This window comes from Aeromonas bestiarum (assembly GCF_000819745.1).
Lineage (GTDB): Bacteria > Pseudomonadota > Gammaproteobacteria > Enterobacterales > Aeromonadaceae > Aeromonas > Aeromonas bestiarum.
This window is the reverse complement of the sequence record NZ_CDDA01000012.1, coordinates 56896-254671: the sequence shown is the minus strand read 5'-3', so window position 1 is coordinate 254671 and position 197776 is coordinate 56896. Positions and strand designations below refer to the sequence as shown.

Sequence of the window (197776 nt, the reverse complement as noted above, 5' to 3'; positions counted from 1 at the left end):
CATAATTGGGACAGCGCCTTTTTTATGGGCGCTGGATCCCCTGTCATGAGTTCGTCACGAAAACGTTTTAATTTTAATGGCGTTATGTTATACGGGTGATGAAAACGAGAATAACCAAGGAGGGAGCCATGGAAATGTTCAACTTCGATTATGACGATGTAGTTGAGCTCGGTTCACGTAGCCGCGGGACAACGGGAAAGAAACGTAAATGGCGTGAGATTGAGGCGTTGAAAGACAAGCATCGCCTGCAGAAGGAGCTGCAATCCATCGACATCGCCTACGAAGGTCTCTCGGAAGAGATCGAACTGTAAAAACAGCGCCCCGGTTAACCGGGGCGCTGTTTTTTAGTGGCTTGTGACTGTCAGGAGGAGAGTGGCAACGACAGGCGTTTGGCCAGCTCCTGGAAGTGCTGGCTGATCTCGGCGCCAAACAGGGGATCCCCTATGGCCCGGTTATGCCAGATCTGCTCCAGGTGACGCCAATCGTCCTCGGTCAGCGAGTCGCGCAGATGGGGAAAGATGACCCCCTCTTCATAGTTCATGTGCGCCTCTTGCAGCGCCACAAACTGTTCCAGCTTGGCCGTGAACTGATCCAGCGGGATGACGGCATCCATCAGTATCATCTCCACCATCTCCTTGAGCTCGGCACCGGCCTCCAGCAGTCTGGTGTGCTCCTCCTGCAACCGGTTGGCGACCTCGCCCTCCACCACCCGGTATTTCAGGTAGTAGTCGTAGATCATGTCCTCCTTCGGGTGGTGGTACTTGTCCGACACCTCCCGCAAATAATCCACCACGTCCCGGATCAGGAAGTAGCTGACCGGCTGTTCACTGCGAATGGCGGCAAGCTTGTTCTTGAGCAATTGCAACAGCTTGGCGATGTTGAGGTGGTCCTTATGCAGACTGGCTAACATGGGCACTCCTTGCACTGATTTGAGAAAGATCCTGTCTCGAGTATACGGTCATTTATTGCGCTAACTTTGCACTCAATCAAATCTGACGCAGACAATCCCGGCTCATACCCCCTCCTTCAGATGACCTCGATTGCCTCCTCCTGCCTGTCCGCAGACGACCGGAAACAGTGCGAGCCCTCTCGGGCTCGCACTGTCGGGGTCACATCCGTCTGGCCTGGGCCGGCTACTCGCAGACCGAATGCCAGTTGATGGGGCTCATCCCCTGCTGGGCCAGCAGACGGTTGGTTTCGGAGAAGTGGCCGCAACCTATGAAGCCGCGATGGGCGGAGAGCGGGCTGGGATGAGGGGCACTCAGCACGTGATGGCGCTGACGGTCGATGAAACGGCCCTTCTTCTGGGCATGAGCCCCCCACAGCAGGAAGACAACCCCCTGACAGCTGGCGTTGATCTGCTCTATGACCCTGTCGGTGAAGGTTTCCCAGCCCAGATGGGCGTGAGAGTGGGCCATGCCTGCCTGCACCGTCAGCACCGTATTGAGCAACAGCACGCCCTGCTGGGCCCAGGACTCCAGAAAACCGTGATTGGGTGTGACAAAACCCGGCAGATCCCGCTGCATCTCCTTGTAGATGTTGACCAGCGAGGGAGGCGTGCGCACGCCGGGCAGCACGGAGAAGCAGAGGCCATGGGCCTGGTCCGGGCCGTGATACGGGTCCTGACCCAGGATCACCACCCTGACCCGATCCAGCTCGGTCAGCTTGAAGGCGTTGAACACCTCGGTCGCCGGGGGGTAGATCAGCTTGCCCGCTTCCCGCTCGCTCCTGACGGTCGCCAGGGTCGCCTTGAAATAGTCCTGCTCTTTCTCAGAGCCAATCACATCTGTCCAGCTCGGCACCCCAGCCTCCTCAATCAATGCGGCAGGATCAGACCCCTGCGGTCCTCTCCCTTTCTCCTCTTTCTCCGAATCCAGTACATCTGTCCAGGTCAGCACCCCAATATCCTCAATTAATGCGGCAAGGGGGTCAGGATAGGGGGGCAGACCACAAGACGCAACCGCAGCGCCATCGGCTGAGCCCCATACGGCTGGTCGCTACAGCCATTATGCCCCCTCATCGAGAGCGGCAGAAAACGCGGGGGGCCGAACCTGCCCACCTCGCCAAGTGTGCCAAGGCGGAGGGCCTCACCTTCCTCTGAGCCCCTCTCGGCGGATCCGCTTCCTTTGTAGCGAAGACGAGAACCCTGGGTTGCCGGATGATGGACATCCAGCCCTGCACCCTGGCCCAGTAAGCCGGTGGGGCCGGCTGCGCCCTGACTTCCACGGAGTGAAATAGCCATAAAATGTAGTTAAATTACTAGATTTAATTAATGAAAGATGCATAATTTGGATATCTTACATAATCAGAAAAATGACCTATTTTTGATTAATCTCAATAATTTAATCCCTACAGACAGGCGCAAATCGCATATTTTTTGATTTAGATCAATTTTCGTATTATTACCATCGTGGTATATATGACCCAACAAAGTAAAGGTGTAAGGCAAGGGCCCTTTAAATCATCCCGGTGGTTTAAATACATCAGGGTAATTTCCTTACAGTTGAATCCGCTTTCCTATGAGGAGTCATACCATGATCAAGGGCATCCAAATCACCCAGTCCACCAACGCAGCGCTGCTGAACTCTTTCTGGCTGCTGGACGAAGAGAAGCAACAGGCTCGTTGCATCTGCGCCAAGGGCGACACCTTCACAGCCGATCAGGAAGTCAGCGTCTCTGACCTGGGTCAGTTCGAATACCGTGAGCTGCCGGTTCAAGCCGAGCCTGCCGTGGAAGGTGGTCAGCACCTGAACGTCAACGTGCTGCGTCGCGAGACCCTGGAAGACGCCATCGCCAACCCGGAGAAGTACCCGCAGCTGACCATACGTGTTTCCGGCTATGCCGTGCGCTTCAACGCACTGACCCCGGAACAGCAGCGTGACGTGGTCACCCGTACCTTTACCCAGAGCCTGTAATTCCCTCTGCGGTGATCTGCACCATGAAAAACGGCCCTCTCGGGCCGTTTTTTTATGTCTGACTGTCCGCCCCTGGCTGGCCTATGGTCAGTGCCTGCGGGCGGCAAATCTGGCTCTGGCAGGGCCCGGGGCATGACAGCCATGCCCCGGGCCCTGCTCGTCACTATCCCTGTTGATCCGCCTTCTGGGCCGACGCTCCCAGCACCTCGTGCATCTGCTGCTCATCGAGCTGATCGCAGTAACGGGCCACCACCACGGTAGCCACCCCGTTGCCGATCAGGTTGGTCAGGGCACGCGCCTCCGACATGAAGCGATCTATGCCGAGGATCAGCGCCAACCCGGCGAGCGGCAGGTGCCCCACCGCCGAGATGGTGGCCGCCAGCACGATAAAGCCACTGCCGGTGACGCCGGCCGCCCCTTTCGAAGAGATGAGCAGTACCACCAGCAGGGTGATCTGCTGGAACAGATCCAGCGGCGTGTTGGTCGCCTGGGCGATGAAGATGGCCGCCATGGTCAGATAGATGGAAGTGCCATCCAGGTTGAAGGAGTAACCGGTCGGGATCACCAGTCCCACCACCGACTTCTTGCAGCCGAGCGCCTCCATCTTGACCAGCATGCGCGGCAACACGGATTCGGAAGAGGAGGTTCCCAGCACGATCAGCAGCTCTTCCTTGATGTAGGAAATAAAGCGCAGGATGCTGAAACCATTCGCCCTGGCGATGCTGCCCAATACCAGAAAAATGAACAGCAGACAGGTCATATAGAAACAGGCGATCAATTGGCCCAGCTGGATCAGCGAGCCAATACCGTATTTCCCTATGGTAAAGGCCATGGCTCCAAATGCCCCGACCGGCGCCAGTCGCATGATCATGTTGATGATGCCGAAAATAACCTGGGAGAAGCTGTCGATGACATTGAAGATTAATTTTCCCTTCTCGCCAATATGATGCAGGGAGAAACCAAACAGCACAGCAAACAGCAACACCTGGAGAATATTGCCGCTGGCAAAGGCGCCGATCACGCTGCCCGGGATCACGTCAAGCAGGAAGGCGATGATGCCCTGCGACTTGGCCTGCTCGGCATAGGCCGAGATGGAACTGGCGTCCAGCGTGGCAGGATCCACGTTCATGCCCACCCCGGGCTGCAACAGGTTGACCACGCACAGCCCAATGACCAGGGCTATGGTGCTCACCACTTCAAAGTAGAGCAGCGCTATGGCACCGGTTTTCCCCACCGCCTTCATGCTCTCCATGCCGGCGATACCCGTTACCACGGTACAGAAAATAACGGGGGCTATGATCATCTTGATTAATTTAACGAAGCCATCACCCAGTGGTTTCATATCCGCCCCGAGGTCGGGATAGACGTGCCCCAGAAATACCCCCAGGGTGATCGCAAGCAGCACCTGGAAATAAAGGCTGCTGAATATTTTCTTTCGCATTATTAACGTCCTGTTAATTAATCGACATCTCATATGGCAGAAATAAGCATGCAGGGAGCCGTAACGAGAGATCATAGTTCTCTCGCCAGCTTCATGCTATTTCGTCATCGTAACGGCGCCACTTTCACACGTTATAAGAAGCAATTAAGAGACATTAATCACACAACACATTTAACATCATTAACACCACGGCAACCGTGATATATTTGGTCGATGATTTATTTAAGACCTCAATGACAACGCCCCGGATATAAAAATGCCCCGCATGGCGGGGCATTTTGCATCACGACACAGGCGCCATGGATCAGGCGGAGGTATCGAGGGGCTCGAAGCCCTTGATGAGATCGTCGATCGCCTTCATCTGCTTGAGGAAACCTTCCAGCTTCTCCAGCGGCAGGGCACTCGGGCCATCGCAACGGGCCACTTTCGGGTCCGGGTGTGACTCGATGAACAGGCCGGCCAGGCCGACCGCCATGCCGGCACGGGCCAGCTCGGTCACCTGATCCCGACGGCCACCCGAGGCAGCCCCCAGCGGATCGCGGCACTGCAATGAGTGGGTCACGTCGAAGATCACCGGATAGCCGCCTGTGCTCTTCTTCATCACCCCCAGACCCAGCATGTCTACCACCAGGTTGTCATAACCGAAGTTGGCGCCGCGCTCGCACAGGATCAGCTGATCGTTGCCGCACTCCTCGAACTTGTCGGTGATGTTCTTCATCTGGCTTGGGCTCAGGAACTGCGGTTTCTTGATGTTGATGACGTTGCCGGTACGGGCCATGGCCTCCACCAGATCGGTCTGACGCGCCAGGAAGGCGGGCAGCTGGATGACGTCAACCACTTCGGCCACCGGCTTGGCCTGATGCACCTCGTGCAGATCCGAGATGACCGGCATGCCGAAGGTCGCTTTCAGCTCCTGGAAGATCTTCATCCCCTCTTCCAGGCCCGGGCCGCGGTAGGAGTGGATGGAGGAGCGATTGGCCTTGTCCCAGCTCGCCTTGAACACGAATGGTATGCCCAGCTTGCTGGTCACTTCCACGTACTTCTCGCACACCGCCATCGCCATGTCGCGGGATTCCAGCACGTTCATGCCACCGAACAGCACGAACGGTTTGTCGTTGGCTACATCGATGTCATTGATCTTGATATTCTTCTGTTCCATCTCAGGCATCCTTAAGTGAAGGGGCTTGAATCCAAATTAGTCCGCTGCGCCTTGGCACACCGGCCTTGATACTCTTCTGTTTCAGTTCCCAGCCATCCTTGAGTGAAGGGGCTTGAATCCAAATTAGTCCGCTGCGCCTTGGCACACCGGCCTTGATACTCTTCCGCTGCAGCTCCCGGCCCTTTAATGGAGGGGCTTGGGGCTTGAATCCAAATTAGTCCGCTGCACCTTAGGCACACCAGCCTTGATACTCTTGCGTTGCAGCTCCCGGCCCTTTAATGGAGGGGCTTGGGGCTCAGATCCAGCGCGGCCAGTTGCACCTTGAGCACATCGGCCACAGGATCGTCCGGACATTGCTCAATAAAGTATTCAAAATCGTCGGCGGCGAAGCGCGGGCAGTCGAGCTGCTCGTAGATGAAGCCGCGATCCCGCGTCTCCAGCGGATCGCCAGGCTTCATGCGCAGCAGCAGTTCGCTGCAGCGCAGCGCTTCCGTCATGCGATCTTCCCGCAGCAGGGCACCCTTGCTGACGTTGAGCAGCCGCTCGATGATCTCCCACTGGCCCGAGGGCTGCAGGTGTTCGGAGGTGAGGGTGGCCAGATTGCCAAGGGCGCCGCGCAGCAGCAGCTCGATGCGGTGCAGACTCAACTCGTCGCCGGTGAAGGGGTCCACATAGACCTCGCCTTCGCTGCCGGCGAAGCTAACCAGGAAGTGACCGGGGAAGCAGATCCCCTCCACATCCAGCCCGAGCTTGCGGCCAAGCTGTATGATGAGGATGCCGAGGCTGACCGGAATGCCCTGCTTGCGGGCGAGCACCTGAGCCAGATCGCAATTGGCGGCGGAGAAATAATCCTGCCAGTCACCGTGAAAACCCAGGGTCTGGTAGAAGCCCTGCAGCAGCTGACGACGCACCTCGTCGCAGTTGCCCTCGTCGATCGTCTCGTCCAGCCAGGCATCGAGCCGGGCCAGCTCGGCCTCGCCACGGCCGCCGATACCATGGATCTCATCGCTCACCGACAACGCCAGCTCGGCGATGTCGTGGGCCTCGAAATCGGTCCATTCGTCTACGCGTATCATAGTCATCATCCTTAACCGAACAGACCGGCCTGCTTCTGCAGCGCAAGCTTGGCGATAAAGAAGAGCCAACCCAGGGCACCGAGGAAGGCAAACCAGCGGATACCCTTGTTGCGGGCCAGCCGCAGCGCCATCATGGCCAAAAAGGCCACCACCAGGATGGCGGTCAGCTTCTCGCTGAGCCAGGGGGTGCCATTGTTGAGCGGATTGAGATCCAGCACCATGCACAGCAGCACGCCGGAGAGCACCACCAGCCCATTCAACCAGCCGCTCAGTTGCAGGACCCGGCTGCCATAGGCGCCGGCAGCCCCCTTCTGAACCCAGTAAAAACGCAGCATAAACATCAGCACAGCCGAGGCGATCAGCACCAGATGCAGATGTTTGAGAGCAACATACATAACATGTCCTTGAACAGAGGCAGGCCGGGCCCGCCCGTCATCATCACCGAGCCAGGCGCCCCAGGGTCACCCGCTCGTTATCGCCGTAATCGCGCACGGTTTCCACCTGGCTGTAGCCGTGCTGCAGCAGGAGTTGACGCACCGCCTCACCCTGTTGCCAGCCGTGCTCCAGCAGGAGCCAGCCACCGGGCAGCAGATGGGCAGGCGCACCGGCCACTATCAGCCGGATATCCGCCAGCCCCTGCTCATCGGCCACCAGGGCGGAGCGCGGTTCGAAACGCACATCCCCCTCAGCCAGATGGGGGTCGGCGCCGTCGATGTAGGGCGGGTTGGAGACTATCATCCCGAAGCGCGGCGCGCCCGAGAGCGGTTCAAACCAGCTGCCATCGCACACCGTGATGGGCAACCCCAGCGCGGCGCTGTTGGCGCGCGCCAGTGCGGCCGCCTCCGGCATCCTATCCACCGCCCATACATCGGCATCCGGTCGCTCCGACTTGAGCGCCAGTGCGATGGCCCCTGTGCCTGTGCCGAGATCCAGCAGGGCACAAGGCGCCTGATCCGGCGCGGCTGGCCTTGGGGGCAAGCGTGCCAGCGCCTGCTCCACCAGTACCTCGGTGTCGGGGCGCGGGATCAGGGTGGCCGGGCTCACCTTGAGCGGCAGTGACCAGAACTCCCGCTCGCCGATGAGGTGGGCGATGGGCTCGCCGTTGAGACGACGGCTCAGCCAGCCTTGCAGGGTCGCCTGCTGGGCCGCATCCAGGGTGCGCTCCGGCCAGGTCATCAGATAGCTGCGCCGGCAACCGAGCAGATGACAGAGCAGCACGTCGGCGTCGGCGCGGGGAGACTCGCCCCCGGCCAGGGTTGCCATTATGTGGGCGCGAGCCTGCTGGATCTGCATCAGCAGCGCGCCATCGCCGTGACGGCGATATCTGCACAAACGGGCTGCATCAGCTGTTTTCCGCCAGGGAGGCGAGCTGATCGGCCTGATACTCCTGGATCATGGGGCTGATGATGCAGTCCAGATCCCCCTCCATGATCTCGCCAAGACGATAGAGGGTGAGGTTGATGCGGTGCTCGGAGAGGCGACCCTGCGGGTAGTTGTAGGTGCGGATACGCTCGGAGCGATCGCCTGACCCCACCAGATTGCGACGGGTGCTCTGCTCGGCGGCGCGGTGGCGCTCATCCTCGGCCGCCTGAAGGCGGGCGGAGAGCACGGACATCGCCTTGGCACGGTTCTTGTGCTGGGAGCGCTCATCCTGACACTCCACCACCAGGCCGGTTGGCAGGTGGGTGATGCGGATGGCCGAATCCGTCTTGTTGACGTGCTGACCACCGGCCCCGGAGGCGCGGAAGGTATCTATCTTCAGGTCGTTCGCATTGATCTCGATCTGCTCGGCTTCCGGCACTTCCGGCAGCACGGCGACGGTACAGGCGGAGGTGTGCACCCGGCCCTGGGATTCGGTCTCGGGCACCCGCTGCACCCGGTGGCCGCCGGATTCAAACTTGAGGCGGCCGTAGACGTGCTCGCCGTCCACCTTGGCGATCACCTCCTTGTAGCCACCGTGCTCGCCGTCGTTGCAGCTGACGATGGAGATGCGCCAGCCCTGACGCTCGGCGTAACGGGAATACATGCGAAACAGGTCACCGGCAAAGATGGCCGCCTCGTCACCGCCGGCACCGGCCCGGATCTCGAGGTAGCAGTTGTTGTCATCCTTGGGATCCCGCGGCAACAGCATCACCTGCAGCGCCTGCTCCTGCTCCTCCAGCGTGCTCTTGGCCAGCGGCAACTCCTCCTGCGCCATCTCGCGCAGGTCGGCGTCATCCTCTTCCAGCATCAGCTTGGTGGCCTCCAGGTTCTCTTCGGCCTGGCGGAAGCGCTGGAAGGCATGAACGATATCTTCCAGCTGGGCATATTCCCGGGTCAGGGCGCGGTAGCGATCCTGATCCGAGGCCACCCCGGGCTCGCCGAGCATGGCCTGTACTTCTTCGTGGCGCTCGATGAGGCCTTCCAGCTTTCTGATCAGTGACGGATTCATAAATCTTGTTTTCTCGATGGAGGAAGGGGCCGCCAGCCGGCCACCCCGAACAATTACTCTGGTGACAATCCCAGCACCTGACGCAGGCGGGAGAGCTGATGGTGATCCCCCTGGGCCGCCGCCTGGCGCAGGGCCTGGGTCGGTGCATGGATCAACTTGTTGGTGAGGCGGTGCGCCATGGCCTTGAGGGCCTGCTCGGCATTCTCGCCCTGTTGCAGGGCCAGCAAGGCGCGCTGCAACTCCTCATCGGCCACCTGCTGGGCCTGATGACGATAATCGCGGATGAGGTCCACCGAATGCTGGCTGCGATACCAGCCCATGAACTCATCGCGCTCTTCCTGCACTATGAGCTCCGCCTCGGCGGCGGCCCGTTTGCGGGTCTCCAGGTTCTGCTCGATGATGCCCTGCAGGTCATCGACCGTGTAGAGGTAGGCATCGGAGAGCTCGTCCACCTCGGCCTCGATATCCCGCGGCACGGCGATATCCACCAGGAACATGGGCTTGAAGCGACGGGCCTTGAGGGCGCGCTCCACCATGCCCTTGCCGATGATGGGCAATGGGCTGGCGGTCGAGCTGATGACGATGTCCGCCTCGTGCAGATAATCGGGGATCTCTTCCAGGGTCATCACCCGGGCGCCGAACTCCTCGGCCAGCAGCTGGGCCCGCTGCAGGGTGCGGTTCGCCACCATCATCTGGGTGACGTTCTGCTCGCGCAGATGACGGGCCACCAGTTCTATGGTTTCGCCGGCACCGACCAGCAGCACCTTGGTCTGGGAGAGATCGGAGAAGATGCGGCGCGCGAGACTCACGGCGGCAAAGGCCACCGACACGGCGCTCGCGCCTATCTCGGTGTCCGTCCGCACCCGCTTGGCCACGGAGAAAGACTTCTGGAACAGCCGCTCCAGCGACCCCTTCACCGCCTCGGACTGCTGGGCATGGGCATAGGATTGCTTGATCTGCCCCAGGATCTGCGGCTCCCCCAGCACCAGGGAATCCAGGCCGCAGGCCACCCGCATCAGGTGACGCACCGCCTCTTCGTCCCAGTGCTGGTAGATGGCGGACACCACTTCGGCCGCGTCCAGGGCATGGAAACGTTGCAGCCAGTGCAGTACCTGCTCCCCCTGCCCCTGCGCCAGGCTGCAGTAAAGCTCGGTGCGGTTGCAGGTCGAGACGATCACCGCCTCGCTTACGCCGGGTTGGGTGACCAGCTCACGCAGGGCGCGATCGATGCAGTCCGGGCCGAACGCGACCCGCTCCCGCAAGGCGACACTGGCGGTGTTGTGGTTGATTCCGAGGGCAAGCAAACTCATGAGTGGGTGGTGATCGTATCTGTGCGCTAGGAGTAAAGGCCGTCAATTGTACGAGAAAGGGTAAGGCTTTAAAAGCAATACGGCCGCCCCTTATACTGTGGCAAATCCCCGTATCTGGAGCATGACCTTGTTGTTGCGTATTTTCACCTTCGCCTGCCTGCTGTTGCTGGCCGGTTGTGCCACCACCCAACCCCAGAGGGATCAGGTCAACTGGCAGCAGGAGCGGGCCCGTCTCGAGCAGCTCACCCACTGGCAGCTGTCGGGCAAGATGGCCATCATCACGGCCCAGCAGAAGGGCAGCGCCCGGGTCAACTGGCAGCAGGATGGGGACGACTACCGCCTCAACCTGAGCAGCATAGTCGGCACCCACATACTGGAGCTCTCCCGCAGCAAGGGCGAGATCACCCTGATCGACAACGAGGGCAAGCCGCACCAGAGCCAGGATGCCGAGGCGCTCGTCTATCAGCTCACCGGCTGGAATATACCGGTGCAGGGGCTGCCGGAGTGGATCAAGGGGCTGCCGGGCAAGGCAGAGTTCGAACTCAATCCCGACAGCAGCCTGGCCAGCGTGCGTGACGGCCAGTGGCAGATCGTCTATGGCGACTACCGGGATCAGGACGGCTACCGCCTGCCGCACCAACTGACCATGACGGGCCAGGGCAGCCGCCTCAAGTTGCAGATCAACCAATGGACGCTCGTTCGCTGATGGCTGCGACTGACAAGGAGGCGACAATGACCGCCACTCGCTGGCCCGCACCGGCCAAACTCAACCTCTTCCTGCACGTCAATGGCCGTCGTCCGGACGGCTATCACGAGCTGCAGACCCTGTTCATCTTCCTCAGTCATGGCGACTGGCTCGAATTCGAGCAACTGCCAGACACCGACTTGCTTACCTTAAGCCCGGCCATTCCCGGCGTGCCCGATGAGCAGAACCTCATCATACGCGCCGCACGGCTGTTGCAGGCACGGCTGCCGAGCCCGCAGGGGGCCCACATCCGGCTGGAGAAGGTATTGCCCATGGGCGGCGGCATAGGTGGCGGCTCCTCGGATGCGGCCACCACGCTCGTCGCCCTGAACCATCTCTGGCAGGCGGGCTTGAGTGAAGACGATCTGGCGGAGCTTGGCGTGCAGCTGGGGGCCGACGTGCCTGTGTTCGTGCGCGGTCGCGCCGCCTTTGCAGAAGGGGTGGGCGAGCGACTGCAACCGGTCGAATTGCCAAGCGCCTGGTATCTGGTGCTCAAGCCCGATTGCCACGTGGCCACCGCCGCCGTCTTCCAGGATCCGGACCTGCCCAGAGCGACGCCGAAAATGGCATTTCACAACCTGCTGGAAGGCGAGTGGAAAAACGATTGCGAATTGCTGGTGAAAAAGCGCCACCCCGAGGTTGCCAATGCGCTCGGCTGGTTGCTAGAATACGCGCCGTCAAGAATGACGGGCACAGGAGCCTGCGTCTTTGCTCAATTTGAAGACGAAGAGGCTGCTCGGGAAGTGTTGGCAAAAGTGCCGAAGAGATGGGATGGGTTTGTCGCCAAGGGCGAGAACATATCACCACTGTTCGTGACATTGCAACAAATCAGTGATTGGGGTATCGCCAAGCGGTAAGGCAGCGGGTTTTGATCTCGCCATTCCTAGGTTCGAATCCTAGTACCCCAGCCATTATCTTGGTGATTGACACGGGTGTGTCGGTAAACCGGCCGCAGAGGATCTTGACAGAGCGCAATCTCGTCAAGCCCGTCTGCAACCATTATCGTCCCCTTGTCACTCGCAAAGAGGTCATCGATCTCCTGGATGACGGCTGCCTGCAAACGCGACAGCCATCCGATTTGAAACATGTAACGATATGCACCTAGCCTGAAAGCAGCCTATAGTGGCCTGACCCGTCAACTTGATAAATCGTTTGCCCCAAAACGATACGGGTCTGAATCAGACTCCCCCACATACTGGATGCAACCCCGAGGTTTCAAACCGTGCCTGACATGAAGCTGTTTGCTGGTAACGCAACGCCGGAACTAGCCCAGAAGATCGCAGATCGCCTGTTTATCAAACTCGGCAATGCTGCCGTAGGTCGCTTTAGCGACGGCGAGATCAGCGTACAGATCAATGAGAATGTACGCGGTGGCGATATCTTCATCATTCAATCCACCTGTGCCCCGACCAACGACAATTTGATGGAATTGATCGTCATGGTGGATGCTCTGCGTCGTGCTTCAGCTGGCCGTATTACTGCCGTTATTCCCTACTTTGGTTATGCCCGTCAGGACCGCCGCGTCCGCTCCGCCCGTGTGCCCATCACCGCCAAGGTTGTCGCCGACTTCCTCTCCAGCGTGGGTGTGGACCGTGTGCTGACCGTTGACCTGCATGCCGAGCAGATCCAGGGCTTCTTCGACGTCCCGGTCGACAACGTGTTCGGCAGCCCAGTGCTGCTGGAAGACATGAAGTCCAAGAACCTCGAATCCCCTGTCGTTGTATCGCCGGACATCGGCGGTGTGGTGCGTGCCCGTGCCATCGCCAAGCTGCTGGACGATACCGACATCGCCATCATCGACAAGCGTCGTCCCCGCCCGAACGTCTCCCAGGTCATGCACCTGATCGGTGACGTGGCCGGCCGCGACTGCATTATCGTCGATGACATGATCGACACCGGCGGCACCCTGTGCAAAGCCGCAGAAGCCCTGAAAGAGCGCGGCGCCAAGCGTGTATTCGCCTACGCCACTCACCCGGTCTTCTCCGGCTCCGCCGTGGAAAACATCAAGAACTCGGTCATCGACGAGCTGATCATCACTGACTCCATCCCGCTCACCGCGGAGATGAAGGCGGTCGACAAGGTCAAGCAGCTGACCCTGTCAACCGTGCTGGCCGAAGCCATTCGTCGTATCAGCAACGAAGAGTCCATCTCTGCCATGTTTGAGCATTGATAGACGCCGTTGTGACAAAAACCGCCAGCTGGCGGTTTTTGTCTTTCTAGCCCTGTCACACCCGGTATTGCCCTGCCCCACCGCAGGTTAAGGATTGATCCATGAATCGCTTGCGCCCGCTGCTGCTCCTCGTCCTCTGCAGCTTCCTGTTCGCCTGTCAGCCCGGCAAAGAAAACCAGCCCTTCGTGCTAACCCTGGCGCACATGAACGACACCCACTCCCAGTTTGACCCGGTCAACGCCGAGCTGAAGGGGCCCATCTTTGGCAAGCAGGGGGAAACCGACACCCTCTACACCCGCTTCGGCGGTTATCCGCGCCTGCTCACCATGGCGAAATCCTTTCAGGCCGAGGCGCTTGCCAAGAACCAGCCACTCTTGCTGCTGCACGGTGGCGATGCCTGGCAGGGCAGCGGCTACTTCAAGCTCAACGAGGGAATGGCCAATGCCGAGCTGCTGAGCCAGTTCGGGCTCGATGCCATGGCCCTGGGCAATCACGAATTCGATCTCGACAACCAGAAGCTGGCCCGCTTCATCGAGGGGGTCAACTTCCCGGTGCTGGCCGCCAACCTGGATACCCGTGACGACCCGGATCTGCGCCACACCACCAACCTCAAACCGTTCGTGGTCTATGCCTTCGAAGGCAACCGAAAGAGCCCGGTCACCGATCTCAACAACCTGCCGCAGGGCAAGCAGCTGGTCGCCGTGATGGGGCTGGTGCTGGAGGACATGGCCAATATTTCTCCCAACGTCGGCAAGCTGCGCTTTGGCAAGGAGGTCGCCTCGGCCCAGGCGACCGTGGATCTGCTGCGCCAAAAGGGGATCCACCACGTCATCGCCCTGACCCATATTGGCAACCAGCGGGATCTGGCACTGGCGGCCGAGGTGAACGGCATAGATGCCATCGTCGGCGGCCACTCCCACAGCCTGCTCGGCGATTTTCGCAACATCGGCTGGGGAAAGACAGGCGAATACGCCCAGCTGGTCACCAATCCTGACGGCGTCGGCCTGACCTGTGTGGTGCAGGCTGGCTCCTACGCCCAGGCCATCGGCCTGGCCCGGGTCAGCTTCGACGGCCAGGGCCGGGTCATCGCCTGCAAGGGCCAGAACCAGCTGCTGGCCAGCCGCGACTTCTTCGCCGATCCGGCCCGCAAGCAGGTGCTGGATGAGACGCGGGGCAAGCAGGCGGGCAAGTTCATCGATGCCCAGCCCAACTTGGTGACAGTGGATGAAGACCCGCGCCTGCGCGGCATCATCGACAGCCACTACAAGCCGGCGCTGGAGCAGGCCTTCGGGCCCGTCATCGCCACCCTGCCGGCGCCGCTGCAAAATGCCCGCCGCCCCGGCGACAACGGCAGCGACAGCCACGGCTCCGACGTCGCCCCCCTGGTGGCCGAAGGCCAATACTACTGGGCCAACACCCCGGCGGTGCGGGCCCTGACCGGCGGCCCTGTCCACTTCGCCCTGCTGGCGGTGGGGGGCGTGCGCGCCGATCTGCCCGCCGGCGAGTTGCGCGAAGGGGACGCGGCGCTTACCCTGCTGCCGTTCAAGAATCAGCTCTCCGTGCTGACCCTGACCGGTGCCGAGGTGCGCGCCCTGCTGACCGAGACCATCACGGCCACCCTGCCTGCCAGCGCCCATGCAGGCAAGTTCCCCTACGGCGGCCACCTGCGCTACACCTTCACCGAAACCGTGCCGGGCAAGCGTGGCGAGCTGACCCGACTGCAATGGCTGAGCGCCGAAGGGCAATGGCAGGATCTGGTCGACAGCCAGCGCTACCGGGTGGTGATGAACGCCTACAGTGCCAATGGCAACGACGGCTGGCAGGCTCTCGCCCGCGCCCAGCGCCAGCAGGCCGAGCGGCTGGATCTCGCCTGGGTGGATGGCAAGCTGACCGGCTTCCCCATCGAGAAAGTGGAGCAGAGCGGCGATCAGCTGATCGCCCGCTATGCGCCGGGTCAGCAGCTCGACTGCAAGGCCAGCAGCGTCAACTGCGGCACGGACGCGGCCTCCTTCGTGCAATACGTGCGAGAGCAGCGTCCGATCCTGACCGCGTTGACAGAAGAGACGGTCACGCTGCTGCGAGCCAAATAAGGCACCACCCCAGCCAACACCGACCAGCACGGGCCTCGACAAGGGGCCCGTTTTGCTACCATTGGCAACCCGATCAGCGGTTATTCCCTCACGGTGGCCGAGCTTTGGTTGAGTGATCGCCAGTCGGCGGCTAGAATATTGCGTCCCATTGCCTTGGGCAGTCTGCCCATTGCAAGCAGCGAGTGAAGACATCAAGCGTGACAAGCCAAATCAAACTGATCGTGGGACTGGGCAATCCCGGCCCCGAATACGCCAAGACCCGCCATAACGCGGGCGCCTGGTATGTGGAGCAGCTGGCTCGCTGGCACAATGTCAGCCTGCGCGAAGAGCCCAAGTTCTTCGGCCACACGGCCCGCATTCAGGTGGAAGGTCAGGATGTGCGTCTGCTCATCCCGAACACCTACATGAATCTCTCCGGCAAAGCCGTGGCGGCGCTGGCCCGTTTCTACCAGATAGAACCGGAAGCCATGCTGGTGGCCCACGATGAACTGGACCTGCCCCCCGGCATCGCCAAGTTCAAGCAAGGTGGTGGCCACGGTGGTCACAATGGCCTCAAAGACATCATTGCCAAGATGGGCAATAACAATAACTTCTTCCGGCTGCGCCTCGGGATAGGCCATCCCGGTGCCAAGGAGCTGGTGGCCGGATTCGTCCTGACCAAGGCCCCAAGCAGTGAACAGAGCCTGATCGAGGCCGCATTGGATGAGTCCCTGCGCGCCACCGATATCCTGTTCAAGCAAGACATGACCAAGGCCATGAATCGCTTGCACAGCTTCAAGGCCGAAAAAGTCTGAATACAGATGCCTGACACGCGTCAGGCTCGCACAATATGACAGGGTCGCCCAAGAACCTGTCCACGCACTGTGACGAGAGGTCGTCAGCAAGGTGAAGCGCAGCGCAGGAACCGGAGCGTATAGGCATACGTGAGGATTCCGAGCAGCACATGAGCCTTGATCACGGCCTCGCAGTAAGAGCGTGAACAGGTTAAGCGGCCCTCAACAGCATCCATCAATAAGGTAACAATCCATGGGTTTTAAATGCGGTATCGTGGGCCTGCCCAATGTAGGTAAATCCACCCTGTTCAATGCGCTGACCAAGGCCGGCATCGAAGCCGCCAACTTCCCGTTCTGCACCATTGAGCCGAACACGGGTGTGGTTCCCATGCCGGATCCGCGTCTCGACCAGCTGGCGGCCATCATCAATCCCCAGCGTGTCGTACCGACCACCATGGAATTCGTGGACATCGCCGGTCTGGTTGCCGGTGCCTCCAAGGGTGAGGGTCTGGGCAACCAGTTCCTGGCCAACATCCGTGAAACCGAAGCCATCGGCCACGTGGTACGCTGCTTCGAGGACGAGAACATCATTCACGTTGCCGGCAAGGTCTCTCCGGCCGACGACATCGAGGTGATCAACACCGAACTGGCCCTGTCAGATCTGGACGCCTGCGAGCGTGCCATTCACCGCCAGTCCAAGCGCGCCAAGGGCGGCGACAAGGATGCCAAGCTGGAAGTGGAAACCCTGGAGAAGATCCGGGTCGCCCTGGAAAACGGCCAGATGATCCGTGGCATGAAGCTGGACAAGGATGAGCTGGCCGCCGTCAGCCACCTCAACTTCCTGACCCTCAAGCCCACCATGTATATCGCCAACGTGGCGGAAGACGGTTTCGAGAACAACCCCTTCCTCGACAAGGTGCGTGAAATCGCCGCCGCCGAGAACGCGGTTGTGGTGGTGGTCTGCTGCGCCATCGAATCTGACATCGCCGAGCTGGATGACGACGATCGCGCCGAGTTCATGGCAGATCTTGGCATCGAAGAGCCAGGCCTGAACCGGGTGATCCGCTCAGGTTACGAGCTGCTCAAGCTGCAGACCTATTTCACCGCCGGCGTGAAGGAAGTGCGTGCCTGGACCATACCGGTTGGCGCCACAGCCCCGCAAGCGGCGGGCAAGATCCACACCGACTTTGAAAAAGGCTTTATTCGCGCCCAAACCATCGCCTTCGAAGACTTTATCACCTACAAGGGTGAGCAAGGTGCCAAGGAAGCAGGCAAGATGCGCGCCGAAGGGAAAGACTACATCGTCAAAGATGGCGATATCATGAACTTCCTGTTTAACGTATAACGATTTTTACCCCTTATTATTCAATTTGTTATGGCATAGTAAGCCGACTATAAACAGATTGAGTACACACCTGCGTACACACTGCGCAGCGCTAGGGGTAGAAAACGGCTACAAAAAAGCCCATCCGGCAACGGGTGGGCTTTTTCATAACAAGTTGATGACGTGGAAATCAGCTTAACGTAATTACAACAGGTGGGTGGGTGTGCGATACACAAGTCTGCCTGTTTGAATCGTCCCTACTTTCCTAGACACCTTTAGAGCCTCGCCAACTGGCGCGTTGTTGTCGTTTTCTCAGGCTTAATTTCGAGCCGGTGAGCTGCTTGAAGCGATACATCGCTATCTCGGCCTTCGAGCGCTCATGATGACCTAAGTACTATTTCCACGGCTTCAGTTCACCAGAGCTCTGCGGCTTCTACGGCAGACTGTTGCACAAACTCCCAGCATGTGATCCCCCAACAAATGGCTACTTCTACACACTACTTGTTTTAATTAGTGCCTTAACCTGCGCCGTATCCCTGCCTCCGTGTCATGTTGCTCCGCTTCCCGCTCATACGTTTTTACCATGGACATCAGGAGCGATGACGACACGAAGGGATGCGAGAACTGCAAGACATCGGCCCCACTCCGATACTTGTCCGCGAGCTCGCGTTCCTGCTCACCACCTTCACCTCGCGAATGAACTCCGCGTGAGTTGTAAAGGCCTGTATGGGCACCACGGCTGATATCCTCGGATTGCAAGTCTTCCATCACATCGCGAACAACTTCGCTCGGCCACACTCCATCCTTACCAACTGGAGCATTGGAGAGAAGCTGGCCGATACACACGTCTGCGACTGTTATACGGTCGAGTTCGGCACAAGACTTCCTTACCGCTGTAACCCACTCAACAAGCTTTTCGCGCTGTTCATCTTCGGTCCCCTTGTCCTGACCGGGGATGCGCTCAATCGCATCAAGAAGTCGGTATCCGCTCTTTGCTAGATGCTCGCTGCCCTCGGTAACACAAAACTCAGGAGAGTCTTCACCACGATCTTTGCGCTTATACGTCCATACGACCGCCTGTACGAACATCTCAGGGTGCTCTTCAATGTAGCGTTCAAGATTTGGAATCTGGTGCTCGCTTCCTCCCCGGAAAGAACGCGCCAAAACGTTAAGGTACGCAAACTCCAACCCGGCCTTTTCCTCTAAAGAAATATCTGGGTTGCGATTGAGCAGTTGGAAGGCTCGCTGCACGTCGTAGTCGCGCAACTGGTACTCACTTGGCTTGTCGTTCCCACTCTTAACCATGGCAGATAGCACCTGAACAAGGTGGGGCGGGCGTATTTCTTCAAGCTTGAAATGCATTGAGGTAAAGGCTGCCCGAGGGCGTTCAACAGCAAGTAGGCGGCGGACACTTTCATTATTCTCCTCAGGGGAGTCGTAGACGTACTGCGGGTTCACCTCTTCCCAGTACCGAGCGCGCACGTCAGCCGATAGTTGCTCCACAAGCTCCCATGTTGAAGTTCGGTAAGGTGAGAGAAGCAAAAGGTGGAGTGCTTCCACTTCAGTGATCTTGTCCCGTAGACTGGCATAGATCGCTTTTCGCCGATCGGAGCCCAACTTCCAAGCAGCTCCGGCAACGATACCATCACGCCCCGTACGAGCCCTTTCATGATGTAAGCATTGCAGAATCATGCCCTCAATCTGCTCGTCATTGAGGATGCCGGACACCACAAGCGTGCCAATTTGGTAATGAGAGTTTCCTTTATCAGCGAGTGCGAAGATGCCAGGGATACCGTGTTCTCGTACAATGTCTGCCAGGGCTTCGACGCGAAGTTTTTCAATGCGTTGCTCGCGTGCCTGAAAGTCCATCTCATCTTCGGCAAGTTCGTCCGCAGACTCCTCAATCCAGCCCTGACGAAACAGCCACTCATGTTTGTTCACGATATCATTAGGCTGCATCGCGGTATAAACTGCCTTGGCTTTCTTGGTCAGGCTTGCCTGCTCTTCCTTATCAGCCTGCTTCTGACCTCGGCGAGAGAGGACCGTCACACGTATTTTCTCGCGTACCTTCGCAATATCCTCATCAGGAACGCCCGTACGGTGCCACTTTCCTATTATCTCCCAGACGCGCTCCTGATCCTCGAACACAAGTGCATGCAGTCTTGAGACAAGATCACACAACATCTCGGCAGTGTAAGACGGCCTATTCAGTGCGAGCTGTACCATATCTCTAACGAATGCATGGATTGGACCCCATGTTTTGAAGGGCTCCCCATGGCCGTAGCCGTCGGGACGCCACTTCGGCTTGTAACCATAATCGCCGACGCGACTCCCAAAATCGCCGAACTGCTGGAGGCAAATCTTCCAACCTATAACTGAGTGCTTGTCCAGAAGCATGCAGATCGCCTTCAAACGTATCTCGTGATCTGCTGCCGTCTGAGGCATCCACACACGAAAAATAGAGCCCAATGACCCAATGGGTTTATTCGCCCAGTTATCGTTGATATCTACCTCGGAAAGCTGGGCTAGTATCTTCACGACGCGAGGAAAGGTCGACGGATTCCACGCAAGTCCTTCGAGTGCCCAAAGCAACCCAGTACGCGGGCATGAAGAACCAAAGAATCCGGAATTGACGGGCCTCAGCAAACCCATAACCTGAGGTTTTTCTGTACGTAGATCACGTTCAATGATTGCTAGAAATTCATCCGGAGCCGCTTCAGCATAAAGCGGAAGGTCGCCTTCGTTCGCCTCCAGCTTCCTTGTATTAATAGGCTCAAGAAGATCACGTACTAGTTTCGCGGCTTCAAGTTCCCCGTCAAAACCCAAGCGTTTACCGAATAGATTCTTGCCATGCACAGCCAGTAAAACCAGGGTCTCTGAAATACCTTCACGTACCGCACCAGAAAACTCACGCCGTTTTCCATGTATGGCCGCCGCCCAACGCTCTTCCTCCGGCAGGTCCAGCGCCGGATCATCTTCACCCAAAACGATCCTTGCAACATGGAGAAATCGGTTGAGGTCAGCCTTTGTAATTGCGCCAGCGATTGCGAATAAAGAGTCGATTTTTGAAATCATTCCTCGGTATCCACCAATCGACCAAACCGGAGAGTCGTTGAGCCGCAACAGTCCAAGGATGCGTTTTTCCAAAACCTCGAACTCGACTTCCCCTGCCATTAAAGAAAGGGCTGTTCGATCTGCCTCGTTCTGTACATCCCATGCACCGACTAAGACAAGCGGAATAAGTCCAGATGACGTTTCATGTTCGGTTGCCCAAACCGGTGTACGAATTGCCGGGATGTTCGAGAGTTGACGCCGAAGAACCGTCAACGAACGACCCGAGGTGTTGGTGAGCTCCACTATTTTATCGCGAGTCTTTCCCATCGCTTCCAGCGCCCTAGTGAATGCCTCGTATCCGAGAGGCTCCAATACGATATCGGGCTCCGTACTGGTAGCGTTGCGAGGATAGACAACTATAGTTCGCAGCGATGCACTGAAGGGGCCAAACTCGCGTTCAATTTCCCGTGTGTGGGCCACCGCGATGAAATCTGTTGAGCCTTGAGCGAGTCTTGGCAGTACTCCCGACTGGTCAAACACCAGTACGCGGTCCTTATACTGCTCAAGCTCGGGGGTAGCTAGAACCTGACTGAGGAAAGCTAGTGCTTCCTCAACTGAGTCAGCCGTGATTACTAGAGGATCAGAGCCCCCCTTCTCCAGGAATGATTTAATTCGACCGCGCCACACCTCGTTTGCCGTAGTGAAGAGAGAGGGATGAAGAACAGGGGCCGCAACACTTGCCCAATCTTCCCAGCAGCGTTCGAGCGTTCTGACGCCGCCAGAAGGACGGGCCACCTGATTCGCAAACCACGTCTGTGCCGCGAGTGACTGCTCCATCCACTGCTCAAGGTCACTAGAATCGTAGGCGCGGACATCTTTCCAGAGATTTTTCTCTTTCATGGCAGCGATCCAAGCCGTCTTACCCGACCACCGACGAGGAGTGACAAAGACGAAAGTAATATTGGTCCGATCCGCCTTTTTAACTGCCTTCACACTCTTTGCAAAGTCACCGTCTGCCTTGCCTTTAATGTCCATTGTGACACCGAACTCCCAACCAGAGGTGCCGGAAGGTATCCAAGGCGTACCAGAATCGGCCTCAATAAAACCATCCCATCCAGGACGTTCGGCATCATCGTTGCCGGGAAAATCCACCTTTAGAAGGCTGTGGCCAGTCGAGTGAACAAGCGTTCGCAGCAGAACCGAGAGCTTAGTACGGGCGTGAATTGTTGTGGTGAACCAGTTTTCGAGTTCGTTGGCTTGCACATTCAAGAATGGAGGAACGTAAGTGCGCGCCTTCTGAGCAGCATCTACCGCTTTTCCTGCTTGTGCGTCATACGCGGTTTGCAAGTCGAGGATGGTCTTGGCGGAGATCCCGAAGGCACGTTCAAGACGAGCCGCCATATCAGACGATGCCGATACTTTTCCATTCAGGAAGTTAGATACACCGGGACGGCTGACACCGATCAGCTTCGCTGCCTCAGTGACGGTAAGCTTACGAGGATTAAGAATATTTTCTCGGACATAGGAGCCCGGATGGATTGGAACCGATTCAGTAGCCATACATCAACCCTTGACACGTAAAGTGTAAGGTTACACCTTACGATCATGGGCGTTTTGAATCAATATATTATGCCTTCCTTGATACATGGCCTGAGATTACACATGTCTAGGAAAATAGGGGCGATTCATATCTCGACTATCAATGCTGCTACTCTGAGCTTTCCCAATTCAGTATGATGTCCTCACCCTGTGTGATTAGTTCGCCTACGTAGTCAGGCTGGTTATTGTACTGCTCCCACCATTCCTGGGTGCGAGTACGAGCAAGGCAGTTTGCCCAGAGGTCTGCGATCTTTTTAGCATCCTTCGCCGACCACCATCGCACAAAAGATTTCTCCAATCCCCCATCCTCCCCCATTTCGTCATTCTCGCCGATGACAAATCGCGCAAGATCTCGGAGGCGCTTATCGAAGGTCGCAAAGATATGGCGTTTTTGCTGGATTTCGTTTTCCTCGGTGACACGCCGAGCGAAGTCACTAAGGTATGTGATATCCCAGGCAGCATTCTTTGCCCCCGCCAAAGCTACTTGTCTATCAGCCGACTTGAGGCTCTTTAGCAATCCTTTTCGAGGTGGCGAATTAGGCGCGAAGTAAAGAAACGCCAGTATGGCAGCAGGGCCTGCCAGGATGAAGTCATCGCGCATCCACTCAAGCAATGCCGTCACTTTCTGCATGGCGTTGAGTTCTCTGTTGAGCTCCAATTCGCCCATCTTCAGCGTGACAATGTAGTTTCGCCGCCAGCGCTTTAGTGGCTTTGCCAAGTCCATATACTCAACTGCTGATGGTATGCCGACTGTGTGGATACGGTCTAACTGTCCCAACCCAACCGCAACCCATTCATGAGGGTTTCCGTTGTCCGCTACCCTGAACCAACCCAATTCTTCGAGGGCAGAATGATTGCCTTCATTGAAGGCCATCTCGTGGAATGCGATGGACGGCTCTATCTCAATATCCAAACACTGCGCGAATGCAAGGATGGCGGCTGCATTCCTTCCGTGTGCATCCAAGGTCTCGCCTTTAGCTGCCCGCGCCATCCTGGAGATAACGTTGCGATCTGGAAGAAGCACTGTGTTTATCCCTTCCAATTGCCGGACGCCAAGATAGTGGCCGACAAAATAGACCTCTGAGTTTGGGTCAGGATAATCAGGCACCAGCGCATCAATCTGCTGAAGGTAATCCCCTATGTCTAAAATCCCCTGTACGGGGAAATCATCTGGCATCTTAATGAGGATTTCCATGCAGTACCTCCATTCCTTGTTCTGATCTTCTGATACTAACTTAGTGGCTCACATCAAATAACCCCTCGAGATGCAAAGGACAGTACGCCCCCCATGGTACAACTGCTATGCAGAGCGCATACTATGCCCGTGAGTACCACAGGGCTGCTGCTAACAGTGGTGAACAAGATCAAAATCCAAGGTTTGGGCTGTGTAGGTCTTGCCCGTCAATGCACCTACACGTTTCCCAAAAAATACCGCAAGCGGACAGGTAATGGGGCTTTTCCTGTCCGCTATGTACCGCTAGATTTTTTCGATACCTCTGATGGTCTCAAAGCCCCCATTCCCACAAAGTTGGTAATAAATGCGAAGGTGCTTACCCTGTGCAATTAGGGAGGATGCCGAATTCTTCTGTAACTGATTCATCGCACTCGCCCAGGTATTGAATGGAATGGCGGTAGTAGCACCATCATCATGGCGAACTTTAAAATCTAAAACGGTATTGCGGTTACCGCCAGATGTTACATCAGCGACCTCCACTGCTTCCTGCAACATACCGCCGCACCCATAAAATGGATGGTTCAAAATTTCATCTGTACCGGGTGCCGGCTTTGGTTTGTAGAGTTCATATAGGCCATCAATCTGGTACAGATTTTCACTGTTAACAGAACTCCTGATGTATAGCCCCGGTTCATTGAGCACTTCAAGTCCATCAGGTGCCTTATCCAAATAAAACTGTTCTGAATTAGCCAATATGGTTGCCCCCTCAACAGGGCTGCTTTCCCATTCTATAGGGCTTTCTTCAGGGGGAGTCTGTATGCTGCTTCCATTCTCCTCATTTAGAATAGGCCTTGCGCTGGTAGGGAGCTGATCAGGGGGAATAATGTGAGCCTGAATACCCAGACTACTTCCCGTGGAAGTATTGAGCTGATCGCACAATATTTTTATATTGGGTCGAGAGCCACTTTGTTCTGGATTATTACTATATGCTTGTAGATCAAGGATTTGTCTGTCATGTAGTGAATGGTAGTAATCGATGTTATCCTGAGTTAGGTTTGAGACGTTACCAACATTATCTTGATATTTATTATTCTGAATAACCTTATCTAGCGACGATAATACGTCATTATCGATATAACCAAAATGATGGCAAGTATTCAATTTCGCGTACACTTCATAAAGTGCCTGCAATGTATCTATAGGTAATATTTTGGCATTGGCATAGCCTGAACATACCAACAATATAATAGCCGCTGCTTTCTTCATTTTATTTACTCCCTTTGATGAAGAACGAATATGAACGCATAGTTAACTGATGCGAATGTTTTTGGTGATTTTTGCAAGCGTTAAAGGTTTACGCTTTTCAACAAAAAAATAAACTACATTGAAAGCTGATTTACGGTGGTTGCCTCGCCCAAGGGAAGGCCTATTATGAAAGGACTCGATCTGATCTTCTGTAAAAGGGGTATCGGAGAAGTCAAACAAGACAAGCAAAGACTTACCGTCATACTTCATTAGCTTTTTCATTTCAGTGCTGTTGACGATGGCCGATACGTTAGAGCGTGCCGCAGTTGGCTTGCGAACAGCGAACTCGACGGCCACATCGTCAATGACGAAATCGATGTATCCATAGCCAGAAACAGTGCCTGGCAGCGCTCCTTTAACCTCCGGCGAAACATGGTCAGCAAACCAGCCAAGAAAGTAGCAGCGAACTAACGGTAACAATTCCCGCTCACTGCACTCATTCAGGCGCAGGGTTTTGACAAACTCTCTGCGATAAAGGGAACTGAAAAAGTACTCAAAACATTCTGTTACCTTGGTGATGGTAGTACTCATATCACGCTATCCTTCGCTTCCTTTTTCTGTTGATTTCTCTAGATAGCGCTCTGGCCACAACGTTTCTGGAGTGGTTTCCAATGCCTCCGTAATAATCTTCTCTGCCCTCGGATAGTGGCGTTCAAAAGCGTTGCTAAGTGTCCTAGAAGCAAGCCCGTGCTGGCGTGAAAGCGCAGATAGGGACAATCCTCGTTTGTGCAGTGCAGCAACGATGTCGGCCCTGTGCCAATTGCTAGCACTTCCTTTAGTTCGCTTTTTTTGCGATGCTCCTGAGTTACTCAATGTATTAACTCCATATGTTTAGTACTCAGCACATTAAAAGCGAACAAAAGGTACAAGTAAAGTTCCTTTTGGTGGTTATCTGACCTCATTTAACTAACGCTTTGATTTAAGGTGATATTTTAATGAGCAATGAGCGCGCGGATATAGAACAAGCAAAAGGCAAGGCTTTCGGCAAAGAGTGGCTCACTGCTGAGGAGTTTAGCTGCCTACCGGGTATGCCTAGCACCGCAAAAGGGGCAAGGATCCGCTTGGAAAAATTGGCATCGCTGCACCCTGATATCCGGCGCAAGCGGGAGAAAGGGAAGGGTTACGAATACCATATCAGTGCGGCCAACATGCCAGTAAAAAGAGAAGAAAAGGAAGTATCGTCACAGCTTAAGGATGAGCAACTCGGATTATGGATCCAGCTTTGGCGCAGTATGAAACCTCATTCAAGAGATAAGCTGCTACAGCTGGCGCTGGCTCAGGTAGCAAAAGATCTGACCACGCCTGGGACTGATAAATAATCCGTAATGATGATAGATACAATACTCAACAGCAAGCCAAATAAGAATCATTTGCGATAATTTATTGATTTTGCTATAATTTATACAGTGGCAGCCACCACATGCATGTCCACTGTATCACCACCATCCCGACTGGTTCTCAGTCGTCACAGATCCCGGAATACTGACAATGACATATCCCCGAGACGTTAGTGCGTCCCGCCAGGGACAGCATGACTGTTTGTGCGGTATATACAGCCTGATTAATACACTGAATTATCTCTATGATGGCAGAGTTAAGCGAAAAAAATTGATGTACCACCTGCTAAGTAGCTACAAGCAACGATGGGACTTATTCGATCTCCTGACACTCGGACTTGATGAAGAGCAGATGGACCACCTAATAAGCGACGTCCTACTAAAAGGATATTATGCCCACCATTATCCTCTTCATTTCCACACCCCTTTTCGTTATCACACCGTGCGCACTCACAAGATACTTCACGAAATTAGTGACTGGCTACAATCAGCAGAAAATCAAGCTCAACGCATAGTCATCCTAGGTACGACATGGCACTGGTCGGTAATCATTAGAACGGATTCAACACGCCTGTTTCTGTTCGATAGTCTGGGAATACTCAGTCAACGCAAAAATACTTTCTCTGTGCAGCAATATTTTAAGCGTCATACACTGTTACCTGATGCCATATATTTTGTTGAACGAGAATTCTGAATCATCCAATAAGGAGACATATCATGGCTTTTATCGCCAGTGATAAGAATGGACTGTACCAGACTACTGAGCCTGTATCCCGTGAGGAAATTATTAGGTTTGCACATATTTTATTGTCACGGCAATTTCGCAATCGGCGTAAAATTTCCTCGCCGAACGATGTACGTCAGTGGCTGGTGATGAAACTAGCTCCAGAAACACGGGAATGCTTTGCCGTAATATTTCTTTCTCAACAGCATCACATTCTTGCCTACGAAACTCTGTTTACTGGTACCCTAAATCAGGCAATGGTGTATCCACGTGAATTACTTAAACGTGCTCTAACCCACAACGCAGCCGCTGTAATACTGGTGCATAACCACCCAAGCGGCGAATCAGCCCCCAGTCAGGCTGATATTCAGCTCACAAAGATGCTCACTGATGCACTTACACTTATCGATATTCGCATTCCCGATCACATGATTATCGGGGGTGATGGCGTCTACTCTTTTGCAGAACACGGGCTGCTCTGAGTTACTTGGTTTAATACACATTATCCACACAAAGATAAAGCTACCGTTTAGTCGCAGTCCCTATCTCATTACTACAGTATAGATTTTGAGGTTTACCCATGAAAATTAATGCCATTGTTCAACCGGCAGGCTTGGTGCTGCCCGTTACCCAGAAATTGCTCAAGATGCTGATTAAAGAAACAGGGAATAGCTCGGCCAATACACCCCCTGTAGTTGCCGTAACTCTTAATTTCCGTGATCCAGATTATGGCCCAGACCGAGGCGGATATCACCCCGTCGAAATCCGGTTGGTTAATCAAGGCGATACATGGTGTCTCGATTATGCCACCGACTTTGGTTATGTCGGGCAAGTATATCCAGAGCTGGAAAAGATCATCGATATCAGTTGGTCTCAAGGTTATGTCTGGTTCAATCTGACGGGAGATCTATCACTGCGGGAAAGTCGCGAACTCTACAGACTGTGGGAAACAAACTTCCTTAGTTATCACGCCGGTGGGGTCTATACCATCAGCGTACAGTGGGAATACCGGTGACCAGATGGGATCCTTTATCAGAAATAGGTCAGGGAAAAGATCTGGCTCTCTTCATCCAGCTAGCCACTAGCTTCTTCCCGCAATGATGAACATGTGCCCTGCCGCCGGTTGGTAATGCGGCAGGCTGCTGACCCTATCCTTCTGAATGAATCTGAGGTAATACGATGGCTCCCCTTTCCAAACATGAGGTATCCACCGACGCAGCCCGCATTAATCCGGCACTCCTCTGGTTGAGCACCCTCTCACCAGCGGGGCGCAAAGGCATGCAGAGTCAATTGAAGTGCTGCACCACCCTGCTAAACAATGACGGCAATATCGCTACCTATCCGTGGCACACTCTGGACTATGGAGCAGTGATGCAAGTGCGAGCATCGTTGATGGATCAAGGGTATGCCGTAGCTACGATCAATATGGCACTGTCCGCCCTGAAATCGGTGGCCAATACCGCCTTCAATCTGGGTCTGCTGGATGCAACATCGTTGACGACGATTAAGACTATCAAGCGGGTCAGCGGCGATGCTAAGCGGCAAGGCCGGGCACTGACCAAAGTGGAGATCAGGTCCATGCTGAACGCCGCAGGGGATTTTTCCGTCGCTCGGTGCCAGCGTGACAAAGCTATCTTACTGCTGCTCTGTGGCGCTGGGTTACGAGCAGGAGAACTGGTGTCCTTGGATATAGATGATGTTGATATTCCCCAGGGTATCTTGCATGTCAGACAAGGAAAGGGGCGTAAAAACAGGGATATTCATTTGGCTGGAAAAGTTCGTAAGCAACTGGTGAGCTGGTTGAAGGTGCGAGGTGATCACACTGGCCCGTTATTTACTCGTATCAGCCGTGCTGACCGTCCCGGCACCCAACCTCTGACGAAAACGGGTCTGACCGGTGTATTGATGCAACTAAGAGCGATCGCGGACATAGGCTATTTCACTCCCCACGATTTGCGCCGGACGTTTATCACTCAGTTGTTGGAGCAAGGCGCTGACCTCAATATCGTGCGCCAACTGGCCGGTCACGCGGATGTGTCCACAACCACCCGCTATGATTGCCGGGGTCAGGGGGTCGTTGAGCGTACCTCCAGGGGCTTTACCTGTTGGTGATCAGAGGGAACCCTTTAGGCCTTGCTCTCCCCCGTTGCCGAGTTGCGCGAAATACTAATGCTCAAGCCGGAGGTCACTACTGACATACCGGGGAATATCTCTGGAAGACCAGCGGCCATCGCCCCCCTTCGTATTTCTGAACCTCATTGAGTTCATATCTTCCGCAACAGACGCCAACCGGCGATTGTGCGCTCCAGTTCGACAGTTCACGTAGAGCCGATTGATGATTGCCCGTAACATGAAAGATGAAGGTGCATCACATGCTTCTTTCTCAGGATAATCTTCCCCCAGATGTGCAGTCATAATCCGAGCAACAACATCCTCCTCTAATCTTCTACGTGCCAAGGTATGGATGCTGGCAATAACTGCTGAGCTTCGTGACAGATTTCGTTCATCCCCCTTTACTTCCCCACCCATCACATTTGTTTGCAGTAGCTCAAGCAACTCTAGTGTTGCTTGATCCAGATAAACCTTCACCTGTGTTAACCCCGCTTCTTTCCTCTTGTGTGCAGACTGCTGTTGGCGACTCAACTTTGCTTTCTCTGACATAGCATCCTCTCGGTACATATTCGCTCACATCGAAACCACTCCATCATGTCGGGCCGACAGACCTTAATCAAGTCGGGCCGACGATCAATACACAAAGTCGGCCCGACATTTTTCAATAGATCACCACTCTAGAGGCATCTATCGTGCTGCCAGAGCCCGTTTTGTGTTTCAGTTAGTGGCCTTTTTTGATGCCTGTAAATGGAGCGCTCCTAACAACTGCCTAAAGGTGCGCAGACATGAAAGTAATGAAATTGATGAAAATTCGGGCCGTTCTGGATCGCTGTGCGGTGAGCCGCGCCACCCTCTATCGGATGATCGGACAAGGGAGCTTCCCACGTCCCAGATCATTAACTGGTAGCCGGGCGGTTGCATGGCTAGAAAGTGAAGTTGACGAATGGATCGCTTCGCGCCTCCAGAAGGGAGGATGCTGACATGTCCGGGATCACCAAGAAAGTCAGAGGACTAAATCAGTACCTGACTGAAGAAGAAGAAAACAAGCTGGAGAAGCTAGCCAAGCGCATTCCTGGGTTTGAAACCCGTGAAAAAGCAGAAGAGGAGCGGCAGTACCGGATCAAGGCGATCACCAAGGCAGTGCTGCAAATGGTAGATGGCAACCGGAAGCTGACACCTGAGATTAAAGAGACACTAAAAGCCTGGCGCAAGGTACGGCGCAAGCTCAAGTCCTGTACGGCAGAGAGCCTATGTGGTAGCGCAGCATGCCCTCAATGCTTCCGCCTGCACAGGCTGCGTAAACTGGCTGAATTGGAGGGCCTACGGAAAAAGAAGCAAACCTACAAGGTCGTCACGCTGATCTACTACGACGCAATGCTGGAACAAGATGAACTCCCTGCCTGGAACTACAGTCGGTTCAAGGAACGGGTATACAAGATGATCAAGAGGGCCGGGTTTAAAGGGAAAATTGTTGGTGGGTTCGAGCTGGATTTCCACGTTGATATCCAACACTGGATGCCGCATCTGCACTTATTGGTTCCGAATGAGAGGCTACCTCTCCAAGCTCTAAGGAAGGCAATGAGGAAGGATAAAAATATGCGGACCAGGCCAGGGATTGTGAGTCGCCCGGTACTAGTACAAGAACTGGAGAACTTTGATGAGCAGGTGACGTACTGCTTCAAGGGGATGTGGCAAGAACTTCGATCATACGAGAATGGGAAAGGTGAGCGGGGGACACGCAAGTATCGCCTCCCTCCGGCGCAACTGGCTCAGGCCCTGTGCAAACAGGATGAGATTGGTTTTACAGGTCTAACTTTTACAGCAGGAGTAAGAAAGCGCCGGAAATAGGATCCTGTCCATAAGCTATTTTGTCCATAAGGCAGGTTGTCCATAAGCCTGCCGTCGTACGTAGCCCTACTGTTGGTACACTATATGGGTATATATATCTATATTGGTGTATCAACACTGCTCCTGTTTCCCTATGTCCGTGCATCTGTAGAAGCTACGGCCAGATATGATTCATAAAGGTCACTTCACAGATTCAACGTTGCAGGCATGTGCCTCGGTTCATTGCGGCCCTTATGGCCAGTGGCACTATCAGCTACAAGCAGCCGCCTGCTATCAGTTTGACGCTCACCAAGAGGAGTCCATTCGAGCCTCATTGGAAAGGCGTGAGCTGTTTCAGAAGGCTGCTTTGGTGAGCATCCAGAAAACTATGCAACCAATACTAAAAGCGCCCCAGCAGACGACCAAGACCACACATAGCCCAACGCGGTGTATCCACGCTCTATCGGTCAACTTTTGGAAAACATCTCCCAAACGATCTTTGAGGTCTGCATGATCACTCTCAAGCGATTTTTTGTGGCGTTCGATTTCTTGTTCAAGCGCATCTAACGTGTGTTTTTGGTTGAGCACAGCACAGGTCAGTAAAATGCAAAAAATACATGCTCCGGCGAGGATCGCAACATTGAGCCACATCTGCCCCATTCTTGCTGACTCGGTAAGCGACGTTACGTCTTTGAACTGTGTAGCAACGACAATGGTAGAGACTGGGATCCCCAGAAGCTGCCCCTGAATATCTGAAAAGGTTTTGTGGATTTTGCCCAAATATTCAAGCTTTATGGACTCCGCTTGATCACGAACCTTTTCGAAAGAGAACGAAGCTGCAAACAGTTTGTAGCCATCAATAAATCGTTGGTGGAGTTCGGCTATGTTGCCCAGCAAGGTTGAAAACCGCTGTTCTTTGGGAAGTTTGGACAGCATGTCGCAGATGGCCGTCGCACCGATTTCATGGCGCTGTTTGGTATGGCCATCTTGGGCTGCAAGTAGTCCGATCAGCTCCGTTGCCAGCTTTATATCTAGAGCCAGCAAGGATTGACTATCAAACGAGAGCGGTATATCCAGTTGGCCATCTCGTAAGAAAACGAGCCGAGCATTGCGCTCATCGACGATAGAGGCCGTGCCTTCCAGCACTTTTACTAGCTGATGAACGATCTTCAACCGGCCCGGGATCTCACCTTCATGCTCCCAGCTTGCCTCGTCCCGCTCCAACACGTACCAGGGAATAGACTTGAAACCAAGCGCTATCTGCTCATTACGTAACAGGGTGTTAAGGTCTGGAACGATGAGACCGATGCCACTGCGTGGAGAGCGAAAAAAAAGCTCAAACGAATCGCTAATGCGGACCCTGTCAGGGTCTCCCTCAGCGACTTCGCATGGGTACTCGTCAGCCCGCTCTTCTGACAGCAAGTCTTGAAGCAATTCAGCTGTTTTCTGATCAGGAACACGCAGGTTTCCACACAGACGCCCATTGTCCCATCTACGGTCAGGCATCTGTCGGAACAATGCCACCAGTTCATTTAGTGGGATCATCCGTGCTGGCATCGGTTAAAAACTCATGCTTGTAGCGAGCCAAGAAATCATCGGGTAAATCCTTAATGATAAGCGTGCGTTCATCTGGGTCGACAGTTATCGTTTGATTCTGGATAACCTCCCGCTCGAACTCCAGAGCCCATTTTGTTGTTTTCGCCTTGAAGCGAACCAGTCCATCAAGTCCACGTTTACGTGGTACGAAGCCATCGGAGATAGGGGGGTCTGCTTCGGCAAATGCGGTGTTCAGATCCTCTGGCGATGTTGGCCATACTCTGTTGGCCAATTCGCCCAAGATCAGTGGCTCCTTGCTGTCAGCCTTCTCCATGGCAAAGCGATTGACCTCTGTAAGCAGGCGTTCTCGGGAGCTGTCATCCAGATTCTGAGCGGTTGCAAATTGTTTAACGACTTTGACAAGGTTCTTGGTATCTTCGAGATCTTTTTGCGGGGCTAAACATCCAAGAAATTTTTGAAAATACTGTGAAATCTCAGCTCCTTTACCGCTTAAAAAGCTGATGTAGCGTTGTTCGTTTTGCTGCCATTGGACAAAGTTGACACGTCCGGCAAAGCGAATACCGGCGACATCCAAATGCGGTGCAGTCACCACCTTGTAGTTTTCATCAACCATGGCTCCTGGGGCACTGCTGACTAGCGAGACCACAAACCAACGGTAGCTGCTGACGGTATAATCAAACATCAGTACATGCCCGCCAACGAAATTTCGCTCATCAGCCCGGGACTTAAGGACTTGCATCAAGGCGATGGAGATCTGGTAAAAATCGGCATCATTTTCATCACGCAAGCGTTGTAGATGCGGTTCTGCTGATACGTTGGTGAGTTCAGAGTCGAACACGCCATAGCTCTTGCTCTGCCTGCTGCTGTATACAGAGTGAACGTCACTCACCAACTGTTGCAATGGTTCATCGTCCGTTGGCAAAACTCTGGGAGCCAATCCAAGCGTAGAGGGGTTGCCTTCGGTTTTATCGAGCTTGTGAATAATCGCATGGTGAATTTCTAGCTGCATCCATCATTTTCCCTGCCACGAAAGATGCAGAAGAGTACTATGGATGCCACGCTCCAACTATTAAACTCATCACAAATACTCTCATCAGGATTGATCGCATGCCTTGGAAACGATGGTTTGATGTGATTAACCCAGTAGTCCCACAAGGCCCACTTGTATAAACTCGATAGCTTGTTACCTACTGGCGGCGTTGTTGCTTGTGTGCTGTTGCCACTGCCTCGTCTGATCTCCGGCCAACTGCGGCAGCCTAAAGCTTGGGAATACGGAGACCGCCTAACGCAACAAGGCGGTCTCCGTGTCTAATTGTAATTTCCGATATAGGAGGGCCGTTCATGATTGTTGGTCTGTCAGTCAAAAACTACAAGGGGATCCGTGAGTTGCGGAATCTGCCGCTGACGGTGCAGGTCGAATAGCGGTGTGATTGATGCTTCATCTTCACACTCGGGACGATCTGAGTTACCTCCAAGAATTCGTCTATCTGAAATGTAAGCTCGCATAGGAGAAGGAAGGTAATGGGAGGAGCAGCTTTCGGCAGGTGGCGCTACTCGTGGTAGGCTAATTATCGCACTCAGTCAGATTTTGTCACAGCTATTCAAAGTGGGCGAGAAATGCGCCACGACATAGATGTCCTTAGCCAATTTGGTGACTTTCAATTTCTGGGCTCGGTAGCGCCGAGCCGCTGTTCTATCACAGAGGTCAGTTATGCTGAAAAGCCTATCGCTCACCGGGGTTGGTCCCGCTGACGCCTTCGGGCCCGTTGACTTTGCCCCCCGACTCAACTTCATTACCGGCAATAATGGCCTAGGTAAGAGCTTTTTGCTCGACATAGCCTGGTGGACGCTGACCCGCACTTGGGCGCGGGGCATAGCGGTGATTCCGCCCAAGGGCAAGGCAAAGAGCTCTATTAGCTATGCCTACAGCAAGTCCACGCCGGGTGATTTTGCCGAAACCAGCAGCTTCAAGCGCAGCGAGCAGCAGTGGACCACCAAGCAAGGGCGGCCCGCCATTCCGGGTGTGGTGATCTATGCCGGGGTCGATGGCAGCTTCTCGGCTTGGGATCCGGCGCGCAACTACTGGCAGGGGGATGGCGGTGGACAAACCTGGTCTTCCGAAAAAACGTGGCAAACGGGTGGTCAATGGGCAGAGAGCGCCGAGCGGGCGCGGGCCTTCAACTTTACGCCGGAGCAGGTGTGGAACGGACTGGAAGGGCCCGGCGGCATCCGCTATTGCAATGGTCTAATCCACGATTGGGTGCTGTGGCAGAAGGGTCAGGAACCAGCCTTTGCCGATCTCTGCAAGGTGCTGGAGGCTTTGTCGGCATCGGACGACGAACAACTGGTGCCAGGACAGCCGGTGCGCCTCGGTCTGGACGTCAAGGATTATCCTTCTCTACGAATGTCCTATGGCCAGGATGTGGCGCTGGTGCATGCTTCGGCTGGAATGCGGCGCATAGCCGCACTGGCCTATCTGTTGGTCTGGACTTGGCGTGAACATCAGTTGGCCTGCGAGCAGACGGGTCGCAAACAGGCCAAGGAGATCATCTTTCTGGTCGATGAGATCGAGTGCCACCTGCACCCGCAATGGCAACGGCGGGTCGTGCCTGCGTTGCTGCGGGTGATGCAGGCGCTGACCGGCAAGAAGGTGCCAGTGCAATTGATCGTGGCAACCCATTCCCCCTTGGTGTTGGCATCGGTAGAGCCGGAGTTTGATGAGGCCAAGGATGCCGTGTTCAACATCCAATTGGACAACGGGCAAGCTTGTGTCACGAAGGAGCTCTGGGCCAAGCAGGGGGATGTGGTGAACTGGTTGGTGTCTGATGCCTTCGGTCTGCGGCAGGCGCGTTCTATCGATGCAGAGCGTGCCATCGAGGCGGCAGAGGCGTGGATGCGAGGCGATAAATCGGCTTTGCCCAGCAATCTCAAGACCCAGGCTGCCATCCATAAGGAGCTGCTGCGAGTGCTGGCAGGGCATGATGAGTTTTGGCCCCGCTGGTTAGTCGAGACGCAACAGGTCCCTGGTAGCAGCTCCAAGGGGCACGCATGATCGAGATCGACAAGACGAGGCTAGCCGAGCCCACCGAATTTGACGCGAAATGCAGCCAGGCGGGGCTGCAATGGTTGCTGGATCATCCCAAGACAAGTCGCAAGCCGGGGGTTCGTCCCAGAGATTACTGGAGTCCATTCAAACCCCAGCTGGCCGACGCCTATCGCAATCTATGTGCCTACAGTGCCATGCATGAGCCGGTCGGTACTGTGGATCACTTCCTGCCCGTCGATGTCTATGAATTCCTAGCCTATGAATGGGCCAATTACCGATATGCATCTGGTTGGATCAACAGCAGCAAAAACAAGGCGGTAGAGATTCTTGACCCACTGGACGTGAGCACGGGGTGGTTTGAGGTGCTGTTGCCTTCGCTGCAACTGGTGATGGTGCCGGAGCAGGTGCCCGAGCCGTGGCGCAGGCTGGCAGAGCAAACCCTGATCCGTCTCCATTTACGTGATGATGAACGGATTCTACGACAACGCCGTCAATGGTACCAAATGTACCAGCAAGGCAAGCTGACTCTGGGTGGATTGCACGATGTCGCCCCCCTGATTGCACTGGCTGTGGAAAAGCAGAATGCAACTAGGCAGGAGTGAGCTAGCAAACCAGACGGGGGCAGTTTATTTAGAATACAGCACTGTGATGCGTACACCGGGGGCCAATGAGCCCCCATTTTGATCCAACGATTCTGATTGAAGATGCTGATTAGTGGTGAGTGACAGCGTCCACAGGAAAATTCTATCTGTGGAAGGAAGAATGGGTACTCCCACGCATCACCCACGTCCCCCAAAGTTCACCGTTACCACATTATCCCGCTTGGTGGGTTCCGGTTGCGTCAGCACTTGGACAAAATCACCCCATGATTGAAATAATCGCGCCACCTGCTCAGCTCGCTTACCAGCCTGATAGGTCGCTACAAGCCGATCCCGCTTGCAGTGATTAAGCGCCAACTCGATTACGCTTTCATTAGCATCCAAGTATTCGGCACAGCCGCTGGCAAAGGTACGGCGCAGATCGTGGATGGTGAAGGGGTCGCTTTGCGGCAGATGAAGGGCTCGCACTTTATTAATAACCCAGCGCAAAGCGTTGCCATCAATGTGACCCTGCCCTGCTTCATGCTCACGAATAGCCTCGAATACCCAAGAACTGCCACTGCTTAGGGCTCGTTGATATGCGATGATCTCCAATGCCAGCGGATGAAGGAGGACCGTGTGTTCTTTGCCATTCTTGGCATTGCTAGCCGGGATCACCCACTTGTTGCCCGTGATCTGATCCCAAGTCATGCCTGTGGCCTCACCACGACGTACACCAGTCAGCAAAATCAAACGTAAACAGTTTGACTGTGCGGGGTGATATCCCCCTTCTGATAACCCTTGCCAAAAGGCGGCAACCTCTTCACGACACAACCAACGTTGGCGTGGTGGTGGGGTATCAGCCCCAATCGTTGACGGTTTGATGGTGCGGGCGGGATTCAATTCGATCAGCTCAAGGTTTACTGCATGGTCAAGCATCTGGGCACAGATGGTCAGTCCTTTACGTGCGGCCTGAATGCTACGTCCCCTAACCTTGGATAGATGAGCAAATAGCACGGCGCGAGTCACGTCTTTTAGTAACAGGCTACCGATCCCTTTGCTTATATAAAGGCTGTAAGCATGGCAGTAGGCTTCAACGGTAGATTCCCGCGCAGGCTTGGCGACTTGCTTCCATGCCAGCCACTCTTCAAAGAAGGCATCAAAGCTCGGCATGACCGAGCGTTTCACCTTGGCGGCTCTGGCTGCTGCGGCAGGATCTTCCCCAACCTTGACCATCGCAACAGCCTTACCGTGCTCGGCACGAGCGACGGCCAAGCTCATAGCAGGATAAGTGCCTAATGTGAATTTTCGAGCCTTACTATTGAGGCGATAGCGGTAAAGCCATGTTTTCGATCGCCCACCACCGCGAGCTTCGATACACAAGCCACCACCTGCGCCGCTCGCAACGGCAATCACTAAACGCTGCCCTTCTTCAGCTTTCAAACTGGCTATTTCCCGATCAGTCTTAAGCGCCACCATCGCCCCCTTATTCAAGCTGTGTACCCAACTGTTTTTGGGTACACAACTGCGTACACAAAAAACGTGGCTTAAGTGATTCTAGCTGATTTTCAATGAGACTGAAATGAATGGATACATTTGATTTTAAACAATTTTAATAGCAATACAGATATACCACGATATGGTGTGAGACTCGCTACCACCCAACTTCCTGTTCAACGTCTAATCCCATGAGAGGCCAGCATTTGCTGGCCTCTCTTTTATCTGGCAGAACGCCGTATCTTCCGGCAAATGTCGTAAAAAAAACCAGATTGTTGGGCTTTTGCACGACAGCGACCAATAACTCGCCAAACGCACCCAAATTCGGTTTTTCTGGCAAAAAAAGGGTTGACGCCCCAGAGCCAGATACGCATAATTCGGCCCGCACAGTGACGAGGCAACGACTCACTGGAAGCACGGTTGGCTATGTAGCTCAGTTGGTTAGAGCATCGCACTCATAATGCGAGGGTCACAGGTTCGAATCCCGTCATAGCCACCATTAATTGTTCAGTTGGGGTATCGCCAAGCGGTAAGGCAGCGGGTTTTGATCTCGCCATCCCTAGGTTCGAATCCTAGTACCCCAGCCATTTTTAAAAGTTCTTTGACCAGTCACATGACTGTCGAGGAGCGCTGTTGGGGTATCGCCAAGCGGTAAGGCAGCGGGTTTTGATCTCGCCATCCCTAGGTTCGAATCCTAGTACCCCAGCCATTATTGCTTTTCATCGACCTCGTCGGTGATAGCTGTGGTAAACGTAAGAGGTTTCGATCTCGTCAACGTGCATAGGTTCGTTTCCTAGTACCACAGCAATGTTTAAACGTTCTTTGCCAGTCTCCGTGACTGTTAAGGAGCACTGTTGGGGTATCGCCAAGCGGTAAGGCAGCGGGTTTTGATCTCGCCATCCCTAGGTTCGAATCCTAGTACCCCAGCCATTTTTACTTGTAGACGACCCTGTCGCATACAAGACGGCTATGTAGCTCAGTTGGTTAGAGCATCGCACTCATAATGCGAGGGTCACAGGTTCGAATCCCGTCATAGCCACCATTTTGCAGTTGTTCAGTTGGGGTATCGCCAAGCGGTAAGGCAGCGGGTTTTGATCTCGCCATTCCTAGGTTCGAATCCTAGTACCCCAGCCATTTTTGACTTGTCAGCAATGATATTGGTGACAAGACGGCTATGTAGCTCAGTTGGTTAGAGCATCGCACTCATAATGCGAGGGTCACAGGTTCGAATCCCGTCATAGCCACCATTAATATTGCGGAAGTGGCGAAATTGGTAGACGCACCAGATTTAGGTTCTGGCGCCCTAGGCGTGAGAGTTCGAGTCTCTCCTTCCGCACCATTAATAGCAGTACCAAACAGACCAGCTCAGGCTGGTTTTTTTGTGCCCGTTTTTCGCCCTCTATCCCCCTTGCCAACCTATCTCTGCCTCACTTCCCTCTCGCTCTGCTGCCACCCAGGCTCATGCGGAGCGACAAAAAAGCGGCCCGCAGGCCGCTTGTCTCTCTTTTCCCTGAATCAAACCAGTCAGAACGGGAAGAACCAGGGGATGGCGATGACGCTCACCACCATCACCAGCAGGGTGAAGGGCACGCCAATGCGCACGAAATCCACGAACTTGTAATTGCCGGGCCCAAGCACCAGAGTATTGACCGGTGACGAGACCGGCGTCATGAAGGCCGCCGAGGCCGCGATGGCGATGGTCATGGCAAAGGGATAGGGGGAGATCCCCATCTGCTGGGCCGTTCCCAGCGCAATGGGTGCCATCAGCACAGCCGTCGCGGTATTGGAGATGAAGAGCCCGATCAGGGCGCACAGGGCAAACAGGCTGGCCAGCATCACGCGAGGGCCCATCTCACCGACGGCCGCGATCAGACCGCCGACAATCAGGTCCACCCCGCCGGTCTTCTGCAGCGCCAGGGCAAAGGGCAGCATGCCGACGATCAGGATCAGGGTGGGCCAGTGGATGGACTTGTAGGCACTCTCCATGTCGATGCAGCGGAACTTGCCCATCAGCAGGCAGGCCACCAGCGCCGCGATGACGTTGGGTACGGGATCCGTCACCATCAGCACCACCATGACCCCGAGACAGATAAGGGCGTGGATGGCCTGGCTGCGAGCCGGCGCCATCTCGTCCACCTCGGCGGGCAGGCCCAGCAACAGGAAGTCACGGCTGTGGGTCTGCAGCAGGCGGATCAGGCTCCAGTTGCCCACCACCAGCAGGGAGTCGCCCATCTGCAAGGGGTCATCCACCAGCTTGCCGGTCAGCGCCTCGCCGTCACGGCGGATCCCCACCACGCTCAGACCGTAGTGGGAGCGAAAGGCCACCTCGCGAATGCTCTTGCCCAGCAGGCGGGATTCGGGGATGAGCGACACCTCGGCCATGCCCACCTCCCGCGCCTGATCGGAGAAATACTCCCCACGCAGTATCATGGGCTCTAGCCGTGCCTCGCTGCAGAACTCTCGCACATCCACCTCGGGGTCGGACATGTCGATCAGCAGCACGTCCTTGGCCTGGAACTCGGTGACGCCGGAGACGGTCACCATCACCCGCCGAAACTTGCGCCAGCGCTCCACCCCGATGACGTTGGCACCATAACGGGCCCGCAATTGCAACTCGTCCAGGGTCTGGCCTATCAGGGGGGAGTCGGACCGGATCGCCAGCCGGCGGGCCCGCCCGGCCAGCCGGTAATCGCGGATGAGGTCGCGCATTGTGCTGCGCCCCGCCTGCTTGCCTTTTCCCTCCTCCCCTTCACGCACCAGGGAGCCCCGCATCAGCAGCATGTAGATGATGCCCATCACCAGGATGATCAGCCCCATGGGGGTGAACCCGAAGAAGCCGAAACCCTGGATGCCATGGCGCATCAGCTCACTGTTGACCACCATGTTGGGCGGCGTTGCCACCAGCGTCATCATGCCGCTGATGAGGCCGGCAAAGCCGAGCGGCATCATCAGGCGACCGGCCGGGATCCCCATCCGGTTCGCCACGCTCAGCACCACAGGGATGAAGATGGCCACCACCCCTGTGCTGCTCATCACGGCCCCCAGCAGGGAGACAGCCACCATCAGCAGCACCAGCATGCGGATCTCGCTGCTGCCCGCCACCTTCACCAGCATGTCCCCCACCTGATAGGCGATACCGGTGCGCACCAGCCCCTCCCCCACCACGAACAGGGCGGCGATCAGAATGACGTTGGGATCGCTGAACCCCGCCAGCGCCTCCGGCAGGGTCAGGGTGCCGCTCAGCACAAACAATATGATGATCAACAAGGCGACTACGTCCATGCGTACCTTGTTGGTAATAAACAGATAGATGGCGCCCACCAGCATGCAGAGGACCCAGATCAGTTCGGAATTCACACTTGCTCCTTTCGTTCATGTCCGCCACTGCACAATGGGTGAAATGGCGGACTCCATCAGACCACAGCTTGTTCTGCCCCGGTTTGTTACATATCAATAAAGGGCAAGGGCCATCATCGCATATCGAGGCCCCCTGCGGTCCGCAAAAAATGGCGAGCCTTTACCACCACCCTTTATCCATTCTTTGATGTGGCTCAGGCCGGCTCGGACAAAAGTCCTGCGTTGGCCCCCGCGCAGCCCCTAGAATAGGTCCGTTCCGATAACCCCCCTTCTTCCAAATTTTCAAAGGAAACGAAAATGAGCATATTCGAGTGGTTCAGCATCAATCACACCCTGGTGACCATACCGCTGGGCGGCGGTTACGCCATGTCGTGGATTGAAGCCATCGGCACCCTGTTCGGCTTGGCCTGCATCTGGTTCGCCAGCCAGGAGAAGACCATCAACTACCTGTTCGGCCTCATCAACGTCAGCCTGTTTGCCATCATCTTCTTCCAGATCCAGCTCTACGGCCTGCTGATGCTGCAGCTGTTCTTCTTCTGCGCCAACGTCTACGGCTGGTACGCCTGGACCCGCCCCGCCAACGAGCAGGGTGACAGCCTGCAGATCCGCTGGCTGAGCAAGTCCAAGCTGATGATGACCGCCGCCCTGAGCGTGCTGGCCATCGCCCTGCTGACCCTGTTTATCGACCCCGTATTCGCCACCCTGGCACGCACCTCGGTCGCCCTGCTCAACCTGTTCGGGGCCGGCCTGGCTACTCCCGAGCCCTCCCCCGACGCCTTCCCGTTCTGGGATGCCAGCATGACGGTGCTCTCTGTGGTGGCCCAGATCCTGATGACCCGCAAATACGTGGAGAACTGGATCCTCTGGGTGGTCATCAACATCATCAGCATCGGCGTCTATGCCGCCCAGGGCGTCTACGCCATGTCGCTGGAGTACCTGATCCTGCTGTTCATCGCCGCCAACGGCACCCGCCTCTGGATGCTGGCCGCCAAACGCCCGCAGCAGGAAGTGATCGCATGAGCCTGCTGCCCCATCTGCAATGCCGCCCGGACCAGATCGCCGAACGGGTGGTGCTGTGCGGCGATCCGGCCCGGGTCGATCGCATCGCCAGTCAGCTGCAAGGGTGCGAGTCGCTCGGCCAGAACCGGGAGTTTCACCTGATCAACGGCCATCATCAGGGGCTGCCCGTCACTGTATGCAGCACAGGCATCGGCGGCGCCTCCGCCGTCATAGCGCTGGAGGAGCTGGTGCAGGCGGGCGCCCGGGCGCTGGTCAGGGTCGGCTCCGCCGGCGCCCTGCAGCATGAGATGGCGCTGGGTGATCTCATAGTGGTGGAGGGGGCCGTGCGCCACGATGGCGCCTCACTGGCCTATCTGCCCCCCGAGTACCCCGCCTGCGCCGACATTCGGCTGCAAGCCGCCCTGCTCGACCATATCGCCGCCAGCGGCCAGCCTCACTGGCACGGCCTGGTGCGCTCCCACGACAGCTTCTACCGGGATGACGAGCAGGCGGTGTGCCGCTACTGGCACGAACGCGGCGTTCTGGGGGCAGACATGGAGACGGCCTCCCTGCTCACTGTCGGTCGGCTGCGCAAGGTGCGGGTGGCCGCCGTGCTCTGCAACGTGGTGGCCTTCGAGCAGGACGTGCAGCAGGGGGTAAGCGACTACGCCAGCGCAGAAGCGGCCATGATGGCCGGCGAGCGGCTGGCCATCGCCGCCGCGCTCCATGCACTGGCGCAATAAACCAGCCACACCCCAGACCCGGATCTGAATCAGCCCAGGGGCCGACATCGCCGCCGGCCCCTGCCAAAACGTTAAGCCCGGCACATTCGATGGCACGGGCGCTGGCATACGGCCCCCGCTCTTGCTAGCCTCATGGCCCTCGTTCCCCCGCGCGGGTTTCTCATGCAGCAACAACCCTATCCCCTCGGTCGCTTTCACGCCGAACTTGAGCAGCTTGAACCCCGCTTTGCCGCGGCGCTGGAGGCCTGCACCCTGTTTCTGCGCCGCTACCTGCCGGGCGAGCCCATCATGCGCCAGGGGGAGCAGAGCGAATGCCTCTATCTGGTGGAAACGGGGCGGGTCTCCCTCAACAGTGCCGTGCACTCGGGGCGTCTGTTTCAGCTTGGGGAGATAGCGTGCCAGCGCCAGATCTTCGGCGAAATGGAGTTCTTCAGCGCTACCCCGGTGCAGTGGAGCGTGGTGGCAGAGACAGAGCTGGATGCCAGCGTCATCTGTGCTCACAAGCTGGCCCAGCGGCTGCTGGCCGAACCCGAGCTGACCCTGTTCTTCGCCTCGGCCCTGGCCAGCGACTATCTGGATACCCTGGACATCACCACCAGCCGCCTGCTGCACCCCATCGCCTACAACATCGCCTTTGAACTGTGGCGCGAGCGCCAGCGCACCCCCATGCTGGGCTCGCGCAAGCGCTCCCACGAGGCGGCGCGCTTTGGCACCACGGAACGCGTTTACCGCCGCGCCCTCAAAGAGCTGGTAGAACAGGGGATAGTGTGCGAGGGCGCTGACGGCCCCACCATCGCCGATCTGGCCAGGCTGCGCGCCTATCTCGACCTTTAATCTCGATTCACTCTTCACCCCTATCGGAGCATCCATGTCTACCTATCCCGAGTTCACCTTCTTCAGCCGCTTCGTCGCCGACATCCAGGCCGGCCGCAAGACCATCACCATACGCGACGAGAGCGAAGCTCAATGGCAGCCCGGCCAGCGGCTCTCACTCTTCACCAACCCCGAGCAGCAGCCGTTCGGCGCCATAGAAGTGCTCTCGGTCAATGCGGTCGCCTTCGATGAACTGAGCGACGAGCACGCCCGCCAGGAGAACATGACCCTCCCCGAGCTCAAGCAGGTGATCAGGGATATCTATCCTGCCCTGCCGCCACTCTATGTGATTGAATTCAAACTGATTGCCTGATTGATGACCCGAACCGGATTTGGCCCTGGTCGAGCAATATGTTAATAGTGTTCCTTTTGAATCGTGGAGAAGCCGAACGTGTTTGAGATAGCGAGCCTGAAAGAGGGCATGATGCACGGGGTCGAGCTGTTCCAGCTGCTGCTGGAGATCATCTCCATCGCTTGCGTGGTGACAGGGCTTGGCAAGACGCTCTGGCTGGCGGCACGAGTCCGGGATCACGCCCCCGGTTTCCCCCATATCCGCCTCTGTTTTGGCAGCTGGCTCATTCTGGCGCTGGAGTTCCAGCTCGCCGCCGACATACTGGCCACCACAGTCGCGCCGAGCAAGGAGGAGCTGATCCGCCTCGCCATCATTGCGGTGATCCGCACCTTCCTGAACTATTTCCTCGGCAAGGAGCTGGAGGCGCAGACCGAGCGCCAGCAGGAGCAGCACGGCGAACCGGCCAGGGCCGCCCAATAACACGCCCGAAGCAGCTTGCACCAAGGCGCCGCCATCCCTCCCTCGGCACAGGATGGCGGTATTGTGACCCTCCCCTCACTTTTTAAAATAAGTCACTTATGGAACCCTTTTCAGCCACTCCCCCGCCCTGTTGAGGGCAACCCAGAGCGCCTAGAATGGGGTTACCCCTTCCCCAACCGACCCGCGCCATGACCCCTCTCGACACCTGCGTGATTTACCAGATCTACCCCATGAGCTTTCAGGACAGCGACGGCGACGGCATGGGCGACATCAAGGGCATCCGCCAGCGCCTGGACTATCTGGCGACCCTGGGGGTCGACCTGCTCTGGCTCACCCCTGTCTATCGCTCCCCCAAGCGGGACAATGGCTATGACGTGGCGGACTACCGCGCCATAGACCCCGCCTTCGGCACCCTGGCCGAGATGGAACAGCTGATCAGCGATGCGGCCGCCCGCGGCATCGGCATCATGATGGATATCGTCGCCAACCACACAGCCACCGAGCACGCGTGGTTCAGGCAGGCGCTGGCGGGGGATCCCCGCTATCAGGACTACTACGTGTTCAGGGACCAGGCCTTTGTCGATGTCCACCCGGTGGAGTCCATCTTTGGCGGCAGCGGCTGGGAGTATGTGCCAGAGCTTGATCGCTACTATCTGCACAACTTCGACATAAGCCAGGCCGATCTGGACTGGGACAACCCGGCGGTGCGCGCCGAAATGGCGGAGGTGATCAACTTCTGGCTGGCCAAGGGCATAAAGGGGTTCCGCTTCGATGTGATCGACATGGTGAGCAAGACCTGGTCGCCCCTTGCCATGAGCAACGGCCCCTGCCTGCACGACTATATCCGCGAGCTCAACGCCGCCAGCTTCGGCAACAAGGGGATCATCACGGTCGGTGAGACCTGGGGGGCGGATCTCGCCCACATGCAGCACTATTCGAACCCGAATGGCAGCGAGTTCAGCATGGTGTTCAACTTCGAACACCTGGGGCTGGGGCAGGACAAGTGGGCGTCGCATTTTGACCCTCTCGCCTTCAAGCGGGCCATGGCCCGCCACCAGCAGGGGCTGCACGACCGGGGCTGGAACAGCCTGTTTCTCAATAACCACGACCTGCCCCGCGCCGTCTCCCGCTTTGGCGACGACAGGCCAAGGTGGCGCGAGCCGAGTGCCAAACTCTGGGCCCTGGTGCTGCACATGATGCAGGGCACCCCCTTCATCTATCAGGGGGAAGAGCTGGGCATGACCAACCGCCACTGGCAAACCGATGAGCTGCGCGACGTGGAGGCCATCCACTACAGTGCCAGCCAGCCTGGGCTGGCTCCTGCCGAGCTGAGCCGACGGCTGGATGCCATCGGCCGCGACAACGCCCGCACCCCGATGCAGTGGGATGCCGCCCCTCACGCGGGCTTCAGCACAACCCCCCCCTGGATCGCGCTCAACGACAACCACATCGAGATAAATGCCGCCGAGCAGCTGGCCCGCCCCGACTCGCTGTTTCACTACTATCGCCAGCTGATTGAATTGCGCAAGGCCCACCCCGTCATTCGCCACGGCGACTTCGAGCTGCTCGATGGTGACGATCCACTGCGCATCAGCTACCGCCGCCACTGGCAGGATCCGGCGAGCGGAGAGCAGCATACCCTGCTGCTGCTCGCCAATCTCACCGCAGACACCTTGCCCATGCCCCATCTTGAGCTGGTGGAGAGGGGCGCCACCTTGCTGATGGGCAACTACCCGGATGCGCCCACGACCACCTTCGCCCCCTATCAGGCCGCCGTCTGGCTGATGCAGGCAAGCGAGTAACGGGCAAGACCATCGCTCGGCGCCAGCCTCCGCCACGCGGGGGCGGCCCCTGCGCCTCACCCCCTGATGATTCCCCTTGCCCTGGGCTGCCGAGGCGCCCCGGCGATTTACTCACTTAAAAACTTCGCATTTTCAGGCCCGAACAGCCTTGCCAGGCGATATCCGACCTCGTCTTGCCATCGACAATTGAAACAGTTCAACACCCTGTTTTTATTGGAAATAATCGTCATCAAAAACGACTCCTTTATCATCAAACGACGATATTCAACGCTGTTTAGTCAGGGTTAAAAGTCAATTCAGATTTGCGCCCTTGTGGTTCTTCGCTGACTCCTTATGGTTTCCATCCGAAGCGTGCGGCACTGTACTGCACGCCGACGTTCAGGCTCGCGGGATAGGTATCCCGCCATAACAAAAGGTAAACACCATGCGTAAAACCGGAGTGGCGCTCGCCATCTCGACCCTCTTCTGGCTCAATTCGGTCACGGCAGCCCCCATCATATTTCCGGACGACTCGCTGGCCGGCCCTGGAGCAGAAACGCCCGCCCTCGCTCGCACCTTCCAGCTGGCGCAGGACGATCTGGGCAACCGGATCCACCAGCTCCATCTGCCAATTCAGACCGAGCCCGAGCTGGTGGCGGAGCTGGAGCAGATCGGCAGGCAGCAGGGATTCTCGGTCAACACCCATGGCGACATGTACACCTGGACCGAGGACAACATGTGGCTGTCACGGGATGGCGCCCTCGTCTTCCGCCCCCGGGCACCGCTGGCCGACAAGGGCAGATACCACGCTTTCGTCACCGCCTTGACCCCAGAGAGCCCGCAGGCCGAGCAGGAGGGGCACCACAGCCTGGGCAGCCAGGACTCCCAGGGGCTGACAGATGGCATGCTGGCCCAGGCCGACCGCTTTGCCAGCGAACAGGGGCGCGAGCTTCTCCCGACCTTCTCCATCATAGATGGCGGCAACATGCTGGCCGGCCAGCGCGCAGACGGCGCTCCCTATGCCCTGATAGGTCGCGACGCTCTGCTGCAGACCACTCTGCACCACAGCCGGCTGGATCGGGAGCGCATCGCCACCCGGCAGGAAACCATGGAGCGCGACGGTGACTTTCGCCTGCAGCTGATCGAGCGCGAGTGGCTGGGCAGCCCCCATACGGTGCAGAACGGCCATGATCCCGAGATTGACCTCATACTGCTGGAGGCAGCCAACCTGCTGCCCCGGGATCTGAGCGCCGAGCAGCGCCACGCATATGCCAGGAGCGCGCGCGCCAAGGCCGAGCTGGCGCAGTACCAAGTGGACTGGGACAGCCGGCAGGCCGCACAGGGGCGGATGTTTCTGAGCCGGCAGCAGGGCGCCCTCATCGCCGAGCGCTATCGCGCGCTCCATGGCCAGGCGCTGCCGGCCTCCTTCGATCTGCTGGCTCAGCTGAAACAGGACTACGCCAGCCTGGTGGTCACCGCCGATCTCCACTCTGACTTTGCTGATGACCAGATAGAGAACGAGCTGCAAACGCTGCAGGCCGATGCCGCCACCCTGACCCGGCTGGGACGCATGCTGCAGGCCGGCGGCTACCAGCGCCAGGGGCTGACCGGCGTAGAGCTGGATGAGCAGACCCGCCGTTTCCTCGCCATGATGGCCATCAGCCAGCGCCTGGTGGCGCAGGAGCTCAAGGTGGCCGAGCGCGATCTGGTGATCCTGGCCCAACCCGGTTTTCACCTCGACATGGCCATGCGCCCGCTGGCCGATGGCCGCATCCTGTTCAACGATCCTGCGGCCGGCGAGGCACTGATCCAGCAGGTACTGACCAGCGACGGCAGCCTGAGCGACAGCGAGCGCCAGGGCCTCACAGAGACGCTTACCAACCTGCGGCAACAGACCGAGCGCTGGCACAAGATCCATGCCCTCATCCGGCAGCAGCTGACCGATGCCGGTCTGACCCCCATCGCCACCCCGGGCGCCTTCAGCGTGAACAAGCGGGCGGTGAACTGGATGAACGGCATCATGGGCACGGCGCAGCAACCCTTCTACATCACCAACGCCGCCAGCATAGCCCCCCTGAATCAGGCCTTCGGCGCCTGGTTGAAACGCGAGGTGCCCGAGCTGACCGCCTATTTCGTGGGTCAGGCGGCCAGTAGCCACAGGGAGGGATTGAACCAGGCGGAGGCCCTGCTCAGGGGCAGCGGTGGCCTGGATTGCATCACCTTGCACCACGAGTAGCGAGCGCTTGAGCCAAATGTTCAACCGACGGTCATTTGACTCGCAGGCGGGTTCTGTGTACTTTGCGACCAGAATTTTTGTTGGACCGCTTTTCCATGTTGTACATCCTGTTCAAATGCTCTGTCAGGAGGCTGTGCTCCGTGCACTAACACGATGAAGTGTTGCCCGGAGCCATTCCTCTTCTGAATCTTCATCAGCTGCGTGCATGCCCTCTCACAGGGAGGCGGCCCCGCATCTGATGAAAACAGGAGACTCAGGCCGGCGAGATGCTTCATCGCCGGCCTTTTTGTTTCTGATATTCAGGACAAAGTTTCAATATTGCTTGAAACGGGGGGCCGGTACGCCAAGTACCGCCCCCCGTTTTTTATGGATGTAGCACCATGAATTTACTCACCATTCAAAACCTGACTTGTCACCTGGGTGACAAGACCCTCTACCAGCAGGCCAACTTCACCCTCTTCGCCGGTGAGCATATCGGCGTCACGGGCAAAAACGGCGCGGGGAAAAGCACCCTGCTCAAACTGCTGCAGGCGGAGTTGTTGCCCGACGGAGGCGACATCCTCTGGCAGCCCGCGGTGCGCCTCGGTTATCTGGATCAGCATGGCGAGATGGATCCGCAGATCAGGGTGCGCGATCAGCTGCAATCCGCCTTTGCGGATCTCTACCGGCAGGAGGCCGAGATGATGGCCATCTACGCCTGCCCGGCGAAAAGTGCCCAAGCCCGTCATCTGGCACGCGCCGCCACCCTTCAGGCCAGCCTGGAAAACCGGTCGTTTTATCAGATCGACAGCCACATAGATGCGGTGGCTGATGGCCTGGGGATCACGCCATTGGGCATGCATACCCGGCTGGGGGAATTGAGCGGCGGACAAAGGCACAAGGTCATGCTGGCCCGCCTGCTGTTGCTCGCGCCGGATGTCCTGCTGCTGGACGAGCCGACCAATTATCTGGATACCCGTCACCTCGACTGGCTGGCGGACTATCTGGGCGGCTTCAAGGGAGCCTTTATGCTGGTCTCCCACGACCAGGCCTTCCTGAACCGGATTGCCACGGCCATTTGCGACATAGACAGGCAGCAAATCCGCAAATTCAAGGGCAATGTCGACAAGGCCATGGCCCAGAAAGCCAGCGAGGATGCCGCCCACGGGAAGCAATATCTGGCGCAGCAGCGACATATCGACAAGCTGGAACGGTTCATCGACAAAAACGGGGCCGGGGTCAATGCCAGCATCGCCAATGGCCGCAAGAAGCAGCTGGCACGCATAGACAGGCTGGCCGCACCTGAGCAGGAGAAGCCCCTCTCCTTCTCGTTTCGCTCGGCCCCGCACAATGGCCAGCAGCTGATCGCCGCCTCGAAACTGGTCATTGGCTATCAAGGCCCCCTGCTGGCGCCCATCTCTCTGACCCTGAGCCGTGGCGACAAGCTGGTGATTGCCGGGTTCAACGGCATAGGCAAGTCCACCCTGCTGAAAACCCTGGTGGGGGAACTGCCCGCGCTGGCCGGTCAGCTCGCCCTGTCACCGGCGCTCAAGCTCGGTTATTTCGAGCAGGCGCTGTGCTGGCGCTACCCGGATGCCACACCTGTCAATCTGGTGAAAGCTGTGTGCCCGGGCGTGAATGACAAGGCGGCCCGGCAGCATCTGGCGCGGTTTGGCATCACGGGAAAGCAGGCCGTGCAGCCGATTGCCTCCCTCAGTGGTGGCGAGCAGACCAGGGTGAAGCTGTGCCGACTGGCCCTGCAACCCAGCAACCTGCTGGTGCTGGATGAACCGACCACACACCTGGATGCCGGCGTCAAAGCTGCCCTGCAACAGGCGTTGCAGGACTATCCAGGTACTGTGGTGCTGGTCTGCCACGAACGGGAGTTCATCGCCCACTGGCCGGATCGGGTGGTGGAGATCCCGTCCCTCACCGCCGCCGACCACATTGAGCATCGTTAAGGTAGAAGATATGTCATTGAAAATATTGCTATTTTTTATTGCATTCCTGGTGGGTGCCGATGAACTTATGCTGGGCCCCATACTGGCGCCCATAGGCCGGGAGCTGGGGGTTCAGCCCGAGCGTGTGACCCTCTTCATTACGGCCTACAGCCTGGCGCTGGCGATGATAGCCCCCTTGCTGGGTACCCTCTCGGATCGTCTGGGCCGAATGAAGGTGATGCTCCCTGCCACCCTGCTGTTTGGCGCCGCCTCTGTGGTCACGGGTCTGGTGGAAAGCTTTGAATGGGGGCTTGCAAGCCGGGTGCTCACCGGCCTCGCCAGCGCCGGCATGCTGCCCATCGCCTTTGCCATGGCCGCAGACAGCGCGGGAACAGATGCCATGAAGCGCATTGCCTGGGTCCAGGCAGGCCTGACCCTGGGCATGATAGCGAGCCCGGCCGTCGGGGCTCTGCTGACCCAATGGCTCTCCTGGCGCGCTGCCTTCATCCTGCTCGGCGTGTGCGCCTGGGGTGTGGCGGCGGCGCTGGCCTTGCTGCCCGCAGGTCAAGATCCGGCAGAAAAATCGGCTGCGCATCGGGAGGACAAGGGCCCCCGCCTGCTGGCCATCCCGGGCGCGGTCGGGGCCCTGCTGGCCATGTGCCTGGGCCTTGGCGGCGGCATAGGTCTGTTCAATCTCGTCGGTCAGCACCTGCGCGATACCCAGGAGTGGTCCATCGGGTCCGTGGGGGGCTTGTACGCCCTGCTTGGCGTCATCAGCGTCGCCGGCAACCTGCTGATGCCCCGCCTCTCTGGCCGGGTCGAAAGCGGGCGCACCCTGATGCGCCTGGCCTTGATGGTCTGCCTGCTGGTCAGCGTCTGCTTCTATCTCGCTCCAGCCGGGCAACTCATGCTGCCGATACTGCTGCTGTGGGCGCTGGCGGGTGGCATAGGATCGCCCGCGCTGCAGGGCTATATTGCGCAGCTCTCCGGTGCTCACAGAGGCATGCTGATGTCGCTGGCGATGACCATGATGCACCTCGGGGTCGCGCTCTGGTCCGCCGTCGCCGGGTTCGCCTACAGCGCAGGGCCCCTGGCCATGGCACTGCTGGCCATGCTGCTGTTCGGCAGCGCCATTGCCCTGCTGCGCCCCGTCAAGCCCGCCGGCTGAAAAAGGGAGCGCGTACTCCGGGCCCACGCCCATCCCAACACGGGCCGCCCATCCGCCAGGATCGGCGGCCCCATATCTCACTGTGCCGGCACTGCCAGCCCGCACGCTTCCCACTCACACCATACTCGCTGACCCTCATACCAGGGTCAGCTCTCGCGATGAAGCCTCTTAATCTATTGATTTATATGACATAAAAAGCGCACTTCAGCTTGCTCATATCCACCGCCAAATGCGTTGAGGCAAATAGCTCCCATTGCGTTCAGGGAGCGGACAATGAATAAAAGATGTATTCACTGATTATTTATCCCGTTTGATGCCTTCTCTCCAACCCTCTTACTATGCCTGCGACCTATCCATGGCCGGTTGCCTGCAACCGGCCTTCAAACTGGCATAGCAAGTGGACAACTCATGATCACCACAGACGGTAACAACGCGGTCGCCTCAGTGGCGTACCGCACCAGCGAAGTCATCGCCATCTACCCCATCACCCCCAGCTCCAGCATGGCGGAGCAGGCGTCGGCCTGGTCGAGCGATCGGGGCAAGAATCTGTGGGGCGACGTGCCTCGTGTGGTGGAGATGCAGTCGGAGGGAGGGGCCATCGCCACCGTCCACGGCGCCTTGCAGACAGGCGCGCTGGCGACTTCGTTTACCTCGTCCCAGGGCCTGCTGCTGATGATCCCCAACCTCTACAAGTTGGCGGGTCAGCTCATTCCCTTCGTACTCCATGTGGCGGCGCGCACCGTCGCGACCCATGCCTTGTCCATCTTCGGCGATCACTCGGACGTGATGGCGGTACGCCAGACCGGCTGCGCCATGCTCTGCGCCAGCAACGTGCAGGAGGCCCAGGACTTCGCCCTGATCGCCCAGGTCGCCAGCCTCAACAGCCGGCTGCCCTTCATCCACTTCTTCGACGGTTTTCGCACCTCCCACGAGATCACCAAGATAGTGCCGTTGGCGGACGACACCCTGCGTGCCCTGCTGCCGGAAGCGGCCATCCGTGCCCACCGCGATCGCGCCCTGAGCCCGGATCACCCTGTCATTCGCGGCACCGCCGCCAACCCGGACACCTATTTCCAGTGCCGGGAGGCCACCAACCCCTGGTATGACGACGCCTACCGCCACGTGAGCGAGGCGATGCAAGCCTTCGGCGAACAAACCGGGCGCCACTACCAGCCGTTCGAATATGTGGGTCACCCGCAAGCCGAGCGGGTGCTGGTGCTGATGGGTTCCGCCATCGGCACCTGTGAGGAAGTGATAGCGCGGCTGATTGAGCAAGGGGAGAAGGTGGGACTGGTGAAGGTGCGCCTCTACCGTCCCTTCTCAGCCTCGCATCTGCTGGCTGTCATTCCCGAGAGTGCCCGCAAGATTGCGGTGCTGGATCGCACCAAGGAGCCGGGTGCCCAGGCCGAGCCGCTCTATCTGGACGTGATGAGCGCGCTGGCCGAGGCGGTCAGCCGGGGCGAGCGCGCCAGCCTGCCGCGGGTCATCGGCGGCCGCTACGGCCTCTCCTCCAAGGAGTTCAATCCGGCCTGCGTGCAGGCCATCTTCGACGAGCTGATGCTGGACAATCCAAGGCCGCGCTTCACCGTCGGCATCTTCGACGACGTCACCGGCCTCTCCCTGCCGCTGCCGACGTTGGATTATCCAAGCCAGAGCAAGCTGGAGGCGCTGTTCTACGGCCTTGGCAGCGACGGCACCGTCTCGGCGGCCAAGAACAGCATCAAGATCCTCGGCAACCACACAGAGCTCTATCCTCAGGGCTATTTCGTCTACGACTCCAAGAAGGCGGGGGGCCTCACCGTCTCCCACCTGAGGGTAAATGAGCGGCCGGTGCAATCGGCTTACCTGGTGGACGAGGCGGACTTCATCGGCTGCCACCAGTGGCAATTCATCGACATGTACCAGATGGCGGAGCGGCTCAAGCCGAACGGCATCTTCCTGCTCAACAGCCCCTACGACGCCGATCAGATCTGGCAGCGGCTGCCGCAGGAGGTGCAACAGGTGCTGCGCGAGAAATGCGCCCGCCTCTACACCATCAACGCCGCCAGGATTGCCCGGGAGTGCCAGCTCGGTAGCCGCATCAATACCGTGATGCAGATGGCCTTCTTCCAGCTGACCGCCATCATACCGCCGGCAGAGGCCACCGAGTTGCTCAAGCAGGCCATCGCAGCTAGCTATGGCAACAAGAGCGCCGAGCTGGTCGAGCGCAACTGGCAGGCGCTGGCCGCCACCTGCGAGGCACTGATCCCGGTACCGCTGCAGGTGCTCGATCACTCCAGCCACCAGCGCCCACCCGTGGTGTCGGCCAAGGCCCCCGACTTCGTCCAGACCGTCACCGCCGCCATGCTGGCGGGGCTCGGCGACAGCCTGCCGGTCTCCGCCTTCCCGCCGGACGGCACCTGGCCGGTGGGCACCACCCGCTGGGAGAAGCGCAACATCGCCAAGGAGGTGCCCATCTGGCAGGCGGATCTCTGCACCCAGTGCAACTACTGCGTGGCCGCCTGCCCGCACTCGGCCATCCGCGCCAAGGTGGTGGACAAGGACGCGCTGGAGGGTGCCCCCGCGACCCTGGACGCGCTGGATGTGAAGGCCCGCGACATGCGCGGCCAGCAATATGTGCTGCAGGTGGCGCCTGAGGATTGCACCGGCTGCAACCTCTGCGTCGAGGTCTGCCCGGCCAAGGACCGCACCGATCCGAGCCGCAAGGCGATCAACATGGCCTCCCGGCTGGATCACCTTGAGGCCCAGAAGGCGAACTACGACTTCTTCCTGGACCTCCCTGAGCGCACGGCCGAGCAGCTGGAGCGCATCGACATTCGCACCTCCCAGCTCATCTCGCCGCTGTTCGAATACTCGGGCGCCTGCTCCGGCTGCGGCGAGACCCCCTACATCAAGCTGCTGACCCAGCTCTACGGGGACAGGCTGCTGATCGCGAACGCCACCGGCTGCTCGTCGATTTATGGCGGCAACCTGCCCACCACCCCCTACACCACCAACGCCGAGGGCCGTGGCCCGGCCTGGGCCAACTCCTTGTTCGAAGACAACGCCGAATTTGGCTTGGGCTTCAGGCTCACCGTCGATCAGCATCGCGATCGGGTACGCCGCCTGCTGGCCGGCCTGGGGGACGCAGTCCCGGCCAAGCTGCAACAGGGGCTGCAAGACGCCAGCCTGCCGGTCTCCGAGCAACGGGCCCACATCGCGCAACTGCGCAGCCTGCTGCAGGGTCGCACCGAGCCGGGCGCCGCTGAGTTGGCCCGGGATGCGGATCACCTGGTGGACAAGTCGGTCTGGCTCATCGGCGGCGATGGCTGGGCCTATGACATCGGTTTCGGCGGGCTCGACCACGTGCTGAGTCTGGGGGAGAACATCAATGTGCTGGTGCTCGACACCCAGTGCTACTCCAACACCGGCGGTCAGCAGTCCAAGGCGACGCCGCTCGGCGCCATCACCAAGTTTGGCGAGCAGGGCAAGCGCAAGGGACGCAAGGATCTCGGTGCCAGCATCATGATGTATGGCCACGTCTATGTGGCGCAGATCTCCCTCGGCGCCCAGATGAACCAGACTGTGAAGGCCATTCAGGAGGCGGAAGCCTATCCGGGCCCGTCCCTCATCATCGCCTACAGCCCCTGCGAGGAGCACGGCTACGATCTGGCCCAGAGCCACGAACAGATGAAGCAGCTGACCGCCACCGGCTTCTGGCCGCTCTACCGCTACGACCCCCGTCGCAGCGAGGAGGGCAAGGCACCGTTGGCGCTGGACTCCCGGGCGCCAAACGCCTCGCTGGCCGAGACCCTGCAGCAGGAGCCCCGCTTCAAGCGGCTGGAGCGCCAGCTGCCGGAGATCGCCACCCAGCTCTACCGGGAGGCAGAGCTGGATGCAAACCGCCGCTTCGCCTGGCTGAGCCAGCTCGCCGGCAAGGAGGCCCCCTCGCAGGAGTGATCAAGCTGCCAGCGACCAGTGAAACCGGATAACAAAGAGGGCTCCCTGCGGGGAGCCCTCTTGCTATTTATTGCATGTCGACGCTTGCTCAGGCGTGGATGCTGGCCAGCTCGTGGCGTTTCAACGCCAGCAGCGTGATAAGGAAAGCGGCGGTGGCGATCAGCGCCATGCCGATATAGGTGGCACTGAAACCCGGGGCCAGCTCGGCCGGGCTCAGGCTGGCCAGGTTGTGGCTGGTGCCGGCCGGCAGGGCGGCATGGAACAGCACGGAACAGATGGCGACCCCGACCGCGCCCCCCAGCTCACGGCCGAAGTTGAACAGGGACATGCCGATGCCGCGATCTTCCCGTGGCAGGGCATTTTGCACCACCACGGAGAGCGCCGGCAGCACCAGGCCCAGCCCCAGACCGGCGAAGCCCAGCCCCAGATTGGCCCAGACATCGAAATGGATCTGCCACAGCGCCAGCGCCGACAAGGCGAAGCCCACCACCACGAAGCGTTTGTAGTAACCGGTGCGGCCGATCAGCTTGCCGCCGACGAAGGCTCCCGCCGTGATGCAGACCATGAAGATCACCATGTAGAGACCGCTCTCGCTGGCTCCCATCCCCTTCTGCCACTGCATCTGCAACGGCAGATAGACCAGCACGGCAAACATCAGCAGCTGGGAGGCCAGCGCCAGCAGCACGCTCACCAGATAGCCGGGCAGCCGGACCAGATGGGCAGGTAATATGGGGTCATGGGCGCGCCGCTCCACCAGGATCAGCAGCAGCAGGGCTATCGCCAGTCCTGCCGCCAGCCAGATGGCGGGCAGCGCCGTCTCGGGCGAGAGCAGCAGCAGGCTCAGCGTGGTGACGGTGATCAGCAGCGCCGCCCCCTTCCAGTCGAAGCGACTGTGGCGACGCACATTGAGGTGGCCCAGGTTGCGGTTCACCAGCCAGAGCGCAAGCGCCCCGAGCGGCAGGTTGATCCAGAAGATCCAGCGCCAGCTCAGCTGCTCGGTGAAGTAGCCACCGAGCAGGGGCCCGGCGATGCTGGAGACCGCATAGACGGCCGAGATGTAGCCCTGATACTTGCCCACCTCCCGCGGCGGTATGCTGTCGGCGATGACGGTGAAGGCGAGCGCAATCAGGCCGCCGCCCCCCAGCCCTTGCAGCACGCGGGCCGCCAGCAGGGTCGGCAGATCCTGGGCCAGGCCGCAGGCCACAGAGCCTGCCAGAAACAGGCCTATGCCGATGTTGAGCATGCGCACCCGGCCGAACATGTCGCTCAGCTTGCCGTAAATGGGCAGGGCGGCGGTGGCCGCCAGCAGGTAGGCGGTGACTACCCAGGTGAGGGCGGCGCCGGCGTTCAGCTCGGCGCCTATGATGGGCAAGGGGGTGGTGACTATGCTCTTTTCCAGTGAACCCAGGGCGATCACCAGGGCCACGCTTGCGAAGATGGTTTTTGGGGACATATAGGGGCTCGCTAATTTGAAATGCCAAGATCTGCGGCGCAGAGCTTGTTATTGTCTCATAAATCACCAGCCGATGGCCAAAACCGCCCCTGAGCGGCAAGCATGACCCCGGTCGCGGCACTGCCTCCTGCATTCTGTTAGGCTGGCTGTTCACACCCCAAGAGGAAGCAGCCCCATGTCCGAGCAGTTCCGGTTTGATCAATACGACGCCCTGATTTTCGATATGGACGGCACCCTGGTGGACTCCATGCCCCTGCATCTGGATGCCTGGGAGGCAACCAGCGCCGAGTTCGGTCTGCCGTTTGATCGGGCACGGCTCAATGAATACGGCGGCATTCCCACCCGCAAGATAGTCGCCATCCTGGCCGAGCAGCATGGGCTGGAGATCGATGTGGATGCCTTCACCCGACGCAAGGTGGCCCTCTATCTGGCGCATATCGACAAGGTCAGCGTGTTTCCCGCCATGTGGGAGCTGGTCAAGCGCTGCCACGGCAAGGTGCCCATGGGCATAGGCACGGGCTCATCGCGGGATCATGCGCAGCGCATTTTGAAAAATACCGGCCTGGATGCCTATATCTCTGTGCTGGTCAGCGCCGACGACATCGACAACCACAAGCCCCACCCGGACACCTTCCTGAAAGTGGCCGAGCTGCTCGACGCCAATCCCGCCAACTGCCTGGTGTTTGAAGATACCCAGATCGGCATTCAGGCAGGCAAGGCCGGCGGTATGGCCACCCTGCTGGCCACCGAAGGCGAACTGCAGCGGGTGTGAGACCGGGTTAGCGAAGCGCCCGCCACTGCTGCCAGACTCCGCCAAGGAAGGCGAGCAGGAAGAGGCCCAGGGCCATCTCCCAATGGAAAGTGAAATAGAGATCCGCTGGCAGGGACGCCAGATAGATAAACAGGGCGCTGAACAGGCCGCGACAGAGCGGCCCTTTCAAGACAGACCAGCGCAGCAGCGTGGCAACGCCGGCCCCCTTGCCAGACAGGGCCATCAGCTCATCCCCAGCAGGCCGAGAATGCCGGCGACTGTGTACCACGGATTGTGCACCCTGCGCTCCTCTTCCAGCGCCTCATGATCCTGCAACAATGTCAGCGCCTCGGCCGGGGTATCGGCAAAAGAGGGGGCAACGACAGTCACAAACCCCTGCTCGACCAGTTGGCGACGCTCATCGTCATAGCCGACAGCCCAGGTATCGAGATAGGTAAATGACTGACCTTGTTTGAAGAAGTGATAGCGAGACATGGCGGGCTCCGAGGCATTGGACCCCCACTCTACACCGGCGGTTGCAAACTGGCTCACCCCGAATGGGTAGCCAGCTCACTCTCAGTTTGCCGTCACCTCATCCTCCCCTTCCCCCTTGTCGCCGCCAGGGGCGGCGCCCGTCGGTCTGGCAAAACCCAGCTCGGCCATGCAGCTGTCAAACGCGGCCTCCCCCGGTTTGCCACTCTCCTTGCAGCTCTCAAAGGCCGCCTTCATCTCGGCCGACATCTCGCGAGGCGGCTTGGGCGGGGTGCGGCTGCCCTGATCGGCGGCCATGGCGGTGGCAGTGGCGAGGAATAACAACAGGGGCAGAACACTCTTCATGGCATGACTCCGAATAACGCGCGACATCCACCGCCAGAGGGCGGCGATGGCCCGCTCAAGCGGGCGGTTTCATGCTAGCGAAAAATCAGGAAAAGCAGGGTCAAGGCGGGGTAAAGGGGACGTCAGGCCTGCGTAAAACCCATAAAAAAACGCCCCTCGCGGGGCGTTTTTTCCAACCATCGCCGTTACATGGCGTTGGTGGATTCGAAGATCTTGTCGGCCGAGGCTTCGACGAAGCCCGGGTAGAGCACGCCGTCAGCCTGCGGGTAACGCAGGGCGAACTCGTAGAAGCAGCTCGGAATGGTGCGCACGCCGTCGCTGAAGGGCACATCCGCCTTGTCGGCCATGGTGGAGGATTGCTCCAGCATCACCTGCGGGTCCCCTTTCACCTCGCCACCTACACCGTTGAGCACGAAACCGGCCGCTTTGAGGGCGGCGTTGACCTGCAAGATGGTATCGAACTGCTTGAGGCGATTGATGTTGACCGTGAAGTGGTTGGCACGATAACCCCAGGCTGCCATCCAGGCTGCATACTCACTCTCCGCCAGCAGGGTCTGGTAATCATCCCAAGAGACCTGCCAGGGGGCGCCCGTGTAGAGGAAGGCCTGGGTATCGGTCAGGTGATCGGGTACCTGATCCGCCAGCTTGTGAATGATGGCCTGGGCAGCCTCGGAGAGTTCCTCCACCTTCAGCTCGCTGATGAACACCTTGGGGGCATCCGGATCTTGATGCTCGAAGTGCTTGGCGTAGAGCTTCTTGGCCTTGAACACGTACTCGCCCTTCTGCTCGTAGCCGAGCGCAAGGAAGTGGGCGGCCAGCTTCTCGAGGCCCAGCTTGGGCAGGTTGTAGGTGCGAAACGCCACGTGATCGTTGACGATGGGCTCGCCGCCACCCAGCAGGGTGTGGACCTTGAGGGCACTCGGGGTGACTTGAATGTAGTTATCCCACAAGTGACCGAACAGGGTGTCGATATCCTTTTGCATCTCTCTTTCCTTTGATTGCGGGTACAGACAAGGGCACCTGTTCAGTGCCCCTTTTATTTTTTGTTATCAGCGCTCAGCGCAGAGGAGAACTGTGTCAGCCGTGGCGGCCTTGCTGCCGGCCTCTTCCTTGTTAAAAGGTCAACCCCGGAGATAGCTGATCCGGCATGGCAGCCTTGCTGTCCTCGACCGAGGCAACCGGGGATATGGCACAGCAGTCGGCGGCATTGGCCCCTCTCCTGCTGCATCAAGCTCCCCATTCACGATTAAAAGGTCAACCCCGGAGACAGCTGATCCGGCATGGCTGCCTTGCTGTCCTCGACGGAGGCAACCGGATACGCACAGTAGTCGGCGGCGTAGTAGGCGCTCGCCCTGTGGTTGCCTGAGGCACCTATGCCGCCGAACGGCGCGGCGCTGGAGGCGCCCGTGATGGGCTTGTTCCAGTTGACGATACCGGCGCGGATCCGCTTGAAGAAGTGGTGCCAGTCCGCCTCGCTGTCACCCAGCAGGCCGGCCGAGAGGCCGAAGCTGGTGGCGTTGCCCTGGTCGATGGCGGCATCGAAATCGTCGTAACGAATGAGCTGCAGCAGCGGGCCGAAGTACTCTTCGTCCGGCAGCGCGCTCACTGCAGTGACATCTATGATGCCCGGGGAGACGAAACCGGTGCCCGCTTCCAGATGCTTGAGGGTGAGCAGGCTCTCGCCACCCAGCCCTTGCAGCTTGGCTTGCGCCTCGACCATGCCGAGCGCAGCTCGCTCGCTGATCATGGCGCCCATAAAGGGTTGTTCGGCGGCGTCATAGAGGCCGACCCTGATCTGGCCGACCACCTCCACCAGACGTTTGACCAGGGCATCGCCCCGGGCGCCGCGCTCGACAAACAAACGGCGCGAGCAGGTGCAGCGCTGACCGGAGGTGATGAAGGCGGACTGGACTATGGCGTGAACTGCGCCGTCGATGTCGCTCACATCCTTGACGATGAGCGGGTTGTTGCCGCCCATCTCCAGCGCCAGGATCTTGCCGGGCTGACCGGCAAACTGCTGGTGCAGGAAGTGGCCGGTACGGGACGAGCCGGTGAAGAAGAGGCCGTCGATATCCGGATTGCCCGCTAGGGCCTTGCCGGTCTCCACCTCGCCCTGCACCAGGTTCAGCACGCCCTTGGGCAGCCCCGCCTCCTGCCAGATCTTCAGCATGGCCTCGGCCACCATGGGGGTCAGTTCGGAAGGCTTGAACACCACGGCATTGCCGGCGATCAGCGCAGGCACTATGTGACCGTTCGGCAGATGGCCCGGGAAGTTGTAGGGGCCGAACACGGCGACCACGCCGTGGGGCTTGTGGCGCACGAATGCCTTGGCGCCCGGCATGGGGTTTTCGACCGTGCCGGTGCGCTCGTCATGGGCGCGGATGGAGATGGCGATCTTGCCCTGCATGGCGGCCACTTCGGTGCGGGTCTCCCACAGCGGTTTGCCGGTTTCGCGGGCTATGGTCAGTGCCAGCGCCTCCTTGTGCTCGCCGAGCAGCTCGGCGTAACGGCGCACTATGGCAAGACGCGCCTCCAGGCTCATATCAGACCAATGGTAGAAGGCGCTGCGGGCGGCCTTGACGGCGGCATCCACCTGGGCGGCGCTGGCGGCGCCCCCTTGCCAGATCACCTCGTTCTTCGCCGGATCCCTTGACTCGAACGGCTTGCCTTCACCGGCAAGCCATTGACCGTCTATCAGCTGTACTAACTGGCTCATCCATTCACTCCCTGTGGTTCGCAAGCAGCCTTGGCTGCCTGTTTCATATGCGGTTTTACTGCTGATACGGCTCAATCGAGATCGACGGCCCGTACCATGTCGCCATCTTGCACCTTGAGTGCCGTCGCCATCTTGGGCGGAATGATGGCTTCGTGCTTGTCCAGATCGACCCGGATATTGCCGTAGCAGGCACGGTAGTGCTCGTAGCGGGCATTGCAGACCAGGTGGATCTTGCCACCTATGGGTTCGCCGATCAGCACCCGCAGCTTCTGACTGCGGCGCACGCTGCGGATATTCTTTACGTCACACTCGACGGTGGGGCCGGCATCGAAGATGTCAACGTAGCCCCGGTTCACGAAGCCTTCATCCTGCAGCATCTTGATGGCCGGGCGGGTCTTCTCGTGGGTCTGGCCGATGACGGCGCGCGCCTCGTTGCTCAGCAGGTTGACGTAGATGGGGTACTTGGGCATCAGCTCGGCGATGAAGCGCTTCTTGCCGATGCCGGTAAGATAGTCGACGGTGGGAAAGTCCATCGAGAAGAAATGCTTTTGCAGCCACTCGTAGAAGGGGCTGTGACCATTGCCATCGGAGACGCCACGCATCTCGGCAAAGACGGTATCGTCGAATAATTCCGGATGCTCGGCCATGAACAGGAAACGGTGCTTGGAGAGCAGACGGCCGTTGAGCCCCTCGCGGGCGCATTCACGCAGAAACAGGGTGCAGAGTTCGGAATTGCCTGTGTAGTCATTGGACAGGGTGAGCGTCTCGACCACGTTGTAGATGCCGAGCTTGGGGGAAGAGTGGACCACCTTGCCGATGTGATAGTTGTAGAACGGCTGGGACAGGCCCACGGCCGCATCGATGGCACAGGTACCGACCATTTCGCCGGTCTCCAGATCCTCAGCCACGAAGAAGTAGAGGCAATCACCCTTACCTGCCGGTTTGTCCGAGAAGGTCTGGGTCGAAGCATCTATCTTGCGCTGCAGCAGTTCATCGTTGACGGGCAACGAGGTCATGCCGGTGCCGGATTCGATGGCACAGGTCTTGAGACCGGCAAAATCTTTTTGCTCGATGGGACGGATAACCAACATAAATGACAACTCCCTTTCATTGACGACAGGTGGGGTCCCGGCTCCTGCCGGGAGGGCTCCCCACCTCAATTTGGATCAGGCGTTAACCACCTGGGCAACCGCTTTCTCGAACCGGGCCAGCCCTTCCTTGATGTCCGCTTCCGGGATAACCAGCGAGGGGGCGAAACGCACCACGTTGGTACCCGCGACCAGTGCCATCAGCCCCTGATCGATGGAGGCCAGCAGGAAGTCACGGGAACGGCCCTTGTAGTCGTCGTTCAGCACGGCGCCGAGCAGCAGGCCCTTGCCACGCACTTCGCTGAAGCAGTGGTACTTGGCATTGATGGCATCGAGCCCGGCGCGGAACAGCTGTTCGCGGTGCTTGATGCCGCTCAGCACTTCCGGGGTGTTGACCACGTCGATCACCGCCTCGGCCACCGCACACGCCAGCGGGTTGCCGCCGTAGGTGGAGCCGTGAGTGCCCACTTTCAGGTGAGCCGCGATTTCATTGGTGGTCAGCATGGCGCCGATGGGGAAGCCGCCACCGAGCGCCTTGGCGCTGGTGAGGATGTCAGGCGTGACGCCCAGACCCATGTAGGCAAACAGATCGCCGGTACGGCCGACCCCGGATTGCACCTCGTCATAGACCAGCAGGGCATTGTGCTTGTCGCACAGCTCGCGCACGCCCTTGGCAAACTCGTCGGTCGGACGAATGATGCCACCCTCCCCTTGCAGCGGCTCCATCACCACGGCGCAGGTATTGTCGGAGATGACGGCAGCCAGCTCCGCCAGATCGTTGTAAGTCACATGGGTGATATCCGCCGGCTTCGGACCGAAACCATCGGAGTAGGCGGCCTGGCCACCGACGCTGACGGTAAAGAAGGTACGACCGTGGAAACCCTGATGGAAGGCGATGATCTGGGTCTTGTGCGCCCCGAACTTCTCGATGGCATAACGACGGGCCAGCTTGAGGGCCGCTTCGTTGGCTTCGGCGCCCGAGTTGCAGAAATAGACCTTGTCGGCAAAGGTGGCGGCAACCAGCTTCTTGGCCAGACGCAGAGCCGGCTCGTTGGTCATCACGTTGGAGAGGTGCCACAGCTTCTCGCCCTGGGTTTTCAGGGCTTCGACCAGCTTGGGATGGCAATGGCCGAGGCCATTGACGGCGATCCCGCCGGCAAAATCGACATACTCACGGCCTTCCTGATCCCAGACACGTGACCCTTCACCACGCACCGGGATGATCTTGGCGGGTGCATAGTTGGGAACCATCACTTCATCAAACACTTCACGTGTCACTGCCAACAACTCTGACATATTGCTCTCCTTCGATCTGGCGACAGAATAATCCACCGCCCAAAAGTTAAATCCATGTAAACACATCGGCATTGTCACAGAAAAAAAGCTAAAAGTCTGCAACAAAGCGAGTTACAGGGAACAATGTTCGATTGCCTGTGAGATTTTAGGCAACCGCATTGCATAACGGCTCAGGGGGTATTGGCAAGAGATAATTTGGACAGGGAGGGAGGTGAATAAAGTGTCAGGGAAAATATTTTTGGCCTCATTTCGATTCTGGGAGGCCGATCACAACTATTCAGGAACTTGCTAAAAAATTGGCCAGCAATTGGTGGCCCTGTTCGCTCAAAATGCTCTCCGGATGGAACTGAACCCCCTCTATATTCAACTGCTTGTGGCGCAGACCCATGATCTCGTCAAAGGAGCCATCGGCGTGCTCGCTCCAGGCGGTGATCTCGAAACAGTCGGGCAGTGTGCCCTGATCCACGATCAGCGAATGATAACGGGTGACCCGCAGCGGATCGTTCAGACCGCGAAATACACCCTGCCCCTGATGGCGGATGAGCGACGTCTTGCCATGCATCACCTGACGGGCGCGCACTACCCGGGCCCCGAAGGCCTGCGCCAGGGATTGATGGCCGAGACAGACGCCGAGAATGGGAAGCTGGCCGGCAAACCGGCTGATGGCAGCAAGGGAAATGCCCGCCTCATTGGGCGTGCAGGGGCCGGGGGAGATCACCAGATAACGGGGAGAGAGCTGCGCTATGGCGTCCAGCGTCAGCTCATCATTGCGCTTCACCACCACCTCTTGCCCCAGGGCGCCAAAATACTGCACCAGGTTCCAGGTAAAGGAGTCGTAGTTATCGATCAGCAACAGCATGGGGTAACCAGAAACAGAGAATCAACGATCCAGATAACGACCCTGTTCCATTTCGCGCTCGCGCTGACACTCGGCCAGATAGATGGCGGCGGCGATGGCAGGGGTCTTGTGGTATTTGTCGATGGCGTTGGAGACCATCAGCTGCAGGGTATTGAGGTTCTTGGCCTTGCGAAATTTACGCAGCCAGTGACCCTTGTCGCCCAGCTCTTCAATCATGGTATTGGATTCGACAGACATGCTTACTCTTGGGGCAGAAGCCCGCGTTTGAAATTGGAAGATGAATTAACGAATAGCAGGTCGGGTAAAACAAAGAAAGCCAGGCAAATACCCAGCTCTCTTCTACTACACCTTCCCAGTATGTCAGGCTCGAGGAACGAAGCCGACTACATCATATACGCTGGTCAGGGTTTTTTCAGCCCTTTCACGTGCCTTTTGTGCACCTGCCGCCAAAATTGTTTGCAGATGAGCCTCATCCTGACGCAGCTCGTGGAAGCGCGCCTGAATGGGCTCCAGCAAGGCGACGACCGCCTCGGCAGTCTCGGTCTTGAGGTGACCGTACATCTTGCCTTCGAAGTGCTGCTCCAGCTCCGGGATGGAGCGCCCCGTCACCCCGGACATCAGGGTCAGCAGGTTGGAGACACCCGGCTTGTTTTCCGGATCGAAGCGCACCACGGCCGGCTCGTCGGAGTCGGTTACCGCCCGCTTGATCTTCTTGACGATCTGCTTGGGATCTTCCAGCAGGCCGATGAAGTTGGCCTCGTTGTCGTCAGATTTGGACATCTTCTTGGTCGGATCCTGCAGGCTCATCACCCGCGCCCCGTCGGTGGGGATGAAGGGCTCGGGCAGAGTGAACACCTCGCCGTGCAGGTTGTTGAACCGGGTGCAGATGTCGCGGGTCAGCTCCAGATGCTGCTTCTGATCGTTGCCGACCGGCACCTGATTGGCCTGATAGAGCAGGATATCGGCAGCCATCAGCACCGGATAGCCGAACAGGCCGACGTTGACGTTGTTCTCGAAACGGGCGGACTTGTCCTTGAACTGGGTCATGCGCGACAGCTCGCCCATCTGGGTGTAGCAGTTCAGGATCCAGCCCAGCTCGGCGTGCTGTGGCACGTGAGACTGGATGAAGACGGTGCTCTTGGCCGGATCGATTCCCACCGCCAGATAAAGGGCGGCGGCATCGAGACACGCCTTGCGCAGGGCAGCGGGCTCCTGGCGGGTGGTGATGGCGTGCAGGTCGACGATGCAGTAGAGGCAGTCGAAATCATCCTGCATGTTGACCCACTGACGCAGGGCCCCCAGGTAGTTGCCTATGGTCAGCTGGCCCGACGGTTGGGCCCCGCTCAGTACGATTGGTTTAGTCATGAGAGTGTTAATCCTTGTTATTCGGCCAGCCCAGCAGCCTTATTCGGCCAACAGCGCATCGAGCTGGGCAAACTGCTCGCATACCCAGTCCGGGCGGGAATCTGCGATGGGGCGGCCGTAGTTATAGCCGTAGGTCAGTCCCACCACCTTCATGCCGGCGGCCTGAGCGGCCAGCACGTCATTTTCGGAGTCGCCCACCATCAGGGTGCGCGACGGGCTGACGCCCAGCTCGTGGCAGGCGTGCAGCAGCGGATCCGGGCTGGGTTTTTTAACGGGCACGCAGTTGCCGCCCAGCCAGAGCGCAAAACAGTCGCCGATGCCGAGGGCATCCAGGATGGGCTGCACGAAGTGACTCGGCTTGTTGGTCACCACGGCCTGTTTGTAACCGAGCTTCTGCAGGCGGCGCAGACTCTGCTCCACCCCCTCATACATGGCCAGCCCTTCCAGCAGACAGGCCTGATAATGCCGATCGAACAGGGGGCGCGCCTTGGCAAACAGCTCGGGGGCCTCGCGGTAATCCAGCGCGCGCTGGATCAGCTTGTCGGCGCCATTGCCAACCCAGGTACGCACCACGGCCTCGTCGGCTTCGGCCAGTCCCAGCTCGGTGAGGGTACGGTTGACCGCCAGCGCCAGTTGAGGGGCGCTGTCGATCAGGGTGCCGTCCAGATCGAACAGCACCAGATCAAAATCACGCTCAGCGTTCGACATGGGCAAGCTCCGCGCGCATACGGTCGATCACTGCCTTGTAGTCCGGCTGGCTGAAGATGGCAGAACCGGCCACGAACATGTCGGCACCGGCTTGTGCTATCTCGCGAATGTTGTCGACCTTGACGCCGCCGTCGATCTCGAGACGAATGTCACGGCCACTCTCGTCGATCAGGCGACGCACCTGGCGCAGCTTGTCGAGGGTGCCGGGGATGAAGCTCTGGCCACCGAAGCCCGGGTTGACCGACATCAGCAGGATCACATCCAGCTTGTCCATCACGTACTCGAGGCAGGAGAGCGGCGTCGCCGGGTTCAGCACCAGACCCGCCTGACAGCCCTGCTCCTTGATGAGGCCCAGGGTGCGATCCACGTGATCGGACGCTTCCGGGTGGAAGGTGATCAGATTGGCGCCCGCCTTGGCGAAGTCCGGGACTATGCGATCCACCGGCTTGACCATCAGGTGCACATCGATGAGCGCCTCTATGCCATAGTCGCGCAGAGCCTGACAGACCATGGGGCCTATGGTCAGGTTGGGGACATAGTGGTTGTCCATCACGTCGAAATGCACCACGTCGGCACCGGCGGTCAGCACCCTGGCGACATCATCGCCCAGACGGGCGAAATCGGCGGAAAGGATCGAGGGGGCAATCAGAAAGTCTTTCATCAGCGTCATCCATTGGCTAGCGGGCAGAAAAAGCGGCGCAATTTTACCGCAAATATCCGATGAAAACGACCCGAACGCGGGGAGGAAAAAATGGGCCGCGGCTTTACCGCTCATATCCGATGAAAACACCCCATACACGGAGAGGAAAAAACGGGCCCGCAGCTTTACCGCCCATATCAGATGAAAACACCCCATACACAGGGAGGAAAAAATGGGCCGCGGCTTTACCACCCATATCCGATGAAAACACCCCATACACGGGGAGGAAAAAACGGGCCGCCAGCTTTACCGCATATGTCCGATGAAAACGACCCGAACGCGGGGACGAAAAAACGGCCCCGCAGCTTTACCGCCTATATCCGGCGAAAACGATACGAACACAAAGATAACGACAGGTAGAAACAGCGGCGGCACCCAAAGGTGCCGCCAGAAGGTCAGCCGAGTGAGACAAGCTCGGCGTCACTGGGGTAGTAACCCTGCTCCGGCTCGATACCGGGCGGATAGAGCGCCAGCAGCTCGGCCACCTTGTTGCGGCTGCCGCCGTTGCGGCTGATGGTGCGCTTGACCAGGATCTCGTCCAGTCGCGCACCACGGTAGAGCTCGCGGGTCAGCTCTATGTCGTGGTTGCTGATGAGCACGGGCACCCCCTTGCGGGCCGCCGTGTGACGGGCCAGCCGCGCCAGTATGGCCTGATCATCCAGCGTGAAGCCACCTGCGGAATAGGTAGTGAAGCTCGCCGTGGTGGAGAGCGGCGCATAGGGAGGATCGCAGTAGATCACCCAGTCCGGTTCGGCACGCTTGATGGCATCGGCGTAGCTTTCGCAGATGAAGGTCGCCTTCTGCGCCTTCTCGGCAAAAGCCCACAGCTCTTTCTCCGGGAAGTAGGGCTTCTTGTAGGAACCGAATGGCACATTGAAGCCGCCCTTCTTGTTATAGCGACACAAACCATTGAAACCGTGACGGTTGAGAAACAGGAACAGCAGCGCCCGCTCGAAGGTGGTCTCGGTCTGGTTGAACTGGGTACGCAGCCGATAGTAGGCCGCCTTGTGGTTGTGCTCGGCCACAAACAACTTGCGCGCCTCGGCGATGAATCGGTCAGGCGTCAGCTTGAGATGGTTGTAAAGGCAGATCAGATCCGGATTGATGTCGTTGAGCACATAGGCGTCGTAGTCGGTGTTGAGAAACACGGACCCGGCCCCGACGAAGGGCTCCAACAACACACGCCCGGCCGGCAAGCGCTCGGCAATCTCTTCAACCAGGGAGTATTTTCCCCCGGCCCATTTTAAAAAAGCGCGTGTTTTTTTCATGGAAATCCGGTGTTAAGAAGGCATCGACCAAAAAAGGGGGACGATTCTACCCCCTTACCGGGCGCAATGGCTATTGCTTCAACTCTTTTTGTACCTGAGCAAACGACTTGGGCCAGGGCTGCCCCTTGAGCAGGGCGGGCGAGAGCTTACGAATGGCGGCCTTGGCCTGGGCGGCGTTGGCATAATCCCCTTGCAGTACCACGTACCATGGGCTGCCACGGAACTGGGTTTTGTAAACCCAGATATTGCCGGCCAGCGCATGCTCGGCCACGAACTTGTCGACGGCCTTGGTGTTGCTCGCCCCCATCAGCTGGACGCTGTAATGATTCCTGGGCTTCTTGTTCAGGGTCGCCGCCGGCGTCAATGCCACCTTGGGTGAGGGGGCCGCCACGGGTTCAACCACGGCTGGCTTGGCCGCCGGTTTGGTTGCAACCGAGGTACTCTGGGTCTTGGGCGCAGTGGCCGGCTTGGCAAGCAGGCCCTGGGTCGATGCATTCTGAGCCTGGGCGACCTGAGTCGCAACGGCCTGGGAACCGGCACCGGTCAGCTCATCCACCACGGCCGTGGGCAAGGCACCGCTGACATCGGGCTGCTTCATCAGTTTCTCGACCACTTCATCTGAGATCACCACCCGGCGTCCCTCGTAGTTGGTCGATTCCGTGGTCACAGTCTCGCTCTCGACCGCCTTGGGCAGCACCTTGGCATCCGGCTGCCAATCGCGCACCACACCGCCAGAATTGCCAGCACCGCCATCATGGGTTGCGTTCTGATTGCCATTCTGGCTGGTATTACTGCCGCCAATGGTCAGCGGATCCCCGCCAGAAACGGGGATGGGCAAGGCGTTGGTTTGTGCAGGCTCCAGCGCAGTGCTCTTGCTCTCACCGTTGAACAGGGCTGGCAGCAGATAGCTCAGGGCCAGCAAACCGGCGGCGACCAGTGCCAGCACGGTCGCAATCTTCTTGACGGGCAATTCGGCCTGACGCTTCTTGGGCCTTCTGTCGGTCATGATATCCTCCAGTAACTGCATGATGGTGGACGGATGTCCATTTGCCGCTTTCAGGATCTCTTCCACTTTCAGCTTGGGCAAGAGGGCTGTCGGGATCTTGAGCTCTTTGGCTTTCTCATACAAGAAGATACGTTGCTCTGGCGCGCTCAGTGGCGCGACTTCCAGCTCCAGTGCCGGCATGGCCCGCCCTTTCAGCTGCGCCTTCTGGTTGCGACACCAGACGTCACTGCCGGAGAGCACTATGGCCAGCTGATGGGGCACGGACAGGGTATCGTTGTGACGACAGAGGCTCCACAGCTCGCCGACCAGCTCGGCGGGCAACTCGTCGGCGCGTTCGATCAGCAGCAGCAGGGTGGCAGGTTTGCCTTCCAGCATGCGAAAGAAGCTGTCGGCCAGCGCATCCTGTGGATTGAACAGCGGCCTTGCCACCACCTGCGGCAACAGCAACTGGCGCACGTCCGCCATCTTCATGGCAGAGCTGCCAATCAGGCTCACCACCCGTACTTTTTCGGGCAGGGCGCCGAGCAGGGATTCACACAGGGTGCCGCGACCACTGCCGTGCTTGCCACAGAGAAAAATAAAGGGGTGATTGAACTCAATCAGGTGCAGCAGCCGGTCAACCAGCTGCCGCTGGGAAGGAAGCTTGAGCAGTTTATTATTACTCACGACCAGACTCGATCACCGCCAACAATTCAGCATCAGAGACATCGGCCACCACCTGTGCATGACCGATACCGACCGGCAGCACCAGTCGCAGCTTGCCTTCCAGTACCTTCTTGTCACGCCGCATATGGCGAATGAAGGCATCGAAATCCATCTCGGCCGGTGCCTGGATGGGCAGATTGGCGGCCAGCAGCAGATCGCGGATACGGGCAACCTGCCGCTTATCCAGCTCGCCACGCGCCTCGGCCGTGAATGCGGCCAGCATCATGCCTGCGGCAACGGCTTCGCCGTGCAGCCAGTTGCCGTAGCCTTTCTCGGCCTCGATGGCGTGACCAAAGGTGTGGCCCAGGTTCAACAGGGCACGCACACCGTGCTCCGTCTCGTCCTGCCCCACCACATCGGCCTTGATCTCGCAGCAGCGACGAATGGCATACGCCAGGGCAGCCGGTTCCAGCGCCTGCAGACGGGACATGTTGGTTTCGAGCCAGGAGAAGAATTCGGCGTCCCAGATGATGCCGTACTTGATGACCTCGGCCATGCCGGCGGCAAATTCACGGGCAGGCAGGGTCTTGAGGCATTCGGTGTCGATGACCACATGCTTGGGCTGATAGAAGGCCCCAATCATGTTCTTGCCGAGGGGATGATTGACGGCGGTCTTGCCGCCGACGGAGGAATCAACCTGGGAGAGCAGTGTGGTAGGCACTTGAATAAAAGGAATGCCACGTTGGTAGCTTGCCGCAGCAAAGCCGACAACATCCCCTATCACACCGCCCCCCAGGGCGATCAGTGTAGTGTCCCGACCATGGTTGGTTTCCAGCAGAGCAGACATGATCCGCTCGAAGGTTGCCAGGGTCTTGTAGGCTTCACCATCCGGCAGGATCAGGTGTTCTACCTGAAAACCGGACAGCAACTGGATAATCCGCTCAAGATACAAGGGTGCGACAACGGTATTGGTCACTATCATGACCCGCTTGCCCTTGATGGTTTGTGTCAGCACCTCTGCATGCTGCAACAGACCCGCCGCTATCTCGATGGGATAACTGCGTTCACCCAGTTCGACCTTCAACCTTTCCATGGACGTCCTCTAGATTACATGCCAATCAACTTAACAATTTGATTAGCAACAACTTTAGCGCTCTGATCATCAGTCTGGATGACAAAGTCAGCCACTTCTTCATACAGCGCATTGCGCTCTTGTGCCAGACGCTCGAGTACTTCGCGCGGCGGCTCTTCGGTTTGCAGCAGTGGGCGGCGCTTGTCTCTTTGTGTGCGCGCCAGCTGCTTTTCAATCGTTGTTTCGAGGTACACCACGATACCGCGAGCAGAGAGCTTGTTCCGTGTTTCACGGCTCTTGATGGCACCGCCACCCGTCGCCAGCACGATACCCTGCTGTTCTGAAAGGTCGCCTATGACCTTCTCTTCGCGGATCCGGAAACCCTCTTCGCCTTCAACATCGAACACCCAGCCGATATCGGCACCACTGCGGCGCTCAATCTCATGATCTGAGTCGAAAAACTCCATATGCAGTTGTTCTGCCAGATGTCTACCTATGGTGCTCTTGCCCGCACCCATGGGACCTATCAGGAAAATATTGCGTTTCTCAGCCATGTCTTTTCATTAGTAATTACAAACTGTACGACCCCGACAAACACTCGATCGGGGTACCTATGAACCTTGTCTTGCGATGGATCAGGAGGGGGATTATCTCAATAGAAATCGGGACTGGCAACCGCAGCCCTTACGCCCCAGCCTCATTGGGGCGTAAGGTTATATGTGTTTTACCCTCACATGTAAAGCATTCAGAAGGCGTCGGTGACTATCTTCGGCGTCACGAAAATCAGCAATTCCCGCTTTTTATTCTCGCTGGTTGTCTTGCGAAACAACACGCCAAGACCCGGGATATCACCGAGCAGAGGCACCTTGCTGACGTCGCTCTTGATGGTCTGTTGATAGATGCCGCCAAGCACCAGGGTCTCGCCATTGTTGACCAGCACCTGGGTGGTGATGGACTGGGCATTGATGGAGACGGCATCGCCGGTACCGGTTGGTACCGTCTCACCCTTGGTGTCCTGGGTCACGGTCAGATCCAGGATGACCCGGTTGTCCGGCGTGATTTGCGGTGTGACCTTGAGGCTCAATACTGCCTTCTTGAAGGTGACCGAGGTGGCGCCACTGGAGGAGGACTCCACATAGGGGATCTCGGTCCCCTGCTCGATCAGCGCGGGTTTCTGGTTGGCGGTGGTGACTCGGGGGCTGGCGATGATTTCAGCCTTGCTCTCTTTTTCCAGCGCCGACAGCTCGAGGTCCAGCAGGGTGCCATCTGCCAGGCGGGCCACCTGGAATGCCAGGGTGCCAGCGGCATTGGTCACCGGCAGATTGACGTTCAATCTGTCATCCACCCCGGGACGGGTGATGGCCGAACCGCCGTTGTTATTGCCGGAGCCGTCATTGCCTTCGATGGAACCCGATGTGCTGTTGCCGTGACCATCGTTCTTGGTCACCCCCCAACGCACCCCGAGCGCCTCGTCGAAACCATCATCTATGGTCACCATGCGCGCTTCGATCACCACCTGTTTGACCGGAATATCCAGGATATCCAGCATGCGCTTGATGTTGCTGATAACATCTGCCGTGTCCTTGACCACCAGTACGTTGGTCCGCTCATCGACACTCACGGCCCCCTTGGAAGAGAGCAGCTTGGTGCTTTCGGAGGAGAGCAGCGCCGCCACCTCGGATGCCTTGGCATAGTTGATCTGCAGGTATTCGGTATAGAGGGGTGCCAGATCAGCCACCTGATTGCGACTCTCCAGCTGCTGCTTCTCGCGGGCGGCTATCTCTTCTGCCGGCGCCACCAGCAGAATGTTGTTATCCAGTCGTTTATCCAGCCCTCTCACCTTGAGGATGATGTCCAGTGCCTGCTCCCAGGGCACGCCATCAAGCCGCAGCGTGATATTGCCCGACACCGAGTCCGTGGTGACCAGGTTGAGGTTGTTGAAATCGGCGATGAGCTGCAGCACGGTGCGCACCGGGATGTCCTGGAAGTTCAGCGAAATCGGCTTGCCCTGATACTGCTTGCCAGCGGTCACCGCGGTGCGTTTTTTCACCTCGACGATGAACGTCTTGTCCGCCTGATCGTAGCGATAATCAAACTGGCCGTTGATGGAGAGCTCGAACAGGGTGTCATTGCCCTGACGGAACACCTCCACCTGGGAGACGGGGGTGGCAAAGTCCTGCACATTGATCAGATTGAGCAGGTCGTCCGGCACCCTGGTACCATGGAACTTGGCCAGCACTGTCTGGCCACGGCTGCTGACATCGACTGCCGCCGAGCTGTTGTCCAGCGTGACCAGAAACTCCCCCTGCCCCTCCTTGCCACGTCTGAAATCTACCCCCTTGACGGAGTTGAAATAGGCGCCGCTCGCTCCGGTCTGAGCCGCAGGCAAGACGGGTTTACTGGCCACAGGCGCTGCCACCGGGGCTGACTGGGCAACCAGCTGGGTGTTAATCAGGGCTGATTGCGCCACAGGTTGAGAATTGACAAAGGCGGGCGAAGCCGCTGGTGATGAGACCATGCCAGCTGACTGGGTCGAAGCCGGCAGCGGCATGGTTGCCTTTTCTCCCAGAGCGACCAGCAACTTGTTGCCCTGCTGGTGCACCTGATAAGGGGTCAATTGATCGAGCGCTATCTTGATGTCGAGCCCGGCGCCCTTGCCCTCGACCTTGAGGTTATCGACACCCTGCTGCTTGATGGGCAGCGGATTGACATTGAGTGCCCCCACGGCTCCCGGCACATGCAGCAACAGCTGATTGGGCTCATAGGATAGCCGGTCGGTAAAACCGCTTACCGGTTCACTGAAGCTCAACTCCAGCAACAGCTGGTCGGCCATCAGCGGATTCACCTTCACCTCTTGCAAAGTGGCCACAGCCCAGGCCTGGCTCCATGCTCCGGCGCAAAACAGCAGGGCAACTCTGGTTACAGTACCGATTGTTGTTCTCATCGCAGTCATCCCTGATTATCGTTTTGCTTCAAGATTGGCCATGCCCAACTGGGTTTCTCTGGTGACCCAGCATCCTTTGCCATCCGGTATAGTCTCAATCAAATCCACGTAAGTGTCAGTGATCCTGATCACCCGACCCTGATCCAGTCCCATATGTTGGTTGAGACCCACCCGGACGGATTGGCCATCCGGCGTCCGGATCAAGGCCCACAACTGGCCCTGCTTGCCGAGCGAGCCCTGCATGATCAGGCTGGCCAGTGAATAGCTCTCCAACACTTCCTTCTCTCTGTTGGCGACTATCTGGGCACAATCCGGTTTCACCTTGGCATCCACCTTGGCACTGCTGGCCTCGGGCTGGGGCGCAATGAAGGGGCTGCGCTGATCGCTGAGGTGATAGGCCATGGGCGAAAATGGTTTGATTTCAGGCAGCGGCTCGATAGGCACAGGCTGCCTGGCCTTGGTCTGAGCCACATAGTTATCCATGTCATCCTGCCCACCGCAGGCTGTCAGCAGGCACACGGGCAACAGTACGCAGATCATTCTCATTTTTTCTGCCCCACTGTCTTGCCGTTGTACTTGTAGGTCTTGGCCAGCATCGACATGCCGATCATCTCGTCCGGCTCCTTGCTCTGACCCAGAGTGAACGACTCCAGGATGACGATCCGCGGTAGTGCCGCCATGTCGGCCGTGAACTTGCCAATCTCATGGTAGGTGCCCACCACCTCGATCCGCATGGGCAGTTCGGTGGAAAACTCGTGCTTTATCTCAGGCTCCCAGTTGATGCGATTCAATTTGAGGCCATTGTCGGTCGCAATGAAGCTGATATCGTCCAGCAAGCCGGCCACTTCGTGCGTATTGGGTAACTGTTTGAGCTGGGTATCGACCAACTGCTCAAGCTGCACCATCTGTATCTTGTATGCACCCAGATTGGCAGCCAGCATCGCCTTGCTCTCAAACTGCGCTTTCAGTTCAGCCTCCTTGTTGGCTTCCTGGGTCAACAAGGTCAATGAATGCGCAATCACGTAGTAATAGATGGCGCCGCCCAGCAGCGCACAGAAAAACAGGATGAAAATGCCCTTGGCCCACTTGGGCCAGCCGGCAATGTTGTTCAGATCCAGTTCATTGAGCTGTTGCAGGTTCATTCTTGCCCCTTAACCGCATCGACGGTGGCGCCTGCCCCAGCTGCGACCTGGAACATCATGGAGAACTGGCTCAGCGAGACAGGCGCAACGTCGGCCGCAAAAATCGTGCTGATCTGTGACTGCCCCAGCCAGCCGGAACCATCGATGCGCCGCATCATGCTGGCAACCCGACCATAGGCTTCAGTCTTGCCGTTGACGTCGATCCGGTTGTTTTGCAAGGCAAGCGTGTTCAAATACACACCGTTGGGTACCAACGAGGGCAACTGGTTGAACAGCCGCACCGGCAGATTGCGACGCATCTGCAGATGCTCGATCAGTTGCATGCGATCGATCAGCTCCTTGCGCCTTTCCTTGAGCAGACGGATCTCGCCGAGCTGCGCATCGAGTATGGTCATCTCCTGCTGCAAGCGTTGATTGCGCTGCTGTTGATGACTGATCTGCTGCTCCACCAGCCAGTCGGCGGCAAAGCCGAGGGAAGCGGTGATCGCCAGGAAAATCCCGAGCATGACCCCGAACTGTTTCTTCTGTCGCTGGGCTCTGGCTTCGCGCCAGGGAAGTAGGTTTATATTTGACATGGTGTGAAGCTCCTCAATGCCAGACCCAGCGCCGTCATGTACTTGGCACCATGGGCAAGCCCCCCCTCCCCTTTGGGTTTGCCAAACAGGGCGAAGGGATCGGGATGCAATACTTCACAATTGAGTTCATTGCCGACCTGGGCGACCAGCCCGGGTAGCAGGCTGCCACCGCCAGTCAGCACCAGCTTGGAGAGCTCCCTGTGTCCGGAGGAGCTGCAAAACAGCTGAACATTGCGCCTGACTTGCTGCAGCAAGGCATTAATGTGGGGCAGCAGCACATCCAGCTCGTAGTCGACCGGTAATTTGCCCTGTAGCTTGGCCTGCTCGGCATCATCCAGCGACAGGTTGTAGAAAGAGGCCAATGCCTGGCTGTATTGATCACCGCCGAAATTCTGCAGACGGGAGTAGATCACCTCGCCCTTGACCAGTGCGGCAAAGGTCATGGCACTGGCACCAATATCGATAACGCCAACCGGTTTTTCCCAGGCAAGCAAATCGGGCAGACAGGCAAGGACGGCGCGGCCCAGAGCATGAGCCCCCACATCCACGACCTTGGTGGTCATCTCGGCTTCGGCCAGTGCGGTGACCCGACCGCTCACGCTCTCGGTACGGGCGGCGCTCAGCAGCACCTCCTGGCGATCCTGATCGTTGACCTTGCCGAGGATCTCAAAATCCAGGCTCACTTCATCGAGGGGGAAGGGGATGAGCTGTTCGGCCTCCATCTGGACCTGATTTTCCAGCTCGTTCTCACCCAGGCTGGCATCAACCTGAATGACCTTGGTGATCACATTGGAACCGGTGACGGCCGTCGCCACGTACTGGCTGTTGCCAGAGATGAGGCGCTTGAGGGCCTTGAGAGACTGGCTGACCCGTTCGATATCCTGCAACTGATAATCGACCAGGGTGCCCTTGGGGGTCGCCACTTCGGCCACAGATTCAAAATGCAGCTTGCCGGGGCGCCCGGTGATAGTGACAGCCTTGATGGTCTGGCTCCCAAAATCAATACCCGCCAGAGGAAGCAGGGAACCTTTATTGAATAGCCCAAACATATACACATCCATGCGTTATTGGGTTTTAGGATTGATTGTAGGACAGCTAATCAGATGATGATGACTTAACTCATCCTAAATGCTCTATCTATCAATGTCATAAAGTTTACACCGAAAAGTGATGCATCTCGCTTTCTTGCCGCCCCCGCCTCCCCTTGGTTATTGAGCCGCAGAATGCTAACCTCCCGCCTCTTCTCGAGGAGCCTGACTGCTGACAGGAAAACCTCGAATTCCCGGAGGCAAAAGGGCTATACTCTGCGCCCGTTGGCTAATTTTAAGACGATTGGTAGTTCTTCCATGCTGAAATGGCTCGTACGCCTGTTTATTGTCATGATGCTGGGTGCAGTGCTGGGTGTTGCCAGCCTCATCGGCATCTACTTCTACATCAAGCCCCAGTTGCCCGATGTGACCGCGCTGCGCGACGTCAAGCTGGCCACCCCGATGAAGGTGTACAGCCGGGATGGGGAATTGATCTCCCAATTTGGCGAAATTCGTCGCATCCCGCTGCGTCTGGATGAAATTCCCCAGTCCATGATAGATGCCGTGCTCGCGACCGAGGATGCCCGCTTCTATGAGCACCCGGGCATAGACCCGATCGGTATCATTCGAGCCGCCACCGTCTGGGCTGTCTCCGGCCATGCCCGTCAGGGCGCCAGTACCATCACCCAGCAGGTCGCCCGCAACTTCTTCCTGAGCAATGAGAAGACCATAGTGCGCAAGGTCAAGGAAGTGTTCCTGGCCTGGCGTATCGAGCAGAATCTCTCCAAGGACGAGATACTGCAGCTCTACCTCAACAAGATACCGCTCGGTTACCGCGCGTTCGGGATAGGCGCCGCCGCTCAGGTCTACTTCGGCAAAGAGGTCAAAGACCTGACCCTGGACGAGATCGCCATCATAGCCGGCCTGCCCAAGGCACCGTCCATGTTGAACCCGATCCGTTCACCGGAGCGTGCCTTCGCCCGCCGCAACGTGGTGCTGGGTCGCATGCTGGAAACCGGCAAGATCACCCAGGCCCAGTATGACGAGGCCTCCAAGATGCCGATCAAGGCCCGCTATCACGGCGCCGAGATCACCCTCAATGCCCCTTATCTGGGGGAGATGGTGCGCCAGAAGATGGTGGAGCAGTTTGGTGAAGACGCCTACACCATGGGCCTGCACGTCTACACCACAGTCACTGCCAAGCGCCAGCGTGCCGCCCGTCTGGCCCTGCTGGATGGCGTGTTCGACTACGATACCCGTCATGGCTACCGTGGCACGACAGCCCAGCTGTGGAAAGCGGGAGAAGCCGACTGGGATTACGACCAGATCATGGCGCACCTGGCCAAGCAGCCCACTTACGAGCCTCTGATGGCCGCCGTGGTCACCAAGCTGGGTGACAAGAGTGCGACCCTGGTGCTGAAAAATGGCAAGCAGGCCGAACTAGGCTGGAACGGCATCAAATGGGCTCGCGCCTTCATCACCGATGATCGCCAGGGCTTCGCCCCCCGCTCCGCCCACGACATGCTGAAAGTCGGCGCCCAAATCTGGGTGCGGGAGAAGGGTGAAGAGCTGCTGCTCTCCCAGATCCCCGAGGTCAACGCCGCCCTGGTGGCCATGAACCCGCAGGATGGCGCCATCGAGGCCCTGGTCGGCGGCTTCAGCTTCGAGCTGTCCAAATTCAACCGGGTCGATCAGGCGCGCCGTCAGATAGGCTCCAACATCAAGCCCTTCCTCTATGCCACCGCGCTGGAGCAGGGCTATACCCTGGCCTCCCTCATCAATGATGCGCCGATCAACCAGTGGGACCCCTCCAAGGGCCCCATGTGGCAGCCCAAGAACTCCCCGGCCATCTACGAAGGTCCCACCTCGCTGCGGCTAGGTCTTGCCAAGTCCAAGAACGTGATGTCGGTGCGACTGATGCGCGCCATCGGTCTGGACACCTATATCGACGGCCTGACCCGCTTCGGGTTCGCACGCGACACCATATCCCGCAATGAATCGCTGGCGCTGGGCGCCGCCGAATTCACCCCGCTGGAAGTGGTGCGCGGTTATTCCGTCATGGCCAACGGCGGCTTCCAGGTCACCCCCTATTTCATCACGGACGTGACCGACAGCTTCGGGGAGCCCCTGTACCAGGCCAACCCTGCCGCCGCCTGTCGTGATTGCGGCGTGCTGGCCGCGGCCGGTCTCGACAGTGCCGATGCCTACGCCAATACCGGCGGCGACTGGAAGGCCCAGTGCCCGATCGATCCTGTCGTGCCCAACAACATGGCACCACAGACCATCAGTGCCCAGAGCACCTTCCTGGTCACGGACACCCTGACCACCGCCATCTGGGGTGGCAACGGCTGGCGCGGTACCGGCTGGCGGGCGGCTCGCGACCTCAAGCGTCACGACATCTCCGGCAAGACGGGGACCACCAACGAATCCCGTGATGCCTGGTTCTCCGGTTACACGCCGAACCTGGTCGCCACCTCCTGGATAGGTTTTGACAACCACCAGCGGGGTCTTGGCCGGGCCGAGTTCGGCGGCGGCGCGGCCCAGCCCATCTGGATCGACTTCATGAAGACGGCGCTCAAGCAGGTGCCAGAGCGCAAGATGCCGGTCCCCGAGGGGATCATCACGGTACGGGTCGATCGCGAGACCGGTCTGCTGACCAATCGCACCGATGGCAGCAGTACCGAGGAGTTCTTCAAGGAAGGCACTGAGCCGACCCGCTATGCGACCCAGAGCTCGGACGGCAATCAGGTGTATGGCGGCGACGGCTCGCCCACTGACGGACCCGTCTCCACCGACGACATCTTCTAAGCGACAGCTCAAGATAAAAAACCGGCGCCAAGGCGCCGGTTTTCTTTTTGTGACCACGAATGCGTCGCCGTCAGCCAAGCAGGCTCTTCATCAGACTGGAGATACGGGCAGCCAGCTCGTTAAAGCAGGGCCTGCGTACCGAGTAGTGGCGATAGAGCAACGAGATGGCACGGCCCGGCACCGGGTCGATCACGGGGCGATAGCTGACCCCCCCTTCCTCCGCATTGGCAGGCACGGCCAGTTTGGGCACCAGCGTCATGCCGCTGCCAGCGGCGACCATGTTGCGCAGCGTCTCCAGGCTGGTGCCCTTGAAGCGCTGATCCTCACCGATCCCAGCGGCGAAGCAGAATCCCATCGCCTGATCCCGCAGACAGTGGCCATCGGCCAGCATCAGCAGTTTCTTGCCCTTGAGATTGCTGAGCGGTACCGACTTGGCCCTGGCTTCCGGGTGATGCTGCGGTACCGCCAGCCACATGGGCTCCTGATAGAGGGGAATCGAGCCAAACCCTTCCATCCCCTCAAGTTCGGCGAGGATGAGACAATCCAGCTCCCCTTCCTCCAGCCGCTTGAGCAGCACCTGGGTCTGCTCCTCATAGAGATAGAACTCCAGCTTGGGAAAATGCTCGCGCAGATCCTGGATGATATGGGGCAGCAGATAGGGGCCGACGGTGGGAATGAAACCGATATGGATCTCGCCGGACATGGGTTCGGCGAAGTGCTGGCCTATGCTCTTGAGCTCACGCACCTCTTTTAGCACCTTGCGGGCCTGATGGGCCATGGCGTCACCGGCCGGGGTAAACAGCACCTTGCGGGAGGTGCGCTCGATCAGGATCACCCCCAGCTCGTCCTCCAGCTTGCGCAGCTGGCCGCTCAGGGTCGGCTGGCTGACGAAGCAGCGCTCCGCCGCCTTGCGAAAGTGCTTCTCCTCTTCCAATGCCACCAAATACTCGAGATCGCGAAGGTTCATACATCCAGAATCCTGCCAACCAATTGGGCCATTAGCATGCCCAAGAAAGACAGGAGGGACAAGGGATGGTAACTGAATGGAAAAAGACAGGCGGATGGAAAAACAAAACGGGCCCGGATCCAGGATCCGGGCCCGCTCAAGCGGCGAGTGTCAAACCTTCATTACACCCGGAAGCGACGTACCATCTCCTGCAGCTGGGTCGCCAGGTGGTTGAGGTCGTTGCAGGCCTGAGCCATCTGGGTCGCACCAGCCGCCACCTCTTCCGAGGCATGGCTGATGTTGACCACGTTGCGGTTGAGCTCTTCGCTCACCGCGCCCTGCTCTTCGGTCGCGGTCGCAATCTGTATGTTCATGTGGGAGATGCTCTCCACAGAGCCACTGATCTCGGAAATGGACGCTCCCGCCTCCCGCGCCGTGCTCACTGTGGAGTTCATCATGTCCTGGCTCTGCTGCATGGTAGTGCCGGCCTGTTCGGCCCGCTGCTGCAGTTCGGCAATGATGGTGTTGATCTGGGAGGTGGAATCCTGAGTCCGCTTCGCCAGGGTGCGCACCTCATCGGCCACCACGGCGAAACCACGACCCTGTTCACCGGCCCGGGCCGCCTCGATGGCGGCGTTCAACGCCAGCAGGTTGGTCTGTTCGGCTATCCCGCGGATCACCTCCAGCACCATGCCGATGTTGCGGCTGTCATCGCCGAGCTGGCGGATCACCACGGCCGTGCTCTCGATGGCGCCGGCCACCTGCTCGATGCGCTTGATGGAGTCGTTGACGGTGCGAGCCCCCAGCTCGGCCGTGCTGCTGGCCTGGGTCGCGGCACTGGCGGCATCGCTGGTATTGCGGGACACCTCCTGCACCGTGGCCTGCATCTCGTTCATGGCGGTGGCCAGCTGATTCAGCTCATGCTGCTGATTGTTCATGTTGGTGGCGGATTGACGGGCCACGGCGCTGATCTCTTCCGCCGCCGAGCTGAGCTGCACCACTGAGCCGGACACCTCGCTGACCAGGTTGCGCAGACTGCCCTGCATCTCGCCAAAGCCTTTGGCCAGCTGACCCAGCTCGTCGTTGTTGAACTGTCTCAAGTCGAGGTGAGTCGCCAGATCGCCGGCCGACACCTTGCGAGTCTGCTCCAGCAGGGCCATGACGGGATTGCGGATCTGGCCGGTCAGCAACCAGGCTACAACCACCACGAACAGCACTGTCATCAGACTCACGACGATGCTCATGTTGCGTGAACTGCTATAAAGATCGGCGACTGATTTGACCATAACGTCCGCCAGCTCATTGTTAATCTCACGCAGGCGATAAGATTTGGCACCCGCTTCTTCCAGCGCAGCCCGGGTCTCGTTTTTACGCAAACCCTTGACCCGTTCAAGATCGCCATTGGCGAAGGCCGTCACCAACTCCTCATGCACGGAGAAGTATTTGGCACCGGCAGCAAGCAATTGTTCATAGGTCTGCTTCTCTTCATCCGTGCTGAAGGGCAGCGAACCATATTTTTGCGCCGCCGCATCAAACTCCTGCTTCGCCTTGTTAAAGGTGGCGGTACGATCACTGACCTCCTGGGCATCCTTGTTGAGGCCGCCGATGACCTGAGCCAGCTCGGAGCGACGGGCATCGAGAATGGCCACATGCATCTGGCTGGCATAGCGGGTCGATGGCAACAAATTCCCGGAGATGGTTTCAGTATCACCGTAGAGACGGGACAGCTGAGTGATGGAAAACCACGCAAGCCCCAGCACCAGCAAGGCCAATACGGCAAAGCCGGCACTCAACTTCTGACCTATAGACATATTTTTGAACATGATTGGTATCCTTGGCGGCTAGACGCAAACCCGTGGAGCCGAACTCCCGAGCTATCCCCATAGAGCATAGCGTGATGATCGCAAGCGGATGATTTTCAAACTATCCGCTAGTCAATATATCGTCATGCCCACGGATAGCATGAGGATCAAGCGGGTAGGAAAAATCTGTCCCTCTCAGCCTGGGTTTGCTTGTCATCCCGCCCACCAATCGACAAGACGGGGTTTCAGCGTCCCATCACCGCCTGGATCTGGCGGGCAAAGGCCGCCGGCTCGCCCAGGAAGGAAGAGGCGGACAGCGGCGTCACCTTGTCCCCTTGCACCAACCCCAGGGTCGGGTAGCCCTGTCCGCCGAGGCGGTGCATCCAGCCCTGGCTGGCTGCCAGATGGCCGGCCAGATCCACGTTCTGATAAGCATCTGCAAATACCGCGGCATCGATGCCCTGCTCCGCCGCCAGGCGGCTCAGCTGCTCGAGGGAACCTATCCAGATGCCATCGCGATAGTGGGATTGCTGGATGCGATGCAGCAGGGTCAACCCCTCGCCGCCCAACGCCGACATCGCCAGTATGGCGCGGATGGGTTGCTCCGAGTCGAGCAGCAGGCCATCGCGCAGCAGCAAGTCGTTGAAATAATCCTCACCGAAGGGCTGGCCAGTCAGGGCCTGGATCCGCTCGTCATGAGGGCGGACGTAGTCACGCAGGGCCTGCCCCATGGGCTGACGACGCTCGCCCAGCCAGAGGCCGCCGGCATGCAGCTCTATGTGAAGACCGGGGATCCCGGCCGCCGCTTGCAGCAAGGGGGCAGCGCCATAGCACCAGCCGCAGAGGGGGTCGTATACATAATGCAGGCTTGTCTCGTTCATGTGATTCATTCTCGATTGTTTGGCTAAAAAAACCGGGCCCAAGGGCCCGGTAAAAAAACACAGGGAAGCAGGCGTCAGGCAATTACCACTTCATTTCACCGGTGTTGACCTTGGCACCTATGGCCAGACCATCGTCTACCGGCAGGGACGGGAAGGCTTTCTTCAGGCCTTCAATCAGCTCGCCGGAGTTTTTGGACTTGGCCAGCTCCTGCTCGAAGCGCTGGACATAGTCACGGGTGAAGGTCACGGCTTCGGTACCCTTGGGCGCAGTCCCCAGGAAGTGGCCTGGCACGACACGCTCGGGTTTCATGGCCAGCAGCTCGTTGAGGGTCTTCACCCAGTGAGCGCGGGCTTCCTTGGTCTGGCTGTCCGCCATCCAGACGTGCACGCCGCTGTAGACGGGCACACCACCCAATGCTGTCTTGATGGACGGCGCCCACAGGTAAGCGGTCGGCGTGTTCATCTCCTTGATCTCGATCTTCTCGCCTTCGAGGGTCAGATAAGAGGCGGTCATCACTTCCGGTACCGTCAGGGCTTTGGGTGCACCTGCGCCCAGGATGGGTCCCCAATAGGTCAGCTTGTCATCCTTGGTCTTGTTGATGTGGTCGACCACATGCTGGTCCGCCAGGACTTTGACTTTCGGAAACGCCTTCATGATGGGCTCCAGACCGAAGTAGAAGTCGGGATCACCCGCGCTGATATAGACGGTTGTCAGCTGCTTGCCGCTTTGCTTGATCATGTCGACCAGCGCCTGGCCATTTTTCACATCAAACTGGGCATCGATCAGAATGGCCTCTTTGTCACCGGCCACCAGGGAAGAGGAGACAGGGAAGATGGCCTTCTCGCCCGGGTTGTAGACAGTCACTGTCAGGGGAGCTGCCATAGCGGCGCCACTCAGCAGGGTGGTGGCCAGGGTCAGGTTGCGGATCAGGGTGTTGTTCATCGGGTATTCCTCATCAAGTCATCAGGGGTTCATCAGATGGACACAGTTTATTGGATCATTAACGGTACAAATACAGCATAATAAGCGCATAACTGTTGCATTAATCGAGCATATAGAGGGCCTGCACATGGATCGACTGACCGCATTAAGGGTCTTTGTCAGTGTTGTCGAACAGGGCAGCCTGAGCGGCGCCGGGGAGAAGCTGGAGATGTCGCGCGCCATGGTGACGCGCTACCTGGCTGAACTGGAGCAGTGGATGGGGGCCCGTCTGCTGCACCGCACCACCCGGCGGTTGAGCCTGACAGGCCCGGGGGAAGAGGCATTGAACCGCGCCAGGGCCATGCTGGCACTGGGGGAGGAGATGGAACAGATCGCCATCCGCGGCGATGAGGCGCCCAAGGGACAACTGCGCATCACCAGCAGCTACTCAATCTCCGAAGCCCTGCTGGTGGGGGCCGCCAACGACTATCTGGCCCAGTATGCGGGCACCGCCATCGACATCCTGCTGCTGGACCGCACCGTCAACCTGGTGGAGGAGCGGATCGATCTGGCCATTCGCATCACCAATGATCTGGATCCCAACCTGGTGGCCCGCCGGCTCGGCACCTGCCACTCAGTGGTCTGTGCCAGCCCGGCCTATCTGGCCAGACACCCGACACCGCACAAGGTGCAGGATCTCGCCCTGCACAACTGCCTCACCTACACCTATTTCGGCAAGAGCCTGTGGGAGTTTCAGGGACCCGCCGGACCTGAATCCGTGCCGGTCAGCGGCAATCTCAGTGCCAACATATCCAACCTGCTGCTGGAGGCGACCCTGGGTGGCGCCGGCATCAGCATGCAGCCCCGCTACTCGGTGCAATCCCAGCTGGAGAGTGGTGCCCTGGTGCCCCTGCTCGAGGCATGGCAACCCAAGCACCTCGGGGTCTACGGTGTCTATGGCACCCGCAAGCAGATGTCGCCCCTACTGCGCAGCTTCCTCGATTTCCTGGTGGTACGCATGGCGGCCGATCCCATGTGGCAGGAGTAACGCCACCATGCAAAAGGGGCCCGCAGGCCCCTTATTGTTCATGACATCCGATTACCCGCATCCGGATCAGGCTTCGAAGCCGGTCAGCGGAGCCTCGGACGGCGCCTCCTGCGACACATCCAGATAGATGTCCCGGTACGCCACATAGATGGAGTAGTTGAGGGCCGGTATCACCACCAGCAGGCCGATCAACATCAGGGCGGCGCCAAACAGCATCAGCCCGGCGGCGATCAGTCCCCACCAGAAGAAGGGCCACATGTTGGTCAGGCAACCTTTGAAGCTGAGCTTGGCGGCCTGCAATATGCCGACATCGTGGAAATAGATGAGGGCGGGCGCGAAGGTAATAGCCATCAACACCGGGATCAGCAGTGCCAGCCCCAGCAACAGGCAGAGCAGCAGCCCCTGCACCTGCGCCACGCTCACCACCATGGACTCGGGATCCTGAGTCAGCAGGGAGGTCAACCCCCACATGGAGAGCAACCCGAGGCAGATGAGTCCGATCAGGGTAAACAGAGCCAGCACCAGCAGGCCACCCAGCATCAGCGGTGTCAGCTTGTTGCGAAACCCGGCGAAGAAGTCTGCAAACTTGAGCTGATTGCCCTCGTAGCCGCGCTGGGCCACCACCACCCAGCCCGCGCCCCACACCATGTAGAGCAACTGGGAGATGAGGCCGCCCGCCGGCAGACGCTCCAGCAGCAGGCCGACCGCGAACCAGATCAGGACCATGGCGACACTGACGCCCATGCCCTTGTTGAAAATATCGAAGCCGGATCGCACCCAGACCCAGCCACGCCCGATAGGGTGACGGGCGGGCTCGGCGCGCAAGGGGGACAATCCATTCATAACGTTTCCTCAGATGATGACGGGCTGGCTGCCGATTCTAGAGCCATGGGCCGGCTGACTCAATGGCAGACGATCGCCGGTTGCTGCTTCGCACGTCAGGGCTGCTTGTATCAGGCGTTACGGTTATCATAAGAGACCCCCGCACCAGGGGCATTCACTTATTCAAGAGAATCCAAGATGCGTACACTTCATCTGGCGCCGATCCTGCTGGCCTCCTTGCTGCTCAACCTCTGGCAATGGCAGGATCAATCCGCCCCCCCAGCGCCCCAGCCGCAACCCGACGCCGCCGACGGCCCAGCCCTGGCCCAGTGCGACACAGCAGCCAGCCAGAGCGCCAGTCAGAACCTGATGGCCAAGCTGCCCGGCAAGGGAGCGCAAGGTGAGCCCGCCCCCGCGCAGGAGGCCATGGCCCCCAATCCGGAGCTGGAGGCCGCCATCAGCCAGTGGAGCCAGTCGAGCGAAGGCTCTGTGCTGATAGAGCGGCTCTACGATGCCGAGCAGGGCAGCCAGCTCACTACAGTGTTCGATCGGCTGGACGTGGTGGAGGACGTGCGCGCTCAGGTACAGGAGCAGTTGCGCGAACTTTATCGCCTCGGTTTCGATCACCCCGATGCCTACGAGCAGGAGAGCCAGCGCATCTGGAGCAACATCAGCAACCTGCTGGGTGACGACACCCGCACCCGGCTGGAACAGGAGCTCTACTCGGGCGACATCAACCGCCTGCTGGAGATCCAGGGCCGACTGGCGGAGCGCGGCGAGCTGCTGGCCCCGACCCAGCGCCAATCCCTGACGCGTCTGCTGAGCGATGCCAACCAGCAACTGGCCCAGCAGGAGAGTGGCGATGCCGGCACCTATCTGGAGAACCAGAAAGCCTATACCCAGCGCGTGCTGGAGAGCAGCCGCGCCTTCCTCAACCCGAGCCAGCTGAAAGTCGTGCAGGACATGCTGGAGCTGGATCTGGTACGCCAGGAGGTGTCGGTCCAGATGGAAGCCATCTATCAGCGCTTCCAGCCCGCGTCCTGATGCCCTTGCCCTGGTTCGTTTGACCCAACCCATAACGTGGAACCGTCATGAGAGTCGTTTGTTGTATCTTGTTGCTGCTGGCCAGCCAGTGTGCCCTCGCCGAGGGATTTCTCAGCCGTCTGCTCAACCATCCGGTGCCGGGCGGCGTTGCTGTGGTGCCGCTTGGCAATGCAGCGCAGGCCCCCGCCGCCCGTTATCAGGACAAGCCCGTGCTGGTGGTGCGGGAAGAGGATCGCCGCTGGATCGCCATCGTCGGCATTCCCCTCAAAAGCCAGCCAGGGGCTCATACCCTGACGGTGAATGATGGTCGCACCCTCGGCTTCACGGTCGGCAACAAGCACTACCGCGAGCAGCACATCAAGCTCAAAAACAGCCGCCAGGTCAACCCGCTGGCCAAAGACATGACCCGCATCAACCGCGAACTGGCGGAGCAGACCCTGGCCTATCAAACCTTCAGCCCTGCCCAGCCCAGCAACCTGCTGTTCGACAAACCGGTGCAGGGCCCGCTCTCCAGCCCGTTCGGCCTGCGCCGTTTCTTCAACGGCGAAGAGCGCAATCCCCACTCAGGCCTCGACTTCGCGGTCGGTGCCGGCACCCCCATCAAGTCACCAGCGGCGGGCAAGGTGATCCTGATCGGCAACTACTTCTTCAATGGCAACACCGTCTTCGTCGACCACGGCCAGGGGCTGATCAGCATGTTCTGCCACATGTCGAAGATCGATGTGAAACTGGGCCAGACCCTGCCCCGCGGCGGCATAGTCGGCCGGGTCGGTGCCACCGGTCGCGCCACCGGCCCCCACATGCACTGGAACGTCAGCCTCAACGACGCCCGGGTCGATCCCGCCATCTTCATCGGCGCCTTCAAGCCCTGACTCGAGACAGCCAATCCCGTCCATCTGCTGTGATGAGCAGGCCGGATAAAACGAAAAAGGCAGCCTTGGCTGCCTTTTTCATGGACGGATGACGGCGTATCAAGCAGCCGCGTGCAGGCCGGCCTCCTTGCGCATGGCCCACCACATCACCAGCACCAGCACAGTGCTGCAAGTCGGCAATGCCAGCCAGACCCCGGCCACCCCCCACAGGGAGGAGAAGCCCCACAGGAAGCCGCCGATCAGCACCAGCTTGCCGCCGGTGAGCAGGGAGGCGATGCGGGCCCGGTTGATGGCCTGGAAGTAGGTGGCCCCCACCAGCAACAGTCCTTCCATCGGCAGGCCCCAGAAATAGAGCCAGATGCCGAGGCTCGCCACCGGCAAGAGGGCCGCGTTGTCGCCGGCAAACAGATAGACCACCCCTTCCGGCCACAGATAGAGCGGGATCATGCCGCACAGCGCCACCAGCAGGGTGACGCCCAGCGCCAGGTTGCGCACCCGCAGCACCCGTTGCCAGTTGCCCGCCCCCGCGTTGAAGCTGGCGATGGGCTGTATGCCCATGGCGATCCCCTCGAAGATGAGATAAAAGAAGGCCTCGCTGTAGCTGATGACGCCATAGGCGGCCACGTGCAGCGAGCTGCCCACCGCCAGCAGCGCCTTGTTGTGCAGCGCCAGCACCACCGACAGGTAGAGGTACATCAGAAAGCTCGATACCCCGAGCCGCAGCGTCTCCCGCATCAGTCGCCAGTCCGGTACCAGCGTATCCCAGCGAATGCGCAACTGGCTGCGCGGGGTGAAGAAGTGCCACAGACAGAGGCCGCCGGTCACCGCCTGGGAGAGCATGGTGGCGATGGCCGCCCCCGCCAGGCCCCAGGGGACGACCGCCATCAGCAGGTAATCGAGCAAGACGTTGAGTACGCCGCCGCCCACCAGGATCCAGGTAGCGAGACCGGGTCGTCCGTCATTGCGCAGCAGGGCGGTGAACGCCATGGAGAGCACGGCAAATACTCCGAGCCAGGCGTACCACTGCAGATAGGCGAGCCCTGCGTCGAATATGAGCCCCTCGGCCCCCATCCAGGCCAGCATCTCATCCCCATAATTGATGCCGATAAAGGCGAGCACGGCCGAAGCGAGCAGCACCATCACCAGCGCATTGCCGACTATGTGGCGCGCCTTCGCCTGCTCCCCCTTGCCGAGGTAGAAGGAGGCGAGCGACGAGGAACCCATGCCGATCAGCGCCCCCACCGCATAGAGCACGGCGCAGATGGGATACGCCAGCATCATGCCCGCCAGCCCGTCCTGGCCCAGGATATGGCCGACGAAGATGCCGTCTATGGTGACATAGATACCGGTGACCAGCATGGCGGCCACGGTCGGCGTGACGTAGCGCCAAAACAGGCGGGAAAGGGGGGCCGTGCCCAGATCGACTGCTGACATAAGATGCTCTAAGGAGGGGAAAACGGCCGGAATAATAGCCAAACAAGGTCCGGATCGCCCGTTATTTATGTTACAAATCATTAATATGGAAAACTTTACCCGCCTCGGCCCCTGCTTTAGGCTAGGGCGACCTCTCATGAACGGAAACGTGCGCCATGTTGCAACGCCTGCTCTCCCTGCTGCTGCTCTCCCTCTGCCTCTCCCCTGCATTCGCTCAGGCCAATGACGCCATCACCCAGGTGGAGGAGCTGCTGCAGAGCGTGCCCAAGACCGACAGCCCGGAAAACCAGAAGTTGCGGGAAAGTTATCAGCAGGCGCTGCAATTTGCCCGGGAAGCCCAGCGCTATCGCGAGCAGGGCAAGGCCTATCAGCAGATCCTCATCGACTACCCCAAGGAGTCGGCCCGCCTCAAGGAGAGCCTGCACAACTATCAGCCCCAGTCTCGCCCGCCGCTCTCCTCCCTCAAGGAGGAGCCGCTGCGCCAGGCCATAGGCCTGAGCAGCAACCGCCAGCTCAACCTGCGCAAGGAGCGCCAGGCTGTGATGGACAGCCTCAACCAGCTGGAGAGCACGGGCCAGGAGTATCACCTGCGGGTCGACGAGCTGCGCAAGCAGTTGCAGCAGACCCGCACCCTGCTCGATCGGCTCAGCTTCAGCAGCGAATCGGATCGCCAGCAGGAGGCCCAGCAACTGGTCACCCGCCTCAAGGAGCAGAGCCTGTCCGACCGGATCCAGATGCTGGAGCTGGAGCAGCTCTCCGCCCAGCAGCGCAACGATCTCGGCAAGCTGAAGCTGCAGGAGCTCAACCTCGCCATCACCGACGAGGACGAGTGGCAGACCAGCCTGCTCAACCAGCAGAACCAGTTGCGACGGGAGAAGACGGAGCTGGCGCTGGCGGAGAGCGAGCGGCTGCGCAAGCAGCTCACCTCCGACATGCCGCTGCTGCTGGAACAGCAACAGCAGAACCAGGCGCTCTCCATCCAGCTCGGTGCGCTGGAAGATCAGATAGAGCGGGTGCAGGACGATCAGAGGGCCATCGACAAGAACCTCTCGACCCTGAACGATCTGGTCAACTCGGTGCGGGAGCAATTGGAGTGGCTGCAGATCAGCAATGCCTACGGCGAGAACCTGCGCAGCAAGCTCTCGGATCTGCCGGCCTACTTCCCGCTAGACAAGCTGGAATCCGCCATCGTCAACGCGCGCATGGCCAAGTACCAGTACGAGACGGAGCAGGACGCGCTCAAGGATCCGCGCCAGCTACGCGAGCAGCTGATGGCCACCGATGAGATGGCCCTCGACCGCGCCCAGCAGGCGGTGCTCGACAACCTGCTCAAGGCCAGGCGGCAACTGCTGACCCGGCTCAACGACGCCTCCGACAGCCTGATCCAGGAACAGACCCGGCTCAAGCTGCTCTACAGTCGCCAGAACAGCAAGATCGACGAGATCCGCGATCTCAGTGCCAGCCACCTGTTCTGGATGCCGGACGTGCGCCCGCTCACCCCGGCCGTGCTGCTCGGGGTACCGGCGGCTCTCGGCCTCGCCCTCAACCCGGTCAACTGGTTGCAACTGCCCCGGGCCATCGCCGAGAACAACCCCATCACCCTCACCTTCGCCGGCATCGGCATCCTGGTGCTGGCCTGGTGCTGGTTCAAGCTGGCCCGCCATCTGACCCAATACAGCCAGCACATAGCGCCCCGTATCGGCAAGGTGACCCAGGACAAGTTCAGCCTCACCAGCCGGCTGCTGATGCGCTCCCTGCTCGCCTCCCTGCCCCTGCCCGCCATGGTGCTGATGGTGCGCGGCCTGCTCGACGGCGCCTGGCAATATCCGTTCGCGGTGGCGGTGGCCCGCGGTCTCGGCGAGATCTGGTTCCTGCTGCTGGCACTCTTGATGGCGCGTCACCTGACGCTGGAGAAGGGGATCCTGATCCTCCATTTTCGCTGGCAGAAGGAGCGGGTGCAGAAGGTGTGGAGCCAGTTTCGTACCCTGCTGCTGGTGATCATCCCGAGCTTCTTCGTGCAGGGCATGGCCAACAGCTATCAGGATCACGCCTTCTACGACTCCCTCGGCCGGATGGCCTTCATCGTCGGCGCCCTCTGGCTGCTGCTGTTCTTCGCCCGTCTCAACCGGGAGCGGCTGCCGCTCACCTGGGGCCAGGCCGACATGACCAAGCCGCATTTGCTGCACCACTTCATCTGGAACAGCCTGATGCTGGCCCCGCTGCTGGCGGTGATCGGCTCCCTGCTCGGCTACTTCTACACCTCGCGCATCCTGCTGCGCCAGCTGGAGCTGAGCCTGCTGATGGGGCTTGGCTGCCTGCTCGTCTACTATCTGGCGCACCGCTGGATGCTGATCCAGCGCCGCCGTCTCGCCTTCGAGCGGGCCAAGAGCAAGCGGGCCGAGATACTGGCCCAGCGCGGCCGGGAGGAGGGGCACGACGAGCTCAGTTCGGAGATCCCGGACGTGGTGGAAGATACCGAGCTGGATCTGGATACCATCAGCGCCCAGTCGCTGGGGCTGGTGCGCACCCTGCTTATGCTGGGCTTCACCATGCTGGTGGTGGTGCAGTGGTCCGAACTCAACTCGGCGTTCAGCTTCCTGCGCAGCATAGAGGTGTGGCAGGTCACCAGCAAGATTGGCGGCATAGAGCAGCTTTCCGCCATCACATTGCAGGATCTGATGCTGACGGCGTTTACCTTCATCCTGACCGTGGTCACGGCCCGCAACCTGCCTGGCCTGATGGAGCTGACCCTGCTCCAGCACCTGAGCCTCTCCCCCGGCACCGGCTTTGCCATCACCACTGTCACCAAATACATAGTGCTGGTGGTGGGGGCGCTGAGCGGTTTCTCCATCCTCGGCATCGACTGGTCCAAGGCGCAGTGGATGGTGGCGGCGCTCTCTCTCGGCCTGGGTTTCGGCCTCCAGGAGATCTTCGCCAACTTCGTCTCGGGTCTCATCATTTTGTTCGAGAAACCGATCCGGCTCGGCGACACAGTCACCATCCGCGAACTGACCGGCACCGTCACCAAGATCAAGACCCGCGCCACCACCATAGTGGATTGGGACAGGAAGGAGATCATAGTCCCCAACAAGGCCTTCATCACAGAGCAGTTCATCAACTGGTCCCTGTCCGATGCCATCACCCGGGTACGGCTGCGCATCCGCATCGGCCTGACCCAGGAACCCAGGCGGGTACAGACCATTCTGGAAGAGTCGATCCGGGCCTCTACCCTGGTGCTGGAGACCCCCTCCCCCGAGGTATTCCTGATCGAATTCACCGACTCGGCGCTGATCTACGAGATCCGGCTCTATGTGAACAGCATGGATCACCGCATGCCCATCACTCACGAGGTCCACTCGCTGGTGCTGGAGAAGCTGCAACAACAGGGGCTGGGGCTGCCGCACCAGCAGATCGACATTCGACTGAGCCGTGCCTGATCGAGGCGCAACAGGAGCCATATCATGCAGATCATCGCCCATCGCGGCGCCAGCGGGCTGGCGCCGGAAAATACCCTCAAGGCCATCCGGCTGGCGCTGACACTGGGCGCCCAGGCCATAGAGATAGATGTACAGCGGGCCGACGGCGAGCTGTGGGTCTTCCACGACCGGCGACTGGAGCGTTGCACGAACGGCGGCGGCGTGCTGACGGCGCAATCCCGTGCCTATCTGGCGGGACTTGATGCGGGGGAAGGAGAGCCTATCCCGACCCTGTGGCAGGTGATGGAAGCCATCGCCGGCAAGGCCGAGCTGCATATCGAGCTGAAAGGGGCACAAACAGCCGACGAGGTGGCCCGACTGACCCGGCGTGCTGAGGCGGAGCTCGGCTTCACGCCAGCGCACTGGGTCGTCTCCTCCTTTCACCATCCTGAGCTGGCCCGCTTTGCCGCCTTGCGGCCCGAGATCCGGCTGGGGGCTCTGACTTCCACCATTCCACTCACTCTCGCCAAGTTTGCGGCCGAGCTCGGAGCCTGGTCGCTCAACTGCGACCTGGACTTTGTCGACGAAGCACTGGTCATGGATGCCCATCGACGGGGATTGAAGGTGCTGGTCTATACGGTCGATCACACTGCCGACCTGACGGTACTGGCCGCCATGGGGGTGGACGGGATATTTACCAACCGGCCGGACCGCTTCCTTACTGCGGCCTGATCGGACTCATTATTTCGGCAGGAGATCGATAAACGCTGATTTAGGCTATAAATTTAAGTGCGCACCGGGATACAAAAAGTTCGACTTTGGCCGATAACAGTTGGCTCATAACAATAAAACGACACATCGCAGACTGACGCTCACAAGGATGTAAATATGAACTTATCCATCAAGAACAAGCTTGTCCTCGCCATCGGGGTCATTATCCTGGTCATCACAGGCCTGCAGGTCTGGTACAACACCTCCCAACTGAGAAGCGAAACCCAACGCCTTATCTGGAGTTTCATCGACGACAGCTCGGCTGCCAATGTGAAAGGCATCTCCCGCTGGCTGGATGCCCGGATCAGCATGGTCACCTCCACCAAGGAGGCCTTCACCAAGGAAGACGAACCCATCAGCCATCTGGCCCAATCCATGAATGCCGGCAACTTCGATCTGGTCTATGCGGGCACGAAAGATGGCAAGATGATCCAGAGCAAGCCGACCAATCTGCCGGCCGGCTATGACCCCCGTCAGCGCCCCTGGTACAAGGACGCCATGGCTGCCGGCAAGCTCGCCATCACGGCGCCCTACGCCGACATCACCACGGGTCAACTCATCATCACCATCGCCGAGCCCTTCACCCGCGGCAATACCCAGGGGGTGATCGCCGGTGACGTCTCCATCGACGCCCTGGTACGCGATGTGCTGGCCATCAACTCGGAAGGCACCTACGCCATCCTGGTGGACAGCAATGGCACCATCATAGCCCACCCGGACAAGGAGCTGGCCCTCAAACAGGCGACCGCCATCTCCCCGGATCTGACCGCCGCCAAGGTCAACGAGCTGGCCCATGACAACACCATCTCCGAGATGGAGATCAGCGGCAAACCCAGCGTGTTCGACCTGACCGAGATCCCCAACACCAACTGGTATTTCGGCATAGTGGTGGATGAGGCGGTTGCCTATCAGTCCGTGTCCCGCATGGTCACTTCCGCCCTGTTGCAAGGCCTGCTCACCATTCTCATCGTGGCCGGCTTCTCCTATGTGGCCATCAACGGCTCCCTGGCTCCGCTGAAAACCCTGGGGGAGGCCATCGCCGACCTCTCTCGCGGCAACGGTGACCTGACTCGCCGCGTCAAGATAGAGCGTGAAGACGAAGTGGGGGTCGTGGCCAAGCACGTCAACACCTTCATCGATCGCATCCACGTGATGGTGCAGGATATCTCCAACTCCTCCGGCCAACTGAACCAGCAGGCCAAGTCCTCCCACAACATGGCGGAGAAATCCAGCCAGGGCTTGGCTCGCCAGCAAAACGAGATCTCCCAGATCGCCACCGCGGTGCACGAGATGTCCGCCACCGCGGTGGAGGTGGCCAGCAACGCCGAACAGACCGCAGATGCGGCCCGCAGCTCCTCCAGCAGCTGTGATCATGGCAAGCAGGTCATAGCCCGCAACCAGCGCTCCATCACGGATCTCGCCACCCAGGTCAAACAGGCCTCCGGCATCATTCAGGAACTGGAGAAGAACGCGCAGGAGATCAACACCATACTCTCCACCATCCAGGGCATAGCCGAGCAGACCAACCTGCTGGCACTGAACGCCGCCATCGAGGCTGCGCGGGCCGGTGAACAGGGTCGTGGCTTTGCCGTGGTGGCCGACGAGGTGCGGGTGCTGTCACAGCGAACCCACAGCTCCACCGTCGAGATCCGCAGCATGATAGAGACGCTGCAGCGCAACACCCAGGGCGCTGTCAGTACCATGCACGAAGGCCAGCTGCTGGCCCAGAACAGCGTGGAAGATGCGAACGATGCTACGCAGGCGCTGGAGCAGATCACCGCCTCCATCAACCAGATCTCCGACATGGCCACCCAGATCTCCAGCGCCGCCGAGGAGCAGCGCGCCGTGACCGACGAGGTGAGCCGCAACATCCAAGCGGTCAAGGATGTGTCGGACGAACTGGCGGTCGACGCCGACAGTTCTCGCCATCTGTCTGAACAACTTAAAAATATTTCAGGTGAACTGAGCAACCAGGTCGGCATGTTCCGCATCTGATCGGCGCAAATCAAAGGGGCCACACAGGCCCCTTTTTTTATGAAAAAATGCTTTTGTTTCAATAGTTATTACCACATCAACGATCGGGACTATGGGGATGAAAATTCTCATACGAAGCGGTATCTCGTCATAAAACAACGCATCACGATCGACATTCGGATTAGTTTTTTGAATCCATCAGCACCATTAGCCAATCCGTGAATAATTCTTATTAAATATTTTTGATAAAAAACTTAAAAACTTTATGGGTAATACCTAAAAAGAGAGGTGTTTCTCATTTTTTTGAAAGAAAACTACGTATAATCCTGAGCTTAAAATAACCATAGCAATGACAGCGGCTGATACCGATAACTGAAGGATGGCGATAATTACGGCGTTTTCATCCATGGAATGGGGTGATTTTGATAAAAGTCACCATTGCCAAGCACTAAAACAAACCAGTTTGACTTGCATCAAGCCTGAATTTTTTTCATAGAGCAAAATCGTGCCCAGCAAATCTATCCCTAAGGAGGCAGATGTGGATATTATCAAGACCGATGTCGCCATCATCGGTGCCGGTGGTGGTGGCCTGCGTGCCGCAATCGCCATAGCAGAAGCACACCCGGATCTGGACATCGCCCTGATCTCCAAGGTCTACCCGATGCGCAGCCACACAGTGGCCGCAGAAGGCGGTGCCGCCGGTGTTGTCCGTGATGATGACTCCCTCGAAAACCACTTCAACGACACCGTATCCGGTGGCGACTGGTTGTGTGAGCAGGACGTAGTCGACTACTTCGTCAACAACGCCACCAACGAGATGATCCAGCTGGAGCACTGGGGTTGCCCCTGGAGCCGCAAGCCGGACGGCAAGGCCAACGTGCGTCGTTTCGGCGGGATGAAGATCCCGCGGACCTGGTTCGCGGCAGACAAATCCGGTTTCCACATTCTGCACACCCTGTTCCAGACCTCCATCAAGTACCCGAGCATCAAGCGCTTCGATGAGCACTTCTGCATGGACTTGATCGTGGACGACGGTCGCGTGCAAGGCGTGCTGACCTTCGATATCCAGAACGGCGTCTCCCGCTTCATCCAGGCCAAGTCCGTCATTCTGGCCACAGGTGGCGCCGGTCGCGTTTACCGCTACAACACCAACGGTGGCATAGTCACAGGTGACGGCATGGCGCTGGCCTACCGCCACGGCGTGCCGCTGCGCGACATGGAGTTCGTTCAGTATCACCCGACCGGTCTGCCGGGCACCGGCATACTGATGACCGAAGGTTGTCGTGGTGAAGGCGGCATCCTGGTCAACAAGGATGGTTACCGCTACCTGCAAGACTACGGCCTGGGCCCGGAAACTCCGGTCGGCCAGCCGAAGAACAAACACATGGAGCTGGGTCCGCGCGATCGTCTCTCCCAGGCATTCTGGCAGGAGCAGCAGAAAGGCCGCGTGATCCAGGGCCCCATGGGCGACGTGGTTCACCTCGATCTGCGCCACCTCGGCGAGAAGTACCTGAAAGAGCGTCTGCCCTTCATCTGCGAACTGGCCAAGGCCTACGTGGGTGTGGATCCGGTCAAGGAACCTATCCCGGTACGTCCGACCGCCCACTACACCATGGGTGGTATCGAGACCAACGGTCAGTGCGCCACCCGCATGCCGGGCCTCTACGCCCTGGGCGAGTGTGCCTCCGTCGGTCTGCACGGCGCCAACCGTCTGGGCTCCAACTCCCTGTCCGAGATAGTGGTATTCGGCAAGGTAGCGGGCGAGCACGCCGGTGAATTCGCCAAGACCCAGGCGCACGGCGACACCCAGGCACTGGCCGCCAAGGCCGAGCAGTTGATCAAGCAACACCTCTCGCTGATGGACATAGACGGCACCGAAAACCCGGCCGATATCCGCAACGAGTTGGGCATGTCCATGGAAGCCGGTGTCGGTATCTACCGTACCGAAGAGCTGATGCAGGGCACCATCGACAAGATCAACGAGCTGAAAGCCCGTTACAAGAAGGTCAAGATCAACGACAAGTCCTCTGTCTTCAACACGGATCTGCTGTACGCCATCGAACTGGGCTACATGCTGGACGTGGCCGAAGCCATGGCACATTCCGCCATCAACCGGAAAGAGTCCCGCGGTTCCCACCAGCGTCTGGACGGTTATGAAGAGCGGGATGACGTGAACTACCTCAAGCACTCCCTCTCCTTCTACAACCAGGAAGGCGCCCCGACCATCGATTACTCCGATGTGAAGATCACTAAATCCCAACCGGCAAAACGCGTATACGGTTCCGAGGGTGAGAAACAAGACGAGGCTAAGAAGAATGGCTGAGATGATCGAAATTGAAATCCTGCGTTATCGCCCTGAGCAGGACAACGAGCCCTGGATGCAGACCTTCCAGGTGCCTTATCTGAAAGAGATGTCCCTGCTGGATGCGCTGCAATACATCAAGGATCAGCTCGACTCCACCCTGAGCTTCCGCTGGTCCTGCCGCATGGCGATCTGCGGCTCCTGCGGCATGATGGTCAACGGTATTCCCAAGCTGGGTTGCAAGACCTTCCTGCGTGACTATCTGCCGGGCAAGATGAAAATCGAGCCGCTCAACAACTTCCCGATCGAGCGCGATCTGGTGGTCGACATGTCCGATTTCATCGAGAAGCTGGAGAGCATCAAGCCCTACATCATCCCGAGCGAACCGCGCAGCCTGTGTGAGGGCGAGTACACCCAGACCCCGGCCGACATGGCGAAGTATCACCAGTTCTCCATGTGCATCAACTGTGGTCTGTGCTACGCGGCCTGCCCGCAGTATGGCATCAACAAGAAGTTCACCGGTCCGGCGGCACTGGCACTGGCCTATCGCTACAACGCCGACAACCGCGACAGCGCGTCCAAAGAGCGGATGAAGATCATCAGCCAGGACGAGGGTGTCTGGGGTTGTACCTTCGTGGGTTATTGCTCCGATGTCTGCCCCAAGGGTGTGGATCCGGCCGCAGCCATCCAGCTTGGCAAGGTCGAGAGCGCCAAGGACTACATGATCGCCATGTTCAAGCCAGATTGAGATCAGGAATGAGACCATGAACAACACCAATAGCAAACGTAAGCCTTACGTCCGCGAAATGAAGAAAGACTGGTGGCTGAAGAATGCCTTCTACACCGGTTACATGATCCGCGAAGGCACCAGCATCTTCGTCTCCATCTATGCCGTCGTGCTGATGTGGGGTCTGCTGCGTCTGGTTCAGGGTCAGGAAGCGTTCAACGGCTGGCTGGAATCCCTGCAAAGCCCGATCGCCATCCTGTTCCACGTCATCGCGCTGGCAGCCTGCCTGTTCCACGCCAAGACCTGGTTCGCCCTGGCGCCCAAGGCCATGCGCATCTTCCGTGGTGAAGACCTGGTGCCGGAGAAGCCGATCGTCATCGCCCAGTATGTGGCGCTGGCAGTGGTATCCCTGCTGATCCTGATCATCGTGGCTTGAGGAGATTAATGATGAGACGTTCTGACGAACCCATTTACTGGGGACTGTTTGGTGCCGGTGGCATGGTGGTTGCCATGTTGCTGCCAGTGATTGTCCTCATTACCGGTCTGCTGGTGCCCATGGGCATCATGGACGTGGAGACCATGAGCTACGAACGCGCACTCGAGTTCGCCAGCTCCTGGTGGGGTGCCTGCATCCTGCTGGTGATCATCGCCCTGCCCATCTGGCACGGCATGCACCGCATCTACCACGGTCTGCATGATCTGGGGATCCATACCACCAAGCTGCACCACTATGTGTTCTATGGCTTCGCCTTCCTGGTGTCTGCCATTACCGTCGGTCTGCTGATGGTGCTGGTCTTCCAGTAAGCGCATCCTGACGCAATAACAAACCGGGCCAAGTGCCCGGTTTTTTACGGCCGTCACTCTGTCGGCGACAAAAAGCGGCGCATCACCTCGTCGCTGTAGCCGCTGTCCTGAAAGTCGATGAGCACCTGATTGATACGGGTCACCAGCTCATAGGCGCGTGGCGAGCCCTTGCTCACCAGCAGATAGAAGCCCTTGCGACTGGGCAGGGCGAGGTTGAGCAGACCGCTCTCGCTCTGGTAGATGCCAAGGCCGATGCCGCTCATCAGCGGTTCAATCTCGCTGGGCAAGAAGTCGCAGCGATCCCGCCCCAGCATGTCCAGCGCCTGCTGCAGCTGCTTGACCCGGCGCGGCTCCAGCACCAGCCCATAGGGGGCATAGTTGTAGCCGATCACACCACACACCCGGGAGCGGTTGACCGTCTGCAGATCGGGCACCTCGGGGAAGCGGCGCTTGAGGTAGAAAAATCCGAGGTGGGTGTAGTAGAGCGGCACGCTGTAGAAGGCATACTCGGCCCGCTCGGGTTTGTAACTGGCATCCCAGGTCAACTCGCACAGTCCGTTCTGGCGATAATCCGCAAGTTCCTGCTGCACTCGTGCCCAGGGCAGGTAGCGGATCTGGTGTGACAGTCCCAGTTTTTTCAGGGCATCGAGTACCAGTGTGGTGGCCGAGCCGGTGAGGCGGCGGGTGTCGGGCACGCCATCCTTGCGCTCCCAATAGGTGAAGGGGGCCCACTCATTGCCCTCCCCCAGACAGATCTGCACCTCGGGCTTGGCCGCCTCCACCAGCCCGGCCAAGCCCCATCCCAACAGCAACAACATGGATCGCGTCATCATCTCCCTCCTTCGCTACCCTTGCAGCTTAGTTCAGAGGGCTGAGCCGCTCATCCATCAGGCGCCGCCAAGATCGCGCCACAAGGCCAGCAGGGGCGCGGGAATGGCGCCGTACTGCAGGCTCGGGGTCTGATGCCACTCCGCCAACCGTTGCAGCGCTTTGGCCAGATCCTGCGCCAGGGTGCGGGTCACCCTGACCCCCGCCTCCAGATAGAGGCTCTTTATCTCGAAGATCCCCTGCTGGCGATGGGCCTTGGCGTCCATCCTGCCCACCAGCTTGCCGCGATGCAGCAGCGGCAGCACGAAGTAGCCGTACTGGCGTTTGGGCGCCGGGGTATAGCACTCGATGCGATAGTCAAAGTTGAACAGTTCACTGGCTCGCTTGCGATCCCAGACGAGCGGATCAAACGGCGACAGCGCCGTGGTGTGGGTCGCCTTGAGGGTGCCGGACAGGGCCTGGGCCAGCTCGTCTGCAAGGGAGGCGTGCACGAAGGCGCCGTGCTGCCACCCCTCCACCCGCACCGGCAACAGCTCCCCCTCGTCCGCCAGCTGGTGGAGCAGGGCGTCGTATTTGCCACGGCGCAACCGATAGTAATCGGCGACCCAGCCGGTCTTGACCAGCCCCAGCGCCCGGCAACTAGCCCGCACCATGTCCCTTTGTGCTTGTTCCGGGCTCGGCAGATCCCGCTCGTCGCGCCACTCGGGCATGACCCGCTCGGCCAGATCATAGACCCGCTGGAAGTTGCGCCGCTCGCGTACCATCAGCTGGCCCGCGGTAAAGAGCACCTCCAGATGGCGCTTCTCCGGCTTCCAGTCCCACCAGCCGTTGCCCTTCTCCCCCTTGCGCTCGAAATCGGCCGCCCGCACCGGGCCATGCTGGCGAATGCGCTCGATGATCTCGCCTATCTCCTGCTGATGGGTGGCGAGCCAGTTGGCCGAAAACTTCCAGCCCATGGCGGCGGGATCCAGCATGCGGTGGCGCAGCAGCCGGTAATCCTCGCGGGGCACGAAACAGGCCTCGTGGGCCCAGTATTCGAAGAGATCGCCGTCGGCCAGCAGTTGCTCCAGCCAGCGCGGCTCGTACTGGCCGAGCCGGCTGAACAGCACCAGATAGGGGCTGCGCGCCACCACAGAAATGGTGTCTATCTGCAGCAGCGCCATGCGGCGAATGGTCGCCAGCAGATCGGCCGGGGTCGCTTTGCTGCGACGGGGGGTCAACAGGCCCTGGGCCGCCAGTTGCAGATGACGGGCGTCCTGCAGCGAGAGATGGGGGATCGACATGAAAAACCACTCCTTGGTTTCAGGGTGCCGCGCTTGCCGCCTCATCGCGGCTCGCAGCGCCAGCCCGACGATAAATGGGGAAGGTAACGCCCTGCGGTCAGGCCATCAGCATGCCCAACTCGGCGGCAAATGAAAACGCCCTGCTCAAGGTTTGGTGATGACGGCCACATCGGCGTGGGGAAACTCGACCTGCGCCTGCCAGCGGGCCGCCAGGGCGCGAAACGAGGCCTCGGCGAAGAAGACGATGTGGGTCGGATCGTGGCGGTAGCGCCAGCTCTTGAAGCGCTCGTCTCCCAGCACCCGCTGGGTCTGCAACACCAGGATGCCGCCGGGCTTGAGGCAGCCCCAGAGCCTGTCCAGCACGGCGCGCGGGGCGGCGATGTGTTCGATCACCTCGGTACTGGTGATGAAGTCGTACTGCCGCGTCAGCAGCTCGGGGAGGTCGGCGTAGAACTTGTCGTAGCCCGCCATCTGGTAGCCCGCCTCCCGCCCCATGGCGATCAGCGCCGGGCCCGGGCCGCAACCGAAGTCGAGGCCGCTGGCCGGCGGCGGCAGCCGGCTCAGCACCTCGCCGAAGGCCCGCATCAGAAAGCTGCGATAGCGGGGATCATCCACCTGGTTGTCGTGGCCGTCATAGACCGCCTTCTCGCGCTCGGGATCCAGGTGCTCGGCCGCATCCAGCCAGACCAGCTCGCAGGCCCGGCAGCGATGATACAGCTTGCCGGCCACCGGCAGCCCATAGGCGTCAGTGGCACAGCAGAGCGGGCAGGATAAGGGGGTCATGGCATCTTCTCTCGAAAGCGGGGGCGGTCTGAAATGGCCGCAGCTTGCCTGCCTGTCTGCTGGCTGACAAGGTTTTTGTCCTGCCGACCAGATGGCTCGTCACAGCTTCGCTTCATTTTTCAGGACGTTGCATCGCCCTGATACAAATTTTTTACCTCTTAAGGGTTTCTTAAGTTTGCCCCTTTAGTCTGACAACAACAGATCAGAAGGAGCCATCCATGACCACAGACATTCAAGCCCCCTACCGTTTGGTACTGGCCGATACCCCGCAACAGGTCATGGCATTGCAGGCCTACATACAAGCGGCCTACAGCCAGGAGTTCAACGCCCGCATTCCCCATTTTCTGCCCTGCCTGCTCGGTCTCTATCGGGCAGACGGCATCTTGGTTGGCGCCTGCGGCCTCAAGTTGGCAAGTGATGAACGCCTCTATCTGGAACAGTATCTGGACCACCCCATAGAGGTCGCCATCGAGACAAGGCTGGGTGCCCCCGCCCGGCGAAATCGCATCGTAGAGGTGGGCAACCTCGCCTGCAGCGAACCGGGCAACGCCCGTCTGATGTTTGCTGCGCTCTGCCGCCTCCTGTGCGACAACGACCTCGACTACGTGGTGTTCACCGGCACCGCCAAGCTGCGCAACAGCTTTCACCGCCTGCACCTCACCCCGGTGGAGCTGGCCCCTGCCCAGGCCGACAAGGTGGGTGACGACGCCAGCGCCTGGGGCGCCTATTACCACTGCCAGCCCAAGGTGATGGTCGGCGATCTCGGTCTGGGACGGCAGGCACTGGCCCAGGGCAGCCTGCTGCTCTCCCTGCTGGCGCCCATGCCGTCCCTGTTCAACTGCCCGCACCGGAGCGCCCTATGATGCTGTTTGACCAGATAGCCCATTTCGCCCGCCATGCACCCCACAGCCCGGCCCTGAGTGGCGGCGAGCATAGGATCAGCTACCAACAGTTGTGGCTGCAGGTGTCCGCCCTGGCCGACCGTCTGCAGCAGGCCGGCATAGCCCGACTGGCACTGCAACTGGACAACGGCCTGCCCTGGGCATTGATCGACTTGGCCTGCGCCAAGGCCGGCATAGTGGTGATCCCGGTCCCCCACTTCTTCAGCCCGGAGCAGCAGGCGTGGCTGCTGGAGAGCAGCGGCGCCGACGCCCTGATCGGCCCCCACCATCCCGGCTGGCAGGCCAGCGAGCCGCTGCAACTGACGGTCGGCGAGCTACCGCTGTGGCGCCGCACGCCTGCCAGTCTGCCGCCCCTGCCAGCCGGCACCGCCAAGATCACCTACACCTCCGGCAGCACGGGGCAGCCCAAAGGGGTCTGCCTGTCGCTGGCCCAGATGATGGCGGTCTGCGCCTCGCTGGCCGAGCGGGTCGCCCCGGCCAACGTTGAGAAACACCTGACCCTGCTGCCGCTCACCACACTGCTGGAAAACCTGACCGGCCTCTACGTGCCGCTGCTCACCGGCGCCTGCAGCCGCATTCCCTCGCTGGGAGAGCTCGGCTTTGCCGGCTCCAGCAAGCTGGACCCGGCCACCCTGGCCCAGGCCCTGCTGCGCTGGCCCACCCACAGCCTGGTGCTGGTGCCCGAGCTGCTGCGCCTGCTGCTGGCCCTGTGCAGTGCCAACCCGGCGCTGGCCGAGCAGCTGGCCGGCCTGCGCTTCGTCGCGGTGGGTGGCGGCAAGGTATCCCCCGAGCTCATCAGCCGGGCCCGCAAGCTGGGGCTGCCTGTCTATGAAGGTTATGGCCTGTCGGAGTGCGGCTCAGTGGTGGCGCTCAACGGCCCGGATGGAGACAGCCTGGGCAGCGTCGGCCAGCCACTGCCCCACTGCCGGGTATCGATCGCCGCCGACGGCGAGATCCTGGTGGAGGGGGCTGCCATGCTCGGCTATCTGGGCAGCGACGAACCGGCGCCAGAGCTGGTCGCCACCGGCGATCTGGGCCACCTGGATGATGAGGGCTATCTGCACATCACGGGGCGCAAGAAAAACGTCCAGATCACCGCTTTTGGCCGCAACTTCTCCCCCGAGTGGGTCGAGGCGGAAGCCCAGCTCTGCCCGGCCATCGCCCGCATCGTGATCTTCGGCGACGGCCAGCCGGCCAACGTCGCCCTGATCCAGCCACTGCCCGGCGCCGACGCCCAGCTGGCCCAACAGATCGAGCAGCTCAATCACCGCCTGCCCGACTATGCCCGCATCCATCACTGGCTGCCGGTGGCGCTGGATCAGCATCCGGAACTGCTGACCGCCAACGGTCGCCCCCGTCGCGAACGGATTTATCACCACTTTTCCCGGCAGATCAGCCAATGCCTTACAGGAGAGACCTCATGAGCTTCTATCAAGTGCTGCAACAAGCCACCGCCCCGGCCCGGGAGCATCTGTTCAACGCCCCCATCATAGAGGCGTGCCGCAAGGGGGAGATCTCCCGCGACATCTACCTGCGCTTCCTCGCCCAGGCCTTCTATCACGTGCGCCACACGGTGCCGCTCTTGATGGCCACCGGCGGCAAACTGGGTCAGGAGTATGAATGGGTGCGCGGCGCCATTGCCGAGTACATCGACGAGGAGTACGGCCATCAGGAGTGGATCCTGAGCGACATCCGCGCCTGCGGCGGCGATGCCGAGGCGGTGCGCCACGGCCAGCCCGATCTGCCCATCGAACTGATGGTGGCCTTTCTCTACGACCAGGTGCAGCGCGGCAACCCCATGGGCTTCTTCGGCATGGTGCAGGTGCTGGAAGGCACCAGCGTCGCCATCGCCCTGACAGTGGCCGATCAGCTGAAAACGGGTCTCGGCCTGCCCCCCCAGGCCATGAGCTATCTGAGCTCCCACGGCGCACTGGATCAGGAGCACCTCAAGTTCTTCGAGTCCCTGATGAATCGGGTGGAGAGCCCGGCCGATCAGGCGGCCATCATTCACTCGGCCAAGGTGGTCTACCGCCTCTACGCCGACATGCTCTATCAACTGACGGAAAACCAGACATCATGAAGCTTGAAGGAAAACTCGTGCTGCTCACGGGCGCCAGCGGCGGGATCGGCGAAGCGCTGGCCCAGGAGCTGGCGGCCCAGGGGGCGCGCCTGTTGCTGCACGGACGCAGGGCCAGTGCGCTGGAGCGGCTGTGCAAGGAGCTGCCGCACCCGGAGCGCCACCAGATGGTGATCGCCGATCTCGGCTCGCCCCAGGAGCGGGCCAAACTGCTGCAGCACCCGGCGCTGGACGAGGGGCTGGACGTGCTGATCAACAACGCCGGCTGCAACCAGTTTGCCTGGCTGGAGGATCAGAGCAGCGAGCAGGTCGAGCGCCAACTGCTGCTCAACGTCGAGGCGCCGATCCAGCTCACCCGCATGCTGCTGCCCCGGCTGCGCAAGCCGGCGGTGATCATGAACATAGGCTCCAGCTTCGGCGCCATCGGCTACGCCGGCTACAGCGTCTATTGCGCCAGCAAGTTCGCCCTGCGCGGCTTCAGCGAGGCGCTCGGCCGCGAGCTGGAAGGAACCGGCATCCAGGTGCTGCACTTCGCCCCCCGCGCCACCCGCACCCGCCTCAACTCGGAGGCGGCCTACGAGATGAATGCCGAGCTCGGCACCCACACCGACAGCCCGCAGGACGTGGCCGAAGAGGCCGTCATCGCCCTGTGCAACGAAACCCGCCGCAGCTGGCTCGGCTGGCCGGAGAAGCTGTTCGTGCGGCTCAACGGCCTGCTGCCCGGCCTGGTCGACCGGGCGCTGGCCAAGCAAAAACCCATCATAGAGCGCTATGCCCGCCACGCGGCGCCCGCTGCCGGCAATGCGGGGCACACCACTTCCGTCATGACAGAGAAGGAACGTTAAGATGAAGCACGCCACTTTCCGCCCCCGTTTCACCCACGGCGCCCTCCTGCTGCTCATGCTGGGTTCAGGTCTGGCCCAGGCCGCCGACGCCCTGCCCGTCATCCAGCAGCAGTGGGCCGTCTGTCAGTATCAGCAGACCGGCAAGGCCAAAGAGAGCTGCCTGGAGGCCCTGAGTGCCCAGGCGGATCAGGCCAGTGCCAAGGAGGCCTTTCGTACCGATCTGCTGATCTGGTCCGCCATCGTCAAGAGCACCTGGGCCGGCGCCAAGGGCGGCCTCGGGGCCCTCAGCCTGGTGAAGGAGGCCAAGGCCAGGCTGGAGATAGCCCTCAAGCAGGATCCCAAGGCGCTGGAAGGCTCCGCCTACACCAGCCTGGGCTCGCTCTACTATCAGGTGCCGGGCTGGCCGGTGGGCTTTGGCGATGACGAGAAGGCCGAGCAGTTGCTCAAGCAGGCGCTGGCCATCAACCCGACCGGCATAGATCCAAACTTCTTCTACGGCGACTTCCTGCTCGATCAGGGCCGCAAGGATGAAGCCAAAACCTATCTGGACAAGGCACTGGCGGCGCCGGACCGCCCCGGCCGCGAGCTGGCGGATCAGGGCCGTCGCATCGAGATCCGGGACCGCCTCGCCAAGCTATAAAAACAAGCCGGATCAAACAGCTATTTAAACTCTGCCCGCCCGCTTGCATACTGGTGGGCAGCGTCGTTTAAGGGGGAGTGACTATGCGGATCCTGTTGGTCGAAGATGATGTGATGCTGGGCGATGGCATGGTGGATGCCCTGCGCAGCAGTGGCTACACGGTGGATTGGCTGCAGCAGGGGTTGCCCGCCCTGTCGGTGCTCAAGAGCGAGGAGTTTGCGGCCCTTATTCTGGATCTCAACCTGCCGGACATTGACGGCATCAGCCTGCTGCGCAAGCTGCGCCGGGAAGGCCAGACACTGCCCGTGCTGATCCTCACCGCCCGCGACGCCCTGGACGACCGGGTACTGGGGCTGGATGCGGGCTCCGACGACTACATGGTCAAACCCTTCGCCCTGCAGGAGCTCAACGCCCGCCTGCGCGCCCTGGTGCGACGCAGCAAGGGCCAGGCCCAGGCGATGCTGGAATATGGCGAGCTGCAGCTCTATCCCGAGTCTCAGCAGGTCATCTATCGCGGCGAGCCGGTCAAGCTGACCCCCCACGAATACAAGCTGTTGCAGGAGCTCATCACCCAGAGCGGCCGGGTGCTGAGCAAGGATCAGCTGCAACAGAGCCTCTATGGCTGGGACGAGGGGGCCGAAAGCAACGCTGTGGAGGTCCATATCCACCACCTGCGCAAGAAGTTTTACAGCGACCTCATCCGCAACATTCGCGGGGTCGGCTACATCATTCCCCAGCTTGAGCAGGCCCAACGCCGGGACGGCCGGGCATGACGAGTCCCCGCTCCATCCGCCGTTTTCTGCTCTCCGGCATACTGGCGCTGGTCAGCGTCAGCCTGGCCATCAGCGCCCTCATCGGCTATCTGGAGGCCAGCCACGAGATGGAGGAGCTGTTCGATGCCCGCCTAGCCCAGTCTTCCCGCATCACCAATCAGCTGCTCAGCCGTTATCTGGAGCAAAATGGCGAGCTGCCCGCCAACGGCACCGTCTACGAAGATTGGGAGCAACACAACCCGGATCAGTGGCAAAAGGACACCAGCCTCAATCTGAGCGGCGAAGACAGGGAGCTGACCCCCTTCGGCCACGAGTTCGAACGCAACCTCTACTTCCAGTTGCTGAACGAACAGGGCAGCATACTGCTGCGCTCCCCCAGCGCGCCGAGCCAGCCACTGGTCGAACTGGCGCCCGGCTTCAACACGGTCGAGAAAGACCAGCATCAGTGGCGCACCTTCACCCTCTACAACCGGGGCGAACATACCTGGCTGGTGGTGGCGGAGCGGGACGACGAGCGCAGCGAACTGGCCAGCAAGATGGCCACCCTGACCATGCTGCCGCTGCTCATCACCTTGCCCTTCCTGCTCGGCCTGCTGTGGTGGCTCATCTCCCGCGGCCTGGCGCCGTTGCGACTGCTGGCCCAGGCCATAGGCGAACGCCACCCCGCCAACCTGAGCCCCCTCAACCTGAAGATCCGCGCCCAGGAGCTGACCCCGCTCACCAACGAGATCAACCGCCTGATGCACGCCCTGGCCGACACCATAGAGCGGGAGAAGCAGTTCACCAACGAGGCGGCCCACGAGCTGCGCACCCCGCTGGCCGTGCTGCGCATCCACAGCGAGAACGCGCTGGCCGCCGAGGATGACGCCAGCCGCGAGCAGTCGTTGCAAAAGATGCTGCTGGCGCTCGATCGCAGCGATCGGCTGCTGCGCCAGCTGCTGACCCAGGCCCGCATCGACAACCAGCAGGGGCTGGAGCTGACCGAGCTCAATCTGAACCAGCTGCTGCAAGGCACCCTGGCCACCCTGGCTCCCATAGCCCTGAAAAAGGATCAGCAGCTGTCGCTGGAGGGGCCGGAGCAGCTCACCGTGATGGGGCAAGCCACCCTGCTGGAGCTGATGTTCAGCAACCTCATCGACAATGCGCTGCGCTACACCCCGGCCAGGGGCGAGATAGCGGTTGAGGTGCGGCACGAAGGCAACAGGGTCAGGGTCGATATCCGCGACAACGGCCCCGGCATCCCCACCGCCGCCCTGTCACGCCTGTGCGAGCGCTTCTTTCGGGTCAATCCCCAGCAGGGAGACGGCGTCGGTCTCGGCATGGCCATCGTCTCGCGCATCGCCCAGCTGCACGGCGCGGATCTGGACATCCACAACCGGCCAGAGGGAGGGCTGGAGGTAAGCGTGCTGCTGCCCGTGCCGCCGCAGCCTTCTTCATGATACCGCCTCGGCGCGCATGGAAAACGGGGGCCTGAGCCCCCGTTTCTGTTGTTTGCAGCGCCTCTGGCGCGACACCACTCAGCGGCAGCCGGGCTGCACAGTGAAGGTACGGCTCGAATCCACCGCCCCCAGATCCGCCAGCAGACGGCGACCGAGCAGCACCGGATAGATCATCTTGCTGCGATCCCGCAGGGTGAACCACTCCTCGTACACCTTGTCACCCAGGCAGATGGCCATGGTGACGGTTGGCCTCTGCTCCATGCCGCCGGCGCCGCGCACCGTCACCATGTGCTCCACCGGCCGCTCCAGGGTCTGGCGCACCTGCCGGTCGGTGTTGGCATCCGTCACCTGCAGGGTAAAGCGCACCCAGGATTTGCCATCGCGCTTGAAGTGGTGCAGATCCCGCGCATCCATCGAGGAGGTGAGCGCCCCGGTATCCAGCTTCATCTTCACCGCCACGCCGCTTGGCATGATGAGCCCCTTCTCGATCCAGCCATACACGGCGGGAGCCGAGGCGGCACGGGCAGCCCCCGGCAGGGAGAGGCAGGCCAGCAGCAACAGCGGCATCATTCGCGATCCAAACATGTCAGTTCCTCGTCCAGACAGGGCCCAGGCTGGCCCGAGAGGCCCAGAATGGGGATGCAAACGGCGGCTGTCAACTGGCGAAGCGCGGCGGCAGACGAGCTTGTTCTGCCCGCGTCGAAGGCGCGACATGGGTTGGTAAAAAAGCGTGATTGAGGAGTGTGTTCGCGGGGAAGTTCAGGCCGAAAAGCGGTGTTGGATGACACCCGAGGCTGCGCTCAGGTTGTGACGCCAAAGGCTAACACAATGATGAGTGAATTATCAGTCTTGTTCTGGCGGGATTTTTGCCTACACTGTTGTAAACCGGAGGCCATGAAAACCGCCGGTTTTTTTGCGCCTGCCGAAAATTGACCACTGCAAAAGTGACTTTCAACAAGGCTCAATAAGGAATTCGTCATGCGTATCGAAGAAGACTTGAAGCTCGGTTTCAAGGATGTTCTGTTCCGCCCCAAGCGCTCCACTCTCAAGAGCCGTTCCCAAGTCAGCCTGACCCGTCAGTTCACCTTCAAGCACACCCAGACTCAATGGCAGGGCGTTCCCGTCATCGCCGCCAACATGGATACCGTCGGCAGCTTCGCCATGGCCAGAACTCTGGCCGGCTTCGAGATGATGACCGCAGTCCACAAGCACTACAGCCTTGCGCAGTGGCAAGCTTTCGTGAACGAGACAGACCCGGCGCTGCTGGGCCATGTGATGGTATCGACCGGCACCTCCGAAGAGGACTTCATCAAGACCCGCCAGATCCTGGCCATGTCGGCGGCCCTGCGCTTCATCTGCGTGGACGTGGCCAACGGCTACTCCCAGCACTTCGTCGAGTTCCTGCGCAAAATACGTGAAGCCTGCCCGAACCACGTCATCCTGGCCGGCAACGTGGTCACAGGCGAGATGGTGGAGGAGCTAATCCTCTCCGGCGCCGACATCGTCAAGGTCGGCATAGGCCCGGGCTCTGTCTGCACCACCAGGGTCAAGACAGGGGTCGGCTACCCCCAGCTCTCCGCCATCATAGAGTGCGCCGATGCGGCCCACGGCCTCGGTGGCCAGATCGTCGGTGACGGCGGCTGCACCTGCCCGGGTGACGTGGCCAAAGCCTTCGGCGGCGGCGCCGACTTCGTGATGCTGGGCGGCATGCTGGCAGCCCACGAGGAGTGCGGCGGCGAAGTGGTGGACGTGGATGGCACCCCCTTCATGAAGTTCTACGGCATGAGCTCATCGAGTGCCATGGACAAGCACGCCGGCGGCGTCGCCGACTATCGCGCCTCAGAAGGCAAAACCGTGCTGCTGCCCTACCGCGGCCCGGTCGAGAACACGGTGCGCGACATCCTGGGCGGCGTGCGCTCCACCTGCACCTACGTCGGCGCCAGCCAGCTCAAAGAACTGACCAAACGCACCACCTTTATCCGGGTGCGCGAGCAAGAGAACAACGTCTACGGCAAGGAGTAACCTGCCGCAGCCACCGTCACGCGCTGACGGTTAGAAGCCAGCCAACCGGTGTGCTACCCTGCACACCGGTTTTTTTGTACCTCTTCCATCGGACCCTGACATGACAACCTCTTCGCCACGCACTCTGCCGCAATTCGACTGGGATATCTTCTGCTGCGTAGTGGACAACTTCGGCGACATAGGCGTCACCTGGCGGCTGGCCCGCCAGCTGAAACAGGACGGAGAGCTCCCGATGCACGGCAATGAGGTCCAAGTGCGACTCTGGGTGGACGATCTGGCGAGCTTTGCCCGCATCTGCCCGGGACTCGACCCCGCGCAAGATGGCCAGTGGGTCGCGGGCATCTATATCCGGCACTGGCACGACGCGCTGCCGGCGGGTGTGATCCCGGCAAAGGTGGTCATAGAAGCGTTCGCCTGCGAACTGCCCGCCCCCTTCATCGAGCGCATGGCCAGCCAACCCAGGCCCCCCTGCTGGATCAATCTGGAGTACCTCTCGGCCGAGAGCTGGGTCGAGGATTGCCACGGCCTCGCCTCGCCGCAACGTCTCGTTAACCAGAGCCTCGGCGACCTGAGCCTCAACAAATACTTCTTCTTCCCGGGCTTCACCCCTAAAACCGGCGGCCTCTTGTGCGAGCGGGGGCTTATCGCCGAACGCGAACAGTGGCAACAGGATAAGGCCGGTCTTGCGGCCTATTGGACCAGCCTGGGGCTGCCACCTCAAGCGAACGACGAGCTGAGGGTCAGCCTCTTTACCTATGAGAGCGACGCGCTGCTGAGTCTGGTCAACAGCTGGTGCCAGAGCCCAACCCCCGTCACCCTGCTGCTGCCCCTCGGCCGCTCCCTCGATGACGTGCTGCGCGGCGCCGGCCTTGAAAGCGCCATCGCCACCGCACAAGCGGGGGACCTGCTGCATTCGGGCAATCTGCGCATCAAGCTGCTGCCCATGACCGATCAGGCCGGTTACGATCGGCTGCTGTGGAGCTGCGATCTCAATCTGGTGCGCGGCGAGGACTCTTTCGTGCGGGCCCAGTGGGCAGGTCGCCCCTTCCTGTGGCACATCTACCCGCAGGAAGAGCAGGCCCACATGGTCAAGCTGGACGGTTTTCTCGATCACTATCTGGCAGACTTGCCTGCGGATGCGGCCCAGTGGCTGCGCACCTTCAGCCACGCCCTCAATCAGGGGGAAGAGACCCGCGAACTTTGGGCCCAATGGCCGCGATACGGTGCCATTTGGCGGCAATATGCGCGAAGCTGGTCACAGAAGCCACTCGCGGACGGGGATCTCGTCACGCGGTTGGTGAAATTTTTAGAAAGCCGTATATAATCTGGCAGTTTTTATCCGTCCGTTTCACGAACAGGAATTTTTTACATGAAAACCGCACAGGAAATCCGCGCTGGTAACGTAGTCATGATCGGCACCGAGCCGATGGTGGTCCAGAAGGCTGAGTTCAACAAATCCGGCCGTAACTCCGCCGTGGTCAAGATGAAACTGAAGGGTCTGCTCAACGGTAGCGCGACCGAGACCGTATTCAAGGCCGACGACAAGCTGGACGTGGTTCAGCTGGAGCGTAAAGAGTGCACCTACTCTTACTTCTCCGACCCTCTGTATGTCTTCATGGACACCGAGTACAACCAGCATGACGTCGAGAAAGACAACCTGGGTGACGTGCTGAACTACCTGGTAGACGGCATGGAAGACATCTGCGAAGTGACTTTCTACAACGAGAAAGCCATCTCCGTCGAACTGCCGACCACTATCGTGCGTGAAGTCGAGTACACAGAGCCGGCCGCCCGTGGCGACACCTCAGGCAAAGTGACCAAGCCTGCCCGTCTGAAGGGCACCACCTACGAGCTGGCCGTTGCCGCCTTCGTAGAGATCGGTGACAAGATCGAAATCGACAGCCGCACCGGCGAATTCAAGCGTCGCATCTCCTGATCGACCCCTTGAGTTGAATGCAAAAAAGCGAGCCAATGGCTCGCTTTTTTATTGATGCCATACCCGCGCTTCAGAAAACCGGCCCCGTGCCGCTAACCCAGTTAACCGGGGAGCGCACTATGGCCAGATTATCCTTATCACTGCTGTTACTGACCCTGCTGGCAAGCCAGGCTTCGCAGGCCAGCGATGTCGCGCCCCCCGTCGCCGAACCACAGCCACTCGACTACTGGCAAAACAGCGACTGGCAGGGGCTGCCCAACAGCACCCAGATAGACAAGCAGACTGTGCTGTTTGCCAAACACGACAGCGACAGCTATGTCGGGCTGGCAATCCTGCTGCCGGACTGGCAGCGCAGCGGCCAGCTGTGGCAGCTGACCCGGGCCCTCGGCCGGCTCGGTTTCGATACCCTGCTGCTGCTCCCCTCCCCCCAGCAGATTGAGCTGGATCCCGCTGCCGAGAAGAAGCAGCAGGCCATCGATGACTTTCGCAAGCAGTTTGCCACCCGCATCAGCAAGCTGGGGGACGCCAAGCTGCAGGAGGGGGGCTTCAAGCTGATACTGGCGCAGGGCACCAGCGCCGCCTGGGCCACCAACCTCATCGCCAGTGAACAGTTGCCCGCCCCGGATGCCCTGGTGCTGCTGGACGGCTTCTTCCCCAACCAGCAGAGCAACCAGACTCTGGCCAAGCAAGTAGCCCAGGCCACCATGCCAACCCTGGATCTCTATCAGGAAGCGGGCGGCCGCTGGCCTCTGCTCGCCGCCGAGGCCCGCCAGAGCGAGAGCCGCCGCAGCCACAAGCTCAACTACCGTCCCTACGCCCTGATGGAGCTGGATGAGACGCCAACCCGCATTCAGGGCTGGCTCACCCACCTCGGCTGGCTCTGAGCCCTGCCGCAGCACCAAAATGCTGCCTGCCTCACATCCGTCGCGATCGGATCGCCGCTGAGCCCGTTCGGGCTGGCCCCCGAGTGCCCATGTTTGGCATCATGTCCGCACCAATGGCAGGAGGCGTCATGCAGCAAATAGTCTTTCTCGACAGCGATACCCTGGATGCGGGTGTCACCCTGCACCATCCCGGCTTCCCCCACCACTGGCAGAGCCATCCGAGCACAGATCCCGAACAGGTGGTGGAACGGCTCCGATGCGCCAGCATCGCCATCATCAACAAGGTGCGCATCGGCGCCGCCGAGCTGGCCCAGCTGCCGGATCTGAGGCTCATCGCCCTGGCTGCCACCGGCAGCGACAACGTGGATCTGGAGGCGTGCCGCGCCGCCGGGGTCGGGGTGTGCAACATCCGCAACTACTCGGGCCCCTCGGTGCCGGAGCACGCCATGGCGCTGATGCTGGCCCTGTCGCGCAATTTGTTCGCCTGGCGACAGTCCCTGCTGGAGGGGCGCTGGCAGCAGAGCGGCCAGTTCTGCTTCTTCGATCACCCCATCATGGATCTGCACGGCAAGCGGCTCGGCATCATAGGCAAGGGCACCCTGGGCCAGGCGCTCGGCGAGCGGGCCAGGGGGATCGGCATGGAGGTGCGCTACGCCCAGAGCCAGGTGGGGGCCAGTCACGATGAGGATCGGCTGCCGCTGGACGCGCTGCTGCAAAGCGCGGATGTGATCAGCCTGCACTGCCCGCTCACCCCCTATAACCGCCATCTGATAGGCGAGCGGGAGCTGGCGCTGATGAAACCGGGCGCCCTGCTGATCAACGTGGGTCGCGGCGGCCTGGTGGATGAAGAGGCCTTGCTGCGGGCACTGGCCAACGGCCGGCTCGGTGGCGCCGGCTTCGATGTGGCGAGCGTCGAGCCGCCGCCCCCCGATCACCCGCTGATGCAGGCCCTGCAATACCCCAACTTCATCCTGACCCCGCACGTGGCCTGGGCCAGCAAGGAGTCGATGCAGCGCCTCGCGGATCAGCTGATCGACAACATCAACGCCTTCGCCGAGGGACGGCGCCAGCACCGGCTGGTCTGAGTCACACCATGCAAAAAGGGGCCTGTTGGCCCCTTTTTGTCTATGGCTCGCCACCATGGTGCGCCAGCCAGCACGGCTGACATCAGTCATCGTCGTGCCATCTGTGTTTCTTGTGCTTCTTGTGTTTCTTGTGGTGCCTGTGCTCATCGTCGTAGTAGCGATCGTTGCTGCTCTTGTGACCGTCTCCCGTCTTGGCACCTATGGCCGAGCCGCTGGCGCCGCCGATGCCGGCACCGATCAGCTGACCCGTGCTGCCTCCCACGCTCTTGCCGATGGCCGCTCCACCCAGGGCACCGACGGCGCCCCCCAGGGCGGCTTCATTCTTGTTGCCCTTGTTGGCGGTGGCGGCGCCACCGGCCGCACCACCGACTGCAGCTCCCACCAGGGCGCCGGTATCGCCCCCCAGCTCCTTGCCTATCATGGTGCCCGCCACGCCACCGGCACCGCCGCCGAGTATGGTGTTGAGGGTTTCCGAGGCCTGCACTGCGCCGCTCGCCAGCAACAGGGAGCCCAACAGGGCCAGGGCGCTCATGCCGTGCTTTTTCATCTCCATGGGGTACTCCTGCCAAACCTGATTAATTTCCCCGAACTATACAATTCCCGACAAACGGCGCCACTGTCGCAGGAGAGCGACACACAGCCCCATTCACCTCGTCCAGGCTGACAAGTTAATTCGTAACACATTGAATTTATTTGCCAAAAAAGCACTAGAAGGAAACCGTATGCAGAAGGGATCCAAGGTTGGTCGAGCGACGGAGATCACTTAACCGTTATCGCTCTGACAGGATCTGTCAGCACCCTCGCCCTGTCGGTTCCGCTCTGTCAGCGACCAGCAGTCGCGCCCCAGCCGCTTGCTCCGATAGAGACACTCGTCGGCCCGCTCGAACAGAAAGAGGGCATCATCCGGATAGTGGGCACCGCCCGCACTCAGGGTGACCTCTGCCCTGAACTCCCGCCACTGCTGATTGCGTACCCGGGCCAGCAGCTGGTTCAGCCGGGGCTCCAGCTCATGGCGCGTCCACGGCAGCAGGGCAGCAAACTCGTCCCCCCCGATCCGGTAGGCGCTGCCGCTGCCAAGCTCGGCCACCATCAGCTCAGCCACCCGGCAGAGCACGCCATCCCCCACGCTGTGGCCCCAGCTGTCGTTGATGCATTTGAAATTGTCCACATCGAACAGCACCAGCCAGTGGGGCGTCCGATTTGCTTCCAGCTCACTGCGGCGCTGGGTAAAGGCGCGCCGGTTCATGATGCCGGTGAGGGGATCGTGCAGCAGCGCATCCTGTCCCTGCAGGAAGCTGGTACGGACCTGCTCTATCTCGCTGAGGCTGTTGCGTACAAACCAGGTTTTCAGATGGAGCGAAGGCTTGGGGCAACAGGGGGCTTGCACTATGCCGGTCAGCGAACCCGAGACCAGCGCCTGCTCCTGACGGAACACCCGCACCAGGAAATTGATGCTGCAAAACCAGATGATGAAGAGGGAGAGCAGCGGCAGCACCACCATCAGCAGGGCCTCGTAGAGGCTGTCACGAAACAGGGCGGGAGGCAGATAGATGTTGAGGTCCCAGTCTATGTCCTCCAGCTCGCGCCTCAGGTGGCTGCCATGCCAGATCACATCCAGCCCCAGCAGATGGGGCTCTGCCGTCGCGTGGGCCCTGTCATAGAGCGCCATCTTGCTGCCCACCAGCAGGCGGTTGCTGCCCCGCTGGCTAAGGTAGATGGCCGCCTGGTTGCTGCCCATGGCCCGTTGCAGCGCCTGCTGAATGGCGTTGAACGACATATCCACCATCAAGAGGCCGAGCAGCTTGCCCTCATCATCCTTCACCCGCTTGATCAGGGTGAGGATGCGCTCGTGGGAACTGTACTCCTGATAGGGGCCAAACCAGACCAGCTCGTCCCCTTTCATCGACAACACCCGGTACCAGGGACGCAAGGCGGCGCTGTATTCGGCTGGCTGTTCCCAGAGGGGATAACTGCTGATCCGATCGAAGCGGGAGTTGTAGAAATAGATGTAGTGATCGTCTCGCTTGATCTGATGGGCTATGGCCCAGATAGGGTTGTCGGCGGGCTCGCCACGGGCGATGGCGGCCTTGTCCAGCGATGCCTCCAGCACGGCCAGCTGACGCTGGTTGGCCAGCACCAGCTCGTGAATGAGCGCCGCCTCTATGGAGGAGATCATGTGACCGTAACCGGCCATCGTCTTGTCTATGCTGCGCAGATAACTGACCGCAGCCAGGGTCAGGGTGGCGACCAGCACCAGAGCGCCCAACAGGAAGGAGCACGAGGTCAACACATAGTAGCGCCGGTTGAGCACCCACTGGATCATCATAGCTCCCTGAAAACAGCCGACGTGACAGGATTTTATGGTGAACATGCCGGATTAATCATTGATTGAAATCAGCTGAATGAGGGCTAGTTGACAAGAAACATAAAAACATGAGACGGCTCATCCAGACCGCGCATATGAATATCCACAAAAAGTAAAAACAGTGACCACTGTGCGTTGACGGTTCAGCGGGAAGGGGGTGTTATAGTCTATAGCTTGAACAATCGGAGCCGGATGGCCTTCTTGCTGGCCGCCGAATGCGATTTTCTGTCAAACCAAGGAGATGTTATGAGCAGTCCGTTTATCGAACAGATCAAAGTACGTCGTACCATCTATGCCCTGGGCGACCAGGTCTCCCACACGCCGGAGCAGCTCACGGCCCTGATCCAGGATGCCATCAAGCACAGTCCCTCCTCCTTCAACTCCCAAACCTCCCGTGCCGTCATTTTGTTTAGCGCCCAGCACCACAAGCTGTGGGATATCGTCAAGGCGGAGCTGAAGAAGATAGTGCCGCCAGAGGCCTATGCCCAGAGCGAAGCCAAGGTGGATGGCAGCTTCCGCGCCGGTTTCGGTACTGTGCTCTTCTTCGAAGACACGGATGTGATCAAGGATCTGCAACAGAAGTTCGCCCTCTATGCCGACAACTTCCCCATCTGGTCCGAACACGGCACTGGCATCGCCCAGTTTGCGGTCTGGACCAGCCTGGCACAGGAAGGGGTTGGTGCTTCCCTGCAGCACTACAATCCGCTGATCGACGAAGCGGTGCGCAAGGAGTGGAACCTGCCCGCGAGCTGGCTGCTGCGTGCCCAGATGCCCTTTGGCAGCATCAAGCAGCCGGCCGGTGACAAGACCTTCATGGACGACGCAGTGCGTTTTCGCGTCTTCAAGTAACCCGACTCGTCATCCCAAGCCCCCGCTCGCCGGGGGCTTTTTGTTGGCGGCGCCCCATCAGCTCAGCAGCGTCACCTGCAACGCGCCCTCCACCCCATCACCCACACTCACCTGGCGCCAATCCTGGATCACCGCCGCCACGGCCGGATCGAGCCGCCGGTTGCCACCGACCTGCACCACGGTGCAACCGGCCCGCAGGGCACTCTCTATGCCAGCCGGTGCATCCTCGAACACCAGACAGTCGGCGGGGGCAACCCCGAGCCGCGCCGCGGCCAGTAGGTAGGGTTCGGGATCCGGCTTGCCTCGCATCACGTCTTCCGCCCCCACCAGCAGGGCCGGCAGTGGCAGACCTGCGCTCGCCAGCCGATGGCGGGCGACCCTCTGACTGGCGGAGGTCACCAGTGCCCAACGTCCGGCGGGCACGCTGGCCAGCACGGCCCGGCACCCCATGATGGCCTCGCCGCGCCCCGTGTGATGGATCTCCAGCTCATCGAGCAGGGCCACCTCCTGCGCCATGTCCAGCTGAGGTGCCAGGGCCCGGATCACCTCCCGCGAGCGCAGGCCGTGACACATGGCCAGCACGGGCTCGGGCGCCAGCTGATGACGTCGACACCAGAGCCGCCACACGGTTTCCACCTCGCCGGTGGAGTGAACCAGGGTGCCATCCATATCCAGCAGCAGGGCGGCGACCCGCAGGGTGAGCCGGGTCATGACGGGGCTCCAGCCAGCACGGGCTCAGCCCCTGCCAGCACGCTGGCGAGGGCCGACTGCTGGGCCGCCTGCTCATAACAGGCCAGCGCCTGCTCGGCATTGCCCGCCCAGACCTGCTGAGGGGCCACCACAAATCCCTGTTGCAGCAGGCTCGCCAGCAGCTCTCCCGTCTCCGGCGCCGCCAGAGGCTGGGCCATCACCAGGGTTCCCTTGATCAAAAACAGATAGCGTTCGCTAGACATGACATGGCTCCTCGTTGTGCGTCAGGCGGGCAGATGGCCCGTTACGAGACCATTAGAACAAGGCGGTTAGATAATTTATAATCAATAAATCGCCACATTGGATAACCAAACGGAATGAAATTCGACTTGAGGCAACTGCAGGCGTTCGTGATGCTGGCCGAGACCGCCAACTACCGGGAGGCCGCCAGCCGGCTGTTCATCACCCAGCCGGCGCTGACCAAGCAGATCCAGGGGCTGGAGCTGGCGCTCGGCAGCACGCTGTTCAACCGGGGGCGCCACGGCGCCGAACTGACCGCCATGGGGGCACAGCTGCTCACCCAGGCCAGCGCACTGGTCGAACACGGCAAGGGGTTTGAGCGCCACGCCCTGGCGCTGGCGAGCGGCATAGCCGGGCGGCTCAAGATTGGCTTCGGGCTGTCGAGTTTCGCGCTAGCCCCCTCGCTGGTCGCCCGTTTCAAGCAGCAGGTACCCGATGTGATGGTGCACCTGCAGGACATGACCTCCGCCATCCAGCACGAGCGCTTGCTGTCGGGTCAGTTGCAGCTGGGGTTCATGCGCCGGCCGCACGCGCCGCAACTGCGGGAGCACAGGCTGCTGACCGACCGGCTGGTGCTGGCCGTGCCCAGCCAGATGACGGGGCCGGATCCGGCTGCGTTCGACGTGGAGTGGGCGCTGGCCCATCAACCACTGTTGCAGATGGTCGGGCACCGCTGCCCGGGCCTCAGCCAGCAGATCGCCAGCTTCCTCGGCGCCAACCGGCTGACCGGCATGGTGCAGGAGGCGGAAGATATCCAGACCCTGGTCGCCCTGGTGGCCGCCGGCATAGGCAACGCCATATTGCCCCGCAGCGTCAGCTTCATTGCGGGCCAGGATGTCACCCTCTATCCCCTGTCCGGCCCCTGGTCAGAATGGGAAATCAGCCTGGTCTGGAACCCGGCATTTGCCGATCCCATCCGCGATCGTTTCCTGCAACTGGTCATGGCGGCGCATCCCACGCCATGCTCGGCCGTGCCCGAACGCTGAGGCGGCTTATGCGCAAAAAAAAGCCCCATCAAGGGGCTGTGGTGCTCAAGGGGCGGGTAATGACGGACAGCCGACGCTGTGGCAGCGATTCTTGCCCCCCTTCTTGGCCATGTAGAGCGCCATGTCGGCCGCCGCTAGCAGTTCGTTCTCCGAGCCCGGCAGTTGCTCAGGGATCTGGGTGGCAATGCCGATGCTGGCGCTGAGCCGGGCATCACCCGCCTCCCGGATACTCAAGGCGTGGATCCCGAGGCGGATCGCCTCCCCCATCCGCAAGGCGGCCTCCTTGCCGGTATTGCCGAGGACCAGTGCAAATTCATCGCCCCCGAACCGGCTTGGCAGATCCGCTGGCCGCTGGCACAAGGTGTTGAGCAGGTGACCCACCTGCAGCAGGAAATCATCCCCGACCTGATGGCCGAAGCGATCGTTGCACGCCTTGAAGTTGTCCAGATCCAGCATGATGAAGGAGATGGGCGTGCGCTCCCGCATGCTGCGGCGCCACTCGTTATGCAGGAAGCTGTTGAACAGACGCCGGTTGGCCAGGCCGGTCAGGGGATCGTGCTGGGAGAGGTGGGTCACGTCCAGCTCCTGCAACTTGCGCTCCGTGATGTTGATGTGGGCTATGGTGTAAAACTCGACATCCACCCCCAGCACGGGCGAGACCCGCATCATGAACCAGCGCTGGATATCCGGGCTGTGGCAGGGATACTCCAGAGAGAAGTGCTCCTGCTCACCGCACAACACGCGGCGGATCCCTTCTGCCGCCATCAGAACCAGGGGATCGACCAGGCTGTCGAACACCCTCAGATAGTTGACCCCCAGCCAGTTGTACCCTGGCGGCATGCCGTTTTGTTCGGCAAACCGGTTCCAGGCGAGATTGGTATAGTGGATCACCCCGTCCCGATCAATCACGGCTATCTGGTCTTCCAGCGAGTTCAGCAGCGCAGACAGGTATTGCGCCCGATCGGAAAAGTGAAACAGAGAGCCCCGAAAATCATCCACCATGACCGTCATCCTGAAATGAAAACGCCAAGCAAAAATTAGAGACAGATGAATCATCACCAGAAGTAAAGCAGCCCTGACTCACTTCGCCAAATGCCGTCACCGACCACAGAGGAACAAGGGGATGGCCCCTTCTCCCCGACCGTGATGACCCTTCAGGATAAAAGAGCCCTTGATTATCAACCTGTTAGTCTCGGCAACGATTAAACAGTCCGACCTCAGTGACCACACCACTGACTTTCACAAGGAATGCCGTTGCCTCTCCCTCTGCCATCCATCTTGGTATTGGGGCAATTTTGCAAAAACCAGGTCGCCTCCTCGCAGGAGGTCATCTGGGAGCAGTACTGCCGACCGTCGCACTGACGGACGAAGGTGGGGCTGTATGAGCTGCCGGCCTCCTCCTGACTGAAAGAGGAGGCCGGCGGAGGTGAGACCGACTCGGCCGAGAAGCGGGAGTAGACAGAAAACAGGCCCGCCAGCACCAGCAGGGGGATCAACTTGCCGCGCCAGTTGCTCTTGCGGCGATAGGAGGGGCCAGGGCGGGGCCTGGACGAAATGGGTGGCTGTGCTCCCCTGGCCTCAGGTCGGCGGACCGCATCCTTGCCGGGCAAGGGGGGCGCTGAGGTATCAGCCAGCGACAGCGGCCGGTCGGGAAAAAACACCTGCACGGCCCTGGGCTTGTCGTCCTTGCCCCTGCCTATCTGGTAGGAGACCCGCTCCCCCGCCTCGGGCAGCCGGCCATCGGATTGCAGCGCCGAGATGTGCACGAACAGCTCGCGCCCTTGCTGCTCGCCCCCCTGCTGCTCCGGCGTGATAAAGCCGAAGCCTCGCGCCTCGTTCCAGCTCGCGATCCGTCCCTGATAACGCATGCCCTCATCCTTGTGGCCATCAATGCTGACTCCATGTTGCCCTAAAACGGCGCCGGCTCAACAGAGGACTGGCGACAAAATGTCAAAATAGTGAGCGAAAACAGCCTTGACCGGCGGGATCACGCCAGCTGGGCCACCTTGATGATCTCGGCGATGCGGCCGAGCATCCGCAGCGAGCCCTGGTGCTCGCTGGCGTCGGCGGCGGCGCAGGCATCCTCCAGTATGGTGATGGCGTAGTCCCGATCGTGGCCGTCCCGGGCCGCAGCCTGAATGGCCCAGCTGGTGCTGACCCCGCACAGATAGAGGTGACCGATGCGATTGGCCCGCAGCGCCGGCTCCAGCGCGGTGCCATAGAAGGGGCTGACCCTGGGCTTGGTCAGCACCAGATCGCCGGGTTGCACGCCGAGGTCGGGGTGAAAGTCGGTGCCACTGTCCGCCAGAGAGAGCGCACCAAACTGATTGGCCCGACCAAACATGGGGGACCCCTTGGGTTGCAGCAGATAACCGCCGTCAAAGCCGACCTTGATCAGGATCACCAGCCAGCCGTGGGCACGGGCATGGGCCAGCGCCTGATTGGCATGGGTGATGGCATCCTGCTCCAACACATGGGCCGCCGAGGCGGCGATGCGCCCATCCGGATGGGTTATGTCGTTGATAAAATCGATCGCCAGCAGTGCCTTGTTCATCATCTCTGCTCCCTCGTGTTGGCGCCCGGCGCCTTATACCAGCCCCAATGCGTAGCGCAGCGCCATCTCCTTGAGCGGGCCTGCCTTGTCCGCCAGATTGAGGGCCAGATTGCGAGCCAGCTTGAGCGGCCCTATCTCGTTGCTGAACACGCCGTAGAAGAGATCCATTCCCGACTGCATCAACAGGTTGTCGGGGCGACGGCGACGCTCGTAGCGCTCCGCCAGGGCCGGCTGATGCCAGTCGGCGCCCGCCTTTTCCAGCAACCCGGCCCAGCAGGCCACGTCCTTGAAGCCGAGGTTGACCCCCTGCCCCGCCAGCGGGTTGATGGTGTGGGCGGCATCGCCGAGCAACACAACCCGACCGGCGTGATAGTCGTTGGCGTGGCGCCGCACCAGCGGGAAACTCCCCTTGGCCGTGACGGTGAAGCCGCCGAGCCGGGCCGGAAAGTGGCGACGCACCTCCTCCCCCAGCTTCTCGTTGCTCATGGCCGACAGGGCACGAATACGGGCCGGGCTGTCATACCACACCAGTGAGCCGTGCTGGCCGGGCAGCGGCAGGAAGGCGCGCGGGCCACTCGAGGTAAATTGCTGCCAGGTGATGTCTTCCTGCGCAAACTCGGTGTCGATATTGATCAGCATGCAGTGCTGGCGATACTCGAAGCGGGACACGCCTATGCCCGCCAACCGGCGCATCTGGGATTCGGCGCCATCGCAGGCCAGCACCCAGCGGGCGCAAAGCTCGGTACCATCGTCCAGAGTCAGCACGGCCTCGTCGGCGCGCTGGCGCAGACTCGTCACCGCCGCCGGTGTGCGGGTCTGGATGGTGGGGAAATCCTCCATCCTCTTGAGCAGGGCCAGCTGCACCAGCCGGTTCTCTATGATGTAGCCGAGCTGCGGCAGGCCGAGATCGGCGGCGTTGAAGCGGGTGGCAAAGCCATCCAGCTCCCAGGTTTCCAGTCGGCGGTAGGGGCAGAGTCGCATCTGCTGCAGATGGTGCCAGGCACCGGCCTGCTCCAGCAGCGCCACCGAGGCCTGGCTGATGGCGGAAACCCGTAGATCCAGCGGCTGCTGTGGGGCGAATTGCTCGGGCAATTGGGTCTCTATGACCCGAATGGAGAGGCCCTGCGCCGCCAGCAGACAGGCGGTGGCGGCGCCGACCATGCCGGCGCCGACGATGGCGATATCACACTGTTCCATAACTTGATTCCTGAAAGGGGACGCCCCGGACAAGGGTAGGCGGGGCCAAACCGAATGGGGACATGATACCGCAAGGGACCGGCAGAAACAGTGAGACAAATTGCGAATTGCCGCGCCAAATCAAGGAGAAAGGCCGAACAAATAGCGACTGTTCAGGAGGGAGAGAGACCCATGACGGGCTGGATATTAGCTAGGCAGTATCCAGATTGCGGAGTAAAATGCCCGGTCCTTTGACCATGCCGATTTCAAAACAAGTCAAGAGAAGCAATGAGCAAGAAACTTCACATTAAAACCTGGGGTTGCCAGATGAACGAGTACGACTCGTCCAAGATGGCCGACCTGTTGGATGCCAGCAATGGCTATGAACTGACCGAGGAGCCCGAAGAGGCAGATGTCTTGCTGCTCAATACCTGCTCCATCCGCGAAAAAGCACAGGAGAAGGTGTTCCACCAGCTGGGACGCTGGAAAAAACTCAAGGCCAACAAGCCCGGTCTGGTGATCGGCGTGGGTGGCTGTGTCGCCTCTCAGGAGGGGGCCAACATTCGCACTCGCGCCCCCTATGTGGATATCGTCTTCGGTCCACAGACACTGCATCGCCTGCCCGCCATGATCAAGCAGGTACAGGAAGGGCGCGGTGCCCAGGTGGACATCGCCTTCCCCGAGATCGAAAAATTCGACAGCATGCCGGAACCCCGTGCCGAAGGCGCCACCGCCTTCGTCTCCATCATGGAAGGCTGCTCCAAATACTGCTCCTTCTGCGTGGTGCCCTACACCCGTGGCGAGGAGGTGAGCCGGCCGATGGACGACGTGCTCTACGAGATCGCCCAGCTCGCCGAACAGGGCGTGCGCGAGGTGAACCTGCTGGGCCAGAACGTCAACGCCTACCGGGGCCCGACCTTTGATGGCAGCATCTGCTCCTTTGCCGAGCTGCTGCGACTGGTGGCCGCCATTGATGGCATAGACCGCATTCGCTACACCACCAGCCATCCGATCGAGTTCACCGACGACATCATAGAGGTCTACAAGGACACGCCGGAAGTGGTCAGCTTCCTGCATCTGCCGGTGCAGAGCGGTTCGGATCGCATCCTGACCATGATGAAGCGCCCTCATACAGTGCTGGAGTACAAGTCCAAGATCCGTCGCCTGCGCGCCGCCCGTCCCGACATCACCATGAGTTCCGACTTCATCGTCGGCTTCCCGAACGAGACGGACGAGGATTTCGAGGCCACCATGAAGCTGATCGAAGAGATCAACTTCGACATGAGCTTCAGCTTCATCTATAGCCCGCGCCCCGGCACCCCGGCCGCCGACATGCCCGACGACGTCGACATGGAAGTGAAAAAGGCCCGGCTGGCCCGCCTGCAGCATGTCATCAACAACCAGTCGATGCAGATTGGCCGCGCCATGCTGGGCTCCACCCAGCGCATCCTGGTGGAAGGGCCCTCCCGGCTCGACCCCATGCAGCTGTGTGGCCGCACCGAGAACAACCGGGTGGTCAACTTCGAGGGGCAGCACACCCTGATCGGCGGCTTTGCCGACGTGGAGATCACGGAGGTGCGTCCCAACTCCCTGCGCGGTCGTTTTATCCGCGGCGAGGATGAGATGAATCTGCGCATCGCCACCGCGCCGCGCGAGATCCTGGCCCGCCGCCCGGATAACGTACCTGACGAGCTGGGCGTTGCCGCCTTCACTCCCCACTAATCTCTTCGTGCCCATCCGGCCTGGCCTGATGGGCACTGCGTCAAGACGAGGATATTTTGAGCCGACACATCTCGACCCTGAACCTGCATCTGGAGCCCGCCGACAATCGACGCCTCGCCAGCCTGTGCGGTCCCTTCGATGACAACATCAAGCAGCTGGAACGCCGCCTCGGCGTCGAGATCAGCTACCGTGACAACCACTTCCAGCTGGTTGGCAAACAGGCCCAGCTGGATGCCGCGGCCGTCATCCTCAAGCACCTCTATGTGGAAACCCAGCCCCTCAAGGGCGGCAAGGTGACCGACATAGTGCCCGACATGGTGCACCTGGCCATTCAGGAGTCGCGGGTGCTGGAGCAGGACGACGAACCAGCCGCCGGCATTCCTTATGGCAAGGAAGTAACAGTCAAGACCAAGCGTGGCCTCATCAAGCCGCGCAGCCCCAATCAGGCGCAGTACATCGCCAACATAGTCCAGCACGACATCAGCTTCGGCATAGGCCCGGCCGGTACCGGCAAGACCTATCTGGCGGTGGCCGCCGCCGTGGATGCGCTGGAGCGTCAGGAGATACGTCGCATCCTGCTGACCCGCCCGGCGGTGGAAGCGGGCGAGAAGCTGGGTTTTCTGCCCGGCGATCTCTCCCAGAAGGTCGATCCCTATCTGCGCCCGCTCTACGACGCCCTGTTCGAGATGCTGGGGTTCGAGCGGGTCGAGAAGCTGATGGAGCGCAACATCATCGAGGTGGCGCCGCTCGCCTATATGCGCGGTCGCACCCTCAATGACGCCTTCATCATCCTGGATGAGGCCCAGAACACCACCACTGAGCAGATGAAGATGTTCCTGACCCGCATCGGCTTCAACTCCAAGGCAGTGGTCACCGGCGACATCACTCAGGTGGACTTGCCGCGCAGCACCAAGTCCGGCCTGCGCCACGCGCTGGAAGTGCTGCAAGGGGTCGATGGCCTGTCGTTCAACTTCTTTGAATCCAAAGACGTGGTACGCCATCCTGTGGTGGCCCGCATAGTGCAAGCCTATGAGGCGTTCGACGCCAGACAGGCCGAGTCCATCCCTGCCAAAGCCAATAAAGAGAGTGCCCAATGAGTGTGACCCTGGATCTGCAACTGGCCTGCGCTCAGGCGGAAGATCTGCCGAGCGAAGCCAAGCTGCAAGGCTGGCTCGACGGCACCATACTCGGTTTCCAGACCGAGGCCGAGGTGACGGTGCGCATCGTCGACGAAGCGGAGAGCCGCGAGCTAAACCTCACCTATCGCGGCAAGGACAAGCCCACCAACGTGCTCTCCTTCCCGTTCGAGGCGCCACCCGGCATGGAACTGCCGCTGCTCGGCGATCTCGTCATCTGCCGCCAGGTGGTGGAACAGGAGGCCGTCGAGCAGAGCAAACCGCTGGAGGCCCACTGGGCCCACATGGTTGTGCACGGCAGTCTGCATCTGCTAGGTTATGACCATATCGAGGATGAGGAAGCCGAAGAGATGGAGCAGCTGGAGCGCGACATCATGCAGGAACTCGGTTTTGCCGATCCTTATCTGAACGACGAAGAGTAAAAGCGTAAAGGACGGGAGAGTCATCGTCTTGAAACAGCCGATGGCCATCCTTATATCACCAAGACAATTTCAAATGTGTTCAAGCGAGTAACCAAGAGAAAAAATGACCGACGATCACCCTAGTACCGGCTCGCCGAAGAAAACCTGGCTCGACAAACTCAGCCAACTCTTCCAGGGCGAGCCAAAAGACCGCAACGATTTGGTGGATGTGATAGCCGATGCCGAGGAGCGCGATCTTATCGATCAGGACACCAAGGACATGATTGAGGGCGTGCTCGAAATTGCCGAGCTGCGCGTTCGCGACATCATGATCCCCCGCTCCCAGATGGTCACCATAGAGAAGTCCCAGCCGGTGGACGACATCTTGCCGGTGATCATCGAATCCGGTCACTCCCGCTTTCCGGTGATCAACGAAGACAAGGATCATGTGGAGGGCATCTTGCTCGCCAAGGATCTGCTGCCGTTCGGTTTCGGCGGCCACCATGCCAGCGAGCCGCTGCAGCTCGAGAAAATCTTGCGCCCTACGGTGATCGTGCCCGAGAGCAAGCGAGTCGACCGTCTGCTCAAGGAGTTTCGTGAAGAGCGCTACCATATGGCCATCGTCGTGGACGAGTTTGGTGGCGTCTCGGGTCTGGTGACCATTGAAGACATACTGGAGCTCATCGTCGGCGAGATCGACGACGAGTTTGACGACATCGAAGATGAGCCGGACGAGATCCGCCGCATCAGCAAACGGGTCTTCTCGGTCAGCGCCCTCACCGAGATCGAGGATTTCAACGACTTCTTCGGCACCCAGTTCAGCGATGAAGAGGTGGATACCGTGGGCGGTCTGGTGATGCACGCCTTCAGCCACCTGCCGAAAAAAGGCGAGGAGATAGAGCTGGACGGCTACCTGTTCAAGGTGATGCACGCCGACCGGCGCCGCCTGCAGCAGCTGCAGGTGAAGATCCCCGACAACCATGTCGCGGCCCAGTCTGAAGCCCAGTAAATCCAACGCGGCCCCCGGCCAGCCGTGAAGCATCAGCGCCCCGCTCGTCGGGGCGCTTGCCATTTGGCCACGGGGCAAGGCAACCATATCCTCCAACCCCACACGTCATCCCCTGCCCGACAGACCGCCCTTTATTTCCCGATCCCAGCCCGGTTGCGCCCGCCACAGCCGGGAGGCTCGCCGTTGACCGCATTTACAGGTTAAGATACCGGCCAATCAACCTGTTGCAGTCCAATCCGAGCCTCTATTGCCCGTGAAATCGAAACTCCTGACAAGCCTCTGTGCCATGGCATCCGGCGCGCTCGCCGTGCTGGCCTTCTCCCCCTTCAACTACTGGCCGCTGGTGATCCCGTCCCTGCTCGGCCTCTATGCCCTGCTGGACAAGGCCAACCCCAGGCAGGCGGCCTGGCGCGGCTTTGGCTATGCCATGGGGCTGTTCCTGCCTGGGCTCTGGTGGATCCACGTCAGCATGACCATGTTTGGCGGCATACCGCTGCCGGTCGCCTTCGTGCTGCTGGCCGGCCTGTCGGCCTATCTGGCGCTCTACCCGACCCTGGCCTGCTGGGCCTTCGCCCGCTTCTTCAGCGGTCGCCACTGGAGCCGCTGGCTGCTCGCCTTCCCGGCGCTCTGGCTGGTGGCAGACTGGCTGCGCGGCTGGGTGATGACCGGCTTCCCCTGGCTCTGGTTTGGTTACAGCCAGATCGACGGGCCGCTCAAGGGCCTGGCCCCCATCCTCGGCGTGCAGGGCATCACGCTGGCGCTGCTGTTGTCGGCCTCCGCCCTCTGGCTGGTGTGGCAGAGCCGCAAGCCGGTCTGGCTGCTGCTGCCCGTCGCGCTGATCGGTGCCGCTCAGGGGCTGATGCAGCTCAACTGGGTGACCCGCGGCGAGCCGGTCAAGGTCGCTCTGGTGCAGGGCAACATAGAACAGTCCCTCAAGTGGGATCCCGAGGCGCTGGTGCCGACGGTGCGCACCTATCAGGATCTCAGCCGCGAGAACCAGGATGCCGACATCATCATCTGGCCGGAATCGGCGATCCCGGCCATCGAGAAGGAGATGGGCAACTACCTGGAGAGCCTGGACAAGGCGATGAAGGTGAACGACACCGGCCTGCTGGCGGGCATCATTCATTACGATTTCGAGCAGCAGCGCTTCTTCAATACAGTGCTGGGCATGGGGGTACAGGACGCGGACGGCAAGGAGTCGTATCACTACGAGCACAAGAACCGCTACTACAAGTACCACCTGCTGCCCATCGGCGAGTTCGTGCCGTTTGAAGATCTGCTGCGCCCCATAGCACCCTTCTTCAACCTGCCCATGTCCTCCTTCAGCCGCGGGAATGAGCAGCAACCGAACCTGATCGCCAAGGGGCTCAAGTTCGCCGCCGCCATCTGCTACGAGATCATCTTCCCGGACGAGGTGCGCCGCAACGTGCAGCCGGATACCGACTTCCTGCTGACCGTCTCCAACGATGCCTGGTTCGGCACCAGTATAGGTCCATGGCAGCATATGGAGATAGCCCGCATGCGCGCGCTGGAGCTGGCTCGCCCGCTGCTGCGCGACACCAACACCGGCATCACCATCGTCACCGAGATCGACGGCAGCATCATAGCCCAGCTCCCGCAGTTCGAGGCCGGGGTGCTGAGAGCCGAGGTGCGTCCCGCCCACGGTTCGACCCCCTACCTGCGCTTTGGCAGCTGGCCGCTGTACGGGCTGACCGCCCTGCTGCTCGGTCTGGCGTTGGCGCTGCGCCCCCGTGCCCACCCCTGGGCCCGCGAGCTCTGAACCGGCGCTCCGGTTCGTCGCTGAATGAAAGAGGCGCCCCCTGGGCGCCTCTTTTCATCTGGTTGTCTGACGGGATCAGGGCGAGAGCGGCTCGCGGTGATACTCGTGGCCGCCGCACTCGGGGCAGGTATCGAGCGGTTGCGGGTGCAGCACTGTATGGCGCCAGCCGCACTGCTCGCACACCATGACACCGAGGCCCACCCAGTCACCCGCCTCGTAGACGCCCTTGTGCTCCAGCTCATCCGCCAGCTCGCGCCACTCCACCTGGGCGCGGTCGGTCACGTCCGACAGCCAGGACCAGGCGGTGTCCTTGAGCGCCAGCATGAAGGCGGACTCCTCCACCTCGGCGCGCCCCTCGTCATAGTTGCCCAGATCCCGCTTCACGTACTCGGCGATCAGCGCCAGCTCATCCTGGGTCAGGTCGCCGGCCGCCTCCAGATAGGCCTGCACCTTGGCGATCATCCGGTTGAGGCGCTCCCCCTGGAACTCTTCAGTCTCTTGCCACTGCTTCTGCAGCTCTGCAATGAAGGCTTCGTACCCTTTTTGACGTTTGTCCATGATCGTTACTCCTCTACTGAACCCTGATCATGCCCGGCATAAGGCCTGACGGATGCTGGCGGTTGTTGCCGCCGCTGGATATGGGTATTCTATTGCGATTTCCCAGCTGATTTATCTATTCATTTCACAGATCCGGATGTCACCAATGCAAGAGCAATACGTTCCCCAATCCATAGAACCAGCAGTGCAAAAGCACTGGGATGCCAAGAAAACCTTCAAGGCGGTGGAGAAAGTAGACAAGGAAAAGTTCTACTGCCTCTCCATGTTCCCCTATCCGTCTGGTCGTCTACACATGGGGCACGTTCGCAACTACACCATAGGTGATGTGATCTCCCGTTATCAACGCCTCAATGGCAAGAACGTGCTGCAACCCATAGGTTGGGACGCATTCGGCCTGCCGGCGGAGAACGCCGCGGTCAAAAACAACACGGCACCGGCGCCCTGGACCTACGAAAACATCGAATACATGAAGAACCAGCTGAAGATGCTGGGTCTGGGCTATGACTGGGATCGCGAGCTGGCGACCTGCAAACCGGATTACTACCGCTGGGAGCAGTGGTTCTTCACCAAGCTGTACGAGAAGGGTCTGGTCTACAAGAAGACCTCCTCCGTCAACTGGTGCCCGAACGACATGACGGTGCTGGCCAACGAGCAGGTGATCGACAACTGCTGCTGGCGCTGTGATACCCCGGTGGAGCAGAAAGAGATCCCCCAGTGGTTCATCAAGATCACCGACTATGCCGAAGAGCTGTTGAACGACATCGACAATCTGGAAGGCTGGCCCGAGATGGTCAAGACCATGCAGCGCAACTGGATTGGCCGCTCCGAAGGGGTCAACATCCACTTCCAGGTCGCCGATCAGGATGGCGACCTCGAGGTCTACACCACCCGTCCCGATACCCTGATGGGCGTCACCTATGTCGGCATCGCCGCCGGTCACCCGCTGGCGCTGCAGGCTGCCGCCGGTAACCCCGAGCTTGCCGCCTTTATCGACGAGTGCAAGAACACCAAGGTAGCCGAAGCTGAACTGGCCACCATGGAGAAGAAGGGCATGGCCACCGGCCTCTATGCCATTCACCCGCTGGATGGCCGCAAGGTGCCGGTCTGGGTCGCCAACTTCGTGCTGATGAACTATGGCACAGGCGCCGTGATGGCCGTTCCGGCCCACGACCAGCGCGACCATGAGTTCGCCACCAAGTACGGTCTCGAGATCAAGCCTGTCATCAAGCAGGCTGACGGTGACGCGCCAAACGTGATCGAGGCCGCCTACACCGACAAGGGCGTGCTGTTCGCCTCCGGCGAGTTCGACGGTCTCGAGTTCCAGGCCGCCTTCGATGCCATCGCCAGCAAGCTGGAAGCGATCGGCAAGGGCAAGCGCACCGTCAACTTCCGTCTGCGCGACTGGGGTGTCTCCCGTCAGCGTTACTGGGGTGCCCCCATCCCCATGCTGACCCTGGCCGACGGCACTGTGGTGCCGACCCCGGAAGATCAACTGCCGGTACTGCTGCCGGAAGACGTGGTGATGGACGGCATCCAGAGCCCGATCAAGGCCGATGCCGAGTGGGCCAAGACCACCTATAACGGCCAGGAAGCGTTCCGCGAGACAGATACCTTCGACACCTTTATGGAGTCATCCTGGTACTACGCTCGCTACTGCTCCCCGGACTACGACAAGGGCATGCTGGATCCGGCTGCCGCCAACCACTGGCTGCCGGTGGATCAGTACATAGGCGGCATCGAGCACGCCTGTATGCACCTGCTCTACGCCCGCTTCTTCCACAAGCTGCTGCGTGATGCCGGGCTGGTGAACAGCGATGAGCCGTTCAAGCGCCTGCTCTGCCAGGGCATGGTGCTGGCCGACGCCTTCTACTACAAAGACGAGAAGGGCGGCAACGTCTGGGTCAGCCCGGTTGACGTCAAGGTCGAACGTGACGACAAGGGTCGCATCACCAAGGCCATCGACAATGAAGGCCGTGAAGTCATCCACTCCGGCATGACCAAGATGTCCAAGTCCAAGAACAACGGCATAGACCCCCAGCTGATGGTGGAGCGTTACGGCGCCGATACCGTCCGTCTGTTCATGATGTTCGCCTCGCCGGCCGAGATGACCCTGGAGTGGTCCGACTCCGGCGTGGAGGGGGCCCAGCGCTTCCTGCGTCGCCTGTGGCGCATCACCTTCGAGCACGTCTCCGGTGGCGCCGTTGCTGCACTGGATGTGACCGCCCTCAGCAGCGAGCAGAAAGCCGTTCGCCGCGAGCTGCACAAGACCATCGCCAAAGTGAGCGATGACGTGGGTCGCCGTCAGACCTTCAACACCGCCATCGCCGCCATCATGGAGCTGATGAACAACCTGACCAAGCTGGGTTCAAATGAGCAGGATCGCGCCCTGATGCAGGAAGCGCTGGAAGCGGTCGTGGTCATGCTCTCCCCCATCACCCCGCACATCGGCTTCGAGCTGTGGAAGATGCTGGGCAAGGGCGACGACGTGGATCACGCCGCCTGGCCGGTGGCCGACGAGGCTGCCATGGTCGAGACCGAGAAGCTGGTGGTGGTGCAGATCAACGGCAAGATGCGCGGCAAGCTGACAGTGCCGGCCGAGATAAGCCAGGCCGACGTCGAGAAACTGGCCATGGCCGATGCCTCTGTGCAGAAGTTCACCGACGGCCTGACCGTTCGCAAGGTGGTCTATGTGCCGGGCAAACTGCTCAACATCGTGGCCAACTGATGCCATATCGCGTGGCAACTCAAGCTGACTGCCTGGTTGCCAAGCGGTAACGACAAACGGATGATAACGGCGGGCCCTGCGCCCGCCGCTTTCCCCTAATGCAAAGAGGATTTCATATGGGCACCCCCCTCATTCGCTGGATGGCCATAGTGCTGATGGGCCTGCTGCTGCAGGCTTGCGGTTTTCAGATGCGAGGCACGGCCATCCCGCCCGAGTTGATGACCATGAAGGTGGTCGGTGACAACAAGAGCGACTTCTACCGGCTGGTCACCACCCGCCTCAAGGCGGCTGGCGTCAAACTCGCCGACAAGGAGGGCATACCTGTGCTGACCCTGTCCGGCGTCGGCAGCACCAGTCAGGTTGCCTCGGTTGACTCCATAGGCCAGGCCCGTGAGTACGTGCTGGGCTACAACACCCAGTTCACCGTCTCCATGCCGGGCAAACCGACCCAGGTCTTCCCCATCACCTTCAACCGCAGCTTCCTGAACAAGCCGGATGCGGCGCTGGCCTCCTCCCGCGAGCAGGAGCAGCTCGGCAAGGAGATGCAGGAGCAGGCCGCCAGCCTGGTGATCCGCCAACTGAGCCAGGTCAAGTTCTGATGCGAGTATCTTGATGAGAGTCTATCCCGAGCAGTTTGCGGATCATCTCAAGGCAGGGCTCAAGCCCTGCTATCTCGTTTTTGGTGACGAACCTCTGCTCAAGCTGGAAGCCATCGACGCCATCCGTCAGACCGCCCGCAAGCAGGGGTTCGATGAGCGCCATACTTTCGTGGTGGAGCAGGGACTGGACTGGAATCAGGTCTACGACGCCTGTCAGGCCATGAGCCTCTTCTCCGCCCGCCAGATCATAGAGCTGGAGCTGCCGGCCAAGGTCGACAAGGATCTGGCCGCCCGCATCACTGAAATTGGCAAGCAACTGCATCCGGATCTGCTGCTGGTACTGAGCGGCGCTCGCCTCAACCAGACCCAGATGAAGGCAGCCTGGTTCGACAAGCTCAGCCAGAACGGCACCTATGTGCCGGTCAATCACCCCGAGCCCCGCTTCTTTCCGCGCTGGATGAGCGCCCGCTTCCAGCGTTTCGGCCTCAAAGCGCTGCCGGATGCCATCAACTTCATGTGCCACTCCTACGAGGGCAACCTGCTGGCCGCCAGCCAGGAGATAGAGAAGCTGACCCTGCTGGCACCGCCCCAGCCTATCAGCGTCGCCTATCTGCAAGAGACCATCATACGCCACGCCCATTTCACGCCGTTCCAGCTCATTGATACCCTGCTGGAGGGCAAGGTGAACCGGGCCCAGCGCATCCTGCTGGCCCTGCGCGCCGAGGGCACAGAGCCCGGCATGCTGGCCTGGGCCCTGTGCCGCGAGCTGGAGCAGCTCACCGAGCTGGCCCTGGCCGCCAGAGCCGGCCAGCCGCTGGTGGAGCACTTCTCCCGCCTGCGCATCTGGCAGAGCCGCCAGCAGTTGATCCAGCAGGCCCTGACCCGGCTGCCCTTCACCAAGTTGCAGCAGCTGTGGCAGCTGATGGCCCGGCTTGACGACGCCCAGCGTCGCTTCGACACCGAGCAGGCCTGGCTGATGTTGCAGACCCTGGCCCTGGGTTTTCGCGATGGTACGCCGCTGCCCCTGCTGGAGCCCGCCGCATGCTGAAGGCCCCCATCGACCTGCTGGCCCGAGCCACCTTAGACCCCATCCACATGGGGTTCCTTCCTGCTGAGAACTGCTCATGCTGAAGCCACCTATCGGGCTGCTGGGCGGGACCTTCGACCCCATCCATATCGGCCACCTGCGCCCGGCCATAGAGGCGCGGGACGCCATAGGGCTGGCCGAAATCCGGCTGATCCCGAACCATATACCGCCCCATCGCACCAACCCCTTCTGTTCGAGCGAGCAGCGCCTCGCCATGGTCAAGCTGGCGGCGGCGGAGAACACGGGATTCGTGGTGGATGAGCGGGAACTGAAGCGGGACACCCCCTCCTGGACCATAGACACCCTCATCGAATTGCGGCAAGCGCTGCCGGGCACACCGCTCTGCTTTCTGATGGGGATGGATTCCCTGCTCGGCCTGCCGAGCTGGCACCGCTGGCAAGAGCTGCTCGACTATGCCCACCTGGTGGTGAGCGTGCGGCCGGGCTGGCAACCTGACTACCCGGGGGAGGTGGCCGAGCTGCTGGCTCGCCATCACACCACGGATGCCACCGCGCTGCACCGGCGCCTTGCCGGCCATATCTGGCTGGCGGACAACCAGCCCATCGAGCTGTCGGCCACCCGGCTCAGAGCCCTGCTGGCGGCCGGGGAGGATCCCCGTTACCTGCTGCCGCCGTCGGTGGCCGATTACATTCGCCAGCAAGGCCTCTACCAGCCAAGCTGACCACAACCGGCGCGACTATTGTCCCGGCCGGTTGCGCACTATATTGATCAACAGGGGCCTGGTTTGCCACACGGGCACGGCCCCCGTTCCACTCCCCTTCACCGGACTGGGAAACGGGAGTGACCATGATATAATCCGCCGCCCTCAGGCGTCGGAACACAGGAGAAGATCATTGCAAGGCCAAGAACTGCATGCCTTTATCGTCGACAAGATCGATGACATGAAAGGCCGCGACATCATCACCCTCGATGTGCGCGGTAAATCCAGCATCACAGACACCATGATCGTCTGTTCCGGCAACTCCAGTCGCCACGTCAGCGCCATCGCCCATCACCTGGCCAGCGAAGCTCGCCATGCCGGGCTCGATCTGCTGAGCGTGGAAGGCCAGCTCACGGGGGAATGGGTACTGGTGGACTTGGGGCAAGTCATAGTGCACGTGATGCAGGACGAATATCGCGACTTCTACCAACTGGAAAAACTCTGGGGCGCTACCGCTCAAGTGAATGCGCAATAACAGAGCACAAGTGTAACAAACGATGAAGATCCAGTTGATTGCAGTGGGCACCAAGATGCCTGCCTGGGTAGAGCGTGGCTTCGAAGAGTACCGTCGCCGTTTCCCCAAAGACATGCCGTTCGAGCTGGTCGAGATCGGCGCCGGCAAACGCGGTAAAAATGCCGATATTCCCCGCATCCTGCAAAAGGAGGGGGAAGCCATGCTGGCCGCCGCCGGCCGTTCACGCATAGTGACCCTGGATATTCCCGGCAAACCCTGGACCACGGAGCAGCTCGCCGTACAACTGGAAGCCTGGAAGCTGGATGGTCGTGACGTGGCGCTGCTGGTCGGGGGCCCGGAGGGGCTGTCGCCCGAGTGCAAGGCCGCCGCCGAGCAGAGCTGGTCGCTGTCGCCGCTGACCCTGCCCCACCCGCTGGTGCGGGTGCTGGTGGCCGAGAGCCTCTACCGCGCCTGGAGCATTACCACCAATCATCCGTATCACAGGGAATGAACCATGCACATCTGGCGCATCACTCCCTTATATCACCCGTATCACAGGGAATAACCCATGGGGTTTTTGTCTTCTCCCTTCGTCTGTCATAAGGTAGCGGCATGCTGAAGAATCGCATCGAAATGCGCGACCACAGCGCCGAGGGTCGCCTCTTCTTCCGACGCACCCTGGTCGCCTACATCGGCATGATAGTGCTGATGCTGGTACTGCTGGGCAATCTCTATTACCTGCAGGTCGAATCCTTCGAGACCTATCAGACCCGCTCCAACGACAACCGGATCCGGGTCGTGCCCGTGGCGCCGCCACGGGGCCTCATCTATGACGCCAACGGCGTGCTGCTGGCGGAGAACCGCCCCGTCTACAGTCTCGAAATCGTGCCGGAAGAGACCAAAGACTTGGACAAGACCGCCGACGAGCTGATCACCCTGCTGGCGCTGCCGGAAGGGACCAAGGAGAAGTTCCTGGCCGAGGTCAAACGCCAGCGCCGCTTCAAGCCGGTGGCCCTGTTCGAGAAGCTGACCGAGTATCAGGTCGCGCTCTTCTCGGTCAACCAGCACAACTATCCGGGCGCCAGCATAGAGGCCTACCTCAAGCGCTACTATCCGTTTGGTGACACCCTCACCCATGCGCTGGGCTACGTGGCCAAGATCAACACCCGCGACGTGGAGCGCCTCGACAAGGAGGACAAGCTCGCCAACTATGCCGCCACCAAGGATATCGGCAAGCAGGGGGTGGAGAAGTACTACGAGGATCAGCTGCACGGGGTGGCCGGTTATCAGGAGGTCGAGGTCAACAACCGCGGCCGCGTGGTACGCACCCTCAAGTTCCAGCCGCCGGAGCCCGGCAAGGACATCTACCTCAACATCGACATTCGCCTGCAACTGAAGGCCCAGCAACTGCTGGCCGGTCGCCGGGGCGCCATCGTCATGATGGATCCCAATACCGGCGCCATCCTGGCCATGGAGTCGAGCCCGAGCTATGACCCCAACCTGTTCGTGACCGGCATCTCCAACACCAACTATTCGGCGCTGCTCAACGATCCGGCCCGTCCGCTGGTGAACCGCACCACTCAGGGCATCTATGCCCCCGCCTCCACCGTCAAGCCCATGATGGCGGTGATGGGACTCAACGAGGGGGCCATCACCCCCAACTACCGCTACTTCGGCGGCCCCAGCTTCTCCATCCCGGGCACCACCAAGAAGTTTCGCGACTGGCGCCGCTGGGGCCACGGCTGGCTCGACGTCTACCGCGCCATCGAGGTGTCGGCGGATACCTATTTCTACGATCTCGCCTATCGAGTCGGCATCGACAAGATCCACAGCTACATGACCAAGTTCGGTTTCGGTCAGTACAGCGGGGTGGATCTGTACGAGGAGACCAAGGGGGTGATGCCCTCTCGCGACTGGAAGATGGCACGCTGGCGCCAGCCCTGGTATCAGGGTGACACCATCTCCATCGGCATAGGTCAGGGCTACTGGAGCGCCACCCCGATCCAGCTGGCCAAGGCGATCAGCATACTGACCCAGAACGGTCACGACGTGACGCCGCACCTGCTCAAGAGCACGGCCTCGCTGGATGGGGTGGTCAACGCCCCCGTCAACCCGAACATGGCGCTCAAGGCCAAGAACGATGCCTATTGGCAGGTGGCCAAGGACGGCATGTGGCGCGTCATCAACGGCAATGAAGGCACAGGGCGCCGCGCCTTTGCCAACACGCCCTACAAGGCCGCGGGCAAGTCAGGTACCGCCCAGGTAGTGGGTCTGAAAGAGAACCAGGTCTACAACGCGGCCACCACCAAGGTTGAGCACAGGGATAATGCCCTGTTCGTCTCCTTCGCCCCGTTCGAGGCACCCAAGGCCGTGGTGGCCCTGGTGCTGGAGAACGCCGGGGGCGGCAGCAGCATGGCCGCGCCCGTGGCACGCCAGATGCTGGATGCCTATCTGGTGCCACCAGAGCCCCAGTTGCCACCGGCTCCCAAGCAGCCGTCCCCATCACGCGAGGCCGTTTCCCATGAGTAATTCCGCGCAGCGACAGAGTATCTGGTACCGGCTGCATATCGACCTGCCGCTGTTTCTCGGCCTGCTGGCCCTGATGTCCCTCTCCATGGTGGTGCTCTACTCCGCCTCCGGTCAGAGCGTGGACTCCATAGTGCGCCAGCTGGTGCGCGGGGGGCTGGCTTTCGCCCTGATGATCGGCATGGCCCAGCTGCCCCCCTCCCTCTACGCGCGCTGGTCCGTGCCCCTGTTCGTGGTGGTGGTGCTGCTGCTCATCGCGGTGGACGTGTTCGGCCATATCGGCAAGGGGGCTCAACGTTGGTTAGACCTCGGCTTTATGAAGTTCCAGCCCTCCGAGGTGATGAAGCTCTCCATGCCCATCATGGTGGCCGCCTGGCTCAGCCGCCATTCGCTGCCCCCCAAGTTCAGCCATGTGGTGATCGCCCTGGTGATGGTGCTGCTGCCCACCCTGCTGATCGCGGCCCAGCCCGATCTCGGCACCTCCATCCTGGTGGCCGCCTCCGGCTTCTTCGTCATCTTCCTGGCGGGGATCAGCTGGTGGCTGATCGGGCTGGCGGTGCTGCTCATCTGCGCCTTCATGCCGGTGCTCTGGTTCTTCCTGATGCACGACTACCAGCGCCAGCGGGTACTGATGCTGCTCGACCCGGAGAAAGACCCGCTCGGTCGCGGCTATCACATCATCCAATCGAAGATTGCGATCGGCTCCGGCGGCGTCTTTGGCAAGGGCTGGCTGCAGGGCACCCAGTCCCAGCTCGAGTTCCTGCCCGAGCGCCACACCGACTTCATTTTCGCGGTGTTCAGCGAGGAGTTCGGCCTGGTGGGCGTCGCTCTGCTGCTGGTCATCTATCTCTACATCATCAGCCGCTGCCTGTTTATCTCCATGCAGGCCCAGAACAGCTTCGAGCGCCTGCTCGGTGGCGCCCTGACCCTCACCTTCTTCGTCTATGTGTTCGTCAACATGGGCATGGTGAGCGGCATACTGCCTGTGGTGGGGGTGCCCCTGCCGCTGGTGAGCTACGGCGGCACCTCCATGGTGACCCTGATGGCCGGCTTCGGCATCCTGATGTCCATCCAGACCCACAGAAGGCTGCTGGCCTGATGAGAGGGGCCTGGCTGGCGCTCTCCCTGTGCTCGCTGACGGCGAGTGCAGCCCCTGTGCCCGAGCGGCTGGCGTTGCTGGCCGAGCAGCAGCAGGTGCCGCTGGCTGAATTGCAGGCGGCCACGGCGCAGGCCCGGCTGCGCCAGGAGATACTCGACACCATCAGCAAGCCATGGGAAGCCAGGCCCTGGCACAGCTACCGGCCCCTGTTCGTGACCCAGGCCCGCATACAGGACGGGGTCAGCTTCTGGCAACGCCATGCCGATGCCCTGGCGCGAGCCGAGCAGCACTACCGGGTGCCCGCCTCCCTCATAGTCGCCATCATAGGCATAGAAACCTTCTACGGCCGCCAGATGGGCCGCCACTCTGTGCTCGACAGCCTCTACACCCTGGGATTTCACTACCCAGCGCGCGAGGAGTTCTTCGCCAAGGAATTTGCCCAGCTGGTGCTGCTGGCCAAAGAGGAGAAGTGGCCACTCACCCGCCTCAAGGGCTCCTACGCGGGCGCCATGGGCATGGGGCAGTTCATGCCCTCCAGTTACCGCCACTACGCGGTCGATTTTGACGGAGATGGCAAGCGGGATCTGTTTGCCAATCCGGTGGATGCCATCGGCAGCGTCGCCAACTATTTCGCCCTGCACCAGTGGCGCTGGGGCGAGTCGGCCGTCGAGCCCGCCTTGATCGGGCTGGCGCCAGTGAGTACCCTGCTTCGGCCCGAACCCGAGCTCAGGCAGCAGTGGGCAGAGCTGGCTGCCGCCGGGATTGAACTCGCCACCCCGCTGGCACCCGACACTCCAGTGAAACTGCTGGCATTGGAACAGGCCGATGGACCGGAATACTGGGTCGCGCGCCACAATTTTTATGTGATCACCCGCTATAACCGCAGCCCTCTCTATGCGATGGCGGTGCATCAACTCAGTCAAGCAATCCAGGAAGCGTATGCATTACAGCCACAAACTTCTCCCGCTCAGCCTGAGCTTGTTGCTGGCCGCCTGTAGCAGCCAGCCGGAACAGGCCCCCCTGCCGCAGGAACCCGTCCAGCAGGAAAAACCCCAGGTCATCGAGATCCCGCAAGCCACGGGCGCCATACCGCGTCCCGAGCCCCTGAGTGCCAGTGGCAACCGGGACTACTGGATAGGCAAGCAGAAGAACGAGGTGTGGCGCGACATCAAGCACTACACGGAAGAGGGCACCGCCAGCTGGCTGGCCCAGGATCTGGACGGTCAGCAGACCGCCAACGGCGACGTGCTGGACAGCAAGCTGTTCAGCGCCGCCCACCGCAACCTGCCGCTGCCAAGCTATGTGCGGGTCACCAACCTGACCAACGGGCTGGAGACCATAGTGCGGGTCAACGATCGCGGCCCGTCCGACAGCACTCGCCTCATCGATCTCTCCTACGCCGCCGCCAAACAGCTGGACATGGTGGAGAGCGGCGAGGCGCGCGTGCGGCTGGAGCTGATCAACGACAAGCCGGATCAGATGGTCGAGATGGTGCCCATGATGACGATGCAGCCCATGCAAGCGGCGCAGAGCCCGGCCGCTCCGCAGGCTGCGGCGCAGGAGGGTTTTCTGGGTGAACCGACCGAGCTCGCCATGGCCACGCCGGCAGCCGCTGAACCGGCCCCCGTCAAGGCTCCCGCGGCCAAACCCGCCAAACCGGCAGCGGCCAAGGCGGCCGCCCCCGCCCCCGCCCCCGCCGGCAGCGGCGACGGTAAGATGATCCAGGTGCTAGCCAGTGGCTCCCAGCCCAGGGCCGAGGCCATGGGCAAGGTGATGACCCAGCGCTACGGCGTGCCGTATCAGGTGGTGGCCCACGGCGCCATCTTCCGGGTCCTGCTGGGACCGGTCGCCGCCGATCAGCAGGCAAGCCTGCTGGAACAGATCCGTCAGGGGGGGCTGGAGCAAGCCTTTATCGTCCCCTGACACCAGGTGGCTCACCTCGGGTGAGCCACCGCCGGGTGCCCGTCGTCACGTCGTTTCCCGGCGTGACGACGGCTCCCGATGGATAAAAAACCAGACCAGATGGCACGTCGGACTATGACCGACGGTCGCTTCTGGTATAGTGAAGCCCGCATTTTTAACTTGGGTTACCCCCATCCAGGCTCCAGGAATTTCAAGATGTCCAAATTTGCCCGTTCAGTTATTCTGGCCTCCCTGTTAAGCGCCACCGCCCAGGCCAACCAGCCTGTACCGACCCCGAACGCAACCCCCATGGTCGTTCCCGCCGCGCCGGAGATCTCCGCCAAGGCCCATATTCTGATCGATTACTACTCGGGTCAGGTGCTGGCCGAGCAGAACGCCGAAGAGCGTCTGCCGCCCGCCAGTCTGACCAAAATGATGACCTCCTACATCATCGGCCAGGAGCTGCTGAAGGGGAACATCAAGCGCACCGACATGGTGACCATCAGCCAGAACGCCTGGTCCAAGAACTACACCGACTCCTCCAAGATGTTCATCGAGGTGGGCAAGCAGGTCTCGGTCGATGATCTCAACAAGGGCATCATCATCCAGTCCGGCAACGATGCCTGCGTCGCCATGGCCGAATTCCTGGCCGGCAGCACAGACTCCTTCGCCAGCCTGATGAACTCCTGGTCCGCCAAGCTCGGCATGAAGGACAGCCACTTCATGAACCCGCACGGTCTGGATGCGGAAGGCCACTACAGTACCGCCCACGACATGGCCCGTCTGGGTCAGGCCCTGATCCGCGATCTGCCTGAGGAGTACAAGATCTACTCCCAGAAATCCTTCGTGTTCAACGGCATCACCCAGCACAACCGCAACCGCCTGCTGTGGGATCAATCCCTGCAAGTGGATGGCATCAAGACTGGCCACGTCAGCCAGGTCGGCTACAACCTGGTCTCCTCCGCCACCAACAACGAAGGCATGCGCCTGATCGCCGTGGTGCTGGGCGCCAGCAGCGAGGGTTCCCGCGCCGCCGAGAGCAAAAAGCTGCTCACCTACGGTTTCCGTTTCTTCCAGAGCCTGACCCCGTACAAGGCCGGCACCGAGCTGGTCACCCAGAAGATCTGGATGGGCGACAAGTCTGAAGTGAAACTGGGCGTCGACAAGGATGTGTCCGTGCTGGTCACCCGTGGTCAGGGCAACAACCTGAAAGCGGACTTCCAGCTCGAGAGCGAACTGAAAGCCCCGCTGGCCAAGGGCCAACGGGTCGGTACCGTGTTCCTGAAGCAGGGCGACAAGGAGATCAAGCAGGTTCCGCTGGTCGCGCTGGAAGAAGTGCAGGAAGGCGGACTGATGAGCCGTCTGTGGGATTACCTGGTGATGCTGGTCTCCAGCTGGTTCAAGTAAGACAGACGCACAATCCTGACCAAACAGCGGCGCCAACAGGCGCCGCTGCTGTCTTTACCCGGTCATACCAGCGAATAACCCTGCAATCTGCAGGTTCCGCCGACTGGCGATTTGTGGTAAAAAGCAGCATCTCCATGTCTTGTCGCGCGGCCCGGGCCTTGATCTCTGCCCGGGCAATGCCCATATAGACTTGTACATGACGGCCTGATGAGCCATTGGCCACCAGCCACGCAAGATTAAAGAGGAAGTCATCCCGTGATGACGCCAAAAGGTGAGTAAATGAATACCAAGTTTGATGAACTGCTGGAGTTCCCCTGCAAGTTCCCGTTCAAGGTGCTCGGCATTGCCGACCCGGCCCTGCCGGATCAGGTAGTTGAAGTGCTGCAGCAACACGCCCCCGGTACTTACAGCCCGACCGTTCAGCCCAGCTCCAAGGGCAACTACCACTCGGTCCGCGTAACCGTGACAGCCCAGAGCAAAGAGCACATCGAAGCGATGTACCACGCCCTTGGCAAGATCGAGCTGGTGAAATACGTACTGTAATTTCTCTCTCGCCCCGCCAGGGGCGATTGATTTTGCGTCACCCCCGAGCGCTGACCCATGGTGCCGACTCAAGCGCCAGCCTGTGAGGAAAAGATGTCACCCCAGATCCCCGCCCAGCCACAGCTGCTCGTCAGACACCTGGGTCGCCGCCCCTACCAGCCGGTATGGGACGCCATGAAGGCCTTCACCGACAGCCGCACCAGCGACACCCCGGACGAGTTCTGGGTGGTGGAGCACGACCCCGTCTACACCCAGGGCCAGGCCGGCAAGGCCGAGCACCTGCTCGCGCCGGGCGACATCCCCGTGGTGCAGAGCGATCGCGGCGGTCAGGTGACCTATCACGGCCCCGGCCAGCTGGTGCTCTACGTGCTGGTGGATGTGCGCCGCAGCAAGCTGACGGTGCGCGAGCTGGTGACCTGCCTGGAAACCGCCATCATCAAGACCCTGGCAAAGAGCGGGATTGAGGCTTATGCCAAGCCCGACGCCCCCGGCGTCTATGTGAAAAGCGAGCTTGGCGCCTCGCTGCAGACAGAAGCCAAGCTGGCCTCGCTGGGCCTGCGCATCCGCAAGGGCTGCTCCTTCCACGGGCTGGCACTCAATATCAACATGGACATGACCCCCTTCCTGCGCATCAATCCGTGCGGTTATGCGGGCATGGCCATGACCCAGACCAGCGCCCTGGGCGGCCCGCAGAGCGTGGCCGAGGCGCAGACCATTCTGGTGGCCGAACTGGCCAGCCTGATTGGCTATGAGACGATCACCCATACCGAAGAGGCGGCATGAGCAAACCCATGCTGCGTGGCCATGAGGGCACAGAGATGACCCCGACGGCTATCTACCAAACAATAACAAACACCGAGAGTGAATCATGAGCAAACCCGTTCGTATGGAGCCGGGCGTCAAGCTGCGCGATGGCGACAAGATGGCCCTGATCCCGGTGAAATTCATGCCGGATCCCGACGAGGAAGTGCTGCGCAAGCCGGACTGGATGCGGATCAAGCTGCCGCCGTCGAGCCAGAAGATCGAGCACATCAAGAGCACGCTGCGCAAGAACAAGCTGCACTCAGTGTGTGAAGAGGCCTCCTGCCCCAACCTGGCCGAGTGCTTCAACCATGGCACGGCCACCTTCATGATCATGGGCGCCATATGCACCCGTCGTTGCCCCTTCTGCGACGTGGCCCACGGCCGCCCGCTGGCGCTGGATCCCGACGAGCCGCACAAGCTGGCACTCACCATCAAGGAGATGGGGCTGAAATACGTGGTCATCACCTCGGTGGACCGCGACGATCTGCGCGACGGCGGTGCCCAGCACTTCGCCGACTGCATCAAGCAGATCCGCGAGCACAGCCCGCAGACCCGCATCGAGATCCTGACCCCGGACTTCCGCGGCCGGATGGAGCAGGCGCTGGAGGTGTTCCGCGAGACGCCGCCTGACGTGTTCAACCACAACCTGGAAACAGCCCCGCGCATGTACCGGGTCGCCCGCCCCGGCGCCGACTACAAGTGGTCCCTCGAGCTGCTGCGCCGCATCAAGGAGATGCACCCCCATGTACCGACCAAGTCCGGTGTCATGATGGGCCTTGGCGAGACCAACGAAGAAATCGTGCAGGTGCTCACCGATCTGCGCGAGCACGGCGTCAACATGCTGACCCTGGGCCAGTATCTGCAGCCGAGCCGCCACCACCTGCCGGTGAAGCGCTACGTGCCGCCCGCAGAGTTTGACGAGCTCAAAGACGTCGCCATGGGGCTGGGCTTCTCCCACGCCGCCTGCGGCCCCTTCGTCCGCTCCTCCTATCATGCGGACCTGCAAGCCAAGGGCGAAGAGGTGAAATAACCTCATCCACCCCTGATCAAAAAAGAGCGCCCAAGGGCGCTCTTTTTTATGGGCCAGCCGCGGGCTGACGCCGTTCCGGCTCCCGACAGCAGCCAGCGTCGTTTGCGCTCACTTCGCCGCCGGGTTAACGTGAACGCCCTTCTCCCTTTGAGTGATGTGCAGTATGCCAACCCCTCTCGTTCGCCTGATCCCCATGAGCCAGGCTCACTACCCCGCCTATTGCACCTACTTCATCGAGGACTATGCGCAGGATATCGCCAGCAATCATGGCCATGATCTCGCCACTGCCCGTCGCAAGGCCGAGGCCTCCCTGCAGCACTCCCTGCCGCAGGGGGTAGCCACCGCCGGCCACAGCCTGCTCTGCATCCTGCCCGCAAGCGAAGAGGGGTCGCTTGCAACCGCAGAGGTGCAGCCACTGGGCTATCTCTGGCACGCCATCGACCCCGATGCCAGCGCCACCTTTATCTATGACTTCTATGTCGCCCCGGCTCACCGCAGCCAGGGGATCGGCAAGGCCGCCATGGCGGTGCTGGAGGCCGAGCTCAGGGCCAGTGGCATCAGCCAGATCAAGTTGCGGGTCGCGTACGACAACCCGCGCGCCCTGGCGCTTTACCAGGAGGCGGGCTTCGCCATCACCGGCTACAACATGGCCAAGCGGCTGGACTGAGCGGTTTGCCCCTCCCCTGTATCACCCGGACAGGGACGTGTCGGCACCCAGGGGCGCTGGTATTATGTGGCTGCCCCGGCCAGTTGCCGCAGCGGCACGGTTTTTCATTCCCTGTTGCCCGTTTCAGGATCATGCTCATGTCACACACCCGCGTCTTCATAGTGCACGGCTACACTGCCTCCCCCCAGTCCCACTGGTTCCCCTGGCTCAAGGAGAAACTCGAAGCCCGCGACATTCAGGTCGAGGTGCTGGCCATGCCAGACCCACACCGGCCGGAACCGGCAGCCTGGGATGCCGCCATGGACCGCCTGGTGCGGGATCACGATGAGCGCACCTTCCTGCTGGGCCACAGCCTCGGCTGCATCGCCATACTGCGTCAGCTCGGCCGCCTGCCCGCCTGCCGCCGGGTGGGCGGGATCCTGCTGGTGTCCGGTTTCGATCAGCCGCTGCACACCCTGCCGGAACTGGATCCCTTCATGCAGCCGGGCTACGACCCGGCGCACATCATGACCCTGGCTCCCCAGCGCGTCGTGGTTGCCTCCCGCGACGATGCCATAGTGCCCTATCGCTACTGCCAGCACCTGAGCGAACAGCTGGCCGCGCCGCTCTACAGCCTGGAGCAGGGTGGCCACTTCCTCGACCGGGACGGCTTCCTGACACTGCCGCTGGTCCACGACCGGCTGCTGGGGATGATAACCCCCGCCGAATAGCAAAACGGCCACGCAAGTGGCCGTTTTCACAGGTGGCGTGCCTAGAGCGACATGCCGGAGAAGGACATGAAGCCGAGCGACATAAGCCCAGCCACTATGAAGGTGATGCCGATGCCGCGCAGCCCCTCGGGTACATCCGAATACTTCATCTTCTGGCGCAGACCGGCGATGGCGACGATGGCCAGCAACCAGCCAAGCCCTGAACCCGCCCCATACACTATGGATTCGATGAAATCGTAATCCCGCTGGGCCATGAACATGACGCCGCCGAAGATGGCACAGTGCACCGTCAAGAGTGGCAGATAGATGCCCAGCGCGTGATGGAGCGCCGGGAAGTGCTTGTCGAGCACCATCTCCATCACCTGCACCAGCGCGGCCAGCACCCCTATGTAGACGATGAAATCGAGAAAGCTCAGATCAAATTCCCCTAGGAAGGTGCTCTCTGGCCGCAGGATATGGCGGTAGATCAGGTTGTTGAGGGGAATGGCGATCACCATGACCACCAGCACCGTCAGGCCCAGGCCGAAGGCGGTATTGATGTTCTTGGAGACGGCCAGGAAGGTACACATGCCCAGAAAGAAGGCCAGCGCCAAGTTTTCGACAAAAATCGACTGAATAAACAGGTTTACATAATAATCCATCGGATCGGCTCACAGCTTGTGCAGAGAAGGGCCCGACTCCCGCACGGCGGGCGGGGTAAGCAGGGGCAACAGGGCGCGGCAACCGATCGCAGGCGTCAGCCAGCAGAGAGGTCAAACAGTCAGTCGACGGGGAAACGCCGGATCCGGTGCGCGCTCAGCAGCAAGCCGGACGCGAGTGGCCGTGACAGAAGCGAAATTGCAGGTGGTGGCAGATCAGCAGGCGTTTGTGCAGGTAACCGAAGTAACCTGACAGCTGCCTGAGGTAGATGAGGGGCAGGAAGAACAGCAGGCCGCAGAGCAGGCCCAGGATCTCGTGCTGGAACCAGGCCAGCAGCATCTGATAGAGCTCGGGGTGACTGGCGCTCTCCAGCCGCCGCCCCTGTTCGAAGCTGAGCCGCCACTGGCCGCCCGGCGGCAGGCTGACGCTGTTGACGAGTCCTGTATCGGACGGCTCGTGCAGTTGCATCGCGGCCAGCCGGTCGGCCGATGTCGGCTGACCGGACACACTGACGCCTCCCGCCGCGAAGGCGGCAAGCCACAAGATAGAGGCGATGGCGAGGGCCATCAGTCCTGTCGGTGATCGGCCAAGGGGTGGCAAGCGGTCAGGTCCCTGAAAAAAGACAACAGATAAAACGAGCCGAATATATCACATCCCCTCCATTTATTGAATTTAAACATCCAACAATTAACCTTACTCGATACTAAACACCCGTTATATCCAAAAAGGCGGCATTTAAAATCCATAAAAAGACAGTGAGCCCTGCCGCCCTTCTCTGATAATGGCTCCTCCCCCCCTGATTGGCAGCCCTGGCCGATAACAACACGGCCACCCTGAGGTGGCCGTTGTCGTGAGCAGATCTGCCAGAGCCGGCGCTAGATGCCGGCGGCTTCCAGATGCTCCACCAGCAGCTGCACGCTGCGGTTGCCGCGCCACTCGTTGACATCGAGCCGATAGACCAGCCGCACCCGCTTCACCGAGGCATCCGGCCAGCGCTTGAGATCGACCCCGAAGGCGATGGCATCCACCGCATGACCCGAATCCGTGGTCAGCATCATCTTGAGGTGCTTTTCCCCCACCAGTCGCTGCTGCACCAGCACGAATTCGCCGTCAAACAGCGGCTCTGGGAAGGCCTGGCCCCAGGGGCCGGAGGCGCGAATAAGTTCAGCCAGCTCAAGACTCAGTTCATCGGGCAGCAGTTCGCCGTCGGTGAGCAGCACCCCGGTCAGCAGTTCGGGGGTCACCAGCTCGCTTATCACAGTCTCAAACGCCCGGCCGAAGGCCTCGATATTGGCCTTGGGCAGGGTCAGCCCGGCCGCCATGGCATGACCGCCAAACTTTCCCATCAGGCCCGGATGGCGGGTATCGAGCAGCTCGAGGGCATCGCGCAGGTGCACACCGGGGATGGAGCGACCCGAGCCCTTGAGCTCGGTGTCGCTGCTCTCGGCGAAGGCGATCACCGGTCTGTAGTACTTCTCCTTCACCTTGGAGGCCACCAGCCCCACCACCCCCTGATGCCACTCGTCTCTGTGCAGCACTATGCCGGAGGGCACCTCGCCGTCCCGGAAACGGATCTGCTCCAGGGTGGCGAGCGCCTCCTGCTGCATCCCCTGCTCTATCTCCTTGCGCTCCTGGTTCAGGCTGTCCATTTCGGAAGCGAGCTGGCGCGCCAGATTGAGGTCGTCGCTCAGCAGACAGGCGACCCCGAGGGACATGTCGTCGAGCCGGCCCACGGCGTTGAGGCGCGGCCCCAGCGCGAAGCCGAGATCGGCGGCGGTGAGGCGGCGACCGTCCCGGCCCGACACGTCCACCAGCGCCTGAATGCCGGGACGGCAGCGACCGGCCCGGATCCGCTGCAGCCCTTGGTGCACCAGGATGCGGTTGTTGCCATCCAGCGCCACTACGTCGGCGACCGTGCCAAGCGCCACCAGATCCAGATAATCCGCCACATTGGGGGCACGAATGCCCTGGCGCTCGTACCAGCCCAGCTGACGCAGGTGGGTGTTGAGGGCCGCCATCAGATAGAAGGCCACCCCCACCCCGGCCAGGGACTTGGAGGGGAAGTCGCAGCCGTGCTGGTTGGGGTTCACTATCGCATCGGCAGCCGGCAGCTCCTGGCCCGGCAGGTGATGATCGGTGACCAGAACCTGCATGCCGGCCGCCTTGGCCGCCGCCACCCCGGCGATGCTGGAGATGCCGTTGTCTACCGTGATGAGGAATTCTGCGCCGCGCGCCACCGCCAGCTCGACGATCTCGGGGGTGAGGCCATAGCCGAACTCGAAGCGGTTGGGCACCAGAAAGTCGATGTGCTTGCCGCCCATGGCCCGCAGGGCCAGCACGCACAGGGCCGAGCTGGTGGCGCCGTCGCAGTCGAAGTCACCGACAATCAGGATGCGCTGCTGGGCGGTGAGCGCCGCCGCCAGCAGCGGCACCGCCTGCTCCATGCCGAACAGGCGCTGGGGTGGCAGCAGCGAGCTGGCGCTGCGCTCCAGCAGGACGGGATCCTCTACGCCACGGCTGGCGAAGACTTGACGAAGCAGTGGATGCAGGGTGGCGGGCAGATGGGAATCATCAACTCGCGGACGACGACGGATTTGCAGGGGCATTGATGTGATCCAGTATCTTGAGCAGTTGTTCAGGACTCTGATAACCCCGTACCAGATCCCCGTTTGGCAGGACCCAGCTCGGCAGCGCCTTGATCCCGAGCCACTGGCTCAGGCCGATATGATGGGCAAGGATCTCATTACAACCGGCCGCAGGCAAACGATCACTGAGACTGAGTTCACTGAACAGGGCGGGATCGCACCAGCGCGCCTGCGCCTCGGCCAGATCGGCGAAGGTACTCAGCGCTGGCAACAGTTGCACGCTCACCCCCTGCGCCTGCAGTATGGGCAGCTCATCGAGCGAGGTACGGCAGCTGCGGCAGGTCAGATCGGTAAAGAGTGTGATGCTGTGACGCTCGGGCACCGCCTTGAGCTGCATACGCCGTTCGCCGATCTGGGTCAGGGCCCGCTGCCGCTGCTGACGCTGGCCCAGCATGGTGAGGTTTTTCATGTCGTGGCCCAGATCCAGCATGATGCCCTGGAGCACATAGTCTCCCTTGGCATCGGCATAGAGCGGTCCCTGACTGGTGCCCAGCATGAAGAGGCCGGGCATGGGGGTCGCATCCACCAGATAGACCTGAACCCCGAGCCGCTGCTCTATACGCTGTTTCAATAATTGGGGATCCATCCCCGCGCTGGCAGCAAAGGTGCACAGCAGCATCATTCCCAGTAGTAAATGCTTCACTCTTTTACTCACTTGGCATGAACGAATGGACTCACAAGGTAACTCAGGCCATATACTGGCCTCAACCTGTTAATTACTGATTGATTAATAGCGAGGGCTGCAAAAAAATCCCTCCCTGACAGGTTGCCAATTGGGCAGAGGCCCAGCAAGCTAACCGTGACGACAGGAAACAAGACGGTCATCCCTCTGTTTTCCTGATGCTTTATTATTCAAACCTTGGTGCGGCAGCCGCCGCACTCTGCCCATTTTTGGAGGGAAACATGAGTCTGATTCAAGAGTTCAAGGCCTTTGCAGCCAGGGGCAACGTCATCGACATGGCGGTCGGTATCATCATAGGTGCCGCCTTCGGCAAGATAGTCTCCTCCTTCGTGGGTGACGTGATCATGCCGCCAATTGGTCTGATCCTGGGGGGAGTGGACTTCAGCGATCTCGCCGTGACCCTGAAGGCCGCCGAGGGTGCCACCCCGGCCGTGGTCATCGCCTACGGCAAGTTCATCCAGACCATCATCGATTTTCTGATCATCTCCTTCGCCATCTTCATGGGGCTCAAAGCCATCAACACCCTCAAGAAGAAGCAGGAAGAGGCAGCCGCTCCCGCCGGTCCCACCAAGGATCAGGAGCTGCTGAGCGAAATCCGCGATCTGCTCAAATCCCAGCAGGGAAAATAAGCGCCAACTCCTGTCGTGTGTTTAAAAAAAACCGCCCTCGGGCGGTTTTTTGTTGCGCGTCGGCGGCTCAGGCGCGGGGGTGGTGCTCCCCATGCAGCGCCTTGAGTCGCTCGTTGGCCACATGGGTGTAGATCTGGGTGGTGGAGAGATCCGCATGACCCAGCAGCATCTGCACCACCCGCAGATCGGCGCCGTGGTTGAGCAGATGGGTGGCAAAGGCGTGGCGCAGGGTGTGGGGAGAGAGCTCGCCCTGGATCCCGGCGCGCAGGGCATAGAGCTTGATGCGATGCCAGAAGGTCTGGCGGGTCATCATGCGAGCCAGCCTGGAGGGGAACACCACGTCCGAGCTGGTGCCCCCCAGCAGCAGGGTGCGGGCCTCCCGGTAGTAACGCTCGAGCCAGTGGATAGCCTCCTCCCCCATGGGCACCAGCCGCTCCTTGTTGCCCTTGCCCACCACCCGCACCAGCCCCTGGCGCAGGCTGACATGCTCGGCGGTGAGCCCCACCAGCTCGGAGACCCGCAGTCCGGTGGCGTAGAGCAGCTCCAGCATCGCCTTGTCACGCAGCTCCAGCGGATCGTCCACCAGCGGCGCCGCCAGCAGCGCCTCCACCTCCCCTTCACTGAGATCGGAGGGGAGCTTCTTGGGCAGCTTGGGCCCCTCCAGCAGCACGGTCGGGTCATCACTGCGCAGCTTTTCGCGGTTCAGATACTGGTAAAAGCGGCGCAGGGCAGACAGAAAGCGGGCCGTGCTGCTGGCGGCGAACTGGTGATCCACCCGCCAGGCGAGGTAGTGCTGGATCTCGTCCATCCCGGCCAGCAGCAAAGAGCTGCCCTGCTCATCGAGCCAGAGGGCAAACTTTTCCAGATCGCTGCGATAGGAGCTGACAGTGTTGTCAGACAATCCCCGCTCCAGCCAAAGGGCGTCGAGGAAGGGTTCGATCAGGGGATGATTGTGCACGGCAGGCGCTGGCTTGGTCATGGTACTGGGTCTTGGGCAAACGGTGGCCCATTGTAGCGCGCCCGGCGCCCGGCGACAGCGGGATCTGATGAGGCCTGCACCACGCTTGCCCCGTGAAGGGTGCCGGGCAATCTGTTAAACTGGCGCCCCTCCCTGCTGCCTCCGCGCGCGCCAGCCCCACGCGCCGCCAGGATAAAGAGCTATCTGTTTTACGGTAAGGACAGTGCGATGAAGATAGGTTTGTTTTACGGTTCCACCACCTGTTACACCGAGATGGCCGCCGAGAAGATCCGTGCCCTCATAGGCCCGGAGCTGGTCGATCTCCACAATATCAAGGATGTGCCCCTCATCCGCATGCAGGAGTACGACATCCTGATCCTCGGCATATCCACCTGGGACTTTGGCGAACTGCAGGAAGATTGGGAGTCCCGCTGGGAGGACATCAAGGATGTCCATCTGGAGGGACGCATCATAGCCCTGTTCGGCCTGGGCGATCAGCTGGGCTATGGCGAATGGTATCAGGATGCCCTCGGCCTGCTGCACGATCAGCTGGTGCCCAAGGGGGTCAAGCTGGTGGGTTACTGGCCCAGCGAGGGGTACGAATTCGACGCCTCCAAGGCGCTGATCGACGATGGCCGTCACTTCGTCGGCCTGGCGCTCGATGACGCCAACCAGTACGACCAGACCGAATCCCGCATCGAACAGTGGGTCGACCAGATATTGAGCGAGATCCACGAGCTGCTCTGATCCAGGCGGTTTGACGATGGCCGTCATCTTGCGTCGGCCTGGTCTTCGACGACGCCAGCCAATGGGACCAGACCGACCTCGCATCGAGCAGTGGGTCGACCAGATATTGAGCGAGATCCACGAGCTGCTCTGATCCAGGTGGCTTGCATGCTCGATGCCCCCTTGGATACGGATCGACGATGGCCGTCATCTTGTGTCGGCCTGGTCTTCGACGACGCCAGCCAATGGGACCAGGTCGATCCCGCATCGAACAGTGGGTCGACCAGATCCTCGGCGAGATCCACGAGCTGCTCTAACCTCTCCTGCCGGCGGCCTGGAGCTGGGCCGCCGGGCGCACGAATCGCACCGATTTTCTCAATCGGTATCATCGCATGACGCTATAGCGACTTTTTTGTGCTGGTCTGCAACAATGCAATCGACACCCCATAACACAATCAGAAGGGTGTCGGAAGCAAACAGGAAACAGACCAGAAAAGGATATTCTATGACCTCATTCTCCCTGTTGGCCCCCGCCATTGCCCGCGACGTGCTCGATCACGCGCTGGCGCTCGGTGCCGACTTCGCCGAGCTGTTTGTGGAGCGCAAGCGCCGCAGCCAGCTCAGCCTGCTCTCCAGCCAGATAGAGAACATCAGCGGCGGCCTCGATTTCGGCATAGGCGTGCGCCTGTGCTACGGCCACAAGGTGCTCTACGGCTACACCAACCTGGCCGATCGCAACGAGCTGCTGCGCATCGTCACCCTACTGGCGGCCAAGGACAGACGCGACCCAGTGGTGACCGCCACCGCCTTCAACTTCAGCCGTTTCACGGACCGCAACCCGGTCACCCTGCCGCTCGGTGCCGACAAGCTGCTGGAGCAGAAGATTGCCTATCTGCACGCCATGGATGCCGCGGCCCGCGCCGAGAGCGCCAAGGTAAGCCAGTTCTCGGGCAATGCCCTGGGCTGGGAGCAGGAGGTGGAGATCTTCAACAGCGAAGGGCTGCAAGTGGCCGATCGTCGCCACTACAACCGCATCATGGCCCAGACCATAGCCATGGAAGGGAGCGAGCAGAGCGTGGGCTACGAGGCCCCCGGCGCCATGATGGGCTGGGAACACGCGGCCCTCATAGACCCGCGCGAGCTGGCCCTCACCGCCACCCGCCAGGCGCTGGTGAAACTCGGCGCAGCCCCCTGCCCGAGCGGCACCCTGCCGGTCATCATGGAGAGCGGCTTTGGCGGCGTCATCTTCCACGAGGCGTGCGGCCACCTGCTGGAGACCACCTCGGTGGCCAAGAAGGCCTCGGTGTTCCACGACAAGATGGGCCAGCTCATCGCCAACCCCGTGGTCAACGCGGTGGACGAAGGCTTGCAGGGCAACGCCTGGGGCTCCATCAACGTCGATGACGAGGGCATGGCGACCCAGCACACCCAGCTCATCAAGGATGGCGTGCTGACTGGCTTCCTGGTCGATCGCATGGGAGCGCTTAGAACCGGCTATGCCCGCACCGGCTCGGGGCGACGTGAATCCTATCGCTTCGCCCCGGCGTCGCGCATGCGCAACACCTATATCGAGGCGGGCAGCCACAGCCTGGACGAGATGCTGGCGACGGTGGAACACGGTATCTATGCCAAGCGGATGGGCGGCGGATCTGTGCAGCCGGGCACAGGCGAGTTCAACTTCAATGTGCAGGAGGCCTATCTCATCGAGGGGGGCAAGATCACCCGGCCGCTCAAGTCGGCCACCCTGATCGGCACAGGGCCCCAGGTGCTCAAAGAGATCTCCATGGTGGGCCGCGATCTCGCCATCGCTGCCGGCATGTGCGGCTCTGTCTCAGGCTCGATCCCGGCATCCGTCGGCCAGCCACCACTCAAGGTCGACAATATTCTGGTCGGAGGGAACGCCTGATGAGCCAACTCGATATGAATACTCTGCTCACCCGCCTGCTGGACAAGGTCGCCGATATCAATGCCGAGGCGGACATCATAGCCAATCGGGACAAGGCTTTCTCCCTCAAGGCCGACAAGGGCGAGCTGGGTGAATACAAGGTTACCAGCAGCCAGCAACTCGGCATCCGCCTCATCAAGGATGGCCGGGTCGGCATCGCCTACTCGGAATCCCTGGATGAGCCGGCGCTGGATGCCATGCTGCAGGATGCGCTCGATGCCAGCCGCTTCGCCAAGCTGGATGCGGATCAGCGCATCTCGGTGGCCAACAGCCAGCTCAGCACGCAGTACGCCGAGATCAACCAGCCCGACACCACGGCAGCGAAGGAGAAAATCGCCCTGGCCCTGCGCCTCGAAGCAGACATGCTGGCCCTGCCGGATGTGACCGGCGCGCCTTACAACAGCTTCTTCGAAGGGGAGAGCCAGCTCTGGCTCGCCAACAGCCTGGGCAGCCGCTGCCAGCACAGTGAATTCAGCGTCGGCTGCTACACCTCGGCGCTGATCGAGCGGGCTGGCCGCCAATCCATGCATTCCCAGGGGCAGTATGGCCGTCGCTTCGACGAGCTCGACAGCCAGGGCCTCATAGCGCAGATCCATGCCGTGGCCGACGGCCTGCTGCCGGGGGAAGCCGTGCCGAGCGGTCACTACAGCGCTCTTTTCAGCACCAACTGCTTCGCCAGCCTGTTTGGCTGCTTCCAGGCGGCGCTGTCGGGCAAATGGGCCCAGCAGGGGATCAATCCCTGGCGCAGCAAGCTTGGCCAGTCGGTGGCCTCCCGCTGGCTCACCCTGGAGAGCCGGGCCTATATGCCGGGCGGCATGAACATCAAGGCGTTTGACGGTGAAGGGGCCCCCACCTCGGATCTGCTGCTGATTGGCGAGGGCGAGCTCAAGACGCTGCTCCACAACAGCGCCACCGCTCACCACTTCGGCCTGGCCAGCAACGGCTCGGCAGCGCGCAGTGCCCGCGGCGCGCTGGATGTGACGGCGCGCCACCTGGTATTTGGCACAGGCCCCCACAGCGAGGCCGAGGTCAAAACCGGCGAGTATCTGGAACTGGTCAAGCTGGACGGTCTGCACTCCGGTGCCGATGCGGTGAGCGGTGACTTCTCGTTCGGGGCATCGGGCTTCCTGTGCCGGGACGGCGTTCACATCCAGCCAGTGCGCGGCATCACGGTGGCGGGCAACTTCTATCGCCTGCTGGGCGAGCTGGAGGCGGTCGGCGATCGGCTGCACCACGACGATGGCAAGGGCTTCTACGCGCCCCTCATCCGCTTTGGCGGGCTGAACATCGCAGGCAAGTAACTGTATATCGAGGGGAAAAGACTTCACTTCACCACCCAAAAACGGCGCCATCAGGCGCCGTTTTTTTGCCTCTGGCGCCCCTCAAAGGCCACTCCTACCCTCTAAGAACCTGTCTACGACCTGTCGCGAGAGGCCGTCAGCAAGGAAAAGAGCCGCCGGTCGCATCGGCCGGAACATGCTGGAGATCACCAAGATGGACAATACCCTGGTCTGGGCCGACATTCCGACACGGGATCTGGATCGTGCCATGGCCTTCTACTCGGCCCTGCTCGACGTGCCGGTCACGCCGATACAGGAGGAGATACGCTTCGCCATGCTGCGCCACGATGGCAACAACGCGGCGGCCTGCCTCGGCCCCATGGATAAATACCACCAGCCGGGCGGCACTGGTCCTCTCATCTATCTCTCCCTCGGAGACAGGCTGCAAGCGGCGCAAGAGATGGTCCCAAGGCTAGGCGGACGCGTGCTCGAACCCTTGCACAGCATCGGCAGCGGCCATGGCTCCCGGGTCATCATAGAAGACACCGAAGGCAACTGGCTTGCCCTCTACGCCCCTCCCACCCCCTGAGCAAGATAAGCGCCGCGTCTGGATGTGCGCGGCCTTGTCACCCGCAGCCGGCGGCCATAGCAAGGGCAACCTCTGGGTTGCCCTGTTTTTTTCAGTCAACCCGCCAGCGCCGGGCGACATGGCAAGCGGTCAAATAACGCTCAGCTCCCTTCTGAACAGGTCGATAGTGACAGTGCAAGGCAATGAAAAAGTGGTTTCCTACCAGAGTGCAAGACAATCAGGAGGTCTGCATGAAGACAATCGCAGTGGCGCTCACCCTCGCCACCATCTCCACGGCACAGGCGGTGCCGGCAACCAGTACGGGACGCATCAGCTTCAGCGGAACCATAGTGGAAGATGCCTGCCGTATCCAGCAGCAACAGGATCAGATGCAGGTCACCTGCCTCTCGGGCCCAGCGCAAACCACAGAGACACTCAATCTGCAGCAGTTGGCGAAACAGTCGCCACTGCGTCTCGCCAGCAGCCAGGTTTCCTGTCGATGGATTGACTCGCGCCATACCATGGCGGTGGTCACCATCAGCCACGAATAGCTCTCACCAAGGCCAGAAACAACAACGGCGACCACAAGGTCGCCGTTGTTCATTACCGGGTCTCCCGGGCCATCAGGCCTGCGGGTTGAGACGGGTCGGCATGCCGGTACGCTGTTCCAGCACCTGCTTGACCACATTGGAGTCGCTGTCCATGTGGGCGATGAAGCGGGTGATGGCCGGGGTCATGGGCAGCGGCACGGACGTGGTGGAGTTGAACTCCTCCTCGTTGCGCGACAGCGGCTCGTGGACTTCCATGTAGCGACCGCCATCCGGCTCGACCGTGGACTTGACCGGCTGGTTGACGAACTGGACGCGAGTTCCGACCGGAACCTTGTCGAACAGGTACTTGATGTCGTCGGCACGCAGACGCACGCAACCGCTGCTCACCCGCAGACCTATGCCGAAGGTGGCGTTGGTGCCGTGGATGGCATACAGGTTGCCGATGTAGAGGGCGTGCAGACCCATGGGGTTGTCCGGACCGGCCGGCCAGACCGCAGGCAGTGTCTTGCCCTGGGCGGCGTAGCGGCGACGGATGTTCTCGGTCGGGGTCCAGGTCGGGTTGGCGCGCTTGCGCTCCACCTTGGTGATCCAGTTTTCCGGGGTATTCACACCCAGCTGGCCTATGCCGATGGGCAGCACTTCCACCACGTTCTTGCCTTTGGGGTAGTAGTAGAGGCGCATCTCGGCCACGTTGATGACGATCCCTTCACGGGGCGCATTCGGCAGGATCAGCTGATGGGGGATGACCAGCTTGCTGCCCGGTGTCGGCAGATAGGGGTCGACGCCCGGGTTGGCTTCCATGATGTTGGTCAGGCCCAACTGGAAGTCGGAGGCGATCTGCTCCAGCGGACGGTTGTCCGCAGGCACCACGTATTCCTGGTTCTCACCGATCAGGCGGCTGTTGGCCGCGGGCAGTGTGTATTCAACGGCGGCGGCCTGATGGCTGACCAGCGTCAGAGTACATAAAAGGGCCGAAGCGGCAGTGCGAAGGGGATTCATAAAATTCCTGTGTGGTTTCCTGTACCAAGTTGGCCGGGGGCCGTGTCATCCTCGGTCTGGCCTGTGACGAGTCACCCTGCGCCCGAGGTCAATAACCGAGCGCGCATTCTTTCCTGAGTCGGCCAAAAATTCAACGTCGGGATGGCTCTTTTTGCATGAAAAAGTGCATCCATCGCCGCCGGCGCCTGCTCTTTAGCTGGCAAGCAGGCTAACAACCGCAAACTGAGCAGAAGCTGAACAAAAAGGGAGGCCAGATCGGCCTCCCTCCGTTATCGGGTGCTGGCGAGCAAAGTCGTCACCGCCCCGGCGATGGCGGCCCTGGCATCCAGCCTTCCCATCTCGTCGGCCAGCAGGCGCGCCCGTGCCCGATAGCGCGGCTCGCGCACCAGCTTGCGCACCGCGGCGGCCACGGCCTCTGCCGTCGGCTCGTTGCTGTGCAAATTGATGCCAACGCCACTCCACGCCACCCGGGTCGCTACCTCGGCCTTGTCCTCCCCCGTGCCCGCCACCACCAGCGGCACCCCGTGGGCCAGGGCGGCCTGCACAGAACCATAGCCGCCGTTGGTCACCAGCACGGCGGCCCGGGGCAGCGCCAGCTCGAACGGCACATGCTCGGTGACGATGGCATTGGCGGGAATGGATGGACCCAGCAGCGCCGGATCCCGCCCGCCCGTGGTCAGCAGCAGTTGCAGCTCGTCACCCGCCAGCCCCTGCATGGCCGGGATCAGCAGCTGCCCCAGATCCACGTTGGCCAGGGTGCCCTGGCTGACGATGACCAGCGGCCGTTCATCCAGTTGCTCCCACCAGGGCGGCGGCACCAGCTCAATCCGGGGTGGCAGCAGGGGGCCGACATAACGGATCACCCCCTCAAGCTCCGGCCGCTCGTATTCAAAGCCGGCGCAGGAGAGCTGCAGGAAGGCATCGGGCGCCGTCACCATCACATCGGTGAAGGGGGCCGCCAGCGGCGACGCCCCCGCCTCGGCCAGCGCGGCATCGAAGCACTGCTGTACCTCGGCCTGCAGTCGCCGGGTCTGTTCATCCAGCCAGGGCAGCTCGCCAAGGGAGCGGCGCAGCTCGGGAGGAATGCGCGGGCCGTAGAAGATGGCATCCGGGCTCGAGAAAGAGACGGGGTTCACCCCCAGCATCAGTATGGGAAGGCGCCGGCCGCGCGCCTGCTGCAACAGCGGCAGCACGCCGTAGAAGCCGTTCTCCACCAGCAGCAGATCCACCCCCTCTTCCACGATCAGCGCCCGCAAGCGGCGGTCGTGCTGCGGGATGGGCGCGGCGAAGAAGCGCCTGAGCGCCAGCGCCATCTGGGCGGTACCGCTCAGCTCGGCCCGCTCGGGGAAGTGCTGCTCCAGCGCCCGGTAGTCAAAATCCAGCTCGGGGGAGAAGGGCACAAACTCGGCGCCGCTCTGGCGGATACGCTGCTCGAACAGGGCGCCGCACAGCATCAACACCCTGTGCCCCTCCTCCACCAGCAGGCGGGCCGCCGCCAGCATGGGGTTGACGTGGCCCGGGGTGGCGGTGGCCGCCAGCAAAATGGTCGCCATCACGCCGCTCCTTGCGGCGCCAGCGCCGGGTTGAGGCAGAGCGGGCTGGCCTGGATATGGACCCGCTGGATGTGGCGCGCCGAGCGGGCGGTGAAGCCTTCCCGCCCGTGCAGCAGGCCGAGGTTGTCGGCGATCACCACGTCCCCCGGCTGCCACTGGTGGGCATAGAAGTAGCGCGGATCGTAGAGTCGCTCGTGCAGATCCTGCAGGAAGGCGTCCTGCTCATCGGGCGGGATCCCCTCAATCTGCAGCGCATGCTGATTGAGGAAGCGCACCCCCTCGCGCGGCGGCTCGTTGTAGCGCATGACGGTTTCGCCACTCACTGGATGGGGCACCAGCAGGGGCGAGCTCACCTCGCCGCCGTAGTGCACCACCTGCTTGATGCGATAGGTGATCCGTACCCGCTCCCAGCAGGCCAGCCGCTCGCCATCGAGATCCACCAGCAGCTGGCGGGTATTGATGAAGGTGGTGCGCCCCCCCTCGTCGGCAGCCGGGGCGTGCACGCAGTGAAACAGCTGGAACTCGGGCAGGGTCGGTTTGTACATGCCATCCCAGTGCAGCGGCACATAGCTGGAGTCGAAGATATGGTCGGTGGCGTTCTCGTGCTCCTTCACGTCCAGCACGGCGCCGAACGGCCACATCATGATCTCGCCCCACGCCTCGCCGTAGCGGGTCAGCCGCTCGGGGTCGGTGAAGCCGGACTCGAATCCGCGCAGGATCAGCACGCCGTGGCGACGGGCCAGTTCACGCAGCGATTCGACCGATAGGGCCTGCACAGCCTGCCCCTCCCGGGCCGGTTCGATCAGCAGACCGAAGGGGGCCTGGGGGTGAATGCGGCAATGCTCGCCGCCGAGGGGAATGATGGATGCTGTCATGGTGAACTCCTCAGGCGGCGGCCTGCTTGCTGTGGATCAGGTAGTGACTGGGACGGCCGTGGATGTGGACCAGTTCGTGCTCCAGAGCCAGCACGTCGCGCCGCTTCATCAGCACGAACTGGCCATCCAGATTGGCCGCCACCCCGTGCCAGGGGGTGAGCCAGTCATCCCGGGTCGGCAGCATGTGAATGCCCATCTTCAGGCTGTGGCTGGCCTGGGGGTGGATGGAGAGGCGGATCGCCTCGGGGAAGCGCTCAGCCAGCAGCTTGCCCCAGGCGCGGCTGCGCTGGATCACGGCATGGGTGCGCGACTTGGCATCCCGCTGCAGCGCCGTGTTGGAGAGTGGCGTGTCCGGCAGCTGGCTGTCTTCATAGAGGAAGCGGGTCATGGCGCGATAGAGACGAACCCCCTCCTCCGTGGTCTTCACCTCTTCACTGATCTGCGCCAGCGGCTCGGCATAGCGCTCGACCAGCTGTTCACGCAGGGTGTCGAAGTCGCGGCTGGCGCAGAACTCGGCCATGCCCGCCACCATCCCCAGGTGGAAGACCCCGAGGTGGGTCGCCCCCAGCTCCAGGATCAGCTGCTCGATGTGGGCCTGATAGGCGTCGATGGCCGGATCCGGCACCCGGATGAGGTCACCGAACACGTGGCCATCCGAGCAGATGAGGATCCGCATGCCCGGCCTGTAGTGCAGCTGGATGCGCTGGCAGAGGTGATTGAGAAAGCTGAGGGAGAGGCGCTCCGCCATGTCCGGCAGGGTGCCCAGCACCTTGTTCGGGTTCGGTGACTTGGTGGGGAAGGCGGGCAAGACGCAGGTGATGGTCTCGCCCCGCTCGATGAAGGCCTGCAGCCGGGGGATCTGGATGGCGGCCACCTCCTGCTCTTCGCTGTGTCGATCCAGAATGGGATCGGGGAAGCGGCGACGATAGGGCAACAACTCGGCAAATATCTCACGGGCAATTTGATGGGAAGATAAACCACTCATTATTCCGGCTCCTTTGGCAGGATTAAAATCAATAAAGATGACTCTTTATCAATGCGTCCAGTTTCTGTCGTTATTATTGGCGTATCCGTTTGCTACCCAAACGAATCGAGAGGGGACAGTAGCCGAGATGAAGTCAGGCTATCAATTTGCCATTAATGTAAAGAGATTCAACCCAGCGCTAATAATCTATTCCGCATAAGCTAACTCACCCTATACATATGAATAAAAACAGATTTAATGAATATAGATGCGCATTAAAAAGCGCCAATCAGGAAAGTTCCCCACCGGCTTTATTATTCAGTCACAATTTGACTCGTGGATTATTTAGCTCAGCTTAATAGTGATATTTCTTCATGCCGGCAATGCTGACCATTTCGCTTTAAATATCGAAAGTAATTATCCAGCTGCATATTAAGCGGACGAACAAAAGCTGGCTCTGGCAATCAAGACGGGGAGTGGCGGGCGGGATGATTCATCCTTGACCCGCAGCGGCATCGCCATGGTTTTTCATGATGGCGGCCCCGGGCGGAGCCGCCAAAACGATTCAAGGCTGGGCCGGGTCGGCCGCCAGATAGTCCAGGGCCGCCTGCCAGCCCATTTGGTAGCCCTGCTCCAGCCGCCCCTTGTCTGTGGTCATGCGGCCGACCCGAAAACCCGCCGGCGGCACTATGACCCGGATGCGGCAATCGGCCGGAGGCTGGCGGATGAAATCGATGGCGTCATTGTAGCTGCGGTGGCGCGCCAGACTGGCGCGGGCCAGGGCCGGGGTCTCGCGCAGCAGATAACGGTGCAGGGCCGGCAGACGTGGCGCCCGTTTGCGATAGCCGAGGGGGCGGGAGAGCACCACTGTGATGTCGCGCGCCCCCTGTTCGTAGGCATGACGCACCGGAATGGAATCGGCCACCCCGCCATCCGTCATGGCTTCCCCGCCGATGCGCACGAAGTCGCGATAGACCAGCGGCACAGAACAGGAGGCCTTGATCTGCTGCTCCAGCTCGGCCGCATTCCCCTTGAGGTAGGCGGCCTGACCATCCGAGACCCGGGTGGCCACCACGGTCAGCGGCACCGGGTTGGCGGCGAAGCGGGCCAGATCGAGTCGGCACTCACGGATGGTGATCGCCCATAGCCAGTCGAGATCGAGCCAGTGGCCGCCGCGCACGAACCTGGCCAGACTGATGAACTCGGGGCGGCAGGAGTAGTCCGTGATGACGCTGTGGTTGCGCCCCCGCTGGCCGGCCAGAAAGGCCGCCAGATTGACCGCCCCCGCCGAGACCCCGATGCAGTGATCGAACGCCGTCCTGCCCTGTGCCAGAAAGGCATCCAGCACACCGGCGGCAAAAATGCCGCGCATGGCGCCCCCCTCGACCACCAGGGCCGTTTGTCGCCGACTCATCTCGCCTCCCCTCATTGCTCTGTGAATGGACTCACACTTTGGCTCATCCGGCGCCCGGCCCGGGGCCGGGATCCCTATAATGGGCGCGCCTCAACGCTCGTACCAACGAGATATAACTTATTGATGCTACGGAATATTACAATGAAAAATATCAGCAAGTCCCTACTCGCCGCTGCCATTTCCCTCGGATTGATGGCAGGCTGTAACAGCCAAAACGACTCCGAGACCCCGACCCCCATGGTTCGCTTCGCAACTTTCAACCTCTCCTTCGATCGCACCGCTCCCGGCATGCTGAGCGGGGAACTGGCCCTGACCCGCGCCGAGCAGGACACCCTGCTGGCCCGCCTCGCCGACGGCACCTTGAGCGGTGCAGAGAAGACCAAGGCCCTCGACGTGCAGCAGATCCGCAATATCGCCGAGATAGTGCAGCGCACCCGGCCGGATGTCTTCCTGCTCAACGAGTTCGACAACGACGGCAAGGGCGCCGGCACCGCCGACCTCAAAGCCTTCAATGACAACTATCTGGCCCATGCCCAGCACGGCGAGGTGACAGCCATCAGCTACCCTGTGCTGCAAAACCTCGCCACCAACACAGGCCTGATGAGCGGCCATGACCTCAACCTGGACGGCAAGGTCAACAGCGGGCCGGACGACGCCTGGGGCTTTGGCAACTACCACGGCCAGTACGCCTTTGCCGTCATGTCCCAGTATCCCATCGATACCAAGCAGGTCCGCACCTTCCAGCACTTCAAGTGGAAAGACATGCCAGGCGAATCGAACCCCGTCATCGACGACTGCAACAACTCCAAGGCGCCGATCCCGGCCGGCCGCCAGTGTGGCGATGCCTGGTATGACGACGCAGCCTGGCAAGCCTTCCCGCTCTCGTCAAAGAACCACGCCGACGTGCCGGTGCGCATCAAGCGCGGCAACAAGGAGGAGGTGATCCACTTCCTCGTCTCCCACCCGACCCCACCCATCTTCGGCAACGCGGCGCGCCACAACGTCAAGCACAACCGCGCCGAAGTCGCCTTCTGGCAGGACTACGTGGAGACCGCCAGCTATATGGTGGATGACGCCGGTATGGCCGGTGGCCTGGCCGAGGGCGCCAAGTTCGTCATCGCCGGCGATCTCAACGCCGATCCCCAGATTGGCGATGGGGATCTCACCGCCATCCAGGATCTGCACAACCATGTGCTGGTCAATCAGGCGGTCACCAACGGCGCCATCATACCTGTCAGTCAGGGCGGCCCCGAGTGCCTCGCCAGCCAGCCGGATCAGTGCAAGCGCAACAACAACCGCCCCACCCCGGAGCGCATCACCAGCAGCAGCGGCCTGCAGCTCGATCATGTGCTGCCCTCCGCCAACCTGAACGTGGTCGCCTCCGGCGTGTTCTGGCCGGCCAGCTTCGAGCCGGGCTATCACCTGGTGTACGACGCCAAGCTCGGCATCGCCAAGGGAGTCAGCTCGGATCACCGGCTGGTGTGGGTCGACTTCAAGCTCGACTAATTTGATGCTGTTATCAACAATCAGGGGGCCCGCGGGCCCCCTGATTGTTGACAGCTTTCGTGAATGGGCAGGCCAGGCGGCGACATGGGATGCCTTTGGCTCAGGCTGTCAACCAAATCTGTGCGCAAGCCCGCTATTCCGGCGCCCGTGGCTTGCAGCGCAAATCTGGGTTTGCTAATACTCCGCGTCCATTGGATGAGCATCCCCTTTCGAGATAGTGTGCCGTGGCTTTCGAACAATTCTCGCTCGTGATATCTCTCTTTCAGCAGCTGTGCGTCTATCTGGTGATCGCCTGGCTGCTCTCCAAGACGCCGCTGTTCATGCCGCTGACTCAGGTGACCCTGAGCTGGCCCCACAAGATCCTCTGCTACCTCATCTTCTCCGGCTTCTGCGTCATGGGCACTTACTTTGGCCTGAGGGTCGAGGACTCCATCGCCAACACCCGTGCCATCGGCGCCGTGCTGGGGGGCATAGTCGGCGGCCCTGTGGTGGGGCTGCTGGTGGGGCTCACCGGCGGCATCCATCGCTATTCATTGGGAGGCTTTACCGCCCTGGCCTGCACCTTCTCCACCATCGCCGAGGGGCTGCTCGGTGGCCTGGTGCACCGCCACTTCGTCGCCCGCCACCGGCTCGACCTGCTGTTCAGCCCCTGGGTGGTGGGATCTGTGGCCCTGGTCGCCGAGCTGATGCAGATGGGCATCATATTGCTGGTGGCCCGCCCGTATGATGACGCCGTCCACCTCATCGAGAACATCATAGCCCCCATGCTGGTGGCCAATACGCTAGGGGCCGCCATGTTCATGCGGATGATCCTCGATCACCGCGCCATGCTGGAGAAGTACTCGGTCGCCTTCTCCGCCCGCGCCCTCAAGATCGCCGAGCGGGCGATGCGGGTGCTGGACAAGGGCTTCACCCAGGAGGCGTGCCAGCAGATGGTGCGCATTCTCTACGAGGAGACAGGGGTGGGCGCGGTGGCCATCACGGATCGGGAGAAGCTGCTCGCCTTCATCGGCATAGGCGAGGATCACCACCTGCCGGGCACCGCCATCAACTCGGCCCACACCTTCAAGGCGATCCAGCACAACGAGGTGGTCTATGCCGACGGCAACCTGATCCCTTACAGCTGCAACCTGCATCCCCAGTGCCGGCTCGGCTCCTCGCTGGTCATTCCGCTGCGGGGGGAAGAGGGGTCCGTGGTGGGCACCATCAAGCTCTACGAGCCCAAGCGCAAGTTCTTCTCCTCCATCAACCGCACCCTGGGGGAAGGGATCGCCCGGCTGCTCTCCGGCCAGATCCTAGCGGGCAAGTACAACGAGCAGAAGCGGCTGCTGGCCCAGTCGGAGATAAAGCTCTTGCAAGCGCAGATCAACCCGCACTTCCTGTTCAACGCCCTCAACACACTGGCGGCGGTGATCCGGCGCGACCCCGAGGATGCCCGCACCCTGGTGCACCACCTCTCCACCTTCTTTCGCAAGAACCTCAAGCGCCAGGGGGACGAGGTGAGCCTGGCCGACGAGCTGGAACATGTGAACGCCTACCTGCATATCGAGCAGGCCCGCTTCGCCGAACACCTGAGCGTGGAGATCCATATTCCCGAGCCGCTGCTGGAGTACCGGCTGCCCACCTTCTCCCTGCAGCCCATCGTCGAGAACGCCATCAAGCACGGCATCTCCCAGATGTTCGAACCGGGCCGACTGAGCCTGACGGCGCGACAGGAGGGCGAGCAGCTGGTGCTGGAGGTGTGTGACAACGCGGGCCTCTATCAGGCCAAACGGGAGGAGAGCGGCCTTGGCATGAACATAGTGGACAGGCGCATCAAGGCCCGTTACGGCGCCGAGTACGGGGTCACCATTCACTGCGAACCCCATCAATCCACCCGGGTGAGGATCACCCTTCCCCTGCAGGAGAGCCCATGCTGACCGCCCTTATCGTCGACGATGAACCCCTCGCCCGCGAGGAGCTGCGGCTGCTGCTGGAGCAGGCGGGCAACATCCGCCTGCTGGGGGAGTGTGCCCACGCCATGGAGGCGCTGCCCGCCATCCATCGCCTCAAGCCCGACCTGCTGTTTCTCGACATCCAGATGCCGCGTATCAGCGGGCTGGAGCTGGTGAGCATGCTGGATCCTGACCTGCGCCCCCACATCGTCTTCATCACCGCCTACGACGAGTTTGCCCTGCGCGCGTTCGAGGAGAACGCCCTCGACTACCTGCTCAAGCCGGTCACCGCAGAGCGGATGAACAAGGCGCTGGAGCGCATCCACCGGCTGCTGTCGCCAAAAGGTGAGCTGGCGGGCCAACCGCTGCCGGATCCGACCCACATCGCCCAGCCCCTGCGCAGCATTCCCTGCACCGGCCACAACCGCATTCTGCTGCTGCCCCTTGGCGAGGTGGAGTTCATCCACAGCGATCTCACCGGCAACCGGGTGATCAGCGGCCAGCAGCAGGGCACCACGGAGCTGACCCTGCGCACTCTGGAAGAGAAGACTGGCTTCGTTCGCTGCCACCGCCAATACCTGCTCAACCCGGGCCAGATCCGCGAAATCCTGTTGCTGGACGGAGGCTTGGCTGAGGTGGTGACCCAGGGCGGCCACAAGGTGCCGGTGAGCCGCCGCTACCTCAAACCTCTCAAGGAGCTGCTCGATATTCCCTGATGGGGCGGGACGCCTCACCCCGCTCCCGCCCTGCCAGCGACCACTCACCCGCTTACCACGGCCGTCGGCACTCCCGCCAAACCACTCGGGGTCGCTTTTCTGCCGCTCACGGGCGGCCCTCTGCCACTGACCCTTTCTGCGCTCCCCTTTCCCCACCGCATGAGTAGAGTGCAGCCTGAGCCCGGCCAGACTGGCCACAGGAAAAGGAAACTCCCCCATGCAACACGCAATCACTTTTGTCATTGCGGCCCTCTGCATCCTCGCCATCGCATATCGCCTCTACGGCGTGTTCTTTGTGCGCAAGGTGCTGCAGGCTGACGACAAACTGGTCACCCCCTCCCACCAGCTGGAAGATGGCAAAAACTATGTGCCGACCAACAAGTGGGTCAACTTCGGTCAACACTTTGCCGCCATCGCCGCCGCCGGCCCGCTGGTCGGCCCGGTCCTGGCCGCCCAGTACGGCTACCTGCCCAGCTTTCTCTGGCTGCTGATAGGCTGCGTCATCGGCGGCGCGGTGCACGACACAGTCGTGCTGTTCGCCTCCATGAAGCATCAGGGCAAGTCCCTCTCCGAGGTGGCCAAGGCCGAGCTCGGCCCCATCGCTGGCTGGTGTACCGGTCTGGCGATGCTGTTCATCATCACCATCACCATGGCGGGTCTCTCCATGGTGGTGGTACACGCGCTGGAGCGTAACGCCTGGGGCGTGTTCGCGGTCTTCATGACCATCCCCATCTCCATGGTGGTGGGAATTTGGCACAAGCTGACCGGCAACCTGCAAGCCGCCTCCTGGGTCGGGTTTGCCGCCGTGCTGGCCTGTGTCTTCTTCGGCCCCTACGTGCAGGAGAGCGCCTTCGGTGCCTGGCTGACCCTGCGCGCCGAAACCATCAGTCTGGCGCTGCCCATCTACGCCTTCTTCGCCACCGCGTTGCCGGTCTGGCTGCTACTCACCCCGCGCGGCTACATATCCAGCTTTATGAAGATCGGCGTGTTCGGCGCCCTGGTGATCGGCGTGATCTGCATCAACCCCGAGATCCAGTTCCCCGCCATGACCCAGTTCGTCCACGGCGGCGGCCCCGTGCTGGGCGGCCCGGTCTGGCCCTTTATCTCCATCACCATCGCCTGTGGCGCCATCTCCGGCTTCCACGCCTTTATCGGCTCAGGCACCACCCCGAAACTGGTGGACAAGTGGAACGACATCCTGCCGGTCGCCTTCGGTGCCATGCTGGCCGAGTGCGTAGTGGGCGTGATGGCGCTGATCGCCGCCACCGCCCTGCACCCGGCGGATTACTTCGCCATCAACGCCACCCCGGAGGCCTTCGCCAAGCTGGGGATGCAGGTGGTAGATCTGCCGTTCCTCTCCCAGGAGATCGGCATGGATCTGAACGGTCGCACCGGCGGCGCCGTTACCCTGGCGGTGGGCATGTCCTACATCTTCACCAAGGTGCCCTGGTTCAGTAACCTCGCCTCCTACTTCTTCCAGTTCGTGGTGATGTTTGAAGCGGTCTTTATCCTGACTGCCGTTGACTCCGGCACCCGGGTCTCCCGCTACCTGATCCAGGACTTCTTCGGCGAGTTTTACCCGCCCCTCAAGCGCATCGACTGGATGCCGGGCGCCATCGGGGCCAGCGTGCTCGCCTGCGTGATGTGGGGTTATCTGCTGATGTCCGGCGATATCGGCTCCGTGTGGGCGCTGTTCGGGGTCTCGAACCAGCTGATGGCCTCGGTGGGCCTGATTATCGGTGCCACCATCATCTTGCGGCTGGCCAGCAAGCGCCGCTACATGCTGACCTGCCTCATTCCGCTGGCCTACCTGTTCGTCACCGTCAACTACGCCGGTTACTGGATGGTGAGCCATGTCTACTTCAACCCGGAATCCAAGGGCTACAACCTGCTCAACGGCGGCATCTCGCTGCTGATGCTGGGGCTGGGCGCCATCATACTAGTGTCGGCCATCCGCAAGTGGATTGAGCTGTGGAAGCTGCGCCAGCAGCCCGAGTTCCAGATTGCCCCGGCCAGCGCCAGCTGACGGGAAACGTCCTCAAGGATCAAGGCCCCACTTCGGTGGGGTCTTTCGTATTTGAAACGTGGCGGGAGGCAGATCACCGCCGGTTGCGGCGGCCCGGCAAATGCCTATCAAGCCACCGGGCAATGGCGCAGAGGGTGGACGGCTTGATAGCCCGGCCAGAGGGCAGGCTCATCGGGATACATGAACCGATCACAGAACCCTGCTGCCAATCGGGTTAGAATGGGGGCTCCTGTCGCCACGGCACGTCCTGGCGGCGCCTCCTCCGCTTTCACTCATGAGGACATTTTTCATGGAACTGCTTCTTCTCAGCAACGGTAAAGCCACCGAATTTCCGGGTCTGCTCGGCTGGGCCCGGGACCGGGTGCAGACCCTGCTCGCCCGCAAACAGGTCAAGCGCATCCTGCTCATCCCCTACGCCGTGATCCGCAGCGACTGGGATGCCAGGGCCAATGAGCTCGGCGAAAGCCTGGGGGTGGAAGCCATCAGCATCCATCAGTTCGACGATCCGGTGGACGCCATCAACCAGGCCGACGCCATCTTTATCAGCGGCGGCAACACCTGGCGCCTCAACCAGCTGCTGCACGAAAATGGCCTGGTCGTGCCGATCCAGCGCGCCGTACGCGAGCGGGGCGTGCCCTATGTGGGCTGGAGCGCAGGTTGCAACGTGGCCACCCCGAGCATTCGCACCACCAACGACATGCCGGTCTGCAACGCCGCCGTGCTGCCCGCCCTTGGCCTGTTCCCGCTGCAGATCAACCCCCACTATCTGGACGCCAGCATCAGCGGCCACATGGGAGAGACCCGCGACGAGCGTCTGGCGGAGTTCTGCGCCATCAACCCGAGCGAACATGTGGTGGCCCTGCGTGAAGCCAGCCTGCTCCAAATAAGTGGCGAGAGCAGCGGCGACACCCTCGAATACTGGAGCGCCCGCGGCGAGAGCTACAAGATCTTCAAACACGGCGAGGAGGTGCAGGAATTCATGGATGCCAGCCCGCTGGCGGCGCTGACGCCGTTTCGCCCCCACGGCTGAACCATGATGCAAGAGGGCGCGCCACAACGTGAGTCGCCATTCTGAGCGACCTGGCCTGTGGTTTGCCATGCTGTGAGGGGCAAGGGATATTCCCTCGCCCCTTTTCTTTTCGGCGGGAGGATGCAATGACGACACGGATAGAACACGACAGCTTCGGGGAGATAGCCGTTCCGGCCGAGCGGCTGTGGGGGGCCCAGACCCAGCGCTCCCTGCACCATTTCGACATCTCGGGGGAGCGTCAGCCCATGGAGCTGATCCACGCCCTGGCGCGCATCAAATCGGCCTGTGCCCGGGTCAATCACGCCAAGGGACTGCTGCCCGCTCGCACGGCCCAGGCCATCATGAGCGCCGCCGATGAGGTCCTCTGTGGCCAGCACGGGGAAGAGTTTCCACTCAGGGTCTGGCAGACAGGCTCGGGCACCCAGACCAACATGAACGTCAACGAGGTGCTGGCCAATCGGGCCAGCGAGCTGCTCGGCGGCCCGCGCGGCGAAGCGCGTCTGGTGCACCCCAACGACGAGGTGAACAAGAGCCAGTCGAGCAATGACGTCTTCCCGAGCGCCATGAACCTGGCGGCCGTCAGCGCCATCACGCTGCAACTGCTGCCCGCCCTGATCACCCTGAGTGCAACCCTTGCGCGCAAGGCGCACGCCTTCGACGACATAGTCAAGATTGGCCGCACCCACTTGCAGGACGCCACCCCGCTCACCCTGGGGCAGGAGTTCTCAGGCTGGGTCGCCCAGCTGGAACAGGCGGAGCGCCACATTCGGGCCGCCCTGCCCCACCTGTGCGAGCTGGCGCTGGGAGGCACGGCCGTCGGCACGGGCCTGAACACGCCACCCGGCTTTGCCGACGAGGTGGCGGCCACCCTGGCGGAGCAGACGGGCCTGCCGCTGGTGAGCGCCCCCAACAAGTTCGAGGCGCTGGCGGCGAGCGATGCCCTGGTGCATGCCCACGGCGCCCTCAAGACGCTGGCCGCATCGCTCATGAAGATCGCCAACGACGTGCGCTGGCTGGCCAGCGGCCCCCGCAGCGGGCTGGGAGAGCTGCTGATCCCGGAAAATGAGCCCGGATCCTCCATCATGCCCGGCAAGGTCAATCCGACCCAGTGCGAGGCGCTGACCATGCTGTGCGCCCAGGTGATGGGCAACGACGTGGCCATCAACATAGGCGGTGCCAGCGGCAACTTCGAGCTGAACGTGTTCCGCCCGCTCATAGCTCACAACTTTTTGCAGAGCGTGCGGCTGCTGGCCGACGGCATGCGGAGCTTCCACGATCACTGCGCCATCGGCATCACGCCGAACCGGGCGCGCATCGATGATCTGCTGGCCCGCTCCCTGATGCTGGTCACTGCGCTCAACCCCCACATCGGCTACGACAAGGCGGCCGAGATAGCCAAGCGGGCACATCATGAGGGGCTCAGCCTGCGGGAGGCGGCCATCGCCTCCGGCCATCTCACGGCGCAGCAGTTCGATGCCTGGGTGGTGCCGGCCAGCATGGTCGGTCGACGGGGAGCATGATAGGAGGGATCACTGAACAGCAAAAAGCCGGGCATGCCCGGCTTTTTCACGCTGCAATGCGGCGATCAGGGGGTGATCAGCTTGCTCAGCGCATCCAGCTCGTTCTGGGCTGCCAGCAATTTGGTCTGGGCCTCTTCCAGCTTGGCCTGCTTCTTGGCGATCTTGTCAGGCTTGCCCGACACCCGTGCATTTTGCAGCTCGATCAGCCGCTCGTTCACCTGCGCTTTCAGCTCGGCCACCCGTTGCTGCTGCTCCTTGAACAGGCCCGCATCGGTGCAGTGAGCCTCGATATTGCGCAGCGCCCGCTCCAGCCCGGCCACCTGATCCGCGTTGTTGTGCGCCTTGGCGAAGACCAGCTGATCCGCCACCGCCTGTTGCCGTGCCTTGCAGCCCACCTCCTGGCTGCCATAAGCCTGACCGGCCAACAGCAGCATACTCATTCCGATAACCTTCCACATAACGACCTCACTCCTCTGTCATGTTTGATGGCCGCCTATCAGACCGCACTCGGCCGGACGGGTCAAGCCGTGTGCCAACCGGTACGACAGAGTTTGTGCAACATCACGCCAGCGCGGCCCCGACGAGTCTACAATAGCGGCTTTCAGGATGGAGTCTTTTATGAATCAACGTATTGTCATCATCGCCAACGGCGCACCCTACGGTAGCGAATCCCTGTTCAACGCCCTGCGGCTGGCCATTGCCCTGGGCGAGCAGGGCGGTGCCAGCCTGCAACTGTTCCTGATGTCCGATGCGGTCGGCGCCGCGCTGGCGGGACAGGCCCCGGCCGAGGGGTACAATCTGCGCCAGATGCTGGAGATCCTGCTGGCCCAGGGCGCCATCATCCGCCTCTGCAAAACCTGTACCGATGCCCGCGGCATCACGGCCCTGCCGCTCATCGAGGGGATCGAGATCGGTACCCTGCCGCTGCTGGCCCAATGGACCCTGGCGGCCGACAAGGTGCTGACCTTCTAGTAGATAGAGTGATGGGTGCAGCCGTTGACCTGCAACAAAGCTGCGCCATTTGAAAACCTGTTCCCTGCTGTTAATGTCTACACTGTCAGTTAGATAACAAAGTGCGCGCCGTCATTTTCGTTCAGGGAACTGCCATGAATCCAACCGAACAGACTCTGCTGGAGCAGATGCGGATCACAGAGTTCGAAATCGCCCATCGCAAGGAGCTGCTGCTGCTGAGCGAGGAAGATTTCACCCTGCTCGCCAGTTATCGCGTCAAGATAGAGCCCCACATAGATGCGCTGGTCGACAAGTTCTATATGTTGCAGACCGGGATCACCGAGATTGCCCTGCTGATCGGTGACGCCGATACGCTCACCCGGCTGCGGGCGGCCCAGCGCCGTTACATCCTCGACCTGTTCAGCGGCCTGTATGATCTGGAGTACGTCAACAACCGGTTGCGGATCGGGCTGGTGCACAAGCGGATCGGGGTGGAGCCCAAGCTCTATCTGGCCGCCATCAATACCCTCAAGGGGCTGCTCATCGAGGATATCTTCACCCAGATAGAGCATGAGCAGAATCGCATGACCATGCTGACCGCCCTCGACAAGCTGTTCCTGTTCGACATTACCCTGGTGTTCGAGACCTATATTCGCAGCCTGGTCTCGGAGATAGAGTCATCCAAGGAGAAGTCGGAGATCTACGCCAAGACGCTGGAGGAGAAGGTGCGCGAGCGCACCCAGCAATTGGAGGAGATGAGCCGGACCGACTCCCTCACCGGCCTGCTCAGCGTGCGCCACCTGCAGGAAAACCTGACCCGCACCCTGCGCACCTGCCAGCGCCGCGCCGAACCCGTGGTCATCGCCTACCTCGACATCGACGACTTCAAACAGATCAACGACACCCAGGGACACCAGCGGGGAGACGAGATATTGCGCATCGTCGGCGCCTGCATTCGCAAGGTGTCGCGGGCGGAGGATTGCTGTTTTCGCTACGGCGGGGACGAGTTCTGCCTGATCCTGCCCAACTGCAACGAGGAGCAGGCCAGGGACGTCTATCTGCAACGGCTGACCCGCACCCTGACAGAGCAGCTCGGCGACGTGACCCTCAGCATCGGCATGGTACAGACGGGCCCCATCCAGTTCGACGAGGGCAACAGCCTGATCCGGTTGGCCGACGAGCGCATGTATGCCGCCAAGAAGGCGATGAAGCAGGTCAACCAGAAGGATACCCACTAACCCTCGCGGGAACAGGCTTTCACTACCTCGGGGCGCGGGATCCGCGCCCCCCACTCGTACAGCAGAAAGGTCAAGATGCAGCACAGCGCCATCAATATGTAGAGTGACGGCCCTCCCCACAGCTCCAGGATCCAGCCCCCCAGCACGGCCCCTATGGCACCGCCCAGCCCGGCCAGCGACCCGGCCCCGAAATAGCTCCCCTTCAGATGAGGGGGCGACATCTGATCGATCAGCACGTTGAGCAGCGGGAACAGTATGGTCTCCCCCACGCTCAGCAGCAGCACGGCCCAGATCCAGTGCGACCACTGTGCGGGATCCCCCAGCGCAAACAGCACCTGAGCCCCCAGAAACAGCATGATGCCAAGCTGCAGCCGCACCTTGCCGGGCCAGCGGGCGAGCAGATGCAGCAGTGGGAATTGAAGCAAGACCACGGTCAGCGCGTTGATCGTCACCAGAATGGCGACCAGTCGCGCCACCTCGGGGGTCTCGGCCCGCGTCAGATATTGCACCAGGGGTGAGTGAAACTGGGAATAGACCAGCACCATCAACAGGTTCGCCATCACCAGCAGCAAAAATCCCCGATCCAGCCACAGCACCTTGATGGCGGCCCGCAGGCCCAGGCCGCCATTGCGCCGCTCTTCCTCGTTCAACCTGCGAAAGCCCCAGACGAAGGCAGCCCCCAGCAGTAGATAGCTGCCGGAGAGCAGCAGGAAGGTTTGCTGCTGGGCGCTGATGCCCAGGGTCACCCCAAGCAGAGGCCCTGTCGCCGCCCCCAGATTGAGCAGGAAGTAGCGCATGTGCAGTGCCAGCTCGCGCGCCTTGGCCGAGGCGAGGCTGTCGGCCATCAGCGCCTTGCCCGGTGCATCTATGAGACCGGAGGAGAGACCGCTGCCGATCACCCCGACCCCGAGCCAGAGCACTGAGTGGGAGAAGCCGAGCAGACCGTAGCAGAGCAACGCGACCAGGCAGCCGGCCAGCAAGATATTGCGTCGCCCCAGCTGATCCGACAACCAGCCGCCATAGAAGCTGATCAGGGTGGAGAGCGCCGCACTCGCTCCCAGCATGGCCCCAATGCTGGTGGCCGAGAGGGCATACTCCCGATAGAGCAAGATGGAGAGAAAAGGCCAGACCATGTAATAGCTGGTGCGCACCATGAAGGTACCCAGGATCACGGTCCAGACCAGCGGAGGAAACTGCCTGAGAAGGGCCCACGACATCATACTGCTCCTTGTTGCCCGTCGCGCGGGGAGCCCATTGTTGTAACAGAGGGCTTCATAAGAAACAACATCGCCGCCGAGCAGGCACAAAAAAGCCGACCCTGAGGTCGGCTTTGCAACGGCACGGCAGCCTTATTCGGCAGTCGGCTCTTCGGCAACGGCCACGTCAGCAACCGGTGCGGCGGCTTCGGTCGGTGCATTCGCTTCCTTGATGGAGAGACGCACGCGGCCTTGACGGTCCACTTCCAGTACCTTCACCTTCACAACATCACCGATCTTCAGGAAGTCGGCCACGTTCTGCACGCGGGCATCGGTGATTTGGGAGATGTGTACCAGACCGTCTTTACCCGGCAGGATATTGACGAAGGCGCCGAAGTCGGCCAGACGCACAACCTTGCCTTCATAGATGCGGTTCACTTCGATCTCGGCGGTGATGGCCTCGATGCGACGAATGGCTTCCATGGCGGCTTCGTTGGCAACGGCGGAGATGCGGACGGTGCCGTCATCATCCAGCTCTATGTTGGTGCCTGTCTCTTCGGTCAGCGCGCGGATCACGGAACCGCCCTTGCCGATGACATCCTTGATCTTCTCGGGATTGATCTTGATGGTGTGGATGCGCGGGGCGAAATCGGAGATCTCGCTACGCGGCGCCTGGATGGCTTCGTCCATTACCTTCAGGATGTGCAGGCGAGCGCCACGGGCTTGCTTGAGGGCAATCTCCATGATCTCTTTGGTGATGCCTTCGATCTTGATGTCCATCTGCAGCGCAGTGATACCTTGAGTAGTACCGGCCACCTTGAAGTCCATGTCGCCCAGGTGATCTTCGTCACCCAGGATATCGGACAGCACGACGAAACCTTCTTCTTCCTTCACCAGACCCATGGCGATACCGGCAACGGAGGCCTTGATCGGCACACCCGCGTCCATCAGCGCCAGGGAGGAACCACAGACGGAGGCCATGGAGGAGGAACCGTTGGATTCGGTGATTTCAGACACCACGCGCACCACGTACGGGAACTCGGCGGCACTCGGCATCACGGCAGCAACGCCGCGCTTGGCCAGACGACCGTGACCGATTTCACGACGCTTGGGGCTACCCATCATGCCGGTCTCACCGACGCAGTACGGCGGGAAGTTGTAGTGCAGCATGAAGCGGTCGGCGCGGTGGCCAGCCAGCTCGTCGATGTTCTGGGCGTCACGCTCGGTACCCAGGGTCGCAACCACGATGGCCTGAGTCTCACCACGGGTGAACAGGGCGGAGCCGTGAGCGCGCGGCAGAATGCCGGTGCCGACGGACAGGGCGCGGATCATTTCCGGATCGCGACCATCGATGCGCGGCTCGCCACGGACCACACGGCCACGGACGATGCGGCTTTCCAGGCTGTGGAACTCTTCGCCGATCTTCTTGGCATCTTCTTCCACGCCGGAGGCGATCACTTGCTCAACCACACGGGACTTGATGGCACCGATGGCGGCGTAACGCACGGCCTTCTCGGTGATGCGGTAGGCTTCACCCAGCTCGGCGGTGGCCAGCTCGGCAACCTTGGCTTTCAGCGCTTCGTTGGTCGCAGGCGGGGTCCAATCCCACGGCTGGGTACCCACCTCGGCGGCGAATTCGTTGATGGCGTTGATCACGACTTGCATCTGCTCGTGGCCATAAACGACGGCGCCCAGCATGGTCTCTTCAGACAGGATGGCCGCTTCGGATTCCACCATCAGTACCGCGTTGGCGGTACCGGCAACCACCAGGTCCAGATCGCTCTGGGGCAGTTCGGCAGTGGTCGGGTTCAATACGTACTGACCGTTCATGTAACCCACGCGAGCCGCGGCAATCGGGCCACCGAACGGGATGCCGGAGATGGCCAGTGCAGCAGAGGCACCGATCATGGCAACTATGTCCGGGGAAACCAGCGGGTTCACGGACATGACGGTGGCAACCACCTGAACCTCATTGAGGAAGCCTTCCGGGAACAGCGGACGAATAGGACGGTCGATCAGGCGGGAGGTGAGGGTTTCGCCTTCGCTCGGACGGCCTTCACGACGGAAGAAACCACCCGGGATACGACCAGCAGCATAGGTACGCTCCTGGTAGTTGACGGTCAGCGGGAAGAAATCGCGACCGTGATCGGCCTCTTTCTTGCCGACTACGGTCACAAATACGCAGGTATCGTCCATGCTGACCATTACGGCCGCAGTGGCTTGACGGGCCATCACACCGGTTTCCAGAGTGACGGTGTGTTGACCGTACTGGAATGACTTTACAATAGGATTCACGTGAATTTCCTTTTTACAATTTGGCTCTTTAAATTCGCGTGCAAGTATACTTGATTCGAACCAAAAGGTAAGCAGTGACACAAATTCTGTGAAGCCGGCAACAGCCTGACGCGCAATAAAAAAGGGGAACCCTGAGGTTCCCCTTTTTCGCGAAATCTGATGGTCGATTAACGACGCAGACCCAGCTTGGCGATCAGAGCAGCATAACGCTGAACATCTTTACGCTTCAGGTAGTCCAGCAGCTTGCGACGCTGGGAAACCATGCGCAGCAGACCACGACGACCGTGGTGATCTTTAGCGTGCTCTTTGAAGTGACCTTGCAGATGGTTGATCTGGGCAGTCAGCAGGGCAACCTGCACTTCGGGGGAGCCAGTGTCGTTGGCGCAACGAGCGTTGTCAGCAACGATGGAAGCTTTGATCTCAGCATTTAGAGACATGGTATTACTCCAAGTAGAGTGTTTAAAGGTTCACAGCCAATCTCTAATTCAGCCGTGAAATGAGGGCGGTATCATAATCGTCCCCGTCACTTTTCGCAACGGGAAAGACGCCCAGATACCGCCTGAGGATCACTCCTCGTCGTGATCGTCGTGGTAGCGCACCAGACGCTTGGGGGCAACCCGCCCTTCGTCGTCGATCTCGCCCACCCCGATGAACTCACGCTCAGGGCCGACCGTCATGCGAACCTGGCCGCTTTGCGGCGCGCCAGCTACCTGCACGGCTTGACCCTGGTTCACATAGGCGGCGACTGCCGCCAGCATGTTCACCTCGGGCAACGCGGCCACGGCGGTATCCATCGGCAGCAACAAGGGATCGAGCTGCTCCCGTGGCGGGATGCTTTCAGCCTTGGCCTGTTCGAAGATGCACTCGAGCTGTTCCAGAGTCAGCATCCGCTCATAGGGATAGCTGGCCACCTGGGTGCGGCGCAGCTGGGTGACGTGGGCGCCACAACCCAGCACTTCCCCCAGATCGTCCACCAGGGAGCGAATGTAGGTGCCCTTGCTGCAGTGCACCTCCAGCTTGACCTCATCCCCTTCAAAGCTGATGAGCTTGAGCTCGAACACCGTGATGGGGCGGGCTTCGCGCTCTATCTCTATGCCTTCACGGGCATATTCGTAGAGCGGGCGACCGTTGTGCTTGAGGGCGGAGTACATGGACGGCACCTGCATGATGGGGCCGCGGAACTGGTCCAGCGACTCGATCAGGGTACCCACGGCCACGTTCACCGGCCGGGTGGAGACCACCTCGCCGTCGGAGTCGCTGGTGTTGGTGCGCTCGCCCAGCTTGGCGGTCACCTCATAGCGCTTGTCCGCTTCCAGCAGATACTGGGAGAACTTGGTGGCCTCGCCGAGGCAGATCGGCAGCATGCCGGTCGCCAGCGGATCCAGAGCACCGGTGTGACCGGCCTTGGCGGCGTTGTAGATACGCTTGACCTTCTGCAACACATCGTTGGAGGTCAGACCGGTCGGCTTGTCCAGCAGCAGGATGCCGTGTACGTCACGACCCTTGAAACGGCGTCTACGAGACATCTCAGGCTTTATCCTCTGTATCATCCGGTGCGGCTTCGTCTTCTTCACGGCCGGCTTCGGCCATGCGACGCTTGTCGTCACGCACTGTGTTGGACACCAGGTTGGAGATGCGCATCCCCTCGACCAGGGTCTGGTCGTAGTAGAAGCGCAGCTCGGGTACCACCCGCAGGCGCATGGCACTGCCGAGCAGACTGCGGATGTAGCCGGCCGCTTCGGTCAGGCCCTTGAGCCCTTCCGCGATGCGCTCGGCATCGATATCCAGCTGCAAGAAGGTGACATAAACCTTGGCATAGTTGAGGTCCTTGGACACTTCCACGTCCGAGACGGTTACCATGCCGATGCGCGGGTCCTTGACCTCACGCTGCAAGATCAGAGCGATTTCACGCTGGATCTGCTGGCCGACCCTGTTGGTCCGGCTGAATTCTCTGGCCATATTCTATCCTGCGATAAAAGGGGGCCGCAGCCCCCTATTTTGTCTAACTCTCGGCTTACAGAGTCCGTTGAATTTCAATGGTCTCGTAAACTTCGATCTGGTCGCCTTCGCGTACGTCGTTGTAGTTCTTGACCGCGATGCCACACTCGTAACCGTTGCGGACTTCGTTGACGTCATCCTTGAAGCGGCGCAGGGATTCCAGCTCGCCTTCATAGATAACCACGTTGTCACGCAGAACACGGATACGGTTGGAACGCTTGACCACACCTTCGGTAACCATACAGCCGGCAACGGCGCCGAACTTGGGTGACTTGAAGACGCTACGCACTTCAGCCAGACCGATGATCTCCTGACGATACTCAGGAGCCAGCTTGCCGCTCATGGCCTGCTTCACTTCGTCGATCAAATCATAGATGACGGAGTAGTAACGCAGATCCAGGCTCTCGGACTCGATGACCTTGCGCGCAGAGGCGTCGGCACGGACGTTGAAGCCCACCAGGATGGCGCTGGAAGCCGCAGCCAGAGTGGCGTCGGTTTCGGTGATGCCACCGACACCCGAGCCCACGATCTTGACCTTGACTTCGTCGGTAGAGAGCTGGACCAGCGCATCGCAAATCGCCTGCACCGAACCCTGTACGTCGGCCTTGATCACCACGTTCACTTCGGACACTTCGCCCTCGGTCATGTTGGCGAACATGTTTTCCAGCTTGGCCTTCTGCTGGCGAGCCAGCTTGACGTCGCGGAACTTGCCCTGACGATAGAGAGCCACTTCACGGGCCTTCTTCTCGTCACGTACAACGGTGGCTTCATCACCGGCAGACGGCACCCCGGACAGACCCAGGATTTCCACCGGCAGGGACGGACCCGCTTCCTTGATTTCACGACCCAGCTCGTCACGCATGGCACGGATACGACCGTATTCCAGACCACACAGTACGATGTCGCCCTGGCGCAGAGTACCTTCTTGTACCAGCACGGTGGCAACCGGACCACGACCCTTGTCCAGGAAGGATTCGATCACGACGCCGCTGGCCATGCCATCGACAACCGCTTTCAATTCCAGCACTTCGGACTGGATCAGGATGGCTTCCAGCAGGTCGTCGATGCCTTCGCCAGACTTGGCGGAGACGTGAACGAACTGGCTGTCGCCACCCCAGTCTTCGGACATGACGTTGTAACGGGCCAGCTCGGTCTTGACGCGATCCGGATCCGCTTCGGGCTTGTCGATCTTGTTGACCGCAACCACGATGGGCACTTCTGCCGCCTTGGCGTGCTGGATGGCTTCGATGGTCTGCGGCATGACGCCGTCATCGGCAGCAACAACCAGAACGACGATATCGGTCGACTTGGCACCGCGAGCACGCATGGAGGTAAAGGCCGCGTGACCCGGGGTATCCAGGAAGGTGATCATGCCACTGTCGGTTTCGACGTGGTAAGCACCGATATGCTGGGTGATGCCACCGGCTTCGCCAGCAGCGACCTTGGCTTTACGGATGTAGTCGAGCAGCGAGGTCTTGCCGTGGTCGACGTGACCCATGATGGTCACGACAGGTGCGCGCGGCTTGGCTTCGGAGGTCTCGTCACGATCGGACAGTACCGCCTCTTCCAGCTCGTTCTCACGACGCAACACAACCTTGTGACCCATCTCTTCGGCAACCAGCTGGGCTGTCTCCTGATCGATCACCTGGTTGATGGTCGCCATGGCGCCCATCTTCATCATCGCCTTGATGACTTCCACGCCCTTGACGGCCATCTTGTTGGCCAGCTCGGCCACAGTGATGGTTTCGCCGATGACGACGTCACGGTTAACCACGGCAGCAGGCTTGTTGAAGCCGTGCTTCATGGCATTGGGCATGGCCACCTTGCCGCGCTTGCCTTTACGGGCACGCGGGTTGCGGGAATCGCGATCATCTTCACGACGACCGGCCTTTTTCGGCGCCTTGACGGCGGCGGCGGCGGTACGACGGCTGGTCTCTTCCTTCCGGTCCAACTCGTCTTCTGCGGCTTGCGCATGCTTGTTGGTGGTCAGATGATAGTCACTGCTCTCTTTGGCGCGAGCAGCTTCTTCTTCAGCCCAGCGAGGGCCGTTTTGTTCCGCCATGACGCGAGCCTCTTCGGCTTTCTTCGCGGCGAGTTCTTCTGCTTTTTGCAAAGCGGTTTGATCCTGTTGGCGCTTCAGTTCTTCTGCTTCGCGCTTGGCCATCTTTTCTGCCTCTTGCTGAGCTGTGCTACTGGCTGCTTTGGCGGGCTGTGGAGCCTGTCGAGCCTTTTGTTGTGCCTCGATCCGCGCCTTTTCCTCAGCTTCACGACGAGCCTGCTCAGCCTCACGGCGAGCCTTCTCTTCAGCATCGAGACGAACCTTGTTTTCGGCCTCGCTACGAGCTTTTTCTTCTGCTTCCAAACGCGCTGTTTCCTCGGCTTCCGCCTGGCGCTGTTCATCTTCCAGCGCCGAGCGTCTTACGTAGGTGCGAGATTTACGCACTTCAACCTGCACTTCCTTGTTCTTGCCGCCAGTCCCCTGAACACTGATGGTGCTCTTGGTCTTGCGCTGCAAGGTCATGCGGGCAGGTGCGGCGACCTCGTCACCTCCATGCTGTTTCTTCAGATGGGTCAGCAGAGTCTGTTTCTCAGACTCGCTAACCATGTCGTCGGCCTTGCTCTTGCTGATACCGGCATCGACAAACTGCTGGAGAAGACGATCAACCGGTGTGTCGATGTCAGTGGCAAGTTGTTTGACTGATACTTCTGCCATTCATTTTCCTCCGTTTGATCTTACTCAGACTGCTCTTCTCCGAACCAACAGATATTACGAGCAGCCATAATCAGCTCACCGGCTTTCTCTGCCGTCAGCCCTTCAATATCAGCAAGGTCATCGATGCCTTGCTCTGCCAAATCTTCCAGGGTGCCGATACCGCGAGCGGCCAGGGCATACGCCATGTCACGGCCAAGGCCGTTCAGATTGAGCAGATCTTCGGAAGGTTCTACACCTTCAAAGGATTCTTCTTTGGCCAGAGCCTTGGTGGTCAGCGCATTCTTGGCGCGCTGGCGCAGCTCTTCAACCATGTCTTCGTCCAGGCCATCGATGGCCAGCAGCTCGTTGACCGGTACGAAGGCGATCTCTTCCAGGGTAGAGAAGCCTTCTTCCATCAGCAGACCGGCGAAATCATCGTCAATGTCGAGGGTGCTGGTGAACAGGGTCAGGATGCGGTCGTTCTCGGCCTGGTGCTTGGCACGCATGTCCTCAACGGTCATGACGTTCAGCTCCCAACCGGTCAGCTGGGATGCCAGACGCACGTTCTGACCGTTGCGACCGATGGCCTGGGCCAGGTTGGCGGCTTCCACGGCGATATCCATGGTGTGGTTGTCTTCATCCACTATGATGGAGGCCACATCGGCGGGCGCCATGGCATTGATCACGTACTGGGCGGGGTTGTCATCGTACAAGACGATGTCGGCACGCTCACCGCTCAGCTCGGCGGAGACAGCTTGCACACGGGCACCGCGCATGCCGATACAGGCACCAATCGGGTCGATACGACGATCGTTGGTCTTCACCGCTATCTTGGCGCGGGAGCCCGGGTCACGGGCGGCGCCCATGATTTCGATCATCTCTTCACCGATTTCCGGTACTTCGATGCGGAACAGCTCTTTCAGGAAGTCCGGGCTGGAACGGCTGACGAACAGCTGGGAACCACGGGCTTCGGGACGCACGGCGTAGAGCAGGCCACGGATGCGGTCGCCCGGACGGAAAGTCTCGCGCGGCAGCATGTCGTCACGGAAGATCACGGCCTCGGCATTGCTGCCCAGATCCAGGATCACGTTGTCACGGTTGCTCTTCTTGACCACACCGCTGATGATGGTGCCTTCCTTGTCCTTGAACTGGTCAACGACTTGGGAACGCTCGGCTTCGCGCACTTTCTGCACGATAACCTGTTTGGCGGTCTGGGTGGTGATACGGTCGAAGGTCACAGAGTCGATCTGGTCTTCTACATAGTCACCGAGCTGGATCTCGGGCTGCTCGATCTGAGCGGCTTCGAGGGTGATTTCACCGTACGGGTTCTCCATTGCAGCCTGATCGGCCACCACAACCCAGCGACGATAGGTATCGTAGTCACCGGTTTTGCGATCGATTTCGACCCGAACTTCAATCTCGCCTTCATATTTTTTCTTGGTCGCAGTCGCCAGCGCGGTCTCCAGAGCCTGGAAAATTTTCTCGCGGGGCACAGCTTTCTCGTTGGATACTGCGTCAACGACCAGCAAAATCTCTTTATTCATATCCGATAGCCTCGTTAACCAAAGTTCGGCACTATGTTCGCTTTTTGGATATTGGTGAAAGCCAACACGTCGTCCTTACCATCTACTGTCAGGGTGATCATGTCGCCTTGCACAGCTTTGATTACGCCTTTGAACTTGCGGCGGTTATTTGTTGCCATCCGCAGCTGCACCGCCGCCTCTTGGCCAACGTATTTTTCGAACTGGGCAACCTTGAACAGCGGACGATCCAGACCAGGGGAGGATACTTCCAGGAAGTATTCTTCTGTGATGGGATCCTCGACATCCATGATGGCGCCAACCTGATGGCTGACTTCAGCACAGTTCTCGACAGTCACACCATTCTCGCCGTCGATAAAGACACGCAAAGTGGAGTGGTTACCCGCGCGGATAAACTCAATACCCCAAAGTTCAAAACCCAAGGCAACGACCGGAGCCTCGAGCAGATCGGTCAAACGTTGTTCCAACGTAGCCAAAGTCACCCTCCGAAAAACAAAAAAAGGGCATAAAGCCCAGATAGAGATCGATTCAGAGTAAATCGCACATAACAAAAAGCCCCGATGTCAAATCGGGGCTTGGCGCTTTACCCTGATTGTCGCCTCGCAGCGACCGCCTTCCTGAGCGTAGGAAATGCGTGAAATTTGGTTGCGGGGGCCGGATTTGAACCGACGACCTTCGGGTTATGAGCCCGACGAGCTACCATGCTGCTCCACCCCGCGTCCGAAATCGTGCGAGATTATAGCCAGTTCATTCTCTTCACACAAGACTGACTGACTATAATATACCCGGTTGCCCGAGCTCACTACTTAATTGGTGCCGTGGGCGGGACTCGAACCCGCACACCCTAGAGCACTACCCCCTCAAGATAGCGTGTCTACCAATTCCACCACCACGGCAAAACTCACTTATTCGGGAACGTCAGTGTCTTTCTTTACTGGCGCTTTGGTCTGCTCAACCTGTTGGGTTTGTTGCAGATTTTCCCATTCACTACCCTGTTTTACCTTGTTGCTGGACATAGAGCCGAGCACCAGGCTAATCAGAAAGAACAGAGTAGCCAAAATTGCTGTTGTTCGGGTCAGGAAACTGCCTGAACCACCGGAGCCGAATACGGTATTCGATGCCCCTGCGCCGAAGGAGGCGCCCATGTCAGCCCCTTTACCTTGCTGAATCATCACCAGACCAATCAGAGCCAGTGAAACCAGCAGATAAACGACTAAAAGAATTTCGTACATTTAACTTGCACCCTTTGCCGCTTCAACAATTCCTAAAAACGTCTTGTCATCGAGACTCGCTCCACCAATCAGACCGCCATCAATGTCGGGCTGGGCAAACAAATCTCTCGCATTGGTCGGTGTCACGCTCCCACCATAGATGATTCTAACTTTCTCACCTATTACCGGAGTATCCTCCGCCAAGCGACCACGTATAAAGGAATGAACCTCTTGTGCCTGCTCGGGTGTGGCGCATTTACCTGTACCTACAGCCCAAATCGGCTCGTAGGCGATGATAGCATTATCGAAAGCCATCGCGCCATTTTTCTCTATGACGATGTCCAGCTCTTCGGCGATCACCTCGAAGGTTCTTCTCGCCTGCCTCGCCGCGCCTGATTCACCCAAACAGAGGATGGGGATCAAACCTGCCGCTCTGGCTGCCGCAAACTTCTCTGCGACGATAAAGCTGGTCTCACCAAAGAGACGCCTGCGCTCGGAGTGTCCTACCAGTACGTAACGACACCCTGCCTCAACCAGCATCTGACACGAGACTTCACCCGTGTAAGCGCCAGCCTGGTGCTGACTCACATTCTGAGCCCCCAACTTCATCACCTTCTGCTCCTTGAGCAGAGCGGCCGTGAAGTCGAGATGCACATGGGATGGACACAAGACCACATCTACTCGCTCATCCATGCCTTGCAGGCACTGGCCAGTAAACTGCTCTAACTGCGACCTACTACCGTGTAACTTCCAGTTGGCGGCTACAAACGGCTTGCGATGTCCCATCGGCAACTCCCTTGCGAAAGCGGGGCTGATAATATCCAGAGGATTGTCAGCTGACAAGCGCTATTTTTGAATTTTCGAATCGTTTGAACAAGATACAACCAGGGCGGCTAAAAAGCCGCCCCTTTTGTTCATTAAAACGCCGATTCGACCTGTTGAGCGATGCGTTGTGCCATGTCACGCACCTGCTGCTCATGCTCACCTTCCACCATGACCCGGATCAGGGGTTCGGTGCCGGATTTGCGCAGCAGGACGCGGCCACGGCCAGCCAGCTCCTGTTCCACCTTGGCCACTTCCTGGTTGACGGCATCAGCCGCCAGCGGATCCTTGCCCTCGGCAAAACGGACGTTCACCAGCACCTGCGGGAACTTGCTCATGCCGGAACGCAGCTTGGCCAGCGGCATCTCGGCGGTGCAGATGGCCATCAGTACCTGCAGGGCGGCGACGATACCATCCCCTGTGGTGGTCTGATCCAGGCAGATGATATGACCGGAGTTTTCACCCCCGATACGCCAGCCCTTCTCGTTCATCATCTCCAGCACGTAGCGGTCACCCACCTTGGCACGGGCGAACGGGATGCCCAGGGTCTGCAGCGCCAGCTCCAGGCCCATGTTGGCCATCAGGGTACCGACCACACCGCCCTTGAGGCGGCCGTTGCGCAGCGCATCGCGGGCGATGATGTAGAGGATCTCGTCACCGTCGATGATGTAACCCGTGTGGTCCACCATCACCAGGCGATCGCCGTCACCGTCAAAGGCCACGCCGAGATCGGCCTTGCACTCCAGCACCTTGGCCGCCAGCGCATCGGGAGCGGTCGAGCCGACACCGTCGTTGATGTTGAGGCCATCCGGGCTGCAGCCGATGGCTATCACCTCGGCGCCCAGTTCGCGGAACACGGAGGGGGCTATGTGATAGGTAGCGCCATTGCCGCAGTCGACCACCATCTTCAGCCCTTCCAGGCTCAGATGGGAGGGGAAGGTGCTCTTGCAGAACTCGATATAGCGACCCGCCGCATCCTCGATGCGCACGGCTTTGCCCAAATCGGCAGACTCGACGCACTTGATCTCGTGATCCAGCTCGGCCTCGATGGCCATCTCGACCTCGTCAGGCAGCTTGGTGCCATCGGCTGAGAAGAACTTGATGCCGTTGTCATAGTAAGGGTTGTGGGAGGCGCTGATGACGATGCCGGCCTCGGCACGGAAGGTGCGGGTCAGGTAGGCAACGGCCGGCGTGGGCATGGGGCCCATCAGTATGGCCTTGAGACCGGCGGCGGAGAGACCCGCTTCCAGCGCGGACTCCAGCATGTAGCCGGAGATGCGGGTATCCTTGCCGATCAGCACTTTACGGGTGCCCTTCTTGGAGAGCACCTTGCCTGCGGCCCAACCCAGCTTCATCACAAAATCAGGGGTGATCGGAAATTCGCCAACCTTGCCGCGGACACCATCGGTGCCAAAATACTTTCTTGCCATTGTCTGTTCTCGTTTTTTTATTTGGATATGAAATCTTGTCCCGTCATTACCATCCAGCCGGCGCGCAGGGCATCCATGGTCTCTCGCACATCGTGCACCCGGATGATACGGGCGCCATGCTGCATCCCGATGAGCGCACAGGCCAGACTGCCAGCCAGCCGTTCATCAACCGAGCGACCGAGCAGGTTGCCTATCATAGACTTTCGCGACATACCGACCAAGAGCGGAAGCTGGTAATCGAGCAACTTCTCCTGCCAGGCCAGCAGTTGATAGTTGTGCGCCAGCGTCTTGCCAAAGCCGTAGCCCGGATCCAGCAACAGCTGCTGGCGCTCTATCCCGGCGGCCAGACAGGCGGCGATACGCTCGTCGAAGAAGGCCCTCACCTCCCCCAGCAGGTCGTCATAGTGGGGCTCGGCCTGCATGGTTCTCGGCTGGCCTTGCATGTGCATCAGGCACACGGGTACGTCAGCTTCTGCGGCGGCGGCCAGGGCGCCGGGTTCGAGCAAGGCCCGCACGTCGTTGATGAGGTGGGCCCCCGCCTTGCAGCCTTCCCGCATCACGGCAGCCTTGGAGGTATCGAGGGAGATCATCACATCCAGCTCGGCGACCATCCGCTCGACCACGGGGATCACCCTGTCCAGCTCATCCTGCTCGCTCACGTCGGGGGCACCCGGACGCGTCGACTCGCCGCCGATGTCGATGAGCGTTGCTCCGTCGGCGATCATCTGGCGAGCATGGGCCATGGCCCGGTCAATCTGATTGAAATTGCCGCCATCGGAGAAGGAGTCGGGTGTCACATTGAGGATCCCCATCACATGGGGACGATCGAGGGAGAGGCTGAGCCCCTTGCTGGTTAGCTGCATCTTCGCTTCCATTTACATAAAGAAAAACCCCGGGACCAGCCCGGGGTTTGCATCATCACGATTTATTTGGCCGGGAGATCGTTGGCCTTGTCGATGTCGACATCCGCCACCGGCTCCACGTCGGTCACTGCCGGTTTGGCATCCGCCGCGACAGTGGCACCGCCTTGCGGAGTGTCGCTGTGCTCGTCATGCCAGTTGCTGGGAGCACGCACCTCGCGACGGGCCATCAGATCGTCGATCTGCTTGGCGTCGATGGTTTCGTACTTCATCAGCGCATCTTTCATGGTGTGCAACACGTCCATGTTGTCCAGCAGGATCTGCTTGGAGCGGGCGTAGTTGCGATCGATGACCTGCTTGACCTCGGCGTCTATGACGCGCGCCGTGTCATCGGACATGTGCTTGGCCTTGGCCATGCTGCGACCGAGGAACACTTCGCCATCTTCTTCCGCATAGAGCATGGGACCGAGACGCTCGGACATGCCCCACTGGGTGACCATCTTGCGGGCGATGTCGGTCGCACGCTCGATATCGTTGGATGCACCGGTCGATACCTTCTCGGCACCGTAGATCAGCTCTTCTGCCAAACGACCGCCGTACAGGCTGGAGATCATGGACTCCAGGTGCTGCTTGGAGTGGCTCCAGCGATCCTGCTCGGGCAGGTACATGGTCACACCCAGCGCACGACCGCGCGGTATGATGGAGACCTTGTAGACAGGGTCGTGATCCGGAACCAGGCGACCAATGATGGCGTGACCCGCCTCATGGTAAGCCGTCATCTCCTTTTCGGAGTCTCTCATCACCATGGAGCGACGTTCCGCACCCATCATGATCTTGTCCTTGGCCTTCTCGAATTCGGCCATGGAAACCACTCGGCGACTCTCACGGGCGGAGAAGAGGGCGGCTTCGTTGACCAGGTTGGCGAGATCGGCACCGGAGAAACCTGGAGTACCACGGGCAATCAGGGCCGCATTGACATCATCTGCCAACGGCACCTTGCGCATGTGCACCTTCAGGATCTGCTCGCGACCGCGCACATCCGGCAGACCGACCACGACCTGACGGTCGAAACGGCCCGGACGCAGCAAGGCAGGGTCCAGTACATCGGGACGGTTGGTGGCAGCGATGACGATGACGCCTTCATTGCCTTCAAAACCATCCATTTCGACCAGCATCTGGTTCAGGGTCTGCTCACGCTCATCGTGACCACCGCCGAGACCGGCGCCACGCTGGCGACCGACCGCATCGATTTCATCGATGAAGATGATGCAGGGGGAAGACTTCTTGGCCTGCTCGAACATGTCACGCACCCGGGAGGCACCGACACCCACGAACATCTCGACGAAGTCGGAACCCGAGATGGTGAAGAAAGGCACCTTGGCCTCGCCCGCAATGGCCTTGGCCAGCAGGGTCTTACCGGTACCGGGAGGACCTACCAGCAGTACGCCGGTGGGGATCTTGCCACCCAGTTTCTGGAACTTGCTCGGATCGCGCAGATAGTCGACCAGCTCTTTCACCTCTTCCTTGGCCTCATCGCAGCCTGCGACGTCGGCAAAGGTGGTCTTGATCTGATCTTCACTCATCAGGCGAGCCTTGCTCTTGCCGAACGACATGGCACCCTTGCCACCACCGCCCTGCATCTGACGCATGAAGAAGACCCAGACACCGATCAGCAACAGCATCGGGAACCAGGAGATGAAGATAGAGGTCAGCAAAGACGGCTCTTCCGGCTTCTCGCCCATCACTTTGACATTGTGATTGAGCATGTCGTTGAGCAGCTGGGGATCCGGCGCCGGTATGATGGTGGTGAAGCGTTCACCAGTGCGCTTGACGCCATTAATGACCTTGCCATCCATCCGCACTTCACGGATCTGCTCTTGGGTCACTTCTTTAACGAAGCTGGAATAGTCCAGCTGGCGACTGGTGGTATCGCTGGGGCTGAAGCTATTGAACACCGACATCAACACGACGGCGATGACCAGCCACAGGATTAGGTTTTTCGCCATGTCACTCAAATCAATGACCTCGCAGACTGACAGTTAACGATGAAGGTTAGGGTACTACAGTTTAAAACCGGTAGCCACAATGTAGACTTCTCGTGAACGGGCACGAGACGAGTCTGGTTTACGAATCTTGACAGCAGAGAAAAGCTTACGAATTTCATTGAGATAGGCATCAAATCCCTCTCCCTGGAATACCTTCACCACGAAGCTGCCATTACTGCGCAATACCTGGTTGCACATGTCGAGCGCCAGCTCGACCAGGTACATGGCGCGGGCCTGATCCACCTGCTGGGTGCCACTCATGTTGGGCGCCATATCAGACATGACCAGGTCCACCTTGTCCGGACCGACACGGGCCAGCAAGGCACCGAGTACAGTTTCCTCCCGAAAGTCCCCTTGCAGGAAATCGACACCGGCAATGGGATCCATCGGCAAAATATCACACGCGATGACCCGTCCATCGTCACCCACCTGCTCAACGGCAAACTGGGACCAGCCACCCGGGGCCGCTCCCAGATCCACCACTGTCATGCCGGTACGGAGCAACTTGTCCTTGCCCTGGATCTCATCAATCTTGAAAACAGCGCGGGAACGCAGCCCCAACTTCTGGGCTTTTTTGACGTATTGATCGTCGAAATGTTCTTTTAACCAGCGGCTTGAGCTGGGGGAACGTTTTTTCTGGGTCATGATTGTCGACTTTAAAAAACCACAAGGGTTATTAGTATTAAGGGCTAAGTGGGGGTAGAATACGCCCCTTTCAACCCTGACTTATGAAGAAATTGCCATGATTCTCAACAATAAACAGAAACAGTACCTCAAGGGCCTTGCCCACAGTCTGAAGCCCGTTGTCCTGCTGGGTCAACATGGTCTGACCGAAGGCGTACTGGCCGAGATCGATCTGGCCCTGAACTACCACGAGCTGATCAAGGTTAAGGTTGCGTCTGAAGATCGTGAGATGAAACAGCTGGTTATGGATGCAATCGTCCGTGAAACCGGCGCGGTCAAGGTACAGAGCATCGGCCACGTGCTGACCATCTACCGTCAGGCCAACGAGCCGAAAATCCAACTGCCCCGCAAGTAACAGGAAAGAGCCTCGCTCTTTCCTTCATTTCCCTTCTTCCCAAGTCGCTTGCCAAAGTAGTCTCCAGGCCCTTAACCTGCGATGAATACTCGTGGATACCCCGCTATGGATCACCATCAGATTCTCACCGAAGATGAACTGGCCATGTTACGGGACTTGGGGAGCAGTCAGGAGACGGCCGCCGGACAATCCCTGAGCGGTTATCTCGCCACCCCCTTGCTCGGACTGCTGCAACGCGCCGATCAACTGGTGCTCGAAGCCCGCTTCGCCGGGCATCAACTCCGCTTTCCGCTGCGCTTCACCCAGGGGGACGATGGCTTCGTCGAACCGCGTATCGCCGCGCCCGTCATCAAGGAACTGGGTTATCCCCATCTGCGCGCCTGGCGCCTCGACCAAGAGGCGCGCCTGAAGGTGGCCGATACCGAGTGTCTGGTGCACAGCCTGTCGCTGGACGGACTGGTGGTGGAGGGCTTGCCCGCCGGCCTGACGATAGGCGCCACCCTCAGCGGCACCCTGCTCATTCATGAACTGGCCCCGCTGCCCCTCTGCGCCGAGCTGGTCAGGCACATCCATCAACGCAATGGAGTACAGGGCTGGGCACTGCACTTCCAGATGGCCAAGCCGGATCTTGAGCAACTGCGCAGCTGGATGTTCCAGCGCCATCAGGACGCCTTCACCCAGGCCTACCAGCCCCGCTAAATACAAACAGGGGAGCCGGGCTCCCCTGTTTCAGGCATCACCTCACATCAGAGGTAAGCGACAGCCAGAACTTCGTATTCCACATCGCCGGCCGGCGTCTTGACGATGGCCACATCGTCCACTTCCTTGCCGATCAGGGCACGGGCGATGGGCGAGTTCACTGAAATCATGTTCTGTTTGATGTCAGATTCGTCGTCACCCACGATACGGTAGACAACTTCCTCTTCCGTCTCGCTTTTCAGCAGGGTTACGGTCGCCCCGAAGATGACGCGACCATTGTTGGTAATCTTGGTGACATCGATCACCTGGGCATTGGAGAGCTTGCTCTCAATTTCCTGAATGCGGCCTTCACAGAAGCCCTGCTGCTCACGGGCGGCATGGTACTCGGCGTTTTCTTTCAGATCACCATGTTCACGGGCATCTGCAATCGCTTCGATAATCTGCGGACGAAGCTCGCTCTTCAGATAGTCGAGCTCTTGACGCAGCTTTTCAGCGCCGCGAACAGTCATCGGAGTATGATTCATAGTCGAAACCTGGGTTGCTTGAAAAGAGAAGCTGCGGCTATCAAAGAGAGCCGCAGCTATCGGTTCGGATGAGGCATCTTAATATGAAGCCGGCACAAAATCCATGTCAGTCCCTGCGAGCGGGATCGCGCTTTGCCATCGACACTACCTCTGCTCAGTGACGCCGATTGGCGCCGATACTGTCGGCTTGCCCTGCATGATGGCGATCTCCACCCGCCGGTTCATACGCCGGTTTTCCGGGGTGGTGTTCGGCACCAGCGGCTGGGAATCGGCCATGCCCTGCACCACCAGTCGCCCGCCGTCGAAGCCGGGCACCTTGATCATCTGATGGGCCACCGCCACCGCGCGCTGGGAAGATAGCTCCCAGTTGGACTGAAACAGCTCATCTTCAGTGGCCACATCATCGGTATGACCCGAGATGGTGATCTCCCCCGGCACATCCTTGAGCAGAGTCGCCACCTTGCGCACCACGGGCCAGAACTGGGGCTGCAGGAAGGCGGAACCAGCCGGGAAGGCCGCCTTCTCGCGGATACGTATGATGATCTGCTGACCCAGCGCCTCCACTTCGATGGCACCATCCTGGATCTGGGCCTTCATCTGCTCCGCCAGCTCCTTGGCCAGGGCATTGGACTGCTCCTGCTGTTTCTGCGCCTCCTGCCGGGTGTCGCCCCCCACCAGCTTGTCTTCGCTCTTGTCATGACCCCCGGCCTGATCGGCGTCACCTGGCTGGAAATCCAGCTCTGTCTGGGTCATGTCCATGGTCTGCTGCATGATGGTGTCTATGGGGGTCGGCTCGGGGCGGCCCGGCCTGAACTCGAGGGCAACGACGGACGTCCCCTTGGGAATGTCTTTGACCTCCAGAATATTCTGCACCCCGAACGCCTTCTCCATGGAGCCGGCGATCTGCTTGAACTTCTGCACATCCATCTCGGCGAAAGAGAGCAGCAGCACGAAGAAGCACATCAACAGCGACATCAGATCGGCGAAGGTGCCCATGTAACCGGGCAGACCAGGTGGCGGACACTTGCACTTAGCCATGGAGATTACTCGCTGCCATTGTTGCGTTTGGACTGGTTCAGGTAATTTTGCAGCATGGACTGGATCACCCTCGGGTTCTGGCCATCCTGAATGCCCATGATGGCGTCCAGCACCAGGCAGCGGCTCAGCTGCTCTTCACCGCTGCGCAGCTCCAGCTTGTCGGCGATGGGGATCGCAATCATGTTGGCCTCAATGGCGCCATAGAGTGTGGTCAGCAAGGCCACCGCCATGGCCGGGCCTATGGATTTGGGATCGCTCATGTTGGCCAGCATGGCCACCAACCCCACCAGCGTGCCTATCATCCCCATGGCGGGCCCCAGATCCCCGAGCGCGCGAAACACCTTGATGGCGATGACATGCCGTTCGGCGGTGAGCTCAATGTCCTTCTCCATCACGCCGCGGATGACATCGGCATCGTGCCCGTCCACCAGCATGTCGATGCCTTTTTTCATGAAGGCATTCGGCACTTCGGCGGCTTCCAGCGCCAAAAAGCCCCCTTTACGGGCCGCATCGGCCAGTTCAACCGCCTTGATGATGAGGTCATCCAGCTTGTCGCCCTTGTAGATGAATGCCTTGCCGGCCACCTTGAACGCCATCAGGAACTGACCGATGTTGAACTTCATCATGCAGATAAAGAGGGAACCCAGTATGGTGATATAGACCGAAGGCATATCCACATACATGCTCATGGGGCCACCCAGCAACATGCCGTACACCACGACCCCAAATCCCAGCACTATGCCAATCAGACTACCTAGATCCACATCCCTACTCCTGTCAGCTGAAATTCGTTGTATCTGCAGTTTGTTGAATTTTCTGCTATTGGCTCATCAGCGGCAAGGGCCACCACGTTTTTCCTAGTTCACAAGATGGCTTGTTATCGGCCACTTTTCCGAGAGTTTAAGCCGACCGCACTTTTCAGCCTCCCCCCTGCCCGCCGTCGATGTTAAGATAAGCCGTTTTTTTCAATCCCCGAGGATGGACATGGCCAGTAAAAAAATCGACCGCCTGAGTTTTGATGCCACTCTGGAAGAGCTGGAAACCATAGTTCATCAACTGGAACAAGGTTCCTTACCGCTGGAAGAGGCGCTCAAGCAGTTCGAACAGGGCGTCCACCTGGTGCGGGCTGGCCAGCAGAAGCTGGAACAGGCCGAACAGAAGATCCAGATCCTGCTGACTCAGGCCGATGGCACAGAGCAAGCGGTCCCCTTCCAGCCAGAGCAAGGAGAGGAGTGAGTGACGCTGGACGATTTTTCCCGCCTGCATCGTCAACGTATTGACGACGGCCTGTCTGCACAACTTGAATCCTTGCCCGCCATGGCCCCGCGTCTGCGCGATGCCATGCGCTACGGCCTGCTGCTCGGCGGCAAGCGGGTGCGCCCCTTCCTGGTCTACGCCGTAGGCGAGATGCTGGGCGTCAAGAGCGAGCTGCTGGATGGCCCCGCCGCCGCGGTGGAGTGCATCCACGCCTACTCGCTGCTGCACGACGACCTGCCCGCCATGGACAACGACGACTTGCGTCGCGGCCAGCCGACCGTGCACAAGGCATTTGACGAAGGCACCGCCATCCTGGCCGGCGATGCCCTGCAGACCCTGGCCTTCGCCATTCTGGCCGATCACCCCATGCCGGCCGCCCTGATGGCCAACCGGGTGCGGATGCTGAGCCGGCTGGCCCGTGCCTCGGGATATCTGGGCATGTGTGGTGGTCAGGCGCTGGATCTGCAGGCCGAAGGGCGCCAGATCAGCCTGCCCGAGCTGGAGCAGGTGCATCGCCACAAGACCGGGGCCCTGATCGAGTGCGCCGTGGTACTGGGTGCCCTGTGCAAGCCTGACGTGGACGACGCCACCCTGGCGGCGCTGCAAACCTATGCGGCCGCCATAGGCCTCGCTTTTCAGGTGCAGGACGATATCCTCGACATCACGGGCGATACCGCCACCCTGGGCAAGCCGCAAGGCTCGGATCTGGCGCAGGAAAAGAGTACCTATCCGGCCCTGCTCGGACTCGACAATGCCCGTGAGCTGGCTCGCGAACTGCACGGTAAAGCCTTAACAGCCTTGCAATCTTTGCCCTACAATACCGACATTCTGGAAGCGTTTGCCGATTACATCATCGAGCGAACCCACTAAACGCTGGATAACAGTAACAATATGAGCGTTGATATAAGCAATTTCCCCAACCTGGCCCTCGCGGATACGCCGGTCGAGTTGCGATCCCTGCCCTTCGAGCGACTGCCCGTACTGTGCAACGAACTGCGTGAATATCTGCTGCGTTCGGTGAGCCGCTCCAGTGGTCATCTAGCCTCCGGGCTCGGCACAGTCGAACTGACGGTGGCGCTGCACTACGTCTACAACACGCCGTTCGATCGACTGGTGTGGGACGTGGGCCATCAGGCCTATCCCCACAAGATCCTGACCGGTCGTCGCGACCGTATGCAGAGCATCCGCCAGAAAGACGGCCTGCACCCCTTCCCCTGGCGCGGCGAGAGCGAGTATGACGTGCTCTCGGTTGGCCACTCCAGCACCTCCATAGGTGCGGCGCTCGGCATGGCGGTCGCCGCCGAGAGCGAGGGTCTGGGTCGCAAGGTGGTGGCGGTGATAGGTGACGGCGCCATCACGGCCGGCATGGCCTTCGAGGCGCTCAATCACGCCGGCGATGTCCACAAGGACATGCTGGTGGTGCTCAACGACAACGAGATGTCCATCTCCGAGAATGTCGGGGCGCTCAACAACCACCTGGCCCGCATCATGTCGGGCAAGCTCTATACCACCATACGCGAGGGTGGCAAGAAGGTGCTGGCGGGTCTGCCGCCGGTCAAGGAGCTGGCCAAGCGGGCCGAAGAGCATCTCAAGGGCATGGTGGTGCCTGGCACCCTGTTCGAAGAGTTTGGCTTCAACTACATAGGCCCCATCGACGGCCATGACATCAACGCCCTGGTCGAGACCCTGCGCAACATGCGCAACCTCAAGGGGCCGCAGCTGCTGCACGTCAAGACCAAGAAGGGCAAGGGCTACGAGCCTGCCGAGAAAGACCCTATCGGTTATCACGGCGTGCCCAAGTTCAATCCGGACGAGTGCACCCTGCCCAAGGCGAGCGGCGGCAAGCCGAGCTTCTCCGCCATCTTCGGCCAGTGGCTGTGTGACATGGCCGCGAAAGACGAGAAGCTGGTCGGCATCACCCCCGCCATGCGCGAGGGCTCAGGGCTGGTCAAGTTCAGCCAGCAGTATCCGGATCGCTACTTCGACGTGGCCATCGCCGAGCAGCATGCGGTCACCTTCGCTGCCGGCCTCGCCATCGCCGACAAGAAGCCGGTGGTCGCCATCTATTCGAGCTTCCTGCAGCGCGCCTATGACCAGCTGATCCACGACGTGGCGCTGCAGGAGCTGCCGGTGCTGTTCGCCATCGACCGGGCCGGTCTGGTGGGCGCCGATGGCCCGACCCATCAGGGAGCGTTCGACATCAGCTTCCTGCGCACCGTGCCCAATATGGTGGTGATGACGCCGTCCGACGAGAACGAGTGTCGCCAGATGCTCTACACCGGCTATCAATGCAACCAGCCTGCGGCGGTGCGCTACCCCCGCGGCAGCGGTACAGGCATCGAGGTGCAGACCGAGATGCAGGCGCTGGCGCTCGGCAAGGGCCGTGTCATTCGCGAGGGCAAGGGCACCGCCATACTGGCGTTTGGCACCCTGCTGCAGCAGGCCAGGACCGCCGCCGAGGCGCTCGATGCCACCCTGGTGGACATGCGCTTCGTCAAGCCGATGGATGAAGCCCTGGTGCTCTCCTTGGCCGCCAGCCATGACCAGTTCGTGACCATAGAGGACAACGCCATCATGGGCGGCGCCGGCTCTGCGGTGAACGAGCTTCTGATGCGCAGCAAACAGTGCAAGCCTGTGCTCAACCTCGGCCTGCCGGATCGCTTCGTGGAGCAAGGCACCCAGGAGGAGATCTACGCGCTGCTGGGACTCGACAGCACTGGCATTCAAGCCAGCATCGAGGCCTGGCTGCTGGCCTGATCAGGCACGTTCACGAGCAAATAAAGAAGGGCGCCTGATGGCGCCCTTCTTGTATCTTCACTTCTGTCTCTTCACTTCTGGCCCGGGTTAACCTTTGTAGATCTTGGGGTTAAACACATCCCGCAGCCAGTCACCCAGCAGGTTGATGACCAGCACCAGCACCACCAGACAGATGCCCGGGAAGGCGGTGATCCACCAGGAGCCGGAGAAGATGTAGTTGAAGCCGACGCTGATGAGCGAGCCCAGCGATGGCTGATCCACCGGCATTCCCAATCCGAGGAAGGAGAGGGCCGCCTCGCTCATGATGGCGTTGGCCACCTGCACGGTGGAGATGACCAGTATGGGTGACAGACAGTTCGGCAGAATGTGGCGGAACATGATGCGCGGGGCACGGAACCCCATCACCTGCGCCGCTTCCACATACTCCTTCTTCTTCTCCGCCAGCACGGAGGCACGCACGGTACGGGCGTACTGCGGCCACTCGGCGATGCCGATGATCACCACCAGCATGACGATGGCAAATTCGGAGTAAACCTCGGAGCCAAAGCTGGCCTGGAAGATGGCGGAGATGATGATGGCCACCATCATGGTGGAGAACGACAGCTGCACATCGGCGAAGCGCATCAGCAGGTTGTCGATGCGGCCACCGAAGTAACCGGCGATCAG

General features: G+C 60.3%; 181 protein-coding genes, 11 tRNA genes and 2 pseudogenes (1 of these 194 cut by a window edge). 102 read left to right on the top strand and 92 right to left on the bottom strand.

Annotation, left to right across the window (positions count from 1 at the left end; genetic code table 11):
* The first annotated feature begins 128 nt into the window (after window positions 1-128).
* Window positions 129-311, top strand: coding sequence for a DUF3545 family protein (locus tag BN1118_RS07160; RefSeq protein WP_042867775.1), 183 nt, complete (start codon window positions 129-131; stop codon window positions 309-311).
* A gap of 50 nt (window positions 312-361) precedes the next feature.
* Here BN1118_RS07160 and BN1118_RS07155 read toward each other — a convergent pair whose 3' ends face one another.
* Window positions 362-910 carry a hemerythrin domain-containing protein gene (locus tag BN1118_RS07155; RefSeq protein WP_043555223.1) on the bottom strand — a complete coding sequence of 183 codons (549 nt, stop codon included), beginning with the start codon at window positions 908-910 and terminating at the stop codon, window positions 362-364.
* 223 nt (window positions 911-1133) lie between these two features.
* Window positions 1134-1802 carry a uracil-DNA glycosylase gene (gene ung / locus BN1118_RS07150; RefSeq protein WP_043555236.1) on the bottom strand — a complete coding sequence of 223 codons (669 nt, stop codon included), beginning with the start codon at window positions 1800-1802 and terminating at the stop codon, window positions 1134-1136.
* Window positions 1803-2534: 732 nt separating this feature from the next.
* On the opposite strand from ung, the gene grcA reads away from it, so the two are divergent.
* Complete coding sequence (gene grcA / locus BN1118_RS07145; RefSeq protein WP_042867771.1) at window positions 2535-2915, top strand: autonomous glycyl radical cofactor GrcA; 381 nt, start codon at window positions 2535-2537, stop codon at window positions 2913-2915.
* 163 nt (window positions 2916-3078) lie between these two features.
* Here the strand turns inward: grcA and BN1118_RS07140 are convergent, their stop codons facing one another.
* The 7 genes from BN1118_RS07140 to hemA all read right to left on the bottom strand — a co-directional run bounded on the left by BN1118_RS07140 (window position 3079) and on the right by hemA (window position 10332).
* Complete coding sequence (locus tag BN1118_RS07140) at window positions 3079-4356, bottom strand: dicarboxylate/amino acid:cation symporter (protein WP_043555222.1); 1278 nt, start codon at window positions 4354-4356, stop codon at window positions 3079-3081.
* A gap of 304 nt (window positions 4357-4660) precedes the next feature.
* Window positions 4661-5515 (bottom strand): 3-deoxy-8-phosphooctulonate synthase, encoded by an 855-nt coding sequence (gene kdsA / locus BN1118_RS07135; RefSeq protein WP_042037513.1) that lies wholly within the window; start codon window positions 5513-5515, stop codon window positions 4661-4663.
* A gap of 275 nt (window positions 5516-5790) precedes the next feature.
* Window positions 5791-6591 (bottom strand): SirB1 family protein, encoded by an 801-nt coding sequence (locus tag BN1118_RS07130; RefSeq protein ID WP_043135613.1) that lies wholly within the window; start codon window positions 6589-6591, stop codon window positions 5791-5793.
* A gap of 11 nt (window positions 6592-6602) precedes the next feature.
* Window positions 6603-6986, bottom strand: coding sequence for a SirB2 family protein (locus tag BN1118_RS07125; protein WP_043555219.1), 384 nt, complete (start codon window positions 6984-6986; stop codon window positions 6603-6605).
* Window positions 6987-7029: 43 nt separating this feature from the next.
* Entirely contained in the window at window positions 7030-7884 is an 855-nt protein-coding gene (gene prmC / locus BN1118_RS07120; protein ID WP_043555235.1) for a peptide chain release factor N(5)-glutamine methyltransferase, read from the bottom strand.
* A gap of 49 nt (window positions 7885-7933) precedes the next feature.
* A complete protein-coding gene (prfA, locus tag BN1118_RS07115) occupies window positions 7934-9022 on the bottom strand; it encodes a peptide chain release factor 1 (protein ID WP_005317010.1) in 1089 nt (362 codons plus the stop codon).
* 53 nt (window positions 9023-9075) lie between these two features.
* Entirely contained in the window at window positions 9076-10332 is a 1257-nt protein-coding gene (hemA, locus tag BN1118_RS07110; RefSeq protein ID WP_043555218.1) for a glutamyl-tRNA reductase, read from the bottom strand.
* Between the two features lie 121 nt (window positions 10333-10453).
* Here hemA and lolB point away from each other — a divergent pair, with 121 nt between their 5' ends.
* The 7 genes from lolB (at window position 10454) to ychF (ending at window position 17455) form a co-directional block, all read left to right on the top strand.
* Window positions 10454-11038 (top strand): lipoprotein insertase outer membrane protein LolB, encoded by a 585-nt coding sequence (gene lolB / locus BN1118_RS07105; RefSeq protein WP_043135621.1) that lies wholly within the window; start codon window positions 10454-10456, stop codon window positions 11036-11038.
* A 26-nt stretch (window positions 11039-11064) separates the two neighbouring features.
* Window positions 11065-11934 (top strand): 4-(cytidine 5'-diphospho)-2-C-methyl-D-erythritol kinase, encoded by an 870-nt coding sequence (gene ispE, locus BN1118_RS21065; protein WP_084214031.1) that lies wholly within the window; start codon window positions 11065-11067, stop codon window positions 11932-11934.
* A tRNA-Gln gene (locus tag BN1118_RS07095) sits at window positions 11914-11988 on the top strand. The genes ispE and BN1118_RS07095 overlap by 21 nt, the downstream gene beginning before the upstream one ends.
* Window positions 11989-12299: 311 nt before the next feature.
* A complete protein-coding gene (locus BN1118_RS07090; RefSeq protein ID WP_005317019.1) occupies window positions 12300-13247 on the top strand; it encodes a ribose-phosphate pyrophosphokinase in 948 nt (315 codons plus the stop codon).
* A 101-nt stretch (window positions 13248-13348) separates the two neighbouring features.
* Complete coding sequence (locus tag BN1118_RS07085) at window positions 13349-15337, top strand: bifunctional metallophosphatase/5'-nucleotidase (RefSeq protein WP_043555216.1); 1989 nt, start codon at window positions 13349-13351, stop codon at window positions 15335-15337.
* Between the two features lie 197 nt (window positions 15338-15534).
* On the top strand, window positions 15535-16131 hold the full coding sequence (gene pth / locus BN1118_RS07080; RefSeq protein ID WP_042867754.1) for an aminoacyl-tRNA hydrolase: 597 nt from the start codon (window positions 15535-15537) through the stop codon (window positions 16129-16131).
* A gap of 232 nt (window positions 16132-16363) precedes the next feature.
* Window positions 16364-17455: a redox-regulated ATPase YchF gene (gene ychF, locus BN1118_RS07075; protein ID WP_042867752.1), complete on the top strand. Its 1092-nt coding sequence runs from the start codon at window positions 16364-16366 to the stop codon at window positions 17453-17455.
* Between the two features lie 255 nt (window positions 17456-17710).
* On the opposite strand, the pseudogene BN1118_RS22470 reads toward ychF, so the two are convergent.
* The 6 genes and pseudogenes from BN1118_RS22470 to BN1118_RS21050 all read right to left on the bottom strand — a co-directional run.
* Window positions 17711-17855 (bottom strand): annotated as a pseudogene (locus BN1118_RS22470) (IS5/IS1182 family transposase); the annotation flags it as partial.
* Window positions 17856-17944: 89 nt separating this feature from the next.
* On the bottom strand, window positions 17945-22048 hold the full coding sequence (locus tag BN1118_RS07070; protein WP_043555214.1) for a HigA family addiction module antitoxin: 4104 nt from the start codon (window positions 22046-22048) through the stop codon (window positions 17945-17947).
* Between the two features lie 148 nt (window positions 22049-22196).
* Window positions 22197-23282, bottom strand: a complete 1086-nt coding sequence (locus tag BN1118_RS07065; RefSeq protein WP_043555212.1) for a hypothetical protein — start codon at window positions 23280-23282, stop codon at window positions 22197-22199.
* Between the two features lie 282 nt (window positions 23283-23564).
* A complete protein-coding gene (locus tag BN1118_RS22125; RefSeq protein WP_209428860.1) occupies window positions 23565-24527 on the bottom strand; it encodes a hypothetical protein in 963 nt (320 codons plus the stop codon).
* A 42-nt stretch (window positions 24528-24569) separates the two neighbouring features.
* Window positions 24570-25097 carry a hypothetical protein gene (locus BN1118_RS07060; protein ID WP_043555209.1) on the bottom strand — a complete coding sequence of 176 codons (528 nt, stop codon included), beginning with the start codon at window positions 25095-25097 and terminating at the stop codon, window positions 24570-24572.
* A gap of 6 nt (window positions 25098-25103) precedes the next feature.
* The gene (locus tag BN1118_RS21050) at window positions 25104-25379 is read right to left on the bottom strand and encodes a helix-turn-helix domain-containing protein (protein ID WP_084214029.1); all 276 of its coding nucleotides are present in this window, start codon (window positions 25377-25379) and stop codon (window positions 25104-25106) included.
* Between the two features lie 122 nt (window positions 25380-25501).
* On the opposite strand from BN1118_RS21050, the gene BN1118_RS07055 reads away from it, so the two are divergent.
* The 4 genes from BN1118_RS07055 to BN1118_RS07040 all read left to right on the top strand — a co-directional run bounded on the left by BN1118_RS07055 (window position 25502) and on the right by BN1118_RS07040 (window position 28739).
* Window positions 25502-25885 carry a MerR family transcriptional regulator gene (locus BN1118_RS07055; protein WP_052449165.1) on the top strand — a complete coding sequence of 128 codons (384 nt, stop codon included), beginning with the start codon at window positions 25502-25504 and terminating at the stop codon, window positions 25883-25885.
* Between the two features lie 735 nt (window positions 25886-26620).
* A complete protein-coding gene (locus BN1118_RS07050; protein ID WP_043555208.1) occupies window positions 26621-27109 on the top strand; it encodes a JAB domain-containing protein in 489 nt (162 codons plus the stop codon).
* A 98-nt stretch (window positions 27110-27207) separates the two neighbouring features.
* On the top strand, window positions 27208-27642 hold the full coding sequence (locus tag BN1118_RS21040; protein WP_084214025.1) for a DUF2787 family protein: 435 nt from the start codon (window positions 27208-27210) through the stop codon (window positions 27640-27642).
* 164 nt (window positions 27643-27806) lie between these two features.
* The gene (locus BN1118_RS07040; RefSeq protein ID WP_043555205.1) at window positions 27807-28739 is read left to right on the top strand and encodes a tyrosine-type recombinase/integrase; all 933 of its coding nucleotides are present in this window, start codon (window positions 27807-27809) and stop codon (window positions 28737-28739) included.
* A gap of 54 nt (window positions 28740-28793) precedes the next feature.
* On the opposite strand, the gene BN1118_RS21035 is transcribed toward BN1118_RS07040, so the two are convergent.
* A complete protein-coding gene (locus tag BN1118_RS21035; protein ID WP_209428859.1) occupies window positions 28794-29288 on the bottom strand; it encodes a hypothetical protein in 495 nt (164 codons plus the stop codon).
* Between the two features lie 236 nt (window positions 29289-29524).
* On the opposite strand from BN1118_RS21035, the gene BN1118_RS22465 reads away from it, so the two are divergent.
* A complete protein-coding gene (locus BN1118_RS22465; protein WP_084214023.1) occupies window positions 29525-29719 on the top strand; it encodes a helix-turn-helix transcriptional regulator in 195 nt (64 codons plus the stop codon).
* Between the two features lies 1 nt (window position 29720).
* Entirely contained in the window at window positions 29721-30587 is an 867-nt protein-coding gene (locus BN1118_RS07035) for a hypothetical protein (protein ID WP_043555202.1), read from the top strand.
* A 333-nt stretch (window positions 30588-30920) separates the two neighbouring features.
* On the opposite strand, the gene BN1118_RS07030 is transcribed toward BN1118_RS07035, so the two are convergent.
* Window positions 30921-32123, bottom strand: a complete 1203-nt coding sequence (locus tag BN1118_RS07030) for a hypothetical protein (protein ID WP_156994841.1) — start codon at window positions 32121-32123, stop codon at window positions 30921-30923.
* Entirely contained in the window at window positions 32095-33132 is a 1038-nt protein-coding gene (locus BN1118_RS07025) for a nucleoid-associated protein (protein ID WP_043555198.1), read from the bottom strand. The genes BN1118_RS07030 and BN1118_RS07025 overlap by 29 nt, the downstream gene beginning before the upstream one ends.
* Window positions 33133-33834: 702 nt before the next feature.
* Between BN1118_RS07025 and BN1118_RS07020 the strand changes: the two genes are divergently transcribed.
* On the top strand, window positions 33835-35175 hold the full coding sequence (locus BN1118_RS07020) for an AAA family ATPase (protein ID WP_043555197.1): 1341 nt from the start codon (window positions 33835-33837) through the stop codon (window positions 35173-35175).
* Entirely contained in the window at window positions 35172-35771 is a 600-nt protein-coding gene (locus BN1118_RS07015; RefSeq protein ID WP_043555195.1) for a hypothetical protein, read from the top strand. The genes BN1118_RS07020 and BN1118_RS07015 overlap by 4 nt, the downstream gene beginning before the upstream one ends.
* A 177-nt stretch (window positions 35772-35948) precedes the next feature.
* On the opposite strand, the gene BN1118_RS07010 is transcribed toward BN1118_RS07015, so the two are convergent.
* Window positions 35949-37226: a tyrosine-type recombinase/integrase gene (locus BN1118_RS07010; RefSeq protein ID WP_043555194.1), complete on the bottom strand. Its 1278-nt coding sequence runs from the start codon at window positions 37224-37226 to the stop codon at window positions 35949-35951.
* Window positions 37227-37666: 440 nt separating this feature from the next.
* Here BN1118_RS07010 and BN1118_RS07005 point away from each other — a divergent pair.
* The 8 genes from BN1118_RS07005 (at window position 37667) to BN1118_RS06970 (ending at window position 38583) form a co-directional block, all read left to right on the top strand.
* Window positions 37667-37743, top strand: a tRNA-Met gene (locus BN1118_RS07005).
* Between the two features lie 13 nt (window positions 37744-37756).
* Window positions 37757-37831: transfer RNA gene (locus tag BN1118_RS07000), tRNA-Gln, on the top strand.
* Between the two features lie 47 nt (window positions 37832-37878).
* A tRNA-Gln gene (locus BN1118_RS06995) sits at window positions 37879-37953 on the top strand.
* Window positions 37954-38099: 146 nt separating this feature from the next.
* Window positions 38100-38174: transfer RNA gene (locus tag BN1118_RS06990), tRNA-Gln, on the top strand.
* Window positions 38175-38209: 35 nt separating this feature from the next.
* Window positions 38210-38286, top strand: a tRNA-Met gene (locus BN1118_RS06985).
* Between the two features lie 17 nt (window positions 38287-38303).
* A tRNA-Gln gene (locus BN1118_RS06980) sits at window positions 38304-38378 on the top strand.
* A gap of 36 nt (window positions 38379-38414) precedes the next feature.
* Window positions 38415-38491, top strand: a tRNA-Met gene (locus BN1118_RS06975).
* An 8-nt stretch (window positions 38492-38499) separates the two neighbouring features.
* Window positions 38500-38583: transfer RNA gene (locus BN1118_RS06970), tRNA-Leu, on the top strand.
* Window positions 38584-38768: 185 nt separating this feature from the next.
* On the opposite strand, the gene BN1118_RS06965 is transcribed toward BN1118_RS06970, so the two are convergent.
* Window positions 38769-40601, bottom strand: coding sequence for an SLC13 family permease (locus BN1118_RS06965; RefSeq protein WP_043555192.1), 1833 nt, complete (start codon window positions 40599-40601; stop codon window positions 38769-38771).
* Window positions 40602-40898: 297 nt separating this feature from the next.
* Between BN1118_RS06965 and pnuC the strand changes: the two genes are divergently transcribed.
* From pnuC to nifJ, 10 genes are all read left to right on the top strand, one after another.
* A complete protein-coding gene (gene pnuC / locus BN1118_RS06960) occupies window positions 40899-41621 on the top strand; it encodes a nicotinamide riboside transporter PnuC (protein WP_043555189.1) in 723 nt (240 codons plus the stop codon).
* Window positions 41618-42343 (top strand): nucleoside phosphorylase, encoded by a 726-nt coding sequence (locus tag BN1118_RS06955; RefSeq protein WP_043555187.1) that lies wholly within the window; start codon window positions 41618-41620, stop codon window positions 42341-42343. Before pnuC ends, BN1118_RS06955 begins: the two co-directional genes overlap by 4 nt.
* Window positions 42344-42505: 162 nt before the next feature.
* Window positions 42506-43177 (top strand): Crp/Fnr family transcriptional regulator, encoded by a 672-nt coding sequence (locus tag BN1118_RS06950; RefSeq protein WP_043555232.1) that lies wholly within the window; start codon window positions 42506-42508, stop codon window positions 43175-43177.
* A gap of 34 nt (window positions 43178-43211) precedes the next feature.
* Window positions 43212-43529, top strand: a complete 318-nt coding sequence (yqfB, locus tag BN1118_RS06945) for a N(4)-acetylcytidine aminohydrolase (RefSeq protein WP_043555185.1) — start codon at window positions 43212-43214, stop codon at window positions 43527-43529.
* Between the two features lie 78 nt (window positions 43530-43607).
* On the top strand, window positions 43608-43988 hold the full coding sequence (locus BN1118_RS06940; RefSeq protein WP_043555184.1) for a DUF1622 domain-containing protein: 381 nt from the start codon (window positions 43608-43610) through the stop codon (window positions 43986-43988).
* A gap of 188 nt (window positions 43989-44176) precedes the next feature.
* Window positions 44177-45790, top strand: a complete 1614-nt coding sequence (locus BN1118_RS06935; RefSeq protein ID WP_043555182.1) for an alpha-glucosidase — start codon at window positions 44177-44179, stop codon at window positions 45788-45790.
* Window positions 45791-46214: 424 nt separating this feature from the next.
* Complete coding sequence (locus tag BN1118_RS06930; RefSeq protein WP_043555179.1) at window positions 46215-48005, top strand: hypothetical protein; 1791 nt, start codon at window positions 46215-46217, stop codon at window positions 48003-48005.
* A gap of 380 nt (window positions 48006-48385) precedes the next feature.
* Window positions 48386-49945, top strand: coding sequence for an ABC-F family ATP-binding cassette domain-containing protein (locus BN1118_RS06925; protein ID WP_043555176.1), 1560 nt, complete (start codon window positions 48386-48388; stop codon window positions 49943-49945).
* A gap of 10 nt (window positions 49946-49955) precedes the next feature.
* Entirely contained in the window at window positions 49956-51092 is a 1137-nt protein-coding gene (locus BN1118_RS06920; RefSeq protein ID WP_043555175.1) for an MFS transporter, read from the top strand.
* A 408-nt stretch (window positions 51093-51500) separates the two neighbouring features.
* A complete protein-coding gene (gene nifJ / locus BN1118_RS06915; protein ID WP_043555173.1) occupies window positions 51501-55031 on the top strand; it encodes a pyruvate:ferredoxin (flavodoxin) oxidoreductase in 3531 nt (1176 codons plus the stop codon).
* Between the two features lie 88 nt (window positions 55032-55119).
* On the opposite strand, the gene BN1118_RS06910 is transcribed toward nifJ, so the two are convergent.
* Entirely contained in the window at window positions 55120-56484 is a 1365-nt protein-coding gene (locus tag BN1118_RS06910; RefSeq protein ID WP_043555172.1) for an MDR family MFS transporter, read from the bottom strand.
* Between the two features lie 175 nt (window positions 56485-56659).
* On the opposite strand from BN1118_RS06910, the gene BN1118_RS06905 reads away from it, so the two are divergent.
* Entirely contained in the window at window positions 56660-57256 is a 597-nt protein-coding gene (locus BN1118_RS06905; RefSeq protein WP_043555171.1) for an HAD family hydrolase, read from the top strand.
* A gap of 7 nt (window positions 57257-57263) precedes the next feature.
* Here BN1118_RS06905 and BN1118_RS06900 read toward each other — a convergent pair whose 3' ends face one another.
* From BN1118_RS06900 to tapM, 21 genes are all read right to left on the bottom strand, one after another.
* Complete coding sequence (locus BN1118_RS06900; protein ID WP_043555169.1) at window positions 57264-57479, bottom strand: hypothetical protein; 216 nt, start codon at window positions 57477-57479, stop codon at window positions 57264-57266.
* On the bottom strand, window positions 57479-57730 hold the full coding sequence (locus BN1118_RS20835; protein ID WP_156140160.1) for a hypothetical protein: 252 nt from the start codon (window positions 57728-57730) through the stop codon (window positions 57479-57481). Before BN1118_RS20835 ends, BN1118_RS06900 begins: the two co-directional genes overlap by 1 nt.
* An 81-nt stretch (window positions 57731-57811) precedes the next feature.
* Entirely contained in the window at window positions 57812-58072 is a 261-nt protein-coding gene (locus BN1118_RS06890; RefSeq protein ID WP_043555167.1) for a hypothetical protein, read from the bottom strand.
* Between the two features lie 185 nt (window positions 58073-58257).
* Window positions 58258-59055 carry a DUF1338 domain-containing protein gene (locus tag BN1118_RS06885; RefSeq protein WP_043555165.1) on the bottom strand — a complete coding sequence of 266 codons (798 nt, stop codon included), beginning with the start codon at window positions 59053-59055 and terminating at the stop codon, window positions 58258-58260.
* A 263-nt stretch (window positions 59056-59318) separates the two neighbouring features.
* On the bottom strand, window positions 59319-60788 hold the full coding sequence (gene astD / locus BN1118_RS06880) for a succinylglutamate-semialdehyde dehydrogenase (RefSeq protein ID WP_043555163.1): 1470 nt from the start codon (window positions 60786-60788) through the stop codon (window positions 59319-59321).
* 71 nt (window positions 60789-60859) lie between these two features.
* Window positions 60860-61879, bottom strand: a complete 1020-nt coding sequence (astA, locus tag BN1118_RS06875) for an arginine N-succinyltransferase (RefSeq protein ID WP_043135651.1) — start codon at window positions 61877-61879, stop codon at window positions 60860-60862.
* A gap of 75 nt (window positions 61880-61954) precedes the next feature.
* Window positions 61955-63172, bottom strand: a complete 1218-nt coding sequence (locus BN1118_RS06870) for an aspartate aminotransferase family protein (RefSeq protein ID WP_043555162.1) — start codon at window positions 63170-63172, stop codon at window positions 61955-61957.
* A 277-nt stretch (window positions 63173-63449) separates the two neighbouring features.
* Window positions 63450-64031, bottom strand: coding sequence for an aminodeoxychorismate synthase component II (locus BN1118_RS06865; RefSeq protein ID WP_043555161.1), 582 nt, complete (start codon window positions 64029-64031; stop codon window positions 63450-63452).
* Window positions 64032-64052: 21 nt separating this feature from the next.
* On the bottom strand, window positions 64053-64268 hold the full coding sequence (locus tag BN1118_RS06860; RefSeq protein WP_042867714.1) for a hypothetical protein: 216 nt from the start codon (window positions 64266-64268) through the stop codon (window positions 64053-64055).
* 123 nt (window positions 64269-64391) lie between these two features.
* Window positions 64392-65396 (bottom strand): tryptophan--tRNA ligase, encoded by a 1005-nt coding sequence (trpS, locus tag BN1118_RS06855; RefSeq protein ID WP_043135656.1) that lies wholly within the window; start codon window positions 65394-65396, stop codon window positions 64392-64394.
* A 39-nt stretch (window positions 65397-65435) separates the two neighbouring features.
* On the bottom strand, window positions 65436-66104 hold the full coding sequence (locus BN1118_RS06850) for a phosphoglycolate phosphatase (RefSeq protein ID WP_043555160.1): 669 nt from the start codon (window positions 66102-66104) through the stop codon (window positions 65436-65438).
* A complete protein-coding gene (gene rpe / locus BN1118_RS06845) occupies window positions 66091-66765 on the bottom strand; it encodes a ribulose-phosphate 3-epimerase (RefSeq protein WP_042867708.1) in 675 nt (224 codons plus the stop codon). The genes BN1118_RS06850 and rpe overlap by 14 nt, the downstream gene beginning before the upstream one ends.
* Before the next feature lie 434 nt (window positions 66766-67199).
* Window positions 67200-68072 (bottom strand): Dam family site-specific DNA-(adenine-N6)-methyltransferase, encoded by an 873-nt coding sequence (locus tag BN1118_RS06840; RefSeq protein ID WP_043135660.1) that lies wholly within the window; start codon window positions 68070-68072, stop codon window positions 67200-67202.
* Window positions 68073-68142: 70 nt separating this feature from the next.
* Window positions 68143-69744 (bottom strand): SPOR domain-containing protein, encoded by a 1602-nt coding sequence (locus BN1118_RS06835; RefSeq protein ID WP_043555158.1) that lies wholly within the window; start codon window positions 69742-69744, stop codon window positions 68143-68145.
* On the bottom strand, window positions 69737-70816 hold the full coding sequence (aroB, locus tag BN1118_RS06830) for a 3-dehydroquinate synthase (RefSeq protein WP_043555156.1): 1080 nt from the start codon (window positions 70814-70816) through the stop codon (window positions 69737-69739). The genes BN1118_RS06835 and aroB overlap by 8 nt, the downstream gene beginning before the upstream one ends.
* A gap of 14 nt (window positions 70817-70830) precedes the next feature.
* Window positions 70831-71349 carry a shikimate kinase AroK gene (gene aroK, locus BN1118_RS06825; protein ID WP_005298388.1) on the bottom strand — a complete coding sequence of 173 codons (519 nt, stop codon included), beginning with the start codon at window positions 71347-71349 and terminating at the stop codon, window positions 70831-70833.
* A gap of 191 nt (window positions 71350-71540) precedes the next feature.
* A complete protein-coding gene (locus tag BN1118_RS06820; RefSeq protein WP_043555155.1) occupies window positions 71541-73739 on the bottom strand; it encodes a type IV pilus secretin PilQ in 2199 nt (732 codons plus the stop codon).
* Between the two features lie 15 nt (window positions 73740-73754).
* Window positions 73755-74285 carry a pilus assembly protein PilP gene (locus tag BN1118_RS06815; RefSeq protein WP_043135667.1) on the bottom strand — a complete coding sequence of 177 codons (531 nt, stop codon included), beginning with the start codon at window positions 74283-74285 and terminating at the stop codon, window positions 73755-73757.
* Complete coding sequence (gene tapO / locus BN1118_RS06810; protein ID WP_043555154.1) at window positions 74282-74881, bottom strand: PilO family type IV pilus biogenesis protein TapO; 600 nt, start codon at window positions 74879-74881, stop codon at window positions 74282-74284. Before tapO ends, BN1118_RS06815 begins: the two co-directional genes overlap by 4 nt.
* The gene (gene tapN / locus BN1118_RS06805; protein WP_043555153.1) at window positions 74878-75456 is read right to left on the bottom strand and encodes a PilN family type IV pilus biogenesis protein TapN; all 579 of its coding nucleotides are present in this window, start codon (window positions 75454-75456) and stop codon (window positions 74878-74880) included. Before tapN ends, tapO begins: the two co-directional genes overlap by 4 nt.
* On the bottom strand, window positions 75444-76517 hold the full coding sequence (tapM, locus tag BN1118_RS06800; RefSeq protein ID WP_156994840.1) for a PilM family type IVa pilus assembly protein TapM: 1074 nt from the start codon (window positions 76515-76517) through the stop codon (window positions 75444-75446). Before tapM ends, tapN begins: the two co-directional genes overlap by 13 nt.
* 285 nt (window positions 76518-76802) lie before the next feature.
* Between tapM and BN1118_RS06795 the strand changes: the two genes are divergently transcribed.
* A complete protein-coding gene (locus BN1118_RS06795; RefSeq protein WP_043555151.1) occupies window positions 76803-79292 on the top strand; it encodes a penicillin-binding protein 1A in 2490 nt (829 codons plus the stop codon).
* A gap of 70 nt (window positions 79293-79362) precedes the next feature.
* On the opposite strand, the gene oxyR is transcribed toward BN1118_RS06795, so the two are convergent.
* The 4 genes from oxyR to BN1118_RS06775 all read right to left on the bottom strand — a co-directional run bounded on the left by oxyR (window position 79363) and on the right by BN1118_RS06775 (window position 83864).
* On the bottom strand, window positions 79363-80259 hold the full coding sequence (gene oxyR / locus BN1118_RS06790) for a DNA-binding transcriptional regulator OxyR (protein ID WP_043135675.1): 897 nt from the start codon (window positions 80257-80259) through the stop codon (window positions 79363-79365).
* Window positions 80260-80420: 161 nt separating this feature from the next.
* A complete protein-coding gene (locus BN1118_RS06785; protein ID WP_043135677.1) occupies window positions 80421-82061 on the bottom strand; it encodes a methyl-accepting chemotaxis protein in 1641 nt (546 codons plus the stop codon).
* 224 nt (window positions 82062-82285) lie between these two features.
* Window positions 82286-82921, bottom strand: a complete 636-nt coding sequence (locus tag BN1118_RS06780) for a DsbA family protein (protein ID WP_043555150.1) — start codon at window positions 82919-82921, stop codon at window positions 82286-82288.
* 82 nt (window positions 82922-83003) lie between these two features.
* A complete protein-coding gene (locus BN1118_RS06775) occupies window positions 83004-83864 on the bottom strand; it encodes a Vmh family MBL fold metallo-hydrolase (RefSeq protein ID WP_043555148.1) in 861 nt (286 codons plus the stop codon).
* A 127-nt stretch (window positions 83865-83991) separates the two neighbouring features.
* On the opposite strand from BN1118_RS06775, the gene BN1118_RS06770 reads away from it, so the two are divergent.
* Window positions 83992-84891 (top strand): LysR family transcriptional regulator, encoded by a 900-nt coding sequence (locus tag BN1118_RS06770; protein ID WP_043555146.1) that lies wholly within the window; start codon window positions 83992-83994, stop codon window positions 84889-84891.
* A 66-nt stretch (window positions 84892-84957) separates the two neighbouring features.
* On the opposite strand, the gene BN1118_RS06765 is transcribed toward BN1118_RS06770, so the two are convergent.
* Window positions 84958-85734 carry a BPSS1780 family membrane protein gene (locus BN1118_RS06765; RefSeq protein WP_043555145.1) on the bottom strand — a complete coding sequence of 259 codons (777 nt, stop codon included), beginning with the start codon at window positions 85732-85734 and terminating at the stop codon, window positions 84958-84960.
* A 177-nt stretch (window positions 85735-85911) separates the two neighbouring features.
* On the opposite strand from BN1118_RS06765, the gene BN1118_RS06760 reads away from it, so the two are divergent.
* A complete protein-coding gene (locus BN1118_RS06760) occupies window positions 85912-86757 on the top strand; it encodes a hypothetical protein (protein ID WP_043555143.1) in 846 nt (281 codons plus the stop codon).
* Window positions 86758-86804: 47 nt separating this feature from the next.
* Window positions 86805-87629 (top strand): M23 family metallopeptidase, encoded by an 825-nt coding sequence (locus BN1118_RS06755; protein WP_043555140.1) that lies wholly within the window; start codon window positions 86805-86807, stop codon window positions 87627-87629.
* Window positions 87630-87728: 99 nt separating this feature from the next.
* Here BN1118_RS06755 and BN1118_RS06750 read toward each other — a convergent pair whose 3' ends face one another.
* Window positions 87729-89063, bottom strand: a complete 1335-nt coding sequence (locus BN1118_RS06750) for an MATE family efflux transporter (RefSeq protein ID WP_043555137.1) — start codon at window positions 89061-89063, stop codon at window positions 87729-87731.
* A gap of 155 nt (window positions 89064-89218) precedes the next feature.
* Between BN1118_RS06750 and mscM the strand changes: the two genes are divergently transcribed.
* The 7 genes from mscM to frdD all read left to right on the top strand — a co-directional run bounded on the left by mscM (window position 89219) and on the right by frdD (window position 99057).
* Entirely contained in the window at window positions 89219-92500 is a 3282-nt protein-coding gene (mscM, locus tag BN1118_RS06745; protein ID WP_043555135.1) for a miniconductance mechanosensitive channel MscM, read from the top strand.
* Window positions 92501-92524: 24 nt separating this feature from the next.
* Window positions 92525-93211 carry a glycerophosphodiester phosphodiesterase gene (locus BN1118_RS06740; protein WP_043555134.1) on the top strand — a complete coding sequence of 229 codons (687 nt, stop codon included), beginning with the start codon at window positions 92525-92527 and terminating at the stop codon, window positions 93209-93211.
* 156 nt (window positions 93212-93367) lie between these two features.
* Window positions 93368-95245 (top strand): methyl-accepting chemotaxis protein, encoded by a 1878-nt coding sequence (locus BN1118_RS06735; protein WP_043555132.1) that lies wholly within the window; start codon window positions 93368-93370, stop codon window positions 95243-95245.
* A 517-nt stretch (window positions 95246-95762) separates the two neighbouring features.
* Window positions 95763-97547: a fumarate reductase (quinol) flavoprotein subunit gene (gene frdA / locus BN1118_RS06730; RefSeq protein ID WP_043555131.1), complete on the top strand. Its 1785-nt coding sequence runs from the start codon at window positions 95763-95765 to the stop codon at window positions 97545-97547.
* Window positions 97540-98274, top strand: coding sequence for a succinate dehydrogenase/fumarate reductase iron-sulfur subunit (locus BN1118_RS06725; protein WP_042867664.1), 735 nt, complete (start codon window positions 97540-97542; stop codon window positions 98272-98274). Before frdA ends, BN1118_RS06725 begins: the two co-directional genes overlap by 8 nt.
* Before the next feature lie 16 nt (window positions 98275-98290).
* The gene (locus BN1118_RS06720; RefSeq protein ID WP_021138209.1) at window positions 98291-98689 is read left to right on the top strand and encodes a fumarate reductase subunit C; all 399 of its coding nucleotides are present in this window, start codon (window positions 98291-98293) and stop codon (window positions 98687-98689) included.
* An 11-nt stretch (window positions 98690-98700) separates the two neighbouring features.
* Window positions 98701-99057, top strand: coding sequence for a fumarate reductase subunit FrdD (gene frdD / locus BN1118_RS06715; RefSeq protein ID WP_042867662.1), 357 nt, complete (start codon window positions 98701-98703; stop codon window positions 99055-99057).
* Between the two features lie 53 nt (window positions 99058-99110).
* Here frdD and BN1118_RS06710 read toward each other — a convergent pair whose 3' ends face one another.
* The 3 genes from BN1118_RS06710 to BN1118_RS06700 all read right to left on the bottom strand — a co-directional run bounded on the left by BN1118_RS06710 (window position 99111) and on the right by BN1118_RS06700 (window position 101951).
* Window positions 99111-99887: a substrate-binding periplasmic protein gene (locus BN1118_RS06710; protein WP_043555230.1), complete on the bottom strand. Its 777-nt coding sequence runs from the start codon at window positions 99885-99887 to the stop codon at window positions 99111-99113.
* A gap of 57 nt (window positions 99888-99944) precedes the next feature.
* Window positions 99945-101168 carry a winged helix-turn-helix domain-containing protein gene (locus tag BN1118_RS06705; RefSeq protein WP_043555128.1) on the bottom strand — a complete coding sequence of 408 codons (1224 nt, stop codon included), beginning with the start codon at window positions 101166-101168 and terminating at the stop codon, window positions 99945-99947.
* A 144-nt stretch (window positions 101169-101312) separates the two neighbouring features.
* Window positions 101313-101951, bottom strand: coding sequence for a class I SAM-dependent methyltransferase (locus BN1118_RS06700; protein ID WP_043555126.1), 639 nt, complete (start codon window positions 101949-101951; stop codon window positions 101313-101315).
* Window positions 101952-102169: 218 nt separating this feature from the next.
* Between BN1118_RS06700 and BN1118_RS06695 the strand changes: the two genes are divergently transcribed.
* The 7 genes from BN1118_RS06695 (at window position 102170) to BN1118_RS06665 (ending at window position 108627) form a co-directional block, all read left to right on the top strand.
* Window positions 102170-102814, top strand: coding sequence for a thermostable hemolysin (locus BN1118_RS06695; RefSeq protein ID WP_043555125.1), 645 nt, complete (start codon window positions 102170-102172; stop codon window positions 102812-102814).
* The gene (locus tag BN1118_RS06690) at window positions 102811-104277 is read left to right on the top strand and encodes an AMP-dependent synthetase/ligase (RefSeq protein WP_043555124.1); all 1467 of its coding nucleotides are present in this window, start codon (window positions 102811-102813) and stop codon (window positions 104275-104277) included. The genes BN1118_RS06695 and BN1118_RS06690 overlap by 4 nt, the downstream gene beginning before the upstream one ends.
* Entirely contained in the window at window positions 104274-104933 is a 660-nt protein-coding gene (locus tag BN1118_RS06685) for an iron-containing redox enzyme family protein (RefSeq protein WP_043555122.1), read from the top strand. The genes BN1118_RS06690 and BN1118_RS06685 overlap by 4 nt, the downstream gene beginning before the upstream one ends.
* Window positions 104930-105775 (top strand): SDR family oxidoreductase, encoded by an 846-nt coding sequence (locus BN1118_RS06680; RefSeq protein ID WP_043555120.1) that lies wholly within the window; start codon window positions 104930-104932, stop codon window positions 105773-105775. The genes BN1118_RS06685 and BN1118_RS06680 overlap by 4 nt, the downstream gene beginning before the upstream one ends.
* Before the next feature lies 1 nt (window position 105776).
* A complete protein-coding gene (locus BN1118_RS06675) occupies window positions 105777-106415 on the top strand; it encodes a tetratricopeptide repeat protein (RefSeq protein ID WP_043555119.1) in 639 nt (212 codons plus the stop codon).
* 83 nt (window positions 106416-106498) lie between these two features.
* The gene (locus BN1118_RS06670; protein WP_043555117.1) at window positions 106499-107188 is read left to right on the top strand and encodes a response regulator; all 690 of its coding nucleotides are present in this window, start codon (window positions 106499-106501) and stop codon (window positions 107186-107188) included.
* Window positions 107185-108627, top strand: coding sequence for an ATP-binding protein (locus BN1118_RS06665; protein WP_043555116.1), 1443 nt, complete (start codon window positions 107185-107187; stop codon window positions 108625-108627). The genes BN1118_RS06670 and BN1118_RS06665 overlap by 4 nt, the downstream gene beginning before the upstream one ends.
* A gap of 78 nt (window positions 108628-108705) precedes the next feature.
* Here BN1118_RS06665 and rloA3 read toward each other — a convergent pair whose 3' ends face one another.
* On the bottom strand, window positions 108706-109212 hold the full coding sequence (gene rloA3, locus BN1118_RS06660; protein ID WP_043555114.1) for a retropepsin-like aspartic peptidase RloA3: 507 nt from the start codon (window positions 109210-109212) through the stop codon (window positions 108706-108708).
* 393 nt (window positions 109213-109605) lie between these two features.
* Here rloA3 and BN1118_RS06655 point away from each other — a divergent pair, with 393 nt between their 5' ends.
* The 5 genes from BN1118_RS06655 (at window position 109606) to BN1118_RS06635 (ending at window position 114554) form a co-directional block, all read left to right on the top strand.
* The gene (locus BN1118_RS06655) at window positions 109606-110649 is read left to right on the top strand and encodes a GMP reductase (RefSeq protein WP_042867634.1); all 1044 of its coding nucleotides are present in this window, start codon (window positions 109606-109608) and stop codon (window positions 110647-110649) included.
* A gap of 100 nt (window positions 110650-110749) precedes the next feature.
* On the top strand, window positions 110750-111973 hold the full coding sequence (earP, locus tag BN1118_RS06650; protein ID WP_043555112.1) for an elongation factor P maturation arginine rhamnosyltransferase EarP: 1224 nt from the start codon (window positions 110750-110752) through the stop codon (window positions 111971-111973).
* 45 nt (window positions 111974-112018) lie between these two features.
* Window positions 112019-112585: an elongation factor P gene (efp, locus tag BN1118_RS06645; RefSeq protein ID WP_042867629.1), complete on the top strand. Its 567-nt coding sequence runs from the start codon at window positions 112019-112021 to the stop codon at window positions 112583-112585.
* Window positions 112586-112704: 119 nt separating this feature from the next.
* The gene (locus BN1118_RS06640) at window positions 112705-113469 is read left to right on the top strand and encodes a DUF3530 family protein (protein WP_043555110.1); all 765 of its coding nucleotides are present in this window, start codon (window positions 112705-112707) and stop codon (window positions 113467-113469) included.
* A 128-nt stretch (window positions 113470-113597) separates the two neighbouring features.
* A complete protein-coding gene (locus BN1118_RS06635) occupies window positions 113598-114554 on the top strand; it encodes a D-2-hydroxyacid dehydrogenase (protein WP_043555108.1) in 957 nt (318 codons plus the stop codon).
* Between the two features lie 82 nt (window positions 114555-114636).
* Here BN1118_RS06635 and BN1118_RS06630 read toward each other — a convergent pair whose 3' ends face one another.
* A complete protein-coding gene (locus BN1118_RS06630) occupies window positions 114637-115107 on the bottom strand; it encodes a YMGG-like glycine zipper-containing protein (RefSeq protein WP_043555106.1) in 471 nt (156 codons plus the stop codon).
* 210 nt (window positions 115108-115317) lie between these two features.
* The gene (locus tag BN1118_RS06625) at window positions 115318-116877 is read right to left on the bottom strand and encodes a sensor domain-containing diguanylate cyclase (RefSeq protein WP_043555105.1); all 1560 of its coding nucleotides are present in this window, start codon (window positions 116875-116877) and stop codon (window positions 115318-115320) included.
* 288 nt (window positions 116878-117165) lie between these two features.
* On the opposite strand from BN1118_RS06625, the gene BN1118_RS06620 reads away from it, so the two are divergent.
* Complete coding sequence (locus tag BN1118_RS06620; RefSeq protein ID WP_043555103.1) at window positions 117166-117768, top strand: nitroreductase family protein; 603 nt, start codon at window positions 117166-117168, stop codon at window positions 117766-117768.
* Window positions 117769-117825: 57 nt separating this feature from the next.
* Here BN1118_RS06620 and BN1118_RS06615 read toward each other — a convergent pair whose 3' ends face one another.
* Together BN1118_RS06615 and BN1118_RS06610 are read right to left on the bottom strand one after the other, a co-directional pair.
* A complete protein-coding gene (locus BN1118_RS06615) occupies window positions 117826-118479 on the bottom strand; it encodes an HAD-IA family hydrolase (RefSeq protein WP_043555102.1) in 654 nt (217 codons plus the stop codon).
* Entirely contained in the window at window positions 118476-118721 is a 246-nt protein-coding gene (locus tag BN1118_RS06610; RefSeq protein WP_043135721.1) for a hypothetical protein, read from the bottom strand. Before BN1118_RS06610 ends, BN1118_RS06615 begins: the two co-directional genes overlap by 4 nt.
* A gap of 114 nt (window positions 118722-118835) precedes the next feature.
* Here BN1118_RS06610 and BN1118_RS06605 point away from each other — a divergent pair, with 114 nt between their 5' ends.
* Window positions 118836-119744: a LysR family transcriptional regulator gene (locus BN1118_RS06605; protein WP_043555101.1), complete on the top strand. Its 909-nt coding sequence runs from the start codon at window positions 118836-118838 to the stop codon at window positions 119742-119744.
* A 45-nt stretch (window positions 119745-119789) separates the two neighbouring features.
* Here the strand turns inward: BN1118_RS06605 and BN1118_RS06600 are convergent, their stop codons facing one another.
* The 4 genes from BN1118_RS06600 to BN1118_RS06585 all read right to left on the bottom strand — a co-directional run bounded on the left by BN1118_RS06600 (window position 119790) and on the right by BN1118_RS06585 (window position 123495).
* On the bottom strand, window positions 119790-120746 hold the full coding sequence (locus BN1118_RS06600) for a sensor domain-containing diguanylate cyclase (protein WP_043555100.1): 957 nt from the start codon (window positions 120744-120746) through the stop codon (window positions 119790-119792).
* A gap of 215 nt (window positions 120747-120961) precedes the next feature.
* The gene (locus BN1118_RS06595) at window positions 120962-121612 is read right to left on the bottom strand and encodes a cold-shock protein (protein ID WP_043555099.1); all 651 of its coding nucleotides are present in this window, start codon (window positions 121610-121612) and stop codon (window positions 120962-120964) included.
* A 119-nt stretch (window positions 121613-121731) separates the two neighbouring features.
* Window positions 121732-122298, bottom strand: a complete 567-nt coding sequence (locus tag BN1118_RS06590) for a cysteine hydrolase family protein (protein WP_043555229.1) — start codon at window positions 122296-122298, stop codon at window positions 121732-121734.
* A gap of 33 nt (window positions 122299-122331) precedes the next feature.
* Window positions 122332-123495 carry an FAD-dependent monooxygenase gene (locus tag BN1118_RS06585; RefSeq protein ID WP_043555098.1) on the bottom strand — a complete coding sequence of 388 codons (1164 nt, stop codon included), beginning with the start codon at window positions 123493-123495 and terminating at the stop codon, window positions 122332-122334.
* A gap of 267 nt (window positions 123496-123762) precedes the next feature.
* Here BN1118_RS06585 and miaB point away from each other — a divergent pair, with 267 nt between their 5' ends.
* The 5 genes from miaB (at window position 123763) to lnt (ending at window position 129525) form a co-directional block, all read left to right on the top strand.
* Entirely contained in the window at window positions 123763-125196 is a 1434-nt protein-coding gene (gene miaB, locus BN1118_RS06580; protein WP_043555097.1) for a tRNA (N6-isopentenyl adenosine(37)-C2)-methylthiotransferase MiaB, read from the top strand.
* 56 nt (window positions 125197-125252) lie between these two features.
* Complete coding sequence (locus BN1118_RS06575; protein ID WP_043555096.1) at window positions 125253-126293, top strand: PhoH family protein; 1041 nt, start codon at window positions 125253-125255, stop codon at window positions 126291-126293.
* Entirely contained in the window at window positions 126290-126754 is a 465-nt protein-coding gene (ybeY, locus tag BN1118_RS06570; protein WP_043555095.1) for an rRNA maturation RNase YbeY, read from the top strand. Before BN1118_RS06575 ends, ybeY begins: the two co-directional genes overlap by 4 nt.
* A gap of 103 nt (window positions 126755-126857) precedes the next feature.
* Window positions 126858-127742 (top strand): CNNM family magnesium/cobalt transport protein CorC, encoded by an 885-nt coding sequence (gene corC, locus BN1118_RS06565; protein ID WP_042034712.1) that lies wholly within the window; start codon window positions 126858-126860, stop codon window positions 127740-127742.
* 286 nt (window positions 127743-128028) lie between these two features.
* Entirely contained in the window at window positions 128029-129525 is a 1497-nt protein-coding gene (gene lnt / locus BN1118_RS06560) for an apolipoprotein N-acyltransferase (RefSeq protein ID WP_052449162.1), read from the top strand.
* Between the two features lie 75 nt (window positions 129526-129600).
* On the opposite strand, the gene BN1118_RS06555 is transcribed toward lnt, so the two are convergent.
* Window positions 129601-130083, bottom strand: coding sequence for a zinc ribbon-containing protein (locus BN1118_RS06555; protein ID WP_043555094.1), 483 nt, complete (start codon window positions 130081-130083; stop codon window positions 129601-129603).
* A 145-nt stretch (window positions 130084-130228) separates the two neighbouring features.
* Here BN1118_RS06555 and leuS point away from each other — a divergent pair, with 145 nt between their 5' ends.
* The 16 genes from leuS (at window position 130229) to BN1118_RS06475 (ending at window position 146357) form a co-directional block, all read left to right on the top strand.
* Window positions 130229-132808 carry a leucine--tRNA ligase gene (leuS, locus tag BN1118_RS06550; RefSeq protein ID WP_043555093.1) on the top strand — a complete coding sequence of 860 codons (2580 nt, stop codon included), beginning with the start codon at window positions 130229-130231 and terminating at the stop codon, window positions 132806-132808.
* A 116-nt stretch (window positions 132809-132924) separates the two neighbouring features.
* Window positions 132925-133407, top strand: a complete 483-nt coding sequence (locus tag BN1118_RS06545) for an LPS-assembly lipoprotein LptE (protein ID WP_042867584.1) — start codon at window positions 132925-132927, stop codon at window positions 133405-133407.
* A gap of 13 nt (window positions 133408-133420) precedes the next feature.
* On the top strand, window positions 133421-134455 hold the full coding sequence (gene holA, locus BN1118_RS06540; RefSeq protein WP_043135738.1) for a DNA polymerase III subunit delta: 1035 nt from the start codon (window positions 133421-133423) through the stop codon (window positions 134453-134455).
* 76 nt (window positions 134456-134531) lie between these two features.
* Entirely contained in the window at window positions 134532-135176 is a 645-nt protein-coding gene (gene nadD, locus BN1118_RS06535; protein WP_043555092.1) for a nicotinate-nucleotide adenylyltransferase, read from the top strand.
* 172 nt (window positions 135177-135348) lie between these two features.
* Window positions 135349-135690 carry a ribosome silencing factor gene (gene rsfS, locus BN1118_RS06530; protein ID WP_043135742.1) on the top strand — a complete coding sequence of 114 codons (342 nt, stop codon included), beginning with the start codon at window positions 135349-135351 and terminating at the stop codon, window positions 135688-135690.
* A 22-nt stretch (window positions 135691-135712) separates the two neighbouring features.
* Window positions 135713-136180, top strand: coding sequence for a 23S rRNA (pseudouridine(1915)-N(3))-methyltransferase RlmH (gene rlmH, locus BN1118_RS06525; RefSeq protein WP_042034723.1), 468 nt, complete (start codon window positions 135713-135715; stop codon window positions 136178-136180).
* A 101-nt stretch (window positions 136181-136281) separates the two neighbouring features.
* Window positions 136282-138198, top strand: coding sequence for a penicillin-binding protein 2 (gene mrdA / locus BN1118_RS06520; protein ID WP_043555091.1), 1917 nt, complete (start codon window positions 136282-136284; stop codon window positions 138196-138198).
* Entirely contained in the window at window positions 138191-139294 is a 1104-nt protein-coding gene (gene rodA / locus BN1118_RS06515; RefSeq protein ID WP_043135747.1) for a rod shape-determining protein RodA, read from the top strand. The genes mrdA and rodA overlap by 8 nt, the downstream gene beginning before the upstream one ends.
* Window positions 139294-140292 carry a lytic murein transglycosylase B gene (gene mltB, locus BN1118_RS06510; RefSeq protein ID WP_043555089.1) on the top strand — a complete coding sequence of 333 codons (999 nt, stop codon included), beginning with the start codon at window positions 139294-139296 and terminating at the stop codon, window positions 140290-140292. The genes rodA and mltB overlap by 1 nt, the downstream gene beginning before the upstream one ends.
* Complete coding sequence (locus BN1118_RS06505; protein WP_043555088.1) at window positions 140234-141217, top strand: septal ring lytic transglycosylase RlpA family protein; 984 nt, start codon at window positions 140234-140236, stop codon at window positions 141215-141217. The genes mltB and BN1118_RS06505 overlap by 59 nt, the downstream gene beginning before the upstream one ends.
* Window positions 141218-141412: 195 nt before the next feature.
* Window positions 141413-142603, top strand: a complete 1191-nt coding sequence (locus tag BN1118_RS06500; protein ID WP_043555087.1) for a D-alanyl-D-alanine carboxypeptidase family protein — start codon at window positions 141413-141415, stop codon at window positions 142601-142603.
* A 279-nt stretch (window positions 142604-142882) separates the two neighbouring features.
* On the top strand, window positions 142883-143146 hold the full coding sequence (gene ybeD, locus BN1118_RS06495; RefSeq protein WP_042867550.1) for a DUF493 family protein YbeD: 264 nt from the start codon (window positions 142883-142885) through the stop codon (window positions 143144-143146).
* Window positions 143147-143239: 93 nt separating this feature from the next.
* Complete coding sequence (gene lipB, locus BN1118_RS06490) at window positions 143240-143929, top strand: lipoyl(octanoyl) transferase LipB (RefSeq protein ID WP_043555085.1); 690 nt, start codon at window positions 143240-143242, stop codon at window positions 143927-143929.
* Between the two features lie 85 nt (window positions 143930-144014).
* On the top strand, window positions 144015-144980 hold the full coding sequence (gene lipA, locus BN1118_RS06485; protein WP_042867544.1) for a lipoyl synthase: 966 nt from the start codon (window positions 144015-144017) through the stop codon (window positions 144978-144980).
* 163 nt (window positions 144981-145143) lie between these two features.
* Window positions 145144-145647, top strand: coding sequence for a GNAT family N-acetyltransferase (locus BN1118_RS06480; protein ID WP_043555084.1), 504 nt, complete (start codon window positions 145144-145146; stop codon window positions 145645-145647).
* A gap of 137 nt (window positions 145648-145784) precedes the next feature.
* Window positions 145785-146357, top strand: coding sequence for an RBBP9/YdeN family alpha/beta hydrolase (locus tag BN1118_RS06475; protein WP_043555083.1), 573 nt, complete (start codon window positions 145785-145787; stop codon window positions 146355-146357).
* A 41-nt stretch (window positions 146358-146398) separates the two neighbouring features.
* Here BN1118_RS06475 and nqrE read toward each other — a convergent pair whose 3' ends face one another.
* From nqrE to BN1118_RS06455, 4 genes are all read right to left on the bottom strand, one after another.
* Window positions 146399-146998, bottom strand: coding sequence for an NADH:ubiquinone reductase (Na(+)-transporting) subunit E (gene nqrE / locus BN1118_RS06470; RefSeq protein ID WP_042867538.1), 600 nt, complete (start codon window positions 146996-146998; stop codon window positions 146399-146401).
* 154 nt (window positions 146999-147152) lie between these two features.
* Complete coding sequence (locus tag BN1118_RS06465) at window positions 147153-147563, bottom strand: hypothetical protein (protein ID WP_043555082.1); 411 nt, start codon at window positions 147561-147563, stop codon at window positions 147153-147155.
* Between the two features lie 308 nt (window positions 147564-147871).
* Entirely contained in the window at window positions 147872-149602 is a 1731-nt protein-coding gene (gene recJ, locus BN1118_RS06460; RefSeq protein WP_043555081.1) for a single-stranded-DNA-specific exonuclease RecJ, read from the bottom strand.
* On the bottom strand, window positions 149568-150284 hold the full coding sequence (locus BN1118_RS06455) for a disulfide isomerase DsbC N-terminal domain-containing protein (RefSeq protein ID WP_043555080.1): 717 nt from the start codon (window positions 150282-150284) through the stop codon (window positions 149568-149570). Before BN1118_RS06455 ends, recJ begins: the two co-directional genes overlap by 35 nt.
* A gap of 260 nt (window positions 150285-150544) precedes the next feature.
* Here BN1118_RS06455 and mscL point away from each other — a divergent pair, with 260 nt between their 5' ends.
* A complete protein-coding gene (gene mscL, locus BN1118_RS06450; RefSeq protein ID WP_005317444.1) occupies window positions 150545-150952 on the top strand; it encodes a large-conductance mechanosensitive channel protein MscL in 408 nt (135 codons plus the stop codon).
* 67 nt (window positions 150953-151019) lie between these two features.
* Here mscL and xerD read toward each other — a convergent pair whose 3' ends face one another.
* Window positions 151020-151931, bottom strand: a complete 912-nt coding sequence (gene xerD, locus BN1118_RS06445) for a site-specific tyrosine recombinase XerD (protein WP_043555079.1) — start codon at window positions 151929-151931, stop codon at window positions 151020-151022.
* 207 nt (window positions 151932-152138) lie between these two features.
* Between xerD and fldB the strand changes: the two genes are divergently transcribed.
* From fldB to BN1118_RS06420, 6 genes and pseudogenes are all read left to right on the top strand, one after another.
* Window positions 152139-152657: a flavodoxin FldB gene (gene fldB, locus BN1118_RS06440; RefSeq protein WP_042867526.1), complete on the top strand. Its 519-nt coding sequence runs from the start codon at window positions 152139-152141 to the stop codon at window positions 152655-152657.
* A 172-nt stretch (window positions 152658-152829) separates the two neighbouring features.
* Window positions 152830-152953 (top strand): annotated as a pseudogene (locus tag BN1118_RS22505) (flavodoxin FldB); the annotation flags it as partial.
* A 188-nt stretch (window positions 152954-153141) separates the two neighbouring features.
* Complete coding sequence (locus BN1118_RS06435; protein WP_043555078.1) at window positions 153142-154542, top strand: TldD/PmbA family protein; 1401 nt, start codon at window positions 153142-153144, stop codon at window positions 154540-154542.
* A complete protein-coding gene (locus tag BN1118_RS06430) occupies window positions 154542-155882 on the top strand; it encodes a TldD/PmbA family protein (RefSeq protein ID WP_043555075.1) in 1341 nt (446 codons plus the stop codon). Before BN1118_RS06435 ends, BN1118_RS06430 begins: the two co-directional genes overlap by 1 nt.
* Window positions 155883-156057: 175 nt before the next feature.
* Window positions 156058-156450, top strand: a complete 393-nt coding sequence (locus BN1118_RS06425) for a VOC family protein (RefSeq protein ID WP_043555073.1) — start codon at window positions 156058-156060, stop codon at window positions 156448-156450.
* 230 nt (window positions 156451-156680) lie between these two features.
* Window positions 156681-156980: a hypothetical protein gene (locus tag BN1118_RS06420; protein ID WP_043555072.1), complete on the top strand. Its 300-nt coding sequence runs from the start codon at window positions 156681-156683 to the stop codon at window positions 156978-156980.
* A 72-nt stretch (window positions 156981-157052) separates the two neighbouring features.
* Here BN1118_RS06420 and BN1118_RS06415 read toward each other — a convergent pair whose 3' ends face one another.
* The 5 genes from BN1118_RS06415 to BN1118_RS06395 all read right to left on the bottom strand — a co-directional run bounded on the left by BN1118_RS06415 (window position 157053) and on the right by BN1118_RS06395 (window position 162785).
* Window positions 157053-157979, bottom strand: a complete 927-nt coding sequence (locus tag BN1118_RS06415) for a L,D-transpeptidase family protein (RefSeq protein ID WP_043135772.1) — start codon at window positions 157977-157979, stop codon at window positions 157053-157055.
* 269 nt (window positions 157980-158248) lie between these two features.
* Entirely contained in the window at window positions 158249-159532 is a 1284-nt protein-coding gene (locus tag BN1118_RS06410) for a glycosyltransferase (RefSeq protein WP_043555070.1), read from the bottom strand.
* A complete protein-coding gene (locus tag BN1118_RS06405) occupies window positions 159532-160407 on the bottom strand; it encodes a TauD/TfdA dioxygenase family protein (RefSeq protein ID WP_043555069.1) in 876 nt (291 codons plus the stop codon). Before BN1118_RS06405 ends, BN1118_RS06410 begins: the two co-directional genes overlap by 1 nt.
* A gap of 10 nt (window positions 160408-160417) precedes the next feature.
* Window positions 160418-161392, bottom strand: coding sequence for an L-tyrosine/L-tryptophan isonitrile synthase family protein (locus BN1118_RS06400; RefSeq protein WP_043140241.1), 975 nt, complete (start codon window positions 161390-161392; stop codon window positions 160418-160420).
* 544 nt (window positions 161393-161936) lie between these two features.
* A complete protein-coding gene (locus BN1118_RS06395) occupies window positions 161937-162785 on the bottom strand; it encodes a patatin-like phospholipase family protein (protein ID WP_043555067.1) in 849 nt (282 codons plus the stop codon).
* Between the two features lie 141 nt (window positions 162786-162926).
* Here BN1118_RS06395 and BN1118_RS06390 point away from each other — a divergent pair, with 141 nt between their 5' ends.
* From BN1118_RS06390 to fumC, 6 genes are all read left to right on the top strand, one after another.
* Window positions 162927-164291 carry an endonuclease/exonuclease/phosphatase family protein gene (locus BN1118_RS06390; protein ID WP_043555066.1) on the top strand — a complete coding sequence of 455 codons (1365 nt, stop codon included), beginning with the start codon at window positions 162927-162929 and terminating at the stop codon, window positions 164289-164291.
* A 224-nt stretch (window positions 164292-164515) separates the two neighbouring features.
* Window positions 164516-166210, top strand: coding sequence for a sensor histidine kinase (locus tag BN1118_RS06385; RefSeq protein ID WP_043555065.1), 1695 nt, complete (start codon window positions 164516-164518; stop codon window positions 166208-166210).
* The gene (gene btsR, locus BN1118_RS06380; protein WP_043555064.1) at window positions 166204-166941 is read left to right on the top strand and encodes a two-component system response regulator BtsR; all 738 of its coding nucleotides are present in this window, start codon (window positions 166204-166206) and stop codon (window positions 166939-166941) included. The genes BN1118_RS06385 and btsR overlap by 7 nt, the downstream gene beginning before the upstream one ends.
* A 217-nt stretch (window positions 166942-167158) precedes the next feature.
* Complete coding sequence (locus BN1118_RS06375; protein WP_043555063.1) at window positions 167159-168967, top strand: carbon starvation CstA family protein; 1809 nt, start codon at window positions 167159-167161, stop codon at window positions 168965-168967.
* 289 nt (window positions 168968-169256) lie between these two features.
* A complete protein-coding gene (pepE, locus tag BN1118_RS06370; RefSeq protein ID WP_043555062.1) occupies window positions 169257-169997 on the top strand; it encodes a dipeptidase PepE in 741 nt (246 codons plus the stop codon).
* Between the two features lie 125 nt (window positions 169998-170122).
* Entirely contained in the window at window positions 170123-171517 is a 1395-nt protein-coding gene (fumC, locus tag BN1118_RS06365) for a class II fumarate hydratase (RefSeq protein ID WP_043555061.1), read from the top strand.
* A gap of 65 nt (window positions 171518-171582) precedes the next feature.
* On the opposite strand, the gene BN1118_RS06360 is transcribed toward fumC, so the two are convergent.
* Window positions 171583-171957 (bottom strand): DUF1090 domain-containing protein, encoded by a 375-nt coding sequence (locus tag BN1118_RS06360; protein ID WP_043555060.1) that lies wholly within the window; start codon window positions 171955-171957, stop codon window positions 171583-171585.
* A 178-nt stretch (window positions 171958-172135) separates the two neighbouring features.
* Here BN1118_RS06360 and BN1118_RS06355 point away from each other — a divergent pair, with 178 nt between their 5' ends.
* Both BN1118_RS06355 and BN1118_RS06350 read left to right on the top strand, forming a co-directional pair.
* Complete coding sequence (locus BN1118_RS06355; protein ID WP_042866605.1) at window positions 172136-172489, top strand: DsrE/DsrF/TusD sulfur relay family protein; 354 nt, start codon at window positions 172136-172138, stop codon at window positions 172487-172489.
* A gap of 134 nt (window positions 172490-172623) precedes the next feature.
* Entirely contained in the window at window positions 172624-173706 is a 1083-nt protein-coding gene (locus BN1118_RS06350) for a protoglobin domain-containing protein (RefSeq protein ID WP_043555059.1), read from the top strand.
* On the opposite strand, the gene BN1118_RS06345 is transcribed toward BN1118_RS06350, so the two are convergent.
* From BN1118_RS06345 to rlmE, 16 genes are all read right to left on the bottom strand, one after another.
* Window positions 173703-174923, bottom strand: coding sequence for an MFS transporter (locus BN1118_RS06345; protein WP_043555057.1), 1221 nt, complete (start codon window positions 174921-174923; stop codon window positions 173703-173705). The two genes, BN1118_RS06350 and BN1118_RS06345, sit on opposite strands and share 4 nt — an antisense overlap.
* Window positions 174924-175055: 132 nt before the next feature.
* Window positions 175056-177197 (bottom strand): polyribonucleotide nucleotidyltransferase, encoded by a 2142-nt coding sequence (gene pnp / locus BN1118_RS06340; protein ID WP_043140206.1) that lies wholly within the window; start codon window positions 177195-177197, stop codon window positions 175056-175058.
* A gap of 167 nt (window positions 177198-177364) precedes the next feature.
* Window positions 177365-177634: a 30S ribosomal protein S15 gene (gene rpsO / locus BN1118_RS06335; RefSeq protein ID WP_005317514.1), complete on the bottom strand. Its 270-nt coding sequence runs from the start codon at window positions 177632-177634 to the stop codon at window positions 177365-177367.
* 129 nt (window positions 177635-177763) lie between these two features.
* Window positions 177764-178723 (bottom strand): tRNA pseudouridine(55) synthase TruB, encoded by a 960-nt coding sequence (gene truB, locus BN1118_RS06330; RefSeq protein WP_043140204.1) that lies wholly within the window; start codon window positions 178721-178723, stop codon window positions 177764-177766.
* Window position 178724: 1 nt separating this feature from the next.
* Window positions 178725-179156: a 30S ribosome-binding factor RbfA gene (gene rbfA, locus BN1118_RS06325; RefSeq protein WP_042866616.1), complete on the bottom strand. Its 432-nt coding sequence runs from the start codon at window positions 179154-179156 to the stop codon at window positions 178725-178727.
* Between the two features lie 55 nt (window positions 179157-179211).
* Window positions 179212-181908 (bottom strand): translation initiation factor IF-2, encoded by a 2697-nt coding sequence (gene infB, locus BN1118_RS06320; RefSeq protein ID WP_043555054.1) that lies wholly within the window; start codon window positions 181906-181908, stop codon window positions 179212-179214.
* Between the two features lie 20 nt (window positions 181909-181928).
* On the bottom strand, window positions 181929-183431 hold the full coding sequence (gene nusA, locus BN1118_RS06315; protein WP_043140200.1) for a transcription termination factor NusA: 1503 nt from the start codon (window positions 183429-183431) through the stop codon (window positions 181929-181931).
* Between the two features lie 14 nt (window positions 183432-183445).
* Window positions 183446-183904 carry a ribosome maturation factor RimP gene (gene rimP / locus BN1118_RS06310; protein WP_005317527.1) on the bottom strand — a complete coding sequence of 153 codons (459 nt, stop codon included), beginning with the start codon at window positions 183902-183904 and terminating at the stop codon, window positions 183446-183448.
* 166 nt (window positions 183905-184070) lie between these two features.
* A tRNA-Met gene (locus tag BN1118_RS06305) sits at window positions 184071-184147 on the bottom strand.
* 92 nt (window positions 184148-184239) lie between these two features.
* Window positions 184240-184324 (bottom strand) — tRNA-Leu (locus BN1118_RS06300).
* Between the two features lie 9 nt (window positions 184325-184333).
* Window positions 184334-184660, bottom strand: a complete 327-nt coding sequence (gene secG / locus BN1118_RS06295; protein ID WP_025326063.1) for a preprotein translocase subunit SecG — start codon at window positions 184658-184660, stop codon at window positions 184334-184336.
* Window positions 184661-185425, bottom strand: a complete 765-nt coding sequence (tpiA, locus tag BN1118_RS06290; protein WP_043555048.1) for a triose-phosphate isomerase — start codon at window positions 185423-185425, stop codon at window positions 184661-184663.
* A 131-nt stretch (window positions 185426-185556) separates the two neighbouring features.
* Entirely contained in the window at window positions 185557-186891 is a 1335-nt protein-coding gene (gene glmM, locus BN1118_RS06285; RefSeq protein ID WP_043140194.1) for a phosphoglucosamine mutase, read from the bottom strand.
* 17 nt (window positions 186892-186908) lie between these two features.
* Entirely contained in the window at window positions 186909-187754 is an 846-nt protein-coding gene (gene folP, locus BN1118_RS06280) for a dihydropteroate synthase (protein WP_043555047.1), read from the bottom strand.
* A gap of 62 nt (window positions 187755-187816) precedes the next feature.
* A complete protein-coding gene (ftsH, locus tag BN1118_RS06275) occupies window positions 187817-189766 on the bottom strand; it encodes an ATP-dependent zinc metalloprotease FtsH (RefSeq protein ID WP_042866624.1) in 1950 nt (649 codons plus the stop codon).
* Between the two features lie 45 nt (window positions 189767-189811).
* Window positions 189812-190441: a 23S rRNA (uridine(2552)-2'-O)-methyltransferase RlmE gene (rlmE, locus tag BN1118_RS06270; protein ID WP_042866625.1), complete on the bottom strand. Its 630-nt coding sequence runs from the start codon at window positions 190439-190441 to the stop codon at window positions 189812-189814.
* A 97-nt stretch (window positions 190442-190538) separates the two neighbouring features.
* Here rlmE and yhbY point away from each other — a divergent pair, with 97 nt between their 5' ends.
* On the top strand, window positions 190539-190835 hold the full coding sequence (yhbY, locus tag BN1118_RS06265) for a ribosome assembly RNA-binding protein YhbY (protein WP_042035811.1): 297 nt from the start codon (window positions 190539-190541) through the stop codon (window positions 190833-190835).
* Window positions 190836-190940: 105 nt separating this feature from the next.
* Complete coding sequence (locus tag BN1118_RS06260) at window positions 190941-191534, top strand: hypothetical protein (RefSeq protein ID WP_043555046.1); 594 nt, start codon at window positions 190941-190943, stop codon at window positions 191532-191534.
* 47 nt (window positions 191535-191581) lie between these two features.
* Here BN1118_RS06260 and greA read toward each other — a convergent pair whose 3' ends face one another.
* From greA to pomA, 3 genes are all read right to left on the bottom strand, one after another.
* Window positions 191582-192058, bottom strand: a complete 477-nt coding sequence (greA, locus tag BN1118_RS06255) for a transcription elongation factor GreA (RefSeq protein ID WP_042866628.1) — start codon at window positions 192056-192058, stop codon at window positions 191582-191584.
* Window positions 192059-192202: 144 nt separating this feature from the next.
* Window positions 192203-193096 carry a flagellar motor protein MotB gene (locus BN1118_RS06250; RefSeq protein ID WP_043555045.1) on the bottom strand — a complete coding sequence of 298 codons (894 nt, stop codon included), beginning with the start codon at window positions 193094-193096 and terminating at the stop codon, window positions 192203-192205.
* Between the two features lie 5 nt (window positions 193097-193101).
* A complete protein-coding gene (gene pomA / locus BN1118_RS06245; RefSeq protein WP_043140183.1) occupies window positions 193102-193860 on the bottom strand; it encodes a flagellar motor protein PomA in 759 nt (252 codons plus the stop codon).
* Window positions 193861-194080: 220 nt separating this feature from the next.
* On the opposite strand from pomA, the gene xseB reads away from it, so the two are divergent.
* The 3 genes from xseB to dxs are packed head-to-tail and all read left to right on the top strand — an operon-like array spanning window position 194081 to window position 197110.
* On the top strand, window positions 194081-194332 hold the full coding sequence (gene xseB / locus BN1118_RS06240; RefSeq protein ID WP_005317577.1) for an exodeoxyribonuclease VII small subunit: 252 nt from the start codon (window positions 194081-194083) through the stop codon (window positions 194330-194332).
* On the top strand, window positions 194333-195223 hold the full coding sequence (gene ispA / locus BN1118_RS06235) for a (2E,6E)-farnesyl diphosphate synthase (RefSeq protein WP_043555044.1): 891 nt from the start codon (window positions 194333-194335) through the stop codon (window positions 195221-195223).
* Window positions 195224-195244: 21 nt separating this feature from the next.
* A complete protein-coding gene (dxs, locus tag BN1118_RS06230; RefSeq protein WP_043555043.1) occupies window positions 195245-197110 on the top strand; it encodes a 1-deoxy-D-xylulose-5-phosphate synthase in 1866 nt (621 codons plus the stop codon).
* 87 nt (window positions 197111-197197) lie between these two features.
* Here the strand turns inward: dxs and BN1118_RS06225 are convergent, their stop codons facing one another.
* Window positions 197198-197776: the 3' portion of an ABC transporter permease gene (locus BN1118_RS06225; RefSeq protein ID WP_043140174.1), read on the bottom strand. It continues 363 nt past the right edge of the window; 579 of the gene's 942 nt are visible here — the last part of the coding sequence; the start codon falls outside the window, past its right edge; it ends in the stop codon at window positions 197198-197200.

Coding starts and splice junctions, on each gene's coding strand:
- BN1118_RS07160 (WP_042867775.1), top strand. CDS start 129: ATGGAAATGTTCAACTTCGATTATGACGATGTAGTTGAGCTCGGTTCA.
- BN1118_RS07155 (WP_043555223.1), bottom strand. CDS start 910: ATGTTAGCCAGTCTGCATAAGGACCACCTCAACATCGCCAAGCTGTTG.
- grcA (WP_042867771.1), top strand. CDS start 2,535: ATGATCAAGGGCATCCAAATCACCCAGTCCACCAACGCAGCGCTGCTG.
- BN1118_RS07140 (WP_043555222.1), bottom strand. CDS start 4,356: ATGCGAAAGAAAATATTCAGCAGCCTTTATTTCCAGGTGCTGCTTGCG.
- kdsA (WP_042037513.1), bottom strand. CDS start 5,515: ATGGAACAGAAGAATATCAAGATCAATGACATCGATGTAGCCAACGAC.
- BN1118_RS07130 (WP_043135613.1), bottom strand. CDS start 6,591: ATGATACGCGTAGACGAATGGACCGATTTCGAGGCCCACGACATCGCC.
- BN1118_RS07125 (WP_043555219.1), bottom strand. CDS start 6,986: ATGTATGTTGCTCTCAAACATCTGCATCTGGTGCTGATCGCCTCGGCT.
- prmC (WP_043555235.1), bottom strand. CDS start 7,884: ATGCAGATCCAGCAGGCTCGCGCCCACATAATGGCAACCCTGGCCGGG.
- prfA (WP_005317010.1), bottom strand. CDS start 9,022: ATGAATCCGTCACTGATCAGAAAGCTGGAAGGCCTCATCGAGCGCCAC.
- hemA (WP_043555218.1), bottom strand. CDS start 10,332: ATGAGTTTGCTTGCCCTCGGAATCAACCACAACACCGCCAGTGTCGCC.
- lolB (WP_043135621.1), top strand. CDS start 10,454: ATGACCTTGTTGTTGCGTATTTTCACCTTCGCCTGCCTGCTGTTGCTG.
- ispE (WP_084214031.1), top strand. CDS start 11,065: ATGACCGCCACTCGCTGGCCCGCACCGGCCAAACTCAACCTCTTCCTG.
- BN1118_RS07085 (WP_043555216.1), top strand. CDS start 13,349: ATGAATCGCTTGCGCCCGCTGCTGCTCCTCGTCCTCTGCAGCTTCCTG.
- ychF (WP_042867752.1), top strand. CDS start 16,364: ATGGGTTTTAAATGCGGTATCGTGGGCCTGCCCAATGTAGGTAAATCC.
- BN1118_RS07070 (WP_043555214.1), bottom strand. CDS start 22,048: ATGGCTACTGAATCGGTTCCAATCCATCCGGGCTCCTATGTCCGAGAA.
- BN1118_RS07065 (WP_043555212.1), bottom strand. CDS start 23,282: ATGGAAATCCTCATTAAGATGCCAGATGATTTCCCCGTACAGGGGATT.
- BN1118_RS22125 (WP_209428860.1), bottom strand. CDS start 24,527: ATGAAGAAAGCAGCGGCTATTATATTGTTGGTATGTTCAGGCTATGCC.
- BN1118_RS07060 (WP_043555209.1), bottom strand. CDS start 25,097: ATGAGTACTACCATCACCAAGGTAACAGAATGTTTTGAGTACTTTTTC.
- BN1118_RS07055 (WP_052449165.1), top strand. CDS start 25,502: ATGAGCAATGAGCGCGCGGATATAGAACAAGCAAAAGGCAAGGCTTTC.
- BN1118_RS07050 (WP_043555208.1), top strand. CDS start 26,621: ATGGCTTTTATCGCCAGTGATAAGAATGGACTGTACCAGACTACTGAG.
- BN1118_RS21040 (WP_084214025.1), top strand. CDS start 27,208: ATGAAAATTAATGCCATTGTTCAACCGGCAGGCTTGGTGCTGCCCGTT.
- BN1118_RS07040 (WP_043555205.1), top strand. CDS start 27,807: ATGGCTCCCCTTTCCAAACATGAGGTATCCACCGACGCAGCCCGCATT.
- BN1118_RS21035 (WP_209428859.1), bottom strand. CDS start 29,288: ATGTCAGAGAAAGCAAAGTTGAGTCGCCAACAGCAGTCTGCACACAAG.
- BN1118_RS22465 (WP_084214023.1), top strand. CDS start 29,525: ATGAAAGTAATGAAATTGATGAAAATTCGGGCCGTTCTGGATCGCTGT.
- BN1118_RS07035 (WP_043555202.1), top strand. CDS start 29,721: ATGTCCGGGATCACCAAGAAAGTCAGAGGACTAAATCAGTACCTGACT.
- BN1118_RS07030 (WP_156994841.1), bottom strand. CDS start 32,123: ATGCCAGCACGGATGATCCCACTAAATGAACTGGTGGCATTGTTCCGA.
- BN1118_RS07025 (WP_043555198.1), bottom strand. CDS start 33,132: ATGCAGCTAGAAATTCACCATGCGATTATTCACAAGCTCGATAAAACC.
- BN1118_RS07020 (WP_043555197.1), top strand. CDS start 33,835: ATGCTGAAAAGCCTATCGCTCACCGGGGTTGGTCCCGCTGACGCCTTC.
- BN1118_RS07015 (WP_043555195.1), top strand. CDS start 35,172: ATGATCGAGATCGACAAGACGAGGCTAGCCGAGCCCACCGAATTTGAC.
- BN1118_RS07010 (WP_043555194.1), bottom strand. CDS start 37,226: ATGGTGGCGCTTAAGACTGATCGGGAAATAGCCAGTTTGAAAGCTGAA.
- pnuC (WP_043555189.1), top strand. CDS start 40,899: ATGAGCATATTCGAGTGGTTCAGCATCAATCACACCCTGGTGACCATA.
- BN1118_RS06955 (WP_043555187.1), top strand. CDS start 41,618: ATGAGCCTGCTGCCCCATCTGCAATGCCGCCCGGACCAGATCGCCGAA.
- BN1118_RS06950 (WP_043555232.1), top strand. CDS start 42,506: ATGCAGCAACAACCCTATCCCCTCGGTCGCTTTCACGCCGAACTTGAG.
- yqfB (WP_043555185.1), top strand. CDS start 43,212: ATGTCTACCTATCCCGAGTTCACCTTCTTCAGCCGCTTCGTCGCCGAC.
- BN1118_RS06935 (WP_043555182.1), top strand. CDS start 44,177: ATGACCCCTCTCGACACCTGCGTGATTTACCAGATCTACCCCATGAGC.
- BN1118_RS06930 (WP_043555179.1), top strand. CDS start 46,215: ATGCGTAAAACCGGAGTGGCGCTCGCCATCTCGACCCTCTTCTGGCTC.
- BN1118_RS06925 (WP_043555176.1), top strand. CDS start 48,386: ATGAATTTACTCACCATTCAAAACCTGACTTGTCACCTGGGTGACAAG.
- BN1118_RS06920 (WP_043555175.1), top strand. CDS start 49,956: ATGTCATTGAAAATATTGCTATTTTTTATTGCATTCCTGGTGGGTGCC.
- nifJ (WP_043555173.1), top strand. CDS start 51,501: ATGATCACCACAGACGGTAACAACGCGGTCGCCTCAGTGGCGTACCGC.
- BN1118_RS06910 (WP_043555172.1), bottom strand. CDS start 56,484: ATGTCCCCAAAAACCATCTTCGCAAGCGTGGCCCTGGTGATCGCCCTG.
- BN1118_RS06905 (WP_043555171.1), top strand. CDS start 56,660: ATGTCCGAGCAGTTCCGGTTTGATCAATACGACGCCCTGATTTTCGAT.
- BN1118_RS06900 (WP_043555169.1), bottom strand. CDS start 57,479: ATGGCCCTGTCTGGCAAGGGGGCCGGCGTTGCCACGCTGCTGCGCTGG.
- BN1118_RS20835 (WP_156140160.1), bottom strand. CDS start 57,730: ATGTCTCGCTATCACTTCTTCAAACAAGGTCAGTCATTTACCTATCTC.
- BN1118_RS06890 (WP_043555167.1), bottom strand. CDS start 58,072: ATGAAGAGTGTTCTGCCCCTGTTGTTATTCCTCGCCACTGCCACCGCC.
- BN1118_RS06885 (WP_043555165.1), bottom strand. CDS start 59,055: ATGCAAAAGGATATCGACACCCTGTTCGGTCACTTGTGGGATAACTAC.
- astD (WP_043555163.1), bottom strand. CDS start 60,788: ATGAGCCAGTTAGTACAGCTGATAGACGGTCAATGGCTTGCCGGTGAA.
- astA (WP_043135651.1), bottom strand. CDS start 61,879: ATGTTGGTTATCCGTCCCATCGAGCAAAAAGATTTTGCCGGTCTCAAG.
- BN1118_RS06870 (WP_043555162.1), bottom strand. CDS start 63,172: ATGTCAGAGTTGTTGGCAGTGACACGTGAAGTGTTTGATGAAGTGATG.
- BN1118_RS06865 (WP_043555161.1), bottom strand. CDS start 64,031: ATGCTGTTGCTGATCGATAACTACGACTCCTTTACCTGGAACCTGGTG.
- BN1118_RS06860 (WP_042867714.1), bottom strand. CDS start 64,268: ATGTCTGTCGAATCCAATACCATGATTGAAGAGCTGGGCGACAAGGGT.
- trpS (WP_043135656.1), bottom strand. CDS start 65,396: ATGACTAAACCAATCGTACTGAGCGGGGCCCAACCGTCGGGCCAGCTG.
- BN1118_RS06850 (WP_043555160.1), bottom strand. CDS start 66,104: ATGTCGAACGCTGAGCGTGATTTTGATCTGGTGCTGTTCGATCTGGAC.
- rpe (WP_042867708.1), bottom strand. CDS start 66,765: ATGAAAGACTTTCTGATTGCCCCCTCGATCCTTTCCGCCGATTTCGCC.
- BN1118_RS06840 (WP_043135660.1), bottom strand. CDS start 68,072: ATGAAAAAAACACGCGCTTTTTTAAAATGGGCCGGGGGAAAATACTCC.
- aroB (WP_043555156.1), bottom strand. CDS start 70,816: ATGGAAAGGTTGAAGGTCGAACTGGGTGAACGCAGTTATCCCATCGAG.
- aroK (WP_005298388.1), bottom strand. CDS start 71,349: ATGGCTGAGAAACGCAATATTTTCCTGATAGGTCCCATGGGTGCGGGC.
- BN1118_RS06820 (WP_043555155.1), bottom strand. CDS start 73,739: ATGAGAACAACAATCGGTACTGTAACCAGAGTTGCCCTGCTGTTTTGC.
- BN1118_RS06815 (WP_043135667.1), bottom strand. CDS start 74,285: ATGAGAATGATCTGCGTACTGTTGCCCGTGTGCCTGCTGACAGCCTGC.
- tapO (WP_043555154.1), bottom strand. CDS start 74,881: ATGAACCTGCAACAGCTCAATGAACTGGATCTGAACAACATTGCCGGC.
- tapN (WP_043555153.1), bottom strand. CDS start 75,456: ATGTCAAATATAAACCTACTTCCCTGGCGCGAAGCCAGAGCCCAGCGA.
- tapM (WP_156994840.1), bottom strand. CDS start 76,517: ATGGATGTGTATATGTTTGGGCTATTCAATAAAGGTTCCCTGCTTCCT.
- BN1118_RS06795 (WP_043555151.1), top strand. CDS start 76,803: ATGCTGAAATGGCTCGTACGCCTGTTTATTGTCATGATGCTGGGTGCA.
- oxyR (WP_043135675.1), bottom strand. CDS start 80,259: ATGAACCTTCGCGATCTCGAGTATTTGGTGGCATTGGAAGAGGAGAAG.
- BN1118_RS06785 (WP_043135677.1), bottom strand. CDS start 82,061: ATGTTCAAAAATATGTCTATAGGTCAGAAGTTGAGTGCCGGCTTTGCC.
- BN1118_RS06780 (WP_043555150.1), bottom strand. CDS start 82,921: ATGAACGAGACAAGCCTGCATTATGTATACGACCCCCTCTGCGGCTGG.
- BN1118_RS06775 (WP_043555148.1), bottom strand. CDS start 83,864: ATGAACAACACCCTGATCCGCAACCTGACCCTGGCCACCACCCTGCTG.
- BN1118_RS06770 (WP_043555146.1), top strand. CDS start 83,992: ATGGATCGACTGACCGCATTAAGGGTCTTTGTCAGTGTTGTCGAACAG.
- BN1118_RS06765 (WP_043555145.1), bottom strand. CDS start 85,734: ATGAATGGATTGTCCCCCTTGCGCGCCGAGCCCGCCCGTCACCCTATC.
- BN1118_RS06760 (WP_043555143.1), top strand. CDS start 85,912: ATGCGTACACTTCATCTGGCGCCGATCCTGCTGGCCTCCTTGCTGCTC.
- BN1118_RS06755 (WP_043555140.1), top strand. CDS start 86,805: ATGAGAGTCGTTTGTTGTATCTTGTTGCTGCTGGCCAGCCAGTGTGCC.
- BN1118_RS06750 (WP_043555137.1), bottom strand. CDS start 89,063: ATGTCAGCAGTCGATCTGGGCACGGCCCCCCTTTCCCGCCTGTTTTGG.
- mscM (WP_043555135.1), top strand. CDS start 89,219: ATGTTGCAACGCCTGCTCTCCCTGCTGCTGCTCTCCCTCTGCCTCTCC.
- BN1118_RS06740 (WP_043555134.1), top strand. CDS start 92,525: ATGCAGATCATCGCCCATCGCGGCGCCAGCGGGCTGGCGCCGGAAAAT.
- BN1118_RS06735 (WP_043555132.1), top strand. CDS start 93,368: ATGAACTTATCCATCAAGAACAAGCTTGTCCTCGCCATCGGGGTCATT.
- BN1118_RS06725 (WP_042867664.1), top strand. CDS start 97,540: ATGGCTGAGATGATCGAAATTGAAATCCTGCGTTATCGCCCTGAGCAG.
- BN1118_RS06720 (WP_021138209.1), top strand. CDS start 98,291: ATGAACAACACCAATAGCAAACGTAAGCCTTACGTCCGCGAAATGAAG.
- frdD (WP_042867662.1), top strand. CDS start 98,701: ATGAGACGTTCTGACGAACCCATTTACTGGGGACTGTTTGGTGCCGGT.
- BN1118_RS06710 (WP_043555230.1), bottom strand. CDS start 99,887: ATGACGCGATCCATGTTGTTGCTGTTGGGATGGGGCTTGGCCGGGCTG.
- BN1118_RS06705 (WP_043555128.1), bottom strand. CDS start 101,168: ATGTCGATCCCCCATCTCTCGCTGCAGGACGCCCGTCATCTGCAACTG.
- BN1118_RS06700 (WP_043555126.1), bottom strand. CDS start 101,951: ATGACCCCCTTATCCTGCCCGCTCTGCTGTGCCACTGACGCCTATGGG.
- BN1118_RS06695 (WP_043555125.1), top strand. CDS start 102,170: ATGACCACAGACATTCAAGCCCCCTACCGTTTGGTACTGGCCGATACC.
- BN1118_RS06690 (WP_043555124.1), top strand. CDS start 102,811: ATGATGCTGTTTGACCAGATAGCCCATTTCGCCCGCCATGCACCCCAC.
- BN1118_RS06685 (WP_043555122.1), top strand. CDS start 104,274: ATGAGCTTCTATCAAGTGCTGCAACAAGCCACCGCCCCGGCCCGGGAG.
- BN1118_RS06680 (WP_043555120.1), top strand. CDS start 104,930: ATGAAGCTTGAAGGAAAACTCGTGCTGCTCACGGGCGCCAGCGGCGGG.
- BN1118_RS06675 (WP_043555119.1), top strand. CDS start 105,777: ATGAAGCACGCCACTTTCCGCCCCCGTTTCACCCACGGCGCCCTCCTG.
- BN1118_RS06670 (WP_043555117.1), top strand. CDS start 106,499: ATGCGGATCCTGTTGGTCGAAGATGATGTGATGCTGGGCGATGGCATG.
- BN1118_RS06665 (WP_043555116.1), top strand. CDS start 107,185: ATGACGAGTCCCCGCTCCATCCGCCGTTTTCTGCTCTCCGGCATACTG.
- rloA3 (WP_043555114.1), bottom strand. CDS start 109,212: ATGTTTGGATCGCGAATGATGCCGCTGTTGCTGCTGGCCTGCCTCTCC.
- BN1118_RS06655 (WP_042867634.1), top strand. CDS start 109,606: ATGCGTATCGAAGAAGACTTGAAGCTCGGTTTCAAGGATGTTCTGTTC.
- earP (WP_043555112.1), top strand. CDS start 110,750: ATGACAACCTCTTCGCCACGCACTCTGCCGCAATTCGACTGGGATATC.
- efp (WP_042867629.1), top strand. CDS start 112,019: ATGAAAACCGCACAGGAAATCCGCGCTGGTAACGTAGTCATGATCGGC.
- BN1118_RS06640 (WP_043555110.1), top strand. CDS start 112,705: ATGGCCAGATTATCCTTATCACTGCTGTTACTGACCCTGCTGGCAAGC.
- BN1118_RS06635 (WP_043555108.1), top strand. CDS start 113,598: ATGCAGCAAATAGTCTTTCTCGACAGCGATACCCTGGATGCGGGTGTC.
- BN1118_RS06630 (WP_043555106.1), bottom strand. CDS start 115,107: ATGGAGATGAAAAAGCACGGCATGAGCGCCCTGGCCCTGTTGGGCTCC.
- BN1118_RS06625 (WP_043555105.1), bottom strand. CDS start 116,877: ATGATCCAGTGGGTGCTCAACCGGCGCTACTATGTGTTGACCTCGTGC.
- BN1118_RS06620 (WP_043555103.1), top strand. CDS start 117,166: ATGAGCAGTCCGTTTATCGAACAGATCAAAGTACGTCGTACCATCTAT.
- BN1118_RS06615 (WP_043555102.1), bottom strand. CDS start 118,479: ATGACCCGGCTCACCCTGCGGGTCGCCGCCCTGCTGCTGGATATGGAT.
- BN1118_RS06610 (WP_043135721.1), bottom strand. CDS start 118,721: ATGTCTAGCGAACGCTATCTGTTTTTGATCAAGGGAACCCTGGTGATG.
- BN1118_RS06605 (WP_043555101.1), top strand. CDS start 118,836: ATGAAATTCGACTTGAGGCAACTGCAGGCGTTCGTGATGCTGGCCGAG.
- BN1118_RS06600 (WP_043555100.1), bottom strand. CDS start 120,746: ATGGTGGATGATTTTCGGGGCTCTCTGTTTCACTTTTCCGATCGGGCG.
- BN1118_RS06595 (WP_043555099.1), bottom strand. CDS start 121,612: ATGCGTTATCAGGGACGGATCGCGAGCTGGAACGAGGCGCGAGGCTTC.
- BN1118_RS06590 (WP_043555229.1), bottom strand. CDS start 122,298: ATGAACAAGGCACTGCTGGCGATCGATTTTATCAACGACATAACCCAT.
- BN1118_RS06585 (WP_043555098.1), bottom strand. CDS start 123,495: ATGGAACAGTGTGATATCGCCATCGTCGGCGCCGGCATGGTCGGCGCC.
- miaB (WP_043555097.1), top strand. CDS start 123,763: ATGAGCAAGAAACTTCACATTAAAACCTGGGGTTGCCAGATGAACGAG.
- ybeY (WP_043555095.1), top strand. CDS start 126,290: ATGAGTGTGACCCTGGATCTGCAACTGGCCTGCGCTCAGGCGGAAGAT.
- corC (WP_042034712.1), top strand. CDS start 126,858: ATGACCGACGATCACCCTAGTACCGGCTCGCCGAAGAAAACCTGGCTC.
- lnt (WP_052449162.1), top strand. CDS start 128,029: ATGGCATCCGGCGCGCTCGCCGTGCTGGCCTTCTCCCCCTTCAACTAC.
- BN1118_RS06555 (WP_043555094.1), bottom strand. CDS start 130,083: ATGGACAAACGTCAAAAAGGGTACGAAGCCTTCATTGCAGAGCTGCAG.
- leuS (WP_043555093.1), top strand. CDS start 130,229: ATGCAAGAGCAATACGTTCCCCAATCCATAGAACCAGCAGTGCAAAAG.
- BN1118_RS06545 (WP_042867584.1), top strand. CDS start 132,925: ATGGGCACCCCCCTCATTCGCTGGATGGCCATAGTGCTGATGGGCCTG.
- holA (WP_043135738.1), top strand. CDS start 133,421: ATGAGAGTCTATCCCGAGCAGTTTGCGGATCATCTCAAGGCAGGGCTC.
- nadD (WP_043555092.1), top strand. CDS start 134,532: ATGCTGAAGCCACCTATCGGGCTGCTGGGCGGGACCTTCGACCCCATC.
- rlmH (WP_042034723.1), top strand. CDS start 135,713: ATGAAGATCCAGTTGATTGCAGTGGGCACCAAGATGCCTGCCTGGGTA.
- mrdA (WP_043555091.1), top strand. CDS start 136,282: ATGCTGAAGAATCGCATCGAAATGCGCGACCACAGCGCCGAGGGTCGC.
- rodA (WP_043135747.1), top strand. CDS start 138,191: ATGAGTAATTCCGCGCAGCGACAGAGTATCTGGTACCGGCTGCATATC.
- mltB (WP_043555089.1), top strand. CDS start 139,294: ATGAGAGGGGCCTGGCTGGCGCTCTCCCTGTGCTCGCTGACGGCGAGT.
- BN1118_RS06505 (WP_043555088.1), top strand. CDS start 140,234: ATGCATTACAGCCACAAACTTCTCCCGCTCAGCCTGAGCTTGTTGCTG.
- BN1118_RS06500 (WP_043555087.1), top strand. CDS start 141,413: ATGTCCAAATTTGCCCGTTCAGTTATTCTGGCCTCCCTGTTAAGCGCC.
- ybeD (WP_042867550.1), top strand. CDS start 142,883: ATGAATACCAAGTTTGATGAACTGCTGGAGTTCCCCTGCAAGTTCCCG.
- lipB (WP_043555085.1), top strand. CDS start 143,240: ATGTCACCCCAGATCCCCGCCCAGCCACAGCTGCTCGTCAGACACCTG.
- lipA (WP_042867544.1), top strand. CDS start 144,015: ATGAGCAAACCCGTTCGTATGGAGCCGGGCGTCAAGCTGCGCGATGGC.
- BN1118_RS06480 (WP_043555084.1), top strand. CDS start 145,144: ATGCCAACCCCTCTCGTTCGCCTGATCCCCATGAGCCAGGCTCACTAC.
- BN1118_RS06475 (WP_043555083.1), top strand. CDS start 145,785: ATGTCACACACCCGCGTCTTCATAGTGCACGGCTACACTGCCTCCCCC.
- nqrE (WP_042867538.1), bottom strand. CDS start 146,998: ATGGATTATTATGTAAACCTGTTTATTCAGTCGATTTTTGTCGAAAAC.
- BN1118_RS06465 (WP_043555082.1), bottom strand. CDS start 147,563: ATGGCCCTCGCCATCGCCTCTATCTTGTGGCTTGCCGCCTTCGCGGCG.
- recJ (WP_043555081.1), bottom strand. CDS start 149,602: ATGCCCCTGCAAATCCGTCGTCGTCCGCGAGTTGATGATTCCCATCTG.
- mscL (WP_005317444.1), top strand. CDS start 150,545: ATGAGTCTGATTCAAGAGTTCAAGGCCTTTGCAGCCAGGGGCAACGTC.
- xerD (WP_043555079.1), bottom strand. CDS start 151,931: ATGACCAAGCCAGCGCCTGCCGTGCACAATCATCCCCTGATCGAACCC.
- fldB (WP_042867526.1), top strand. CDS start 152,139: ATGAAGATAGGTTTGTTTTACGGTTCCACCACCTGTTACACCGAGATG.
- BN1118_RS06435 (WP_043555078.1), top strand. CDS start 153,142: ATGACCTCATTCTCCCTGTTGGCCCCCGCCATTGCCCGCGACGTGCTC.
- BN1118_RS06430 (WP_043555075.1), top strand. CDS start 154,542: ATGAGCCAACTCGATATGAATACTCTGCTCACCCGCCTGCTGGACAAG.
- BN1118_RS06425 (WP_043555073.1), top strand. CDS start 156,058: ATGCTGGAGATCACCAAGATGGACAATACCCTGGTCTGGGCCGACATT.
- BN1118_RS06420 (WP_043555072.1), top strand. CDS start 156,681: ATGAAGACAATCGCAGTGGCGCTCACCCTCGCCACCATCTCCACGGCA.
- BN1118_RS06415 (WP_043135772.1), bottom strand. CDS start 157,979: ATGAATCCCCTTCGCACTGCCGCTTCGGCCCTTTTATGTACTCTGACG.
- BN1118_RS06410 (WP_043555070.1), bottom strand. CDS start 159,532: ATGGCGACCATTTTGCTGGCGGCCACCGCCACCCCGGGCCACGTCAAC.
- BN1118_RS06405 (WP_043555069.1), bottom strand. CDS start 160,407: ATGACAGCATCCATCATTCCCCTCGGCGGCGAGCATTGCCGCATTCAC.
- BN1118_RS06400 (WP_043140241.1), bottom strand. CDS start 161,392: ATGAGTGGTTTATCTTCCCATCAAATTGCCCGTGAGATATTTGCCGAG.
- BN1118_RS06395 (WP_043555067.1), bottom strand. CDS start 162,785: ATGAGTCGGCGACAAACGGCCCTGGTGGTCGAGGGGGGCGCCATGCGC.
- BN1118_RS06390 (WP_043555066.1), top strand. CDS start 162,927: ATGAAAAATATCAGCAAGTCCCTACTCGCCGCTGCCATTTCCCTCGGA.
- btsR (WP_043555064.1), top strand. CDS start 166,204: ATGCTGACCGCCCTTATCGTCGACGATGAACCCCTCGCCCGCGAGGAG.
- BN1118_RS06375 (WP_043555063.1), top strand. CDS start 167,159: ATGCAACACGCAATCACTTTTGTCATTGCGGCCCTCTGCATCCTCGCC.
- pepE (WP_043555062.1), top strand. CDS start 169,257: ATGGAACTGCTTCTTCTCAGCAACGGTAAAGCCACCGAATTTCCGGGT.
- fumC (WP_043555061.1), top strand. CDS start 170,123: ATGACGACACGGATAGAACACGACAGCTTCGGGGAGATAGCCGTTCCG.
- BN1118_RS06360 (WP_043555060.1), bottom strand. CDS start 171,957: ATGAGTATGCTGCTGTTGGCCGGTCAGGCTTATGGCAGCCAGGAGGTG.
- BN1118_RS06355 (WP_042866605.1), top strand. CDS start 172,136: ATGAATCAACGTATTGTCATCATCGCCAACGGCGCACCCTACGGTAGC.
- BN1118_RS06350 (WP_043555059.1), top strand. CDS start 172,624: ATGAATCCAACCGAACAGACTCTGCTGGAGCAGATGCGGATCACAGAG.
- BN1118_RS06345 (WP_043555057.1), bottom strand. CDS start 174,923: ATGTCGTGGGCCCTTCTCAGGCAGTTTCCTCCGCTGGTCTGGACCGTG.
- rpsO (WP_005317514.1), bottom strand. CDS start 177,634: ATGTCTCTAAATGCTGAGATCAAAGCTTCCATCGTTGCTGACAACGCT.
- truB (WP_043140204.1), bottom strand. CDS start 178,723: ATGTCTCGTAGACGCCGTTTCAAGGGTCGTGACGTACACGGCATCCTG.
- rbfA (WP_042866616.1), bottom strand. CDS start 179,156: ATGGCCAGAGAATTCAGCCGGACCAACAGGGTCGGCCAGCAGATCCAG.
- infB (WP_043555054.1), bottom strand. CDS start 181,908: ATGGCAGAAGTATCAGTCAAACAACTTGCCACTGACATCGACACACCG.
- nusA (WP_043140200.1), bottom strand. CDS start 183,431: ATGAATAAAGAGATTTTGCTGGTCGTTGACGCAGTATCCAACGAGAAA.
- secG (WP_025326063.1), bottom strand. CDS start 184,660: ATGTACGAAATTCTTTTAGTCGTTTATCTGCTGGTTTCACTGGCTCTG.
- tpiA (WP_043555048.1), bottom strand. CDS start 185,425: ATGGGACATCGCAAGCCGTTTGTAGCCGCCAACTGGAAGTTACACGGT.
- glmM (WP_043140194.1), bottom strand. CDS start 186,891: ATGGCAAGAAAGTATTTTGGCACCGATGGTGTCCGCGGCAAGGTTGGC.
- folP (WP_043555047.1), bottom strand. CDS start 187,754: ATGCAGCTAACCAGCAAGGGGCTCAGCCTCTCCCTCGATCGTCCCCAT.
- rlmE (WP_042866625.1), bottom strand. CDS start 190,441: ATGACCCAGAAAAAACGTTCCCCCAGCTCAAGCCGCTGGTTAAAAGAA.
- yhbY (WP_042035811.1), top strand. CDS start 190,539: ATGATTCTCAACAATAAACAGAAACAGTACCTCAAGGGCCTTGCCCAC.
- BN1118_RS06260 (WP_043555046.1), top strand. CDS start 190,941: ATGGATCACCATCAGATTCTCACCGAAGATGAACTGGCCATGTTACGG.
- greA (WP_042866628.1), bottom strand. CDS start 192,058: ATGAATCATACTCCGATGACTGTTCGCGGCGCTGAAAAGCTGCGTCAA.
- BN1118_RS06250 (WP_043555045.1), bottom strand. CDS start 193,096: ATGGCTAAGTGCAAGTGTCCGCCACCTGGTCTGCCCGGTTACATGGGC.
- xseB (WP_005317577.1), top strand. CDS start 194,081: ATGGCCAGTAAAAAAATCGACCGCCTGAGTTTTGATGCCACTCTGGAA.
- dxs (WP_043555043.1), top strand. CDS start 195,245: ATGAGCGTTGATATAAGCAATTTCCCCAACCTGGCCCTCGCGGATACG.